The organism is Streptomyces sparsogenes subsp. cuspidosporus, assembly GCF_039532705.1.
GTDB classification, from domain to species: domain Bacteria; phylum Actinomycetota; class Actinomycetes; order Streptomycetales; family Streptomycetaceae; genus Streptomyces; species Streptomyces sparsogenes.
In genome coordinates, this window is record NZ_BAAASD010000006.1 from 111,444 (window position 1) to 339,193 (window position 227,750).

197 protein-coding genes, 10 pseudogenes and 1 riboswitch (2 of these 208 cut by a window edge) are annotated in these 227,750 nt (G+C 73.9%); of the genes and pseudogenes, 104 read left to right on the top strand and 103 right to left on the bottom strand.

Annotated elements, in window-relative coordinates; genetic code table 11:
* On the bottom strand, positions 1-801 hold the 5' portion of the coding sequence (locus tag ABFY07_RS10090) for an MFS transporter (RefSeq protein WP_346174147.1). It extends 510 nt beyond the left edge of the window; only the first 801 of its 1,311 coding nucleotides appear in the window; it begins with the start codon at positions 799-801; its stop codon lies off the left edge, out of view.
* A 98-nt stretch (positions 802-899) separates the two neighbouring features.
* Here ABFY07_RS10090 and ABFY07_RS10095 point away from each other — a divergent pair, with 98 nt between their 5' ends.
* Positions 900-1,886: a carbohydrate kinase family protein gene (locus tag ABFY07_RS10095; RefSeq protein WP_346174148.1), complete on the top strand. Its 987-nt coding sequence runs from the start codon at positions 900-902 to the stop codon at positions 1,884-1,886.
* Here the strand turns inward: ABFY07_RS10095 and ABFY07_RS10100 are convergent.
* From ABFY07_RS10100 to ABFY07_RS10130, 7 genes are read right to left on the bottom strand one after another with little or no spacing between them, the layout of a single operon-like run.
* Positions 1,873-2,373 (bottom strand): NUDIX hydrolase, encoded by a 501-nt coding sequence (locus ABFY07_RS10100; RefSeq protein WP_076971993.1) that lies wholly within the window; start codon positions 2,371-2,373, stop codon positions 1,873-1,875. The genes ABFY07_RS10095 and ABFY07_RS10100 overlap by 14 nt on opposite strands.
* Before the next feature lie 14 nt (positions 2,374-2,387).
* A complete protein-coding gene (locus ABFY07_RS10105) occupies positions 2,388-3,605 on the bottom strand; it encodes a UbiD family decarboxylase (RefSeq protein WP_346174149.1) in 1,218 nt (405 codons plus the stop codon).
* 59 nt (positions 3,606-3,664) lie between these two features.
* Complete coding sequence (locus ABFY07_RS10110; protein WP_346174150.1) at positions 3,665-4,252, bottom strand: phosphoribosyltransferase; 588 nt, start codon at positions 4,250-4,252, stop codon at positions 3,665-3,667.
* Positions 4,245-5,471 (bottom strand): IMP dehydrogenase, encoded by a 1,227-nt coding sequence (gene guaB, locus ABFY07_RS10115; RefSeq protein WP_346174151.1) that lies wholly within the window; start codon positions 5,469-5,471, stop codon positions 4,245-4,247. The genes ABFY07_RS10110 and guaB overlap by 8 nt, the downstream gene beginning before the upstream one ends.
* Positions 5,472-5,508: 37 nt before the next feature.
* Positions 5,509-6,123: a GTP cyclohydrolase I gene (gene folE / locus ABFY07_RS10120; RefSeq protein WP_346174152.1), complete on the bottom strand. Its 615-nt coding sequence runs from the start codon at positions 6,121-6,123 to the stop codon at positions 5,509-5,511.
* Positions 6,123-6,848, bottom strand: a complete 726-nt coding sequence (locus ABFY07_RS10125; RefSeq protein WP_346174153.1) for a 7-carboxy-7-deazaguanine synthase QueE — start codon at positions 6,846-6,848, stop codon at positions 6,123-6,125. Before ABFY07_RS10125 ends, folE begins: the two co-directional genes overlap by 1 nt.
* Positions 6,849-6,897: 49 nt before the next feature.
* Positions 6,898-7,287, bottom strand: a complete 390-nt coding sequence (locus ABFY07_RS10130; RefSeq protein ID WP_346174154.1) for a 6-pyruvoyl trahydropterin synthase family protein — start codon at positions 7,285-7,287, stop codon at positions 6,898-6,900.
* Here ABFY07_RS10130 and ABFY07_RS10135 point away from each other — a divergent pair.
* From ABFY07_RS10135 to ABFY07_RS10155, 5 genes are all read left to right on the top strand, one after another.
* Positions 7,277-7,435: a hypothetical protein gene (locus ABFY07_RS10135; protein ID WP_346174155.1), complete on the top strand. Its 159-nt coding sequence runs from the start codon at positions 7,277-7,279 to the stop codon at positions 7,433-7,435. The genes ABFY07_RS10130 and ABFY07_RS10135 overlap by 11 nt on opposite strands.
* A 206-nt stretch (positions 7,436-7,641) precedes the next feature.
* Positions 7,642-8,175, top strand: a complete 534-nt coding sequence (locus ABFY07_RS10140) for an ArsR/SmtB family transcription factor (RefSeq protein ID WP_346174156.1) — start codon at positions 7,642-7,644, stop codon at positions 8,173-8,175.
* A gap of 3 nt (positions 8,176-8,178) precedes the next feature.
* A complete protein-coding gene (locus ABFY07_RS10145) occupies positions 8,179-9,276 on the top strand; it encodes a serine hydrolase domain-containing protein (RefSeq protein WP_346174157.1) in 1,098 nt (365 codons plus the stop codon).
* Between the two features lie 133 nt (positions 9,277-9,409).
* Positions 9,410-10,312: a beta-propeller fold lactonase family protein gene (locus ABFY07_RS10150; RefSeq protein WP_346174158.1), complete on the top strand. Its 903-nt coding sequence runs from the start codon at positions 9,410-9,412 to the stop codon at positions 10,310-10,312.
* Positions 10,309-11,118, top strand: coding sequence for an IPT/TIG domain-containing protein (locus tag ABFY07_RS10155; RefSeq protein WP_346174159.1), 810 nt, complete (start codon positions 10,309-10,311; stop codon positions 11,116-11,118). The genes ABFY07_RS10150 and ABFY07_RS10155 overlap by 4 nt, the downstream gene beginning before the upstream one ends.
* An 82-nt stretch (positions 11,119-11,200) precedes the next feature.
* On the opposite strand, the gene ABFY07_RS10160 is transcribed toward ABFY07_RS10155, so the two are convergent.
* The 5 genes from ABFY07_RS10160 to ABFY07_RS10180 form a co-directional block, all read right to left on the bottom strand.
* A complete protein-coding gene (locus ABFY07_RS10160) occupies positions 11,201-12,328 on the bottom strand; it encodes a hypothetical protein (protein ID WP_346174160.1) in 1,128 nt (375 codons plus the stop codon).
* Complete coding sequence (locus ABFY07_RS10165) at positions 12,328-12,879, bottom strand: type VII secretion target (RefSeq protein ID WP_346174161.1); 552 nt, start codon at positions 12,877-12,879, stop codon at positions 12,328-12,330. The genes ABFY07_RS10160 and ABFY07_RS10165 overlap by 1 nt, the downstream gene beginning before the upstream one ends.
* A 109-nt stretch (positions 12,880-12,988) precedes the next feature.
* Complete coding sequence (locus ABFY07_RS10170) at positions 12,989-14,248, bottom strand: cellulase-like family protein (RefSeq protein ID WP_346174328.1); 1,260 nt, start codon at positions 14,246-14,248, stop codon at positions 12,989-12,991.
* 213 nt (positions 14,249-14,461) lie between these two features.
* Entirely contained in the window at positions 14,462-16,756 is a 2,295-nt protein-coding gene (locus ABFY07_RS10175; RefSeq protein ID WP_346174162.1) for a heavy metal translocating P-type ATPase, read from the bottom strand.
* Positions 16,757-16,821: 65 nt separating this feature from the next.
* Positions 16,822-17,088, bottom strand: coding sequence for a heavy-metal-associated domain-containing protein (locus ABFY07_RS10180; protein ID WP_346174163.1), 267 nt, complete (start codon positions 17,086-17,088; stop codon positions 16,822-16,824).
* 175 nt (positions 17,089-17,263) lie between these two features.
* On the opposite strand from ABFY07_RS10180, the gene ABFY07_RS10185 reads away from it, so the two are divergent.
* Positions 17,264-18,199, top strand: a complete 936-nt coding sequence (locus ABFY07_RS10185) for a hypothetical protein (RefSeq protein WP_346174164.1) — start codon at positions 17,264-17,266, stop codon at positions 18,197-18,199.
* Positions 18,200-18,255: 56 nt separating this feature from the next.
* On the opposite strand, the gene ABFY07_RS10190 is transcribed toward ABFY07_RS10185, so the two are convergent.
* Positions 18,256-19,875, bottom strand: coding sequence for an ATP-binding cassette domain-containing protein (locus ABFY07_RS10190; RefSeq protein ID WP_346174165.1), 1,620 nt, complete (start codon positions 19,873-19,875; stop codon positions 18,256-18,258).
* Positions 19,876-20,009: 134 nt separating this feature from the next.
* Here ABFY07_RS10190 and ABFY07_RS10195 point away from each other — a divergent pair, with 134 nt between their 5' ends.
* From ABFY07_RS10195 to ABFY07_RS10210, 4 genes are all read left to right on the top strand, one after another.
* Complete coding sequence (locus tag ABFY07_RS10195) at positions 20,010-20,456, top strand: spore-associated protein A (RefSeq protein WP_346174166.1); 447 nt, start codon at positions 20,010-20,012, stop codon at positions 20,454-20,456.
* Between the two features lie 121 nt (positions 20,457-20,577).
* Positions 20,578-20,985, top strand: a complete 408-nt coding sequence (locus ABFY07_RS10200; protein ID WP_346174167.1) for a PPOX class F420-dependent oxidoreductase — start codon at positions 20,578-20,580, stop codon at positions 20,983-20,985.
* Between the two features lie 141 nt (positions 20,986-21,126).
* Entirely contained in the window at positions 21,127-22,326 is a 1,200-nt protein-coding gene (locus ABFY07_RS10205; RefSeq protein ID WP_346174168.1) for a hypothetical protein, read from the top strand.
* A 56-nt stretch (positions 22,327-22,382) separates the two neighbouring features.
* Positions 22,383-23,114, top strand: coding sequence for a nucleoside/nucleotide kinase family protein (locus tag ABFY07_RS10210; RefSeq protein ID WP_346174169.1), 732 nt, complete (start codon positions 22,383-22,385; stop codon positions 23,112-23,114).
* 46 nt (positions 23,115-23,160) lie between these two features.
* Here the strand turns inward: ABFY07_RS10210 and ABFY07_RS10215 are convergent, their stop codons facing one another.
* A complete protein-coding gene (locus ABFY07_RS10215) occupies positions 23,161-23,346 on the bottom strand; it encodes a hypothetical protein (protein WP_076971978.1) in 186 nt (61 codons plus the stop codon).
* A 51-nt stretch (positions 23,347-23,397) separates the two neighbouring features.
* Positions 23,398-24,360, bottom strand: a complete 963-nt coding sequence (locus ABFY07_RS10220; protein WP_346174170.1) for a CPBP family intramembrane glutamic endopeptidase — start codon at positions 24,358-24,360, stop codon at positions 23,398-23,400.
* A gap of 254 nt (positions 24,361-24,614) precedes the next feature.
* Between ABFY07_RS10220 and ABFY07_RS10225 the strand changes: the two genes are divergently transcribed.
* The 15 genes from ABFY07_RS10225 to cobM all read left to right on the top strand — a co-directional run bounded on the left by ABFY07_RS10225 (position 24,615) and on the right by cobM (position 41,677).
* Complete coding sequence (locus tag ABFY07_RS10225) at positions 24,615-26,246, top strand: TROVE domain-containing protein (RefSeq protein WP_346174171.1); 1,632 nt, start codon at positions 24,615-24,617, stop codon at positions 26,244-26,246.
* A gap of 41 nt (positions 26,247-26,287) precedes the next feature.
* Entirely contained in the window at positions 26,288-26,773 is a 486-nt protein-coding gene (locus ABFY07_RS10230; RefSeq protein ID WP_346174172.1) for a MarR family winged helix-turn-helix transcriptional regulator, read from the top strand.
* A gap of 135 nt (positions 26,774-26,908) precedes the next feature.
* Positions 26,909-28,180 (top strand): MFS transporter, encoded by a 1,272-nt coding sequence (locus ABFY07_RS10235; protein WP_346174173.1) that lies wholly within the window; start codon positions 26,909-26,911, stop codon positions 28,178-28,180.
* A 272-nt stretch (positions 28,181-28,452) separates the two neighbouring features.
* The gene (locus tag ABFY07_RS10240; RefSeq protein WP_346174339.1) at positions 28,453-28,623 is read left to right on the top strand and encodes a hypothetical protein; all 171 of its coding nucleotides are present in this window, start codon (positions 28,453-28,455) and stop codon (positions 28,621-28,623) included.
* Between the two features lie 199 nt (positions 28,624-28,822).
* Complete coding sequence (locus ABFY07_RS10245; RefSeq protein WP_346174174.1) at positions 28,823-29,341, top strand: helix-turn-helix domain-containing protein; 519 nt, start codon at positions 28,823-28,825, stop codon at positions 29,339-29,341.
* Positions 29,328-29,981 (top strand): hypothetical protein, encoded by a 654-nt coding sequence (locus ABFY07_RS10250; protein ID WP_346174175.1) that lies wholly within the window; start codon positions 29,328-29,330, stop codon positions 29,979-29,981. The genes ABFY07_RS10245 and ABFY07_RS10250 overlap by 14 nt, the downstream gene beginning before the upstream one ends.
* On the top strand, positions 29,974-31,164 hold the full coding sequence (locus ABFY07_RS10255) for an MAB_1171c family putative transporter (RefSeq protein ID WP_346174176.1): 1,191 nt from the start codon (positions 29,974-29,976) through the stop codon (positions 31,162-31,164). The genes ABFY07_RS10250 and ABFY07_RS10255 overlap by 8 nt, the downstream gene beginning before the upstream one ends.
* A 143-nt stretch (positions 31,165-31,307) precedes the next feature.
* A complete protein-coding gene (locus tag ABFY07_RS10260) occupies positions 31,308-32,540 on the top strand; it encodes a cytochrome P450 family protein (protein ID WP_346174177.1) in 1,233 nt (410 codons plus the stop codon).
* Positions 32,541-32,846: 306 nt separating this feature from the next.
* On the top strand, positions 32,847-34,733 hold the full coding sequence (mutA, locus tag ABFY07_RS10265) for a methylmalonyl-CoA mutase small subunit (RefSeq protein WP_346174178.1): 1,887 nt from the start codon (positions 32,847-32,849) through the stop codon (positions 34,731-34,733).
* Complete coding sequence (gene scpA / locus ABFY07_RS10270) at positions 34,730-36,946, top strand: methylmalonyl-CoA mutase (protein ID WP_428836898.1); 2,217 nt, start codon at positions 34,730-34,732, stop codon at positions 36,944-36,946. The genes mutA and scpA overlap by 4 nt, the downstream gene beginning before the upstream one ends.
* 4 nt (positions 36,947-36,950) lie before the next feature.
* A complete protein-coding gene (meaB, locus tag ABFY07_RS10275) occupies positions 36,951-37,964 on the top strand; it encodes a methylmalonyl Co-A mutase-associated GTPase MeaB (RefSeq protein WP_346174179.1) in 1,014 nt (337 codons plus the stop codon).
* A gap of 57 nt (positions 37,965-38,021) precedes the next feature.
* Complete coding sequence (locus tag ABFY07_RS10280) at positions 38,022-38,756, top strand: (2Fe-2S)-binding protein (protein WP_346174180.1); 735 nt, start codon at positions 38,022-38,024, stop codon at positions 38,754-38,756.
* Between the two features lie 37 nt (positions 38,757-38,793).
* A complete protein-coding gene (locus ABFY07_RS10285; RefSeq protein ID WP_346174181.1) occupies positions 38,794-39,627 on the top strand; it encodes an acyltransferase in 834 nt (277 codons plus the stop codon).
* Positions 39,628-39,689: 62 nt separating this feature from the next.
* Positions 39,690-40,937, top strand: coding sequence for a precorrin-6y C5,15-methyltransferase (decarboxylating) subunit CbiE (cbiE, locus tag ABFY07_RS10290; protein WP_428836899.1), 1,248 nt, complete (start codon positions 39,690-39,692; stop codon positions 40,935-40,937).
* On the top strand, positions 40,934-41,677 hold the full coding sequence (cobM, locus tag ABFY07_RS10295) for a precorrin-4 C(11)-methyltransferase (RefSeq protein ID WP_346174183.1): 744 nt from the start codon (positions 40,934-40,936) through the stop codon (positions 41,675-41,677). Before cbiE ends, cobM begins: the two co-directional genes overlap by 4 nt.
* Positions 41,678-41,858: 181 nt before the next feature.
* Here cobM and ABFY07_RS10300 read toward each other — a convergent pair whose 3' ends face one another.
* Positions 41,859-43,013: a cobalt-precorrin-5B (C(1))-methyltransferase gene (locus tag ABFY07_RS10300; protein ID WP_346174184.1), complete on the bottom strand. Its 1,155-nt coding sequence runs from the start codon at positions 43,011-43,013 to the stop codon at positions 41,859-41,861.
* A gap of 53 nt (positions 43,014-43,066) precedes the next feature.
* Between ABFY07_RS10300 and ABFY07_RS10305 the strand changes: the two genes are divergently transcribed.
* A complete protein-coding gene (locus ABFY07_RS10305) occupies positions 43,067-43,834 on the top strand; it encodes a cobalt-precorrin-6A reductase (protein WP_346174185.1) in 768 nt (255 codons plus the stop codon).
* 15 nt (positions 43,835-43,849) lie between these two features.
* Here ABFY07_RS10305 and ABFY07_RS10310 read toward each other — a convergent pair whose 3' ends face one another.
* The 3 genes from ABFY07_RS10310 to ABFY07_RS10320 are packed head-to-tail and all read right to left on the bottom strand — an operon-like array spanning position 43,850 to position 48,098.
* Entirely contained in the window at positions 43,850-45,361 is a 1,512-nt protein-coding gene (locus ABFY07_RS10310) for a precorrin-2 C(20)-methyltransferase (protein ID WP_346174186.1), read from the bottom strand.
* Entirely contained in the window at positions 45,358-45,999 is a 642-nt protein-coding gene (locus ABFY07_RS10315; protein ID WP_076972007.1) for a precorrin-8X methylmutase, read from the bottom strand. Before ABFY07_RS10315 ends, ABFY07_RS10310 begins: the two co-directional genes overlap by 4 nt.
* Positions 45,996-48,098 (bottom strand): nitrite reductase, encoded by a 2,103-nt coding sequence (locus ABFY07_RS10320; protein ID WP_346174187.1) that lies wholly within the window; start codon positions 48,096-48,098, stop codon positions 45,996-45,998. The genes ABFY07_RS10315 and ABFY07_RS10320 overlap by 4 nt, the downstream gene beginning before the upstream one ends.
* Before the next feature lie 118 nt (positions 48,099-48,216).
* A riboswitch (cobalamin riboswitch) is annotated at positions 48,217-48,298 on the top strand.
* A 54-nt stretch (positions 48,299-48,352) separates the two neighbouring features.
* On the opposite strand from ABFY07_RS10320, the gene cobN reads away from it, so the two are divergent.
* Both cobN and ABFY07_RS10330 read left to right on the top strand, forming a co-directional pair.
* Positions 48,353-51,988 carry a cobaltochelatase subunit CobN gene (gene cobN, locus ABFY07_RS10325; RefSeq protein WP_346174188.1) on the top strand — a complete coding sequence of 1,212 codons (3,636 nt, stop codon included), beginning with the start codon at positions 48,353-48,355 and terminating at the stop codon, positions 51,986-51,988.
* Positions 51,981-52,454 carry an NUDIX hydrolase gene (locus ABFY07_RS10330; protein WP_346174189.1) on the top strand — a complete coding sequence of 158 codons (474 nt, stop codon included), beginning with the start codon at positions 51,981-51,983 and terminating at the stop codon, positions 52,452-52,454. The genes cobN and ABFY07_RS10330 overlap by 8 nt, the downstream gene beginning before the upstream one ends.
* 58 nt (positions 52,455-52,512) lie before the next feature.
* Here ABFY07_RS10330 and ABFY07_RS10335 read toward each other — a convergent pair whose 3' ends face one another.
* Positions 52,513-52,764, bottom strand: coding sequence for a hypothetical protein (locus ABFY07_RS10335; protein ID WP_346174190.1), 252 nt, complete (start codon positions 52,762-52,764; stop codon positions 52,513-52,515).
* Positions 52,765-52,988: 224 nt separating this feature from the next.
* Between ABFY07_RS10335 and ABFY07_RS10340 the strand changes: the two genes are divergently transcribed.
* Both ABFY07_RS10340 and ABFY07_RS10345 read left to right on the top strand, forming a co-directional pair.
* Positions 52,989-54,002, top strand: coding sequence for a cation diffusion facilitator family transporter (locus ABFY07_RS10340; protein ID WP_346174191.1), 1,014 nt, complete (start codon positions 52,989-52,991; stop codon positions 54,000-54,002).
* 295 nt (positions 54,003-54,297) lie between these two features.
* Positions 54,298-56,148 carry an AfsR/SARP family transcriptional regulator gene (locus tag ABFY07_RS10345; protein WP_346174192.1) on the top strand — a complete coding sequence of 617 codons (1,851 nt, stop codon included), beginning with the start codon at positions 54,298-54,300 and terminating at the stop codon, positions 56,146-56,148.
* 57 nt (positions 56,149-56,205) lie between these two features.
* Here ABFY07_RS10345 and ABFY07_RS10350 read toward each other — a convergent pair whose 3' ends face one another.
* Complete coding sequence (locus tag ABFY07_RS10350) at positions 56,206-56,829, bottom strand: TetR/AcrR family transcriptional regulator (RefSeq protein ID WP_346174193.1); 624 nt, start codon at positions 56,827-56,829, stop codon at positions 56,206-56,208.
* A gap of 283 nt (positions 56,830-57,112) precedes the next feature.
* On the opposite strand from ABFY07_RS10350, the gene ABFY07_RS10355 reads away from it, so the two are divergent.
* From ABFY07_RS10355 to ABFY07_RS10370, 4 genes are all read left to right on the top strand, one after another.
* Positions 57,113-57,796 carry a SchA/CurD-like domain-containing protein gene (locus ABFY07_RS10355; protein ID WP_346174194.1) on the top strand — a complete coding sequence of 228 codons (684 nt, stop codon included), beginning with the start codon at positions 57,113-57,115 and terminating at the stop codon, positions 57,794-57,796.
* A gap of 68 nt (positions 57,797-57,864) precedes the next feature.
* A complete protein-coding gene (locus tag ABFY07_RS10360; RefSeq protein WP_346174195.1) occupies positions 57,865-58,290 on the top strand; it encodes a cupin domain-containing protein in 426 nt (141 codons plus the stop codon).
* Positions 58,287-59,552: a beta-ketoacyl-[acyl-carrier-protein] synthase family protein gene (locus tag ABFY07_RS10365; protein ID WP_346174196.1), complete on the top strand. Its 1,266-nt coding sequence runs from the start codon at positions 58,287-58,289 to the stop codon at positions 59,550-59,552. Before ABFY07_RS10360 ends, ABFY07_RS10365 begins: the two co-directional genes overlap by 4 nt.
* Positions 59,549-60,829, top strand: coding sequence for a ketosynthase chain-length factor (locus ABFY07_RS10370; protein ID WP_346174197.1), 1,281 nt, complete (start codon positions 59,549-59,551; stop codon positions 60,827-60,829). Before ABFY07_RS10365 ends, ABFY07_RS10370 begins: the two co-directional genes overlap by 4 nt.
* A gap of 29 nt (positions 60,830-60,858) precedes the next feature.
* On the opposite strand, the gene ABFY07_RS10375 is transcribed toward ABFY07_RS10370, so the two are convergent.
* Positions 60,859-62,055, bottom strand: coding sequence for an RNA-guided endonuclease InsQ/TnpB family protein (locus ABFY07_RS10375; RefSeq protein WP_346174198.1), 1,197 nt, complete (start codon positions 62,053-62,055; stop codon positions 60,859-60,861).
* A gap of 152 nt (positions 62,056-62,207) precedes the next feature.
* Here ABFY07_RS10375 and ABFY07_RS10380 point away from each other — a divergent pair, with 152 nt between their 5' ends.
* The 4 genes from ABFY07_RS10380 to ABFY07_RS10395 are packed head-to-tail and all read left to right on the top strand — an operon-like array spanning position 62,208 to position 64,466.
* Positions 62,208-62,474, top strand: a complete 267-nt coding sequence (locus tag ABFY07_RS10380) for an acyl carrier protein (RefSeq protein WP_076971951.1) — start codon at positions 62,208-62,210, stop codon at positions 62,472-62,474.
* An 8-nt stretch (positions 62,475-62,482) separates the two neighbouring features.
* Positions 62,483-62,989, top strand: a complete 507-nt coding sequence (locus ABFY07_RS10385; RefSeq protein ID WP_346174199.1) for an SRPBCC family protein — start codon at positions 62,483-62,485, stop codon at positions 62,987-62,989.
* 57 nt (positions 62,990-63,046) lie between these two features.
* The gene (locus ABFY07_RS10390; protein ID WP_346174200.1) at positions 63,047-63,388 is read left to right on the top strand and encodes a TcmI family type II polyketide cyclase; all 342 of its coding nucleotides are present in this window, start codon (positions 63,047-63,049) and stop codon (positions 63,386-63,388) included.
* Between the two features lie 28 nt (positions 63,389-63,416).
* Positions 63,417-64,466: a methyltransferase gene (locus ABFY07_RS10395; RefSeq protein ID WP_346174201.1), complete on the top strand. Its 1,050-nt coding sequence runs from the start codon at positions 63,417-63,419 to the stop codon at positions 64,464-64,466.
* Here ABFY07_RS10395 and ABFY07_RS10400 read toward each other — a convergent pair.
* The 3 genes from ABFY07_RS10400 to ABFY07_RS10410 all read right to left on the bottom strand — a co-directional run bounded on the left by ABFY07_RS10400 (position 64,463) and on the right by ABFY07_RS10410 (position 68,605).
* Complete coding sequence (locus ABFY07_RS10400) at positions 64,463-65,935, bottom strand: lipase maturation factor family protein (RefSeq protein ID WP_346174202.1); 1,473 nt, start codon at positions 65,933-65,935, stop codon at positions 64,463-64,465. The genes ABFY07_RS10395 and ABFY07_RS10400 overlap by 4 nt on opposite strands.
* Before the next feature lie 207 nt (positions 65,936-66,142).
* Positions 66,143-67,189, bottom strand: coding sequence for a LacI family DNA-binding transcriptional regulator (locus ABFY07_RS10405; protein WP_346174203.1), 1,047 nt, complete (start codon positions 67,187-67,189; stop codon positions 66,143-66,145).
* Positions 67,190-67,291: 102 nt separating this feature from the next.
* Complete coding sequence (locus ABFY07_RS10410; protein WP_346174204.1) at positions 67,292-68,605, bottom strand: catalase family protein; 1,314 nt, start codon at positions 68,603-68,605, stop codon at positions 67,292-67,294.
* A 233-nt stretch (positions 68,606-68,838) separates the two neighbouring features.
* Here ABFY07_RS10410 and ABFY07_RS10415 point away from each other — a divergent pair, with 233 nt between their 5' ends.
* Both ABFY07_RS10415 and ABFY07_RS10420 read left to right on the top strand, forming a co-directional pair.
* A complete protein-coding gene (locus ABFY07_RS10415; protein ID WP_346174205.1) occupies positions 68,839-69,705 on the top strand; it encodes an Fpg/Nei family DNA glycosylase in 867 nt (288 codons plus the stop codon).
* Between the two features lie 265 nt (positions 69,706-69,970).
* Positions 69,971-71,188, top strand: coding sequence for an FAD-dependent monooxygenase (locus ABFY07_RS10420; RefSeq protein ID WP_346174206.1), 1,218 nt, complete (start codon positions 69,971-69,973; stop codon positions 71,186-71,188).
* Positions 71,189-71,251: 63 nt separating this feature from the next.
* Here ABFY07_RS10420 and ABFY07_RS10425 read toward each other — a convergent pair.
* Together ABFY07_RS10425 and lysA are read right to left on the bottom strand one after the other, a co-directional pair.
* A pseudogene (locus ABFY07_RS10425) lies at positions 71,252-71,782 on the bottom strand (transposase); the annotation flags it as partial.
* Entirely contained in the window at positions 71,677-72,957 is a 1,281-nt protein-coding gene (gene lysA, locus ABFY07_RS10430; protein ID WP_346174207.1) for a diaminopimelate decarboxylase, read from the bottom strand. The pseudogene ABFY07_RS10425 and the gene lysA, both read right to left, overlap by 106 nt.
* 190 nt (positions 72,958-73,147) lie before the next feature.
* Between lysA and ABFY07_RS10435 the strand changes: the two genes are divergently transcribed.
* Entirely contained in the window at positions 73,148-74,719 is a 1,572-nt protein-coding gene (locus ABFY07_RS10435) for a PucR family transcriptional regulator (protein ID WP_346174208.1), read from the top strand.
* Positions 74,720-74,728: 9 nt separating this feature from the next.
* Here the strand turns inward: ABFY07_RS10435 and ABFY07_RS10440 are convergent, their stop codons facing one another.
* Positions 74,729-76,324, bottom strand: coding sequence for a serine hydrolase domain-containing protein (locus tag ABFY07_RS10440; RefSeq protein WP_346174209.1), 1,596 nt, complete (start codon positions 76,322-76,324; stop codon positions 74,729-74,731).
* Positions 76,324-77,817: an APC family permease gene (locus ABFY07_RS10445; RefSeq protein ID WP_346174210.1), complete on the bottom strand. Its 1,494-nt coding sequence runs from the start codon at positions 77,815-77,817 to the stop codon at positions 76,324-76,326. Before ABFY07_RS10445 ends, ABFY07_RS10440 begins: the two co-directional genes overlap by 1 nt.
* 247 nt (positions 77,818-78,064) lie before the next feature.
* On the opposite strand from ABFY07_RS10445, the pseudogene ABFY07_RS10450 reads away from it, so the two are divergent.
* From ABFY07_RS10450 to ABFY07_RS10470, 5 genes and pseudogenes are all read left to right on the top strand, one after another.
* Positions 78,065-78,640 (top strand): annotated as a pseudogene (locus ABFY07_RS10450) (transposase).
* An 85-nt stretch (positions 78,641-78,725) separates the two neighbouring features.
* The gene (locus ABFY07_RS10455; RefSeq protein ID WP_346174211.1) at positions 78,726-80,051 is read left to right on the top strand and encodes an NAD(P)/FAD-dependent oxidoreductase; all 1,326 of its coding nucleotides are present in this window, start codon (positions 78,726-78,728) and stop codon (positions 80,049-80,051) included.
* 27 nt (positions 80,052-80,078) lie between these two features.
* The gene (locus tag ABFY07_RS10460; RefSeq protein ID WP_346174212.1) at positions 80,079-81,926 is read left to right on the top strand and encodes a transketolase; all 1,848 of its coding nucleotides are present in this window, start codon (positions 80,079-80,081) and stop codon (positions 81,924-81,926) included.
* Between the two features lie 32 nt (positions 81,927-81,958).
* Positions 81,959-83,032, top strand: a complete 1,074-nt coding sequence (locus ABFY07_RS10465; protein WP_346174213.1) for an NAD-dependent epimerase/dehydratase family protein — start codon at positions 81,959-81,961, stop codon at positions 83,030-83,032.
* Between the two features lie 121 nt (positions 83,033-83,153).
* Entirely contained in the window at positions 83,154-83,372 is a 219-nt protein-coding gene (locus ABFY07_RS10470) for a dodecin (RefSeq protein ID WP_076971940.1), read from the top strand.
* Positions 83,373-83,440: 68 nt separating this feature from the next.
* On the opposite strand, the gene ABFY07_RS10475 is transcribed toward ABFY07_RS10470, so the two are convergent.
* Entirely contained in the window at positions 83,441-83,902 is a 462-nt protein-coding gene (locus ABFY07_RS10475; protein WP_346174214.1) for a universal stress protein, read from the bottom strand.
* Positions 83,903-84,008: 106 nt separating this feature from the next.
* Here ABFY07_RS10475 and ABFY07_RS10480 point away from each other — a divergent pair, with 106 nt between their 5' ends.
* Positions 84,009-84,857, top strand: coding sequence for a metallophosphoesterase family protein (locus tag ABFY07_RS10480; RefSeq protein WP_346174215.1), 849 nt, complete (start codon positions 84,009-84,011; stop codon positions 84,855-84,857).
* Positions 84,858-84,877: 20 nt separating this feature from the next.
* On the opposite strand, the gene ABFY07_RS10485 is transcribed toward ABFY07_RS10480, so the two are convergent.
* The 3 genes from ABFY07_RS10485 to ABFY07_RS10495 form a co-directional block, all read right to left on the bottom strand.
* Positions 84,878-85,639, bottom strand: a complete 762-nt coding sequence (locus ABFY07_RS10485) for a bestrophin-like domain (RefSeq protein WP_346174216.1) — start codon at positions 85,637-85,639, stop codon at positions 84,878-84,880.
* Positions 85,640-85,672: 33 nt separating this feature from the next.
* Positions 85,673-86,365, bottom strand: a complete 693-nt coding sequence (locus ABFY07_RS10490) for a hypothetical protein (protein WP_346174217.1) — start codon at positions 86,363-86,365, stop codon at positions 85,673-85,675.
* Positions 86,366-86,472: 107 nt separating this feature from the next.
* A complete protein-coding gene (locus ABFY07_RS10495) occupies positions 86,473-88,119 on the bottom strand; it encodes an acyl-CoA dehydrogenase family protein (RefSeq protein WP_346174218.1) in 1,647 nt (548 codons plus the stop codon).
* A gap of 221 nt (positions 88,120-88,340) precedes the next feature.
* Here ABFY07_RS10495 and ABFY07_RS10500 point away from each other — a divergent pair, with 221 nt between their 5' ends.
* Positions 88,341-89,108 (top strand): PaaX family transcriptional regulator C-terminal domain-containing protein, encoded by a 768-nt coding sequence (locus ABFY07_RS10500; RefSeq protein WP_346174219.1) that lies wholly within the window; start codon positions 88,341-88,343, stop codon positions 89,106-89,108.
* A gap of 56 nt (positions 89,109-89,164) precedes the next feature.
* On the opposite strand, the gene ABFY07_RS10505 is transcribed toward ABFY07_RS10500, so the two are convergent.
* A complete protein-coding gene (locus ABFY07_RS10505) occupies positions 89,165-90,169 on the bottom strand; it encodes a LacI family DNA-binding transcriptional regulator (protein ID WP_346174220.1) in 1,005 nt (334 codons plus the stop codon).
* 171 nt (positions 90,170-90,340) lie between these two features.
* On the opposite strand from ABFY07_RS10505, the gene ABFY07_RS10510 reads away from it, so the two are divergent.
* On the top strand, positions 90,341-91,498 hold the full coding sequence (locus tag ABFY07_RS10510; protein WP_346174221.1) for an acetyl-CoA C-acetyltransferase: 1,158 nt from the start codon (positions 90,341-90,343) through the stop codon (positions 91,496-91,498).
* Here ABFY07_RS10510 and ABFY07_RS10515 read toward each other — a convergent pair.
* Entirely contained in the window at positions 91,482-92,600 is a 1,119-nt protein-coding gene (locus ABFY07_RS10515) for an SGNH/GDSL hydrolase family protein (RefSeq protein WP_346174222.1), read from the bottom strand. The genes ABFY07_RS10510 and ABFY07_RS10515 overlap by 17 nt on opposite strands.
* 384 nt (positions 92,601-92,984) lie before the next feature.
* Between ABFY07_RS10515 and ABFY07_RS10520 the strand changes: the two genes are divergently transcribed.
* Complete coding sequence (locus tag ABFY07_RS10520; RefSeq protein ID WP_346174223.1) at positions 92,985-94,919, top strand: ABC transporter ATP-binding protein; 1,935 nt, start codon at positions 92,985-92,987, stop codon at positions 94,917-94,919.
* Between the two features lie 25 nt (positions 94,920-94,944).
* Here the strand turns inward: ABFY07_RS10520 and ABFY07_RS10525 are convergent, their stop codons facing one another.
* The 5 genes from ABFY07_RS10525 to egtA form a co-directional block, all read right to left on the bottom strand.
* Complete coding sequence (locus tag ABFY07_RS10525) at positions 94,945-96,210, bottom strand: transglycosylase family protein (RefSeq protein ID WP_346174224.1); 1,266 nt, start codon at positions 96,208-96,210, stop codon at positions 94,945-94,947.
* Between the two features lie 379 nt (positions 96,211-96,589).
* Positions 96,590-97,555, bottom strand: coding sequence for an L-histidine N(alpha)-methyltransferase (egtD, locus tag ABFY07_RS10530; RefSeq protein WP_346174225.1), 966 nt, complete (start codon positions 97,553-97,555; stop codon positions 96,590-96,592).
* The gene (gene egtC / locus ABFY07_RS10535) at positions 97,552-98,307 is read right to left on the bottom strand and encodes an ergothioneine biosynthesis protein EgtC (protein WP_346174226.1); all 756 of its coding nucleotides are present in this window, start codon (positions 98,305-98,307) and stop codon (positions 97,552-97,554) included. The genes egtD and egtC overlap by 4 nt, the downstream gene beginning before the upstream one ends.
* 30 nt (positions 98,308-98,337) lie before the next feature.
* A complete protein-coding gene (egtB, locus tag ABFY07_RS10540; RefSeq protein ID WP_346174227.1) occupies positions 98,338-99,672 on the bottom strand; it encodes an ergothioneine biosynthesis protein EgtB in 1,335 nt (444 codons plus the stop codon).
* 5 nt (positions 99,673-99,677) lie between these two features.
* On the bottom strand, positions 99,678-100,934 hold the full coding sequence (gene egtA, locus ABFY07_RS10545) for an ergothioneine biosynthesis glutamate--cysteine ligase EgtA (protein ID WP_346174228.1): 1,257 nt from the start codon (positions 100,932-100,934) through the stop codon (positions 99,678-99,680).
* A gap of 256 nt (positions 100,935-101,190) precedes the next feature.
* On the opposite strand from egtA, the gene ABFY07_RS10550 reads away from it, so the two are divergent.
* From ABFY07_RS10550 to ABFY07_RS10565, 4 genes are all read left to right on the top strand, one after another.
* Positions 101,191-102,228: an NADPH:quinone oxidoreductase family protein gene (locus ABFY07_RS10550; RefSeq protein ID WP_346174229.1), complete on the top strand. Its 1,038-nt coding sequence runs from the start codon at positions 101,191-101,193 to the stop codon at positions 102,226-102,228.
* Complete coding sequence (locus ABFY07_RS10555; RefSeq protein ID WP_346174230.1) at positions 102,225-103,448, top strand: acyl-CoA dehydrogenase family protein; 1,224 nt, start codon at positions 102,225-102,227, stop codon at positions 103,446-103,448. Before ABFY07_RS10550 ends, ABFY07_RS10555 begins: the two co-directional genes overlap by 4 nt.
* Complete coding sequence (locus ABFY07_RS10560) at positions 103,445-104,635, top strand: acyl-CoA dehydrogenase family protein (protein WP_346174231.1); 1,191 nt, start codon at positions 103,445-103,447, stop codon at positions 104,633-104,635. The genes ABFY07_RS10555 and ABFY07_RS10560 overlap by 4 nt, the downstream gene beginning before the upstream one ends.
* A 167-nt stretch (positions 104,636-104,802) precedes the next feature.
* The gene (locus ABFY07_RS10565; protein ID WP_076971922.1) at positions 104,803-104,997 is read left to right on the top strand and encodes a hypothetical protein; all 195 of its coding nucleotides are present in this window, start codon (positions 104,803-104,805) and stop codon (positions 104,995-104,997) included.
* 63 nt (positions 104,998-105,060) lie between these two features.
* On the opposite strand, the gene ABFY07_RS10570 is transcribed toward ABFY07_RS10565, so the two are convergent.
* Positions 105,061-106,320 (bottom strand): phosphodiester glycosidase family protein, encoded by a 1,260-nt coding sequence (locus ABFY07_RS10570; RefSeq protein ID WP_346174232.1) that lies wholly within the window; start codon positions 106,318-106,320, stop codon positions 105,061-105,063.
* Between the two features lie 293 nt (positions 106,321-106,613).
* Here ABFY07_RS10570 and ABFY07_RS10575 point away from each other — a divergent pair, with 293 nt between their 5' ends.
* Positions 106,614-107,474 carry a phosphatidylinositol-specific phospholipase C/glycerophosphodiester phosphodiesterase family protein gene (locus ABFY07_RS10575; protein ID WP_346174233.1) on the top strand — a complete coding sequence of 287 codons (861 nt, stop codon included), beginning with the start codon at positions 106,614-106,616 and terminating at the stop codon, positions 107,472-107,474.
* Between the two features lie 214 nt (positions 107,475-107,688).
* Here the strand turns inward: ABFY07_RS10575 and ABFY07_RS10580 are convergent, their stop codons facing one another.
* On the bottom strand, positions 107,689-108,885 hold the full coding sequence (locus ABFY07_RS10580) for an ROK family protein (RefSeq protein ID WP_346174330.1): 1,197 nt from the start codon (positions 108,883-108,885) through the stop codon (positions 107,689-107,691).
* A 74-nt stretch (positions 108,886-108,959) separates the two neighbouring features.
* Positions 108,960-110,423: a xylulokinase gene (gene xylB, locus ABFY07_RS10585; protein ID WP_346174234.1), complete on the bottom strand. Its 1,464-nt coding sequence runs from the start codon at positions 110,421-110,423 to the stop codon at positions 108,960-108,962.
* Positions 110,424-110,530: 107 nt separating this feature from the next.
* Between xylB and xylA the strand changes: the two genes are divergently transcribed.
* Positions 110,531-111,703 (top strand): xylose isomerase, encoded by a 1,173-nt coding sequence (gene xylA, locus ABFY07_RS10590; protein ID WP_346174235.1) that lies wholly within the window; start codon positions 110,531-110,533, stop codon positions 111,701-111,703.
* Positions 111,704-111,914: 211 nt separating this feature from the next.
* On the opposite strand, the pseudogene ABFY07_RS10595 reads toward xylA, so the two are convergent.
* The 3 genes and pseudogenes from ABFY07_RS10595 to ABFY07_RS10605 form a co-directional block, all read right to left on the bottom strand.
* A pseudogene (locus tag ABFY07_RS10595) lies at positions 111,915-112,919 on the bottom strand (pectinesterase family protein); the annotation flags it as partial.
* A gap of 624 nt (positions 112,920-113,543) precedes the next feature.
* Positions 113,544-114,941, bottom strand: a complete 1,398-nt coding sequence (locus ABFY07_RS10600) for an SWIM zinc finger family protein (RefSeq protein ID WP_346174237.1) — start codon at positions 114,939-114,941, stop codon at positions 113,544-113,546.
* Complete coding sequence (locus ABFY07_RS10605) at positions 114,938-117,958, bottom strand: DEAD/DEAH box helicase (protein ID WP_346174331.1); 3,021 nt, start codon at positions 117,956-117,958, stop codon at positions 114,938-114,940. The genes ABFY07_RS10600 and ABFY07_RS10605 overlap by 4 nt, the downstream gene beginning before the upstream one ends.
* Positions 117,959-118,174: 216 nt before the next feature.
* Here ABFY07_RS10605 and ABFY07_RS10610 point away from each other — a divergent pair, with 216 nt between their 5' ends.
* Complete coding sequence (locus ABFY07_RS10610; protein WP_346174238.1) at positions 118,175-118,360, top strand: hypothetical protein; 186 nt, start codon at positions 118,175-118,177, stop codon at positions 118,358-118,360.
* Between the two features lie 315 nt (positions 118,361-118,675).
* Here the strand turns inward: ABFY07_RS10610 and ABFY07_RS10615 are convergent, their stop codons facing one another.
* Positions 118,676-119,476 carry a hypothetical protein gene (locus ABFY07_RS10615; protein ID WP_346174239.1) on the bottom strand — a complete coding sequence of 267 codons (801 nt, stop codon included), beginning with the start codon at positions 119,474-119,476 and terminating at the stop codon, positions 118,676-118,678.
* A 190-nt stretch (positions 119,477-119,666) separates the two neighbouring features.
* On the bottom strand, positions 119,667-120,203 hold the full coding sequence (locus ABFY07_RS10620) for a PadR family transcriptional regulator (RefSeq protein WP_346174240.1): 537 nt from the start codon (positions 120,201-120,203) through the stop codon (positions 119,667-119,669).
* Positions 120,204-120,403: 200 nt separating this feature from the next.
* On the opposite strand from ABFY07_RS10620, the gene ABFY07_RS10625 reads away from it, so the two are divergent.
* Positions 120,404-121,171: an alpha/beta fold hydrolase gene (locus ABFY07_RS10625; RefSeq protein WP_346174241.1), complete on the top strand. Its 768-nt coding sequence runs from the start codon at positions 120,404-120,406 to the stop codon at positions 121,169-121,171.
* Here the strand turns inward: ABFY07_RS10625 and ABFY07_RS10630 are convergent.
* Positions 121,162-121,779, bottom strand: coding sequence for a class I SAM-dependent methyltransferase (locus ABFY07_RS10630; RefSeq protein ID WP_346174242.1), 618 nt, complete (start codon positions 121,777-121,779; stop codon positions 121,162-121,164). The genes ABFY07_RS10625 and ABFY07_RS10630 overlap by 10 nt on opposite strands.
* Positions 121,780-122,075: 296 nt before the next feature.
* Here ABFY07_RS10630 and ABFY07_RS10635 point away from each other — a divergent pair, with 296 nt between their 5' ends.
* From ABFY07_RS10635 to ABFY07_RS10645, 3 genes are all read left to right on the top strand, one after another.
* A complete protein-coding gene (locus tag ABFY07_RS10635) occupies positions 122,076-122,558 on the top strand; it encodes a roadblock/LC7 domain-containing protein (RefSeq protein WP_346174243.1) in 483 nt (160 codons plus the stop codon).
* Between the two features lie 120 nt (positions 122,559-122,678).
* The gene (locus tag ABFY07_RS10640) at positions 122,679-123,869 is read left to right on the top strand and encodes an alcohol dehydrogenase catalytic domain-containing protein (RefSeq protein WP_346174244.1); all 1,191 of its coding nucleotides are present in this window, start codon (positions 122,679-122,681) and stop codon (positions 123,867-123,869) included.
* A gap of 87 nt (positions 123,870-123,956) precedes the next feature.
* Entirely contained in the window at positions 123,957-124,409 is a 453-nt protein-coding gene (locus ABFY07_RS10645; protein ID WP_346174245.1) for a YbhB/YbcL family Raf kinase inhibitor-like protein, read from the top strand.
* Here the strand turns inward: ABFY07_RS10645 and ABFY07_RS10650 are convergent.
* Positions 124,397-125,343: pseudogene (locus tag ABFY07_RS10650) on the bottom strand (polysaccharide pyruvyl transferase family protein). The gene ABFY07_RS10645 and the pseudogene ABFY07_RS10650 overlap by 13 nt on opposite strands.
* Positions 125,344-125,613: 270 nt before the next feature.
* On the opposite strand from ABFY07_RS10650, the gene ABFY07_RS10655 reads away from it, so the two are divergent.
* Together ABFY07_RS10655 and ABFY07_RS10660 are read left to right on the top strand one after the other, a co-directional pair.
* Positions 125,614-126,480, top strand: a complete 867-nt coding sequence (locus ABFY07_RS10655) for a glycosyltransferase family 2 protein (protein WP_346174246.1) — start codon at positions 125,614-125,616, stop codon at positions 126,478-126,480.
* Positions 126,477-127,373, top strand: coding sequence for a glycosyltransferase family 2 protein (locus tag ABFY07_RS10660; protein ID WP_346174247.1), 897 nt, complete (start codon positions 126,477-126,479; stop codon positions 127,371-127,373). The genes ABFY07_RS10655 and ABFY07_RS10660 overlap by 4 nt, the downstream gene beginning before the upstream one ends.
* 24 nt (positions 127,374-127,397) lie before the next feature.
* Here ABFY07_RS10660 and ABFY07_RS10665 read toward each other — a convergent pair whose 3' ends face one another.
* Complete coding sequence (locus ABFY07_RS10665; RefSeq protein WP_346174248.1) at positions 127,398-127,826, bottom strand: PPOX class F420-dependent oxidoreductase; 429 nt, start codon at positions 127,824-127,826, stop codon at positions 127,398-127,400.
* A gap of 125 nt (positions 127,827-127,951) precedes the next feature.
* Between ABFY07_RS10665 and ABFY07_RS10670 the strand changes: the two genes are divergently transcribed.
* Positions 127,952-128,362 carry a roadblock/LC7 domain-containing protein gene (locus ABFY07_RS10670; RefSeq protein ID WP_076971905.1) on the top strand — a complete coding sequence of 137 codons (411 nt, stop codon included), beginning with the start codon at positions 127,952-127,954 and terminating at the stop codon, positions 128,360-128,362.
* A 200-nt stretch (positions 128,363-128,562) separates the two neighbouring features.
* Positions 128,563-129,528, top strand: coding sequence for a DUF6397 family protein (locus ABFY07_RS10675; RefSeq protein WP_346174249.1), 966 nt, complete (start codon positions 128,563-128,565; stop codon positions 129,526-129,528).
* Here ABFY07_RS10675 and ABFY07_RS10680 read toward each other — a convergent pair.
* Together ABFY07_RS10680 and ABFY07_RS10685 are read right to left on the bottom strand one after the other, a co-directional pair.
* Complete coding sequence (locus ABFY07_RS10680; RefSeq protein WP_346174250.1) at positions 129,465-130,340, bottom strand: acyl-CoA thioesterase; 876 nt, start codon at positions 130,338-130,340, stop codon at positions 129,465-129,467. The genes ABFY07_RS10675 and ABFY07_RS10680 overlap by 64 nt on opposite strands.
* Positions 130,341-130,440: 100 nt before the next feature.
* Positions 130,441-132,954 carry a DEAD/DEAH box helicase gene (locus ABFY07_RS10685; protein WP_076971901.1) on the bottom strand — a complete coding sequence of 838 codons (2,514 nt, stop codon included), beginning with the start codon at positions 132,952-132,954 and terminating at the stop codon, positions 130,441-130,443.
* Between the two features lie 263 nt (positions 132,955-133,217).
* Here ABFY07_RS10685 and ABFY07_RS10690 point away from each other — a divergent pair, with 263 nt between their 5' ends.
* Complete coding sequence (locus ABFY07_RS10690; RefSeq protein ID WP_346174332.1) at positions 133,218-134,009, top strand: metal-dependent hydrolase; 792 nt, start codon at positions 133,218-133,220, stop codon at positions 134,007-134,009.
* Between the two features lie 97 nt (positions 134,010-134,106).
* Here the strand turns inward: ABFY07_RS10690 and ABFY07_RS10695 are convergent, their stop codons facing one another.
* Positions 134,107-135,888 (bottom strand): ABC transporter ATP-binding protein, encoded by a 1,782-nt coding sequence (locus ABFY07_RS10695; protein WP_346174251.1) that lies wholly within the window; start codon positions 135,886-135,888, stop codon positions 134,107-134,109.
* Positions 135,885-137,867 (bottom strand): ABC transporter transmembrane domain-containing protein, encoded by a 1,983-nt coding sequence (locus tag ABFY07_RS10700; RefSeq protein WP_346174252.1) that lies wholly within the window; start codon positions 137,865-137,867, stop codon positions 135,885-135,887. Before ABFY07_RS10700 ends, ABFY07_RS10695 begins: the two co-directional genes overlap by 4 nt.
* A 157-nt stretch (positions 137,868-138,024) precedes the next feature.
* Between ABFY07_RS10700 and ABFY07_RS10705 the strand changes: the two genes are divergently transcribed.
* Entirely contained in the window at positions 138,025-138,762 is a 738-nt protein-coding gene (locus ABFY07_RS10705) for a L,D-transpeptidase family protein (RefSeq protein WP_346174253.1), read from the top strand.
* A gap of 34 nt (positions 138,763-138,796) precedes the next feature.
* Here the strand turns inward: ABFY07_RS10705 and ABFY07_RS10710 are convergent, their stop codons facing one another.
* The 3 genes from ABFY07_RS10710 to ABFY07_RS10720 form a co-directional block, all read right to left on the bottom strand.
* Entirely contained in the window at positions 138,797-139,327 is a 531-nt protein-coding gene (locus tag ABFY07_RS10710) for a hypothetical protein (RefSeq protein WP_346174254.1), read from the bottom strand.
* Positions 139,324-139,977 (bottom strand): phosphoribosyltransferase, encoded by a 654-nt coding sequence (locus ABFY07_RS10715; protein ID WP_076971896.1) that lies wholly within the window; start codon positions 139,975-139,977, stop codon positions 139,324-139,326. The genes ABFY07_RS10710 and ABFY07_RS10715 overlap by 4 nt, the downstream gene beginning before the upstream one ends.
* 100 nt (positions 139,978-140,077) lie before the next feature.
* Positions 140,078-140,521: a MarR family winged helix-turn-helix transcriptional regulator gene (locus tag ABFY07_RS10720; RefSeq protein WP_346174255.1), complete on the bottom strand. Its 444-nt coding sequence runs from the start codon at positions 140,519-140,521 to the stop codon at positions 140,078-140,080.
* A gap of 126 nt (positions 140,522-140,647) precedes the next feature.
* Between ABFY07_RS10720 and ABFY07_RS10725 the strand changes: the two genes are divergently transcribed.
* The gene (locus ABFY07_RS10725) at positions 140,648-142,537 is read left to right on the top strand and encodes an ABC transporter ATP-binding protein (protein WP_346174256.1); all 1,890 of its coding nucleotides are present in this window, start codon (positions 140,648-140,650) and stop codon (positions 142,535-142,537) included.
* A 47-nt stretch (positions 142,538-142,584) separates the two neighbouring features.
* Here ABFY07_RS10725 and ABFY07_RS10730 read toward each other — a convergent pair whose 3' ends face one another.
* The 5 genes from ABFY07_RS10730 to ABFY07_RS10750 form a co-directional block, all read right to left on the bottom strand.
* The gene (locus ABFY07_RS10730) at positions 142,585-143,727 is read right to left on the bottom strand and encodes a CaiB/BaiF CoA transferase family protein (RefSeq protein WP_346174257.1); all 1,143 of its coding nucleotides are present in this window, start codon (positions 143,725-143,727) and stop codon (positions 142,585-142,587) included.
* Positions 143,728-143,814: 87 nt separating this feature from the next.
* The gene (locus ABFY07_RS10735) at positions 143,815-144,783 is read right to left on the bottom strand and encodes an acetylxylan esterase (protein WP_346174258.1); all 969 of its coding nucleotides are present in this window, start codon (positions 144,781-144,783) and stop codon (positions 143,815-143,817) included.
* Positions 144,784-144,844: 61 nt separating this feature from the next.
* Positions 144,845-145,888 carry a LacI family DNA-binding transcriptional regulator gene (locus tag ABFY07_RS10740; protein ID WP_346174259.1) on the bottom strand — a complete coding sequence of 348 codons (1,044 nt, stop codon included), beginning with the start codon at positions 145,886-145,888 and terminating at the stop codon, positions 144,845-144,847.
* 251 nt (positions 145,889-146,139) lie between these two features.
* Positions 146,140-146,967 (bottom strand): hypothetical protein, encoded by an 828-nt coding sequence (locus ABFY07_RS10745; protein ID WP_346174260.1) that lies wholly within the window; start codon positions 146,965-146,967, stop codon positions 146,140-146,142.
* A gap of 219 nt (positions 146,968-147,186) precedes the next feature.
* Positions 147,187-149,190, bottom strand: coding sequence for a glycoside hydrolase family 127 protein (locus ABFY07_RS10750; RefSeq protein WP_346174261.1), 2,004 nt, complete (start codon positions 149,188-149,190; stop codon positions 147,187-147,189).
* Positions 149,191-149,412: 222 nt separating this feature from the next.
* Between ABFY07_RS10750 and ABFY07_RS43110 the strand changes: the two genes are divergently transcribed.
* The 3 genes from ABFY07_RS43110 to ABFY07_RS10770 all read left to right on the top strand — a co-directional run bounded on the left by ABFY07_RS43110 (position 149,413) and on the right by ABFY07_RS10770 (position 153,976).
* Entirely contained in the window at positions 149,413-151,296 is a 1,884-nt protein-coding gene (locus tag ABFY07_RS43110) for a family 43 glycosylhydrolase (RefSeq protein ID WP_428836900.1), read from the top strand.
* Positions 151,296-152,747, top strand: coding sequence for an RICIN domain-containing protein (locus tag ABFY07_RS10765; RefSeq protein WP_346174262.1), 1,452 nt, complete (start codon positions 151,296-151,298; stop codon positions 152,745-152,747). Before ABFY07_RS43110 ends, ABFY07_RS10765 begins: the two co-directional genes overlap by 1 nt.
* Positions 152,748-152,968: 221 nt before the next feature.
* Positions 152,969-153,976, top strand: a complete 1,008-nt coding sequence (locus ABFY07_RS10770; protein ID WP_076971887.1) for an aldo/keto reductase — start codon at positions 152,969-152,971, stop codon at positions 153,974-153,976.
* Positions 153,977-154,018: 42 nt separating this feature from the next.
* Here the strand turns inward: ABFY07_RS10770 and ABFY07_RS10775 are convergent, their stop codons facing one another.
* The gene (locus ABFY07_RS10775; RefSeq protein WP_346174263.1) at positions 154,019-154,828 is read right to left on the bottom strand and encodes an alpha/beta fold hydrolase; all 810 of its coding nucleotides are present in this window, start codon (positions 154,826-154,828) and stop codon (positions 154,019-154,021) included.
* A gap of 66 nt (positions 154,829-154,894) precedes the next feature.
* Here ABFY07_RS10775 and ABFY07_RS10780 point away from each other — a divergent pair, with 66 nt between their 5' ends.
* From ABFY07_RS10780 to ABFY07_RS10805, 6 genes and pseudogenes are all read left to right on the top strand, one after another.
* Positions 154,895-155,608: a TetR family transcriptional regulator gene (locus ABFY07_RS10780; protein ID WP_346174264.1), complete on the top strand. Its 714-nt coding sequence runs from the start codon at positions 154,895-154,897 to the stop codon at positions 155,606-155,608.
* 89 nt (positions 155,609-155,697) lie between these two features.
* Entirely contained in the window at positions 155,698-157,836 is a 2,139-nt protein-coding gene (locus ABFY07_RS10785) for a HelD family protein (protein WP_428836901.1), read from the top strand.
* Between the two features lie 63 nt (positions 157,837-157,899).
* Positions 157,900-158,967 (top strand): CobW family GTP-binding protein, encoded by a 1,068-nt coding sequence (locus ABFY07_RS10790; RefSeq protein WP_346174265.1) that lies wholly within the window; start codon positions 157,900-157,902, stop codon positions 158,965-158,967.
* A 114-nt stretch (positions 158,968-159,081) separates the two neighbouring features.
* Positions 159,082-160,521 carry an FG-GAP and VCBS repeat-containing protein gene (locus ABFY07_RS10795; protein ID WP_346174266.1) on the top strand — a complete coding sequence of 480 codons (1,440 nt, stop codon included), beginning with the start codon at positions 159,082-159,084 and terminating at the stop codon, positions 160,519-160,521.
* A gap of 112 nt (positions 160,522-160,633) precedes the next feature.
* A pseudogene (locus tag ABFY07_RS10800) lies at positions 160,634-160,759 on the top strand (beta-galactosidase trimerization domain-containing protein); the annotation flags it as partial.
* 206 nt (positions 160,760-160,965) lie between these two features.
* Complete coding sequence (locus ABFY07_RS10805) at positions 160,966-162,927, top strand: cellulase family glycosylhydrolase (protein WP_346174267.1); 1,962 nt, start codon at positions 160,966-160,968, stop codon at positions 162,925-162,927.
* 16 nt (positions 162,928-162,943) lie between these two features.
* On the opposite strand, the gene ABFY07_RS10810 is transcribed toward ABFY07_RS10805, so the two are convergent.
* Entirely contained in the window at positions 162,944-163,930 is a 987-nt protein-coding gene (locus ABFY07_RS10810; RefSeq protein ID WP_346174268.1) for an aldo/keto reductase, read from the bottom strand.
* 140 nt (positions 163,931-164,070) lie between these two features.
* Between ABFY07_RS10810 and ABFY07_RS10815 the strand changes: the two genes are divergently transcribed.
* A complete protein-coding gene (locus ABFY07_RS10815) occupies positions 164,071-164,316 on the top strand; it encodes a hypothetical protein (protein ID WP_014174261.1) in 246 nt (81 codons plus the stop codon).
* Between the two features lie 2 nt (positions 164,317-164,318).
* The gene (locus tag ABFY07_RS10820) at positions 164,319-164,696 is read left to right on the top strand and encodes a toxin Doc (RefSeq protein ID WP_346174269.1); all 378 of its coding nucleotides are present in this window, start codon (positions 164,319-164,321) and stop codon (positions 164,694-164,696) included.
* Between the two features lie 54 nt (positions 164,697-164,750).
* Here the strand turns inward: ABFY07_RS10820 and ABFY07_RS10825 are convergent, their stop codons facing one another.
* The gene (locus ABFY07_RS10825; RefSeq protein WP_346174335.1) at positions 164,751-165,929 is read right to left on the bottom strand and encodes a YncE family protein; all 1,179 of its coding nucleotides are present in this window, start codon (positions 165,927-165,929) and stop codon (positions 164,751-164,753) included.
* A gap of 607 nt (positions 165,930-166,536) precedes the next feature.
* On the opposite strand from ABFY07_RS10825, the gene ABFY07_RS10830 reads away from it, so the two are divergent.
* The 5 genes from ABFY07_RS10830 to ABFY07_RS10850 all read left to right on the top strand — a co-directional run bounded on the left by ABFY07_RS10830 (position 166,537) and on the right by ABFY07_RS10850 (position 172,340).
* Positions 166,537-167,436, top strand: coding sequence for a Gfo/Idh/MocA family protein (locus ABFY07_RS10830; protein ID WP_346174270.1), 900 nt, complete (start codon positions 166,537-166,539; stop codon positions 167,434-167,436).
* Positions 167,437-167,531: 95 nt separating this feature from the next.
* Complete coding sequence (locus ABFY07_RS10835; RefSeq protein ID WP_346174271.1) at positions 167,532-168,278, top strand: HAD family hydrolase; 747 nt, start codon at positions 167,532-167,534, stop codon at positions 168,276-168,278.
* Positions 168,275-170,620 (top strand): glycoside hydrolase family 65 protein, encoded by a 2,346-nt coding sequence (locus tag ABFY07_RS10840; protein WP_346174272.1) that lies wholly within the window; start codon positions 168,275-168,277, stop codon positions 170,618-170,620. The genes ABFY07_RS10835 and ABFY07_RS10840 overlap by 4 nt, the downstream gene beginning before the upstream one ends.
* Positions 170,621-170,677: 57 nt before the next feature.
* A complete protein-coding gene (locus tag ABFY07_RS10845) occupies positions 170,678-170,899 on the top strand; it encodes a DUF2277 domain-containing protein (protein ID WP_346174273.1) in 222 nt (73 codons plus the stop codon).
* Positions 170,900-170,996: 97 nt separating this feature from the next.
* The gene (locus ABFY07_RS10850) at positions 170,997-172,340 is read left to right on the top strand and encodes a Gfo/Idh/MocA family protein (protein ID WP_346174274.1); all 1,344 of its coding nucleotides are present in this window, start codon (positions 170,997-170,999) and stop codon (positions 172,338-172,340) included.
* Positions 172,341-172,408: 68 nt separating this feature from the next.
* On the opposite strand, the gene ABFY07_RS10855 is transcribed toward ABFY07_RS10850, so the two are convergent.
* The 3 genes from ABFY07_RS10855 to ABFY07_RS10865 form a co-directional block, all read right to left on the bottom strand.
* A complete protein-coding gene (locus ABFY07_RS10855) occupies positions 172,409-173,590 on the bottom strand; it encodes a S1 family peptidase (protein WP_346174275.1) in 1,182 nt (393 codons plus the stop codon).
* 204 nt (positions 173,591-173,794) lie between these two features.
* Entirely contained in the window at positions 173,795-174,460 is a 666-nt protein-coding gene (locus ABFY07_RS10860; protein WP_346174276.1) for a response regulator, read from the bottom strand.
* Positions 174,457-175,701 (bottom strand): sensor histidine kinase, encoded by a 1,245-nt coding sequence (locus ABFY07_RS10865; protein ID WP_346174277.1) that lies wholly within the window; start codon positions 175,699-175,701, stop codon positions 174,457-174,459. Before ABFY07_RS10865 ends, ABFY07_RS10860 begins: the two co-directional genes overlap by 4 nt.
* Before the next feature lie 196 nt (positions 175,702-175,897).
* Between ABFY07_RS10865 and ABFY07_RS10870 the strand changes: the two genes are divergently transcribed.
* Both ABFY07_RS10870 and ABFY07_RS10875 read left to right on the top strand, forming a co-directional pair.
* Positions 175,898-176,806 carry an ATP-binding cassette domain-containing protein gene (locus ABFY07_RS10870; RefSeq protein ID WP_346174278.1) on the top strand — a complete coding sequence of 303 codons (909 nt, stop codon included), beginning with the start codon at positions 175,898-175,900 and terminating at the stop codon, positions 176,804-176,806.
* The gene (locus ABFY07_RS10875; RefSeq protein WP_346174279.1) at positions 176,803-178,413 is read left to right on the top strand and encodes a hypothetical protein; all 1,611 of its coding nucleotides are present in this window, start codon (positions 176,803-176,805) and stop codon (positions 178,411-178,413) included. The genes ABFY07_RS10870 and ABFY07_RS10875 overlap by 4 nt, the downstream gene beginning before the upstream one ends.
* Before the next feature lie 7 nt (positions 178,414-178,420).
* Here ABFY07_RS10875 and ABFY07_RS10880 read toward each other — a convergent pair whose 3' ends face one another.
* From ABFY07_RS10880 to ribA, 10 genes and pseudogenes are all read right to left on the bottom strand, one after another.
* Positions 178,421-179,575, bottom strand: a complete 1,155-nt coding sequence (locus ABFY07_RS10880; RefSeq protein WP_346174280.1) for an AI-2E family transporter — start codon at positions 179,573-179,575, stop codon at positions 178,421-178,423.
* A gap of 248 nt (positions 179,576-179,823) precedes the next feature.
* Complete coding sequence (locus ABFY07_RS10885) at positions 179,824-180,879, bottom strand: asparagine synthetase B family protein (RefSeq protein ID WP_346174281.1); 1,056 nt, start codon at positions 180,877-180,879, stop codon at positions 179,824-179,826.
* Between the two features lie 17 nt (positions 180,880-180,896).
* Positions 180,897-181,151: pseudogene (locus ABFY07_RS10890) on the bottom strand (class II glutamine amidotransferase domain-containing protein); the annotation flags it as partial.
* A gap of 86 nt (positions 181,152-181,237) precedes the next feature.
* Positions 181,238-182,155 carry an LLM class flavin-dependent oxidoreductase gene (locus tag ABFY07_RS10895; protein ID WP_346174282.1) on the bottom strand — a complete coding sequence of 306 codons (918 nt, stop codon included), beginning with the start codon at positions 182,153-182,155 and terminating at the stop codon, positions 181,238-181,240.
* Position 182,156: 1 nt separating this feature from the next.
* The gene (locus ABFY07_RS10900; RefSeq protein ID WP_346174283.1) at positions 182,157-183,524 is read right to left on the bottom strand and encodes a hypothetical protein; all 1,368 of its coding nucleotides are present in this window, start codon (positions 183,522-183,524) and stop codon (positions 182,157-182,159) included.
* A gap of 7 nt (positions 183,525-183,531) precedes the next feature.
* Entirely contained in the window at positions 183,532-183,807 is a 276-nt protein-coding gene (locus ABFY07_RS10905) for a hypothetical protein (RefSeq protein ID WP_346174284.1), read from the bottom strand.
* Between the two features lie 325 nt (positions 183,808-184,132).
* Positions 184,133-184,645: pseudogene (locus tag ABFY07_RS43115) on the bottom strand (DUF6597 domain-containing transcriptional factor); the annotation flags it as partial.
* Positions 184,646-184,702: 57 nt separating this feature from the next.
* Positions 184,703-185,530: an aminotransferase class IV gene (locus ABFY07_RS10910; protein WP_346174285.1), complete on the bottom strand. Its 828-nt coding sequence runs from the start codon at positions 185,528-185,530 to the stop codon at positions 184,703-184,705.
* Positions 185,531-185,532: 2 nt separating this feature from the next.
* Entirely contained in the window at positions 185,533-187,827 is a 2,295-nt protein-coding gene (gene pabB / locus ABFY07_RS10915) for an aminodeoxychorismate synthase component I (RefSeq protein ID WP_346174286.1), read from the bottom strand.
* A gap of 73 nt (positions 187,828-187,900) precedes the next feature.
* A complete protein-coding gene (gene ribA / locus ABFY07_RS10920; protein WP_346174287.1) occupies positions 187,901-188,557 on the bottom strand; it encodes a GTP cyclohydrolase II in 657 nt (218 codons plus the stop codon).
* 212 nt (positions 188,558-188,769) lie between these two features.
* On the opposite strand from ribA, the gene ABFY07_RS10925 reads away from it, so the two are divergent.
* Together ABFY07_RS10925 and ABFY07_RS10930 are read left to right on the top strand one after the other, a co-directional pair.
* Positions 188,770-189,519, top strand: a complete 750-nt coding sequence (locus ABFY07_RS10925; RefSeq protein WP_346174288.1) for a creatininase family protein — start codon at positions 188,770-188,772, stop codon at positions 189,517-189,519.
* Positions 189,516-190,157 (top strand): annotated as a pseudogene (locus ABFY07_RS10930) (RibD family protein); the annotation flags it as partial. The gene ABFY07_RS10925 and the pseudogene ABFY07_RS10930, both read left to right, overlap by 4 nt.
* Positions 190,158-190,436: 279 nt before the next feature.
* Here the strand turns inward: ABFY07_RS10930 and ABFY07_RS10935 are convergent.
* The 5 genes and pseudogenes from ABFY07_RS10935 to ABFY07_RS10955 all read right to left on the bottom strand — a co-directional run.
* Positions 190,437-191,381: pseudogene (locus ABFY07_RS10935) on the bottom strand (lysylphosphatidylglycerol synthase transmembrane domain-containing protein); the annotation flags it as partial.
* Entirely contained in the window at positions 191,288-192,145 is an 858-nt protein-coding gene (locus tag ABFY07_RS10940; RefSeq protein ID WP_346174289.1) for a methyltransferase domain-containing protein, read from the bottom strand. The gene ABFY07_RS10940 and the pseudogene ABFY07_RS10935, both read right to left, overlap by 94 nt.
* Positions 192,142-193,212: a glycosyltransferase family 4 protein gene (locus tag ABFY07_RS10945; RefSeq protein ID WP_346174336.1), complete on the bottom strand. Its 1,071-nt coding sequence runs from the start codon at positions 193,210-193,212 to the stop codon at positions 192,142-192,144. Before ABFY07_RS10945 ends, ABFY07_RS10940 begins: the two co-directional genes overlap by 4 nt.
* A 77-nt stretch (positions 193,213-193,289) precedes the next feature.
* The gene (locus ABFY07_RS10950) at positions 193,290-193,688 is read right to left on the bottom strand and encodes a 6-pyruvoyl trahydropterin synthase family protein (RefSeq protein ID WP_346174290.1); all 399 of its coding nucleotides are present in this window, start codon (positions 193,686-193,688) and stop codon (positions 193,290-193,292) included.
* Positions 193,689-193,843: 155 nt separating this feature from the next.
* Positions 193,844-194,839, bottom strand: a complete 996-nt coding sequence (locus ABFY07_RS10955; protein WP_346174291.1) for a zinc-dependent alcohol dehydrogenase — start codon at positions 194,837-194,839, stop codon at positions 193,844-193,846.
* A gap of 147 nt (positions 194,840-194,986) precedes the next feature.
* Between ABFY07_RS10955 and ABFY07_RS10960 the strand changes: the two genes are divergently transcribed.
* The 3 genes from ABFY07_RS10960 to ABFY07_RS10970 all read left to right on the top strand — a co-directional run bounded on the left by ABFY07_RS10960 (position 194,987) and on the right by ABFY07_RS10970 (position 197,726).
* A complete protein-coding gene (locus ABFY07_RS10960; RefSeq protein WP_346174292.1) occupies positions 194,987-195,772 on the top strand; it encodes a CDP-alcohol phosphatidyltransferase family protein in 786 nt (261 codons plus the stop codon).
* A 233-nt stretch (positions 195,773-196,005) separates the two neighbouring features.
* Positions 196,006-197,124, top strand: a complete 1,119-nt coding sequence (locus tag ABFY07_RS10965; protein ID WP_346174293.1) for a mechanosensitive ion channel family protein — start codon at positions 196,006-196,008, stop codon at positions 197,122-197,124.
* A 23-nt stretch (positions 197,125-197,147) separates the two neighbouring features.
* Positions 197,148-197,726 (top strand): GNAT family N-acetyltransferase, encoded by a 579-nt coding sequence (locus tag ABFY07_RS10970; protein WP_346174294.1) that lies wholly within the window; start codon positions 197,148-197,150, stop codon positions 197,724-197,726.
* 91 nt (positions 197,727-197,817) lie between these two features.
* On the opposite strand, the gene ABFY07_RS10975 is transcribed toward ABFY07_RS10970, so the two are convergent.
* The 8 genes from ABFY07_RS10975 to ABFY07_RS11010 all read right to left on the bottom strand — a co-directional run bounded on the left by ABFY07_RS10975 (position 197,818) and on the right by ABFY07_RS11010 (position 206,482).
* Positions 197,818-199,191 carry an NDP-hexose 2,3-dehydratase family protein gene (locus ABFY07_RS10975; RefSeq protein ID WP_346174295.1) on the bottom strand — a complete coding sequence of 458 codons (1,374 nt, stop codon included), beginning with the start codon at positions 199,189-199,191 and terminating at the stop codon, positions 197,818-197,820.
* A 132-nt stretch (positions 199,192-199,323) separates the two neighbouring features.
* Positions 199,324-200,391, bottom strand: coding sequence for a glucose-1-phosphate thymidylyltransferase (locus ABFY07_RS10980; RefSeq protein ID WP_346174296.1), 1,068 nt, complete (start codon positions 200,389-200,391; stop codon positions 199,324-199,326).
* A gap of 237 nt (positions 200,392-200,628) precedes the next feature.
* Positions 200,629-201,510, bottom strand: coding sequence for an SDR family oxidoreductase (locus ABFY07_RS10985; protein ID WP_346174297.1), 882 nt, complete (start codon positions 201,508-201,510; stop codon positions 200,629-200,631).
* Between the two features lie 41 nt (positions 201,511-201,551).
* Complete coding sequence (locus tag ABFY07_RS10990; protein WP_346174298.1) at positions 201,552-202,607, bottom strand: acyl-CoA dehydrogenase family protein; 1,056 nt, start codon at positions 202,605-202,607, stop codon at positions 201,552-201,554.
* Positions 202,608-202,616: 9 nt separating this feature from the next.
* Positions 202,617-203,753, bottom strand: a complete 1,137-nt coding sequence (locus tag ABFY07_RS10995; RefSeq protein WP_346174299.1) for an acyl-CoA dehydrogenase family protein — start codon at positions 203,751-203,753, stop codon at positions 202,617-202,619.
* 4 nt (positions 203,754-203,757) lie between these two features.
* Positions 203,758-204,522: an enoyl-CoA hydratase family protein gene (locus ABFY07_RS11000; protein ID WP_346174300.1), complete on the bottom strand. Its 765-nt coding sequence runs from the start codon at positions 204,520-204,522 to the stop codon at positions 203,758-203,760.
* Between the two features lie 42 nt (positions 204,523-204,564).
* On the bottom strand, positions 204,565-205,647 hold the full coding sequence (locus ABFY07_RS11005; RefSeq protein WP_346174301.1) for an NAD(P)H-dependent flavin oxidoreductase: 1,083 nt from the start codon (positions 205,645-205,647) through the stop codon (positions 204,565-204,567).
* 13 nt (positions 205,648-205,660) lie between these two features.
* On the bottom strand, positions 205,661-206,482 hold the full coding sequence (locus ABFY07_RS11010; RefSeq protein ID WP_346174302.1) for an SDR family oxidoreductase: 822 nt from the start codon (positions 206,480-206,482) through the stop codon (positions 205,661-205,663).
* A gap of 138 nt (positions 206,483-206,620) precedes the next feature.
* Between ABFY07_RS11010 and ABFY07_RS11015 the strand changes: the two genes are divergently transcribed.
* Genes ABFY07_RS11015 through ABFY07_RS11025 form a run of 3 tightly spaced genes read left to right on the top strand, consistent with a single transcriptional unit; the run spans position 206,621 to position 209,192 of the window.
* Positions 206,621-207,502 (top strand): enoyl-CoA hydratase, encoded by an 882-nt coding sequence (locus ABFY07_RS11015; protein WP_346174303.1) that lies wholly within the window; start codon positions 206,621-206,623, stop codon positions 207,500-207,502.
* A gap of 5 nt (positions 207,503-207,507) precedes the next feature.
* Complete coding sequence (locus ABFY07_RS11020) at positions 207,508-208,425, top strand: CoA transferase subunit A (RefSeq protein ID WP_346174304.1); 918 nt, start codon at positions 207,508-207,510, stop codon at positions 208,423-208,425.
* Positions 208,422-209,192 (top strand): CoA-transferase subunit beta, encoded by a 771-nt coding sequence (locus tag ABFY07_RS11025; protein WP_346174305.1) that lies wholly within the window; start codon positions 208,422-208,424, stop codon positions 209,190-209,192. The genes ABFY07_RS11020 and ABFY07_RS11025 overlap by 4 nt, the downstream gene beginning before the upstream one ends.
* 13 nt (positions 209,193-209,205) lie before the next feature.
* Here ABFY07_RS11025 and ABFY07_RS11030 read toward each other — a convergent pair whose 3' ends face one another.
* The 5 genes from ABFY07_RS11030 to ABFY07_RS11050 all read right to left on the bottom strand — a co-directional run bounded on the left by ABFY07_RS11030 (position 209,206) and on the right by ABFY07_RS11050 (position 212,167).
* Entirely contained in the window at positions 209,206-209,847 is a 642-nt protein-coding gene (locus ABFY07_RS11030; protein ID WP_346174306.1) for a TetR/AcrR family transcriptional regulator, read from the bottom strand.
* Between the two features lies 1 nt (position 209,848).
* Positions 209,849-210,694 (bottom strand): SDR family oxidoreductase, encoded by an 846-nt coding sequence (locus tag ABFY07_RS11035; protein WP_346174307.1) that lies wholly within the window; start codon positions 210,692-210,694, stop codon positions 209,849-209,851.
* Between the two features lie 69 nt (positions 210,695-210,763).
* Positions 210,764-211,621: a class I SAM-dependent methyltransferase gene (locus ABFY07_RS11040; RefSeq protein ID WP_346174308.1), complete on the bottom strand. Its 858-nt coding sequence runs from the start codon at positions 211,619-211,621 to the stop codon at positions 210,764-210,766.
* Between the two features lie 20 nt (positions 211,622-211,641).
* Positions 211,642-211,986, bottom strand: a complete 345-nt coding sequence (locus ABFY07_RS11045; protein ID WP_346174309.1) for a VOC family protein — start codon at positions 211,984-211,986, stop codon at positions 211,642-211,644.
* 1 nt (position 211,987) lies between these two features.
* Positions 211,988-212,167, bottom strand: coding sequence for a CopG family transcriptional regulator (locus ABFY07_RS11050; protein ID WP_076971833.1), 180 nt, complete (start codon positions 212,165-212,167; stop codon positions 211,988-211,990).
* Between the two features lie 79 nt (positions 212,168-212,246).
* On the opposite strand from ABFY07_RS11050, the gene ABFY07_RS11055 reads away from it, so the two are divergent.
* From ABFY07_RS11055 to ABFY07_RS11065, 3 genes and pseudogenes are all read left to right on the top strand, one after another.
* On the top strand, positions 212,247-212,543 hold the full coding sequence (locus tag ABFY07_RS11055) for a hypothetical protein (protein WP_346174310.1): 297 nt from the start codon (positions 212,247-212,249) through the stop codon (positions 212,541-212,543).
* Positions 212,507-212,980: an MFS transporter gene (locus tag ABFY07_RS11060; protein ID WP_346174311.1), complete on the top strand. Its 474-nt coding sequence runs from the start codon at positions 212,507-212,509 to the stop codon at positions 212,978-212,980. Before ABFY07_RS11055 ends, ABFY07_RS11060 begins: the two co-directional genes overlap by 37 nt.
* A 72-nt stretch (positions 212,981-213,052) precedes the next feature.
* Positions 213,053-213,205, top strand: a pseudogene (locus ABFY07_RS11065) (glycosyl hydrolase 53 family protein); the annotation flags it as partial.
* 362 nt (positions 213,206-213,567) lie between these two features.
* Here ABFY07_RS11065 and ABFY07_RS11070 read toward each other — a convergent pair.
* The 5 genes from ABFY07_RS11070 to ABFY07_RS11090 form a co-directional block, all read right to left on the bottom strand.
* Positions 213,568-214,284, bottom strand: coding sequence for a hypothetical protein (locus ABFY07_RS11070; protein WP_346174312.1), 717 nt, complete (start codon positions 214,282-214,284; stop codon positions 213,568-213,570).
* Between the two features lie 103 nt (positions 214,285-214,387).
* Entirely contained in the window at positions 214,388-215,113 is a 726-nt protein-coding gene (locus tag ABFY07_RS11075) for a sensor histidine kinase (protein ID WP_346174313.1), read from the bottom strand.
* A 16-nt stretch (positions 215,114-215,129) separates the two neighbouring features.
* On the bottom strand, positions 215,130-215,918 hold the full coding sequence (locus ABFY07_RS11080) for a response regulator transcription factor (RefSeq protein WP_346174314.1): 789 nt from the start codon (positions 215,916-215,918) through the stop codon (positions 215,130-215,132).
* Between the two features lie 205 nt (positions 215,919-216,123).
* Positions 216,124-217,494, bottom strand: coding sequence for a TfuA-like protein (locus ABFY07_RS11085; protein ID WP_346174315.1), 1,371 nt, complete (start codon positions 217,492-217,494; stop codon positions 216,124-216,126).
* A complete protein-coding gene (locus ABFY07_RS11090) occupies positions 217,491-218,678 on the bottom strand; it encodes a YcaO-like family protein (RefSeq protein WP_346174316.1) in 1,188 nt (395 codons plus the stop codon). The genes ABFY07_RS11085 and ABFY07_RS11090 overlap by 4 nt, the downstream gene beginning before the upstream one ends.
* Before the next feature lie 296 nt (positions 218,679-218,974).
* Between ABFY07_RS11090 and ABFY07_RS11095 the strand changes: the two genes are divergently transcribed.
* The 6 genes from ABFY07_RS11095 to ABFY07_RS11120 all read left to right on the top strand — a co-directional run.
* Complete coding sequence (locus ABFY07_RS11095) at positions 218,975-219,127, top strand: hypothetical protein (RefSeq protein ID WP_170111594.1); 153 nt, start codon at positions 218,975-218,977, stop codon at positions 219,125-219,127.
* A 130-nt stretch (positions 219,128-219,257) separates the two neighbouring features.
* Positions 219,258-221,318, top strand: coding sequence for a group-specific protein (locus tag ABFY07_RS11100; RefSeq protein WP_346174337.1), 2,061 nt, complete (start codon positions 219,258-219,260; stop codon positions 221,316-221,318).
* Complete coding sequence (locus ABFY07_RS11105) at positions 221,305-223,272, top strand: TOMM precursor leader peptide-binding protein (protein ID WP_346174317.1); 1,968 nt, start codon at positions 221,305-221,307, stop codon at positions 223,270-223,272. Before ABFY07_RS11100 ends, ABFY07_RS11105 begins: the two co-directional genes overlap by 14 nt.
* The gene (locus ABFY07_RS11110; RefSeq protein ID WP_346174318.1) at positions 223,269-224,345 is read left to right on the top strand and encodes a hypothetical protein; all 1,077 of its coding nucleotides are present in this window, start codon (positions 223,269-223,271) and stop codon (positions 224,343-224,345) included. The genes ABFY07_RS11105 and ABFY07_RS11110 overlap by 4 nt, the downstream gene beginning before the upstream one ends.
* Positions 224,342-226,975, top strand: coding sequence for a lantibiotic dehydratase (locus ABFY07_RS11115; protein WP_346174319.1), 2,634 nt, complete (start codon positions 224,342-224,344; stop codon positions 226,973-226,975). Before ABFY07_RS11110 ends, ABFY07_RS11115 begins: the two co-directional genes overlap by 4 nt.
* Positions 226,959-227,750 carry the 5' portion of a lantibiotic dehydratase C-terminal domain-containing protein gene (locus tag ABFY07_RS11120; protein ID WP_346174320.1) on the top strand. The gene runs 270 nt beyond the window's last position, so only the first 792 of its 1,062 coding nucleotides appear in the window; its start codon is at positions 226,959-226,961; the stop codon falls past the right edge of the window. The genes ABFY07_RS11115 and ABFY07_RS11120 overlap by 17 nt, the downstream gene beginning before the upstream one ends.

The window sequence follows — 227,750 nt, forward strand, 5'->3', positions numbered from 1 at the left end:
GATCGTGGCGCTGATGGTGGCGAAGCCGGCGCCGAGCGCGAACGGCCGGGCGAGCCGCCGGACGCGCGCCCGGCGGTCGCCGGGAACCTCGCCGCGCGCCGGGTCCCCGCCCTGTCCTTCCGCGCCGTGTCCTTCCGCGTCCGCCCCGTCCTGCCGGGCGCCGGCTCCGGGCAGCCAGAGCGCCGCGCCGGCCATCGCCAGGGTGGCGGCCGCGGCGATCGCCAGCGAGGCCCGCCAGCCGAACGCCGCGGACAGCAGCCCGCCGCCGAAGGCGCCCAGCGCGAGGCCCACCGGCATGAAGGTGCCCCAGATGGCCAGCGCCGTGGTGCGGCGCCCGCCGTCGCCGAGCCCCATCACCAGCACCGGCGCCGCGATCACGACGACCACATAGCCCACGCTCTCCACCAGCCGCCCGCCGAGCAGCAGGGGAAAGCCGCCGGCCCGGGAGACCAGCAGCCCCGCGAGCCCCATCACCACCAGACCGCCGACCAGCGTCCGCCGCGGGTCCAGGGGGCGCAGCGCGACGCTCGCCGCCAGGCCCAGCACGGCGGCCACCGCGGTGACCGAGGAGGCGATCAGGCCCACCTGACCCAGGGACAGCCCCAACTCGTCCTCGAGGGCGATGGATACGGGAGTGATTCTGCCGATGCTGGTGGCAGCCATGACGCCCGCCAGGTAAATTAAAGCGAAATGCCACCAATAGGCATGGGTGATGTGCTCGCCGGATTCCGGAATCCTTGCTTCAGCAGTAGCGGCGGCATCAGCAGCAGCGGTATCAGGGGTGTCGCTCTTCTTGCCCATGGACCGAAAAACCTTTCCTCGTGCTCCGACTTTCGCGCCGACATTTCCGCTTCCACGGTGGTGCGTCGGTGCGGGAAACCCAGGGGGTGTCGTTCGACATGGTGGCAGCAGAAGACGGGTCCGCGCCGCGCACCGGCATTCTGGTGATCGGCTCGCTGGTGATGGACCGTAAGTTCTTCGCCGCGGGAATGCTCCACGGCACAGCGGGCCGCGGCGAAACGGTGTGGTCCGTGGAGCGGCACCACGGCGGCGTCGGCCGCAATATAGCGACGAACGCGGCCCGGCTCGGCCACCCCGTCACCTTCGCCGGCCTGTCCGGCCCCGGCGCGGACGCGGCGGAGCTGGAGGGCGCCCTGACCCGGCTGGGCGTCGCCCTCCACGTACGGCGCGCCGCCGACGGCATCGGCCGGTTCGACGTCACGCTCGACGCCCACGGCTCCCAGATCTCCTCGCGCATCACCCTCCCCGACCCGGCCCTGGGCAAGGCGCTGTGCGGCCCGGCCCTGGCCGAGCGCATCGAGGCGGCGGGGGCGGTGGTGATGGAGGGCGGGCTCGACGAGGAGCTGATGGTGTGGGTGTCCCAGCAGGCCAGACGCCACGCGGTCCCGGTGTGCTGTCTGCCCACCCGGCAGGCCGACTTCGGACCGCGCGCCCATCTGCTGCCCCACTACGACGTGCTGATCCTCAACACCGAGGAGGCGGGCGCCCTGCTGGGCCGGCGGCCCGGCGGCCCAGCCCGGCCCGGCGAACAGGCCGGGCTGCTGCTGCGCCGGGGGCCGCGGGTGGTCGTGGTCACCGACGGCGCCCGCGGGGCGGCCCTGGCCACCGCGACCGCCCCCGGCCCGGTGCACCTCCCGGCCGAGCCGGGCGGGTGCGCCGACGACACGGGCGCCGGGGACGCGCTGGCCTCGGCCTTCGTCGTGGCGGTGGCGGCCGGCCGGGCGCCCGGGGAAGCCCTGGCCCAGGGGCTGCGCGCGGCCCGGGTGACCATCGCCTGCCCGCAGAGCACCTGTCACTCCCTGTCGCCCGCCCTCGTCGGCGCCCCCCGGAGCCGGACGCGGACGTGCGGCGTCACCCGCACGTGACGGAGGAAGCCACCCGGTGCGCGCGCATGGTGATGCCGTCCTCGGCGAGGGCACGCGCGATCACCTCGTCGTCGTACGACGCGAGCCCGGCGTCGGTGAGGATCCTCAGGTCCGTGGAGTGCATCGGGAAGTCGTCGATCCTGCCCTGCCTGACCTCGCCCACGTTGTGCCCCGTGAAGCCCTCGGGCAGTTCGTACGCGCGGTCGGCCAGGCAGGCGAACATCAGCAGGTGGTAGTCGCCCTGCTCCCACTTGCCGGTGAACTCGTAGACGGCGAACAGCGAGCAGGAGTCCACGAGGACGCCGGTCTCCTCGTGGGCCTCCCGCCGCGCCGCGTCACAGACCGCCTCGCCCGGCTCGATGCCCCCGCCCGGCAGCAGCCAGCTCCCGGCGTACGGCCCCTTGAGCTGGTGGACGAAGGTCACGGTGCGCCCGGGCCCCGGCACCACCAACAGGGCGGCGGGCAGCACACGGTCGAAACGGCTCATGCTGGTGTCCTCATTCAGTACTCGGTGGGCCGCCCCTCGGGCGGAATGACCAAGGCCAGGCCCACGCGTTCGCCCTCCACCCTTCCCTTGCGGTAGTACGGCTCCGTCCGCGTGGTGAATCCGTACGTGGCCAGCGCCTGCCCGGGGTTGGACAGATCCGGGCCACAGATGATCACCTTCGCGCGGACGTCGAACGCCATCGCCTCCGTGACGAGCTCCTGGCTGGGCTCGTCGGACTCGATGTACGCCACGAACTCCCCCCTGGCCTTGAGCGAGTAGCGTACCGAGCGCACAGGGTGACCTCGACCACGCAGGTGCGCGTACATCAGATACTCGTTCTGGAAGCTCATCAGCGTCAGACCCGAGGTGGACCCCGCCACGATCGTGGGGAACGGGGCCCCGGGCACCGCGGCGACCCTGGAGACCGTCATCACATTGCTGCGCCGGGCCTCCGCGTAATAGCCCTTGAACTCGCCGAACGGCCCCTCGACCGCGTCCCGGGCCAGCACCTGCCCCTCGATGACATGGGTGGCGTCCTCCGGCACCGGAGGGCTGCCGTCGAGCCCGACCGGGCGCCCCAGCAGACGGGAGGCGATCTGGTAGTCGTCGCCCTCGGCGGGCAGCCGCGAGGCCGCCACCACGCAGATGGCCGGATCGGCGCCCAGGAACACCGAGATGGGCATCGGCCGACCGGTCTCCAGCCAGGCCCGCATATTGCGGTGGCCGTCGGTGCGCGGGTCCAGGAAGATGCGGACCTCGTCGGGCGCCACCACCTGGATGCGGTAGAAGCCGAGGTTCACCCCGCTCCCGTCGGGCCGGGTCGTCACGCCCACGCCCGCCGTGATGTACGGACCGGCGTCGCCCGGGCGGTGCTGCAGGACCGGCAGGTCGCCCAGCAGCCCGCCCAACTCCTCGCGCCGGCCGCCACCGCGGGCCTCGACCAGGGGGTGCGCCGGACCCGCCAGCCGGTCCGACATCTCCTCCAGCCGCTTCTCCTCGGTGGTGCCGAGCGCGGCGAGCAGCACCTCCCGCGGATACGGGTGTCCGAGCACCCGGCCGCCCGGGCACTCCACGACCCGGGTGAACACCGTCGTCGGACGCCGCCCCAGGGCCTTCTCGAACTCCGCCAGGGTGCGCGCCACCTCCACCCGGCTGCTGAGCGGGGTGTCGCAGGTGTACAGGTCCACCGCGTCGTAACAGGCGGGCAGGGACAGCTCGGCCGCGCTCCCCACCGGGACGAGCCCGCCGCCGGCCGGCCCCCGCGGGCCGGGCCCGGGGGGACCTCCCGCCGTCATCGGCGACCCGTCCGCAAGGTGGCGGGGAACGGCCGGCAGTCCGCGGTGCTCTCCCGGTCGGTCTCCCACGGGAAGACGATCCAGTCGTCGATGACCGCCGGACAGTAGTCGGGCACATAGCCGGACCGGTGGTTACGGACCACCGAGGCGAAGCGCACATCGGCCCGCGCCACCCCGGCGCCCGCCAGATGGGCCAGCACCACATCGGCGGTGCCGCCCGTGCCGACGATGTCGTCCACCACCAGCACCCGGTTCCCGGGGCCCAGCGCGAGCGGCGCGCCCACGTCGACGACCGGCGCCTGCTTGGCGGCGTAACGGGTGTCGTCGGCGGTCCTGCGCACCCGGATGGTGTGCTGGACGGGCACATCGAGGGCGCAGGTGAGAAAACCGGCCGGGGTGAGGCCGCCGCGGGCCACCGCCAGCACCGCGTCCGGCCGGAAGTCGTCCTCCCGCACCCACGCGGCGATGTCCGCGACCAGTTCCCCGAAGGAGGCCCAGTCCAGGAGGTAGGGCCCCTGCCGGGACCACATGCCCGGCCGCTCGCCGGCCACCGCGGGGCGCGTCGTGGCGCCGGGCTCACTCATCGCCCACCGCCCGGCTGACGTGGTCGATGTCGATCTGCTCCGAGCGCTCGCGGGCGTGCGGGCGGTTCTCCGCCCGGCCCGCGGCGGTCACCCGGATGAACTCGGCGCGCTCCCGGAAGCCCGCCACGTCCCGCGCCCCCGAGTAGCTGATCGCCGACTGCACCCCGCCCATGAGCCGGCGCAGCGTCCTGGCCACCGGGCCGCTGGCGGGGAAGGTCGCCTCGGTGCCCTCCGGCACATAGTCGTCGACCTCCTCCCGGGTGATCTTCTCGCCGGCCGCGTGGCGCAGCGTCAGCTTCATGCCCAGCGAGACGAAGCCGTTGCTGACCTTGTACGCGCGCCCGTTCCGGGTCACCGGGGTGGCCGCGCTCTCGTCGGCCCCCGCCAGCGCGGAGCCCAGCATGACCGCGTGCGCTCCGGCCGCCAGCGACTTGGCGATGTCGCCCGACTCCCGGATGCCGCCGTCCGCGATCACCCCGACCCCCCGCTCGGCCGCCGCGGCCGCGCAGTCCATGATCGCCGTGAGCTGGGGGACCCCGGTCCCGGCGACCAGCCGTGTCGTACACACCCCGCCGGGGCCGATGCCCACCTTCACCACGTCGGCGCCGGCCTCCGCGAGGTCCGCCACTCCCGCGGCCGTGGCCACGTTCCCCGCCACCAGCGGCAGGCCGGGGTAGGCGGCCCGTAGTTTGGCCACCGCCTCGACGACCTGGTCACTGTGGCCGTGGGCCACGTCCACGAAGAGGATGTCCACCGCGTGTTCAACCAGGCGCTCGGCGCGCTCCCGCCAGTCGCCCGTGACCCCCACCGCGGCGCCCACCAGCAGCCGGCCGTCCCGGGCACATGTCGCCCCGGCATCCGCACCGCTCTTCTCCGGTTCCCCGGCTTCCCCGGCTTCCCCGGCTTCTCCGGTGCCCCGCGTGTCTCCGGTGGCCCCGGGCCGGTGGGCCTTGACCGCGTCCAGCTGGGCGAGCTGCTGGTCCACGGTCTGCATGCGGTGCAACACGCCCAGGCCCCCGCAGCGGGCCATGGCCACGGCCATCCGGTCGCCCGTGCACCACTGTGTGTTCGCCGAGATGACGGGCGTGCGCAGGACGACGCCCGGCAGCAGCTCGGAGGAGGTGTCGGCCTGGCGGCGACTGGTCAGCGGGGTGCGCTGGGGCACCAGCAGTACGTCGTCGAAACTCAGCCCGGTCCGCGGAGGTTCACTCACGCGCATCGCTATCCGTGCTCCTCTCAACTGGGTGGCGAGGCGGTCAGGAGCCCGCGCCGCGGAACGCGTCGCTGGTGAGGGTGAGCAACTCGGTGCGCAGGGCGCTGTCCTGGAGCGCGCCGCGCCACACCGCCGTGGTCATGGTGGCGGGGGTGCGGATGCCGCGCATGGCCATGCACAGATGCTCGCCCTTGCCGATCACGGCGACGTCCGGGGAGCCGGTGAGCTTCTCGACGTCGTCCGCGACGTCCTGGGAGAACTGCTCCTGCGACTGCAGCCGGTGTGCGTGCCGGTGTGCGATCCGGGCGAACTTGCTGAGGCCCAGCACCTGTCCGCGGGGGAGATAACCGATGGTCACCCGGCAGGAGAAAGGTAACAGGTGGTGCTCGCACAGCGACCACACCTGGATGCCGGAGACGGCCACCAGATCGCCGCTGCAGCTGGACTCGAAGACCGTATCGGTCGATCCGGGGACGTACTGGGTGAACTCGCGCCACCAACGCGCGTAGCGGGCCGGCGTGTCGCGCAGTCCTTCCCGTTCGGGATCCTCACCGATCTCCACGAGAAGCTGCCGGGCGAGTGTTTCCAGGGGATCCCGGAGCGGCGTGCTCTGGGCGATCTGCTCGCCGCCCGGCAATTCGTCTATTCCACTGCTCATCAAACACCTCGTTTGCTGCCCCATATGGTCACGTGCAGCCGTCCGGACAGATTCCACTTCCGCCTGACGACCTCGTCCGCGAGCGCGCGGATGCCCTCGCCGATCTCCTCCGGCGACTGCCCGCGCGGCATGATCCAGATGTTCTCCAGCGAGTGCCGCGCGACGAGCGCGTCCACCTCTTCCAGGTCGGACGCCGTCGCGCAGACGAACTTGAAGGCGGTCCCGGGGAGCCGGGTGAACTCCCGCAGCACCTCGGGAACGATTCTGCGCTCCTCGGCGACCCCCGAGTGAGCGAGTTTCGGCGATACGTTGAACCGGACTCCGGCCGCGGTCAGCGTGGCGCCGGGCGCCACCGTCCCATTGGTCTCGATCTCCACCGCGATCCCCGCCCCGCGCAGCGAGCGCACCACGGGTTCCAGTCTGGTCCGCTGGTTGAGCGGCTCTCCGCCGGAGACGACGATCAGCCCGACGCCGAACTCCAGCAGCCTCTCGGCCACCTCGGCCGGGTCCATCGCGTGCAGTTCCTCGGCCGGGCGGTAGGGGATCCCGGTGTCCGAGAGGCCCTTCCAGTCCCAGGTGTACGGAGTGTCGCACCAGCGGCAGTCCAGATTGCAGCCGCCCAGTCGCAGGAACGCGCAGGATGTGCCCGTGGAGGGCCCTTCTCCCTGTACGGCCCTAGGTGGGCCCGAAGATCTCGTTGACCACGAGCTTCGGTGCCGCCACATTCACCACCCCCTTTCGTGTCCCGGCCGCCGGCCGGGTTCCGGCCCGCCGTCAGAGGGACGCGTCGCCCAGGGCGGGGGAGGGGCGGTAGGTCGCCCAGGTCTTGGGTGTCTCCGACACGCGTACGGCGGTGAGTTCGGGGAACTCCTTCACCCACCTCTCGTGGAGCCACATCGCGATGTTCTCCGCCGAGGGATTCACACCGTCCAGCACATCGTTGAGATGCCGGTGGTCCAGCGTCTCGTCGACCCACTTCTGGAACGCGGAAAGATCACCGTAGTCCCGGACGAAACCCGGAAGGGAGAGATCTTCCGGCGCCGCGGACAGTTCCAGGACGACGACATAGTTATGGCCGTGCAGTCGGCCGCACGGATGCCCGGACCGTAAATGATCCAGCTGGTGGCTTGCCGAGAAGCGAAACTCTTTGGTGATGGAGAGCATGATGAACCCTTCACCTCGCTTAAGTGAACAGGGAGCAGAAAATAACGACTGCTCCGCTTTCCCGCTTAACGCCCTGACGAGCATTCCCGAGCGCACGCAGGATCACAAGAGGGCCGCCGGCAACTTCATGGCCCAGGGCAACCGTTGACCGGCCGGCCGGGAACATGAGAGGGGCCGATCGCCGTCGTCCCCACATTCGTCTTTATCGGGGATCCGCACTTGGGACATGCTGCCCTGGGCCGCCACCGGGGCGCCGGGACCGGTGGCGTTGCGGGCCACGAACCCCGTCCTGCCGCTCGAGCGACGGTGCTCCTCGGTTGCTCCGTTATTCCGTAATAACGTAATCTCTGGCCTATGGCTGGTGAGTCGCTGGAGAGACGGGTCGCCGCGCTCGAGGAACGGGTGGCGCGACTGGAGGCGGAGCCTGGCGCCCCGCGGGCCCCGCGGGACGAGGTGTTCTGGGCCCTGGAGGGGTTGCGCCGGCGCCTCACCGGGTCCGGGCAGGTGCTGTTCACCGGCGCGCTGGAGCTGCCCACGGGCGAGTACTACGAATGGCAGCAAGGCGCGGTGACGGACGGTCTGCTGGACGCCGACTGGTCCCAGGGCGCCGCCTCGTACGCCGCGCTGGGCCACCCCGCCCGGCTGACCCTGCTGCGCGCGGCGCTGCACGGCACCCGGTCCGCGGCACAGCTCCAGGAGTCCGCCGGTCTGCACACCACCGGACAGCTCTACCACCACCTCAAGCAACTCACCGCCGCCGGCTGGCTCCAGGCCGAGGGGCGCGGCCACTACCGGGTCCCCGCGGGCCGGGTGGTGCCGCTGCTCGTCATGCTGGCCGCGGTGTTGCCGACAGAAAACCCGACAGAAAACCCGACGACGGGGGAATGACCCATGGACCGACGGAAATTTCTCGCCGTGGCGACGGCGGCGACGGGCGCGCCGCTGCTGTCCGGCCACACCGCCGCCGCCGCGGGCGGCCGCCTGCCCGCCCTGGTGCGGCGGTATCTGGACCGCGCGCTGGACGCCGGCAGCCCGAGCGCCGTCTGCGGGGTCGTCCACGGCGCCCGCACCCATGTCGCGGGCGCGGGCGAGGGCCCGGGCGGGTCGGCGCCGGACGGCCGGACCGTCTTCCAGCTCGGCTCGATCACCAAGACGCTCACGGCCACGGCCCTGGCCCGCGCCGTGTGCGCGGGCACCACCCGGCTCGACGCGCCGCTCGTCCTGCCCGACCGGTTCCCCGTCCCGCACAAGGGGCCGCGCCGGATCACCATGGTCGACCTGGCCACCCACACCTCCGGCCTGCCTTCGCTGCCGCCGAACCTGCTCGCCGGCGCCGATCCCGAGGACCCGTACGCCCACTACACCCTGGACGACCTGGCGACCGGCCTCGGCGAGATCACCCCGGCCACCGAGCCGGGCAGCTCCTACGCGTACTCGAACCTCGGATTCGGCCTCCTCGGCCAGGCGCTGGCCTTCGACGCCGTGGACACCATGCTGCGACGCCGCGTCACCTCCCCGCTCGGCCTGCGGGACACCACCACGGCGCTGCGGCCGGACATGGCCTCCCGCAAGGCGGTCGGGCACCTCGCCGGAGCGCCCGTCCCCGACTGGCACGACCATGTCCTCAGCGCGGCCGGCAGCTCGATGTACAGCACCGCCGACGACATGGTGCGCTACCTGCGCGCGCAGCTGCACCCGGCCCGCTCCCCGCTGCGGGCCGCCATCGAGCTGACCCAGCGGCCCCGCTTCACGGCCGGTGACCAGCTGCGGGTGGGTCTCGGCTGGCACCTCAGCCCCCGGTCCGGCGGCCGGACCATGACCTGGCACAACGGCGGGACCGGCGGGTTCAGCACCTGCGCGGCCTTCAACCGGGAGAGCGGCTCGGCGGTCGTGATGATGGTCAACACCTACAGCGAGCAGACGGCGACCGACCCCCGGCCGGTGGACGCCCTCACCTTCGCCCTGCTCGACGAACTCGACGCGGCCTGAGCGGGGCGCAGGGAACGCAACGGGATCGTATAAGAAGACATATGGCGTAAAAGTTATATGCCTCCATGGGCGGGGAATCGGCCGGAATGAACAGCTCCCTCATGCTGTCACTCTCTCTCCCCAGGGACGCCTCATGACCGCCTTGCTCGAATTCCCGCCGATTCCCGCCGCCGAAAGGCAGGCGCCGCGCGCGGCCGCCCTCCTGGCGGCCGCCGGCACCACCATCCCCGTGGGCCAGGTCCCCGAAGGGGTGGCCGTGAGCCCGAACGGGGCGCGGGCCTACGTCTCCAACCAGGCGTCGAACACCGTCAGTGTGATCGACACGGTGAGCAACACCGTCATCGCCACCATCCCCACAGGCGCCGCGCCGACCCTCGGAGCGGTCTCCCCGGACGGCACCCGCGCCTATGTGACCCTGGCCGGTGCCGGGGAGCTCGCGGTGATCGACACGGCCGGGAACACCGTCCTGACGAACATACCCGTGGGTGCCCTGCCCGTCGGGGTGGCGGTGAGCCCCGACGGCACCCGCGTCTATGTGGCCAACAACCAGTCCAACTCCGTCAGCGTGGTGGACACCGTCGCCAACACCGTCATCGACACCGTCCCCGTGGGCCCCGGCCCGATCGGAGTGGCGGTGACCCCCGACGGCACCCGCGCCTATGTGGCGAACACCGGTGACGGCTCGGTCAGCGTGATCGACACCGCCACCAACACCGTCACCGCCTCGCCGGTCGTCGGTGACGTTCCGGTGATCGTGGCGTTCAGCCCGGACGGCACCCGTGCCTATGTGAGCACCGCGGGCTCCCAGTTCCTCGCCGTGCTGGACACGGCCACCAACGCGGTCATCACCACGATCCCCGTGGACACCCCCCGCACGGTGGTCGTCAGCCCGGACGGGACCGTTGCCTATGTGGCCAATCTCGACGACGACACCATCAGCGTGGTCAACCTCGCGACCAACACGGTGACCGGCACCATCCCCACCGCGGACCGCTCGGAGCCGCGGTCACCCCGGACTCCGCCCGGTTGTACGTGACCAACTCGATCGACAACACGGTCAGCGCGATCCCGCTGCAGACGATTCCCGGTGCCGGGCCGGTGGCCGGCGGCACCGTGGTGATCATCCGGGGCCACAACCTGTCCGGCGCCACCGCCGTGCGGTTCGGCACCGCCACCGCCACGATCCTCTCCAACACCGCCACCGCCGTCACCGTCTCCACCCCGCCCGGACAGGGCACGGTCCCGGTGACCGTCACCACCCCCGGTGGCACCGGCGGCTTCGGGACCTTCTCCTACCGCCGGGTCCCCGTCCTCACCGGAATCACCGTGACCAGCAGCCCCTTCGGAGGCGTGGGCGGAAACCAGGGGCCCACGAGCGGCGGAGGCACCGCGACCCTCACCGGCCTCAACCTGGCCGGAGCGAGCGCCGTCCACTTCGGCACCCGCGCGGCCACCGTCGTCTCCGGCACGGACACCTCGCTCACCGTCAACATCCCCGCCGGCGCGGGCCCCGGCCCGGTGGCGGTGACCGTGGTCACCCCGGGCGGCACCTCCAACAGCGTCGGTTTCACCTACGTCGACGCGCCCACCCTGACCGGCGCGAGTCCCGATCAGGGCCCGACCTCGGGCGGCAACCAGGTCACCCTCCAGGGCACCGGCCTCGCCACCGCCGAGGCGGTCACCTTCGACGGCATCGGGGCGTCCTTCTCCGCGCTCTCCGACACCACGATCGTCGCCACCGCCCCGCCCCACCCCGTCGCCGGGCCCGTCAACATCGCGGTCACCACCGTCGGCGGCACCGCCTCGGCGGGCCTCTACACCTATGCGGACGCCCCGACCTGACGCGCGATCTCCCCAAGACCCGTCCGGTGTTCCGGGCTCCTGCCGGAACACCGGGTCGCAGCGTTCGTCACGTGGCGGTCGGTCAGCGGTCGGCCGGGTCGAGGCGCTCGGTCCAGACCATGGTCTCCTTGATGTCCGCCGCCGGCCCGGAGTCATGGTTGAACCGCTGCTGCCAGCCCGAGTATCCGGGCAGGAACGACTCCATGTCGGTGTCGTTGTGCAGCGTGTACTGCACGACGAGCTTGCCGTCCGGGTCCGTGCCCTTCACCACGTAGTCCACGTTGTAGGAGCCGAGCAGGGACTGCGCCTCGTTGGTGTCGCCGCCCCACAGATTGTCGAGACCGGACATGCCGGCCGCGTCCTCCAAGAACGTGCCCACGAGAGATTTGTCCTTGAGCTGGTAGGCGAGCTTGCCTTCCCCCTTGCCCGCCTGCCACCCGGCGAGCGTCTGGCTCCGGATGCCGTCCATGCTCTCGCTCTTGCGCACCTGCTCGACGAACGGGTCGTGCTGGGAGAACGTGTAGTGGTCGTCGCCCGTCCCGGCCACCCAGTTGGTCGCCAGTGTGCGCGGCGTGAGGTGGTTGGTGGACGGGAAGGGGTCGAGGCCGTCCATGTCCCGGCCCAGCGTGTCATAGCGGTCGGTGCTGATGCCGCTGGTGTGGTTGATGTCCGTGCGGACGTTTCCGGTGTTGAACCACTGCTCCAGGCCGACGTTGTCCATCAAGGTGATCGCCAGGTTCTGGTCGGCCTCGAAGGCCTTCCGGAGGATCGTGTTGAGCCTGGTCTGGGCGGCGTTCACCTTCTTCACGTCGTCCGCGTCGTAGTTCTCCGGGGTGCAGCCCTCGGCCAGGACCACCTGGGCCTTCTCCGGGTTGACGTACATCCCCTGTTCGCCGAACTCCCGCACCACCTCGTTCAGCCGCTTCTGCGCGGCCCTCAGCTCCCCGGCCCCGTCCTCGATGGCCCTGCGCACCCCGTCGGCCACCGTGGCGGCGGCGGTCACCTGACGCTGGATGTCATCGATCTGCGTCCAGGCGTACGGAGCGGCCATGCCCTCCCAGTACCCCTTGTCCCGCAGGGGTTTCAGCACCTCGTCGCGGATCTTGTCGTCCAAGTCCTTGATCTTGTCGTGGACCCCCTGCCACTTCGTGGCCAGGGTGTCCAGTCCTCCGAAGTCGGCCGATCGGAACTCCTGGTAGAAGGTGGCCATCAGTACCTCGAGATCGCGGAGGAGGACGGGGCGCCGGCCGGATACCCGTGACCGGGGTCGTCGAGCCGGGGGAGATTCCCCGGGCCGAACGAGTCCCCGGTGTCCACGTCCTGCTTCACATGCATGCCGGCCGCCGCCCGCAGGCTCTCGGAGATGTGGGCGAGCCAGGCGGTGACCGTGCCGGCCTGGTCCTCCCAGTGCTTGTGCGACCGCCGCAGCGCGCTCTCCACCTGAAGGCCGTGCACTCCCTTGAGTGCCGTGGAGGTCGGCTCCTCCAGCGACGCGGCCTGCTGGTGGAGGGTGTTGTAGACCTCGTCCGCCTTGCTCGCCGCCCCGCGCAGCACACCGGGGGCGATCGCCAGGTTCTGCGGCACCGGGCCCTGGACACCCGGGGCGAGCGGGCGCCTGGGCGCGGGCGCGTGGGGATCGTAGATATTGGCCTTTCCCGGCAGGGCCGACAAAGGCGGCGGCGCGAAGACACCGCCGGTGTCGGAGCCGGGCGGCAGGGGGAGCTGGTCGTCCTCGGGCTCCGGCAGATCGTTGTCGCTCATGACACCCCCGTTGTGTGCACGACAGCGTACGTAGGTTAGCGCCGTGGGTGGTCCGTGGCCCGTAAACGGAGATCCAAAACCGTGTCCGAGGGCAGTGCGACCGGGCGGCTCAGCCGAGCAGCAGGGCGTTGCACTCCCGCTGGAGGCCGAGGTCCCGCCACATCGGATGGTGCGGCGCCGCGTTGGAGCACACCACCGTGCCCCAGGCCCCGACCCGGGCGGACTCGGCCACCGCGCGGCGGCAGAACGCGGCTCCGACCGGACCCTCCTCGAAGGTGCCGTGCAGCGGGGTGTAGCCGATCCAGCCCTCGCCGAAGACCAGCGGCACCCCGGCCGCCGCCGCCCAGTCGGCGGCGGCCTCGATCCAGGTGACCAGCCGCTGTTCCATCGCCAGGCGGTGGACGGCGTACCGCTCGTACAGCCACGCGTCCCACTTGGCCGGGTCGCACCAGTCGTGCGCGTAGATCTCACGGCCGACGAGCGTGGCCTCCATACGCCACAGGTCCTCGGCGGGCGGCGCCCAGTCGGCCAGGTCCGGCGCGTCGGGGCGCAGCAGGCGCTCCCGGGCGAGGTCCTGTGGGAAGGCCCGGGACCGGTCGCGCAGGGCGAAGACGTCGATCAGCTCGTCCAGCACCCCGTACACATACGGGTGGAAGACGGCGACGTCGAGGTCGCGCGGGACGCCGCGCAGCGATCCCACGGGGACCTTGGCGTAGTTGACCGTGACCGGCCGGTCGGGGTGGCGTGCCCTGAAGCGGGCCAGGCCGCGCTCCAGGCGCGGCCGGAGGGCGACCACGGTGTCCTGGCCGGTCAGCCCGTCGGTGAGCCGTCCGCCCTGGACCTCGTTGTGCAGCTCGGTGAAGGCGATCCGGTCGTCGAGCCCGTGCGCGGCGAGGAAGTCGATCAGATCGGCGAGCGCGTCGGCGAGGGCCTCGGCGCGCCGCTCGGGGTCGACGGCCATCAGGGCGTCGAACCAGGCCCGGTCGCCGCCGAAGGACGCGCTCTGCTGGTACTCCCAGCTGGAGAGGATGACGAAGCAGTCGTGCCGGCGGGCCGCCTCGAGCAGCGCGCGCAGCTGGGCGCGGCCGTCGATCTCGGTGCGGCCGCCGACGTCGTACCAGCGGGTCCGCTGTCCGTAGCCGCCGCCCAGCGGGCCGAGCCGGATTCTGCCGGTGTCGAGCCCGGAGCCGAAGAGCAGGAAGGGCATCGCGCACACGCGCACCGTGTTGTAGCCGCGCGCCACGGCCTCCGCGAAGGCGCGGTCCAGATCGGCGAACGGCTCCCCGGGGCCGGTACGGGTGTACCAGCTGAAGTCCCACAGGGAGATGGTCAGTTTCTCCGGCAGGTGGTCGGGCGGCGCGACGGGCACGGTCAACCGGCCTTTCGTAGGGGGCCGGTTCATCGTCGGCGGGCGTTACCAGGAGTGTCAAAGGGGGAGAGGGCCATGCCGTCCTGTTCCGGCCGAGGCGTGCACGGCGCCCCCGCCGTGGCGGGGGCTCGCCCGCCCTGGCCGGGGCCCGGCGCGCGTACGGCGCTGTCGGGCCGACGCCCGAGGGCTCGGCGCCGGCCCGACGGACGTGGCTCAGCCGGCGGCTCGGCCGGAGGCCTTGTCCTGCCACGGTGTGAAGCCGCGCAGCCGGAGGCTGTTGGCGACCACGAAGACCGAGGAGAAGGCCATGGCCGCTCCGGCGATCATCGGGTTGAGGAGGCCGGAAGCGGCGAGGGGCAGGGCGGCGACGTTGTAGGCGAAGGCCCAGAAGAGATTGGACCTGATGGTGGCCAGGGTCCTGCGGGAGAGGCGGATGGCGTCCGCCGCCGCCCTCAGGTCGCCGCGTACGAGCGTCAGATCGCCCGCCTCGATGGCCGCGTCGGTGCCGGTGCCCATCGCCAGTCCGAGGTCGGCCCGGGCGAGGGCCGCGGCGTCGTTGACGCCGTCGCCGACCATCGCCACCGAGCGACCCTCGGCCTGGAGGCGCGCCACCACGTCCACCTTGTCCTGCGGCATGACCTCGGCGATCACATGCTCGGGCGCGATGCCGACCTCCGCGGCGACCGCCTCGGCGACGGTCTTGTTGTCCCCGGTCAGCAGCATGGGGGTGAGGCCGAGGGCGCGCAGCCGCCTGATGGCCTCCGCGCTGGTGTCCTTGACGGCGTCCGCCACTTCGAGGACGGCGCGGGCCTCGCCGTCCCAGGCGACCGCGATGGCCGTACGCCCCGCGGCCTGGGCCTCGGCCTTGGCGCGCGCCAGCTCGGCGGGCAGCGGGATGGCCCATTCGGCCAGCAACTCCTCGCGGCCGACCAGGACGGCGTGTCCCTCGACGACCCCCTGGACGCCGAGGCCGGCGAGGTTGGCGAAGTCCTCCGGGGCGGGCAGGGCGCCCACCCGGGCCTTGGCGCCGGCGGCGACGGCCTGGGCGATGGGGTGTTCCGAGGAGTGCTCCAGGGCGCCCGCGAGCCGCAGGACGTCCGACTCCTCTGTGCCCCGGGCGGTGTGGACGCCGAGCAGGGTCATGCGTCCGGTGGTGATGGTGCCGGTCTTGTCCAGGACGATGGTGTCCGCCTTGCGGGTGTTCTCCAGGACCTCGGGGCCCTTGATGAGGATGCCGAGCTGGGCGCCGCGGCCGGTGCCGACCATGAGGGCGGTCGGGGTGGCCAGGCCCAGCGCGCACGGGCAGGCGATGATGAGGACGGCCACGGCGGCGGTGAAGGCGGCGGTCAGGCCCGCGCCGTTGCCGAGCCAGAAGCCGAGGGTGCCGAGCGCGAGGGCGATGACGACCGGCACGAACACCGCGGAGATCCGGTCGGCGAGCCGCTGGGCCGCGGCCTTGCCGTTCTGCGCGTCCTCGACCAGCTTGGCCATGCGGGCGAGTTGGGTGTCGGCGCCGACCCGGGTGGCCTCGACGACCAGGCGGCCGCCGGCGTTGAGCGTGGCGCCGGTCACGCCGTCGCCCACCCCGACCTCGACGGGGACGGACTCGCCGGTGAGCATGGAGGCGTCGACCGCGGACGAGCCCTCGACGACCGTGCCGTCGGTGGCGATCTTCTCCCCGGGCCGGACCAGGAACCGGTCGCCGGTCTTCAACTCGCCGACCGGGACCAGCTCCTCGCGGCCGCCGCGCAGAACGGTGACCTCCTTGGCCCCCAGTTCCAGGAGCGCCTTGAGCGCCGCGCCCGCCTTGCGCTTCGACCGGGCCTCGAAGTAGCGGCCGGCCAGGATGAAGGCCGTGACCCCGGCCGCGGCCTCCAGATAGATGTTCCCGGCGCCGTCGGTGCGGGCGATGGTGAGCTCGAAGGGGTGGGTCATGCCGGGCGTACCGGCCGTGCCGAAGAACAGGGCCCACACCGACCACAGGAACGCCGCGGCCGTGCCGACGGAGATCAGGGTGTCCATGGTGGCCGCGCCGTGCCGGGCGTTGGTCCAGGCCGCCTTGTGGAAGGGCCAGGCGGCGTACGTCACCACGGGGGCCGTGAGCGTCAGCGACAGCCACTGCCAGAAGTCGAACTGCAGGGCCGGGACCATGGCCATCGCGACCACCGGCACGGCGAGCAGGACGGCGGTGGTCAACCGCTGGCGCAGCGGGCGCAGTTCGTCGGGCGCGTCCCCCGCCGCGTCCCGGTCGGGCGCCGCCCCGGTATGCGCCGGGTCCGGCTCGGGCTCGCGCGCGGTGTAGCCGGTGGCCTCGACGGTGGCGATCAGATCGCCGACGGCGATGTCCTCCCGGAAGGTGACCTTCGCCTTCTCGGTGGCGTAGTTGACGGTGGCCTCGACCCCGTCCATGCGGTTGAGCTTCTTCTCGATCCGGGCGGCGCACGAGGCGCAGGTCATACCGCCGATGGCGAGTTCGACTTCGGCGGCGCCGGGTGTGGTGGTGGTCATGTGCTCCTCGCAGCTCACGGGGTGGGCGGGGCCGGGGCCGGGCGGCCCCGCCCGGGCGGGACGGGTCAGGCGCTCACTCGGCCGGCGAAGCCGTAGCCCGCTTCGTCGACGGTCTTGGCGAGCAGCTGGTCGAAGGCCTCGTCGGGCGCGGCGGCGGTCGTCACGGTCACCAGGCCGGTGCCGATCTCGACCTCCACGGCCTTGACGTCGTCCAGGGCGCCCACGGCCTTGGTGACGACGCCCTGGCAGTGGGCGCTGCCGACGCCCTCGACCCGGTAGGTGGTGCGGGCGGTGGTGTGGCAGCTTCCGTCGGGGGTGCAGCAGTCCGACACGGGTTTCCTCCTCATCGACGTGCAATACCCCGGCGGGGTATCGGATATATCTTCTGTATACCCCCTGCCGGTATGCCTCCGCAAGGTGGGGGGCGGACTTGACTTCATACCCCCAGGGGGTAATTTGACGTGCAGGAAGGCCGCGACACGGCGGCCAGAAGACGAGGAGTGCGCCATGAACACCGGACTGCGGATCGCCGCATTCACCGCCGCGCTCGCCGCGACCTTCGGCACCGCCTACGCCGTGGGCGGCGGGGTCGGGGAGATCGCGCCCGGGCCGTCGAGCGCGGCCCACCAGGAGCACACAGACGCCTCACCCGCCGAGCGGGGCGGCGGCCATGGGCAGGGCCATGGGCAGGGCCATGAGCAGGGTCACGAAGGAGCCGAGCCCGCCCGGCCCGGAGGGCTGCAGATATCCGAGCGGGGCTACACCCTCGACCTGAAAACGCCGCGCCTCACCGCCGGCGAGAGCGCCGACCTGCGCTTCGCGATCGTCCAGGACACCACCGGGCGCCCGGTCACCGCCTATGACCGGGAGCACGAGAAGGAGTTGCACCTGATCGTCGCCTCACGCGACCTGACGACCTTCCGCCATCTGCACCCCACCCGGGCGGCCGACGGCACCTGGTCCACGCCCGTGGAACTGCCCGAGGCCGGCGGTTACCGGGTCTTCGCCGACTTCACGCCCAAGGGCGGGGAAGGGCTCACGCTTGGCGCCGACCTGGGCGTCTCCGGAGCGTACGAGCCCGCGGAGCCGCCCGCGCCCGCCACCACCGCCAGCGTCGGCGGCTACGAGGTGGAGCTGGGCGGCGCCCTGACCCCGGGCGAGGACGGGGAGCTGACCCTGACCGTCAGCAGGCACGGCAGGCCGGTGCGGGACCTCCAGCCCTACCTCGGCGCATACGGACATCTGGTCGCCCTGCGCTCCGGCGACCTCGCCTACCTCCACGTCCACCCCAACGGCGAGCCCGGGGACGGCAGCACGAAGCCCGGCCCGACCATCTCCTTCACGGCGATGGCCCCGAGCCCGGGCACCTACCGGCTGTTCCTGGACTTCAAGCACCAGGGCCGGGTCCACACCGCGGCCTTCACCGTGCACGTCCCGCGATAGCGGTATGCCTCCCCGGAGCGACCGGGGAGACACCACCTAGCGGAACCTAGCGGAACCTAGCGGAGCCGGTTGACGCGGCGCTCGTCCCAGACCGGCTCCGACGTCTCCCGCACCACGCCGTCCGAGCCGAAGACCAGGAAGCGGTCGAAGGACCGGGCGAACCAGCGGTCGTGCGTGACCGCCAGCACGGTGCCCTGGTAGCTCTCCAGGCCCTCCTGCAGCGCCTCGGCCGACTCCAGGTCCAGGTTGTCCGTGGGTTCGTCCAGCAATAGCGCGGTCGTTCCGGCCAGTTCCAGCAGCAGGATCTGGAACCGGGCCTGCTGGCCGCCCGAGAGCCGGTCGAAGGGCTGGTCGCCCTGGCGCTCCAGCTCGTACCGCCGCAGGGCGCTCATCGCCCGTCCGCGGTCCCGGGCGTGCTCGGTCCACAGGATCTCGACCAGCGTGTGCCCGATGAGCTCCGGATGGGCGTGGGTCTGCGCGAAGTGGCCGGGCACGACGCGCGCCCCCAGCTTCCACTCGCCCCGGTGGGCGACGCTCTCGCCGGCCAGGAGCCGCAGGAAGTGGGACTTCCCGGAGCCGTTGGACCCCAGGACGGCCACCCGCTCGCCGTAGAACACCTCCAGGTCGAAGGGGCGCATCAGCCCCTCCAGCTCCAGGCCCCGGCAGGTCAGCGCGCGCACCCCGGTGCGTCCGCCGGCCAGCCGCATGGTGATCTCCTGCTTGCGCGGCGGCTCCGGCGGCGGCCCGGCCTCCTCGAACTTCCGCAGCCGGGTCTTCGCCGCCTGATAGCGCGAGGCCATCTCGTCGCTGCGCGCCGCGTACCGCTGCATGTCCAGCACCAGCCGCTTCAGCTGGGCGTGTTTCTCGTCCCAGCGCCGCCGCAGCTCCTCGAAGCGCTCGAACCGCTCCTCCCGGGCCGCGTGGTAGGTGTCGAAACCACCGCCGTGCACCCATACGTCGCTGCCCGCCGGGCTCGGCTCGACGCTCACGATCCGCTGGGCCGCACGGGCCAGCAGCTCCCGGTCGTGGCTGATGAACAGCACGGTCTTACGGGTCTCGCGGAGCCGCTCCTCCAGCCACTGCTTGCCCGGCACGTCCAGGTAGTTGTCCGGCTCGTCGAGCAGCAGCACCTCGTCGGGTCCGCGCAGCAGCGCCTCCAGCACCAGCCGCTTCTGCTCACCCCCGCTGAGCGTGCGCACCTCGCGCCACTGCGCCTTCTCGTACGGCACGCCGAGCGCGGCCGTGGTGCACATGTCCCACAGCGTCTCGGTCTCGTAGCCGCGCGCCTCGGCCCAGTCGCTGAGGGCCTGCGCATAGCTCATCTGGGCGGCCTCGTCGTCCCGCTCCATGATCGCGAGTTCCGCGGCGTCCACCGCCCGGGCGGCCTGCCGCACCCGGGGCTGGGCCACCGACACCAGGAGGTCCCGCACCGTCCGCTCGTCCCGGACGGAGCCGATGAACTGCGGCATCACGCCCAGCGAGCCGCTGACCGTGACGGTGCCGTCATGGGGCTCCGCCTCTTTGGACAGCAGCCGCAGCAGCGTGGTCTTCCCCGCCCCGTTCGGCCCGACCAGGGCGGCCACCGTGCCCTCGCCGACCCGGAACGAGACATCCGAGAGCAGTAGCCGCCCGTCCGGCAGGAAGTAGGCGAGATGAGCGGCCTCCAGATGTCCCATGGGACGGCATTCTTCTCCCTCGGCATCCCGATCGGCAAAGTCATTTCCGGCGGCCGAGAGCCGTACAACCATCCTTCTCCCTCGCATGTCACCTAGATGACGCAAACAGCGTTCAGAGGTAACAAGGGGGATACATGAAGCTTTCTCGTCATATGGCCGCCGCCGCGGTCCTGGCCTCCGCCGCCGCGGGCACCGTGGCCCTGGCCCCGCAGGCCTCGGCCGCCACGGTCAAGGCCGCGTACAACGGGGTCTGCGGCAGCGGCTACAAGGTGGTGAACTCCGCCCCGATCGGGCAGAAGGGCACCGTCTACCTGACGTACAACTCCACCAAGGGCACCAACTGCGTCGTCACCGTCAGGAACACCACGGGCTCGCCGGTCCCGATGTTCGCGTACCTGTACGCGGACGGGTCCGAGCCGCAGGAGGACGGCGGCGCGTACAAGTCCTACGCGGGGCCGGTGTACGTCCACGGGCGCGGCAAGTGCGTGGACTGGGCCGGTGGCATCGACAACCAGTCGACCTGGACCTACGGGAGCAACTGCGGGTCCCTCAAGGAGCACCGGGTGACCAAGGGCTGGTGACGGGCGGCCGGCCCGCCGCCGGGGCCCGGCTTCGCACCCCCGCGCGGCCGGTCGGATGGTACGTTCCGACCGGCCCCCTCCGGGGTGCCGGGTCCCTGTCCCCTGCGGAAAGGCTCTGACTGTGGCGGCCAGCCTCTCGGACGGCTTGAAGAAGTACCTCGACGAATCGCGCGCCTTCGCGACCGTGGCGACCGTCTCTCCCGACGGACGCCCCCACCTGACGGTCGTGTGGGTCATCCGCGACGGCGAGGACCTGTTGTTCTCCACGACCGCGGACCGGCTCCAGGGCAGGAACCTGGCGCGCGATCCGCGGATAACCGTGATGATCAACCCCCCGGACGACCCGTACGTCTACGCCGAGATCCGTGGCACCGCCACGGTCACCCCGGACAGCGACAAGGAAGTGCTCAACAAGGTGTCGCTGAAGTTCACGGGCCAGGACTACGCCACGTTCAACCCGGCCTCCGAGAACGACGGTGAGCGCGTCGTCGTACGGGTCACTCCCACCAAGGTCGTCGGGCGGCTCTGAAACACCGCGCCCCTCGCACCTCGCCGGACAGGGCGGGGCGCGGGGGGCGTCGCCATGCTGCCCGGCCGGTGGCCGTGCCACCGGCCGGGCCCGGCACCCCGGGTGCTTCTCACGCGGCGCGCCCCGGGGTAGAGAGGGGAAGTGACCAGCGACCACACCGAACCAGCGCGACACACCCCGCCCGGCCGGGCGCGCGACCACTGGTGCTCCGTACGTCAGGACCTCAACCGGCGGCGGTCCGCCCTGACCGCCCGCGCCGCCCGGGCGTTCCCCGCCCACCTGCGCGTGGCCGGCACCCCGCTGCTCGCCCGCCCGGGGTGGATCCCCGACCGGCCCGTCCCGCTGGAGCGGGTGCGCCTGGTGTGGACCGGCGACAGCCCCACGGCCCCGGTGGACGGCCACAGCGCCGCGCTCGACCCCATCCGGCCGCTGCGCGACGACGGCACACCGTACGCCACCTACGCCGAGGCGGTGCGGGAGCTGGCGCGCCCCCGCCTGTTCGAGAACCGCGCCTGCTACCGGCTCCTCGGGGTGAGCGGCGGCGGCCCACCCACGCTCACCTTCGGCCGAGGCCACTACTTCGACGTCATCGACATCTGCGAGGCCGCCGCGCACGAGTTCGCCGCGGCCGCCCCGCCCGAGGGCGAGCAACCCCCCGACCGGGCCCGGACGCCGTTCCGCGCCCTCATCGGCGACCCGACCGACCTGGCGCGCCGCCCGGTCCTGGCGGCCATCGCCACCCTGGTGCTGCGCCACGGCCCCGGCCGCCCCCCGGCCCACCGCGACGCCGAGTTCGTCCTCCACTGGCGCGATCCCGCCAAGGTCGCCACCGGCGGCGGGCTCTACCAGGTCACACCGGTCGGCATGTTCCAGCCGTCCCACGACGCCCCGTGGAACGAGGCCAACGACTTCGACCTGTGGCGCGCGGTCGTCCGGGAGCTCAGCGAGGAGCTCTTGGGTACCGACGAGGACTACGGCAGCGACACCGCCCCCATCGACTACGACGGCTGGCCCTTCCACCGGGCCCTGGGCGAGGCGCGCGCCTCCGGCGCGGCCCGGGCCCACTGGCTGGGCCTCGGCGTGGACCCGCTGACGTTCGTCACCGACCTGCTCACCGTCCTGGTGCTGGACGCCGAGGTCTTCGACGAGCTCTTCCGGGAACTGGCCGCGACCAACGACGAAGGGCGTCTCGTCGGTGTCGAGGACGGCACCGGCCGCTCCCTGGGCATCCCCTTCCGGGCCGACCACACCGAGCGGCTGACCACCACCCACCCCATGCAGCCCGCCGGTGCCGCCCTGCTCGCACTCGCCTGGCAGCACCGGGACGCGCTGCTCGACTGATCCGCCACACCAACCGATCTGCCCTGTGAAACCGATCTGCCCCGTGAAGGAACACCGTGCGTGACCACGTTGACCCGGCCCGAGCCGACCGGCGCCGCGAACGGCCCCGGCCGATGACGATCGACGAACTCGCCGCCCGCGCCCGCGCGCTGGTACGGCCCGGACGGCGCGCCCTGCTCGGCATCGCCGGAAGTCCCGGAGCCGGCAAGTCGACACTCGCCGAGAGCCTCCTGACCGCGCTGCGCGGCCACGAGGACGCCGAGCGGGCGGAGCGGGGAGAAGCCGGCGCCGGCGACCGGGTCGCCCATGTGCCGATGGACGGCTTCCACCTCGCCGACACCGAACTCGACCGCCTCGGCCGCCGCGACCGCAAGGGCGCCCCGGACACCTTCGACGCGGCGGGCTACGCCGCCCTGCTGCGCCGGCTGCGCGAGGACGAGGACGAGGTGGTGTACGCGCCGGGCTTCGAACGCGAACTGGAGCAGCCGATCGCGGGCAGCATCCCGGTGCCGCGCACGGCCCGGCTGGTCATCACCGAGGGCAACTACCTGCTGCTCGACGAGGGCGACTGGGCCCGGGTGCGGCCGCGGCTCGACGAGGTCTGGTACTGCGAGCTGGACGAGGGGGAGCGGGTGCGCAGGCTCGTGGCCCGCCACGAGCGGTTCGGCAAGGACCACGCCGCGGCGGTGGCCTGGGCCCTGGGCACGGACCAGCGCAACGCCGACCTGGTGGCGGGCACCCGCCACCGGGCCGACCTCGTCGTCCCCATGGACGCCGTCCGCCTTTAGCGACGGCCCCGGGCCCCACCGGCCGGCCGCCCCGGCCGAGGGCGCGTCAGCCGCCGGGGTGCAGCCTGCTCCAGTCCAGGGCCTGGGCGGCTTCCCGCTGGACCTCCTCGGCGAGCCGGCGGGCCTCGGCGGGGACATTGCCCTGTTCGGCCACCAGCTGGTCGTAGATCGGCGCGAGTCCGGACGAATCGCGGGTCGGGATGAAGGATGGATCGTTCGCGGGTCGCGCCATGGCAGTGCTCAAATCGATTCCGTGCCGAGTCTGTACAGGTCGAGCCTACGGCTACCCGACCCGTGCGGCGACATGCCTGTCCCTTCGCCACGGCCTCCCGCCCGCCCCGGGCGGGCGCGGGGACCGGGGGCGCCCGCCCCGGCGGCGGGAGCGCCACGCGAGCCACCCGGCGAGCGCGGCCACCGGAACCGTCGGCAGGGCCATGGTGGCGATGGCGCCCGGGCCGTCGTCCGCGTCGCCGAGCAACTGGCCGGCGAGCAGGAAGAGGACCATGTTGTTCCCGGCGTGGGCCAGGCTCGCCACCCAGACGCTGCCACTGCGCAGATACAGCCACGCCAGCACGACTTCCTGGCACAGGCAGGACACCGTCCACACCAGCAGGCCGAGCGGCACGTTCGCGAAGTCGGCATAGCCGATGAAGGCCAGCGGATAGTGCCACACCGCCCAGATGACGCCCGTGGCCACCACGGACGGCACCAGGCGGCCGCCGAACAGCCGCGGCCGGAGATAGCTGGTCCACCCGAACTCCTCACCCCAGTACACGGGCGTGAGCAGCGGGACGACGAGCATCAGCGCCACCAGCGCCGGCCACCTCCCCACCCCCGGCGCGAGCCCGTCGAGCGGGGACAGGTCCGGGTGCCACAGACCCAGCACGGCCGCGAGCGCCATGGTCACCGCGGCCAGCGCGAGCGGGCCGAGCCAGGCGGCGAGATAGTACGGCCAGGCGGGCTTCAGCCGCAGCCCGAGCCCCGCGTCGGCGAACCCCTCCCGGGTGACCCAGCGCCGCACCACGACCGCCGCGATCCCCGGCATGCAGAAACCCGGCAGCTGCAGCAGCGGGTTCAGCGCCGACAGGCCCAGGACACCCCGCGCCACCCACAGCCACAGCCACGTACCGGCGAAGGAGAGGGCGAGAAACGCCACGACCCCCTTGGTCCTCGCCGCGTCCGGCCGCGCCTTCCCCCGCGGCTCCTGCTTCCACTCCGACATCGTCTGAGGTGACTTGATCGACATACGCGCCCCTTTCGTTCGCGAACACACCGGATCCGCGCGGACCAAGCTGTCATCCGCCGGGGCGCGCCCGCTTCGCTGCGCGGAGCGAATTCCGCTTCCCCCGGTGGTGGCACCTGGCCATGGCTCGCGCGGGGGAGGCGCCCGGTGTCCACCGGGCCCGCCGGGCGCGGCGCAACCGTCGGGGCCGGTAATTCGTTCGGTGGCCCGGGCCCTGGTCGCTACAGTGATCGCGATCGGTACGAGGGGGAAATCTCATGGCTCGCTTCAACACCCGTGCCGTGCGCCGGGCGGCCGCCTCGCCGGTCGCCACCACCGGGGAGCGGACGGCCACCTACGAGGGCGCGACCGGATTCGTCCGCGACGACAGGAGCGAGCTGTTCCTCCTCGCCGTGTCCAACCTGGTGGGCACCGACACCTTCTACGAGCGGGGCGACGACCGCGACGACCGCTACCGCGGACTCGTGCGGAAGCTGGCCGTCGAGGACCCGGAGTGGGCCGCCCGGCTGCTGGGCTGGCTCCGCCGCGAGGGCAACATGCGGACCGCGTCCCTGGTGGGCGCCGCCGAGTACGTCAGGGCCCGGCTGGACGCCGGGGCGCCCGGCCACTCGCGGCAGGTCGTCGACTCGGTGCTGCGGCGCGCCGACGAGCCGGGGGAGATGCTCGGCTACTGGACCGGACAGTACGGCCGGGCGCTGCCCAAGCCCGTCAAGCGCGGTGTCGCCGACGCCGTCCGGCGGCTGTACGACGAGCGGTCGCTGCTCAAGTACGACACCGTTTCCAAGGGTTTCCGGTTCGGCGATGTGCTCGACCTCGTACACCCCCGGCCGGCGGCCGACAAGCCGTGGCAGGGCGACCTGTTCAAGCACGCGCTGGACCGGCGCCACGGCCGCGACACGGAGATACCCGGGAGCCTGACCGTGCTGCGGGCCGCCGCCGCGCTCTCCGCGCTCCCGGTGGCGGACCGCCGGGCGTATGTGCTCGACCCCTCGCTGATCCCCGCCCCGGGCGGGCTCGCGGGCGCCGGGTTCACCTGGGAGCGGCTGGCCGGCTGGTTGCAGGGGCCGATGGACAAGGCGGCGTGGGAAGCGGTCATCCCGTCCATGGGCCTGCTGGCGCTGGTGCGCAACCTGCGCAACTTCGACGAGGCCGGTGTTTCGGACGAGGCCGCCGAGCGGGTGGCCGCCCGCATCGCCGACCCGGAGCGGGTCGCCACCTCCCGTATGTTCCCGTTCCGGTTCTGGGCCGCGTACAAGCACACCCGCTCGCTGCGCTGGGGCCACGCCCTGGAGAAGGCGCTGAGCGCCTCGCTGTCCCATGTGCCCGCCCTGCCCGGCCGGACGCTGATCCTCATCGACCGGTCGCCCTCGATGTTCCCCGGCTACGGGTACTCCACCCCGAACACCTCGGACATCCCGCTCGCCGAGCAGGCCGCGGTGTTCGGCGCGGCCCTCGCGGTGCGCGCCGCGGCCCCGACGCTGGTCGAGTTCGGCATGACCAGCCGGCGGCTGGAGGTGCCCAAGGGCGGCAGCGCGCTGCGGCTGATGGAGGAGTTCGGGCGGATCAGCGGCACGGACATCCCCTCCGCGGTCAAGCAGCACTACGCCGGCCACGACCGGATCGTCATCGTCACCGACGAGCAGACCCGCCGCGGCTGGCTGCCCTCGAACTGCCACGGCCAGTGGGGTGGCATGCCCGAGACGCACATCGACGACCTGGTGCCCGCCGAGGTGCCGGTCTACATGTGGAACATGGCGGGCTACCGGGCCGGGGCGATGCCCTCGGGCGGCGGCAACCGCCACACGTTCGGTGGCCTGACCGACCACGCCTTCCGCGTGATCCCGCTCCTGGAGGCCGGCCGCGACGCCCGCTGGCCCTGGGAGGGGTGACGGGCTCGTCATTTATATAGGTGTGTGATACAAACGAATGCATGGGTGATGCAGCTATAGCGCCCGGAGGCCCGGTCGGCCGCGAGCGGCGCGAGGAGATCGCCGACGTCCTGGAGCAGCTGGCGGTGCTGGCGGTGCGCCAACTCGCCGAGCGGGACATCAGCATGACCGCCGCCTCCGCCCTCGGCCGGCTGGCCCGCGAGGGCCCCACCCGGCTCACCTCGCTCGCCGCCGACGAGGGAGTGAGCCAGCCCGCCATGACCCAGCTGGTGCAGCGCCTGGTCAAGCAGGGGCTGATGGCCCGGGTCGCCGACCCGGGCGACGGCCGGGCCGTCCTCGTGTCCATCACCGACGCGGGGCGGCGGCTGCTCGCCGAGCGCCGCCGGGACCGTGTCGCGCGGCTGTCCGATCTGCTGGCCGCGCTTCCGCCGGAGGACCAGGCGGCGCTCGCCGCCGCGGTCGGCTCGGCCGCGCCCGCCCTGCGGCGCCTCGTGGCCTCCGCGGGCGGCCGTGCTGCCGTGTCCTGAATTCGACGGCCCGTCACCTCTGACCTGCCGCGCCCTGCTTCGTCACCCGGAAGCGCCTGCACCGGCGCCTCCGAAGGCACCCGAAAGCGCTTCCCAGAACGCATTCCGAGAACGCATTCCGACCTGGAGTACACCTTGTCCGCTCATGCCGGCACCCCGAGTCCGTTCCGGCAGCCGAAGGCCGTATGGGCCGTGGCCTTCGCCTGCGTGATCTCCTTCATGGGCATCGGGCTCGTCGACCCCATCCTGCCCGCCCTCTCCAGCCGGCTGCACGCCACGCCCAGCCAGGTGTCGCTGCTGTTCACCAGCTACCTGGTGGTCACCGCCGTCGCCATGCTGGTCACCGGCTTCGTCTCCAGCCGCATCGGCGCCAAGCGGACCCTGGTGGCGGGCCTCGCGATCATCGTGGTGTTCAGCGCGCTCGCGGGCGCGTCCGGGAGCATCGGCGGCATCGTCGGCTTCCGCGCCGACTGGGGCCTCGGTAACGCGCTGTTCATCGCCACCTCGCTGGCCGTGATCGTCGGATCGGCGAGCGGAGGCTTCGCCGGGGCGATCATCCTCTACGAGACCGCGCTCGGCGTCGGCATCGCCGTCGGCCCGCTGCTGGGCGGCGAGCTGGGCGGCATCAGCTGGCGCGGGCCCTTCTTCGGCGTCGCCGCGCTGATGGCGATCGCGCTGATCGCCACCCTGGCCCTCGTTCAGCCGACCCCGGCCCCCGCCCGCCGCGCCTCGCTCCTCGACCCGCTCAAGGCGCTCCGCCACCGCGGGCTGCTCACCATGGGCCTGATGGCGCTCTGCTACAACTGGGGCTTCTTCACCGTCCTCGGCTACTCCCCGTACCCGATGGAGCTGGGCACCCATGAGCTCGGCTATGTCTTCACCGGCTGGGGCCTGCTGGTCGCCGTCTTCTCCGTCTTCGTGGCGCCCCGGCTCCAGGCCCGCCTCGGCACAGCCCGCGCCCTCTACCTCAACCTGGCGCTGTTCGCCCTGGACATCCTGGTGATCGGGTTGTTCACCTCGTCCCGGACCACGCTGATCGCCGCGGTGATCCTGGCCGGCGCGTTCATCGGCGTGAACAACACCATCACCACCCAGGCGGTCATGACCGTCGCCCCGGTCGAGCGCTCGGTGGCCTCCGCCGCCTACGGCTTCGTCCGTTTCATCGGCGGTGGCCTGGCACCGTATGCCGCCGGCCGGCTGGCCGAGCACTACGACGTGCACGTGCCGTTCTACGTCGGGGCGGCCGCGGTCCTGGTCGGCCTGGCCGTCCTGTCGACCGGCCACTCCCTGCTCGCCGACGCCGAGCGGGCCCAGGCGGCCGAGGCGGCACTGCACACCCCCGCCGAGAACCGCGAGGAGCGGCTGGAGCGGGACGCGCTCGCCGAGGACGTGGGCTCCGCGAGCTGAGGCGCGCCACCATACCGGGTCACCACCGTGTGCCGTACCGCGGTCACCACCGTGTGCCGTACGGCGGTCACCACCGTGCGCCGTACCGCGCCACCCGTTCGGCCGCCCGCGCCGCGGCCCCTCGTGAGCTGGCGCACCCCGGGTGTGCGCCGGTGCGCGCCCGGCCGCGACCCGGGATGGGCTGTCCACTCCTTGGGAATCAACGCGCACGGCGTTCTGGATCTCGTTAACCTGGCGACACATCCGGTTCAGCCGACACTAGGGAGTGTGCGGTGGCCCCCGAGAAGGCACAAAGCGACAAGGCGCTGGTCAGGGACCGCGAGCGGTTCACGGAGCGGTCGGAGGTGGGCAGCCTGGAAGTCTGGGCGAGATCGGCGCCGATCCGGCTCGCCGGGTACGAGGACGACCTGGCCGAGCCGCACATCCTCCAGAGTGTGGACTGACCCGGCGCCCCCTGGACTCACGCGCTCCGCGCCCTCAACGCGCTCCGCGCCCTCAACTGGTGGTTAAGTCCGCCCGGCCGAGGTCGGCCGGGGGCGGGCTGGTGTGCCCCCCGATGCCCATGGCAGGATGCATCGCGCGGCCCAGTCCGCCTTAACCAGCCGTGAGTGAGATGCGCCGTGATCAGCAGGAGGGGGTGGGATGGCCACCGGGTCCCCCGCGTCGCCGGACGCCGCCGACAGCCCGCTGGCGAGGCGGCTGAACTACCTGTTCGGCGCCATGCACCCGCCTGGCGCGCCCTACACCAACGCCCATGTGGCCGAGGCCATCAGCGGCGGCGACGAGTACGGCGGGGTCCGCCTGACCGAGCAGTACCTGTCCATGCTGCGGAACGGCAAGCGAACCAACCCGAGTCCGGACGTGCTGCGCGCCCTGGCCAAGTTCTTCGGTGTGCCCGTCGGCTATCTGCTGGGTGACCTGTCCCCGTCGCAGGCCGAGCGGGTCGAGGAAGAGGTGCGGTTCCTCGTCGCGATGCGCGACAAGCGGGTGCGCGGCATCGCGCTGCGCTCGGTGGGCCTGCCCCCGGAGGTCCAGGACAGCCTGACCGCCATCATCTCCCAGTTCCGACAGCAGATGAACCTCCCACCGGACCCGTCCGACGAGGGCGGTGCGGGCGACACGGGGGATCCGGACAACGGGGCGCCCAGTGGCCGGCGATGACCGGGAGCTGCTGTTCTACTCCTGGCGGCGGACCGGATACGAGGACGGTGCAGGCATGCGAGTGGGGCGGATACGGCGGCGCTGCAAGCGGCTCATCCAAGAGCTCCGGCTGCCCGCCACGACCGATCTGCGGGGTCTGTGCGATCTCGTGGCCGCCCGGGTGGGCCGCCCCGTCCACCTGGTGCCGATGAGCCTGGGCGGCGTGGTCTCGGGCATGACGGCCGCCACCGACGACGAACTCTGGATCTTCTACGAACTCCGGACGTCCCCCTGGCACCAGACCCACATCGTGCTGCACGAGATCGGCCATCTGCTGCTCGGCCACGACCAGGACCCCGCCGTCACCGAGGACGCGCTGCGCCTGTGGGCGCCGTCGGTCGATGTGACCACCGCCCTGCGCCGGTTGGGGATGCGCGCCGACTTCGCGCGCCACCACTGCTACGACGACCTGACCGAGCGCGAGACCGAGGTGCTGGGCACCCTCCTCATGGAGCGCGTGGTGCCGGCCTCGCCCGACGCCGGGCTGCCGCTCGAGGGGCGGGCCGCGGAGCTCGCCGCCGCGCTCGGGCCGGCGCTGCGGCATGTGCGCGGCGCGGGGGGCAGGGGCGCCCGCGGCGAGGGCGGGGGCGCGCGTGTTTGACGTCGTGTACCTGTGCTTCGGCGCCGCCGCGTGGGCGATCGTCGCGTACAAGGCCCGCGCCTGGTTCCGTGACCGGTCCAACGCGGACCTCGGCCTCGCCTGCGTCATGACGGCGGGTGTGGCCAACGTGTTCCTGCTGTCCGCGCCGACCGTCTACCGCTGGTTCGACCGCCTGCTGGGCGTGGCCAACCTGGCCATGGTCTTCCTGTACTCCTCGGTGGTGGTCTTCGCCACCGGCGCCCTGCTGCTGATGCTGCGCTGGACGGGGTCGGCGGTGCGGCCCCGCACGGTGCTGACCGCCGTGGGCGTGGTGTGGGCGGTGGCCGTCACCGGCTTCGCCGTCGGCCGGCCCGACGCCGTGGAGCACCCCCGCGACTTCAGCACCGCCTACGCGGACGCCCCCGGAGTCGTCACCTTCCTGGTGCTGTATCTGGCCATTTTCGGAACGGGCCTGGCCGGGCTCGGGGTGTTGTGCCGGCGCTACGCGGCCACCCTGCGCGGCTCCTGGCTCGCCCGCGGGCTGCGGGTGCTGGCCGCCGGCTGCTGGCTGGGCCTGGGGTACTGCGCCTGCAAGGTGCTCGGCTTCCTCTTCTCCTGGGCGGGCCGTGACCTCCCCTGGCTGTCCAACGGGGTGGCGCCGCTGACCGCTTCGGTCGCGGCCCTGCTGGTCCTCGCCGGGTTCGCCGTGCCGGCGCTCGGCCCGCGCGCCTCCGCCTGGCGCAGGCTCCGCCGGCTGGACCCGCTGTGGCGGGAGGTCACCGCCCGCGCGCCGGAGGTGTCGGTGGCGACGGTGCGCCCCCGCTGGACCGGCTGGTGGCCCTTCGCCGACCTGGAGTGGCGGGCCAACCGGCAGATGGCGGAGATCCGGGACGTCCAGCGCGGAGTCCGGCGCCATGTGGAAGCCGAGACCCTGGAGATCGCCCGTGTCAAGGGCCGGGCCGCCGGGCTCGGGGATTGGCAACTTGCTGCATTTGTCGAAGCGGCGGCGCTCCGACGCGGTTTGCTGAACCAAGCCGCCGGGCGTGTGCCGGTGCCCGGCGCGGACAGCGTGGTGGTGGCCACGGGCGTCGAACCGGCCCAGGAGCACGAGCACCTGGCGCGCGTCGCCGAGGCGTACCACCGGCCGCTGATCGACGAGGTGCTTGAGGAGCTGGGCGAAAGGACCGCCGCCCAGCGGCAGTGAAGGGGGATCGAGAACGCGGTGGCCCTGGACGGGGGTCGGGGCCGCCCGTGGCACAGGGCGGCGCCGGGGAGATTCAGCCCCGGCGCCGCCTCTCGGCCAACGATCACCAGGCCTGGCCTGTCAGCTCACTAGAGTCGGGAGCCATGCAGAACACCGCGAACACCGCCGTTCCCGGCCCGTCCGAGCCGCTGGACACCCGCGCGCTGCTGGAGGACCCGTACGCCGCGTACGCGAAGCTCCGCGAGGAGGGCCCCGTCCACCGGATCTCCGGCCCGGACGGGCGGCCGGCCTGGCTGGTGACCCGCTACGACGACGTGCGGCGGGCGCTCGCCGACCCCCGGCTGTCCCTGGACAAGAGCAACGCCCTGCCCGGCAACTTCCGCGGTTTCGCCCTGCCGCCCGCCCTGGACGCCAATCTGCTCAACATGGACCCGCCGGACCACACGCGGGTGCGCCGCCTGGTGGCCAAGGCGTTCACCCCCGGGCGCGTGGAGCGGATGCGGGAGCGGGTCCGGCGGGCCGCCGAGGAACTCCTGGACGACGTCGCACCGGCCGGCCGGGCCGATCTGATCGCCGCGTACGCCGGGCCGCTGCCCATCACCGTGATCTGCGACCTGCTCGGCGTCCCCCAGCGGGACCGGCGCGACTTCCGCGCCTGGAGCGACGCGCTCATCGCCCCCGACCCGGCACGGCCGCACCTGGCGAAGGAGGCCGTCGGCGCCATGCTGCGCTTCTACACCGGCCTGATCGCGAGCAAGCGCGCCGAGCCGAGCGACGACCTGCTGTCCGACCTGATCGCGGTGCGCGACGACGACGAGGGGGGCTCCGGCGGCGACCGGCTCACCGAGGACGAGCTGACCTCGCTGGCCTTTCTGCTCCTGCTCGCCGGATACGAGAACGTGATCCACCTCATCGGCAACTCCGTGCTCGCGCTGCTCGACCACCCCCCGCTGCTGCGGGAGCTGCGCGAGCGGCCGGCCGGGCTCGCCGCGGCGGTCGAGGAGTTCGCGCGCCACGACACCCCGGCGCCGCTGGCGATCCGCCGCTTCCCGCTCGAGGACATGGAGATCGGCGGGGTGACGGTCCCGGCGGGGGAGACCGTGCTCCTCTCCCTTGCCTCGGCCAACCGCGACCCCGCCCGGTTCCGGGAACCGGACCGCCTTGATCCGAATAATGGCCGATCAGGGCACCTTGCCTTCGGCCACGGAATCCATTATTGCCTCGGCGCGCCACTGGCCCGGCTGGAGGTCGAAGTCGCGCTGGCCGCCCTGCTGAGCCGCTTTCCGGGGCTGCGTCTCGATGTTCCGCGCGACCGGCTGCGCCGGCGGCCGTCGATGCGCGCACATGGCCTGATCTCGCTTCCTGTCGCGTGGTGAGGGGGGAAGAGGAGGGAAAGCGAACACGCTCTTGATGCATAACTGCGCCTCGATGCGGTAAAAAGGTCCTCGAGCCCGCCCGGTGTGCATCCCCCGTCGCACCGGGCGGGCCTTCGTCGTCTCCGGCGCCACGCCGGGGACCTCCCGGGGCCGCACCGGGCTCCCACTGGGCTCGCACCGGGCTCTTCCCCGGGCCGTACCGGGGTGCGCGGGTGACCGGAGAGCACAGGGCCACATGGTCTAGAGAGCAAGGTCACAGGCAGAGGCACTGCTTTCGCTTAAGACCCTCGCACTAGCCTCCTCCCCATGACGGTCCTGCCTGACGGCCTCCCGCTAGCCGCCGACTTCCCGGAGGCGACCCGAGAACAGTGGCACCACCTCGTCGAAGGGGTACTGCGCAAAGCCGGCACCCTCGATGCCGCGGGTGCGCAGGCCGCGGAGGCGCTCGCCACCGAGCTCGAGGACGGAATCCTCGTCCACCCCCTCTACACGGCCGACGACGCGCCCCCCGACGCCGGCTATCCCGGATTCGCCCCCTTCGTGCGCGGCTCGCGGGCGCAGGGGGCCACCGCGTCCGGCTGGGACGTGCGCCAGCGCCACGCCCACCCCGACCCCGCGCACACCAACCGCGCGGTGCTCGCCGACCTGGAGAACGGGGCCGGCTCGCTGTGGCTGGCCGTCGGCGCGGCCGGAGTGCCGGTGGCGGCGCTGCCCGAGGCCCTGCGCGGTGTCTACCTCGACCTCGCCCCCGTCGTGCTGGACGCGGGCGTGGACTTCGACGCCGCCGCCCGCGCGCTGCTGCAGCTCTACGCCGACCGCGAGGTGCCCCCGCACGCGGCCCTCGGCAACCTCGGCGCCGACCCGCTGGGCCTGGCGGCCCGCACCGGGGACCACACCGCCCTCGCGGCCCACCTGTCCGCCGCCACCGAGCTCGCTGCGGTCTGCGACCGCGACCACCCGGGCGTGCGCGCCTTCGCCGTGGACGCCCTCCCGTACCACGAGGCCGGCGGCTCGGCGGCCCAGGAGCTCGGCTGCTCGCTCGCCGCAGGCGTGGAATACCTGCGCGCGCTCACCGACGACGGACCGCTGCCGGCCGAAGCGGCCTGCGCCCAGCTGGAGTTCCGCTACGCGGCCACCGCCGACCAGTTCCTCACCATCGCCAAGCTGCGCGCCGCCAGGCGGCTGTGGGCGCGCGTGGCTCAGGTGTGCGGCGCGCCGTCCGAGGCGGCCGCCCAGCGCCAGCACGCGGTGACCTCCCCGGTGATGATGACCCGCCGCGACCCCTGGGTGAACATGCTCCGCACCACCGTCGCGGCCCTGGCCGCCGGGGTGGGCGGGGCCGACGCCGTCACCGTGCTGCCCTTCGACGCCGCGATCGGCCTGCCGGACGACTTCGCCCGCCGTATCGCCCGCAACACCTCGACGATCCTGCTGGAGGAGTCGCACCTGGCCCGGGTGATCGACCCGGCCGGCGGCTCCTGGTACGTCGAGCGCCTCACCGCCGACCTGGCCGAGGCGGCCTGGGCCTTCTTCCAGGAGATCGAGCGCGCCGGAGGGCTCGGACGGGCCCTCGCCTCCGGCCTCGTCGAGCGGCGGCTGGCCGCCACCTGGGAGCGCCGCTCCCAGGACCTGGCCCGCCGCAAGGAGCCGATCACCGGCGTCAGCGAGTTCCCCAACCTCGCCGAGCCGCCCGTGGAGCGCGAGCCCGCGCCCGGGTCCCCGGGTGGCGGACTGCCCCGGGTGCGCCGCGACGAGGCGTACGAGGCGCTGCGCGCCCGCTCCGACGCCCACCTGGCGGCGCACGGGACCCGGCCCCGGGTGTTCCTGGCCGCGCTCGGCCCCGCGGCCGCGCACACCGCGCGCGCCGCGTTCGCCGCCAACCTCTTCCAGGCGGGCGGCATCGAGGCGGTGCACGAACCGGCCACCGTCGACGCCGGGTCGGCCGCCGAGGCCTTCGCCGCCAGCGGGGCGCGCGTGGCCTGCCTGTGCTCCAGTGACACGGTGTACGAGGAGGAGGCGGCGACCGTGGCCGAGCGACTGAAGGCCGCCGGAGCGCTGCGTGTCTACCTGGCGGGCAGGCCCGGCGAGCGACGCGAGGAGTGGCAGCGGGCCGGGGTGGACGCGTACGTCTTCGCCGGCTGTGACGCGGTCGAGGTGCTCACCTCGGCCCTCGAGACGATGGGGGTGGCGTGACCGTGAGCAGGATCCCTGACTTCTCCACGATCGACCTCGGGACACCGGAGGCGGTGTCCGGCGCGCCGGGCGCCGAGGCCTGGGCCGAGGCGCTGCGGAGCGCCACCGGCAAGGACGTCGTGGACCTGGTGTGGGACACCCCCGAGGGCATCGGCGTCAAGCCGCTGTACGGGCCCGAGGACCTCGCCGGGGTCGACTTCCTGGGCACCTACCCGGGCATCGCCCCGTACCTGCGCGGCCCGTACCCGACGATGTACGTCAACCAGCCCTGGACCATCCGGCAGTACGCGGGCTTCTCCACCGCCGAGGAGTCCAACGCCTTCTACCGCCGCAACCTCGCCGCGGGCCAGAAGGGCCTGTCGGTCGCCTTCGACCTGCCCACCCACCGCGGCTACGACAGCGACCACCCCAGGGTCACCGGCGACGTCGGCATGGCGGGCGTGGCCATCGACTCCATCTACGACATGCGCCAGCTCTTCGACGGCATCCCGCTGGACCGGATGAGCGTGTCGATGACGATGAACGGCGCGGTGCTGCCCGTCCTCGCGCTCTACATCGTGGCCGCCGAGGAACAGGGCGTGGCGCCCGACAAGCTGGCCGGGACCATCCAGAACGACATCCTCAAGGAGTTCATGGTCCGCAACACCTACATCTATCCGCCACAGCCGTCGATGCGGATCATCTCCGACATCTTCGCCTTCACCTCCCGGCGGATGCCGCGCTACAACTCCATCTCCATCTCCGGCTACCACATCCAGGAAGCCGGCGCCACGGCCGACCTGGAGCTGGCCTACACCCTCGCCGACGGCGTGGAGTACCTGCGCGCGGGGCTCGACGCGGGGATGGACGTGGACGCCTTCGCGCCGCGGCTGTCGTTCTTCTGGGCGATCGGCATGAACTTCTTCATGGAGATCGCCAAGCTGCGGGCGGCCCGGCTGCTGTGGGCCAAGCTGGTCAAGCAGTTCGACCCCAAGAACCCCAAGTCGCTTTCCCTGCGCACCCATTCGCAGACCTCCGGCTGGTCCCTCACCGCCCAGGACGTCTTCAACAACGTGGCCCGCACCTGCGTCGAGGCCATGGCCGCCACCCAGGGCCACACCCAGTCGCTGCACACCAACGCCCTCGACGAGGCCCTCGCGCTGCCCACCGACTTCTCCGCGCGCATCGCCCGCAACACCCAGATCCTGCTCCAGCAGGAGTCCGGCACCTGCCGGGTGATCGACCCGTGGGGCGGCAGCGCGTACGTGGAGAAGCTCACCCACGACCTGGCCCGCCGCGCCTGGCTCCACATCCAGGAGGTGGAGGCCGCCGGCGGCATGGCCAAGGCCATCGACGCCGGCATCCCCAAGCTGCGCGTCGAGGAGGCCGCCGCCCGCACCCAGGCGCGCATCGACTCCGGCCGGCAGCCCGTCATCGGCGTCAACAAGTACCGGGTCGACAGCGACGAGCAGATCGACGTCCTCAAGGTCGACAACTCGGCGGTGCGCGCCCAGCAGCTGGAGAAGCTGCGCCGGCTGCGCGCCGAGCGGGACGAGGCCGCCTGCCAGGACGCGCTGCGCGCGCTCACCGCGGCCGCCGAGTCCGGCCCGGGCGCGGGTCTCGAGGGCAATCTGCTGGCGCTCGCCGTGGACGCGGCCCGCGCCAAGGCCACCGTCGGCGAGATCTCCGACGCGCTGGAGAAGGTGTACGGGCGCCACTCCGGCCAGATCCGTACGATCTCCGGTGTGTATCGAGACGAGGCAGGACCCACCTCGGGCGTGGACCGCACCCGGGCGCTGGTCGAGGAGTTCGAGCGGGCGGAGGGCCGCCGCCCGCGCATCCTGGTCGCCAAGATGGGCCAGGACGGGCACGACCGCGGCCAGAAGGTGATCGCCACCGCCTTCGCCGACCTGGGCTTCGACGTCGACGTCGGCCCGCTCTTCCAGACGCCCGAGGAGGTGGCGCGGCAGGCGGTCGAGGCCGATGTGCACATCGTCGGCGTCTCCTCGCTCGCCGCCGGCCACCTCACTCTGGTGCCCGCGCTGCGCGAGCAACTGGCCGAGGCGGGGCGCGAGGACATCACCATCGTGGTGGGCGGGGTCATCCCGCCGCAGGATGTGGCCACCCTGCGCGAGGCGGGCGCCGCCGCCGTGTTCCTGCCCGGCACGGTCATCCCCGACGCCGCGTACGAGCTGGTGAAGACGCTGGCCGCGGACCTCGGCCACGAGCTGTAGGCCCATGCCGGCGAAGAGGAAACCCACCATCGACATCGACACCTATGTGAAGGGGGTGCTCGACGGCTCCCGCGCCCACATCGCCCGCGCCATCACCCTCGTCGAGTCCACCCGCCCCGACCACCGCGCCCTCGCCCAGCGGCTGCTGATCGAACTGCTGCCGCACGCGGGCGGGGCGCGCCGGGTCGGCATCAGCGGCGTGCCCGGGGTGGGCAAGTCCACCTTCATCGACGCGCTCGGCTCGCTGCTCACCGGGCTCGGCCACAAGGTCGCGGTGCTCGCCGTCGACCCCTCCTCCAGCCGCACCGGCGGCTCCATCCTCGGCGACAAGACCCGCATGGCGCGGCTCGCGGTCGACCCGGCCGCCTTCGTCCGTCCCTCGCCGAGCGCCGGAACGCTCGGCGGGGTGGCCCGCGCCACCCGCGAGTCCATGGTGGTCATGGAGGCCGCGGGCTACGACGTGCTGCTGGTCGAGACGGTGGGCGTGGGCCAGTCGGAGACCGCCGTGGCGAACATGGTCGACTCCTTCCTGCTGCTCTCCCTCGCCCGCACCGGCGACCAGCTCCAGGGCATCAAGAAGGGCGTCCTGGAGCTCGCCGACGTCGTCGCCATCAACAAGGCCGACGGCCCCCACACGCGCGACGCCAAGTCCGCCGCCCGGGAACTCGCGGGCGCCCTGCGGCTGCTGCAACCCCCGGACGCGCCCTGGAACCCCCCGGTGCTGACCTGCAGCGCCCGCGAGAACACCGGACTCGACGAGGTGTGGGAGCGGCTGGAGCAGCACCGCCGGGTGCTGCAGGCGACGGGCGCGCTGGACGCCAAGCGGCGGGACCAGCAGGTCGACTGGACCTGGTCGATGGTCCGCGACCAACTGCTGACCCGGCTGCGGGAACACCCCGAGGTGCGGCGGCTCCGCCCCGCGCTCGAACAGCAGGTGCGCGACGGCACGCTGACCGCGACCCTGGCCGCCGACCGGTTGCTGGAGGCGTTCGGGGCGCCGGCCGACGCGGACGGGTGACGGGGACGGGTGACGGGGACGGGTGACGTCCATGGGTGACGGGGACGGGTGACGTCCATGGGTGACGCGCCGCCATCGGTGGCCGAGGTGGGGCCGTTCTTCGCGCTGCGCACCGACCCCGCCACCGGCGATCCGCGCGAGGAGGGTTACGCGCCGATCGGCGAGGCGTACCGGCTGACGCGGGAGGGGACCGCCGCGCCGCTGCTGCGGGCCCGTGTCGAGGCGGTGGCCGCGGGGCTGCGCACCGACGAGCCCAGGGTGGCGGCCTCCCTCGCCTTCCAGGGGTTCGCCGCCCGGGTGTGGTCCCTCGCGCTCGGCCACGCGGCCCTCACCGGCAGCGTGCCGGGCCTGCGTCCCGACCGGCTGTGGTGGCACCCCGGGCGCACCGCCCCCGGCGACCTGTGGTGGCCCGGCCCGCTGTCGGTGATGGGCGAACCCGGAGGGCTCGCCGGGCAGGTGGGCGACGCCGCGTACCCCCATCTGCTGCCGCTGCACGCCGCCGTCACCCGGGCGTACCGGGTCTCGGGCCGGCTGCTGTGGGGCAACGCCGCCTCGGCGCTGGCCGGTTCGCTGCGGGTGCTGCACGACTGGTGCCACGCGCGCGGCCTCACGGAGGCGGCGCGGCGCGCCACCGAGCTGGCCCGCGCCCAGCTCGCCCACCCACCGCTGCGCGACACCGGCATCCTGACCTGCGCTCCGCCCGCCTTCCGCCGCCGCAGCTGCTGCCTCTACTACCGGGTGCCGGGCGGCGGCCTGTGCGGGGACTGCGTCCTGCGGCGGCGGCCGGGGTGAGGCAGACGGCCCCGCCGCGTCCCGATACGGTGTGCGAATGCCGAAGAACGAGAACCTGTTCTCATCCTGGCGGGGCTGGCGCGGGCGCGTCACCTCCCGCCTGGTCCACCGCGGGTGGCGCGCCGTACAGCAGGCCGGTGCGGTCACGGCCGACCGCCCCGGCCCGTACCGCTTCGGCCGCATCGGCGTCGGCACCCGGCTCGCCTTCCCCCAGGGCACCATCTTCGGGGAACGGTGGATCGAACTCGGCGACCACTGCGTCATCGGCGAGCAGGTGACGCTCACCGCGGGCATGATGCCGGGCCTCGACCTGGGCCCCGACCCCGCCCTGCGCCTCGGCAACGGCGTGGTCCTGGGCCGGGGCAGCCATGTCGTCGCGTCCCGGACCGTGGAGTTCGGCAACGATGTCTTCTGCGGTCCATACGTCTATGTGACCAGCGACAACCACTCCTACGACGACCCGGACCAGCCCATCGGCCGGCAGTGGCCGCGCTCGGCCCCCGTCCGCATAGGCTCCGGCAGCTGGCTGGGCGCGGGCGCGGTGATCCTGCCGGGGGCCCGGCTGGGCCGCAATGTGGTGGTCGCGGCGGGCGCGATCGTACGGGGCGAGGTGCCCGACCACGCCGTGGTGGCCGGGGCCCCGGCCCGGATCATCCGGCGCTGGTCCCCGGACGCCGGGTGGCAGCCGCCGCTGCGCACCCCCGCACCGGTGCCGATCGCCGAGGACACCACGGTCGAGCAACTGCTCGCGCTGGCGGAGCGGGAGCGTGAACGAGAAGGGAAGCGGGGACGGGAAGGGAAGCGGAATCGGGGGCGGGGGGCCGGAGCCGGAGCCGGAGCCGGAGGCGCGGGCGTCGCAGCAGGTCAGTAGAGTTTCCGGGACTGCCCCCGACCGACGAGGTAACACCTGTGAGCCCGCCGCCCCCTTCCCCCGTGACCGTCATCGGCATCGGCGCCGACGGCTGGAACGGGCTCGGCCCCACGGGCCGGGAGGCGTTGCACACGGCCGAGGTGATCATCGGCGGACACCGTCAACTGGCCCTGCTGCCGCCGGAGTGCCCCGCCGAGCGGGTGCCCTGGCCCTCCCCGCTGCGCCCCGCCGTCCCGGGGCTGCTGGCGGCGCACACCGGGCGGCGGGTGGCCGTGCTGGCCAGCGGCGACCCCATGTTCTTCGGCATCGGCCGCACCCTGGCCGAGGAGTTGGGCGCCGACCGGCTGCGGGTGCTGCCCCACCCCTCGTCCGTGTCCCACGCCTGCGCGCGGCTGGGCTGGCCCGTGGAGGACACCGAGGTCATCAGCCTGGTCGGGCGGCCCATCGCCGCACTGGCCCGCTGCCTGCACGCCCGGCGCCGGCTGCTCGTGCTCAGCGCGGGCGCCGCCACCCCCGCCGAGGTCGCCGCGCTGCTGCGCGACCGCGGCTTCGGGCCCAGCCGGATGCGGGTGCTCGAGCAACTGGGCGGCGAGCGCGAACGGCACCTGGAGGGCACCGCCGACCACTGGCCGCACGCCCCCGGCGACGCCCTCAACGTCATCGCCGTCGACTGCGCCCCCGCCGCCGGCACCCTGCGCCTCGCCGCCGTCCCCGGCCTGCCCGACCAGGCGTACGACCACGACGGCCAGCTGACCAAGCGCCATGTGCGCGCCGCCACGCTCGCCGCGCTGGCCCCCGCCCCCGGGGAGCTGCTGTGGGACGTCGGCGGCGGCTCCGGCTCGATCGCCGTGGAGTGGATGCGCGCCCACCCCACCTGCGCCGCGGTGTCCGTCGAACGCGACCCGGCGCGGGCCGGACGCATCGGCCGCAACGCCGCCGCGCTCGGGGTGCCGGGACTGCGCGTCGTCACCGGCGCCGCGCCCGGCGCACTGGACGGACTGCCCACACCCGACGCGGTGTTCATCGGCGGCGGCCTGACCGCGCCCGGCCTGCTGGAGGCCTGCTGGGCGGCGCTGCCCGGCGGCGGGCGGCTCGTCGCGAACACCGTGACACTGGAGTCCGAGGCCCTGCTCGCCGCCTGGTACCGACGGCACGGCGGGGAACTGGTCCGCCTCGCCGTCGCCCACGCCGCCCCGGTCGGCGGCTTCACCGGCTGGCGGCAGGCGATGCCGGTCACCCAGTGGTCCGCGACCAAACCCGCCGGACCCACAGCCCCCACTGGATCCGCCGAAGGAGCGACCTCCCCATGACCGTGTACTTCATCGGCGCGGGCCCCGGGGCTGCCGACCTGATCACCGTGCGCGGCGCCCGCACCCTGGCCCGCTGCCGGGTGTGCCTGTACGCGGGGAGCCTGGTGCCGCGCGAACTGCTCGCCGAGTGTCCGCCGGACGCCCGTCTGGTCGACACCGCCCGGCTCGACCTCGACCAGATCACCGACGAGCTGCTCCGGGCCCACCGGGCGGGCGAGGACGTGGCCCGGCTGCACTCGGGCGACCCGTCGGTGTTCAGCGCCGTGGCCGAGCAGATGCGGCGGCTGGACGCGCACGGGGTTCCGTACGAGGTGATCCCGGGCGTCCCCGCGTTCGCCGCCGCCGCGGCCGCGCTGGGGCGCGAGCTGACCGTGCCGACCGTCGGACAGACCGTCGTCCTCACCCGCGTCGCCCAGCAGGCCACCCCGATGCCGGACGGCGAGGACCTCGCCACCCTCGGCCGCAGCCGGGCGCTGATCGTGCTCCACCTGGCCGCCCGCTACGTGGACCGGGTGGTGGCCGAACTCCTGCCGCACTACGGCGCGAACTGCCCGGCGGCGGTGGTCGCCCGGGCCAGCCGCCCCGACGAACTGGTGCTGCGCGGCACACTGGGCGACATCGCGGACCAGATGAAGGAGGCGGGCGTGGTGCGCACCGCGGTCATCATGGTGGGCCGCACGCTGGGCGCCGAGCAGTTCCGCGACAGCCACCTCTACTCGACGGCGCGGGAGCGGCCGTAGGGCCTGTCTTCAAAGGGGGCGCCCTGCTCCCGACGCCTGGCACGGCACCTCGCTGCGTTGTCGCAACGCCCGAGTACGCCCAGTACGAGGGCGGTGCTCCGCCTTGCGATGTACCGCACCAGACGCCGCTCGCGACGCCCCCTTTGAAGACAGACCCGAGGGCCTGCCGTCGAAGGGCGCGTCAGGCGGCCGTCCCCCGGGGGCCCCGCGCCGCCGCGCGGCCCACGATCGCGCCCGCGCGGTCGATGCAGATGACGTCCACGGCCACCGGCGCGCCCCGCAGCACGCCCAGCGCCACGTCCCGGGCCGCCGCCGCGACCAGATCGCCGAGCGGCACCCCGCGCGCCGCGCACAGCTGCACCGTCTCCAGCCCGGTGTTGGCCCCCGCCACCGCCGTCGCCAGCTCCTCGTCCGCGCCGCCGCGGCGGGCGAGGTCGGCGAGGAAGGCCTTGTCCACCTGCGAGCGGGACGAATGCAGGTCCAGATGGCCGGCCGCGAGCTTGGAGAGCTTGGCGAAGCCCCCGGCGACCGTCAGCCGGTCCACCGGGTGGCGGCGCAGATACTTCAGCACCGCCCCCGCGAAGTCGCCCATGTCCAGCAGCGCGTCCTGCGGCAGCCCGTGCACCGCCACCGCTACCTTCTCCGAGGTCGACCCCGTACAGCCCGCCACATGCCTGCGCCCCGCCGCGCGCGCCACATCCACCCCGCGCCGGATGCTGTCGATCCACGCCGAGCAGGAGTACGGCACCACGACGCCCGTCGTCCCGAGGATCGACAGGCCACCGAGGATGCCAAGACGCGGATTCCAGGTGCTGCGGGCGATCTCCTCGCCGTGGTCCACCGCGATCTCGACCTCGGCGTCCCCGGTGGCGCCGAGCCGGGCGGCCACCGAGGCGATGTGATCGCGCATCAGCTGCCGGGGCACCGGATTGATCGCGGGCTCGCCGACCGCGAGCGGCAGACCGGGCCGGGTCACGGTGCCCACCCCGGGCCCGGCCCGGAACACCACCCCGCTGCCGGCCGGCAGGAGCCGCACCGTGGCGCGCACCACCGCGCCATGAGTGACGTCCGGGTCGTCGCCCGCGTCCTTGACCACCGCGGCCATCGCCCGGCCCGCCGCCAGCTCCTCCCCGGCCAGGGCGAACGCGGGCCGCTGCCCCCTGGGCAGCTCGACCGTCACCGGATCCGGAAACTCCCCGCACAGCAGCGCCGTGTACGCGGCGGTGGCCGCGGCCGTCGCACACGCCCCGGTCGTCCACCCGTGCCGCAGCCCCGACCGCTCCAGCTGCGCCCCCCGCCCGCCGACCGCCCCGGCCGTCGCCTCCGCCTCAGCCACGGGCCGACCGCCGCGCATACGATGACGGGCGAACCGACGACGAAAGGCACCCGATGAACCGCGCGCCGGCGCGCCATGTGCTCATCCTCGGCGGCACCACCGAGGCCCGCCGCCTCGCCGCCACCCTGGCCGACGACCCCGCGCTGCGCGTCACCAGCTCGCTGGCCGGGCGCGTCGCCGAGCCGCGGCTGCCGGCCGGGCAGGTGCGGATCGGCGGGTTCGGGGGCCCCGAGGGCATGGCTCGCTGGCTGCGCGAGCAGCAGGTGGACGCGCTCATCGACGCCACCCATCCTTTCGCCGGCACGATCAGTTTCCACGCGGCCCGTGCGGCCGCCGACGTCCATGTTCCCCTGCTCGCCCTGCGCCGCCCCGGCTGGGTACCCCTCCCGGGCGACCGCTGGCACTGGGCCGACTCACTGGACGAGGCGGCCCGCCTGCTGCCCGCCCTGGGCCGGCGCGTCTTCCTCACCACCGGCCGCACGGGCCTGGCCGCCTTCGCCCACCTCACCGACCAGTGGTTCCTGGTCCGCTCCGTCGACGCCCCCCGACCACCCGCCCCGCCCCGCATGGAGGTCCTCCTGGACCGAGGCCCCTTCACCCTCGAAGGCGAGGCCGAGCTGCTGCGCCGCCACCGCATCGACGTCCTGGTCACCAAGGACAGCGGCGCCACCGCCACCGCCCCCAAACTCACCGCCGCCCGCGAGGCCGCACTCCCGGTCCTCCTCATACGCCGCCCGGCGGCCCCGGAGGACGTGCCCGTGGCGCCCGACCCGGCGGCCGCGCTGGAATGGCTGCGCGCCACGCTCGGCGCCCCTGGCTGACGTGTCCGCCGCCGCTCACCGCTCGGGGTAGCGGCGCGGTGTCCAGACCACCTCGGTGCCGTCGGTGCGACGGGTGGTGCGGGTCTGGGAGGAGCCGATCAGCAGGATGGTGCGCATGTCGACCTGGGACGGGTCGAGATCGGCCAGCCTGACGACCCGTATCCGCTCCTCGGGGCCGCCCACGTCCCGGCCGAGGACGACGGGGGTGTCCGGCGCGCGGTGTTCCAGCAGCAGCTCGCGGGCCTTGCCGACCTGCCAGATCCGGCTGCGGGAGCCGGGGTTGTACAGGGCGAGCACCAGGTCGGCCGCGGCGGCGGCGCGCAGCCGCTCGGCGATGACCTCCCAGGGCTTGAGGCGGTCGGACAACGAGATCACCGCGTAGTCGTGGCCGAGTGGCGCGCCCGCGCGGGCGGCGGCGGCGTGGGCGGCGGTCATGCCGGGCACCACGCGCACCGGCACCTCGCGGTACGGGTCCTCGGCCGCCGCCTCCAGCACGGCGGTGGCCATGGCGAACACGCCCGGGTCGCCCGAGGAGACCACGGCGACCCGCCGTCCGCGCCGGGCCAGGTCGAGCGCGAACTCGGCGCGCTCGGCCTCCACCTTGTTGTCCGAGGCGTGCCGCCGCTGCCCCGGGCGCGCCGGGACCCGGTCCAGGTAGGTGGTGTAGCCGACCAGGTCCTCGGCGGCCGCCAGTTCGCCACGCGCCTCGGGGGTCAGCCACATCGGGCCCGCCGGGCCGAGGCCCACCACCACGACCTCGCCCCGGTGGGCCGGGGCCTTGGCGCCGATCCGGCTGGGCAGCACCGCCACCGAGAAGTAGGGCACGGACGCGGGGTCCACCTCGGCCAGCGGCGCGTCGCGCTCCGCGCTCATGGTGGCCCGCTCCACGTACCGGGCCTCCGCCAGCCGCCCCGAGCGCTCGAGCGCCCGCCGCACCGCGGGGAAGGTACGGCCGAGCTTCATCACCGCGGCCGCGTCGGTCGTGGCGAGGCGGGCCGTCAGCTCGTCCTCCGGGAGGGTGCCGGGCAGCACCGTCAGCACCTCCTCGCCCTCCACCAGCGGCGTCCCGAGCCGGGCGGCGGCCGCGCTCACGGAGGTGACACCGGGGATCACCTCGGTGGGGTAGCGGTCGGCCAAGCGCTTGTGCATGTGCATGTACGAGCCGTAGAAGAGCGGATCGCCCTCGGCGAGCACCGCGACCGTGCGCCCCGCGTCCAGATGGGCGGCCAGCCGGGCCGCCGCGTCCGCGTAGAACTCCTCCATCGCGCCGCGGTAGCCGCCGGGGTGGTCGGTGGTCTCGGTGGTGACCGGATAGATCAGCCGCTCCTCGATGTGGTCGGGCCGCAGATGGCGCTCGGCGATGGAGCGCGCGATGCTGCGGCCGTGCCGGGCGCTGTGGTACGCGACCACGTCCGCCTCGGCGATGACCTCCACGGCCCGCACCGTCATCAGCGAGGGGTCGCCGGGGCCCAGCCCCACGCCGTAGAGCCGGCCCTTCGGCGCCTTGTCCTGCTGCTGCTCGCTCACTCTTCCTCGCTCGCAATCGCGTTGACCGCGGCCGCGGCGATGGCGCTGCCGCCGCGCCGGCCGCGCACCACCAGGTGGTCGAGCGCGGCCGGATGCCCGGCCAGCGCCTCCTTGGACTCGGCGGCGCCGATGAAACCGACCGGCACACCGATGACGGCGGCCGGGCGCGGCGCTCCCTGCTCGATCATCTCCAGCAGGCGGAACAGCGCGGTCGGCGCGTTGCCGATGGCCACGACCGCGCCCTCCAGCCGGTCCCGCCACAGCTCCAGCGCGGCGGCGCTGCGCGTGGTGCCCATCCGCCGGGCCAGTTCGGGCACCGAGGGGTCGGACAGGGTGCACAGCACCTCGTTGTCCGCCGGCAGCCGCTTGCGGGTCACCCCGCTGGCCACCATGTGCGCGTCGCACAGCACGGGCGCGCCGGAGCGCAGCGCGGCGCGGGCGCGGGCGACCACGCCGGGGGTGTACGCGAGGTCCTGGACGAGGTCGACCATCCCGCAGGCGTGGATCATCCGCACCGCGACCTGGCTGACGTCGGCGGGCAGGCCGTCCAGGTCCGCCTCGGCGCGGATGGTGGCAAAGGAGGCACGGTATATCGCCGCGCCGTCCTTCTCGTAGTCGAACACTGTGCCCTCGATCATGTCGTTTCCCGGGCCGCCGCCACGGCGTCGGCCCATTCCTCCGCTGTCACGTCCACGGCCACGTCCGCGGTTTTGTCCGCGGCGGTGCCCGTGGCTGTGTCCGTGGCTTGTGCGGTCCTTGTGGTCCCTCGTCCGGCGACCCGGTAGCCGTCGCCCGTCGCCAGCACGTCGACCCACCGGCCGCCGGGGTGGCCGCAGCGCCGCTCGCAGCCGGAGAAGTGCACGGGCGGACGGCGGCCCGGAGGCCGGGCCGGGCGGCCGTCGCCGGACGGCCCGGCCACCCACGCCACCGCGCGCTCCGCGTCCGCGCGCACATCGGCGAGGGACTTGGCACAGCCGGGCCGTCCCGTGCAGGCGGTCACCCCGAGCCAGGGGGAGTGCGGGGTGGTCACCAGCCCGGCGTCGGCGAGTTCCCGCAGCGCGGCCCGGCCGCCGTACGGGGAGAAACCGGGCAGCACCACGCCGCGCCAGGGTGTCACCCGCAGTTCGCCCGAACCGCCCCGGGAGGCGAGCTCGGCGAGCAGCCGCCACCGCGCGGCGGTGAGCCGCCCCAGCGGGACGGCGACGGACACCGCGCAGTGCTGCCTGCCCGGCCCGGCGACGAGGCCGGGCGGCGGCGGGCCCGCGGCGGTGCCGGGGAGCGACACCGGCACGCCGCCCGCCTCGCGCTGCCCCCGGCCGGCGCCGGGGGCAGCGCACTCCCGGCCTTCCGGCGGCCGCCGGTCCGCTGCCCCCGGCGCGCCGCCCCGGGTTCCGCCGACGGGGGGTGCCTCCCGGCCGAAGGCAGCCCCCGCCTCTTGCGCTGCCGGGCTCGCCCATGCGGGGCTGCCCGTGGTGTGCGGCGCGGTTTTCGGCGTGGCGGGTCCGGTGCGGCCCGGGGCCGCGGGATCGCCCGCCGTCCCGGCTACTTCCGTCGTCCCGGCCACTTCCGTCGTCCCGGCCACTTCCGTCGTCCCGGCCGCGCCCGTCGTCCCGGCCGCGCCCGCCGCCGGGGTGACGAGCGCCGCCGGGGTGACGGGCGTGGCCGGTATGCCCGCTTCGGCGAGTCGCCGGGCCAACCGGTCCGCCGTCACGGCGTGTCGCGCCGGCAGGTCACGAACGCGCCACGCCCGGGTGCCACTTTCGCGCACCGCGTCGAGGAACGCCACGGCGGCCAGCGCTGCCGCGCGCGGAGCGTCCTCGGCGCGCACCCGGAGTTCGACGCACGCCGGGCCGTCGCCGAGCCCGGGCCCCGGCCGGGGCCCGGGGCTTCCGGCCCCGTACTCCTCCGCAGGGCCGGGTCGGCGCGGCGGCCGCGCTCGGCCCTGCGAGTCGTCACCCTCCGCCCGGCCCTCGCGGAGCGCCGGGTCGGCCGTGAGGGCCGGGCGGTTCGCGGCGCCGGGATCGCCGGCCGCACCCGCCGCCGGCGCTCCGGCTGTCGCGGGCGCTCCGGCTGTGGCCGTTGGTCCGGCTGCCGCCGATGCCCCGGCTGCCGCCGACCCCCTGGCTGCCGCCGATGCCCCGGCTGCCGCCGACCCTCCGGCCCCCGCGGGGCCGAGCCGCAGCACCGCCCCGCCGTCCGGCTCTGCGATCAATGTCACATCGGCGCCCAGCGCGGCCACATCCCCGCGCCCGTCGTCGAACGCGAACAGGAACCGGCCCGAGAGGCCCGCCAGTTCGGCGAACTCGGAACGCGCGGGCCCGTCCTCGCACAGCAGGGCGTCCAGCCCCCTCGCCCACGCCGGGGCGTCCGCGTGTCCCACCCCGTCCAGGCCGGACAGCGGGGAGGCCACGATGTTCCGGACCCGGTCGTACCGGTCCGAGGGGAGCAGCCCCGCAGCCCTCAGCCGGGCCGCGAGATCGGCTCCGCACCCCGCGTCGAGACCGCGCAGCTGAAGATTGCCCCGGGAGGTCAGGGCCAGCCGTCCGTCGCCCAACTCCTCGGCGGCCAGCGCCAACACCAGCGCCTGACGTGCCGTCAGGGCCCCGGCCGGCACCCGCACCCGGGCCAGCGCGCCGTCGTCCGCCGGGTGCAGGCGCAGCGCGCCGGGGCAGGCGTCGTCGCGCCCCCGCAGGGGGGTTTCATCCCCTGGTGGGGTGGTTGTCGGGGGGAGGGACATGGCGGCGAGCATACCGACGATCGACTTCGGCTCACCGCCCCGTGGCAGGCCACCACGGCCTACTATGCTCCCCGGAGGGCCGGTCCCGGCCCGCCATCACACAAGACGGCACAAGGGTAGGAAGCCGGTGGAAATCCGGCGCGGTCCCGCCACTGTGAGCGCGGCAGCCGGTGACGCGGCGGCAGCGCGAGCCAGGAACTCCCGCCGTCTTCAACCCGCCCGGGGCGCGGACCCCGAGGAAGGCCTGCCGTCGCATGATCCTGCTGTTGTCGACGTCCGACACCGACCTGCTCAGTGCCCGCGCCGCCCAGAGCCCGGTGCCCTACCGGCTCGCCAATCCGGCCCGCCTCCCGCTGGACGACCTCCCCGCGCTCCTCGACGGTGCCGAACTCGTCGTCGTACGGCTGCTCGGCGGGGTCCGCGCCTGGCAGGAAGGGCTCGACGCGCTGCTCGCCGGCGACCGCCCGGTCGTGGTCCTGACCGGCGAACAGGCCCCGGACGCCCAGCTCATGGAGCACTCCACGGTCCCGGTCGGCATCGCCGCCGAGGCCCACGCCTACCTCGCGCACGGCGGGCCCGGAAACCTCGCCCAGCTGGCCCGCTTCCTGTCCGACACCGTCCTGCTGACCGGCCACGGCTTCGAGCCGCCCGCCCCCGCCCCGTCCTGGGGCCCGCTGGAGCGCGCGGCGCGCGAGGACGTCACCGGCCCGCGGATCGCCGTGCTCTACTACCGCGCCCACCACATGAGCGGCAACACGGCCTTCGTCGAGGCGCTGTGCCAGGCCGTCGAGGACGCCGGAGGCCGCCCGCTGCCGCTGTACGTCGCCTCGCTGCGCGCGCCCGAGCCCGAGCTGCTCCAGGCCCTCGCCGGGGCCGACGCGGTGGTCACCACCGTGCTGGCCGCGGGCGGCACCCGGCCCGCCGAGGCGTCGGCAGGCGGCGACGACGAGGCCTGGGACGCGGGGGCGCTGGCCGAGCTGGACGTCCCGGTGCTCCAGGCGCTGTGCCTGACCGGTTCGCGCGCCGCGTGGGAGGAGAACGACGAGGGCCTCTCGCCGCTGGACGCGGCGACCCAGGTCGCCGTCCCCGAGTTCGACGGGCGGCTGATCACCGTGCCGTTCTCCTTCAAGGAGACCGACCGGGACGGCCTGCCCGTCTACGTCGCCGACCCCGAGCGCGCCGCGCGTGTCGCGGGCATCGCGGTACGACACGCCCGGCTGCGCCACATACCGGCGGCCGACAAGCGCCTGGCGCTCGTCCTGTCCGCCTACCCCACCAAGCACTCCCGCATCGGCAACGCCGTCGGCCTCGACACCCCCGCCAGCGCTGTCGCCCTGCTGCGCCGGCTGCGCGCGGAGGGCTTCGACCTCGGCCCCGAGGACGGCCCCGACGCGCTCCCCGGCCTCGTCTCCGGCGACGGCGACGAGCTGATCCGCGCCCTCATCGAGGCGGGCGGCCACGACCAGGACTGGCTCACCGAGGAGCAGCTGGCCCGCAACCCGATCCGGATCCCGGCCGCCGACTACCGCCGCTGGTACGGGCGGCTGCCGCAGGAGCTGCGCGAGGCGGTGGAGGAGCACTGGGGGCCGCCGCCGGGCGAGCTGTTCGTCGACACCAGCCGCGACCCCGAGGGCGAGATCGTGCTGGCCGCGCTGCGCCGCGGCAACCTGCTGGTCGTCATCCAGCCGCCGCGCGGCTTCGGCGAGAACCCGATCGCCATCTACCACGACCCCGACCTGCCGCCGTCCCACCACTACCTGGCCGCCTACCGCTGGATCGCCACCCCCCGGGCCGACGGCGGCTTCGGCGCCGACGCCATGGTGCACCTGGGCAAGCACGGCAACCTGGAGTGGCTGCCGGGCAAGAACGCGGGCCTGTCCGCCTCCTGCGGCCCCGACGCCGCGCTCGGTGACCTGCCGCTGATCTACCCGTTCCTGGTCAACGACCCGGGGGAGGGCACCCAGGCCAAGCGCCGCGCCCACGCCGTCCTGGTCGACCACCTGGTGCCGCCGATGGCCCGCGCCGACTCGTACGGCGACATCGCGCGCCTGGAGCAGCTGCTCGACGAGTACGCCGCCATCTCCGCGATGGACCCGGCGAAGCTCCCCGCCATCCGCGCCCAGATCTGGACCCTCATCCAGGCCGCCAGGCTCGACCACGACCTCGGCCTGGAGGAGCGGCCGGACGACGAGGGCTTCGACGACTTCCTGCTGCACGTCGACGGCTGGCTGTGCGAGGTCAAGGACGCCCAGATCCGCGACGGCCTGCACGTCCTGGGCACCGCGCCGACCGGCCCCGAGCGGGTCAACCTGGTCCTGGCGATCCTGCGCGCCCGGCAGATCTGGGGCGGCACCACGGCGCTGCCCGGGCTGCGCGAGGCGCTCGGCCTCGACGAGTCGGCCGCCACCCGCGCCGGCGCGGACGAGGCGGAGGACAAAGCCCGCACCCTCGTCCAGGCCATGGAGGACGCCGACTGGGCGCCCGAGGCCGCCGAGAAGGCATGCCTGGGCCTGCCCGAGGAGCAGCGCGACGCCGTCGCCGCGATCCTCGACTTCGCCGCCCGCGAGGTCGTGCCGCGGCTGGCCGCCACCACCGCCGAGATCGACCACGCCGTGCACGCCCTGAACGGCGGCTTCGTGCCCGCCGGCCCGTCCGGCTCACCGCTGCGCGGACTGGTCAACGTCCTGCCGACCGGCCGCAACTTCTACTCCGTCGACCCCAAGGCCGTGCCCAGCCGGCTGGCCTGGGAGACCGGCCAGGCGCTCGCCGACTCGCTGGTGGAGCGCTACCGGCGCGACAACGACGGCGCCTGGCCGCGCTCGGTCGGCCTCTCCCTCTGGGGCACGAGCGCCATGCGCACCTCGGGCGACGACGTGGCCGAGGCGCTGGCGCTGCTGGGCGTCCGCCCGGTGTGGGACGACGCCTCACGACGGGTGACGGGACTCGAACCCGTCACCCGCGAGCAACTGGGCCGCCCCAGGATCGATGTCACCCTGCGCATCAGCGGCTTCTTCCGCGACGCGTTCCCACATGTCGTGGCGCTGCTCGACGACGCCGTACGGCTCGCCGCCTCCCTCGACGAGCCCGAGGCGGAGAACTACATCCGCTCCCACGCCCAGGCCGACCTGGCCGAGCACGGCGACGAACGCCGCGCCACCACCCGCATCTTCGGCTCCCGCCCAGGCACGTACGGGGCGGGCCTGCTCCAGCTCATCGACAGCCGCGACTGGCGCACCGACGCGGACCTGGCGGAGGTCTACACGGTCTGGGGCGGCTACGCCTACGGCCGCGGCCTGGAAGGCCGCCCGGCCCGCGCGGAGATGGAGAGCGCCTACCGCCGGATCGCGGTCGCCGCCAAGAACACCGACACCCGCGAACACGACATCGCCGACTCCGACGACTACTTCCAGTACCACGGCGGCATGGTCGCCACGGTACGCGCCCTCAAGGGCACCGCCCCCGCCGCGTACATCGGCGACTCCACCCGCCCCGAGACGGTCCGCACCCGCACCCTGCACGAGGAGACCTCCCGGGTCTTCCGCGCGCGCGTGGTCAATCCGCGCTGGATCGAGGCGATGCGCCGGCACGGCTACAAGGGCGCCTTCGAACTCGCGGCGACCGTCGACTACCTCTTCGGCTACGACGCCACCACCGGCGTGGTCGCCGACTGGATGTACGACAAGCTCGCCCAGAGCTATCTCCTCGACCCCGAGAACCGCTCCTTCCTCCAGCAGGCCAACCCCTGGGCGCTGCACGGGATGGCCGAACGGCTGCTGGAGGCGGAGAGCCGCGGCCTGTGGGAGCACCCCGACCCCGAGGTCCTGGCGGCGGTGCGGGAGCTGTACCTGGAGACCGAGGGCGGCCTGGAGGGCGGGGACGACGATGGCTGAGCGCGCCGACCCGACCGAGCGCACTGACCCGACCGAGCGCACTGAGCCGGGGACCGGGCCGGAGGCCGGCCCGGCGCCACTGGAGTCGGTCGCCTGGGTCCGCGTACGCGACGGGCGGCTGCTGGCGGTGCGCACCCGGGGGCGCGACGCGTTCTACCTGCCCGGCGGCAAGCTCGAGCCGGGGGAGGACGGGCCGCGGGCGCTGGCCCGTGAGCTTTCCGAGGAGCTCGGCGTGGCCGCGACGGCCATGTCGGAGTCGTTCGTCATCGAGGACGAGGCACACGGTCAGGGCGGCCGACGGCTGCGGATGACCTGTTACACGGGCGAGGCGGAGGGCGATCCGGTCCCGGGCCGGGAGATCGCGGAGCTGGCCTGGCTCACGGCGGCCGAGGCCGACCGCTGCGCCCCCGCGCTGCGGCAGGTGCTGCGCCGGCTGGTGGCCGAGGGCCGCGTCCGTCCGGCGTGACGAGGTACGCCCGGGCCGGGAGGCGCCCGGCCCGGGCTCAGGGGCGGTTGGCCCGGGCTCAGGGGCGGTTGAGGGGCGTCGGGGCGGCGGCGGGCCGGGCGGCGGAGCGGACCCGCTCGGGCCAGGCCGGGCAGTTGACCAGCTCGGCCCACTCCCGGTCGTAGCGCCCCGGCACCGCCCGCCCCGCGGAGGCCCAGCGCTCGACCAGCGCGGCGTAGATGGGCACACAGGTGCTCTGGTGGAGCGTTTCGCCGCCCGCGGTGCTCCGGTCCAGCGCTCTGCTCGGCTGCGAGAGAGAACGGCGTCGCATCGTCGTCGTCATGTCAGGCCAACGCGCCACGCCCGGCGCGGTCACCGGTTTTCCCCCGACCTCACCCGGACCGGGGACGACAATGAAAAGCATTGCCGAATTCAGAAAGGCATTTCATATCGCCTCCGCGGGCACTTGATAACCGTGTCCATTGCAGCCTTTGGTTTATTGTCCGATGTGCTGTTCAATTGCGCTGTTCCGATGGGCGATCAGAGGAGGAGCGCGTGGGCGGCCATAAGCACGGGCACGGGGAGGGACACGGCGGTCACAGCCATGGCGTGGCGGAGAACGCCGACCGCCGCTGGCTGCTCGCGGCGCTTTCGCTGATCAGCGGCTTCATCGTGATCGAAGGGGTCATCGGCGTGGTGGCCCGCTCGCTGGCGCTGCTCTCCGACGCCGCCCATATGCTCACCGACGCCGCGTCGATCGTGCTCGCGCTGGTCGCGATCCGGCTGGCGGCCCGGCCCTCGCGCGGCGGCTACACCTACGGACTCAAGCGCGCCGAAATTCTGTCCGCCCAGGCCAACGGGCTCTCGCTGCTGCTCCTCGCGGTGTGGCTCGGCTATGAGTCGGTCGAGCGCCTGATCGACCCGCCCGCGGTGAGCGGCGCCCTGGTCCTGGCCACCGGACTCGCCGGGGTGGCCGTCAACATCGCGGCGGCCTGGTGCATGTCCAAGGCCAACCGGGGCTCGCTCAACGTCGAGGGCGCCTTCCAGCACATCCTCAACGACCTCTACGCCTTCATCGGCACCGCCGTCTCCGGTGTCGTCGTCATGACCACCGGCTTCACCCGGGCGGACACCATCGCCTCCCTCGTCGTGGTCGTCCTCATGGTGAAGGCCGGCGTGGGGCTGGTCCGGGCCTCCGGCCGGGTGCTGCTGGAGGCCGCGCCGGCCGGGGTGGAGCCCGACGAGATCGGGGACCGGCTGGTGTCCCACGCGGCCGTGGCCGAGGTGCACGACCTGCACGTGTGGCAGATCACCTCCGGGGAGGTGTCGCTCTCGGCCCATGTGCTGGTCGCGTCCGCGGACGGCGACTGCCACGCCGTACGCGAGGACCTGGAGCGGATGCTGGGCGAGCACTACGGGATCACCCACACCACCCTCCAGGTCGACCACCTCGACGACCGCGAGGCGCCCCGGGCCTCGTGCGGGCCGGCCGCCGAGGGCGCCGCGCCCGGCGACCACTGCCTCGCCGCCCACGGCCCGGTCCACCGCTCGGCGGCGCACGGACACTGACGCACGCGCGGTCCGGGCCATCCGGAAAGCGGCCCGGAAATATGTGCGTCGAACTGGTCCGCGAATTCCGGTGGATTCCGATGGAATCCGGTGGACGAGGACCACCCCGTTCCGGCCTCCTGGGCGCGCCTGGCTCATCAATCGCTTTACGCATCAGCGGGCACAGGTGCGATTGAGCCGAAATATGGCGCGGATCCACTGATCATGCGGGCCGGAGGTATGCTCGGCTGCGACCTGAAATACGGGGGCAGAGGCAGGGCCTTGTGACGCCACAATGAACTGGGGGAGTTCGCGTATGAGGTTTCAGGTGCTGGGAAACTTCGAAGTCCTGACCGACACCCGCGCCCGGACGCCGAGCGCTCCCAAGCTCCGCCGGGCCCTGGCCCTGCTGATACTGCGGCACAACGAGGTCGTGCCCACCAAGGCCCTCATCGACGAACTGTGGGGGAGCAGGCCCCCCGACAAAGCCATCCGTGCCGTACACACCTACATCTACGAACTGCGCCGCGGCCTCGCCCGCCCGGACGGCGGAGAGCTGTTCCTCCAGACCCGCCCGAGCGGTTATACCGTCCGCGTGCCGGAAAGCGCGATCGACCTCAATTCCTTCCGGGCACTGGTCAAGGAAGGCCGGGAGGCGCTCGCCGCGGGGGACCCGGAACACGCCCGGGAACTGCTGAACCGGGCCCTGGGACTCTGGCAGGGCAGCGCCCTGGCCAATGTGGACTGCGGGGAACTGCTCGAAGCGCACGCGACCGAGCTGGAGGAAAGCCGGCTGCGCGCCCTGGAGATGCGCATCGAGGCCGATTTCCGGCTCAGCCGCCACCAGGAACTGACCGGGGAGCTCAAGGCCCTCGCCGCCGCCAGGCCCCTGCACGAGGGCATCCACGCCCGGCTGATGCTCGCGCTCTACCGCTCCGGACGCCGCGGCGAGGCGCTCAAGGTCTTCCAGGACCTGCGCCGCCACCTGGTCGACGAGCTGGGCCTGGAGCCCGGCCCCGAACTCCAGCGCCTGCAGCGCTCCATCCTCGCCGGGGACCCGTCACTGGACCCGCCGCCCGCCGCCCCGCTCCCGCCGCCCCGCCGCGCCCGCCCCCCGGCCCCGCCGGCCCAACTCCCCCGGGACATCGTCGACTTCACCGGGCGGCGGGCCGTGCTCGACGAGGTCGGCGGCCTGCTCGCGGCCCACGGCGACGGCACCGGCCTGCCCGTGGTGTCCCTGGTCGGCATGCCGGGCGTCGGCAAGACGGCCACCGCCGTCCACCTCGCCCACGCGGTCCGCGCCCGCTACCCCGACGGCCAGCTGTACGTCCCGCTGGGCGGAGCACAGACCACACCCGCGTCCGCGGCGGAAGGGCTGGAGCACATCCTGCGAGGCATCGGCGTGGCGCCCCGCGACATCCCGGCCACCCTGAGCGGACGCGTGGCGCTGTACCGCACCTGGACCTCCGACCGCCGGATGCTGGTGGTGCTGGACGACGCCGACTCGCCCGAGCAGGTCGAACCGCTGCTTCCCGGCGGCACCGGCTGCGCCGTGCTGATCACCAGCCGCTCCCTGCTCTACGGGCTGCGCGGGGCGCGCGCCGTGACGCTGGGCTGCCTGTCCACCGCCGAGGGCGGGCAGCTGCTGACCCGGCTGATCGGGCGGGAGCGGACCGCCGCCGAGCCCCAGGCCGTCGCCGAGGTGGTGCGGCTCGCGGACGGCCTGCCGCTGGCCATCACCTTCCTCGGTGAGCGGCTGACGGCGATGCGGCCGGTCAGTATTTCCTGCGTCCTGGCGAAGATACGGTCCGCCAAGGGCCAGCACCGCCTCTCCGAGCTCTCGTCGCTGGGCCTGGACCTCTACGACCGGCTGGACGGCTGCTTCCGCAAGCTCGACCCGGACACCCAGGAGGCCTTCCTGCGCATGGCGCTGATGCCGCGCCGGCTGTTCACGGCCGGGCAGGGCGCCCGGGCCCTGGGCACCGACACCACCACGGCGGACGTGGTGCTGATGCGGCTGGTCGACGCCTCGCTGATGGAGGTCGCGGGGGAGCCGGCGGCCGGCCGCCGGCACTACCGCCTCCGCGAACTGGTCCACGAGTACGCGCTGGAGCGGATGGCGGTCACCCGCACCGCGCCCGCCGTGCGCCACTTCATCGGCTTCTGACGGCCCGAGCGCCCCCAGAGGGTGCCACCACGCCACCGCCCCGGGCGGCGACGAGCCTCAGGTGTCCCCCGGGCCCCGCCGCCCGGCCCGCAGCGCGGGCAGCACCACCTGGTCCACCATGGCCTCGATGGCCCGGTCGTCGGGCGGGGTGCCGTTGAGCAGGTAATGCATCATCACCTGCGCGGGCCCGGTCCGCGCGGCGAACGGGCTGGCCGACTCCCCGGGGATCTCGCCGCGCTCGGCCGCCCGCCGCAGGATCTCCGCGATGGCCTCCAGCCGCGGCTCGATGAACCGCGTGCGGAACACCGCGATCAGCTCCGGGTGGCGCAGCAGGTCCCCGAGCAGCACCATCGCGGGCGGTCCCGCGCGCCCGGTGAGGGCGTCGGCCATCCGCCGCAGCGCCGCCACCAGCTCCTCCCGCAGATCGCCCGTCTCGGGCAACTCCTCGCTGGGCAGCAGGACATGCTCGAAGGCGTCGAGCAGCAGATCCTGCGGAGTGCTCCACCGCCGGTACAGCGCGGCCTTCCCGGTGCGCGCCCGCTCGGCCACCCCCCGGAGCGTCAGCCTGCCGTAGCCGGACTCGGCGCACTCGGCGATCGTGGCCTCGTAGATGGCCCGCTCCAGGGCGGCGCCCCTGCGGCGGGTCCGCACCGGCGGCGCCCCCGCGTCCTCCCCGCTCATCCGGCGGCCCTCCCCCTCCCCGAAAAGCACCTTCACGACCCCTTTGCGGACCCTATCAGCGGGGGCTACCCTGCCGGACAAGGAGGATAAGGAACAGTTCGGTCTACTATCACGGCCCGTCCCCTCCACGACACCGCCCTTGTGAGAAACCTGTCCGCTTCCTGAGCGTCGGTGTGCACTCTCGCCACATCGGCTCTTTCCGGCTTCCCGGACGCGCCCGGTCCCGGGCCGCGACGAGCCGAGCGCCGCACACACAGCCGCACACACAGGGGGAGTGGTACGGATGGAGCGGGTCGCCCTGGGACTTCCGGTCGAGCCCGGCAACGAAACACGGGTGGCGCGGCTGCTGCGACGCCTTCCCGCGGCCCCGGCCGGCGAGGCGCGCACCGAGACGGTGGCCACGTTCACCGCGCCGCGCCGGGTGCTGCACATCGCCGACACCACCGGCGGCCTCGACGGCCTCGTCGCCGACCTCACCGCGCACCCGGACGTCGCGGCCGGCCTGCGCGAGCTGTGCGGCATGCCCCACCGGCTCTCGGCGGCCTCCTACCTCATCCGGGCCCGGCTCACCCGCTGGGCCCACTACGCCCGGCCGTACCCCGCCCGGCTCACCGTGCGCCGCCGGGCCCTGCTCTACCCCGTACGGCCGGGCAAGGGCGAGGAGCTGCGCCGGCTGCTGGCCGCCGGAGTCGCCCCCGGCACCTCCCAACAGCTGGCGTCCGCCCTGATCAGCAGCACCATCTTCGCCCGCCAGGACCTCGTCGTCCGGTTCTGGGAGGCCACCGCCGACCCGGCCGAGGAGCTCGACAACATCGCCCGCGTCGTCCCCCGTTCAGGCCTCGGAGCCAAACTCAACCGGCTCCTCGACGTCGAGCAGGACCTGACCACCGACGCCGGCTTCCGCGCCTTCTTCACGGGCTGCGCGATGTCCCCCGTGCCCGGCGCGGGCGCCTGGGCCCGGCCGTAGCCGCCCAGCGCCCCACGGGCCGCGCCCGGGCGACCCACCTCACCACCGCCACTTCTTCAGGAGGAAGCGTGACCGCACAGCCTGTCCCCGTCGTCTCGCTGGACGACGCCCCGCCCAACCGCCGGCGCGGCGGCGACCTGCGCACCCTGCTCAGCCCGAAGACGGTCGGCGCCACCTCCGGCTTCCTCGGCGTGGCCATCATCGAGCCCGGCGAGTACGTGGCGGAGCACTACCACCCCTACTCCGAGGAGTTCCTGTACGTGGTGCGCGGCGACCTCGTCGTCGACCTCGACGGCACCCCCCGCGAACTCCACGCCGACCAGGGGCTGATGGTCCCCATCGGGATGCGCCACCGGGTCCGCAACACCGGAGCCGTCCAGGCCAGGATCGTCTTCCACCTCTCGCCGCTGGCCCCCCGCCCGGAGCTGGGCCATGTGGACACCGAGACGGTCGAGTCCCCGGCCACCGGCACGCTCGCCGGGGACTCGCGGTGAACCGAACCGCCGTCATCACCGGGATCGGCGTGGTGGCCCCCGGCGGGATCGGCACCAAGTGCTTCTGGGAGCTGCTCACCGCCGGGCGCACCGCCACCCGGCGGATCTCCCTCTTCGACCCCACCGGATTCCGCTCCCAGGTGGCCGCCGAATGCGACTTCGACCCCGCCGCCGAAGGGCTGAGCCCCCAGGAGATACGCCGGATGGACCGGGCCGCCCAGTTCGCGGTCGCCGCCACCAGGGAGGCGCTCGCCGACAGCGGCCTCACCCCCGCCGAGGCGCCCGCCCACCGCACCGGCGTCAGCCTGGGCAGCGCCGTGGGCTGCACCACCGGCCTGGAGGAGGAGTACGTCGTGCTCAGCGACGCCGGCCGGCTCCGTCTGGTCGACCACCGCTACGGGGTCCCGCAGCTGTACGGCTACATGGTGCCCAGCACCCTGGCCGTCGAGACGGCGTGGGCGTGCGGCGCCGAGGGCCCGGTCGGTCTGGTCTCCACCGGCTGCACCTCGGGGCTCGACGCCGTCGGCTACGGGGCCCAGCTCATCACCGAGGGCTCGGCCGACGTGATGGTCGCCGGCGCCACCGACGCGCCCATCTCGCCCATCACCTCGGCCTGTTTCGACGCCATCAAGGCCACCTCGCCCAACAACGACGACCCGGCCCACGCCTCCCGCCCCTTCGACCACCGCAGGGACGGCTTCGTGCTCGGCGAGGGCGCCGCCGTGATGGTGCTCGAGGAGCGCGGCCGCGCCCAGGCCCGGGGCGCCCACGTCTACGCCGAGCTCGCGGGGTTCGCCGGCCGCAGCAACGCCTTCCACATGACCGGACTGCGGCCCGACGGCCGGGAGATGGCCGAGGCCATCCGCGTCGCGCTCGACCGGGCCCGCCTCGCGCCGGACGACGTCGACTACATCAACGCGCACGGCTCCGGCACCCGCCAGAACGACCGCCACGAGACCGCCGCCTTCAAGCGCGCGCTGGGCGAGCGGGCCCGCGAGGTGCCCGTCAGCTCCATCAAGTCCATGGTCGGGCACTCACTGGGGGCGATCGGCGCGATCGAGGTGGCCGCCTGCGCGCTGGCGCTCGAGCACCAGGTCGTGCCGCCCACCGCCAATCTGCGCCACCCCGACCCCGAGTGCGACCTGGACTACGTCCCGCTGACGGCCCGTGACCACACCATGGACGTGGTGCTCTCGGTCGGCAGCGGCTTCGGCGGCTTCCAGACCGCGATGCTGCTCAGCCGCCCCGGGAGGGCCCGGTGACCCCCGCGGCCGGGGCCGCCACCGACACCCCCACCGCCTGGGTCACCGGCCTCGGCATCGTCGCGCCCGGGGGCGTCGGCGTCGAGGAGTACTGGTCGGCGATGCTGTGCGGGGAGAGCGGCATCGGGCCCATCACCCGCTTCGACGCCTCCGGCTATCCGGTGCGGCTGGCCGGCCAGGTGCCCGGCTTCCGCACCGAGGAACGCGTCCCCGGCCGGCTCGCCGTCCAGACCGACCGCTGGACCCATCTGGGCCTGGCCGCGGCCGAGGCCGCGCTCGCCGACGCCGGCGCCGGCCCCGACGCCCTGGCCGCGCTCTCCGAGTACGACATGGCGGTCGTCACCGCCTCCTCCTCCGGCGGCACCGAGTTCGGGCAGCGGGAGATCGAACGGCTGTGGTCGCGCGGGCCCCGGCACGTCGGCGCGTACCAGTCGATCGCCTGGTTCTACGCGGCGACCACCGGCCAGATCTCCATCCGCCACGGCATGCGCGGACCGTGCGGGGTCATCGCCGCCGAGCAGGCCGGCGCCCTGGACGCGCTCGCGCACGCCCGCCGGGTGCTGCGCGACGGCGCCCGGCTCGTGGTCAGCGGCGGCACCGACGCCTCCCTGTGCCCGTACGGTCTGGTCGCCCAGCTCTCCAACGGCCGGCTGTCCACCCGCGAGGACCCGGCACGGGCGTATGTGCCGTTCGACGCCGGGGCCTGCGGCCACCTCCCGGGCGAGGGCGGGGCGATGCTGATCGTCGAGGACGCCCGCTCGGCCCGGCGGCGCGGCGCCGCCCACGCGTACGGCGAGATCGCCGGGCACGCGGCCACCTTCGACCCGCCACCCGGCTCCGGCCGCGAGCCCGGGCTGCGCCGCGCCATCGTGAACGCCCTGACCGACGCGCGGACGTCCGCCGAGGAGATCGACGTCGTCTTCGCGGACGCCGCCGCCGTACCCGCCCTCGACCGCGCCGAGGCGGACGCCCTCGCCCGGGTCTTCGGGCCCCGTGGGGTGCCCGTCACCGCGCCCAAGACGCTGACCGGGCGGCTGTACGCGGGCGCCGCGCTGGATGTGGCCACCGCGCTGCTGGCCATCCGCGACGACGTCATCCCGCCCACCGCCGCCGGGGTGACCCCGCACCCGGACCACCGGCTCGACCTGGTGGTGGGCGAGCCGCGGCCCGGCCCCGTGCGCACGGCCCTGGTGGCCGCCCGGGGCTTCGGCGGCATGAACGCCGCGCTGGTCCTCCGCCGGACCGACCCGCGCGGACGAGCGAGGAGACACCGTTGACTTGCTCCTCCTCCCGAAGGAGGGGGTTCCTACGGCTCGCGCCGTGGGGTTTCCTGCTTCGTCGCCGACTGCCCGCCCGGAGTGCTCCGTTGAGGTCTTACACCGGCTCCACAGGCCGAAACCGCCAGCCCGGCGGCCAGGATGTTGCGCGCCGCGTTCACGTCGCGGTCGTGGGTCGTGCCGCAGTCGCACGTCCAGGTACGGACGTGCAGCGGCAGCTTGTCCCGCAGGGTGCCGCACACGGAGCACAGCTTGGAGGAGGGGAACCAGCGGTCGACCGCGATCACCTCGCGGCCGTACCACTGGGCCTTGTACTCCAGCAGGCTCCTGAATTCACTCCACGCCGCGTCGGAGATGGCGCGGGCGAGCCTGCCGTTCTTCAGCAGGTTCCGAACGGTGAGGTCCTCGATCACGATCGTTTGGTTCTCACGAACGAGCCGAGTGGTGATCTTGTGCAGCGTGTCGCGCCTGCGGTCGGCGACGCGGGCATGGATACGGGCGACCTTCCGCCTCGCCTTGGCCCGGTTCGCCCCCTCGCCCGGGGCCTTGCGGGCAAGGTGCCGCTGCGCCCTGGCCAGGCGGGTACGGTCGCGCCGCTCGTGCCGGGAATTGGAGATCTTCTCCCCGGTCGAGAGGGTCAGCAGGTGGTCCAGTCCGGCATCCACACCGACCGCCGCATCCGTTGCGGCCAACGGCTTCACGGTGGGGTCCTCGCACAGCAGGGACACGTACCAGCGCCCGGCCGCGTCCTGCGAGACGGTCACGGTGGACGGCGACGCGCCCTTCGGAAGGGGGCGGGACCACACGATCTCCAGCGGCTCCATCATCTTCGCCAAGGTCAGCTCGCCGTCGCGGAAGCGGAACGCGCTGGTGGTGTACTCGGCGGACTTCCGGGACTTCTTCCGCGACTTGAACCGCGGATACCCGGCGCGCTTGGCGAAGAAGTGGGTGAAGGCCGTCTGGAGGTGGCGCAGGGCCTGCTGGAGCGGGACGGAGGAGACCTCGCTGAGGTACGCCAGCTCCTCGGTCTTCTTCCACGCCGTCAGCATCGCCGAGGAGGCGTTGTAGTTGACCCGTTCCTGCCGCAGCACCCATGCCTCGGTGCGTGCCGCGAGCGCGAGGTTGTAGACCTTCCGCACGCATCCGAACGTGCGCGACAGCTCGGCTGCCTGCGCATCGGTCGGATAGAAGCGGTACTTGAACGCCCGCTTCACAGGAGTGGGCATGCTCACAAGCTAGCACGTCAGCTTGTGAAGCCCGAACTGATCGGCGATGGGCGCCGAATCGCCCGGTCGGTGACTCGGCGCTCCCTGCCCTGCTCCGCAGGAGCCCGTTTCCTCCCCGGCCTGAAGGCCGGGGTGTCCACGGAGGAATCCAGATGACCGAGTTCACCATCGACGACCTGAGGCGGATCATGCGCGGCAGCGCGGGGGCCGAGGACGGCGAGCGCCTCGACGGGGACGCTCTCGACGCCGACTTCGCCGACCTCGGCTACGACTCCCTGGCCGTACTGGAGATCCACTCGCAGATCGAGAACACCTTCGACCTGACGCTGCCCGACGACGCCCTCAGCCGGATGCGCACCCCACGGGAGACCGTCTCCGTGGTCAACGCCTGTATCGGAAACACCGGAGAAGGAGAGTGAGCCGGAGCATGACCGAATCCACCGGAGCCGAAGCCACCGCGGCCGAAGCCACCGAACACGCCCGCACCGACAACTCCATCGTCATCGACGCGCCCCTGGAGCTGGTCTGGGACATCACCGGCGATGTCGAGGGCTGGCCGCGGCTGTTCAGCGAGTACGAGTCGGTGGAGATCCTCCACCGCGAGGGCGACACCATACGGTTCCGCCTCACCATGCACCCGGACGAGGACGGCACCCGGTGGAGCTGGGTGTCCGAGCGCACCGCGGACCCGGCCACGCACACGGTCCGCTCCCGCCGCGTGGAGACCGGCCCCTTCGCGTTCATGAACATCTTCTGGGAGTTCACCCCGGACCCCGGCGGGGTGCGGATGCGCTGGGTCCAGGAGTTCCACATGTCGCCCGGGGCGCCCGTGGACGACGCCGCCATGGCCGAGCACATCAACCGCAACACCAGGATCCAGATGGAGCTGATCCGCGACCGGATCGAGGCCCGCGCCCGCGCGTCGGCCCCCTGAACGAGCCCCCCGTCGACACCACCCCGTCGGGACACCATCGAGACACGGAGGAACCCCATGGCCACGACCCTGATCGTCGCCCGGCTGAAGCCCGGCGACCACCGGGCCGAGATCAGCAGGCTGTTCGCCGAATCGGACACCACCGAACTGCCCGACCTGGTGGGCGTCCAGGAGCGGCGGCTGCTCACCTTCAAGGACCTGTACTTCCACCTCGTCCGCACCGACGAGGCCCTCTCCAGGACGCTCACCCCCCAGCACGACCACCCCCTGTTCCGGTCGATCAGCGAGGCGATGGACGAGTACGTCACGCCGTACGAAGGGGCCTGGGGCAGCGTCGAGCAGGCCTCGGCCCGGCAGTTCTACCACTGGAAGCGCGGCCTCGGCCGAGTCCAGCCCTGACGACCGCACCACGAGAGGCGGAAACGCTGTGACCGACACCGACTACACCCCCGAACTCGCGACCGCGGCCCGGGTGAAGGAACTGGCGATGGGCCTGTGGGTCTCCGCCATGATGATGACGGCCGTCCAGCTGCGGCTCCCCGACGAGATCGACGACAAGCCCGTCGAGGCCGGCGAGCTCGCCGCCCGGCTGGACCTGCACCCCGAGGCCGTCGCCCGGCTGCTGCGGGCCCTGGCGGCGCACGGCGTCTTCGCGGAGCCCGCCGAGGACCGCTTCGCCCACACCGAGCTGTCCCGGGTGCTCCGCGAGGACCACCCGCACAGCGTGCGCTACCAGGTGCTGTGGACCGTGGCCCCCTGGACCTGGCGGGCCTGGCCGCACCTGGAGGAGGCGGTGCGCACCGGCGAGCGGGTCTTCCCGCGCCTGTACGGCAAGGAGTTCTTCGCCTACCTCGCCGAGGACGCCCCGCGCTCCGCCGAGGTGTTCAACCGGGCCATGACCCAGTCCTCCACCTTCACCTCGGCCATGGTCGCCGAGGCGCTGGACATGACCGGCGTACGGGTCGTGGTCGACATCGGCGGCGGCCGGGGCCACCTGCTGCGCACCGTCCTGGAGCGCTACCCCTGGCTGAGCGGGGTGCTCTACGACCTGGCGTCCGTCGTGGCCTCGGCGGACCCCGCGCTGCGGCCCGGCGGGGAACTCGCCGACCGGGCGCGGGTGGTGGCGGGAAGCTGCCTGGACGGCGTCCCGCCCGGCGACCTGTACATCCTGAAGAACCTGCTGGAGTGGGACGACGAGCGGACCGTGACCACCCTGCGGAACGTGGCCGCGGCGCTGCGCTCGGGCGGCCGGGCGGTGCTGGTGCAGAACCTGGTCGACGACAGCCCAGAACCCAAGGTCACCACCGGGATGGACCTGCTGCTGCTCCTCAACGTCGGCGGCAGGAAACACACCAGGCGCCAGCTGACCCGGCTGCTGTCCGAGGCCGGCCTCGAGATCACGGACATCCGCCCCACGGCCAGCAGCCTCTTCGTCATCGAGGTCGCCCGGCGCGCCGCAGGAGCAGCGGGCGCCTAGCCCGCCCCGCCCCCGGGCCCGTCCGGCCGGTCCGCGCCGCCGGTCCGGTCGAGCGCGACCGGGGGCAGGAACTCACGGACGAACGTGCGGTGCCACCACGCCCCGGTGGCCCGCAGCTCGCGCCAGGTCGTGAAGCGGTACAGAAACAGCCGGGCGCGCAGGTACGTGGGCGGCGCGCCGGGGAAGGGGCAGCTCCGCAGCAGCCTCAGCGTCGCCCGGTCGCCCTCCAGCAGCTTGGTGACCAGCGGGCCGAACCAGGCCCGGGCGTAGGCGGGCGAGATCCCGGCGAACCACATCATCCAGTCGAGCCGCAGGTGGTACGGGGCGAACTGGCGCGGCATCCGGCGCACATCGCCCGGCTTGCCCCGGAACTCGTACTCCTTCCACCCCGTGTCCGCCGTGGGCACCGGCTCGTCGGTGCCCTCGATCACCACCTCGAACCGCGAGCGGTTGACGCTGCCGAAGGCGCCGTAGGTGTTGACCAGGTGCAGCGGGTTGAAGGAGTAGTTCATCAGCTGCCGGCCGGAGATCAGGTTACGGGCCGGCCAGTAGCTGAGCACCACCACCAGCGCGCCGGCGGCCAGCACCACGGCCTCGTACCAGACGGGGGGAGCGGCGAGCGGCGGCGGTTCCGGAAGCCCCAGCACCCGGGCCGCTCGCCGCCCGTCCACCGCGGCGAGCCCCAGCAGGACGGTCAGCCAGTTGAGCCAGGAGAAGTTGCCGGACGCGACCAGCCACAGCTGGGTGACCACGACCACGCCCCCGGCCACGCTCGCCACCGGCTGCGGGGTGAACAACGCCAGGGGCACCACGAGCTGGGCGAGGTGGTTGGCCGCGACCTCCACCCGGTGCAGGGGCTTCGGCAGCCGGTGGAAGAACCAGCTCAGCGGGCCCGGCATCGGCTGGGTCTCGTGGTGGTGGTACAGACAGGTCAGCTGCCGCCAGCAGCGGTCCCCCCGGATCTTGATCAGCCCGGCGCCGAACTCCACCCGGAACAGCAGCCAGCGCAGCAGCCACAGCACCAGGACGGGCGGTGCGGTGCGGGCGTTGCCGAGGAAGACGGCGAGGAAGCCGGTCTCCAGCAGCAGCGACTCCCAGCCGAAGCCGTACCAGACCTGCCCGACATTGACGATCGACAGATACAGCAGCCACAGCACCAGCCACATCAGCATCGCGGCCCACAGCGGCACCCGGTCCGCGGCCCCCGCCGCCACCGCGGCGGCGAGCGCGGCCCCCAGCCAGGCGCAGCCGGTGAGGAAGCGGTCCGAGAAGTGGAGGTGGAAGAGGCTGGGGGAGCCCCGGAACGGCATCCGCGCGAGGAACCGCGGCGCCGGCGTGAGGCCCCGCTCGCCGATCAGGGCCCGGCCCTGGTTCGCCGCCACCACGAAGGCGATCACGTAGAGGGCGGCAAGCCCCCGTTGGAAGACCAGCCGGCTCAGCCAGTAGTCGGATGAGGTGAACCACTCCATACGGAACCGCTCCCTGGGCCTGTGCCACGGCTCGGTCCGCCTCCGGGACGCCTGAGCCCCGCTCGACGGGCCTCCGTGCCGGCCCCTCGCTGTCCGGTCGTCCGGCTATCCGTACCACCTGAGCCGGACGCGTGCTCCCTGACGGGTCCCACGCGGGCCGGAGTTCATCCGGTCGGCGCGCCCCGCGCCCGGCCGTGCTTAACCGGTTCAGGGCCGCCGGGGCGGGGCGGTGCTGCCGCGCGGGGTGAGCGCCGGGGTGGGCGCCTGATGGGAGCCGGGCGCCGCCTGGTCGAGCACGTCGAACAGGCGGCGGGCGACCTCGGCCCCGAAGCCGAAGACGTCATGGCTCATCGCCGACAGCGTGGGGTGGGTGAGCTGGCACAGCTGGGAGTCGTCCCAGGCCAGCAGCGAGACGTCGGCCGGCACCGAAAGGCCCATCTCGGCGGTCACCGACAGCCCGGCCACCGCCATGATGTCGTTGTCGTAGAGGACCGCCGTCGGCCGGTCGGCCGAGGACAGCAGCGCCCGCGTGGCGCGCGCCCCCTCCTCCCCGGAGAAGTCGGTGGCGACCGTGCGCCCGTCGGCCAGGCCCAACTGCCGCACGGCCGCCTCGAAGGCGGCGGTGCGGATCACGCTGTGCCCGAGCGAGGCGGGGCCGCTCACCCGGGCGATCCGCCGGTGGCCCAGCGCCGCCAGATAGCGCACCGCCTCGCCGACGGCGGTGGCGTCGTCGGTCCACACACAGGTGAAGCCGCCGGCCAGGGACGGGTGTCCGGCGGCGACGGCGGGCAGCCCGAGTCCGCGCAGCGCGGGGACGCGCGGATCGCCGTCGTGGAGGTCGACGAGGATCGACCCGCCGACCTGCCGCGCCCGCCACCACGTCTCCTGGACGGCGATCTCCTCCCGCACGTCCCGCACCAGCCGCAGCAGCAGCGAGCAGGACCGCTCGGCGAGCACGCTCTCGATGCCCGAGACGAACTCCATGAACCACGGCTCGAGCCCCAGCATCCTGGCCGGCCGCGCGATGGCCAGGCCCACGGCGTCCACCCGCGCGTTGGACAGCGAGCGGGCGGACAGATGGGGCGCCCACCCCAGCTCCCGGGCCGCCTCGAAGATCCGGGCCCGGGTGGCCTGGGAGACGCCGGGGCGGTCGTTGAAGGCGAGCGAGACCGCCCCCTTGGAGACCCCGGCCCGCGCGGCGACGTCCTTGATGGTGACGCGCCGCGGTGGGCCCGCCGTGACCTCGCTGTCCATCCACCGACTCCCGCTGCTCGGCTGCCGCTCGCCGCCCGCGGCGAACGCCACACCCTACCGCGTCGGTAAACCGGTCAAGGCGGGTTTTCCCCGGACCGCCGCTCAGGACGCGGGGAGTCCGGTGGGGGACAGCTCCTCGGCCGGCCGGTCGTACGAGCGCGCGGCGCGCGGCGGGCCCATCGCGGGCTCGGCGTCGACGAGCGTGAGGCGGCGTGGCGACCGGAGCGGATCCACCAGCTCCCGCAGCCCGGGCGGCAGGGGCAGCCGGTGCCAGGGGACACAGCGGTTGACCAATCCGAAGGCCGCGCGCACGGGGGCCGGCAGGACGGCGTGGCCCAGCGCGGCGCCGGCGGTGAGCCGCAGCGCCGGCCGGTGGGCGCCGCCGGCCTCGTACGCGGCCCTGCGGGCGCGGTTGAGGCTGCCCAGCGGGCGGAACTCCTCGGTGGTGTGCCAGGGGTGGAAGGCGAGCCGCTCCACCCGGCGCGCCGCCGAGCGGGCCTCGGCCGCGTCCAGGTCCTGGCGCGGCACGGTCAGCAGGGCCACCGGGACGACGGGCGTGTCGCTCTCCTTCCACTCCACCGAGCCGTCCTCGACCGGGGTGCGGCGCTCGTCCAGATACCGCTGCACACACAGCTCGAAGCAGATGTCACCGGTGGCCAGGCGCTGCGTCAGCTCCCGGTGGAGGTAGTCCGGGTCGCCCCGGTCGGGCGGCGGGGCCGGGGTGCCGCCGGGGGCCGGGCGCAGCAGATAGCGGACCGGACCCGCGTCGCCCCACAGGATCGCGCCGCGGCTCCAGAACGTCTCGCGGGCCAGGGAGCCGACCGCGTGCCGGGTGGCGGTGTGCACATTGCGGCGCATCCGGGCGGCGGTGGACCAGCCGACGGCCAGCGGCAACTTCACCAGCAGCCCGAACGCCTGCTCGGCGGCGCTGCCCACGCCCGCCATGGCCTTGGCGAAGGCCACGTACTCGCGGGCGTCGGCGGCGTGCGACACCGGGAAGCCGGCGGCCAGCAGATCGTGCGCCTCCCCGGGCCCGGCCAGCACCCGCACCGCCATCCCGCGCAGATCCGGCGCGGCGCCGGGCCGCTCCGGGCCGCTCGCGTCCGACAGCCGCACCACGGCCGGGTACTCGGCGCCCGGCCGCGCGTAGCCGACCCGCAGCGCCTCGGGCAGATCGTCGCGGAAGCGCAGCCGGGCGTTGTCGACCGCGAGGGCCGGCCTGGTGTGGCAGGCGCGCGGCAGGTGCGGGGGGCCGCCGCCGTGCCGGTCCGCCCACTCCGCGCCCACCATTTCGCGCGCCAGCCGCTCGAAGAGCAGCCGCTCCGCCTCCGGGCTGCCGCCCGCGTAGACCTCGTAACGACGATCGGGCGCGGCGCGGCGGAGCGCGGACCGCTCGTGCAGTGCGGTGTCGACCATGGTGGGGAAGCCTCCGTGCGGGACAGGCCGGGACGCGGTTCGGCGGGGAGCGGGCGCGCGGGCGTGCCGAGCCGGTGCGCGGCGCCCGGTCCGGCCCTGCGGATCAGCGTAGGAGCGGGCCCCGGGGCCCGCAGCCCGGAGCCGCCGGCGGGGTGACCGGCCCGCCCCCCCGGGCGCGGCGGCGGGGCCTGGACGCGGCGGCGGGGCCCCGGCTCCTGCGGCACACTGGTCCCATGCCGGAACTACCGGAGGTGGAGGCCCTCGCCCGGATCCTGGCCGAGCGCGCCGTCGGCCGGGAGATCGCCCGCGTCCACCCGGCCGCGGTGAGCGTCCTCAAGACGTACGACCCGCCGCTGACCGACCTCGAAGGACGCACCGTCACGGCGGTCCGCCGCCACGGCAAGTTCCTCGACCTGGCCACCGACGGCCCCCATCTGGTCGTCCACCTCGCCAGGGCGGGCTGGCTGCGCTGGCGGGACGGCCTGCCCGAGGCCCCGCCCCGACCCGGCAAGGGCCCGCTCGCGCTGCGGCTGCGGCTGGCCGGCCCGGAGGGCTCCGGCTTCGACCTCACCGAGGCGGGCACCCACAAGGCGTTGTCCGTCCACTGCGTCCGCGACCCCCGGGAGGTGCCGGGCATCGCCCGCCTGGGTCCCGACCCGCTCGACGACTCCTTCACCCTGGAGGCGTTCGCCGGGCTGCTGCGCGGAGTGCGCCACCGCATCAAGGGGGTGCTGCGCGACCAGAGCGTCATCGCCGGGATCGGCAACGCCTATTCGGACGAGATCCTGCACGCCGCCCGCATGTCGCCCTACCGGCTGGCCGGGGACCTGACCGAGGAGGACGTGGCCCGGCTGTACGAGGCGATGGGCGCCACCCTGCGCGACGCCGTCGAGCGCTCCCGGGGGCTCGCGTCCCGCGACCTGAAGGCGGAGAAGCGCGGCGGCATGCGGGTGCACGGCCGCACCGGTCAACCCTGCCCGGTGTGCGGCGACATGATCCGCGAGGTGTCCTTCGCGGACTCCTCCCTGCAGTACTGCCCCACCTGCCAGACCGGCGGCAAGCCGCTCGCCGACCGGCGGCTGTCCCGCCTGCTCAAGTAGGCCCCGGCGGGCCCCTGTTGACGGCGGCTCGCCGGGGTGGCCGCGCACCGGCCGGGGGCGGACGCCCCCCAAGGCCGGTGTGCCACCGCATCGTTACCTTCCGTCCCCGCACGCGACCCCGCCGACGCCTTAGGATGCGGCCGTTCCACGAGGGCCCCGGCGACCACCCCAGGCCGGGGTCCGGACGGCGTCGGCCCACCCTGACAGCTGTGCCGAACACCACCCGCACCACCCCCTGTCCCCCCACTCCACTCCACGGAGCACCATGACCAATGCCCTGATCATCGGTGGCGGCATCGCCGGAACCGTGACCGCGATCGCCCTCCGCAAGGCCGGCATCAACGCGGCCGTGTACGAGGCGTATCCCACCGACGCGGCCGCCGCCACCGACGCGGGTGCGTTCCTGCTCGTCTCCGCCAACGGCATGGAGGCGCTGCGTACCATCGACGCCCACCGGCCGGTGCTGGACAACTCCTTCCCGGCGGGCCGCGCCGACTTCATCAGCAACACCGGCAAACGGCTCGGCGGGCGGCCCCTGGCCGGCTCCGAGGAGGGCGCGCTGGGCGCCCGTACGATCAAACGCGCCACCCTGCGGCGGGTGTTGCGCGAGGAGGCGGAGCGGCGCGGCGCGCGCGTCGAGCACGGCAAGCGGCTGCTGGCCGCCCAGACCGGCCCCGACGGCCGCGTGGTGGCCTCCTTCGCCGACGGCGGGCGGGCACAGGGGGACGTGCTCGTCGGCGCCGACGGCCTCCACTCCCTCATCCGCAGGACCATCGAGGCCGCCGCGCCCCGCCCCCGCTTCACCGGACAGCACACGGTGTGCGGCTACGCCCGCGACGCGGCCTCGCCCCCGGACCGCGACACCTACGCCATGATCTACGGCAAGCGGGGCTTCTTCGGCTGCACCACGGCCCCGGACGGCGAGGTCTGGTGGTTCGCCAACACCCCGGGCGCCGAGCTGTCCAAGGACGAACTGGCGGCGATCACACCGGAGCAGTGGCGGGAGCAACTCGCCGGTCTGTTCGCGGAGGACAACACTCCGGCGGCCGGCATCATCCGGGCGAGCGGCGAGTCCATCGTCGCCACCAACGCCTACGACATCGCCTCCACGCCCACCTGGTCCGACGAGGCGATGGTCCTGGTGGGGGACGCGGTGCACGCCTGCGCGCCGAACGCCGCCCAGGGCGCCTCGCTGGCCATCGAGGACGGGGTCGTGCTCGCCAAGTGCCTCCGCGACCTGCGCAGCCCCCGCCCGGCCTTCGCCGCGTACGAGAGGCTGCGCCGCGAGCGGGTGGAGCGGGTGGTCGCCACGGGCGCGGACCTGGCCCGCCGCACCGCCCCCGGGCCGGTGGGCCGGGCCCTGCGGGACGCCATCCTGCCGCGCAGGCTCGACCGGGCGGGCACCGACGGCCCGGACTGGCTGACCGGCTACCGCATCGACTGGGACGAGCCCGTCAAGGGGGAGGTGGCCCGAGCGCGCTGATCACAGGGCCCGCTCCCTGGAGGCGGGCGAACCGAGACCTTAACGGGCCATGTCATTTGGGGCTGGGCGTCGGCGTCGTGGCCCGCGGCGTGGGCGGATCGGCGGGATGCCTTGCACGAGGGCCTGCGGGCCTGGCTGTCGTGGGTGTTGGCTGCGGATACTCCCAGTGAGATGGGCAGGCCGCGGCGATTGACGATGAGGTGGATTTTCGATCCGCTCTTGCCGCGGTCGGTCGGTCGATCGGTCGGATTCGGTCCGGTCAGAGGCCCCCTTTGACCGCCCGGACGCTCACGGAGTCGACGGCGCACCACGCCCAGTACAGCTCTCCCTGGCTGCCGGGTTCGTCGAGGGGCAGGCGATGCAGCTTGGCCCACACGCGAGCCTGCGACCACTCGGCAACCGGCGGAACGCGGTCACGCCCGACGGGCCGAAGCCGGGCGGAAGCTGGTTCCACGTGCAGCCTGACGACAAACGCAGCAAGGGTGCCGCTACGGCAGGTTGCGACGCATGAGGTCGGCGTAGGTCTCGCGGCGCACCACCGCGCGGTGCGCACCATCGCGGACGAAGACCACCGGAGGGCGGCGCGCGCCGTTGTAGTTGTTGCTCAGCGCGTAGGTGTAGGCGCCGGTGACCGGCACGGCGATCAGGTCGCCGACGCGCGGGTCTTCCAGCGGGACGCCGGCGCTGAGGGTGTCGCCGGACTCGCAGTGTCGGCCCACCAGGCGGCACAGCTCGCCCTCACCGGTCGGGCGGGTGGCGATGGCGGCCTCGAAGCGCTGCTGGTAGAGGGAGACCTCGAGGTTATCGCCCATGCCGCCGTCGACGGCGACGAAGGTGTGGCCTCCTCCGCGCTTGACGGAGACGACGCGGTAGAGCGAGACACCGGACTCGGCGACCATCGAGCGGCCCGGCTCGATCAGGATGCGGGCGTCGGCGGGCAGCAGGCGCTTGGCGACATCGATCATGGCGTCCAGGTATGCCTCCACGGTGGGCGGGCGGTCGGCGTAGGTGTAGCGGGAGCCAAGGCCGCCGCCCAGGTCGTAGACGGAGAACTCGCCGAGTTCCGCGACGGCCTCGACGGCCTGCGCGAAGGGCTCGAGGTCCAGGATCTGCGAGCCGACGTGGACGTGGACGCCGTCCAGCCGCAGCCGGTCGCTGCCGCGCAGCCGCGCGATCGCCTCGCGGGCCTGCGGGAGGAGCAGACCGAACTTGGAGCCGTTCTGGCCGGTGGATACCGCCTCGTGGGTGTTGGGGCGGATGTCGGGGGTGACCCGGACCAGCACTCCCTGCTCACTCATGGGATCGGTGAGGATCTTCTCCAGCTTGTCGATGTCATCGAAGTTGTCGACGACAATCGTCCCGGCGCCGGCGTCGACGGCGAGGCGCAGTTCCTCCTCGGTCTTGGCGTTGCCGTGCACGACGAGACCGGCCGGGTCGGCGCCCGAGGCGAGGGCGAGGGCCAGCTCGCCGCCGCCGGCGACGTCGATGCCGAGGCCCTCCTCCGCGAGCAGCCGGTTGACGGCGGTGCAGGGGAAGGCCTTGGAGGCGAAGGTGACGCGGGAGTTCGGCCAGCGGGCGGCCAGACCGTCGGCGTACCGGCGGGCGCGTGCGCGGATCGATGCCTCGTCGACGACCAGCGCGGGAGTGCCGTAGGTCTCGGCGAGTTCGGCCACTGGGACGCCACCGAGCACCAGTCCGCCCGTCGCGTCCTGGGTGGTCCCGGGGGGAAACAGCCCCACCAGCTCCCGGCCTGCCTGCGTCGCCGCCATCTGCGCTCCTTGTGACACTGATTGGTCCCATCTCTGAGGTGACCCCCTATGTTCGGGCTCCCGGCAGGTCGAAACATCGTTGACAGCATCAATATGGAGCTCCCAGACTTGATGCCTACAACAATCTCTGAGCCGGGAGCGCACAATGCGGGAGTCTGGCGCGCGGCGGTACCTGCCCGTCCGTCAACTGGTGGACAACATCGGTCCGGCGCTGCTGCGCTTGATCCAGGAGGGGGCCGGCTGCGACAGGCCGCTGACCGACATTGCCATCTATGCTCCGGGTGCGCCGACGCAGCTTGGACCTGGGTGTGTGGTGCTGGGTGTCGGCGTGACCACTGAAGCCGAGCTGCGCGAACTGACTGCGGCGATGAAACGTTCTGACGCGAGAGTGGTGGCGATGAAGGCCCCGGTGCCGCCGTCGGCGGACGAAGAGCTGACGATCATCGAGGTCAACCAGAACGCGTCCTGGATGCACGTTGCGACGACCGTTCGTGAGCAGTTGCTCGAATACGCGAGGATGCGCGTGCGCTCCGTCAGCAGTGGCTCGGAGCTGTTTACCCTGGCGAACGCGATCTACGAGGCTCTCGGCGCCCCGGTCACCATCGAAGACCGCTTTTCCGCGCTGGTCGCCTGGTCGGAGGGCCAAGACAAGACCGATGCCGAGCGGATCGAGACCATCCTGGGGCGGGCGGTGCAACCCAGGACGCTCGCCGAACAGCGCGAGCGTCATGAATTCGATCGCCTGCATGCCAGCAGTGAGCCGGTGTATATGGAAGCGACCGAACCGGACCAGTTGTCGAGGGTAGCGATCGCAGTCCGGGCCGGCACGGATGTCCTTGGCTACATCTGGGCCGCGGTTACCGGGCCGCTCGACGAGGCGGGCACCGCTCGGCTGCGCGAATTCGCGCCGATGGTCGCGCTGCAGATGGTCGGCTTGCGAACCGAGACCAGCTATGCCCGTCAGCAGCGCGGTGAGTTGGCCGCGGCGGTACTCGGAGGGTCGGCCGATCGAGTGGAGGCGAGCCGGCTGCAATTGGGCTCTGGCCCGGTCTGTGTACTGGCTGCGGCCCCTCGGTTGGTCGGGACCAAGGATGCCGACGCGGCGACCGCTGCAGGGACCGTCGACGAGCTACGTCGGTTCGCTGACACGTTGGAGTACTTTCTAACGGCCGTGCACCCTCGTTCTGCCTCGGTGGCGGGGACTGGCGCGGTGTACGTACTGGTTGCCTGGCCTCCGGAACACACCGCGGCACTTGAGTCCACCGTCAACCTGGCACGTGATTTTCTCGGGCGGACCCCACTGGCCAGTGACTACGTGGTCGCCGTTGGCGGCCCGGCCGACTCGCTGGGCCGGATCGCCGAAGTGCGGGCGCAGGCAGACGCCGCGCTGCGGGCGCTACGGCACCCGACCTTCCATGGGCCGACTGTGCGCACCGTGGAGGAGATGGCGCTGCCGGTGTTGTTGCTGCATCTCGCCGACGTCACTGAGTCGCTCGGCCTGCCGGACACCAGCGGCGCGCTGCACCGGCTGCGCCAGGAGGACGGCCAGGACGGTCTGCTGACGGTAACCCTGGCCGCCTATCTCGCCGCCGCGGGAGCCACGGACAACGCGGCCGCCGCCCTGCACATCCACCCCAACACGATGCGCTATCGGCTGCGCCGGATCCGCGAGGTCTCCGGCCTGGATTTCACGGATGCCGACGCCATGCTGCTCGCGCACCTCCAGCTTCGGGTGCGCGAGCTGCGGATGGGTGTTGCCTAATTGCTCCGGCTATGGCCGGAATGAGCGCGTGTAGCGGCAGCCGTCCAGGTCGACCCACAGCACTGAGCCGTTGAGAGCCGGGCCAGCTGTCAACCGCTCCGGCAATCGCGGATCGGCTCCGACGCGGAACGTTCCGTCACCGAGTGCGATGAGTTCCGGTTCATCGCATGGCGCTTCGACGCCAGTCGCAGCGATCATGTGCAGTCGCCCTGCCCGCTGCACGATCCTGAAGCTGGGATACCAAGGCGTGTAGCTCCGGTAGTGACCGGCGAGCGGATGCGGGGTTGTGGCCGGCGTGGCGTCAAGGCCGAGTGAGTCGGGTCCGCAGAGCCAATGCGGCTTCCCGGCGACGGTGCTCACCGAATGATGGTAGGCGGACCAGCGAGGGTGATCGCATGTCAGCCGCCCGTCGCCTGCGTCATACAGCTTGCCTGTTATCCCGTCCGAGGTGAGAGTGAGACCGTTGCCCGCAGTGGAGTCGACGCGGATCTGGCGCGATCCCGTTCCATAGATTCCTGTGTAGCGATGAGCGTCTGGGATTCTCTCCCGGTCGAACAGCGATGGGTCCGGCGAGGCTCCTTGCACGACGGAAAGCACATGCCGGCCGAACAGGTCGATTATCCGGCACTCGCCGGGCGCATTGGTCAGCACTGCGACGCCGTGTCCACCGTCGATATCGACGGCGAGAAACGAACGGTAGCCGACCATTCCTCCAGCGTGCATCAGCCAGGTATGACCGTCGATGATCTCCACGCCCACGCCAAGTCCATAGCCACGCTGATGCTCCGCCGAACCGCCCACATCGGCACGGTCTGTGATGATCTGCTCGAACCGCTCCGGACTGAGGATCCTAGTGCCGGCCACGGTGCCACGCCCCAGGATCATCCGGGCGAATATGCCCAGGTCGGATGCGGTTGCGGTCACGTTCGCATCAGCCGCTGAATACTCGAAAAAGGTGGCTGGCGTGAGCGGGGCCGACGGGAGCGCCGGTCGGTCGTCGTGTAGGAACTGGTATCCGGTGGCGAGCTCAGCACTGTCTTCGTGAATGATGTGCGCTGCCGAGTTGCGCATCCCCAATGGATGTAGCAACTGTTCGGCCATGGCGTTCGCGAGCGATTTTCCTGTGACGTGCTCGATGATCAGTCCCAGCAAGTTGTAGCCCTCGTTGGAGTAGTGGAACATCTCACCTGGTTTGACATAGGTCGTCGCATCGCGCAGCGCGTAACCGCGTGCGGCGGCATCGGGCAGCGCGTCGGCCCCGGCTACCAGACCCGAGGTGTGCTGCATAAGGTGGCGGACCGTGATTTCCCGGGACCCGCCGTTCGGGGTGAACCACGGCAGATAATCAGCAACCGGCGCCTCGAAATTCACCTTCCCCTCATCCGCCAACTGCCCGAGCAAGAACGCGGTGAAGGTCTTGCTGATTGAACCGATCTCGAAGCGCGTGTGATCGGAAACTGGTGCCCCGGATCCCACGTCAGCAAACCCATCGGTGATGAGCGCGGATTCGCCGGTTGCGGTGACGATACTGATCGCGAGCCCCGGAACAGGCCACCAAGTGCATAGCTGCTTCGCCAGCTCGGAGATCATCCGTCCCATGGCCATCAAACTTCCCCCTCCTGCGAACCGAATCTTGCCCACCTGTCCGGCCCAAGCTCGACATTGGAATAGTCCATTTCTGCGTCCGGCCTAAGGCCCTTGACGAATCGGCGACATATCGGGTACAGCGCCACGCCTAGGAGTGCCACCGTAAGGCTCGTGAAGAACGTAGCGGTCTGATCGACTGCTGTACTCCACGCCAGATACAGGATCATCGCAGTGGGCAGTGCGACTACCAGGACAGCGCCAGGCCAGCCACCCGGGACTCGAACCGGTCGGCGCATCTGGGGATACCGCCAGCGAAGGACCAGGAAGGCCACGAATTCAAGCAGGATCGACGACAGGGTGAGCAGCACCGTAGCCCGCAAAATCGAGCTAAAATCTACAGCCGACAGGATAACGACGATAGTGCTGCTCGTCAGGAGAGCACCCACCGGCGTGTTGAATCGCCTACTGTCTCGCGCCATCCAGCGAGGCAGGTATGCATCTGCGGCAAGCGCACGCGGGATTCGTGTGCTCGTCAGTAGGATCGCCATGAACAAGCCGACCAGGGAAAGCGCCGAGCCCAGGGAGATCAACACCTTGAGCCAGCTTCCGCCCAGGATTTTGCCGACCACGATGAAATCACCCTGAAGCCAGTCGGCGGGCGAACCCCGATGCAGGCCACTGCCGATGGCGGCGATCGTGGGCAAGAGATAGGCGGCGATGATCAGCGGAACCGAAATTATCAGGGCTCGAGTGTAGGTGCGGTGTGCGTCGGATACCTCGCCTAGCACGGTACTCGGACCGTCGAAGCCGAGGTATAGCCACACGATCACGCTGAGCGCTCCAGCCACCGAGGAGTGGACGCTTTGACCGGGAATCGTGAAGGGTGAAAGGATATCAATTCCGTTGCTGATTGCATGATAGACCCCGATGGCCGTCAGTACGGCGAAAGGTCCGAGAATAAGGACCATCATCCCGACTGAATAGTCACTCACGGCCTTGGAGCCGCGATAATTGAGGTAGGCCATCGGAATGATGAGGGCAACGGTGACGATCCAGTGCAGGTCCACAACGAAGCCGCCATTGAACATGGACAGGACTACCAGCCCCTTCCCGCGCGCGATGTCAGGTATCCAGGTGGCCAGGTAGTCGACGAGCAGGATCGGGTAGAGGGAAAGATTCAACACCGATCCGATTGAATTCCAGACCCCGAACACGAATGCCGGAAACCTTCCGAGTGCGACTTTTGTCCAGTAGTAGTAGCCGCCGTTGACCGGTATTGCGGCACTAAGTTCCGCTGCCACCAATGCGTTCGGCACACCGAAAACAATTGGCACCAGGGCGATCATCAGCAAGGTCATGCCCGGCCCGGCACTGGAAATGGAAGCTTCGAGCCCGAAGGGGCCTCCGGATACCGTGAAGAAGAATATGCCGACCAATGGCAGCACGCCGATCGCACGTTTCCCTGCCCCCCGTGCCGATTGCGTGAGATCGGAAGGGATCAATTCAGTCATCCTGGTCTCTACTCTCCACTAAATCCGAGCTGGGGACCCTTAGGCCCTGGCGAAGCCTGGTCGGCATAACGTATGAGGCCCTACCGAGGCCGTCCTCGTTGTGCGCACCAAAGCCGTGCGCCAGTCGTTGTCGCTGTCACCAACCTCGGATCTACACGGCCTTCGATGAAGAGCTGCGGTCCCCGTCCATCGATCAGCTGGTCCACGAAGACCGTGTCCTACGTGGTGAGGCGGTCGTTGACCCGATATGGGGCGGGGAACGTGGAGCCGGATCGTGCCGGACGGCTTGTGGGAGATCGCGAGGCCGTTGATTCCCGAGCAACGAACACGGCCGCAGGACGGCGGAACACCGAATACGCCTGATGAGACGCTGTTCGCGGCCATCATCTACGTGCTGGTCAGCGGGTGTGCCTGGCGTGCGTTACCTCCATGCTTGGGCGTATCGAAGTCGGCTGCCCACCGCCGCTTCCTGATCTGGTCCAGAGCCCGAGTGTGGGGCGCCTGCACGAAGCCGTGCTGCACCGTCTGGGTGTCGCCGGCCTGATCGACGTCACCCGCGTCGTCCTCGACACCGCCCACGTCAGGGCAGAAAAAAAGGGGGGGCGAACACACAGGGCCGAGCCCCGTGGACAGAGGCAAGCCGGGGTTCAAGATGCACGTCCTGTCGGACGCCTCTGCGGACATGGCTGCGCGGCAAGCGGATCGGAGCGCGGATCCCGGCTACGAGCGGGATCCCAGTAACTGCCTGGCCTTTCTCGGACTCGCGGCAGCCATGTGCTGCTACAAGCGGCTCAGCCGCCTCACCACGTGGGACACGGTCTGAAAAGGGGGGGCGGCATCGGGGTTTGGGCCCGGGGCTGGGGGGCACTTGGTGCGTTCTGTGATATCCCCACGCCCGGGAGTCCCGTGTGAGCCGAGTCCGCATCGTCATCGTCGGCGCCGGTTTCGCCGGCTACCAGGCCGCCCGTACGCTCTCCCGCACCCTGCGGGACGAGGCGGAGATCGTCCTGGTCAACCCCAACGACTACTTTCTGTATCTGCCACTGCTGCCGGAGGTCGCGGCGGGGGTCCTGGAACCCCGCCGGGTCTCCGTCTCCCTCACCCAGACCCTGCCGCGCGTCCGCCTGGTGCTCGGTGAGGTCGACCGCGTGGACCTCGACGCCCGTCGGATCGGCTGGACGGACCCCGAGGGCCGGCGCGGCGAGATGGACTACGACCGGCTGATCCTGTCCGTCGGCAGCGTCAACAAGCTGTTGCCCATCCCCGGCGTCGCGGAGCACGCCCACGGCTTCCGTGGCATGCCCGAGGCGCTCTATCTGCGCGACCACATGATCCGCCAGATCGAGCTGGCCGGAGCCACCGACGACCCCGAGGAGCGGGCGGCCCGCTGTACCTTCGTCGTGGTCGGCGCCGGCTACACGGGCACGGAAGTGGCCGCCCACGGCGTGCTGCTGACCGACGCGCTCGCCCGCCACAACGCCGGGCTGCGCGGCGGGCCGCGGCCGCGCTGGCTGCTGCTCGACCTCGCCGACCGGGTGCTGCCCGAGCTGGACCGGAGGCTGTCCGACACCGCGCACAAGGTGCTGTCCAAGCGCGGCGTGGACATCCGTACCGGCTCCTCGGTCAAGGAGGCCACCGCCGACGGCGTGCTGCTCGACACCGGCGAGTTCGTCGCGACCCGGTCGCTGATCTGGTGCGTGGGCGTCCGGCCCGACCCGCTGGTGGCCGAGCTCGGCCTGCCCATCGAGCGCGGGCGGCTGTGCGTCGACCAGTACCTCGCCGTGCCCGGCCACCCCGAGGTGCTGGCGTGCGGGGACGCGGCCGCGGTGCCCGACCTGACCCGACCGGGCCAGTTCACGCCGATGACCGCCCAGCACGCCCAGCGGCAGGGCAAGGTGGCGGGCCACAATGTGGCCGCCTCGCTCGGCCACGGCTCGCGGCGCCCGTACAAACACCACGACCTCGGGTTCACCGTCGACCTCGGCGGCGTGCAGGCGGCCGCCAACCCGCTGCACGTGCCGCTGTCCGGGCCGCCGGCCAACCTGGTCACCCGCGGCTACCACCTGATGGCGATGCCCGGCAACCGCGTCCGGGTCGCCGCCGACTGGCTGCTCGACGCGGTGCTGCCGCCGCAGGGCGTCCAGCTGGGGCTGGTGCGGTCCTGGTCCGTGCCGCTGGACACCGAGGCACCCGAAAAGGTCCGAACGCCCGCCGAGAGCCCCGACGACCGCTGACCGACCCGGAAGACGTGAAGGAGCGACATGCAAGACCACCTGCTCAGCGAGCTCGGCCAGCAGCTCCGGGTGGACTCGGTGCGAGCCGCGGCGGCCGCGGGGTCCGGCCATCCGACCTCGTCGATGTCGGCCGCCGACCTGATGGCCGTCCTGCTGGCGAACCATCTGCGCTACGACTTCGAACAGCCCGGGCACCCCGGCAACGACCACCTGGTGTTCTCCAAGGGACACGCGTCCCCGCTGCTGTACTCCCTGTTCAAGGCGGCCGGGGCGATCAGCGACGAGGAACTGCTCACCTTCCGCAAGCTCGGCAGCCGGCTGGAGGGGCACCCCACCCCGCGGCTGCCGTGGGTGGACGTGGCCACCGGCTCGCTCGGGCAGGGGCTGCCCGTCGGCGTCGGGCTGGCCCTGGCCCGCAAGCGCCTGGAGAAGCTCGACAGGGCCGACAGCCGCGTCTGGGTGCTGTGCGGGGACAGCGAGCTGGCCGAGGGATCGGTGTGGGAGGCCGCCGAACACGCCTGCTACGAGCACCTCGACAACCTCATCGCCATCATCGACGTGAACCGGCTGGGCCAGCGCGGGCCCACCCGCCACGAGTGGGACCTGGGCGCCTACGCGCGCCGCTTCCACGCCTTCGGCTGGCACACGATCGAGATCGAAGGCCATGACCCCACCGCGATCGACCGCGCCTACGGCGAGGCGGCGTCCACCATCGGCCGCCCCACGGCGATCATCGCCCGCACCGTCAAGGGCCGGGGCGTCGCGTCGGTGGAGAACCGGGAGGGCCTGCACGGCAAGCCGCTGCCGGATGCCGAGGAGGCCATCGCCGAGCTCGGCGGCCCCCGGGAGATGGCGGTCCCGGTCCTGGGCCCGCCGGAGGTGAGCGTCGCGCAGCGGTCCCGCGAGGGCTCCCTGAGCCTGCCGCGCTTCGAGCCGGGGGAGGACGTGGCGACGCGGGACGCGTTCGGCCAGGCGCTGGCCGCGCTCGGCTCGGCGCGCGGCGACGTGGTGGTGCTCGACGGCGAGGTGGGCGACTCCACGCGCGCCGAGCTCTTCGCCAAGGAGCACCCCGAGCGGTACTTCGAGTGCTTCATCGCCGAACAGCAGCTGGTCGCCGCCGCCGTCGGCATCCAGGCGCGCGGCTGGACCCCGTACGCCTCCACCTTCGCGGCCTTCCTCACCCGCGCCTACGACTTCGTCCGCATGGCCGCCGTCAGCCGGGCCGACCTCAACCTGGTCGGCTCGCACGCCGGGGTCGCCATCGGCGAGGACGGCCCCTCCCAGATGGGCCTGGAGGACCTGGCGGCCTTCCGCGCGGTGCACGGCAGCACCGTGCTGTACCCGTGCGACGCCAACCAGACCGCCCATCTGACGGCCGCCATGGCCGAGGGGTCCGGCATCCGCTATCTGCGCACCACCCGCGGCAAGACCCCGGTCCTCTATCCGGCCTCCGAGAGCTTCCCGATCGGCGGCAGCAAGCTGGTGCGCGCCACGGACGAGGACCGCGTGACCATCGTCGCGGCCGGCGTGACCGTGCACGAGGCGATCGCCGCCGCGGACCGGCTCGCCGAGGAGGGCATCCCCGCCCGGGTGATCGACCTGTACTCGGTCAAGCCGGTGGACGCCCGGACCCTCAGGGAGGCCGCCGAACTGACGGGCGGCCTGGTGACCGTCGAGGACCACCACCCCGAGGGCGGGCTGGGGGACGCGGTGCTGGAGGCCTTCGGCGACGGCAGCCCGGCCTCCCGCACCATCCGGCTCGCCGTGCGCGACATGCCGGTCTCCGCCACGCCGGCGCAGCAGCTGACCGCGGCCGGGATCGACGCGGAGGCGATCGCCGCGGCCGCCCGCCAACTGGCCGGCCCGGCCCGCTGACGCCGGGCCGCCGCACGTGCAAGGAGTGGACCATGAGCAACGAGCGCGGAAGGCGCGTGGTGGTGGTCGGGGCCACCGGCAACGTCGGCACCAGCGTCGTCCGGGCGCTCGGCGAGGACCCGGAGGTCGCCTCCGTCGTGGGGATCGCCCGCCGCGTCCCCGCCTGGTCGCCGCCCAAGCTGACCTGGGTCAGGGCGGACATCGCTGAGGAGGCGGACGACCTGGTCCGGCCCCTTCAGGGCGCCGACGCCGTGATCCACCTCGCCTGGCTCATCCAGCCCAGCCACGACCCGGCGACCACCTGGCGGACCAACGTCCTGGGCAGCGTCCGCCTCTTCGACGCGGTCGCGGCCGCGGAGGTGCCGACGCTGGTGTACGCGTCCTCGGTGGGCGCCTACTCGCCCGGCCCCCACGGCCGTCGGGTGGACGAGTCCTGGCCCACCCACGGCTGGCCCGAGGCCGCGTACTGCCGCGAGAAGGCCTATGTGGAGCGGGTGCTGGACACCTACGAGGGCGAGCACCCGCAGGTGAGAGTGGTGCGGATGCGCCCCGCCTTCCTCTTCAAGGAGCAGTCCGCGGCAGAGCAGCGCCGCCTGTTCATGGGCCCGTTCCTGCCGCGCCGGCTGGTGCGCCCCGCGCTGCTGCCCGTCGTGCCCGACATCCGCGGCCTGATGCTGCAGGCCCTGCACACCGACGACGCCGCCGAGGCCTACCGGCTCGCGGTCGCCCGGGATGTGCGCGGCGCCTTCAACCTGGCCGCCGACCCACCGCTCGACGCCCGCGTGCTGGCCGAGACGCTGGGCGCCAGGACGGTACGGATGCCGGGCGCCGCAGCCCGCTCCGCGCTGGCCGCCGCCTGGCACCTCCACCTCGTGCCCGCCTCGCCCCAGCTGTTCGACGCCGCGCTGCGGCTGCCGCTGATGGACACCGGCCGCGCCCACGACGAACTGGGCTGGCGGCCGCGGCACACGGCCGTGGAGACGGTCGAGGAGTTTCTCGGCGGCCTCCGCCGGGGCACCGGCATGGAGACGGCGCCGCTGGCCCCCAAGGCGCCCGGCGGGCGGCTGCGCGAGGTCGTCGGCACGGGGGTGGGCCGGCGGCCCTGACCGCGTGTCATCACCCACCCGGTGGCCACGGCGGGGACCGGCGCGGGGCGCGCTGAGTCGCGGGGGCGGTCGGCATGGTGCACGGTGGAGGGACCGGGCTTCATGCGATGGGGTGGTGCCGATGTCGAACCACACGTACCGCGTCACGGAGATCGTCGGATCCTCCACCGAAGGGGTGGACGACGCGATCAAACGCGGTATCGACCGGGCTTCCCGGACGCTTCGCGAGCTGGACTGGTTCGAGGTGACGGAGATCCGGGGTCACCTCGAAGCCGGGCGGATCGCCCACTACCAGGTCGGTCTGAAGGTCGGCTTCCGGCTGGAGGACAAGTCCGACTGAGCCGCGCCCGAGCCGCCGGGAGCCCGCCGCGGCCCGCGCGGCAGGGCCGCGCCGCGGGCCGGCACCGGTCAGGGCACCACGGTCACCGGCCAGCGCCCGGCCTTGACCAGCCGGACCGCCACCGAGCCGACGAACCGGTGCCCGGCCTGCTCGGACGCGCCCACCACCACCGCATCGGCCTTGAGCTCGTCGGCCGCCTGCACCAGGCCGGTGTACGGGTCGCCGCGGAAGGTGTGGAACTCCCAGCGCACCTCGAAGATCCCGCGCCGCCGCTCAGCCGCCTCGCGGATCTCCTGCATCAGCTCCTCGGCGACCTCCTCGGTCGTCTGGGCCACCGAGGCGCCCAGGACCGCGCCCCCGGCCAGCACCGGCTGTACGTACACCACGGCGAGCAGGGAACCCTGCCGCCGGGCCAGCCCGGCGGCGTAGGCCGCGGCCCGCCAGGAGGATTCGGAGCCGTCGACTCCGACCACGATGACTTTGGGCCCGTCCGTGCCGCGTTCGAAGGACGCGGGGAGTTTGTCCACCACATCTGCGAGGCTAGCGCCAGGGACGGGTAGGTGATCAACCGGCCCGGACCGCGGCGCGGGCGCGCCGCGGCCGTACCATGACCGCCGCCGTAGGACAGGAGACTCAATGGGCGGAACGCACCGCGGCGAGCTTCTCGCCATCAGTGATCTGCACGTGGCCTACTCGGAGAACCGGGAGATCGTGGAACGGCTGCGGCCGGGCTCGGACGACGACTGGCTGATCGTCGCCGGGGACGTCGGCGAGCTGTTCGCCGACATCGAATGGGCGCTGGGCCTGCTCAGCGAGCGCTTCGCCAAGGTCGTCTGGTCGCCCGGCAACCACGAGCTGTGGACCCACCCCAAGGACCCCGTACAGGCCCGCGGCGTGGCCCGCTACCAGGCGCTGGTGGACATGTGCCGGGCCAAGGGCATCGTCACCCCCGAGGACCCCTATCCGGTGTGGGAGGGCATCGGCGGGCCGCTGACCATCGCCCCGCTGTTCCTCCTCTACGACTACTCGTTCCGGATCGAGGGCCTGAGCACCAAGGAGGCCGCACTCGCCCATGCGCACGAGGCGGGGGTCGTGTGCACCGACGAGCACTTCCTCCACCCGGAGCCGTACCCCACCCTGGACGCGTGGTGCCGGGCCCGGGTCAAGGAGACCGAGGCCCGGCTGGCGGACCGCGACCCCGGGCTGCGGACCGTGCTCATCAACCACTGGCCGCTGACCCGGCTGCCCACCCGGGTGCTGCGCTACCCCGACTTCGCCCTGTGGTGCGGCACCGAGCTGACCGCCGACTGGCATGTGCGGTTCCGGGCCGAGACGGTCGTCTACGGCCATCTCCACATCCCCAGAATCACCGTGGAGGACGGCGTGCGCTTCCAGGAGGTCTCGGTCGGCTACCCCAGGGAGTGGAAGCGCCACGGCCTGCCCGAGGATCCGCTGCGCCGGGTGCTGCCGGTGCCGGTGAACTGATCCGGCCGCGCCCGGGCGGCTCACCGCGGGTCGGGGAACAGGTCGGTGAACGGCGAGCCGGCGTCACCGACCGACCGGCCGAAGGGCGCGTCGAAGTCCCAGACCAGGAAGAGCAGAAAGACGATCAGCGCGCTGAACATCACCGCCATCGCCAACTCCCGTGGCGTGCGGCGGATCTGCAAGGTGAACAGCAGCCCGATCACCAGCGCCGCGCCGACGGCCAGCCCGAGCCAGACCATCGCGGGCAGCGTCGGCCCGGCGTTCTGCTCCCGGGCCTCGCGGGCGGCGTCCACCGCGGCGACCTGCTCGACCAGCGGCTGGAAGGTCTGCCACTCCCGGTCGGTGCGCGGCGTGTAATCGTTGACGTCCTTCCGCAGCCGCGCCAGCAGGGTGCTGCCGCGGTCGGTGAGCTCGCCCTTGTCGATCATCAGCTGCCACTCCTTGGACACCACGTGGTCCGCGTACGCCCGGGCGTCCGCGCGGATGCGGTCGCGCACCGGCGCCGGGTAGTTGCCCGCCCGCTCGCTCACCTCGTGCAGCGCCTGCGCCTCGGTGCGCACTCCGTCCTGCGCGGCGCCGCGCGCCTCCCAGACCCCGGCGATGGCCAGGCCCAGCACGATGGCGTAGACCACGCCGATCATCATCGTCATGTACTCGATGACGTCGGGGGTCTCGGAGGGGTCGTCGTCCTCGGGGACCCGCCGCTGGTTGAGCAGCGTGGCGGCCAGGACGAGCGCACAGACCCCCGCCGTCACCAGGGTGAGAATCAGCCATTCGGGCATGGGCAACCTCCGTCGGGTCGTGCGGCGTCGGCGTCAGCCGCGTGGGCCGCCGCGCGCAGCGGAGCGCGAGCGCGAGCGGGGGCGCAGGGTGGCGGCCGCGAGCACCGCGGGCGCGGTGATCAGCAGCGTGAAGGTGACCAACGAGACGCCGCCGCCCGACTGTTGGGACGCGGACCGGTGGTAGGCGGGCAGCGCCGCGGCGCGCGGGGACTCGGCCGGCGTCGGTGAGCTGCGCGGCGGCGTCGGGTGCGGCTTCGGCCGCGCCGGCGGCGCGACCGAGGACGGGGGAGCGGCCGAGGACGGGGGAGCGGGGCGCGCGGGGGGCGGCTCGGCCGACGTGGGCCGCGCGGGCGAGCCGTGCGTCGGGGGGCGGGTGGGGCGCGGCGTCGGCGCCGAGGTCGGCGTGTGGGTGGGCGTCGCGGTGGGGCGGGGCGTCTTGGTGGGGGTCTGCGTCGGCGTCTTGGTGGGCGTCTGCGTGGGGGTGGCGGTCGGCGTCGGCGTCGGCGTCGGCGTCGGGGTGGGGGGATGCGTCGGGCACCACCACGGCCAGAGCAGGGCGAGGCCCGGAACCCGGACCTCGATGTGGACATGGATGCCCGCGTGGTGCCGGCCGGGCGACGGGTCGTCCGCCCCGCCCGCCCCGGCCGCTGGACCCGCCCCCGTCGAGGCCAGCACCCCGGCCGTGACGAGGAGCCCTGAACGCCACGCGCGCTGCCATCGGTTCACGACGGAGATACTCGGCCGATCGGACCCCCTGCAGCCGGATGCCCGCGTGGATTCCCTCGAATAGGTGAAATCGCGGGGAAAGTCGCTCCTTTAGACGGCAGTTCTGATTAGCGCGCGTCCTTCAGGTGTGCCCGCTCCAGGATCGGGCCCGTGTCCACGCCGGGCGGCAGGGTGCCGAAGGCATGGCCCCAGTCCCCGCCGAGCCGCGAGGCGCAGAAGGCGTCCGCCACCGCCGGGTGGCTGTGCCGCACCAGCAGGCTGCCCTGGAGGACCAGCGTCATCTGCTCCGCGAGGCGGCGGGCGAGCAGCTGGGCCCGCTGGGGGTCGGCGAGCTGCGGCAGCAGCGCGCGCAGCCGGGCCACGGCCGCGTCCAGCCGCGCGTCGGCCCCGGCGGCGGCGTCCACCTCGGCCAGGAACGCGTCCAGGGCCCCCGACTCCCGGCCCAGCGCGCGCAGCACGTCGAGGGCCGCGACATTGCCCGAGCCCTCCCAGATCGACAGCAGCGGCGCCTCGCGGTACAGGCGCGGCATGCCGGAGTCCTCCACATAGCCGTTGCCGCCCAGGCACTCCAGGGCCTCGGCGGCGTGGCCGGCGCCGCGCTTGCACACCCAGTACTTGCTCACCGCCAGCCCCAGCCGGCGCAGCGCCGCCTCCGACTCGTCCCCGGCCGAGGCCCGGTCCAGGGCCGCCGCCAGCCGCAGCGCGAGCGTCGTGGCGGCCTCCGACTCGATCGCCAGATCGGCCAGCACATGGCGCATCAGCGGCTGGTCGATCAGCTCCGCGCCGAACGCCCGCCGGTGCTCGGCGTGGTGCAGGGCCTGTCGCAGCCCGGCCCGCATGCCCGCCGCCGTACCGATCACACAGTCCAGCCGGGTCACATTGACCATCTCGACGATGGTGCGCACCCCGCGCCCCGGCTCCCCGACCCGCCAGGCCACCGCGCCGTCGTACTCGACCTCGGAGGAGGCGTTGGAGCGGTTGCCGAGCTTGTTCTTGAGCCGCTGGAGCTGCATGGGGTTGCGCGTCCCGTCGGGCAGCACGCGCGGCACCAGGAAGCAGGTCAGGCCCTCCTCCGTCCGGGCGAGCGTGAGGAAGACGTCGCTCATCGGCGCCGAGGTGAACCACTTGTGCCCGGTCAGCAGGTAGGCGCCGTCCGCCTGGGGGAGGGCCCGGGTGGTGTTGGCGCGCACGTCCGAGCCGCCCTGCTTCTCCGTCATCGACATGCCGGCGATCAGCCCCCGCTTGCCCAGCGGCGGGCGCAGCCCGAAGTCGTAGACGCGGGAGGCCAGCAGCGGCTCGTAGGCCGCCGCGAGCTCCGGCTCGGCGCGCAGCGCCGGGACCGCGGCGTACGTCATGGAGATCGGGCAGCCGTGGCCCGGCTCGGCCTGCGCGAAGACGTAGAACTTCGCCGCGCGCACCAGATGCGCCCCGAAGCGGCTCTCGCTCCAGGCGGCGGCGTGCTGCCCGCTGTCCACGGCGGCGGCCATCAGCCGGTGGTAGGCGGGGTGGTACTCGACCTCGTCGATGCGATGGCCGTACCGGTCGTGGGTGTGCAGCACCGGGGGGTGCTCCTCGGCCATCCGCGCCCAGTCCTGGACCTCGGCGGACCCGGCCAGCGCGCCCAGCTCCCGCACCTCCGGCTCGCCCCAGGCGCCTCCGTCCCGGCGCAGCGCCTCCAGCAGCGCGGGATCGTCGGCCGTGCTGAAGCCGGTCAGCGGCGGGGCCTGGTTGAGGACTTCGTGCGTGGCACCCATGGCGTCTCCTCGTGCGCGGCGGCCTTCAGGGGCAGTCGTCTTCGGCGTCGGTCTTCGGCGTCGGTCTTCGGCGTCGGTCTTCGGCGTCGGTCTTCGGCGTCGGTCTTCGGCGTCGGTCTTCGGCGTCGGTCTTCGGCGTCGGTCTTCGGCGTTCGTCTTCGGCGTTCGTCTTCACAGGGCGTTCGGTCTTACACTTCCATCATGCGTGATGGAGAACCGTAATGGACAGTGTTCCGGACAGCCCGGGTGACGCCGGGACTCCCGCGCTGCGCCCGCTGACGGCCCGCTCGATCGTCCTCAGCACCCTCCTCGGCCACCACCCGCCCGAGCTGCCCGCCCGCGCCCTGGTCCGCGTCGGCGCGCTGTTCGGCGCCGCGGAGGGGACCGTCCGGGTCGCGCTCACCCGGATGGTCGCGGCCGGCGACCTCGAGCAGCGCGGCCGCGCCTACCGGCTCACCGACCGCCTCCTGGCCCGCCAGGCCCGGCAGGACGACAGCCGCGCCCCCCGCACCCGGCGCTGGGACGGCGAGTGGGAGATCGCCGTCGTCACCTCCGACCGCCGCGCCGCGCCCGAGCGGGCCGCGCTGCGCCAGGCGATGGCCACCCTGCGCCTCGCCGAGCTGCGCGAGGGCACCTGGCTGCGCCCCGCCAACCTCGTACGGCCGCGCCCCGCCGTCGCGGCCGAGCAGTGCTCATGGCTCACCGGCGCGCCCGAGGGCGACCCGACCGCGCTCGCGGCCCGGCTGTGGGACCTGGACGGCTGGGCCGGCCGGGCCCGGCTGCTGGCGGCGGCCCTGGAGCGGGCCGACGGGCTGGCCGAGCGGTTCACCGTCGCCGCCGCCGTCCTCCGCCACCTCCTCGCCGACCCCGTCCTGCCCGACCGGCTGCTGCCCCCCGACTGGCCGGGCGCGGACCTGCGCCGCCGCTACGACGCCTTCGAGCGGGAGTTCCGGGCCCTGCTGCCCCGGTACGCGGCGGAGCGGCCCTGAGGAGGTATGAGGCCGACGTATGAGACCCGCCGGCGCTCCCCAAAGGCCGGGCCGGTTCAGGCCGACTCGCGCAGGACCAGTTCGGTCGGCAGGACCAGCGACGGCTCGATCCGCTCGCCCGCGGCCAGGCGCAGCAGCTGCTCGGCCAGCCGCCGGCCGATCCGCGTGATGGGCTGGCGGACCGTGGTCAGCGGGGGCTCGGTGTAGCGGGCGGTCTCGATGTCGTCGAAGCCGACCACGGCCACGTCCTCCGGCACCCGGCGGCCCGCCTGCCGCAGCGCCCGCAGCACGCCCACCGCCATCAGGTCGGAGGCCGCGAACACGGCGTCGAGCGCCGGCTCCTCGCGCAGCAGCCCGCGCATCGCGGCCGCGCCCGACTCCCGGGTGAAGTCGCCCACGGCGACCCGCGCGGGCAGCCGCGCCTCCTCCAGCGCCGCCCGGTAGCCGGCCAGCCGGTCGATCCCGGCCACCATGTCCTGGGGGCCCGCGACGGTGGCGATCCTGGTGCGCCCGGAGCGCACCAGGTGGCGCACGGCGGCGGCCGCGCCCCCGGCGTTGTCCACGCCGACGTACGGCAGGGACACCGGGCCGAGCAGCCGCTCGTTGGAGACCACCGGGATGCCCACGCGGGCGAGGGCGGCGGGCAGCGGGTCGGCGCCGTGCACGGAGGCCACCATGACCCCGTCCACATGCCGCGCCAGGGCGAAGCGCTCGATGCGGTCCCGGCCGGCGGGGGAGCGCGCCATCATCAGCACCAGCTGCTTGTCGGCCTCCTCCAGCCGCCCGCTCACCCCGCGCACCACCCCGGGGAAGAACTGGTCGTCGGAGAACACCCGGCCCGGCTCCTCGGGCAGGACCAGGGCGAAGGAGTCGGTGCGCTGGGTGACCAGGCTGCGGGCCGCCTGGTTGGGGACGTAGCCGAGCTCCCGGACGGCCCGCTGCACCGCCGCGCGGGCGTCCTCGCCGACCCTGGTGGAGCCGTTGACGACGCGGGAGGCCGTGGCGCGGGAGACACCCGCGCGCAGCGCCACGCTCTCCAAGGTCGGCCGGGTCCGGTGCATGGGCGCGTACCCCGTTCCTCGTCGCTCTTCGTGTGTCCGTCGGTCACAGCATGGAACACGCGGCGCGGCGGGAGACACCCTTCGGCCGAACTGTCATCGGCCGACGGCCCCGGCCGGCCCGGCCGTTCACGCCGCTTCCCTAGCAAGTGTTTGGTAGGTACGGTGCTGAGCATGGCCGAGGCATACATCGTCGAAGCGGTACGGACCCCGGTCGGCAGGCGGAACGGCGGACTGGCGTCCGTCCACCCGGCCGACCTCGGCGCGCACGTCCTGCGCGCCCTGATGGAGCGCTCCGGCGCCGACCCGGCCGCCGTCGAGGACGTGGTCCTCGGCTGCCTGGACACGGTCGGCCCGCAGGCCGGGGACATCGCGCGCACCTGCTGGCTGGCCGCCGGGCTGCCCGAGGAGGTCCCCGGGGTGACCGTGGACCGGCAGTGCGGCTCCTCGCAGCAGGCGATCCACTTCGCCGCGCAGGCGGTCCTCTCCGGCACCCAGGACCTGGTGGTCGCGGGCGGCGTGCAGAACATGTCGATGGTCCCGATCGCCTTCGCCAGCCGCCAGGCGACCGTGCCGCTCGGGCTGACCGAGGGCCCGTACGCGGGCTCGGAGGGCTGGCGGGCGCGCTACGGTGACCGGCCGGTCAACCAGTTCCACGGCGCCGAGCTGATCGCCGACAAGTGGGGCATCACCCGCGAGGCGATGGAGGAGTTCGCGCTGCGCTCGCACCAGCGTGCCGTACGCGCCATCGACGAGGGCCGCTTCGACCGGGAACTCGTGCCCTACGGGGAGGTCACCGCCGACGAGGGGCCGCGCCGGGACACCAGCCTGGAGAAGATGGCCGGCCTCCAGCCGGTCATGGCGGGCGGCCGGATCACCGCCGCGCTGTCCTCCCAGGTCTCCGACGGGGCCGCGGCGATGCTGATCGCCTCCGAGCGCGCCGTGCGCGAACACGGCCTGACCCCGCGCGCCCGCCTCCACCACCTGTCGGTGCGCGGCGAGGACCCGATCCGGATGCTGTCCGCGCCGATCCCGGCGACGGCGCACGCGCTGAAGAAGACCGGCATGACCATCGACGACCTGGACCTGGTCGAGATCAACGAGGCCTTCGCGCCCGTGGTGCTGGCCTGGCTCCAGGAGACCGGCGCCGACCCGGAGAAGGTCAACGTCAACGGCGGCGCCATCGCCCTCGGCCACCCGCTCGGCGCCACCGGCACCAAGCTGATGACGACCCTGCTGCACGAACTGGAGCGCACGGGCGGGCGGTACGGCCTGCAGACGATGTGCGAGGGCGGCGGCCAGGCGAATGTGACGATCATCGAGCGGGTGTGAGCCCGGGCGACCGCCCGGTGGCCCAAGGGGCTTCCGAGGCGGCCGGGGCCGACGGCGTGCACCTCGCGCGGCGCAGGGCCGCCAGGAAGCGCGCGGCGAAGACCGGGTGGCCCGCGGGCGAGGGGTGCAGCCGGTCGGCGCCCTCGGGCTCCAGCAGCAGCCGCGTACAGCTGGGCCCGAACACCTTGGGTCCGTGGACGTAGTGCAGGTTCGCGTCCCCGTGCTCGCGCAGCAGCCCGACCGCGCGCCGTATGTGCGCCCGGCACTCGCGCATCGTCATGCCGGAGGGCCCCGGCACCTCCTCACGCTCCGGCGCCACGATCGTCGACATCACCGCGAAGGGGGTCGTCGGATGGCCCTCGCGCACGGTGCGTACGAAGCCGACGAGCGCCGAGGCCAGCGAATCCCGGTTGTGGCTGCCCAGCGCCTGGATGTTGATCCCGACGCAGACGGTGAGCAGCTCGGCCGGCAGGTCCCGCATCAGCCGCGCGGTCATGGGCTGCAGCTGGCAGGCCGCCCCCAGCGCCAGCGAGGTCAGCTCCCATCCGGCGCGCCGCGCCACCAGGGCGGCCCAGGTCCGGCTGGGGGAGGCGGCGCCGCGCCCCTGCGAGATGGAGCTGCCGTAGTGGACCCAGCGCGGGCGCTCCCCGGCGTCGTCGGGCCCGACCGCGGCCCCCGCGTCCAGCGTCAGCCCGCACAGCCGGAACTGGTGGTAGAAGGGCAGCCACAGCTCGACGGTCGCGGGCTTTCCCGGCCGGCCGGGCAGGCCCTCGACCCGGAACTCCGCGTCCCCGCCGTGCGTCTCCAGCTCCACGGTCGCCGTGTGCCGCCCCTGGCACAGCACGTCCAGCCGCGCCACCTCCGGCGGCCCGTTGAGTCTCGGCGCGGGATCCGCCTGATAGCGGCAGGTCAGCGCGGTGCTGTCGGTGCGCAGCACCACCCGCACGCCCGAGGGCATCGCGGCCCGCCCCAGCCCGCCCTCGGGCAGGTACAGGGCTGCTTCGGGATGCGGCAGCCGCCAGGGCGCGGTCCAGCCGGGGCCTCGCTGCAGCGACACCGCGCCCCGGTAGCGCAGCCGCGGGTCGTCGTGGGCCACACGCACGCCTGACACTCCTTGAGATCGAGCAGGATCGGCCTGGGGGAGGGGCGCGCGCACCGCCCGGCCGCGGGCGCGCGACGCCCGCACCTCGCACATCGTGCCACGGAGCGCGGCCTGGGCCCTGTCGTCAAAGGGGGCGTCCGGCCGCGAGCGGCGTCTGGTGCAGGGGGCACCTCCCAGCGGTAGCTGGGGGACCATAGCAAGGCGGAGCGTCGCCCTCGTACTGGGCGTACTTGGGCGATGCGACAACGCGGCGAGGTGCCGTGCCAGGCGTCGGGAGCAGGGCGCCCCCTTTGACGACAGGGCCTAGCCCGGCCGGAAATGTGTCGCGTACTCACCCTCCGCTACGGGAGACTGACGCGGTGTCCGCGCGGAGGGGGTGGTGCGATGCCGTGGCCGCGGCGACGCAACCTGCAGACCACCGACGAGACGTCGGAGTCCGAGCGTCTGCTCTTCGGCGGACGACTGCGCTACGACATGGGATTCAGCCGCTACGAGGACGCCTATCTCCACCTGTCGCTGTGGGCGATGGCGCGCAGGCTGCCGCGCCTGGTGGGCTCCACCGTACGGCTCGCCCGGGCCGCCGACCGCAGGGCGCTGCGCACGGTCGCGGCCGCTGAACTCGGCCAGGGGATCGGCCAGGCCTTCGGCCTGGTCGCGGTCAACGACGCCCTTGCGGCGCTGCTGTCCGAGGGGACGACCGCCGACCGGCTGCGGCAGGCGCTGCCGTCCCTGCTGGTGGTCGGCGTGGTGGCGGTCGTCGGCGCGCTGCTGGCCTCGGCGTCGACGGCCGCGACCGGCCGACTGGAGCCCAAGGTCGAACGGCTCGCGACGGAGCGCTACCTGGAGTGCGCGGCCCGCGTGGAGCTGTCCGCGATCGAGGACGCCGAGTTCCACCGGCTGCTGGACTCCGCCCAGTACGGGGCCTCCTCGGCCCGGCGCATGGTCAAGTACTGCGTGGCGGTGGTCAATGGGCTGCTCGCGGTCGCCGCCGCCGCGGGGGTGCTGACCGTCCTGCACCCCGTGCTGCTGCCGCTGCTGGTGCTGATCGCGCTGCCGCGCAGCTGGAGCGCGCTGCGCATCGCCCGCCGCCGCTACCTCTCCTTCCACTCCATGATCGAGCACGCCCGCGCGGGCCATCTGCTCAGCCGGCTGCTCATCGAGCGGGAGGCGGCGCAGGAGGTCCGGGTGCACGGCGTCGGCCGCTTCCTGCTGCGTCACTTCCGCCGGATGTCGGAGTCCGCGGAGGCGGAGCAGACCCGGCTGGCCCACGCCGCGGCCGGGACCGAGCTGGTCGCCGCGGTGTTCACCGGCGCCGCGACCCTCGCCACCTACGCGGCGCTCGCCGGGCTGCTGCTCACCGGCGGCATGGAGCTGTCCGTCGCGGGCACCGCGGTCATCGCGATCCGCACCGGCTCGCAGAACCTGTCCACGCTGGTGCTCCAGCTCAACCAGCTGTACGAGGAGATGCTGTTCGTCCAGGACCTGGACCGGCTGTGCGAGGACGCCGAGCGGTTCGCCATCCCCGAGGGCGGGCTGTCGGTGCCCGAGGAGCCGAGGGAGATCCGCTTCGAGTCCGTGTCCTTCACCTATCCCGGCACCGACCGGCCGGCGCTGGACAAGGTCAGCCTCACCATCCCGGGCGGGCGGGTGGTCGCGCTCGTCGGCGAGAACGGCTCCGGCAAGTCCACCCTGGTCAAGCTGCTCGCGGGGCTCCATCTGCCGGACTCAGGGCGCATCCTGTGGGACGGCACCGATGTCACGGCGGCCGATCGCGAGCAGCTCTTCTCCCGTGTCGCCATGGTCAACCAGGACTTCAAGCGATGGCCCTTCACGGCCAAGGCGAATGTGGCGATCGGCAGCCCGCAGGCCCCGATCCGCGCCGAGTCCCTGGACCGCGCGGCGGCCCACGCCGGGGCCGACGAGCTCATCGCGGGGCTGCCGCACGGCTGGGACACCCTGCTGGCCCGGGAGTTCCGCGGCGGCCATCAGCTCTCCGGCGGCCAGTGGCAGCGGCTGGGCATCGCCCGCGCCCGCTACCGCACCGCTCCCGTGCTGCTGGTCGACGAGCCCACCTCAGCCCTCGACGCCCGCGCCGAACTCGCCGTCTTCGAGCAGATCCGCGCCCTCGCGGGCGAGGGGCAGACTGTGGTCCTCATCACCCACCGGCTCGCCTCCGTGCGCCACGCGGACGTCATCCACGTGCTCCACGAGGGGCGGCTCACCGAGTCGGGCAGCCCTCGGGAGCTGCTGGACAAAGGCGGTGTCTACGCCGAGCTGTTCCGCCTCCAGGCGTGCCAGTACGACCTCGACGAGTCGTGACGCCCCTCAGATGGCGGGACGCCGCTCAGATACCGACGCCGTGGGAGCGCAGATAGGCCAGCGGGTTGATGTCCGAGCCGTAGCCGGGGCCGGTGCGGATCTCGAAGTGGAGGTGCGGACCGGTGGCGTTGCCCGTCGAGCCGGAACGGCCCACCTGCTGGCCGCCGCTCACCTGCTGGCCCGCCCGGACGGAGAGCTGGGAGAGATGGGCGTACTGGCTGTATCTGCCGTCCGGGTGGCGGATGACCACCTCGTAGCCGTACGCGTCGGCCCACCCGGCCGAGACCACCCGGCCGGCGCCCACGGCCTTGACCGAGGTGCCGATGCCCACGGGGAAGTCGATCCCGGTGTGATAGCCGCTCGACCAGCTGCCTCCCGCCGCGCGGTAGGGCGTGCTCGGGCCGACCCCGCTGACCGGGGCGGTGAACTTCGAGGTGGTGGGCGCGGCCGGTTTGTGGGGGGTCCGGTGGGAGCGGTCGGCCTCCGCGGCCCTGGCCGGCCGCTCGGCCTTGGGCTCGGCCTTGGGCTTCGGCTTCGCCTTGGGCCTCGGCTCGGCCTTGGGACGGGCTTTGGGCTGGGCTTCGGCGTCGGGCTTCGCCTGGGGCCCGGCCCCGGCCTTTCCGCCGCCCAGCGACAGCTTCTGGCCCGGGTAGATCAGATCCGGGTCGCCGCCGATGGTCTCGCGGTTGGTGTGGTAGATCGTCTGCCAGCCGCCCTCGACGTCGTGCCGCTCGGCGATCCGGGACAGCGAGTCGCCGCGGACGACCACATACCCGCCGACCCGGGTGGTGTCGCGGCCCGGCAGGCTGGTGGGCGTCGGCGCCTCGCGCTTGGTCCGCTCCGCCGGGGCGGCCTGACGGTGTGCCGTCGCCGACGCGGACGTGGCCTCGGGCGCGCTCCGCGGGGCGGCTTCCCCGCGCTCCAGCCCGGCCCGCGTCGAGCAGGCCGGCCAGGCGCCCGGGCCCTGGGCGTCGAGCACCTTCTCGGCGACGGCTATCTGCTGGTTCTTGGTGGCCAGATCGGCCCGGGCCGCGTAGGCGGTCCCGCCGTATGCCTCCCACGTGGACTGGGTGAACTGCAGGCCCCCGTAGAAGCCGTTCCCCGTGTTGATGTCCCAGTTCCCGGTGGACTCGCAGTGGGCGACCTTGTCCCAGGCCGCCCCGGAGGCGGCGCTCGCGCCGGTCGCGCCGACCAGCGGGAGCGCGATGCCGGCGCCGCCCGCCGTGACGCTGAGCGAGGCGCGGGAGATGCGACTGGGCTTGTAGCGGCGGTGGCGTCCGCGTAAGGCCATGGACGGCTCCTTCTCATGCGCCTTCGCGGCGCGCCTGCCGGGCGCGCCAAAGATTAGGGGTGTGGATTTCGCCACAACAAGAGGGAGTTGGGTGCGGGGAAGAGGCCGCAGCGCGCTGCGCTGCGGCCTCTCCACGGCAGAGTGACGTGGATCACAGTATTTCGCTGGGTGTCGTGTACGGGACGGAACGTAGTGATCTCGGTGTCATGCGTCGACACCCGAGGGAGCCACCCAGGGGCGCACGGCAGCCCGCCGGAGCGCGCACAGCCGGCCTGGCCGACCGTGACCACCTCCGTGATGCCCCGCGCCGCCAAGCGCGCCGTGCTCGCGCGCCGCCGGATCAAGGTCCGGTCGGGCGGAAGAGCGGCCATCCCAGTGGCTACGCGCGCACCGCCAGCGACAGCGCGAAGCGCCCTTCCCGGTCGGTCCACCACCGCCGCGGCTCGAGACCCGCCGCGGTGAGTTCCGTCCGCACGCCCTCGCGCCGGAACTTCGCGGAGATCTCGGTGCGCATCTCCTCCCCGGCCGCGAAGTTGACCGCGAGGTCCAGCGCGGGGATCTTCACGGTGAGGTCGCCGCGGGCCCGCAGCCGCATCTCGATCCACTCCCGCTCCGCGTCCCACAGCGCCACGTGGTCGAAGTCCACCGGGTCGAAGTCGGCGCCCAGCTCGCGGTCGACGACGGCGAGCACGTTCTTGTTGAAGGCCGCGGTGACGCCCTGCGCGTCGTCGTACGCGGCGACCAGCGTGGCCTCGTCCTTGACCAGGTCGGTGCCCAGCAGCAGCGCGTCGCCGGGCGCGAGCAGGGCGCCGACCGAGGCGAGGAAACCGGCCCGCTCGACGGGCGGCAGATTGCCGATGGTGCCGCCGAGGAACGCCACCAGCCGCGGGCCCGGCGTGTCCGCCGGCAGGGCGAGCCCGGCCAGGAAGTCGGCGACCAGCGCGTGCACCACGAGTTCCGGGTGTGCGGCGAGCAGGGCGCGCCCCGCGAGGCTCAGCGCGCTCTCGCTCACGTCCACGGGCACATAGGTGCGCAGCTCCGGCAGGGCGCGGAGCAGATGGCGGGTCTTCTCGGAGGACCCGGAGCCCAGCTCGACGAGGGTACGGGCGCCGGTGGCCGCGGCGATCTCCGATGCCCTGGCGACCAGGATCTCCCGCTCCGCGCGGGTCGGGTAGTACTCGGGCAGCCTGGTGATCCGCTCGAACAGCTCGCTTCCGCGGGCGTCGTAGAACCACTTCGGCGGCAGCTGTTTGGGGGTGCGGGTCAGCCCCTCGGCCACGTCGGCGCGCAGCGCGGCGGCCGTGGCGTCGGCGGGCAGGGTGCGGGAGAGGGTGAAGGGGCTCATGGGGAAGCCTCCTTGAGCGCAGTGAGCTGGACGTCGGAGCGGGTGGCGGTCAGCAGGGTGCGGTCGGGGACATCGGCCCAGCGCGGGTCGTCGTCGTAGGGCTCGGAGGCGACCACCACGCTGTGGCCGGGCTCGACCAGATAGCTGAGGGTGTCGCCCCAGGCGGTGGCGGCGATGGTCTCGCCGTCCGTCAGCAGCAGGTTGAGCCGCGAGCCGGGCGCGGCGGCGGCCACCGTGCCGGTGGTCTCGCCCAGCGCCGTCGGCAGGTCGTGGCCCAGCCGCAGCCGGTGCAGCGTGAGCGCCCACAGGAACGCGGCGTCGCAGCGCGCCTCGAGGCGCAGCAGGTCGGGCGCCGGGAGGGTGGTGGCGAGGTCGGCCACGGAGTGCGGCCAGTCCTCCACCCTGCCGTTGTGGCTGAACAGCCAGGCGCCCGAGGAGAAGGGGGCGGCGGCCGCCTCCAGGTCGGCGCTCGGTTCCGAGGCGTTGCGCACGGCGGCCAGCAGCGCCCCGGTGCGGATCACCCGGGCCAGGTCGGTGAACGAGATGTCGGCCCAGATGGGCCCGGCGCGCCGGTAGCGGGCGGCCACCGGGTCGCCCTCCGCGTACCAGCCCACGCCGAACCCGTCGACGTTCATCCTCCCGTGCCGCTGCCGCCGTGGCGCGTACGACTGCCGGCACAGGCTGTGCGGTGGCGCGATGAGCAGCTCCCCCACGGGTCTGCTGGGTCCGAGATAGGCGAGATGCCGGCACATCGGCACCACCCCTTTCCGATCCGGTGGGTTTCACGCTTCCCCGGGCCCCGCGTCGCGCGCGGTGCGGAAGCCGGAGAAGATCTGGCGGCGTATCGGCAGGTCCCAGTTGCGGAAGGTGCCACGGCAGGCCACCGGGTCCACGGCGAAGGAGCCGCCGCGCAGGACCTTGTACGTGGCGCCGAAGAACACCTGCGAGTACTCGCGGTACGGGAAGGCCCGGAACCCCGGATAGGGCAGGAAGTCGTCGGCCGTCCACTCCCACACGTCGCCGATCAACTGCCGCACGCCCAGCGGCGAGGCGCCGCGCGGATAGCTGCCCGCCGGGGCCGGCCGCAGATGGCGCTGGCCCAGGTTGGCGTGGTCCGGGGTGGGGTCGGCGTCGCCCCACGGATAGCGGCGGGACCGGCCCTCGGCCGGGTCGTGCCGCGCGGCCTTCTCCCACTCCGCCTCGGTGGGCAGCCGCCGCCCCGCCCAGCGGGCATAGGCGTCGGCCTCGTACCAGCTCACATGCACCACCGGCTCGTCGGGCCGCACCGGCTCCGTCACCCCGAACCGCCGGCGCAGCCACCGGCCGCCCTCCCGCCGCCAGAACAGCGGCGCGGTCAGGCGCTGCTCGCACACGTGCCGCCAGCCCGGCCCGGTCCACCACCGCCGCTGCCGGTAGCCGCCGTCCTCGATGAACCGGGCGTAGGCGCCGGCCGTGACCGGGGCGGTGTCGATGAAGAAGGCGGGGACCACGCGCCGGTGGGCCGGGCGCTCGTTGTCCAGCGCCCAGGGCTCGGTGGAGGTGCCCATGGTGAACGGCCCGCCGGGCACCAGCACCTCCGCGGGCAGCGGGGCGCCGTCGCGGGTGTCCGGCGGGGGCGGGGCGGCGAGCGCGGCGGGCCCACGGCGCAGCTGGTGGGTGATGAGCATCGTCTCGTCGTGCTGCTGCTCGTGTTGCGCGATCATGCCGAAGGCGAAGGCGGCGTCGACCAGCGGCCCGCCCCGCAGCGGGAGCCGCTCGAGGACGTCGAGCACCCGTCCGCGCACCTCGGCGACGTAGGTACGGGCCTCGGCGGGCGACAGCAGCGGCAGCGCGGGCCGCTCCGCGCGCGGGTGCTCGAAGGCGTCGTACACCGAGTCGATCTCGGGCCGCAGCGCCTCCTGCCCGGCGACGGCGCGCAGCAGCCACTGCTCCTCCTGGTTGCCGATGTGCGCCAGGTCCCACACCAGCGGTGACATCAGCGGGGAGTGCTGGGCGGTGAGGTCCCGCTCGTCGACGCAGGCGGTGAGGGTGCGGGTGCGCTCGCGCGCCCCCCGCAGCGCCGCCTCGGCGCGCCGCCGCAGTGCCTCGGGATCGGGGTCGGGCCCGGAAGCGGTCATGGCCGTTACTCCTTCCCGGTGATGGAGGTGAGCAGATCGTCGGCCGGGCACCGGCCGCGGGCGACATAGCGGTCGGCGAAGGCGGCGACCGCGGCGGTGATGGCGGGGGAGGCCCCGAGCCGGGGCAGCGCCTCCAGGGCCGTGGCGAAGCAGGTGACGGCCGCGGCGCGCAGCTCGGGGTCGCGGAGGCCGTGGCGGGCGGCGGCGAGCCACAGCGGGTTGGCCGGCGCGGGCCGCGCCCCCGCCGTCTCGGTGAGCGGTTTCACCACGCGGTAGACGGTCTCCGCCGCCTGGGGGTCGTCGAAGAGAGCCACCGTGACGGCGAGGGGGACGATCCAGCCGTCCTCGCCGCGCTGCGCGTCGATCATGCGCAGCTCCAGGTGGCCGCGGGGGCGCACGGGCGGGAAGAGGGTCGATATGTGGTAGTCCAGGTCGTCCCGGGTGGGCGGCCGGGGCGCGCGGGAGCGGATCCAGTCGCGGAAGGTGAGGCCGTACGGCACGGTCCACGCCCCCGCGCCGTCCCGGATGGCCATCACGGGCGCGTCGAGCACGTACCCGGCCCAGGCCGCGCGCGGATCGGGGCCGGCGGGCGGCGCCAGCGTCCGGCCCGGGTCCATCGCCGTCCACAGGGCCTGCCGGGTCGAGCGATAGCCGGTCGGGGCGCCCTGGCACAGGGGGGAGTTGGCGAAGGCCGCCGTCAGGACGGCCCCCAGCAGATGGGCCAGCCGCCAGCGCCGCCCGAGGCCCAGCGGGCCGGGCTCCTCCAGGCCGGCGTCCACGCACACCTGCACCGAGGCGGTGCCGCACATCATGGAGCGCCCGGCCGGTCCCCGGCGGTCGAAGTAGGCCTCCATCGTGGCGTAGCGGGGGGTGGTGAGGAAGCGGCGCGGCGGGCGCCAGGGGTCGTGCCCGTGGCCGGCGAGGCCGAGGCCGTGGCGGGCGAGGAGCGGGCGGACGAGGGCCAGGTCGGCGGCGGCGGACTCCACCAGGGCGGTGAGCGAGTCGGCCGGCCGGGAGCTGAGCTCCAGCTGGCCGCCGGGTTCGAAGGTGAGCGCGGACCGCAGCGGCAGTCCGCGCAGCGCGGTGACCGCGGCCTCCAGCCGGGCGGTCTCCAGCGGGTGTGCGGGGTCGTGGGCGTCGTGGACGAGCCACTCCAGCTCCACACCGGACCGCCGCGGCGGTCCGGTCTTGAAACAGATGCCGCGGATGCGGGCCTCCGTCTCGGCCTCGCTGATCGGCCGGTTCTCGGGCACAGTCGCCATCTCCCTCTACAAGGTCGCGCCCCCTCGGCTCGCTCCCGGCTCTCGCTGGGAGCCACCCCCGCCGTCGTCGGCGGCGGGTGCCTCAGGGGCCCTCCAGGCTCAGGGCCCGTCCAGGGTCGCACACGAGGTCATCCACCGCTCGGCGGAGCGGACGGGGGCGCGCCGGGCGGGACGGTTCCGCTGTCCGTACCGACTGGTTAGTATGCGGTCGGCGCGGGGACCGCGCGCCGACCGACGGGGTGGGGAGGCCACCGGTATGCAGGCATGGCGAGTGCACGAGACGGGCGAGCCGCGCGCGGTGATGCGCCTGGAGGAGGTGGCGGAGCCGGTCGCCGGGCCGGGGCAGCTGCTGCTGCGGGTCAGGGCCGCCGACGTCAACTTCCCCGACGCCCTGCTGTGCCGCGGGCAGTACCAGGTGCGCCCGCCCCTGCCGTTCACCCCGGGCGTCGAGGTGTGCGGCGAGATCCTCGCCGTCGGCGAGGGCGCCCGGGGACGGCCGGGCGACCGCGTCATCGCCACCCCCGCGCTGCCCGCCGGCGGCTTCGCCGAGACCACGGTCGCCGACGCGGCGGCCGCGCTGCCCGCGCCCGGAGCGCTGGACGACGCGCAGGCCGCGGCGCTGCACATCGGCTACCAGACCGGATGGTTCGGCCTGCACCGCCGGGCCCGGCTGCGGCCCGGGGAGACCCTGCTGGTGCACGCGGCCGCGGGCGGCGTCGGCAGCGCCGCCGTCCAGCTGGGCAAGGCCCACGGCGCGCGGGTGATCGGCGTCGTCGGCGGCGCGGACAAGGCCGAGGTGGCCCGAGGACTCGGCTGCGACCTGGTCGTCGACCGGCGCGGCGAGGACATCGTGGCGGCCGTCAAGGAGGCCACCGGCGGGCGGGGCGCCGATGTGGTCTACGACCCGGTGGGCGGCGACGCGTTCGCCAAGTCGGTCAAATGCGTGGCCTTCGAGGGCCGGATCGTGGTCGTCGGATTCGCCAGCGGAGTGGTCCCCCAGGCCGCCCTCAACCACGCCCTGGTCAAGAACTACGCGATCCTCGGCCTCCACTGGGGCCTGTACAACACCCACGACCCCGCCGCCGTCCGCGCCTGCCACGACGAACTGGCGCGGCTGGCCGCCCAGGGCGCGATCAGCCCCCTGGTCAGCGAACGGGTGCCGCTGGACGCCGCCGCCGACGCCGTACAGCGCGTCGCGGACGGCACCACCACCGGCCGCGTCGTGGTCGTCCCGGGCCGGCCCGGGCGGACCGAGCCCACCGAGCCCGTCCAGGAAGAGGGAGAGCGTCGATGACCACGGTCACCGGAGCCACGGAAGCCACCGAAGGGGACAAGGTGACCGCCGAGCAACTGCGGCACCGCGTCCGGCGACTGCTCGCCGAACACCCCGTGGCCACCACCGACCGCCTGGACTTCCTGCGGGCCCGCTTCGACGCCGGACTCGCCTGGATCCACTACCCGCCCGGGCTCGGCGGCCTGGGCGCCCCCCGCGCGCTGCAGGCCGTCGTGGACGCCGAGCTCGAGGCCGCGGGCGCGCCCGACAACGACCCGCGCCGCATCGGCATCGGCCTCGGCATGGCCGCGCCCACCATCCTCGGCTTCGGCACCGACGAGCAGCGCACCCGCCTGCTGCGCCCGCTGTGGACCGGCGAGGAGGTGTGGTGCCAGCTGTTCAGCGAACCGGGAGCCGGCTCGGACCTCGCCGCCCTGGCCACCCGCGCCGTGCGGGACGGCGACACCTGGGTGGTCGACGGGCAGAAGGTCTGGACGTCCGGCGCCCACCTCGCCCGCTGGGCGATCCTCATCGCCCGCACCGACCCCGACCTGCCCAAGCACCGCGGCATCACCTACTTCGTCTGCGACATGACCGACCCCGGCGTCGAGGTCCGCCCGCTGCGCCAGATCACCGGCGAGGCCGAGTTCAACGAGGTCTTCCTCACCGGGGTGCGCATCCCCGACAGCCGGCGCCTGGGCAAGGTCGGCGAGGGCTGGAAGGTCGCACAGACCACCCTGATGAACGAGCGCGTCGCCATCGGCGGCGGCCGCGTGCCCCGCGAGGGCGGCATGATCGGCAAGCTCGCCGGCGCCTGGCGCGAGCGGCCCGAGCTGCGCACCCACGAGCTGCACCAGCGGCTGCTGGGCCTGTGGGTGGAGGCGGAGGCGGCCCGGCTGGCGGGCGAACGGCTCCGCCAGCAGCTCGCGATCGGCCAGCCCGGCCCCGAGGGCTCGGCGATGAAGCTCGCCTTCGCCCGCCTCAACCAGGAGATCAGCGGCCTGGAGGTGGAACTCCTGGGGGAGGAGGGCCTGCTGTACGACGACTGGACGCAGCGCCGCCCGGAGCTGGTCGACTTCACGGGGCGCGAGGCCGGCTACCGCTATCTGCGCGCCAAGGGCAACTCCATCGAGGGCGGCACCTCCGAGGTGCTCCTCAACATCATCGCCGAACGCGTCCTGGGCCTGCCGCCCGAGCCGCGGTCCGACAAGGACGTCCCCTGGAAGGACCTGCCCCGATGAGCACCCCGGACCTGCTCTACTCCGAGGCCGAGGACGATCTGCGGGCCGCCGTACGGTCGCTGCTCGCCGACCGCTGCCCGCCCTCCGCCGTCCTCGCCGAGGCCGAGGGCCCCCGCCCGTACGACCCCTCGCTGTGGCGCTCCCTGGCCGCCGAGATGGGAACGGCCGGGCTGCTGGTGCCCGACAAGCTCGGCGGACAGGGCGCCACCGCGCGGGAGGCGGCCGTCGTCCTGGAGGAACTGGGCCGCACCGTCGCCCCCGTCCCCTATCTCACCAGCGCCGTGCTCGCCACCACGGCCCTGCTGGGCTGCGACACCGACGAGCAGCACGTCGCCCGGCTGCTCGGCGCCCTTGCCACCGGGCGCGCGGTCGGCGCGCTCGCACTGCCGCTGTCCACCCCGCCCGGCGGCGGCGCGCCGCCCGCCACCGTCACCGCCAGCGGCGACGGCGCGCTCACCGGCCGGGTCACGGCGGTGGCGGGCGCGGCCGGCGCCGAGGTGCTGCTCGTCCCCGCCGACGGCCCGGACGGATACGGCCTCTACGCCGTCGAAACCACCGCCCTCGGTGCCCCCGCAGCCCCAGGCGCCGCCGAAACCCCCGCAGCCCCCGCCGTCCCCGGGGTCACCGTCGAGCCGTTGACCCCGCTCGACCTCACCCGGCCGCTCGCCGCGCTCCACCTCACCGAGGCCCCGGCGCGCCGCCTCGCCGGGCCCGACCGCGCCCGGGCCGCCGTCGGCCGGGCGCTGACGGCCGGCGCCGGGCTGCTCGCCTCCGAGCAACTGGGGCTGGCCGAGTGGTGCCTGAGGGAAACCGTGCGGCACACCAAGGAGCGCCATCAGTTCGGCCGCCCCATTGGCTCGTTCCAGGCGCTCAAACATCGCATGGCCGGACTCTGGCTGGAGTTGGTCTCCGCCCGCGCCACGGCCCGGCACGCCGCCGACGCGCTCGCCGCGGACAGCCCCGAGGTCCCCGTCGCGGTGGCGGTCGCGCAGGCGTACTGCGCGCGGGTCGCGGTGCACGCGGCCCAGGAGTGCGTACAACTGCACGGCGGGATCGGCATGACCTGGGAACACCCGGCGCACCTCTACCTCAAGCGGGCCAAGAGCGACGAGATCGCCCTGGGCACCCCCGGCCGCCACCGCGAGGCGCTGGCCGGGCTCGTGGACCTCCCCGCCCCGGTCGGCTGAGCTGCGCCGCCCCCGGCCGGCGCGCACCGGCCGGGGGCCGTCCGGGTGTTCGCACCCGTGATCGGCACCCGTATGGAGCACCGAGATGGCGCGGATCGAGGAGTGGGCTGGGCCAGACTGGCGGCCGGAATCCACCGATCCTCATGAAGCGCCCGAGGAGGCTCGCCATGGCCATCTCCATCTCCGCGGTCCTGCTGCTGCTGATCCTGGCGGTGGTCTTCCTGCGGAGCGGCGGGCTGCGCGTCTCCCATGCGCTGGTCTGCGTCACGCTGGGCTTCTACCTGGCCAGCAGCAGCATCGCGCCGACCATCTCCGAGGGACTGGCGGCCACCGCGGACGTGGTCAGCAGCGTCCGGCCCTGACCGGCGGGCCATCGGGACCGGTCCGGGCGTCAGGGCCGGCAGGCCGTCAGGGGCGTCAGGGGGTCAGGACCGGCTGAACACCCCGATCCCGTTGGGGACCAGCCGCTCGGTGCCGCCCGAGGGATGGTTGCGCACGGTCGCCCGCCTGCCGCCCGGCTCCCGCGCCACCAGTGTGGAGGAGCCGCCGCCGTCGAGGTTGACCACGTCGTCCGCGCCGAGCCGCAGCATCACGTCGGCGAGTTCCCTCAGGGTCAGCCCGGCGCGGTAGGTCATCTCGCCGTCCAGCGCCAGCAGAAGGAGCAGATGCCCGCCCTCGCCGATCCCCACCGCGGTGCGCACGGCCCCGGTGAGCCGGTCGAGCCCGCCGAGCCTGCGGTGGTCGCGCACGATCGGAAAGCCGCCGATCGCGAAGGTGAACCGCGGACCCGGGGCCTCCCGCAGCCCGTAGTCGAAGCGCACCGGGTCGCCCATCTTCAGCTCGCGCAGCGCCCGGCCCCCCGACTCCCGCCCCACCAGGACGAACGAGTCGGCGGCGATCGGCCCCTTGCCCGGTGTGGCCGTCCGCTTGACCACCCGTCCGCCCCGCACCGTCACCTCGTAGGTCTGCTCGCTCCGGGGCGCGGACCGGGACGTGTCCACCCCGCAGGTCGCCCGCGCCCGGGAGGCGCTCCCCCAGTCCGGGGTGTACGCCCCGATGCCGTCCACGGGCACCGCGTACTGGTTCAGCCCGCGCAGCGGCCGCGTGCCCCTCCCCACAGCCGTCACCGTGCCGCGCAGCGTCAGCCGGCCCACCCGGGCGATCCGGTCGGTTCCGACCCCGATGACGTCCTCGGTGGAGGTGCCGGGCGGCGGCGCCGGGCCGAAGCGCTGGCCCTGCGGCACCGCCGCCTTCAGCAGGCGCCCGCCCGCGACCTCCGGGCCCACCGCGGCCCCCGTCGCCTCGACACCGGGGTGCTGGAGTTCGGTGATGTGGAAGAAGTCGCCGTTCACGGCGGCGATCGCGGAGCGCTTCGCGGCCATCTCGGACAGCCGGAGCCGCGAGGCGACCGCGCCCGGGTGGAGCAGGTCCAGGGAGACCCCCGGCTCCCGCAGATCGACGGTGACCAGATGGCCCAGCGCCGTGCCGTGCGAGGAGGCCAGCGTGAACTCCTCGTACGCCACGCCCGGCGCGAGGGAGGTGCGCAGCAAGGAGTGCGGCGCCGCGCCGGCCGGCCGGACCGGGACCGCACCGGCCGGGCCAGCGCCGGTCAGCACGCCCCACGCGAGGGCCACCGCGACCGCCGCGCGCACCCGCCCGGTTCCGCCACGTCCCTTCACCGCCATCCGGCACCTCCCGCCGAGTAAGCCGTCCGTCTCGCCGCCGCCCCCGTCCCCTTCGCCGTCAACCGCCCCGCCCCGCCCCCCGCTTCAAAGCCCACCGCGTCGGCGCCCACCGCGTCGGCGCCCACCCCTTCGGCGCGTGCCGCCCGCGCTCCGGGAACGGCACGGAAATGGCCGGAGACCACCTGCGGAACTCTTCGCACGCCCCTGCCCAACAGGCCCGCCCCGCCCCGATACTCACTGGCGTCCGTCGTGCACCCCCGGCCGAGCGCCGGGGCAACAGCCGGGAGGCCCCCATGGTCCGCCGTACGCGCCGCGCCTTTGTCGTCACCCTCGGAGCAGCCCTGGCGGGCGGTATCGCCGCCCCCGCGTACGCCGATTCGGCCTCCGGCAGGGGCAAGGCGCCGCTGGCCAGAGCCCACGCGCACAACGACTACGAACACCCGCACCCGCTCACGGACGCGCTCTCCCACGGCTTCGGAAGCGTGGAGGCCGACATCTGGCTGGTGGACGGCCAGTTGCTGATCGCCCACGACGAGGCCGACCTCGACCCCTCCCGCACCCTGGAGGGGCTCTACCTCGATCCGCTGGCGCGGCGCGTCCAGCGGAACGGCGGCCGGGTCTACCGCGGCCACGACCTGACGCTGCAACTGCTCATCGACATCAAGACCGCGGGGGAGCCCACCTACCTGGAACTCGCCAAGGTGCTGCGCCGCTACCACCCGATGCTGACCTGGGCTCAGGGCGGGGTGGGCGGCCGGGTGCGCCGCGGCGCGGTCACCGCCGTCATCTCCGGCGACCGCGGCGCGCGGGCCCCCATGGAGGCCGAACGGGTCCGCCGCGCCTTCTACGACGGGCGCCTCGACGACCTGGGGTCCGGCGTGCCCGCCTCCTTCATACCGCTCATCAGCAGCAACTGGACCCAGAGCTTCAGCTGGCTGGGCGCCGGCGAGATGCCGCCGGCCGAGCGGGACAAGCTGCGCCGGATCGTCGGCGCGGCGCACGCGAGCGGTCAGCGCGTGCGCTTCTGGGCCACCCCCGACCTGGCGGGGCCGGAGCGCGAAGCGCTGTGGCGCGAACTCCTGGCCGCCGACGTCGACTACCTCAACACCGATGATCTGGCGGGTCTTGAGGACTTTCTGCGCGGCGCACACTGACCCGCACCGCGGGCTCACGGCAGTCACCGGAAAATCGTATGATCACCACACGCGCCTCCCCGGGAGGCGCGTGTCGGCCAGCCGGGTGACAGCACTCCCGAGACGCCGGGGCAGCCGTTCCCGAGGCGGACAGAGCCGTTCCGACACGCCGGGGAAGCCACGCCCCCGGGGCCGCGCCTCACGGGCGCGCTCCCGGGGCCGCCTCACGGGCGCGTCACGCGTCGCGCGCCCGGAGCGCGGCCGGGTCGTCCAGGACCGCCTGCACCACCGAGCCCGCCGCGCCCAGCACCGGGCCGTCGGAGCCCAGCCGGGAGACGGTCACCATGCCCTGGCCCGGCCGGGCCGGGTCCGTCAGCCGCCGCGCCAGCTCCCGCTCCAGGGCGGGCAGCAGCCAGGGCGCCAGCGGGGTGAGCGCCCCGCCGAGCACCACCTTCTGCGGATCCAGCAGATTCACCGTGCCCGCCAGGGCGATGCCCAGCGCCGCGCCCGCGCCGCGCAGCGCCCGCCGCACCCGCCCGTCGCCCTCCGCCGCCCGCCGGGCCAGCAGGGCGACCCGCCCACCGGGGGTGCGGTGTTCGGCGGCGGTCTGCTCCAGGCGCACGCCCCCGGCCCGCAACACCGCCTCCTCGCCCGCGTACTGCTCCAGACAGCCCCGCCCGCCGCACGCGCACGCCGGCCCCTCGGGCCGCACCGGCACATGGCCCAGCTCGCCCGCGAAGCCGTGCGTGCCGCGCAGCAGCCGCCCGTCGATCACCACGGCGGCGCCGATGCCGATCTCGGCCGACACATGCACGAAGTCACGCGGCGCGGGGTCGTGGCCGCCGAGCCACAGCTCCGCGAGCGCGCCCAGGTTGGCCTCGTTGTCGACGGTCAGCGGCAGGTCGGGCAGGGCCTCGCGCAGCGCGGGGCCCACGTCCACGCCCTGCCAGCCGAGGTTCGGGGCGCGCACCACGACGCAGGACTCCCGCGCCACCAGGCCCGGCACCGCCACCGCGACCCCCACCGGCCGCAGCCCCTCGCCCTCCGCCTCCGCGGCGACCCGCCGTACGAGTTCGGCGAGCCGCGCGAGCACGGGGCCCGGGGCGCGGCCCCGGTTCGCCGACTCGACCTGGGCCCGCACCCGCACCCGCCTGCCGAGGTCCATCGCGCACACGGCCAGGTGGTCCACGCCTATCTCGGCGCCGATCCCGGCCGGCCCGTGCTCGCCCAGCGACAGCGCGCTGCCGGGGCGGCCGACCGTGCCAGGCCGGGACGGCCCGAGCTCCACCAGCAGCCCGTCCCGGGCCAGCTCGTCCACGAGGGTCGACACGGCGGCCCGGGTCAGCCCGATCCGGGCCGCGACGGCGGCCCGGGACAGCGGGCCGTGCGCGGCCACGGCGTGCAGCACCAGGGAGAGGTTGCGTCTGCGCATCGACTGCTGGGTGTTGGGCAGTGCCGCTGCCACCTGACGGTTCTCCTCTCCTGGCGACCTGGGACCACCCGACCCTACGACGCCGCCCGGCGCAGCAGCGCGTCGGCGTCGGACAGGACGTGGGCGACGCGCTCCAGCGCCGCCCGGTCGCGCTCGACCGGCTCGTAGGAGGGCCCGTCAGCCGTCCGCCAGCGCCGGGCCACCGCCGCCGGGTCCTCGCCCAGCAGCAGGCCCGCGGCCTGGGCGGCGGCCCCGAGCGCCACCAGCTCCTCGGCGCGCGGCACCTGGACGGGCCGGCCGCTGAGGCGGCGCACCGTCTCCCGCCACGCCGTGCCCCTGGCGCCGCCGCCGATGAGCAGCAGCGGCGCGTCGGGCGCGGCGTCCGCGTCCAGCACCCGGTCGAGCGCGGTGAGCAGCGCGAACACGGCCCCGTCGTAGGCGGCCTGGAGCACCTGCCCGGGCGTCGTGTCGTGGCGCAGCCCGTACAGCAGCCCGGAGGCCAGCGGCAGGTCGGGGGTGCGCTCGCCGTCGAGGAAGGGCAGCAGGACGGCCGGGCCGCCCGGCTCCACCGCCTCACGGTCCCGGCCGAGCAGGGCGGCGATCCGGTCGACCGCCAGCGTGCAGTTGAGCGTGCAGGCCAGCGGCAGCCAGGCGTCACGGGCGTCCGCGAACCCGGCGACCACCCCGCTGGGGTCGGCGGGCCGGTGGGCGGAGACGGCGTAGACGGTGCCGGAGGTGCCCAGGCTCAGCACGGGCTGCCCCGGCCGCAGGCCGAGGCCCAGGGCCGCCGCCATGTTGTCGCCCGTGCCGGTGGCCACCAGCGCCCCGGCGGGCAGCGGCAGGCCGGCCAGGTGCCGCACGGTCCCGGCCGCCTCGCCGTGCCGCAGCACGCGCGGCAGCAGCCCGGGGGCCAGCCCGGCGAGCTCCAGGATCTCCTCGTCGTACGACTCGGTCGCCGACGCCCACCAGCCGGTGCCGGAGGCGTCGCCGCGGTCGGTCGTCCCCTGGCCGGTGAGCCGTTCGGTGAGGTAGTCGTGGGGGAGCCGCACCGCCGCGGTGGCCCGCGCGGCCTCCGGCTCCGTCTCCTTCAGCCACGCCCACTTGGTGACGGTGAAGGCGGGGGCGGGCACGCTGCCGACCCGCTCCGCCCACACCTTCGGCCCGCCCAGCTCCTCGACCAGCCGGTCGCGCTGCGGGGCCGAGCGCACGTCGTTCCACAACAGCGCCGGGCGCACCGGGCGGCCCCGGGCGTCCAGGGTGACCAGGCCGTGCTGCTGGCCGCCGACCGAGACCGCCGCCGCCTGCCGGGCGTGCGCCCCGCACTGCTCGAGCGCCTCGCCCAGCGCCCGCCACCACTGCTCGGGATCGCTCTCCTTGCCGTCACCTCCCGCCCCGCCGCCGACGGTGTGCGGCGCCTGGCCGCGCGCGACGACCTGGCCGGTCGCGGCGTCGACCACCAGCGCCTTGGTGGACTGCGTGGAGCTGTCCACGCCGACGACCAGCGGTCCCTCCGGCACGGGCACGGCTGCTGCTGCCATCGCGCTCTCCCTTTCACGTCCCTGTGTGCGGCTGGGTGGGGCTTCCCCGGAATGCTCGCGCATACTAATTTGTAAAGCGCCATGACGAAATAGGCGAGGGAGCCGCGATGAGCTACAACCCCACCCCCGAGGACAAGTTCACCTTCGGCCTGTGGACGGTCGGCTGGCAGGGCAGGGACCCCTTCGGGGACGCCACGCGCCCGGCGCTCGACCCCGTCGAGTCCGTGACGCGGCTCGCCGAGCTGGGCGCGTACGGCGTGACGTTCCACGACGACGACCTGATCCCGTTCGGCGCCTCCGCGACCGAGCGCGAGTCGCACATCAAGCGCTTCCGGCAGGCCCTGGACGCCACCGGCATGACCGTGCCCATGGCCACCACCAACCTCTTCACCCACCCGGTCTTCAAGGACGGCGCCTTCACCGCCAACGACCGCGACGTGCGCCGCTACGCGCTGCGCAAGACCATCCGCAACATCGACCTCGCCGTCGAGCTGGGCGCCAAGACCTATGTGGCCTGGGGCGGGCGCGAGGGCTCCGAGTCCGGCGCGGCCAAGGACGTGCGCGCCGCGCTCGACCGGATGAAGGAGGCATTCGACCTGCTCGGCGCCTATGTCACCGAACAGGGCTACGACCTGCGGTTCGCCATCGAACCCAAGCCCAACGAGCCGCGCGGCGACATCCTCCTGCCCACCGTCGGCCACGCCCTCGCCTTCATCGAGCGGCTGGAGCGGCCCGAGCTGTACGGGGTCAATCCCGAGGTCGGCCACGAGCAGATGGCCGGGCTGAACTTCCCGCACGGCATCGCCCAGGCGCTGTGGGCGGACAAGCTCTTCCACATCGACCTCAACGGCCAGTCCGGCATCAAGTACGACCAGGACCTGCGCTTCGGGGCGGGCGACCTGCGGGCCGCCTTCTGGCTCGTCGACCTGCTGGAGACGGCCGGCTACCAGGGCCCGCGCCACTTCGACTTCAAGCCGCCGCGCACCGAGGACATCGCGGGCGTGTGGGCCTCGGCCGCCGGGTGCATGCGCAACTACCTCATCCTCAAGGAGCGGGCCGCCGCCTTCCGCGCCGACCCGGAGGTCCAGGAGGCCATGCGCGCCTCGCGCCTGGACGAACTGGCGCTTCCGACGCTGGGCGAGGGGGAGACCCTGGCCGGGCTGCTCGGGGACCGGACCGCCTTCGAGGAGTTCGACGTCACCGCTGCGGCGGAGCGCGGCATGGCCTTCGAGCGCCTGGACCAGCTCGCGATGGACCACCTGCTCGGAGCCCGCGGCTGACCACGCCCGGCCGCCGGCCGGGGCGTATGGCGTGCGTCGGGTCGGCGGTCGGTGCGTACGGGGCGCGGCAGGCCGGCGGCTGCGCGGTGAGGCCGGCCGCCGGTCGGTGCGGCCGGGGTGAGGCCGGCCGCCGGCCGGGGCGTACGCGGTGAGGCCGGCCGCCGGTCCAGCCCCCCGACGGGACCGGCGGCCGGGTACGCGGGCCGGACCGTCAGGGGGTCCAGCCGGCCAGCCAGTCCGCGATCTCGTAGTCCGCGGCCTGGGAGTCGCTGAGCTGCGGCCGGTCCGTGCTCGCCGGCCCGGAGCCCGCACCGGTGTTCCTGTACTCGGCGAAGCGGTCGTCCTTCCAGGAGAAACCGCTCATGTCGGTCCACGGCGTGGTCCGGATCGCGGCGCTCAGGGAGGTGTTGCGGACGACGGCCTGCGGGTCCAGGCTCGCGTCGCCGCCCGCGTGCCAGGGGCGGCCGAGGTAGTGGCTGCGGTCGCTGACATCGCCGGTGATGTTGCTGTTGATGATCAGGAAACCGTGCTTGCCGGCAGCGGTCGAGGGCGCGGCCACGTATCCGGCCGAGCTTCCGTCGTACCGCTTGACCAGCCGTATCGTCGACTTGGTGATGACGGCGGAGGCCCGGCCGAAGATGAAGTCGACATTGCCCTGGATCCAGGCGTTGTTGACGTACACCCGGCCGACCTTGTCCTTGCTCGCCGAGTCCAGCAGCAGGGTGTCCTGGTCGCCGAGGGCGCCGATGTTGTCCAGGACGATCTTGTCGCCCGCGGTGCGCAGCGCCACCGCCTGCTTGGCGGTGATGCTGGAGTCGGCCTCGTTGAAGTCGTTGACGAACTGCAGGTTGCGCGCCTGGAAGTCGTCAGCCTCGACGGCGAAGGTCGCGCTGCCGCTGGTGCCGTAGGTCCCGCCGCCGGGCTTGGGGGTGCCCGAGGCGTTGTTGTAGACGATGGTCACGTCGTTCTTGCTGCTGGTGGTGCCCACCAGCCGGATGTGCGGCTTGTTGCTGGGGATCTTCACGGTCTCGCGGTACGTGCCGGGCTTGACGGAGATGGTGACCGCGGACGGGTTGTTCGCCGGGACCGCGTTGACCGCGGCCTGCACGGAGGTGTAGTTGCCACTGCCGTCCTTCGCGACCACGATCGTCGCCGCGGCCTTCGCCTGCGCCGCGGGGGCGCCCGCGGCGATCAGCGCGGCCCCCGTGGCGAGGGCGAGGGGCGCGCTGACGAGCGGTCCAGTGAGGCGCCGCCGGGGGCGCCGGGCCGTTGTGGGCATGGGGGTGACTCCGTCCCGTGGAGACGTGCCGGACATGCTGATGCCCTGCGGTTGCCGCGCGGGACGGAAAGGTTGCCGGGCCCAGCCGACCCGTTCGGGGCCCGGCCGACCCGTTCGGGGGCGGCCGTCACCGAGCGGGCCACCGCGCGAGCCCGACCCCTCTCCCCGGCCGCTCCGGGTCCGCGCCCCCGCCGCCGAGGGCTCAGGGAGCCGTCGGCCGCGGGCAGACCCCGCGGCCCCGTTTCCGCTCCGCCTCAGGGTCGCGCTGCGGAGTGTCCGGCCGACCCGGGGGGTGCGGCGGCCCACCGCCTTCGCCGGGTCCGCGCCGTGCTGCCCGTCATGCGACCGGCCGGCGGTCCGGCGCACGGGCCGCGTCGCGGGGCCCGGCGCCGACCGGGACGCGGCAGCACCGGGCCCCGTGGTGCCTCGCCGGCCGACGCGCCGGCCGGTCGGCGAGCCGACGGGCCGGGGACGGCGGTGCCCCCTGTCCCGGACAGGGCCACCGCCCCGGGTTCGTCGGTCCGAGCGCTCCGCCCCCGCCTCCGGTCAGGCGCCCCCGCGTCAGACGGGACCCAGTGCCGCCGCCGGGTCGGGGGCCGGCGGGCCGGCCGGCCACCAGCGGCCCCGTTCCTTGCGATACGGCCACCAGCGCCCGTCCCGGCCGTACCGCAGCTGCGCGTCCGCGCCGACCACGGTCCAGCGGTTGCCCACCGCCCGCAGCCGCGGCGCGGTTTCCTCCCCCTCCCAGGCGGCGTCGAGCGAGGCGCGGGCGCGCGCCAGTGCCTCGCCGGAGGGGGTCCACTCCTCCTCCAGGACGGCGAGCCCCGCGGGACCCCCGTGCTCCCAGGCGCGCACGGCCCGGGCCAGCTCGCCGCGGTCGCGGCCGCAGCCCGCCGCGAGGCGGTCGGCGACACCGGCCGGGGGACCGGCGGCGGCCAGCCGCACCGCGTCCAGCCGGGGCGCGAGCGCGGCGGGGACGGGGGCCGTGGCGTGGCCCGGCGCCAGCGCCTCGGCCAGCAGCCGCCGGGCGCGTACCGCCGCGTCCGCCGCCAGGAACTCCAGCGCGGCGACGTCCACTCCGGGGGCCGGCTCGCCCCCGCCGCTCAGCACCGGCGGCCGGCCGGGCGCGGCCACCGCCGGCGGGGGCGCGGGCAGCGGCGGCACGGCGGCGGCCGCGGCGAACGCCTCCCGGGCCGGCACACCCTCCGGAACCCGGATCGTGGCCTCCTCCGCGGCGTCGCCCGCCGCGCCGCCCGCCACCCCCCGGGCGGCGCGGGCCACGCTGCGCGCCTGGATGTCGTCCAGCAGTTCGCGCTCCCCGCGGCCGCGCATCAGCAGCAGCACGAACGGGTCCTCGTCCAGCAGCCGGGCGACCTGGTAGCACAGCGCGGCGGTGTGCGGGCAGTGGTCCCACGCCTCGCATCCGCACCGCGGCTCCAGATCGCCGATCCCCGGGAGCAGTTCGACGCCCGCGGCCGCCGCGTCCTCGACGAGCTGCGGGGGCATGTCCCGGTCGAGCAGGGCGGCGATATGCCCGGACCGGTCGGCGACCACGTCCAGCAGCCGTTCCCACTCGGCGTCGCTCAACTCCTGCAGCAGCACATCCGAGCGATGGGGAGTGCGGTCGCGGTCCCGGACCACCGCCGTGATCCGGCCCGGCCGTACGGCGACCGCCCCCACCGCGCCCTCGCGCGCGTGCTTGCGCCCGCGCCCCAGCTGTTCTCCGTCGAGCGCCGTGTCCTCCAGCGCCTTCAGCCACGCCCGGCCCCACCAGGTGCGGGCGAAGCCGCGGCCACGGGCGGGCGGCAGGGCCTCGAAGACGCGCTCGCGCCCGTCGTGCGCCGCGCGTATGTCCCCGGTGTCCCCGGTGTCCCCGGTGTCCCCGGTGTCTCCGGTGTCTTCTGCGTCCCAGGTCTCCCCGGCGTCCCAGGTGTCCCCGGCGTCCCAGGTGTCGGTCATCGTTCGGTCCCCCTCAGCTCCACGAGCTCCGCCAGTTGGGCGTCGGTCAGTTCGGTGAGCGCCGTGTCCCCGGTGCCCAGTACCGCGTCCGCCAACTCCCGCTTGCGTTCGAGCATCGCGGCGATCCGGTCCTCCACCGTGCCCTCGGCGATCAGCCGGTGCACCTGCACCGGCTGGGTCTGCCCGATCCGGTACGCGCGATCGGTGGCCTGCGCCTCCACGGCCGGGTTCCACCAGCGGTCGTAGTGCACGACATGCCCGGCCCGGGTGAGGTTCAGACCGGTGCCGGCCGCCTTCAACGACAGCAGGAACACGGGGACTTCGCCCTCCTGGAAGCGGTGGACCAGCTCCTCGCGGCGCGCCACCGGCGTGCCGCCGTGCAGCAGCTGCGCGCCGATGCCGCGCCCCGCCAGGTGTTCCTGAAGGATGCGCGCCATCCGCACGTACTGGGTGAAGACGAGGACGCTCGCGCCCTCGGCGAGAATGGTGTCCAGCAGCTCGTCGAGCAGCTCCAGCTTCCCCGAGCGGCCGGTGATGACGGGCCGGTCCTCCTTCAGGTACTGCGCGGGGTGGTTGCAGATCTGCTTCAGCCCGGTCAGGAGCTTGACGATGAGCCCGCGCCGGGCCGCCCCGTCGGCGCCGGAGATCTCGGCGAGCATCTCGCGCACCACCGCCTCGTACAGCCCGGCCTGCTCCTTGGTGAGCGCCACGGCGCGGTCCGTCTCGGTCTTCGGCGGGAGTTCGGGCGCGATGCCCGGGTCCGACTTGCGGCGCCGGAGCAGGAACGGGCGGACGAGTTTCGCCAGGCGCTCGGTGGCCGCCGGGTCGCTTCCGCTCTCTACGGCCTGGGCGTAGTGGGTGCGGAACCACCCGTGCCCGCCGAGCAGCCCGGGCGTCGTCCAGTCGAGGATCGCCCACAGCTCGGAGAGGTTGTTCTCGATCGGTGTCCCGGTGAGCGCGACACGCGCCTTGGCGCCGATGGCGCGCAGCTGCTTCGCGGTCGCCGAGTACGGATTCTTGACGTGCTGCGCCTCGTCGGCGACCACCAGGCCCCAGCCCCCGGGCACCGCGTCGGCCAGCCGCCGCGCGTCCAGCCGCATCGTCCCGTACGTGGTGAGCACGAACTCCCCGTCGGCCAGGTCCTCCAGGGTGCGGGCGGCGCCGTGGAAGCGGCGCACCGGGGTGCCGGGCGCGAACCGCTCGATCTCGCGCTGCCAGTTGCCCAGCAGGGAGGCGGGCGCGACCACGAGGGTGGGACCGGCGGTCTCGGGGACGCCCTGGCGGTGGAGGTGGAGGGCGATCAGGGTGATGGTCTTGCCGAGGCCCATGTCGTCCGCGAGCGTCCCCCCGAGGCCGAGGGAGGTCATCCGGCTCAGCCAGCCCAGGCCGCGCAGCTGGTAGTCGCGCAGCGTGGCGGCAAGGGCCGGGGGCTGGGCCACGGGGCCGTGCCCCGGTCCCTCGGGGTCGGCGAGGCGGTCCCGCAGCGTGGCGAGCCAGCCGGCAGCCCGCACCTCCACGCCGGTGCCCTCGGCCTCGGTCCGGCCGGTCAGCACGGCGCCGAGCGCGTCGGCCGTGGCGATGTCGCGGTCCTTACGGTCCTGGGCCCGGCGGACCTGTTCCGGGTCGATCACGACCCATTGGTCGCGCAGCCGCACCACCGGGCGGCCGGCCTCGGCCAGCCGGTCCAGCTCCGCCCGGGTCAGCTCCTGGTCGCCGACCGCGAACCGCCAGCTGAAGCGGAGCAGCGCGTCGGCCGACAGATACGAGGGCAGCGCGGACCCGGACACGTCCGGCCGCTCGCCGTCGGCACCGCCACGCGGGCCGACGACGGCACGGGCGGTCAGCCCCCGCGCCAGCTCCTTCGGCCAGTGCACCTGGACGCCGGCGGCGTCCAGCGCCCCGGCCGCCGCGCCGAGCAGCTCGACGACCTCCTCGTCGGCGAGGTCGAGCGCCTCGGGCGCGGCGGCGGACAGCAGCGGTGCGAGCGGTGCCCAGGCGCGGGCGGCCCGCCGCAGCGTCAGCAGCGCGTCCATGCGGGCGCGCGGACCGAGGGCCGCGGCGGCGGCCGAGCTGCCCGCCCATACGTCGGCGGCGTCCGCGACCAGGGCCGGGTCGGCCAGGCTGTGGAGCTGGAGGACGGCGCGGAACCGAGGACCGGGGCCTCCCTTGCCCTGGCCGGCCTCTTCGCCGTCGTGGTTGCCGTGGTTGCTGTGCCCGTCGTGGCCGCCCTGGTTTTCGGGGCCGCCGAGGTCGCCGTGCGTGTCGTGGTCGCCGTGCGTGTCGTGGTCGCTGTCCAGCAGCTCGATCCGCAGCGACAGCCGGACCCCCGCGTCATGCCCGGCGGCCAGGTCCGCGGACCACGCCCGCAGCTCGGGCAGGCGCCGCGGCTCGGCCGCGGCGAACGCGGGGCCGCCCGCGGCCAGGGCCGCCGCGGGTGAGCGCGGCAGCCCGTCCGCGACCGCGTCGAGGAACGCCCGCAGATGCCGCTCCGGCTCCGGCAGGAGCACCGGATCGGTGCCCGGCAGGGGCACGGCGTGTGCGGCGGGAGGCATGGCCGCGGCCAGCTCGCGCACCCGTCGCAGATCCTCGTCGGCGAGCGGGCCGACGCGCCAGGCGTCGTGGTCGGTGGCCGTGAGCCCGGGCAGCAGCCGCCCACGGGCCGCGAGCTGGAGGGCGAGCACGGCGGCGGCACCCCAGAAGGCGGCCGTGGGGGCGATCCGCGCGGAAGGGGAGGAGGAGACGGTGTGCGCGGCGCGCGCCCTGGCCCGGGTGAGCACCGGAAGCGCCTCGCTCAGGGCCAGGACGCGGGCGCGTACGGCCAGGGCACGGACCCCCGCGCCCTGGCCGGGGGAGTCCGGGACCACGACGGTGATCTCTTCGGTGGCGCCGACCGGGCCGGTGGGGTCCGGACTGAGGGCGGCGGGGTCCTGGCCGTCCGGCCGCCAGAACGCGACCCGCCCGGCCCGCGCCGGGTCGGCGGGGAGGAAGACGGCGGTACAGCCGCAGAGTTCGGCCATGTCGGAGGGCGTTGCCACGGTGGGTGGTGTCACGGAGCTGATGCATTCCTCAAATTTGACTAGTGGGAGCGGCCGAGAGTACCTGACGAGCGCCCCGCCCGGACGGTCCTCCGATGTGAGGCACCTCACCCCGACCCCGGGTGCTCAGGAACCGTGAGCCGCTCGTATCCGTTGACGGAAGTGAAGCGGCTTGAGCCGCGAAGGAGGCAGAGGGCAATGTCCAAGCGCGCTGTGGCCGTCGCCGGGGGCGCGGCGGTGGGAGTAGTCCTGCTCTGTCAGCTGCTGCCGTTCTGGGTGGCGATCCTGGTGATCGTCGGCGTCCCCGCCTTGGCGTATCTGGCGCTCGACCCCTCCCAGCGGCGCAGACTGCGCCGGGTGTCGGGCAAGGAGCTGGGACGCTGACCGCCGCCCTCGCCAGGAGGGCGAATTCCCGGATGGAAACGGGCACAAGACACACGGCGGGACGACGGCGGTACCGGCCGGACCGCCGACCGGCTCGGGGCCCGGGGTGACACGCGCCTGGGAGTGACCGCGCAACACCGATCGCGGGTCACCCGGGACCCCGTCCAGCCGCGACACGCCGACCGCCCGCTGCGTCAGGCGGTGCGCCCCTTTGCCCCGACCGCCCGCCGTGTTTGCCCCGACCGCCCGCCGCGCCAGGCGGCGCGCCCCCGGGGCCCCGCGACCGGTGGTGGCCGCGGGCGGACCGTCGTCGACTCAGGTGGGGCGTACGGCCAGTTCGTCGAGGGCCGTCAGCAGGGCGGGCAGTTCCGGGCCGCGGCCGACCGGCAGCACTTCGCCCGGCGCGTCGTCCATGAGGACGAAGGCGATGTCGTCCGTGCGGGCCACGATGCTCCAGCCGGGCCCGTCGGCCCGCAGGGTCCGCGCGTCGCCGGAGGCGAACGCGGAGCGGACGCGGCCGGGCGGCGGGGGCGCTTTCAGATATCCGCGTGCCTCCTCCAGTACGCGTCGCACGCCCCCGTGCGGCTTCTCGCCCGGGGCCACGAACGTCACGTCGCTGTCGACCTGCCCGCGCCACACCGCCCAGCGCAGGGCGATCTCGTCCGCGCCCAGCCGCCGCTGCGCCGGGCCCCAGCGGCCGGTGTCCGGTGGCGCGAGCGGCGGGCGGGCCGCCCCTCCGGCGGCCGGCTCCGGGTCGGGGGCGGGGTCGTGCGGCGCGGGGACGCCCGGCGCGGCGACGGCCACCGCCAGGGGCCAACCGGGGAGGGAGGCGACCACGGTCCGGTCGTCGACGGCCAGGCCGTACTCCATCCCGCAGTCCCACGCGGCGATGGCGCAGGCGACCAGCGACACGTCCTCGGTGACCACCGTCCACCGGGCGCCGTCGCCGTCCTGGCCCAGCACCAGGCCGTATCCGGCCTCGTGCGGTGCCAGGCCGAGCGCGGCGCAGGCCTCGGGATAGTCGTCGCCCAGCACGCTGGGGAACCGCGCGGGCGTCAGCACCACCGCGGTCAGCACGTACAGCGCGTCGTCGTCCGACTCCTCACTGGCGGGCACGGCAGCCTCCTCTGGCGGTAGGGGGCGGTACGGAGCGGTATGGATCCGGGGGTCCCATCCGTTGTCCGGCGCACCTTAACCAGCCAGTAGCCACGCCGTCGAGACTCCGTGCGCGGGTGCCGACCGGGTGCCGACCGGGTGCCGACCGGGCGCCGGCCGCGCCCCGTGTGCCGCGTCCGCCGCGCCGCCGTCAGGATTCGCCGGCGGCCCGCAGCGAGTCGAGGGTGCGGCGCAGCCAGGACTGTTCGGCCTGGCTGGTGGCTCGGGCGATGGTGAGGATGCCGCGCCGGAAGGGGTCCTCGACCTCCTCCGCGCGCAGCGGCCGGTCGTCGTCGTAGAAGAAACTCGTGGGCTGCCGCAGAAACGCGAGCCGCCGCTCCAGGACCCCCGCCTGGGCCGCCGGGTCCTCCAGGTGGCGCAGAAACGCGAGCAGGGTGAACCAGCGGTTCTCGTCCGTGATGTCGGCCTGGGCCGGCTCCGCGAGACGGCGACGGAGTTCGGCACGGCCCTCAGGGGTCAGCGTCAGTACGTGCCGGGGCGCGGCGCCCGCGCCCGGCCGGCTCTCGCGGGCCAGCAGCCCGGCCTTCTCCAACCGCTTGATCGCCGGGTAGAGCGTGCTTTCGGCCACGGGTTTGACGTGGCCGGTCAGCGCGGCGATCCGCTTGCGCAGCTCGTAGCCGTGCAGCGGTGTGTCGCAGAGAAAGCCCAGGATGGCGAGTTCGAGCATGGGCGCATTGTGCCGCACCGACGCTGTACCTCGGGCACGTATTACCTCTTCCACGCATTACCCCGGCTGCGCCATACGACGCCTACGCCATACTTCGCCTACGTAATACCCCGGCTTCGCAATACCTCGGCATCGATGTATGGTGCGGGGCGGAAGATCCCCCGACGCCCATCGAGCCCAGGAAGGCGGGAGAGACGGCCATGCGCCACGCTCCGTTCGGCCAGGAAGGCGCCCATATCCGCTGGACCGAGACGCCCGGAGGCGGTGACGGCGGAGCACCCCGGGTGTATGTGCACGGGCTGGGCGCGTCGTCGGCCGTCTATCACGCGCACATCGCGGCCGACCCGGCCCTCGCCGGGCGGCGCTCGCTCTTCGTCGACCTGCCCGGCCACGGCATCAGCGACCGCCCCGCCGACTTCGGCTACACCCTGGAGGAACACGCCGACGCGCTCGCCGCGGCGCTCGACGCGGCCGGGGCCCTGGGCGCCGAGGTCGTGGGGCACAGCATGGGCGGGTCGGTCGCCGTCGTGCTCGCCGTGCGCCGCCCCGACCTGGTGTCCCGGCTGGTGCTCACGGAGGCCAACCTCGACCCGCGGCCGGGCCCGTCGGCGGCCAGCAGCGGGATCGCCACGTACCCGGAGGAGGAGTTCGTGCGCGGCGAGGGCTGGGAGCGGACGCTGGAGCGGGTCGGCCCGGTGTGGCGGGCGACGATGCGGCTCGCCGACCCCACGGCCCTGCACCGCAGCGCGAGCGCCCTGGTGCGCGGCACCGAGCCGACCATGCGCCGGATGCTGCTCGGCCTGGACGTTCCGCGCACGTACCTCGTCGGAGGGAACGGCGACGGGCTCGCCGGACGTGCGGAGCTGGAGGCCGCGGGGGTCGTCGTGCGGACCGTCCCCGGCGCGGGACACAACGTCATGTTCGACGACCCGGTCGCCTTCGCCGCGGCGGTCGCCGCTCAGCCCTGACGGACCGCGAGGGCCAGGAAGCGGGTGTCCCGGTCCGTGTACGAGGTCAGCTCCCAGCCCGAACGGGCCAGCAGCGGGCGCAGATTGGGCTCGGCCCGCAGGTCGCCCGGCGTGATCGCGAAGCCCTTGCGCGCGGCCAGCGCCGCCCGCCCCACCGGGTGGAACAGCGCGAGCAGCCCCTGGGGGCGCACCACCCGCGCCAGCTCCCGCAGCCCGGCCTCCGGGTCGGGGAGGTGGGAGATCAGGCCGGCGCCGAACACCGCGTGCAGACAGCCGTCGCGCAGCGGCAGTCTGGTGACGTCGGCCAGGGCGAGCGCCGCGTCCCGGTGCCGGCCGGCGCGCACGGCGGCGTCCAGCATCGCGGGCGTGGCGTCGGCGCCGAGCACCGTTCCGGCGGGGCCGACGGCGGCGCGCAGCGCGGGCAGGGCGCGGCCCGTGCCGCAGCCGGCGTCGAGCACCGCGTCCCCGGCGCGCAGGCCGAGGTCGGCGACGGCGGCGGCGTAGGCGGGGCCGTCGTCGGGGAAGCGGGCCTCCCAGTCGGCGGCCCTCGGGGTGAAGAAGTCCCGGACCTCGGCCAGGCGGTCGGCGGGGGTGTTCTGGTGGCTCATGCGACTCCTCGTGCGGATGGGATGGGTGAGGAAGACGGATCTTCAGGAGGCAGAGGGCACATCCTGAGGGGCACATCCTGAAGGGCGCACCCTCAGGGGCGATCCCTGAGGGGCGATCCCTGGGGGGCGCACCCTGAGCGGGAACCCGAATAGTGTGCACGTTCGAGCATCCGCCGATCGTTCTGGCAGCTATCCCTGTCAAATTCCAGCATTCTTCCGAATGCGCCCCCTGAATGCGCCCCCTCCTCGCTAGGGTCCGGGGGCCATGGGACAGCTCCCGGCAGAAGGAGACGGCCATGACCGAGGACCGCAGCATCGCCGCCCGTTTCCCGGACGGTCTCGACTCCCTTCTGGACGAGCTGGTGGCCCGCGTCGGCGGCGTGCGACACGCCGTCGTGCTCCTCGGTGACGGAGCCACGGTGAGCGCCTCCCGGGGGCTGGGCCGCCGCGACGCCGAGCAACTGGCCGCCGTCGCCTCCGGTCTGCACGGCCTCGCCGTCGGCGCGGCGCGCCGACAGGCGCGGGGAGCGGCACGCCGATGGACACGGGGTGCGGCACGCCGGCGGGCGCGGGGCGCGGCGCGCCAGACCGTGGTGGAGACGGAGGCCGGCCGTCTCTTCGTCGCGGCGGCGGGCGAGGGGTCGTACCTGGCCGTCCTCGGCGCGGCCGACGCCGACCCGGCGCTGATCGCCTCCGAGACGGCCCGGCTCGTCGAGCGGGTGGAGGAGCGGCTGCGCGCCCGCCCGCGCCTCCCGCAGGCCCCCGCCGCCCCCGCCTGACCCCTCACCGCCCCCTTCCCGCCCCGCCCGCCGCAGGTGGCACCACGCCCGCGTCCGGTTCGCCGCGATCGCACGGGGTACCCGGGGCGTCCCGGAAAGCGATGGTGAAGGGACGCGGCGATGCGAGCGGTGACCTGGCAGGGCAGGCGGGACGTACGGGTGGAGACGGTGCCCGACCCCATCCTCAAGGAGCCGACGGACGCGGTCATCCGGGTCACGTCCACCGGGCTGTGCGGCTCCGACCTCCATCTGTACGAAGTGCTCACCCCCTTCATGACCCCCGGCGACATCCTCGGCCACGAGCCGATGGGGATCGTCGAGGAGGCCGGGTCCGAGGTGACCGGGCTGCGCCCCGGCGACCGGGTGGTCGTGCCGTTCCAGATCGCCTGCGGCCACTGCTGGATGTGCCGCTCCGGCCTGCCGACCCAGTGCGAGACCACTCAGGTCGTCGAGCACGGCATGGGCGCCGAGCTGTTCGGCTACACCAAGCTGTACGGCGCGGTGCCCGGCGGCCAGGCGGAGTACCTGCGGGTCCCGCAGGCCCAGTACGGGCCGATCAAGGTGCCCGAGGGCCCGCCGGACGACCGTTTCGTCTATCTCTCCGACGTCCTCCCCACCGCCTGGCAGGCCGTCGTGTACGCGGACGTCCCCCCGGAGGGCACGCTGGCCGTCCTCGGCCTCGGCCCCATCGGCGACATGTGCTGCCGGATCGCGAAGGCGCGCGGCGCCGGCCGGGTGATCGGCGTGGACCTGGTGTCCGAGCGGCTGGACCGGGCCCGCGACCGCGGCGTGGAGGTCTACGACCTCAGGGCGTACGACAGCCAGGAGGACCTCGTCGACGCCGTCCTCACCGAGACCGCGGGCCGGGGCCCGGACGCGGTCGTGGACGCCGTGGGCACCGAGGCCCACGGCAGCCCCCTCGGCAAGACCGCCCAGCGGGCCACCGGGTTCCTGCCGCACGAGTGGGCCGCCAAGCTCACGGCCAGGGCCGGGGTGGACCGGCTGGCGGCGCTGCGGCTGGCCATCGCCCTGGTACGGCGCGGCGGGACCATCTCCCTCAGCGGGATCTACGGCGGCATGGCCGATCCGCTGCCCATGCTGACGATGTTCGACAAGCAGATCCAGCTGCGGATGGGACAGGCGAACGTCCGCCGCTGGGTGGACGACATCCTGCCCTTCCTGACCGACGACGACCCGTTGGGGGTGGAGGACTTCGCCACCCACCACCTTCCGCTGGAAGAGGCGCCCCGCGCCTACGAGATGTTCCAGCGCAAGGAGGACGGCGCGGTGAAGATCCTCATGCGGCCGTGACGTCCTGACCAGCCGTGACGTCCTGGCCGTCGTAAGGCCGTCACCTCTCACCGCTTGTCGGCGCACCTCGCGGGTACTCACGTGCTCATGGCTGGAATCGAGCTGAACAGCGCCGCGTTCGACGACCACGAGGTGATCCCCCGCCGGTACACCAAGGACGGGGAAGACCTCTCGCCGCCGCTGACCTGGTCCGGAGTGCCCGCCGGCACGGCCGAACTGGCCCTGCTGTGCGAGGACCCGGACGCGCAGTCCGGGACGTTCGTCCACTGGCTGGTCACCGGCATCGCCCCCACCAGCGGAGGGGTGGCCGCCGGGCAGACGCCCGCGGGCGGTCTGCCCAGGACCAACGGATACCACCAGGAGGGCTGGGGCGGTCCGCATCCGCCGCAGGGCGATCGGCCGCACCGGTACTTCTTCCGGCTGTACGCCCTGCCCGAGCCGCTGGTCCTGCCCGACGAGCCCTCGGCCGACCAGGTGCACCGCGCCGTCGACCGCAGCCAGCTCGCGAGCGGCACGCTGGTGGGCCTCTACCAGCGCTGAGGCGCCCGTCGCGAGTCCGGGGCCGGATGGCCGGGCCCGGCGCCCGACAACGCCCGCACGAGCGCTTCCGTTCCGTCCGCGGGCTCGTGCGCGGGCGCGTTCAGGAACGCGCGCCGGCGCCGCTGGGCCAGCGCGCGCCCCCAGGTCAGACACCATGACCACCACCGGTCGAGTTCGGCGGGGTCCAGCCGCTCGGCGCCGAGCGCGGCCGGCCAGCCACAGGCCCGCGCCTGGGCGGTGACCTTCGCGCCGCCCTCGACGGGATCGACGGCCAGCGCCGGGGTGCCCGCCCGCAGGGCGAGGACCAGCCCGTGCAACCGGTCGGTGACCACCAGGTCGAGCCGCGCCAGAGCCGACTCGAACTGCCCCGGGGTCGCGCACAGGCGCCAGTCGTGGGATCCAGCCGACTGGTCATCTCCAGCCGCGCGCAGTCCTTGGCGGCCAGCCAGCGGGTCACCGTGTCCGCCACCTCGGCATGGCGCCGCCGCCCCCCGTACTCGCCCTGGCCGTGCGTGAGGATCACCCCCACGACCGGGGTGGCGGGGCCGGCCGGAGCCCCGGCGGCCAGGTCACGCGCGGGGGGCAGGCCGGGGGAGTCCCGGGCGAGGACGGTGTGGAACCCGGTGACCGCCGGACTCGACGCGTCGATCACCGAGGTGCCGACGGCGATGCGGACGCACCGCCCGAACCGGCGGTGCAGCTCCTCGACTTGAGGCCCGTGCAGCGGTCCGCACAGGAGCACCAGGTGCGAGTAGGCGTCCTCGGCCGCCTCGGGCAGATGCAGGCCGCCGGCCCGGTAACCCGGGCTCCACGCCACGTCGTACGGCGTGGCGGTGCGGTCGAGGGCGGCCCGCACCCGGTGCAGGGCGAGCACGTCCCCCGCGGTGGCCTCCCCGTCCTCGAAACTGAACCAGCCGGTGAGCAGTACCTTCATCGCCTGTGAGTGCCCGTTTTCCGGCGAACGTCACGGGCCACCGCCCCAAGCGCCGGCGCCGACGGGCCGCCACGCCCGCCACATGCTGTGACGGGCGTGGCCATCTGCGTCATCGACCGATGTGATCTGTTTCGACGTCACTGCTGGGGGTTACCAAGAGGACCCCCGAGCCAGTAACCGGCCCCGAGGTGACCGCCCCGACGTGCCCCCCGGACGCGACCGGTCCCGGGGCGACCGGTCCCGGGGATCCGACCAGCGGAGGGAGGACACGTGAGCGACTCGCCCATCGGGGTGGTCATCGCCACCCGAGACCGCGCCGACACCCTCGCCGTGACCCTGCGCCACCTCGACGACCTGCCCGAACGTCCCACGGTCCTGGTGGTCGACAACGCCTCCACCGACCACACGCGCACCATGATCGCCCGCCACTTCTCCGCCGTCCGGCTTCTGCCGCTACCAATCAACCGCGGAGCCCTGGCGCGCAACGAAGGCGTCCGGGCGCTCGACACCCCGTACGTGGCGTTCAGCGACGACGACTCCTGGTGGGCCCCGGGATCCCTGGCCACCGCCGTACGGATGCTGCGCGAGCACCCCCGGCTCGGCCTGGTCGCCGCCCGCACCCACGTCGGCCCCGGCCAGGACTCGGACCCGCTCAACGACGCCCTCGCCGGTTCCCCGCTCGGCCACGTCCCGGGCCTGCCCGGCCGGCAGAGCCTCGGCTTCCTCGGCTGCGCCGCCGTGGCCCGGCGCAGCGCCTACCTCGACGCGGGCGGCTATCACCCGCTGCTGTTCTTCGGCGCCGAGGAGACACTGCTCGCCCACGACCTCACGGCACGCGGCTGGGGGGTGTGCTACTGCGCCGACGTGGTCGCCCACCACCATCCGGCGGTCGGCCCCAGGCCCCACCGCACCGCCCTCATCCGCCGCAACGAGGTGCTCACCGCCTGGCTGCGCCGGCCGCTGCCGGTGGCCGTCCGCCGCACCTGGGCGCTGGCGGCCGACGCCCGCCACGACAGCGGCGCCCGCCGGGCGCTGCGCGGCGCGCTCGTCCGCATCCCGGCCGCCCTGCGCACCCGGACACCCCTGCCGGACCGCATCGAGCAGGCCGTCAGGCTCGTCGAAGGAGCGTCGTCGTGACCGATGACCGCACCACCGTCGTCGTGATCACCCACAACCGGCGGGACGAGGTCCTGCGCACCCTGGACCGCCTGGAGCGGCTGCCCGAAGCCCCGCCCGTCATCGTCACCGACAACGGCTCCACCGACGGCACGGCGGACGCCGTGGCCCGGCTCCATCCGCGCGTACGACTGCTGCGGCCGGGGCGCAACCTCGGCGCCGTCGGCCGCAACCTCGCCGTACGGTACGTCCGCACGCCCTACATCGCCTTCTGCGACGACGACTCCTGGTGGGAGCCGGGCTCGCTGTCCCGCGCCGCCGACCTCCTCGACGCACACCCGCGGCTGGCCGCCGTCACCGCCCGCATCCTGGTCCAGCCCGCCGGCACCGTCGACCCCATCGTCGAGGAGCTGCGCGACTCCCCGCTGCCCGGCCCGCCCTGGCTGCCCGGGCCCGCGCTCGGCTCCGTCCTCGCCGCCGCCACCTGCCTGCGCACCGACGCCTTCCGCGAGGTCGGCGGGTTCAGCGCGCGCATGTGGCTGGGCGGGGAGGAGGAGCTGTTCGCCACCGACCTCATCGCCCGCGGCTGGTGGCTGGCGTACGTGGCGGAGCTGACCTGCCACCACCAGCCGTCGCCGCTGCGCGACCCCACCCTGCGCCGCATGCACGGCATACGGAACACGCTGTGGTTCTCCTGGCTGCGCCGCCCCGCGCCCGCCGCCCTGCGGCGCACCCTCCACCTGGCCCGCACGGTGCCTCCCGACCGGGTGTCGCTGCGGGCCTTCGGGCAGGCGGCCGCGGGACTGCCCTGGGTGCTGCGCGAGCGGCGGGTGGTGCCGGCCGGGGTGGAGGCACGGCTGAAGCTCCTCGAGCGCGCCCAGCGGCACTCCACCGCCCGGCGCTATGTCGGATGAGCGATGGGTTTCGGCCGAATCCGGCTAGTCGGCGATGTCGGCGAGGCCGACGACTTTGTCGACGCGGACCCGCACCAACAGCTCGCCCGGGACGCCGTTGCGGGCTCCGTACTGCTCCGCGAGCTCCTCGCCCATGTAGCGCGCCGCGATCCGGGTGGCCCAGTGGCGGACGTCCTCCAGCCGGTCGCTCAGCTCCGCGCGCCCTTCGACGGTGACGAAGGAGAACGGGGGCCGGTCGTCGTCCACGCACAGGCTGATCCGCCCGTCCCGGGCCATATTGCGGCCCTTGACGGTGTCCTCGCCCGTGTTGAACACGAGGTCGTCGCCGTCGAGCAGGAACCAGATGGGCGCGATGTGCGGCCTGCCGTCGGCCCGCACCGTCGCCAGCTTGGCGGTGCGAGTGCCTGCCGAGACGAAGGCGTGCCACTGATCCTTGGTCATTTTCTTTGCCATGTCTCCATCTTGTGTCAAGCGGTGCACATCGGCGCGCCGGGGGGCGGGCCGGGTTGCCCGGAGGGCGGCAGTGAGAAAGGCTGGCCCGGCAGCTCTGGGTGGATGGCCGGACGGGGAGGAACGGTATGGCACTGAGCAAGGGACTCGATTGGCTGCTGGACGATCTGACCGAGCGGATCGCACAGGTACGGCACGCCTTGGTGCTGTCGAACGACGGGCTGGTCACGGGCGCCAGCTCCTCACTCGGCCGGCAGGACGCCGAACACCTGGCCGCCGTCGCCTCGGGGTTACACAGCCTGGCCAAGGGAGCCGGGCATCACTTCCGCACGGGTGGGGTGCGGCAGACGATGGTCGAATTCGAGGAGGGCGTGCTGTTCGTGACGGCCGCCGGCGACGGCAGTTGTCTGTGCGTGCTGAGCGGCCCGGAAGCCGACGTCGGCCAGGTCGCCTATGAGATGGCCCTGTTGGTCAACCGGGTGGGGGAGCACCTGGGCGTCGAGGCGAGACAGGAGAGCGGCGCGCCCAGCGGGCTGTGATCCGTAAGTTATCCACAGGCCTGACGGGCGGGCTCGCGCGGCGGCTACCGTCGTGACTGTCAGTGATTGACCAGTCGCGGGGGAGGACCGTCGTGGTGGTGGAGGTACGTCGGAATCAGGGTCACGAGCCGGGCCGAGCGCCGGGGCGGAGGACGGGTCGGGCGCCGGGTCAGGCGCCGCCGGGGGGCCGGGTGCCGCCGGTGCCGGGCGGTGCCGAGGAGACCGTCGCGTTCGCCCGGGCCGCCCGGGAACTGGGCCTCAAGCTGGGCGAGTTGGAGCTGGCCGTACAGCTGGGCGAGGTGCGCGCCGTGGCCGTGGGAGCCATGGGAGCCGTGGGAGCCATGGGCCGGCGGGTGGCGCGCGCGGAGCTGCTTCGGGTCGCGGCCGCCGAGGGCTTCCCCGGCGCGCTGCGCGCCCGGCTCCGCGTGGTGGGCACGGCGGAGGGGGCCGAGCTGCTGGGCATCAGCCCCGGCCGGTTCACCCGCCTGGCGCGGGGCGGGTTCCTCACGCCGGTTCGCTTCTACGTCAACCGCTACCGGGCCGTGGTGTGGCTGTATCCGGCCGCGGAGCTCGCCGCGTTCGCCGAGCGGGAGCCGACGCTGCTGACCGGCCGCGTTCCGGCCGGGCTGCGCGCCACCCTCAGCGCCGGGGAGGACCAGCGGGCCGCCAGATGGCGCGGCCGCCGCGTCGAGCAGCTCCTCGCCAGGACCGAGGACCCCTGGGAGCGGGCCGCGGTGTGGGCCGCGGTGCTGCCCCCCGATGAGCTGGAGGCGGTGGTCGCCGATGCGGCCGAGCGGGCCCATGTGCGGGAGCTGATGCCGCGGCTCGCCCCGGTGCCCGCCGGGGGCGGCCCGGCGGCGGAGGTGGTGGCCGCCGTGGTGACGGCCGACGACCCCGTGGAGATCCGGCGCTGCCGGGCCGCCCTGGACACCTGTGTGGGGGACGCCCGGCGGGCGCGGCCCGCCCCGCGGCCGGCCGGGGCGGCCCAGCCGCCGGGCGGCGAGCCCGCCCGGCCCTCTGCCCTGCCCTCCGTGCGGCCCCGTGGGCTCTGGCACCGGCTGCTCCGCGGGCGCCGGAGCGCGGGGGACCGCCTGGCGGCTGCCTACAGGGGGCGGAAGAGCCCCTCCTGCACCACGGACACCAGCAGCCAGCCGGCCCGGTCGTAGATCCGGCCGCGGGCCAGCCCCCGGCCGCCGGTGGCGATCGGCGACTCCTGGTCGTAGAGGAACCACTCGTCGGTGCGGAACGGCCGGTGGAACCACATGGCGTGATCCAGCGAGGCCATGTCGAAGCCGCGCGGCCCCCACAGCGGCTCGATCGGCACCCGCACCGCGTCCAGCAGCATCATGTCGCTGGCGTAGGTGAGCGCGCAGGTGTGCACGAGCGGGTCGTCGCCGAGTGGGCCGACCGCGCGCATCCACACCGCGCTGCGCGACTCGGCGCCCTCCAGGTCCTCGGGCGTCCAGCGCAGCCGCTCCACATAACGGATGTCGAAGGGCTGGCGGCGCGCCATTCTCTCCAGCGCCTCGGGAAGCGTCCCGAGATGCTCGCGGATCTCGTCGCCGAGCTTCGGCAGGCTCTCCGGCTCAGGCACCTCCGGCATCGGCAGCTGCTGCTCGATGCCCGGCTCGGGAAGATGGAAGGAGGCCGTCAGATTGAAGATCGTCCGCCCCTGCTGGACGGCGACGACCCGGCGCGTGGTGAAGGAGCGACCGTCCCGGACCCGCTCCACCTGGTACACGATCGGCACCCCCGGCCGCCCCGGGCGCAGGAAGTACGCGTGGAGCGAGTGCACCGGGCGCTGCCCGTCGGTGGTCCGTCCCGCGGCCACCAGCGCCTGCCCGGCCACCTGCCCGCCGAACACCCGCTGCAGCGACTCGTCGGGGCTGCGGCCGCGGAAGATGTTCAGCTCGATCTGCTCCAGGTCCAGCAGATCGACCAGGCGCTCGGCGGGGTTGGTCTCCGCGGGATCGGTCATCGGGGTTGCTCCTTCACTGGTGGTGCTCACGCCGGGGCCGGGCCCCGTTCGTTCGGGCCCCCTGGGCGGGGGCTGTCCGGGGGCCGCGACGCCCGGGAGGCTACAACTGGCCCACCTCGGTGACCCGCACCACCGCACGCCCCTCCTCGTCGGAGGCGGCCAGGTCGACCTCCGCGGAGATGCCCCAGTCGTGATCCCCGTTCGGGTCGTCGAAGGTCTGCCGCACCAGCCACAGCCCGTGCTCGGGCTGCTCCTCGATCCGCAGCAGCTTCGGGCCGCGCGCCTGCGGGCCGGTGCCCAGGTCGTCGTACTCCTCCCAGTAGGCGTCCATCGCCCGCGCCCACGCGTCCTCGTCCCAGCCGGAGTCCGCGTCCATCTCGCCGAGCTCGGCCACCTTGTCCAGCGCGGCGAGCTCCACCCGGCGGAACATCGCGTTGCGCACCAGGACACGGAAGGCGCGCGCGTTGGCGGTGACCGGCTTGACCTGGTCGGCGCGCTCCTGGGCCTCCTCGGCGGACTCCTCCTCGGGGTTCGCCAGCTGCTCCCACTCGTCCAGCAGGCTGGAGTCGACCTGCCGCACCATCTCGCCGAGCCAGGCGACGATGTCCTGGAACTCGTCGGACTTCAGGTCGTCCGGCACGGTGTGGTCCAGCGCCTTGTAGGAGCTGGCCAGGTAGCGCAGCACGATGCCCTCGGTCCGCGCCAGGTCGTAGAACGAGGTGAACTCGGTGAAGGTCATGGCGCGCTCGTACATGTCGCGGATCACCGACTTGGGCGACAGCGGATGGTCGCCCACCCACGGGTGGCTCTTGCGGTAGAGGCCGTACGCGTGGGAGAGCAGCTCCTCCAGCGGCTTGGGGTACGAGACGTCCTGGAGCCGCTCCATGCGCTCCTCGTACTCGACTCCGTCCGCCTTCATCGCGGCCACCGCCTCGCCGCGCGCCTTGTTCTGCTGCGCGGCCAGGATCTGCCGCGGATCGTCCAGGGTCGACTCGACGACCGAGACCATGTCCAGGGCGTAGGAGGGGGATTCGGGGTCCAGGAGCTCGAAGGCGGCGAGCGCGAAGGTGGACAGCGGCTGGTTCAGCGCGAAGTCCTGCTGCAGATCCACCGTCAGCCGCACGGTCCGCCCATCGGCGTCGGGTTCCTTCAGCTGCTCCACCACGCCGCCGTCCAGCAGCGAACGGTAGATCGCGATGGCCCGGCGGATGTGACGCAGCTGGTTGCGGCGCGGCTCGTGGTTGTCCTCGAGGAGGCGGCGCATCCCCTCGAAGGGGTTGCCCGGCCGGGCGATGACCGACAGCAGCATCGCGTGGGTGACCCTGAACCGGGAGGTGAGCGGCTCGGGTTCGGAGGCGATGAGCTTCTCGAAGGTGTTCTGCCCCCAGCTGACGAACCCTTCGGGCGCCTTCTTGCGCACCACCTTGCGCCGCTTCTTGGGATCGTCCCCGGCCTTCGCCAGCGCCTTCTCGTTCTCGATGACGTGCTCGGGGGCCTGTGCCACGACGAAGCCCGCGGTGTCGAAGCCGGCCCGGCCGGCGCGGCCCGCGATCTGGTGGAACTCCCGGGCCCGCAGCGTCCGCACCCGCTGGCCGTCGTACTTCGTCAGCGCGGTGAACAGCACCGTCCGGATGGGCACGTTGACGCCGACGCCCAGGGTGTCCGTACCGCAGATGACCTTGAGCAGCCCGGCCTGCGCCAGCTTCTCCACCAGCCGCCGGTACTTGGGCAGCATCCCCGCGTGGTGCACCCCGATGCCGTGCCGCACATAGCGGGACAGGTTCCGGCCGAACTTGGTGGTGAACCGGAAGTTGCCGATGAGCGCCGCGATCTCGTCCTTCTCCGCCCGCGAGCACATGTTGATGCTCATCAGGGCCTGGGCCCGCTCCACCGCGGCCGCCTGGGTGAAGTGCACGATGTAGACGGGCGCCTGCCGGGTCTCCAGCAGCTCGGTCAGCGTCTCGGTCAGCGGGGTGGTGCGGTACTCATAGCTCAGCGGCACGGGCCGGGTCGCAGACCGCACCACCGAGGTGGGCCGCCCGGTGCGCCGGGTCAGGTCCTCCTCGAACCGCGTCACATCGCCGAGCGTCGCCGACATCAGCACGAACTGGGCCTGAGGCAGCTCGAGCAGCGGGATCTGCCACGCCCAGCCGCGGTCCGGCTCCGCGTAGAAGTGGAACTCGTCCATGACGACCTGGCCGATGTCGGCGTCCTTGCCGTCCCGCAGGGCGATGGACGCCAGCACCTCGGCGGTGCAGCAGATGACCGGCGCGTCCGCGTTGACCGACGCGTCGCCCGTGAGCATCCCGACGTTCTCGGTGCCGAAGAGCTTGCACAGCTCGAAGAACTTCTCCGAGACAAGAGCCTTGATCGGCGCGGTGTAGAAGGTGACCTCGTCCCGGGCCAGCGCGGCGAAGTGGGCGCCCGCCGCGACCAGGCTCTTGCCCGAGCCGGTGGGGGTGGACAGGATGACGTTCGACCCGGACACCACCTCGATCAGCGCTTCCTCCTGGGCGGGGTAGAGCGAGATGCCCCGCTCCTCGACCCACGTCGAGAACGCCTCGAAGAGGGCGTCGGGGTCGGCGTCGCTCGGCAGCTGATCGATAAGAGTCACGCCCCTATACTGCCTGCTTTCCCACGCGAGCCGGGAACCGGCTGCCGAGACGAAGATCGTTCGCCGATAGGGTGTGGCCGGCGAGTGAGCCGAAGGGGCGCGCCGCTGTCGAAAGGGAGAGCGCGCACAGGCCCCGAGGAACGACGGGGCGAGCACGGTCGACCGTCGACAGGGGCTCAGGCGCCCCGGAGGCGAACCGAGCCAGAAGCTGCGAACAGACCGACTCCCGCTCAGGCGGGGAATGAACAGGGGCGGGGTTGACCATGATGGGACCGGCGCATTCGCTGTCCGGGGCGGCGGCCTGGCTGGGGGTGGGGGCGGCGACCGCGGCGGCGGGCCACGCGATGCCCTGGCCGGTGCTCGTCGTCGGCGCTCTGATCTGCGCCGGGGCGGCGCTCGCCCCCGATCTCGACCACAAGGCGGCCACGATATCCCGCTCCTTCGGACCGGTCTCCCGGGGCCTGTGCGAGGTGATCGACAAGATCTCGTACGCGGTCTACAAGGCGACCAAGAAGCGGGGCGACCCCCGCCGCTCGGGCGGCCACCGCACCCTCACCCACACCTGGCTGTGGGCGGTGCTGATCGGCGCGGGGGCCTCGTTGCTCGCGATGACCGGCGGCCGCTGGGCGGTGCTCGGCATCCTCTTCGTCCACATGGTGCTGGCCGTCGAGGGGCTGCTGTGGCGCATGGCCCGGGTGTCCAGCGATGTGCTGGTGTGGCTGCTCGGCGCGACCAGTGCCTGGATCCTCGCCGACATCCTGCACGAGCCGGGCAACGGCGCGGACTGGCTGTTCACCGATCCGGGCCAGGAGTACCTGTGGCTCGGCCTGCCGATCGTCCTGGGCGCCCTGGTGCACGACATCGGGGACGCGCTCACCGTCTCCGGCTGCCCGATCCTGTGGCCCATACCGATAGGCCGCAAGCGGTGGTACCCGCTCGGACCGCCGAAGGCGATGCGGTTCCGGGCCGGCAGCTGGGTCGAGGTGAAGGTGCTGATGCCGGTCTTCATGGTGCTGGGCGGCCTGAGCGGCCTGGGCGCCCTCGGCATCATCTGACGGACCGGCGTCATCCGACGCGGCCCCCCGGCGGCGCGGAGCCGACCGCGCCGCCGGGGGCGACCGCCAGGGACCAGGGAGACACCCCCTGGCGACGCTACTGGTGCCAGGAGCGCCACAGCGCGGCGTAGGCGCCGTCCGCCGCGACCAGCTCGTCATGGCTGCCCAGCTCGCTGATCCGGCCCTGCTCGACCACCGCGATCAGGTCCGCATCGTGCGCGGTGTGCAGCCGGTGCGCGATGGCGACCACGGTCCGGCCCTCCAGCACCCGGCCCAGCGACCGCTCCAGGTGCCGGGCCGCCCGCGGGTCGAGCAGCGAGGTGGCCTCGTCCAGGACGAGGGTGTGCGGATCGGCCAGCACCAGCCGGGCCAGGGCGATCTGCTGGGCCTGCGCCGGCGTCAGCGCCAGCCCGCCCGATCCGACCTCGGTGTCCAGGCCGTCCTGAAGCCCCCGCGCCCAGCCGTCGGCGTCCACCGCGCTCAGCGCGGCCCACAGCTCGGTGTCCCCGGCGGAGGTGCGGGCCAGCAGCAGGTTGTCGCGCAGCGACCCCACGAACACATGGTGCTCCTGGTTGACCAGCGCGACATGCTCGCGCACCCGCTCGGCCGGCATCCGGGCCAGCTCCGCGTCGCCCAGTGTCACCGTGCCGGTCCGGGGCGCGTAGATCCCGGCGAGCAGCCGGCCCAGCGTCGACTTGCCCGCGCCGGACGGTCCGACCAGCGCCAGCCGCGTCCCCGGCCGCACCCGCATCGTCACCCCGTGCAGCACATCGTCGTCCGCTCGGTACCCGAAGCGCACCTCGTCGGCGCGCACATCCCGGCCGCCGGGCGCCACCGAGTCGTCGGCCGCCTCCGGCTCGATCTCCCGCACCCCCACCAGCCGGGCCAGCGACACCTGCGCCACCTGCAGCTCGTCGTACCAGCGCAGGATCAGCCCGATCGGCTCCACCAGCATCTGCGCCAGCAGCGCCCCGGTCGTCAGCTCGCCGACCGTCATCCAGCCCTGCAGCACAAAGGCGCCGCCGATCATCAGCACCGACCCGGTGATCAGCGAGTACGTCACATTGATCACCGGGAAGAGCACACTGCGCAGCCAGAGGGTGTACCGCTCCCACGCCGTCCACTCCCGGATCCGCCGCTCGGACAGGGCGGTCCGCCGGGCGCCCAGCCGCTGCGCCTCGATGGTCCGTCCGGCGTCCACCGTCTCGGTGAGGGACGCGGCCACCGCGGCGTATCCGGCCGCCTCGGAGCGGTAGGCGCTCGGCGCCCGCCGGAAGTACCAGCGGCAGCCGATCACCAGCACCGGAAGCGCGACCAGCACCGCCAGCCCCAGCGGCGGCGCGGTCACGGTCAGCGCGCCGAGCAGCAGCCCGACCCACACCACTCCGATGGCCAGCTGCGGCACCGCCTCGCGCATCGCGTTGGCCAGCCGGTCGACGTCGGTGGTGATCCGGGACAGCAGATCCCCGGTCCCGGCGCGCTCCAGCACGCTCGGCGGCAGGCCCACCGACCGTACGAGGAAGTCCTCGCGGAGGTCCGCCAGCATCCGCTCGCCCAGCATCGCACCGCGCAGCCGCACCAGCCGGACGAAGGCGGTCTGCACCGCGAGGGCCACGGCGAACAGGGCGACGGTGCGTCCGATGTGCAGGTCCCGTTCACCCTCCGAGAGGTCCTCGACCAGGCCGCCCAGCAGGTGCGGGCCGACCATGGAGGCGATCACGGCGGTCGCGTTCACGGCCATCAGCACCGCGAAGGCCGTCCGGTGCCGCCGCAGCAGCTCGCGGACGTACGCCCGCACGGTGGCCGGGGTGCCGACCGGCAGCGTCGCCGCCGACTGCGGTGCGGCCGGGTCATAGGCCGGTGGGGCCACTCCGATCATGCCGACTCCTCGATCGTGTCGATCCGCCCCACGGTTCCGGTCCCGGCGGCGGTTCCGGTCCCGGCTCCGGTCCGGGGCCCGGCGGTCACGGCCCCGCCCGCGCCCCGACCCGTACCCGCGCCCGGGGACCTGTTCGGATCCGTGTCAGTGTTCGCGTCCTTTTCGGGGCCCGCGTCCGTGTCCGTGTCCGGTTCGCGGGTGACCACCGCCCGGTAGCCGGGCTCGGTGGCCAGCAGGTCGCGGTGGCCGCCCGCGGCCGCCGCCTTCCCGTCCGCCAGGAACACCACCCGGTCCGCCCGGTCCAGCAGCAGCGGGCTGGAGGTGAAGACGACGGTGGTCCGCCCCGCGCGCAGCCGCCGCAGGCCCTGCGCGATCCGCGCCTCGGTGTGCGAGTCCACCGCGGACGTCGGCTCGTCGAGCACCAGCACCTCGGGGTCGGTCACCAGCGAGCGCGCCAGCGCCAGCCGCTGCCGCTGACCGCCCGACAGGGAGCGGCCGCGCTCGGTGATCCGCGCGTCCAGCGGGTCCGCCGCGCCCGAGCCGTCCGCCGACGCCCGCGCGAGCGCGTCCAGGACATCGCCGCACTGCGCCGCCTCCAGCGCCTCCGCCACCGTGACCGCCCCCGACCGGGGCACATCGAGCAGCTCGGCGAGCGTGCCCGACAGCAGCACCGGGTCCTTGTCCTGGACCAGCACGGCCCGGCGCGCGGCCTCCAGCGGCACCTCGTCCAGCGGGACGCCGCCCAGCAGCGCCGACGGCGCCCGCCCGGGCTCCGCCTCCACGGCGCCGCCGTCGTCCGGCGCGTGTCCGCCGAGCCGGTCGGCCAGCCGTCCCGCCAGGTCCGGGTCCCCGCACACCACCGCGGTCAGCCGCCCGGCGGGCGCCAGCACCCCGCTCGCCGGGTCGTACAGATCGCCGCCGAGCCCCTCCCCGTCCGGCCCGCCGGCCGCCGCGTCCGCGCCCGGGTCCCGGGCGCCGGACGAGGAGCGCCGCAGCGCCAGCACCCGGGCGGCGCGCCGCGCCGAGGGCCGGGAGAAGGAATAGGCCATCGCGATCTCCTCGAAGTTCCTCAAGGGGAACAGCAGGAAGGTCACCGCGCTGTAGACGGTGACCAGCTCGCCCACCGCGATCCGCCCCTCCCGGGCCAGGGTCGCCCCGTACCAGACGACGCCGATCAGCAGCAGCCCCGGCAGGGCGACCTGCACCGCGGCGATCAGCGCCCACATCCGGGCGCTGCGCACCGCCGCCGTGCGCACCTCCTGCGAGGCTTGCCGGTAGCGGGAGAGGAACAGCTCCTCGCCGCCGATGCCGCGCAGCACCCGCAGCCCCGCCACGGTGTCCGAGGCCAGCTCGGTCGCCCGGCCGGCCTTCTCCCGCTGCTCGTCCGCCCGCCGCGTGGCCCGGGGCAGCAGCGGGAAGACCGCCAGCGCCAGCGCGGGCACGCCGAGGGCCACCACCAGGCCCAGCGCCGGCTGGTAGACCACCAGGGCCACACACACCCCGACGGTGGTGATCGCGGCCGCGGTGAAGCGGGACAGCGACTCCACGAACCAGCCGATCTTCTCCACGTCGCCCGTGGAGACGGCCACCACCTCGCCCGCCGCGACCCGTCGCGTCAGCGCCGAGCCCAGCTCGACCGCCTTGCGCGCCAGGAGTTGCTGCACCCGTGCCGCCGCCGTGATCCAGTTGGTGACCGCCGCCCGGTGCAGCATGGTGTCGCCGAGCGCGGTGAGCGCGGTCAACCCGGCCATCAGCCCGCCGGCCAGCGCCAGCCGTGCGCCCGAGCGGTCCACGACCGCCTGCACCCCGAAGCCGATGGCCACGGGGAAGCACACCAGGGCGGCCATGTGCAGCAGACCCCACAGGGCCGCCTTCACCTGGCCGCCCAGTTGGTTTCTGCCCAGCCACAACAGGAAGCGGGGTCCTGATCGGACGTCGGGTCGGCCGGGATCGGGGTAGGGGAGATCTCGAATGTGCATGACGTCCCAGGTGCATTGGCGGGGTGACGGGCAGGCAGGAGCCGTGAAAGACTCGCGCCCTTCCACCGCGGCATTCAACTGGTTTTCCGGGGGCGGCACACGGAACACGCCAATCCCCTGTGCGTGACGCTGGGGCGGGGGTGGGACGATGGGGGGCATGCGTATTCCCGGCACGACCTCCCTGCGCGCGGCCGCCGCCACCGGCGCCGCCCTCATCCTCCTGACGGCCTGCGGCGGCGGCGCGGGCGGCGACGGCGACAAGGGCGGCGGCCAGGGCAGGCAAGCGCTGCGCAGCGCTTCCCCCGCGCCGGACCCCACCCGCGTCCCGGGCGTGGGCGACGCCCTCCAGGGCAGGATTCCGGACGACTCGCGGCAGGTCGTCGCGGTGTACGGCAAGGGCGTGAACTCGGCGGACGCCACCGTCGTGCTCTATACGAAGCGGGGCGAGAACTGGGAGCGGACCCGCAGTTGGGCCGGGCACAACGGCAAGCGCGGCTGGACGACGGACCATCGCGAGGGCGACAAGCGCAGCCCGGTCGGGGTCTACACGCTCAGCGACGCCGGCGGGGTGCTGCCCGACCCCGGCGCGCGGCTGCCCTACACGGAAGGTGCGGCCTTCGCCGCCCCGCACTACTGGCCCAAGACCCACTGGCACGACTTCGACTACGTCATCGCCATCGACTACAACCGCGTCAAGGGCACCTCACCGCTCGACCCGACCCGGCCCGAGGGCCAGAGCAAGGGCGGCTCCATCTGGCTGCACATGGACCACGGCAGCGGCACCTCGGCGTGCGTGAGCCTGTCGAAGTCCGGCATGGAGTACCTGCTGAAGAACCTCGACCCCAAGCTGCACCCGGTCGTGGTCATGGGGGACAAGGCTCACCTGGCCGGGTGAGCGGCCACCGGCCGGCCCCGGTCCGCCCGGGGCGTCAGCCGGTGTCCACCGCCCCCGCCCGAAGCCGCTCCAGCAGCTGGGCGCGGTGCAGCCGGGCGACGGGGGCCAGCAGGTCCGGGTGGCGCAGCAGCGGGGCCGCCCGCCGGTCCAGCTCGTCGGGCGCCGTCAGCCGGCGGAAGTCCACGTCCCCGGCCTGTGCCGTGTGCTCCGAGCCGATCACCGCGGCCACCGCGGCGGCGGCCAGGTCGGGGCGGGTCAGCAGGCTGGCCGCCCAGCTCGCGACGATCTCGTCCACCCAGGTGCGCCAGGCGTGGTCCTCCTCCGCCAGCTCGGTGGAGTCGGCGCCCACCAGCCAGTCCAGCCGCCCCGAACCGCCGGGCCCGGCGATGGCGACCAGCGCGGCGTCCATCGACGTCGGATACCGCAGCCAGGCGGCCACCGTCGCCGCCTGGCGCGCCTGGGCCTCGGCGAGCACCGCGTTGAGCGTGCCCGTCGCGGGCGGATACGCGCGGACGAGCCACTGCGCGGTCGCCGCGATGACGGACGACAGGTCGGGACGTCTCATCGGGGAGCGAGGGAGGCCCGCAGCACGTCGGTCACCTCGTCGTCGCGAACCCGCGCGAAGTCCTCGTACCACAGCCCGACGGCCTGGAACGGATCGGGCCGGTCCAGGCACACCAGCTCGTCGATCTCCGGGCCGACGGCCGCGGCGGCCTCCGGCGAGCAGACCGGCACCGCGAGGATCACCCGGGCGGGCCTGCGGTGGCGCAGCGAGCGCAGCGCGGCCCGCGCCGTGACCCCGGTGGCCAGCCCGTCGTCCACGACGATCACCGTGCGGTCCCGTACGTCGGCGGGCGGGCGCCCGCGGCGGTAGAGCTGCTCGCGGCGGCGCAGCTCGGTGCGCTCCTCCAGGGCCCGCGGGGCGAGCTGGGCCGGTGTCAGGTCGAGCGTGGCCAGCGCCCGCTCGTCGTACAGCGGCGGATCGTCCCCGGCGAGCGCGCCGACGCCGAGTTCGGGATTGAAGGGGGCGCCGATCTTCCGGGCCACCAGCACGTCCAACGGCGCGTGCAGGGCCTGGGCTATCTCGTCCGCCACCGGCGCGCCGCCACGGGGCAGCGCCAGCACCACGGGATTCCTCAACCGCTCGGCCTCCGGTGGCTCGCGCAGCCGCTCCGCCAGCTTCCGTCCGGCCTGCCTCCGGTCACGAAATCGCATCGTCCCACTTCTCCCTTCCGCGCCGTCCCCGCCCCTGGGTGCCCGTGGGGCGGGGCGGTATGCGCGGAGGGGCGGAAGAGCCGCCTGGGCGCCGGGCCGCTCAGCAGCGGCCGTGGTCGGGAATGCCGGCGAGGGTGTCCAGCAGCTCGCCGAGGACCTCGCGCTGCCGGTCGGACAGGGGGGCGAGGATGTCCTCCGCGGCGGTCCGGCGCGCGTCCCGCAGGGCGCGCAGGGTCGCGCGGCCGGCGTCGGTGAGCTCGACGCGCACCACCCGGCGATTGTCCGGGTCGGGGGCGCGACGCACCGAGCCGTGCGCCTCCAGGGCGTCCACCAGCGTCGTCACGGCGCGCGGGACCACCTCGAGCCGCTGGGCGAGGTCCGCCATCCGCGGCGGCCCGTCGCAGTGCGCGAGGGTGCGCAGCAGACGGGACTGGGCGGGGGTGATGCCCAGCGGCTCCATGTGCCGCTTCTGGGCGCGGTGCAGTCTGCGGGTCAGGCGCAGCAGCTGCTCCGCGAGGATGCCTGAGGTCTCGGGCGTGGGCATGATTGCAGTCTATCAGGACCTTGTTCATTGTGAGTATAGGTAACAATGAGCTATGCTCCGTGATGTGCTCGGCGAGCCCCGGCCTTCCGTCGGCTCGCGGCACCCGACCCTGCCCTGAAGGAGCCCATGCACCACGACACACCTCACTGGACGCCATCCCCCGCGAATCCCACGAAGTCCGAGCACTCACCGCCCGGCGCCGACCCCGACCAGCCCGCCCAACTGCGGCGCATCCTCAGGCTCTTCCGCCCCTACCGCGGCCGCCTCGCCCTCGTCGGTCTGCTGGTCGCGGCCTCCGCCCTGGTCTCCGTCGCCTCTCCCTTCCTCCTGCGCGAGATCCTCGACACCGCGATCCCCGAGCGCCGCACCGGACTGCTGTCCCTGCTCGCCCTCGGCATGATCGCCGCCGCCGTCGTCACCAGCGTCTTCGGCGTGCTGCAGACCCTCGTCTCGACGACCGTCGGCCAGCGCGTCATGCACGATCTGCGCACCGCCGTCTACGACCGGCTCCAGCGCATGCCGCTCGCCTTCTTCACCCGCACCCGCACCGGCGAGGTGCAGTCCCGGATCGCCAATGACATCGGCGGCATGCAGGCCACCGTCACCTCCACCGCGACCTCGCTGGTCTCCAACCTCACCAGCGTCGTCGCCACGGTCGTCGCGATGCTCGCCCTCGACTGGCGGCTGACCGTCGTCTCGCTGCTCCTGCTGCCGCTGTTCGTCTGGATCAGCCGCCGGGTCGGGCGCGAGCGCAAGCGGATCACCTCCCAGCGGCAGAAGCAGATGGCGACCATGTCCGCGATGGTCACCGAGTCGCTGTCGGTGAGCGGCATCCTCCTCGGCCGCACGATGGGCCGGTCCGACTCGCTGACCCGGGACTTCGCCCGGGAGTCCGAGCGCCTGGTCGGCCTGGAGGTGCGCTCCAGCATGGCCGGACGCTGGCGGATGTCCACCATCGGCATCGTCATGGCCGCCATGCCCGCCCTCATCTACTGGGCCGCCGGCATGGTCATGGACTCGGGCGGCCCCTCCGTCTCCCTCGGCACGCTGGTCGCCTTCGTCTCGCTGCAGCAGGGCCTGTTCCGGCCCGCGGTCAGCCTGTTGTCCACCGGCGTGGACATCCAGACCTCCCTCGCCCTCTTCCAGCGCATCTTCGAGTACCTCGACCTGCCGATCGACATCACCGAGCCCGCCGAGCCCGTGCGGCTGGACAAGGTGCGCGGCGAAGTCCGCTTCGACCGCGTCGACTTCACGTACGCCAACGAATCGAGCGCGAAGGGCTCGGGTGCGGACGGCTCGAGCGCGAAGGGCTCGAAGCCGACGCTCAGCGGCATCGACCTGACCGTCCCGGCGGGCAGCAGCCTGGCCGTCGTCGGGCCGACCGGCTCCGGCAAGACCACCCTCAGCTATCTGGTGCCGCGGCTGTACGACGTCACCGGCGGCCGGATCCTGATCGACGGAGTGGACGTCCGCGACCTGGACTTCGACACCCTCTCCCGCGCGGTCGGCGTCGTCTCCCAGGAGACCTATCTCTTCCACGCCTCCGTCGCCGACAACCTGCGCTTCGCCAAGCCCGAGGCCACGGACGAGGAGCTGGTGGCGGCCGCCCGAGCCGCCCAGATCCACGACCACATCGCCTCGCTGCCCGAGGGCTACGACACCCTCGTCGGCGAGCGCGGATACCGCTTCTCCGGCGGTGAGAAGCAGCGCCTGGCCATCGCCCGCACGATCCTGCGCGACCCGCCCGTCCTCATCCTCGACGAGGCCACCAGCGCCCTCGACACGCGCACCGAGCACGCCGTGCAGCAGGCCATCGACACCCTCTCCGCCGGGCGGACCACGATCACCATCGCCCACCGCCTGTCCACCGTGCGGGACGCCGACCAGATCGTGGTCCTCGACGGCGGCCGCATCGCCGAGCGGGGCAGCCATGACGAGCTGCTCGCCCGGGGCGGGCGGTACGCGGCCCTGGTGCGGCGCGACGAGAGCCTGGCCCCCGTCGCCCCGGCGGGATAGCGCCCGCCCCAGCCGCTACGGGGAGAACGCGGCGCGCATCGCAGCCGCTACCGGGAGAACTCGGCGCGCACCGCCTCCGTGTGCTCGCCCAGCGCGGGCACCGGCCGCATCGCGGCCGGGCGCCCGGCCACCTCGACCGGAGGCAGCAGGCCGCGCAGCGGCCCCACCGGCGAGTCGAACTCCCGCCACCGCCCGCGTGCCTCCAGCTGCGGATGGGCGGCGAACTCCGCGACATCACGGAGCCGGGCGTTCGCGATCCCGGCCCCGTCCAGCAGCGCGGCCAGCCCGTCGGCGGTGTGTTCCGCGAAACAGCCCTCCAGCTCCGCCGTCAGCTCCTCGTCGTGCCGGTGGCGCGCCGGATTGTCGGCGAACCGCGGATCGCGGATCAGCTCCGGGCGGCGCAGCACCCGCTCGCACAGGGCGATCCACTCACGGTCGCTCTGCACGCTCAGGAAGACCCGCGTGCCGTCCCCGCAGCGGTAGGGCCCGTACGGCGAGATGGACGGGTGGCGGGCACCGCTGCGCGCCAGCGGCGCCCCTCCGTAGGCCTGCGCGAAGTAGGGATGGCCCATCCATTCGCCGAGCGCGTCCAGCAGACTGACGCTCAGATCGGTGCCCGCGCCCGTGCGCTCCCGCTCGTACAGCGCGCCGAGGATCCCGCTGTACGCGTACATCCCACCCGCGATGTCGGCGATGGAGATCCCGGGTCGCGCCGGGGCGGGTGGCTCGCCGGTGATCGACAGCAGCCCCGCCTCGCACTGGACCAGCAGGTCGTAGGCCTTCTTGTCCCGGTAGGGGCCATCGGGTCCGTATCCGGAGACGGCGCAGGTGATCAGGCGCGGATGGCGCTCGCGCAGCACCGGGGCGCCGAGGCCGAGCCGCTCCACGGCGCCGGGCGCGAGATTGTGCACGAAGACGTCCGCGGCGGCGAGGAGCGCGTCGAGCAGCGCCCGGTCCGCGTCGTCCTTCACATCCAGGACGACGCTCTCCTTGCCGCGGTTGACCCAGACGAAATACGCGGACATGCCCTTGACGGCGCGGTCGTAGTCGCGGGCGAAGTCCCCACGCCCCGGCCGCTCCACCTTGATGACGCGGGCGCCGAGGTCGGCGAGCTGGCGGGTGGCGAACGGGGCGGCGACGGCCTGTTCCAGGGCGACGACGGTGATGCCGTCCAGGGGTTGCGCGGGCACGGGCGACTCCTTCGGTGGGTCTTCAGGCCCCTTCTTCCCCACCCGGGGCGGCGGCCGAACGCCGCCGCCCTGTCGCGGAGCGCCCGCTCACCCGAAGAGGCCGCGCAGAAACGCGATCTGCTCGGCCTGCTGGTGCACGCCGCCGCCCTCGTGGCCGTTGAACGCCCACACCTTCAGGTCCTTCTCGCCCGCGTAGTGGTGGTACGCGGCGAAGCCGCAGGATGTGGGGGTGATCGGGTCGCGCAGGGCGGTCGAGAAGAGCGCCGGGGCGCTCGCGCGGGCGGCGAAGTTGAGCCCGTCGAAGTGGTCGAGCGTGGCCAGGACCTGGTCGGCCAGGTCCCGCCGTCCGGCGCAGAACCGGGCCAGTTCGCCGTACGGGTCCGCGTCGGTGATCTCCAGGGCGCGGCGGATGTGCGTCATGAACGGCACATCGACCAGCGCCGCGGCCACATCCGGCACCAGACCGGCCGCGGCCAGGGCCAGACCGCCGCCCTGGCTTCCCCCGCTGACGGCGATCCGCGCCCGGTCGACCAGCGGGTGGGTGCGGGCGGCCGCCACGGCGCGCACCGCGTCGGTGTACAGACGGCGGTAGTAGTAGTCGTCCGGGGACAGGACGCCCTGCGTCATCTTGCCGGGGGCCTCGGGGCCCGTGCCGCCGACCGGGTCGGGCGTGTCGCCCGGGTTGTTCGCGGACCAGCCCTGCCCCCGGCTGTCCATGACGAAGACCGCGTAGCCCACCGACGGCCACAGCAGCCAGTTGTGCGGCAGGCCCCGGCCGCCGTTGTAGCCGATGTACTGCACCACGCACGGCAGCGGGCCCGCGGCGTCCCGCGGCGCCAGCAGCCAGCCCCGTATCCGGTGCCCGCCGAACCCGGAGAACTCCACGTTGTAGGTGTGCAGCCGCGTCAGCCCCGAGTCCGTCCCGGTGAACACGGCGTCCAGGGCGTGCTCGTCCGCCTCGGCGAGGGTGCGCTCCCAGAACGCGTCGAAACCGTCGGGCTCGGGCAGCGGCGGCCGGTAGCCGCGCAACTGGTCCAGGGGCAGGTCGACGAACACGGCGGCAGTCCTCCCGGTGGCTACGATCGTCCGGACATCCGATCAGTGTTCGACTCCTCGGTCAAGAGGAAAGAACGGGCGGGGGAGCGGTGCTGGAGCGGACCACGAGCCGGGTGGACAGCTCGGTCCTGGTGCCCTCGGGCACCTCGCCCGCCATCAGCCGCAGCAGACTGCGCAGCGCCGTCGCCGCCATCTCGGACAGCGGCTGGCGCACCGTGGTGAGAGCGGGAGTGACCCAGCGGGCCTGCGGCAGATCGTCGAAGCCCACCACGCTGATGTCGTCCGGCACCCGCACCCCCCGCTCGGCCAGCGCCTGGTACACCCCAAGCGCCATCTGGTCGGAGCAGGTGAAGACGGCGGTGGGGGGCTCGGGCAGCTCGAGGAGTTCGCGCATCCGCTGATGGGAAACGGTTTCATCGAAGTTGCCGTACCGCACGTAGTCCGGCGGGACGCGCAGCCCGGCCGCCGCCATCGCCGAGCGGTATCCGGCGACCCGGGCGCTGCTGCACAGCTTCCGCCGGTAGCCGTCGATCACCGCGATCCGCCGGTGTCCGAGGCCGATCAGGTGCTCGGCGGCGCTCACCCCGCCCTGCCAGTTGGCGGCGCCGACGGACGGCACGCCCGGGGGCGGGTCCAGCACGGGATCGATCATCACGAAGGGGATGCGGTGCTCGTCCAGCCACGCGTACTGGGTGGGCGTCAGCTCGGCGAGGTTGAACAGCACCCCGGCACTGCCGCGGGCGCACAGCTTGTCCAGCCAGCCCCGCTCGGGCCGGCAGCCGCGGGTGCGGGTCAGCCCGGCCGAGACCACGACGTCCAGCCCCGCGTCGTGCGCGGCCTGCTCCACGCCGTGCAGCACCGCCCCCGACCACGCGGTGTCCAGCGAGTGCACCACCAGGTCGATCAGGGCCGGCGGCTTGGACGCCTCGAAGCGGGGCCGGCGGACGTACCCCAGCCGGTCCAGCACCTCGGTGACCCGGCGCCGGGTGTCCGGGGCGACGTCCTGCCGGCCGTTGACCACCTTCGAGGCGGTCGGGACCGACACCCCCGCCTCACGGGCGACGACCGCCAGGGTGGGCCCCGTCGATCCCGAGGATCGCGCCATCGAGAATCCCCTTCCCAGACCGCCGAGTCGGCGAAGCCCGCCGAGTCGGCGAAAGTTTCGAACGCGGGAACCCGCCCGCGTGACCCGTCGGCCGGATGGCAACCGGTCTCTACATTAAGGCGCCCCACCTGAGCGGGGAAGCCCCCTGGAATCGAGGATTCGGCCCCGCCTCGAACTCGCCCCGAAACTTTCGGCATACCGAACACCGGGCCCCGCACGCCGCCGGACGTACGGGGCCGTGGCGCCCGTGGCTACAAGCCGTAGCGGCTCTTGAGGTGGCGCCAGAAGTCGCGGTACATCCACTTGTCGAACTCGGTGATGCGGTCGGCCGTCCCCGCCTGCATCAGGAAGCCGCCCACATCCGTCGGGGTCCAGTCGTAGAAGTCGTCCAGACCGTAGGTGTGGCCGATCTCGTGCAGCAGGATATGGATGTTGTCCTGGTTCACCGCGCCGACCATGTACTCACTGCCGATGCGCTGGCCCCAGTCGCCGCCCGCGCCGCCGCCGAAGCCCTTGGTCAGCCAGAGCGACTGGTCGTAGTGGCGCGCCGCGCCGCCGGGGCACTTGGAGTAGTTGCCGTCCTGGTGGAAGAAGCGGCCGCAGTCGGGGGCGCACTGCGGGGCGCCGCCGCCGTCCAGGATCCCGGTGTAGATGTCGACCGAGTTGTCGGTCCACTGGAGGGTCGAGCGGTTCTTGACGGCCCAGCCGACGATGTTGACCGGGACGTCGTTGTACGGGAAGCCGTCGAAGCCCGCGACCGAGTCGATCCACTTCTTGGACTGGCGCTTGAGGGCGGTGTGGATCTGGTCGCGCAGCGCCGCGCTGACGGGCTGGTCGGACTCCCAGCGGACGCAGTAGTTGAGGCTGCCCCGGTTGGCCATCACCTGGTCCCAGCCGTAGTTCTTGAAGCCGTACAGGTCCGGGTAGGTGGACTCGACGTGCCTCCAGACCTCGTTCAGCGGCTGGACGAGGTTGCTCGGGGGGTTCCAGGTGTCGGCCGTCGAGGAGGGCGCGGCCCCCGCGGGGGCGGCGAACCCGATGACGGACAGCGCCCCGGCCGCGACGGCGACCAGGAGCATACGGAGTCTTCTCACCAACGGCATGGCGGCTCGCTTCCGTGTGGGGGAAGTGGAAGCGGGTGGCACGCCCCCGTGGAGGGGCGGTACGGGTGCGTGCCCGCCCGCGCCGGTTGGTCGCCGCCGCTCCCCGAAACGTTGCCGCCGCCCGCCGGGAATCGCCGCGGCCGTCTGCCGTCCACCGCCCGGCGAGTTCCACGACGGGCCCGAGGGCGAGGGCGCTCACACCGGGAGCCACACCCGCATCGCGCCGGCCTCGCGGTTCGCCCACGCGTAATAGGGGATCGCCGTCACCCGGACCGGCTCGACGGGTGCGGCGGGCGCAGTGGTGCCGGTGCCGGTGCCGGTGTCGGCGTACGGCCACCAGCCCTCGGGCCGGGGCCGCGAGGGCAGCGCCCCGGCGGTGATCGCGGTGACCCCGCCGAGCAGCTCCGGCCGGTGCCCGTCCCGCAGTGCTGTGCCGGGGTCGAGCCGGAGGTGGTCGAGCCCCACCCCGGCCGGCTGGTCCCGTTGCTCCAGGCAGTACACCAGCGGGCCGCGCTCGATCGCCACACAGCCGCGCACCGCGTCCACCCGGGGGTCGGGACGGGTGAGCCGGGGGCGCGGCGGCAGGTCGAGCACCACCGTCTCGCCCGGCCGCCAGCGGCGGCGCAGCCGCAGCCAGCCGTCCTCGGCCCGGGCGGCCACGGGCTCGCCGTTCACCGCGGCCCCGTACTCGTCCGCCCAGTGCGGGACGCGCAGCGAGAGGGTCCAGTCCCCGTCGCCGGGGACCTCGTCCACCACCACCGCGATCCGGCCCTCCCAGGGGTAGCCGGTCCCCACCCGCACCGCCCCGCCGCCCGCCGCGTACGAGCCCGACGCGTACTGGTGTAGCTGCAGGCCGTCCGCGTCGCCACTGGCCATGTAGTGCGGCAGCGAGGCCAGCAGCCGCATCACGTTCGGCGGGCAGCAGGCGCAGCGGAACCACTGGGTGCGGCGTGCGCCCTGGTCGCCGTGGGAGCCGGTGCGGCCCTCGCGGAGATGCAGCGGATTGACGTACAGCCAGCGGTCCCCGTCCAGCGAGACGCCCGACAGGAAGCCGTTGTACAGGGTCCGCTCGATCAGGTCGCTGTAGCGGGCCTCGCCGGTGAGCAGCGCCATGCGCCAGCCGAACTGGATCGAGGCGATGGCCGCGCAGGTCTCGGCGTACGCCCGGTCGGGCGGCAGCTCGTACGCGTCGCCGAACGCCTCCAGGTCGTGCCGGGAGCCGACCCCGCCGGTCAGATACGTCTTCGTGGCGGCCATGTCCTCCCACAGCCGCACCAGCGCCTCCCGCAGCCGGTCCTCCCCGGTCTCGGCCGCCAGGTCCGCCGCCCCGGCCAGCAGGTACAACTGGCGCACGGCGTGCCCGGTGACCTCGGTGGCGTCCCGCACCGGCGTGTGGTCCTGCCAGTAGGGCGCGCCGGGGCGGCGGTCGGCCTCCCGGTCCTCGGCGCCGTCGCCGAGGGTGCCCTGCCCCCGGCGGTCGACGAAGTAGGCGGCGAGGTCGAGGTAGCGCCGCTCGCCGGTCTCCCGGTACAGCTCGACCAGCGCCGTCTCGATCTCCGGGTGCCCGCAGACGGTGTCCACCGGCTTGCCGGGGCCGAAGGTGGCGTCGATGTGGTCGGCGAACCGCACCGCGACGCGGAGGAGTTCGGTTCCCCGGGTGGCCCGGTGGTGCGCCACCGCGGCCTGGATGAGGTGGCCCGCGCAGTACAGCTCGTGTCCCCAGTGGAGTTCGGTCCACCGCTGGGCGCCCGGCCTGACCTGGTAGTAGGTCTGGAGGTAGCCGTCGGGGTCCTGCGCGGCCGCGACCAGTTCGATCAACCGGCGGACGTGACCGGCCAGTTCCCCGCCGTGAGCCCGGTGCGCCCCGCCCGCCCCGTGAGCACCCTCCGCCGCTCCCGCCGCCCCTGCTGTCCCATCGATTTCCTCGGCCAGCTGCCAGGACGCGGCCTCCAGCCACTTGTGCACATCGGAGTCCTGGAACGGGAAGTCGCCGGTGAATCCGGGCTGCTTCGCCCCGGCGGCCGCCCGCAGATTGTCCAGGTTGCCCGCCTCCTCCAGCCTGCGCGGCCCCTGCGCGATGCTCACCTCGGCGTTCGTACGGCGCCTGGCGGCCCAGAATCCGCCGGTGATACGGGCCGTGGTGGCCGGGCGCAGGGCGGTGTGCGCACCCTCGGAGAGCCGGATCGGTCCTGGGGTCATCTGCCTGCCGTTTCTTCCTGGTCACAGCCACGGAAACCGTTTGTCGCGGCGAGCTTAGGCAAGGCCGGTGCCCCCGACAAGACCTCGGCCTTTCCGCCGAACCGGCCTGCGCCCACGGTGTTTTCGAAACTTTCGCACCCTCGTCAGGGGCTGTCAGAACTCACCAGAACCCTTAATCTCCGAACAAAATCGATCACGGGGGTCCGTCATCAGGAGACAGACATGAGCCGCAGTGAACAGCAGCCCGGCCGACGGCTGGTGCTCAAGGGCGCCCTCGCCGCGGGCGCCCTGGCGGGCGCGCCGGGCCTGGCCCATGCCGCGGGCCCGGCCGCCGCGCCGGGTGGGGCCAAGGCGGAGCCGTACCGCAATCCGCTCGTCCTCCAGCGGGCCGATCCGCACATCTTCAAGCACACCGACGGCTACTACTACTTCACCGCCACCGCACCCGAATACGACCGCATCGTCCTGCGCCGCTCCAGGACCCTGAAGGGCCTGTCCACCGCCGCCGAGTCGGTGATCTGGAAGAAGCACGCCACCGGCGACATGGGCGCCCACATCTGGGCGCCGGAGATCCACTTCATCGACGGCAAGTGGTACGTCTACTTCGCGTCGGCGCCCGCGAACGACGTCTGGAAGATCCGGATGTGGGTGCTGGAGAACGCGAGCCCCAACCCCGTCACCGGCACCTGGACCGAAAAGGGCCGCATCATCACCCCCCTCGACTCCTTCTCCCTGGACGCCTCCACCTTCGTCCACCGGGGGACGCGCTATCTCGTCTGGGCCCAGTCGAACCCGGCCGTCGGCAACAACTCCAGCATCTACCTCGCCCGGATGGCCAACCCCTGGACCATCACCGGCCCGCAGGTGGAGATCTCCCGGCCGACGTACGACTGGGAGACCCGCGGCTACAAGGTCAACGAGGGGCCCTCGGTCCTCCAGCGCAACGGCAAGGTCTTCCTGACGTACTCCGCGAGCGCCACCGACGCCAACTACTGCATGGGGATGCTGACCGCCGCCGCGGGCAGTGACCTGCTGGACCCCGCGTCCTGGGCCAAGAGCCCGACGCCGGTCTTCACCAGCAATGACACCACCAAGCAGTACGGCCCGGGACACAACTCCTTCACCGTCGCCGAGGACGGCCGCACCGATGTCCTCGTCTACCACGCGCGCCAGTACAAGGACATCACCGGCGACCCCCTGGGCGACCCCAACCGGCACACCCGCGTCCAGACCCTGGGCTGGAAGCCCGACGGCACCCCGGACTTCGGTGTCCCGGTCGCCGACGCGCCCGTGCGCGAGGTGAAGGCGACGACGCGGTACACCATGACCGCGTTCACCAACAGCAGCGAATCGAACATGTACGTCTACGAGTCGCCGGACGCGCTGACGTACAAGCTGCTCAAGGGCCCCGCCTACACACCCCCGGCCCAGCTGATCCGCGACCCCAGCGTCATCAAGCACACCGACGGCTACTACTACATCGTCCACACCACCAACTGGACCGGAAACACGATCGGGTTCGCGCGCAGCCGCGACCGCGTCAACTGGACCTTCGTACGCGACCACACTCTCCCGGTGGCCGGTCTGGAGCGCACCTGGGCGCCGGAGTTCTTCGTGGACACGGACGGCAGCGTCAACGTCATCGTCTCGCTGGACACCACCTCCACCTCCGGCCAGACGTTCCGGCCGCATCTGCTCACCGCCACCAACGCCGCGCTGTCCTCCTGGACCACCCCCAGGCCGATCGCCGGTCTGGACACCGCCAACTACATCGACACCTTCGTGGTCCGCTACGCCGGTCAGTACCACGCCTTCACCAAGCAGGAGACGACCAAGTACATCGAGCACGCGACGGCCACCAGCCTCGGCGGTCCTTACACCTTCCGCGGCACCGGGGACTGGGCGGGCTGGGGCGGCTGGCGCGAGGGGCCCGCGCTGGTCCATCTGGACAACGGCGCATGGCGCATCTACTTCGACGGCTACGCGGAGCACAAGTACTACTACAGCGACAGCCTCGACGGATTCCGGACCTGGACCCCGATCAGGGAGCTGCCCGGCCTCTCCGGATTCGCCCGTCACTTCACCGTCCTGAAGGAGAGCGTGTGATGCCCACCCCGAAGACGAGCCGGCGCCCCCGCCTCTGGACGCTCGTGGCCGCGGTGTGCGCGGCCCTGCTGGCCCCGCTGCTGTGCGCGTCCGGCGTCCAGGCGGCGCCCGTGACCGTCGTCAACGGGACACAGTTCGCCACCACCTCGGGCGACCCGGTGCACGCCCACGGCGGGGGAGTCGTCAAGGTCGGGGCGTACTACTACTGGTTCGGGGAGAACCGCAACGCGGACAACACCTTCCGCTATGTGTCCGCGTACCGCTCGAAGGACCTCAAGAGCTGGGAGTTCCGCCGCCACGTCCTGACCCAGGCGACGGACCCCGAGCTGGCGCGGGCCAATATCGAGCGGCCCAAGGTCATCTACAACCAGCGAACCAAGCAGTTCGTGATGTGGGTGCACAAGGAGAACGGCACCGACTACAGCCAGGCGCGCGCCGCGGTCGCCACCTCCCCGACCGTCGACGGGGACTACACCTGGCGGGGCAGCTTCCGGCCGCTGGACCAGCACATGTCGCGGGACATCACGCTGTTCCAGGACGGCGACGGCACCGGCTACATGGTCTCGGCCGCCCGGGAGAACTACGACCTGCACATCTACCGGCTGACCGACGACTACACCCAGGTGGCGAGCCTGGTGGCCAACCCCTGGCCCGGCGGCCACCGCGAGGCACCCGCCCTCTTCAAGCGCGGCGACGTCTACTTCATGCTGACCTCCGGCGCCACCGGCTGGAACCCCAATCAGCAGAAGTACGCCACCGCGACCGACCTGGCCGGGCCGTGGACCGAGATGAGGGATGTGGGCGACGCCACCGCCTACGGTTCCCAGACCGCGTACGTCCTGCCGGTGCAGGGCGACCGGGCGACGTCCTATCTGTACCTGGGCGACCGCTGGGGCGACTCCTTCGGCGGCAAGGTGAACGACTCCCGCTATGTGTGGCTGCCGCTGTCCTTCCCGACCTCCCGCACCATGACGATGGACTGGTTCCCGCAGCTCGCGATCGACATTGAAACCGGCACGGTGACCGGCTCCGGCGGGCCGTACCACACCCTCGTCGCCCGGCACAGCGGCAAATGCGCCGACATCACCTCCGCCTCCCAGACGGACGGCACCGCGGCCGTGCAGTACACCTGCAACGGCGGCGGCAACCAGCTGTTCTGGGCCAAGGACGCCGGTGGTGGCTACGTCCAGCTGGTCGCCCGGCACAGCTCCCAGTGCCTGACCGTCGCCGGCGCCTCCACCGACGACGGCGCGAAGGTCGTCCAGTCCGCGTGCGGGGCGGGGACGAACCAGCAGTGGCAGGCCACGGACGCGGGCGACGGCTATGTGCGGCTGACCTCCCGGAGCAGCGGCAAGTGCCTGGACGTCGCGGACGAGTCCACCGCGGACAAGGCCGCGATCGTGCAGTGGAGCTGCACCGGTGGCGCCAACCAGCAGTGGCGGCGCGGCTGAGGCTGCCGCCCCGAGGCCCCCGGCCCGGCGCCCGCGGCCGCACACCGCGGCCGGGGGCGGGCGCTCACCCCGGTCGGGGCGGGCGCTCACCCCGGCGGAGGTGGCGGCCCTGGCACAATGACCACCACTGACGACGACCACTGACAACCGTTGACGACGGGATCGAGCGACGACGCGCTCGGGAACGACACGTGAACGACACGGGAACGAGGACGGCACACATGGTCTATCTCGCCGCCGAGGGCCGCTACGGCTCCATGCACTACCAGCGCTGCGGGCGCAGCGGCGTGCTGCTGCCGAAGGTCTCCCTCGGCCTGTGGCACAACTTCGGCGACACCCACCCGCTGGAGACCCAGCGCGCGGTGCTGCGCCGCGCCTTCGACCTCGGTGTCACCCACATCGACCTGGCCAACAACTACGGCCCGCCGCCCGGCAGCGCCGAGTCCAACTTCGGCACGATCTTCGCCCAGGACTTCCGCCCCTACCGCGACGAGCTGTTCATCGCGAGCAAGGCCGGATACCTGATGTGGCCCGGCCCGTACGGAGAATTCGGCTCCCGCAAGTACCTGCTGGCCAGCCTCGACCAGTCCCTGACCCGGATGGGCCTGGACTACGTCGACGTCTTCTACTCCCACCGCTTCGACCCCGACACGCCCCTCGAAGAGACCATGGGCGCGCTCGACACCGCGGTGCGGCAGGGCAAGGCGCTTTACGCGGGCCTGTCCAACTACCCGCCCGAGGCCATCGAGCGGGCCGCCGCCATCCTCGGGGAGCTGCGCACGCCGTACCTGATCAACCAGCACCCGTACTCCATCCTGCAGCGCGGGGTGGAGGGCGGGGTGCTGGAGGCCTCCGCGCGGGCGGGGGTCGGCGTCATCGCCTTCTCCCCGCTCGCCCAGGGCCAGCTCACCGACCGCTACCTCGCGGGGGTGCCGGCCGACTCCCGCATGGCGGTCGGCCACTTCCTCAAGCGCGAGGTGCTCACCGAGCAGCGGCTCGCGCTGCTGCACGCGCTCAACAAGCTCGCCGAGGGCCGTGGCCAGACCCTCGCGCAGCTGGCGCTGGCGTGGGTGCTGCGCGATCCGCGGGTGGTGTCCGTGCTGATCGGCGCGAGCAGCGTCGCCCAGCTGGAGCAGAACGTGGCGGTGCTCGACTCGCCCGGTTTCACCGACGCCGAACTGGCGGAGATCGACCGGCTCTCGGCCGAGCACGGCATCGAGATCCCCTGAGGCGATGGCCTGAGCGCGATTTCCCGAGGTCGCTCAGGCCGCTCAGGCCAGCGGACGGCCGGGCTCGTCGAGCCCGCCCGTCCACTCCTCGACCAGCGCGACCAGCGCGTCCCCGCGGTCCTCGTGCAGATAGTGGCCGCACCCCTGCCACGCCTCGACGCGGGAGTACGGGTGGGTCAGCCCGGCGCGCTCCCAGTCGGCCGCCGCCCGGGTCGAGTACACGCCAAGCACCGGGCAGCGGCGGCGCGCCAGATACGCCCGTGCCGCCGCCGCCGTGCCGAAGGCGTCCGGCGCCAGATACATCCCGTCGCGGCACCGGGCGAGCACATCGGGGTCCATGGCGGCCATCAGCCGCTCATGGCGCTCCCGCACCTCGGGCGGGGTGTGCGGGCCGAAGGCCCCGCGGACGAACCGCACCGCCCAGGCGGCCCCCTCGGCGCGTAGCGCGTCCTGCTCGGCGGGCAGCCGGGCCATCTCCGGTCCGACCCCGCCGTACGCAGGGTCGAGCACCACTACGGCCCGCACCAGGGCGGGGTGCTCGACGGCCAGCGTGCTGACGGCCTGCCCGCCCATGGAGTGGCCGACGGCGACGACGGGACCGACCTCCAGCCGGCGCAGCAGGGCCGCGAGGTCGGCGGCGAAGTCGCGCGGCCCGTATCCCTCGCCCGGCGCGGGCGAGCGGCCGTGGCCGCGCAGGTCCGGGGCGAGCACCCGGTGCCGGCGCGACCAGGCGGCCAGGTGGGGAGCCCACTCCCCGGCGTCGCCGCCCCAGCCGTGCACCAGCAGCAGCGGGGGAGCGCCCGCGCCGCCCTCGTCGTAGCGGAGCGGCACGGCCGAGGGGGGTGCGGTCATGGGCAGATCCTGCCAGATACGGCCGGTGGTCGGCCGCCGTCCCGGCGGCGGCTACGGTTGCGTCCCATGAGCGGTGAGACGGGTCTGCGGGAGCGCAAGAAACAGCGGATGTATCAGACGATCTCCGAGGCGGCGATCTCGCTGTTTCTGCAACGGGGCTTCGACCAGGTCTCCGTCGCCGATGTGGCCGCCGCGGCCGAGGTGTCCAAGCCCACCCTGTTCCGGTACTTCCCGGCCAAGGAGGACCTGGTGCTGCACCGGTTCGCCGACCACGAGGACGAGGCGGCCCGGGTGGTGCGGGACCGCCCGGCGGGGCAGTCGCCGCTGGCGGCGCTGCGACAGCACTTCCTGGAGGGGCTGGAGCGGCGCGATCCGATCACCGGCCTGAACGACGCGGAGGGTGTGCTGGCGTTCCACCGGCTGCTGTACGGCACGCCCAGCCTCGTGGCCCGCCTCTTCGCGTATGTCAGCAGGTCGGAGGAGGCGCTGGCCTCGGCCCTGGCCGAGGCCGGACCGGGCGACGGCGCGGGCGGCGGACCGGGCGACGGACGGGACGATCAGCCGGGCGGTGGGGCGGACGACGGCGCGGACAGCGGGGCAGAGGGCCTCGCGGCCCGGCTCGCCGCGGGCCAGATCATCACCGTCCAGCGGATCCTCGCCGAGGACAACTGGCGCCGGATCGCGGAGGGCGCGACCGCGGAGGAGGTCCACCCGGGCGCGGTGGCCGCCGCCGACGGGGCCTTCGCCATGCTGCGGTCGGGGCTCACCCCGTACGCCTGAGCACCCCGCCGATAAAGCGTTACTCAGTTATATTTTTTACTCGGTGTCGATTATGCTGCCCCGGTCACCATCAGGAGGGGCGGCGCGAGATGACGACAACCGATCACCACACCACCCAGGCGGGCGGTCCGGGACACCGACACCCCGAGGACGGACCCGCCCGGGCGCTCGCCGAGGAGCGGGCCTACCACGACACCTGCCGGGCGGCACTGGCCGGGATGGTCCGCGGCGCCCGCGAGCGGGTCGTCACCGGCGAGGACGCTTTCGGCGACGGAGCGAGCGCCGAGGTGCTCGGCCGCGAACTGCGCAGCCACGCCAAGGAGCTGGCCGAAGAGCCCGCCGGGCCGCTGTTCTTCGGCCGCCTCGACTTCGACGAGGCCCCCGCCACCGGCGAACACCGCGGCCAGAGCTACCACATCGGCCGCCGCCGCATCGCCCCGCACCCCGCCGCGCCACCCCTGGTGGTCGACTGGCGCGCCCCGGTCTCCCGCGCCTTCTACCAGGCCGGCCCCCGCGACCCGTACGGCGTGGCCGTGCGCCGCCGCTTCGGCTGGGCCCCGGGCAGCGACGGCGACTCGCGCGACCTGACCGGCCTGGAGGACGAGCACCTCGGGCGGCCCGCGCCCCGCGCGGCGGACGAGGGGCCCAGCCGGATCGTCGCCGGCGAGATCGAACGCCCCCGCGTCGGGCCGATGCGCGACATCGCCGCCACCATCCAGCCCGAACAGGACGACCTCGTCCGCGGCGGGCTCGCCGAGTCGATCTGCGTCCAGGGCGCCCCCGGCACCGGCAAGACCGCCGTCGGCCTGCACCGGGCCGCCTACCTGCTCTACACCCACCCGCGCCGCGTCGAGCGCGGCGGACTGCTGGTCCTCGGCCCCAACCGGGCCTTCCTGCGCTACATCGCCGAGGTGCTGCCCGCGCTCGGCGAGACCGGAATCCGGCAGTGCACGCTCGAGGACGAGATCGCCCGCCACCCGGTCCGCGCCACCGACACCGACGCCGCCGCCGCGATCAAACACGACCCCCGCATGGCCACGGTGCTCGCCCGGGCCCTGTACGGGCGGGTCGCCCTCCCCACCGAGCCGCTCGCCGTCCCCGACGGCTCCTACCGCCGGCGCGTCCCGCTCGACGAGCTGACCCGCCTCGTGGCGGAGGTGCGCGAGCAGCGGCCCCCGTACGCCGTCGGGCGCGAGCGGGTGCGGTCCCGCGCCGTCGCGCTGCTCCAGCGGCAGGCCGAACGCCGCGCCGGGCCACCGGACAACGCGTGGCTGCGGCGCATGGGGCGGGCCAGGGCCCTGACCGAGTTCGTGAACACCGTATGGCCCGCGGTCCACCCCGAGGAGGTGGTGGCCCCGCTGCTCGCCGACCCCCAGGTGCTCGCCGCGGCCGCCGACGGACTGCTCACCGCCGAGGAGCAGTCCGCGCTGCTGTGGCGCAAGCCCCCGCGGTCGTACAAGAGCGCCACCTGGTCGGCGGCGGACCTGGTGCTCCTCGACGAGGTCGCCGGGCTCGTCGAACGGCCCGCGGGCTACGGCCACATCGTCGTCGACGAGGCCCAGGACCTCTCCCCGATGCAGTGCCGCGCGATCGCCCGCCGGGCCGGCTTCGGCTCCCTCACCGTCCTCGGCGACCTCGCCCAGGGCACCACCCCCTGGGCCGCCCGCGACTGGCCCCGGCAACTGGCGCACCTCGGCAAGCCGCAGGCCCAGGTGGTGGCCCTGACCACCGGCTTCCGGGTGCCGGCCGCCGTCGTCACCCTCGCCAACCGGCTGCTGGGCGCGCTGGACGTCGACGTACCCGAGACCACCTCGCTGCGCCGCGACGGCCGGCTGCGGGTGCGCCAGGTGGCCCGGCCCGCCGAGGCCGCCGCCGCGGCGGTGCGCGACGCGCTCGCCCACGAGGGCTCCATCGCCGTCGTCGCCGCCGGGCCCGACGTGCCGGGGGTCAGCCGGGCGCTGGACGAGGCGGGCATCGCGACCGCCGCGGCCGACGAGGCCGGGGGCGCCGTGCGCGTCACCGTGCTGCCCGCCACGCTCGCCAAGGGGCTCGAGTACGACCATGTCGTCGTGGTCGAGCCCGCGGCCATCGCGGAGGCCGAGCCGCGCGGACTGCACCGGCTGTACGTGGTCCTCACCCGGGCCGTGTCCCGGCTCGACGTCCTCCACCACCGGCCCCTGCCCGAGGCCCTCGCCGGAGTACGGGGAGCACCCGTCCCGATAGGATGAGCGGCCTCAGCCACGCGCGCCTCAGTCGTTCGATCCACGCGTCACTGCAACGGAGTCATCACCTTGACCACCAAGCGGATCCCGGTCGTTCTCGTCACTGGTTTCCTGGGCTCCGGAAAAACCACCCTGCTCAACCACCTGCTGCGCGGCAGCGCGGATACCCGCATCGGCGTCATCGTCAACGACTTCGGCAGCATCAACATCGACGCGATGGCCGTGGCCGGCCAGGTCGACTCCATGATCCCCATCGAGAACGGCTGTCTGTGCTGTGCCGCGGACTCCGCCGAGATGGACGCGATGCTGGCCCGGCTCACCGAGCCTTCGCTGGGCATCGACGTCATCGTGGTCGAGGCGAGCGGCCTCGCCGAGCCGCAGAGCATGATCCGTACGCTGCTGTCCAGCGAGCTGGAACACGTCCTGTACGGCGGGCTGGTCGAGGTGGTCGACGCCGCGGAGTTCGAGAACACACGGGAGCGTCACCCGGAGATCGAACGGCATGTGCGGGCCGCCGACGCGGTGGTGCTCAACAAGGCCGACCGGGTCCCGGAGCCGCAGCTCGCCCGGCTGCTGGAGGCGCTCGCCCGTATCGCCCCGGGCACCCCCGTGGTCACCGCGGAACACGGGCGTGTCGACCCCGGCTTCCTGTTCGACCGGGGCGCCGGCGCCCCGGTCGAGGAGCGGTTCCGCCAGCTGTCCTTCGCCGATGTGTGCACGGACGAGCACGGCGAACACGGCGAGCACGAGTGGGGCGAACACCTCCACGCCGCCTACGAGAGCGTGGAATTCGTCGCCGACCGGCCGCTCGACCCGCGCCGTTTCCTGTCGTTCCTCGACAGCCGGCCCGCCGGGCTCTACCGGATGAAGGGTTTCCTCCACTTCGCCGCCCCGGGCCACGGCGAGAAGTTCGCCCTGCACGCGGTCGGCTCCTACCTCCGCTTCCAGCCCTCGCCCTGGGCGGGCGGGGAGGCGCGGACGACCCAGCTGGTGATGATCGGCGCCGGGATCGACGCGGAGGCCCTCACCAAGGAGCTCACGGGCTGTGTGGCCGCGGGCCCCGACGCCGTCGGCGACCACCACATGATGGGCGTCCTGCGGTACGTCCGCGACCGGGACGGAGACCGGGACGAATGACGCACTCCTCGGTGATGCCCCGGTAAATCGGCCGGGCGCACAACCCTCACCGCCGATCACCAGTCTTTGAGGGTGTACGCGAGGTAAACCCCGTACCAACTCGCAGGAGGATCTGTGCGTCATCGCTCCATCTCCACCGTCGTGCGCTGCGCGACGGTGGCCGCACTCCTGACCGCCCCCGCCTTACTGGCGGCCCCGGCCGCCGGCGCCGCCGAGCCGCGGGCCGCGAGCGGCTCCTCCCTCGCCGGTGTCGCACCGCGGGCGGACTTCGACAAGGACGGCTACCCGGACCTCGTCGTCGCGGCCCCGGCCGCGACGGTGGGCGGCAAGACCAAGGCCGGTTACTTCGCGGTCGTCTACGGCTCGGCCGCCGGCGCGAACACCGCCCACCGGCAGGTCATCAGCAAGGCCACCGAGGGTGTCCCGGGCGACCCGGAGGCGGGCGGCTGGTTCGGGTATCACACGGTCGCCCGCGACCTGGACGGCGACGGCTACACCGACCTGGCCGTGGACGGCGCCGGCACCTCGTCCGTCACCGTCCTGTGGGGCTCGGCGAGCGGGCTGACCGCCGCCATGGAGCTGCCCGCCTCGGCCGCCACCAACGGAGCGAACCTGACCGGCGGCGACTTCAACGGCGACGGCCATGCCGACCTGGTCGCGCACAGCACGGACGACACCAACCTGCGCGTCCTGTACGGCCCGTTCACCCGCGACGGCGCCCCGGCCTCCGCGAACACCCTGAACACGGACCGTACCTTCGGCCCGGTCGACCTGATCGCGGGCGACATCGACGGCGACGGCCGCGACGACCTGGTGTCCACCCACGCCTTCGAGGAGATGTCCGAGGCGAGCCTGTACTGGAAGGGCGGCGCGAACGGCCTGGGCGCGGCGCCGACCCGGATCGACCACGCCGCCGCCGGCACCATCGGCGACGTCGACAAGGACGGCTACGGCGACCTGGTCATCCGTACCGTGCCCGGGAACGTGGTGGAGGATCTGCCGTACGACCACGGCACGATCAAGGTCCTCTACGGCTCGGCGAGCGGCCCGGGCGCCACCCGCACCAAGGTCATCGACCAGAACACCGCGGGCGTGCCGGGGGTCAACGAGGACGGCGACCAGTTCGGCTACTCGCTGAGCGCCGGTGACGTCAACGGCGACGGGTACGCGGACATCGCGGTCGGCATCCCGTACGAGGACCTGGACGGCGGCGTGGACGCGGGCAGCACCGTACTGCTCTACGGCGGCGCGAGCGGCCTGAGCGGCACCGGCGCCCAGGCGTTCACCCAGGACACCGCGGGCGTCCCGGGCGCCGCGGAGGCCGGGGACCACTTCGGCGCGGCCGTGCGGCTCGGGGACACCGACGGCGACGGCAAGGCCGACCTGGCCGCCGGCGCCCCGGACGAGGACGGCACGTACACCTCCAGCGGCGCGGCGTGGGTGCTACGCGGCGGCACGGGCGGGCTGACCACCACCGGCGTGGTCTCCTTCGGTCCGAACGCGCTGGGCGCGCCGGAGGTCGGCGCCGAACTGGGCCGCGACTTCGGCCGCTAACGGACAGGGCCTGGCCGGCGGACACCCGCACAGCGGGCCGGGGAGCGGGCGCCGCGGGAGGCGGCGCCCGCGCCCGCGGGCCTCAGGCGGGCGCCCCAGCGAGGACCACGGTGGCGGCACCCTGCTCGTCTCCTGCTTCTCCGGCATGGTCGACGGACACGACACCGTCCACCCCGGCCCCCACCCCGGCGCGCTGCGCGACGTCCTGGGCCTGACGGTCGAGGAGTTCTCGCCGCTCGCGAACTGCTCACCGGCGAGCGCGCCGCGGGACACCTGGCCGTACCGGCGGGCGGCGTGCGCGTGCTGCGGCTGGACGGCTGGACGGCTGGACCGCTGGACGGCTGGACCGCTGGACGGCCGAACGGCCTGGGAAGTCGCCCTCCGGCGTGATGACGCCCGCCCCGGCATGTTGACGAACGCTCATGTTTACCCGACGGTAGGTCCATGGCGACCAAGGGGACACGCGGCACGAGGGTCCGTCTTCCACGGGAGCGCCGCCGGACGGGCCGGACACGGCTGTTCGGCACGGCCGCCGTGCTGCTCGTCGCGGCGGTCGCCGCCCCGGGCGGCACCGCGGCCGCCGCCGAGCCGCCCTGGTCGGACGGGCCGGCGGCGGACCGGGTCGCCGTCCAGGGCGGCCGGTTCACCGACGGCCACGGGCGCGAGGTCGTGCTGCGCGGATTCAACGTCTCCGGCGAGGTCAAACTGGCGGAGAACGACGGCCTGCCCTTCGCCGGAACCGCCGACGCCCGCGAGTCCGCCCAGGCCATGCGCGGCCTCACCGGCGCCAACTCCGTCCGCTTCCTGCTGTCCTGGGCCCACGCCGAGCCCGAGCCCGGCAAGGTCGACGAGGACTACCTGCGCCGGGTCACCGAGCAGATGCGCGCCTTCCTGGACGCCGGGATACGGATCTACCCCGACTTCCACCAGGACCTCTACTCCCGCCACCTGTTCGACAAGGACAGCTGGTACTCCGGCGACGGCGCCCCGCAGTGGGTGGTGAAGGCCGGCGGCTACGCCAAGGAGTCCTGCGGGATCTGCGTCCACTGGGGTCAGAACATCACCCAGAACCCGGCCGTCCAGGACGCCACCCGGGACTTCTGGAAGAACCGCGCCCTGCAGACCTCCGCCGGGACACTCCGGGTCCAGGACGCCTTCCTGGCCACCGCCGAGAAGACCATGGCCTATCTGGCCCGCCACCTGACCGCCGACGAGTTCGGCCGCGTCGTCGGCTTCGACCCGTACAACGAGCCGTACGCGGGCCGCTACGACGCCGGCCAGTCGAGCCGCGCCTGGGAGAAGGACGTCCTGTGGCCCTTCTACGAGAAGTTCCGGGCCCGCATGGACGCCGCGGGCTGGGGCGACAAACCCGCCTTCGTCGAGCCCCAGCTGTTCTGGAACTCCAACATCGACTTCCAGCGCCAGGAGGGCGGCCTGCTCGACGCCGGCGCCGTCGGCTCCCGCTACGTGTTCAACACCCACTTCTACGACCAGAAGGCCATCTCCGGCGTCCTCATGCCCGGCAAGGCCCAGGACGGCCAGTACTCCACCGACTTCGCCACCGTGCGCGACCGCGCCGCCGCGCTCGGCACCACGGCCGTCGTCAGCGAGTACGGACACCCGCTGACCGGCTTCACCTCCGACAAGGCGCCCACCGTGGTCAAGGGGCTGTACCAGGCGCTCGACTCCCGGCTGAACGGCGCCACCTGGTGGAGCAGGCCCGCCGCGTCCGGCCCCGTCCTGTCCGCCAACCAGTGGCAGTGGGACCTGTACAACGGGCGCCACCACGAGGCGATGAACGGCAACCCCGACAAGATCCTCACCGAGGGCGACGCCTGGAACGACGAGGACCTCTCCACCGTCCGGCTCGACGCCTCCGGCGCGGCCGTGCTCCGCCAGGACGCCCGGGTCCTGGACCGCCTCTACCCGAGCGCGGTGGCGGGCCGCACCCTCGCCTTCACCTTCGAGGACCGCTCGCGCGACGGCTCCACCACACTCACCTGGAACCGCGTCCCCGGCAGCCTGCCCAACGTGGCCAAGCTGGTGGGCTCCGGGCGGTACGGCATGCTGGTGTGGCGCCAGAGCGGCGCCACCGAGGCCCCCACGGAGCTGCACCTGCCGCGCGACTTCGACCCCGCCACCACCACCGTGGTCTCCGACCTGGGCACCGTCACCGGCCCGCCCGGCTACACCGCCGACGGCCACACCGCGGACCACCCCGTGGCCCTCGCGGCGGAAACCGGCGGCGCGGACGCCCGGCGCCTGCTGCTGTCCGCGCCACCCGGCCCCGGCACCCTCCACTTCGCGCTGGTCGCCGACGGCACCTCCGCCCCCTCCGCCGAACTGCGCGCCGCGGCACAGCGCGAGCTCGACGCCTGGGCGCGGGCCGCCGGCTTCCCCGAGTGACCCCCGGCGAGCCTCGCTACCAGCGGTGGTGCACCTGGGCGCGGATCCGCCGGTCGTACAGCTCCCGGACCGCCTCCAGCGTGCCGTGCGACAGCGCGGGCAGCGCCGCCGCCGCGGCGTTCGCCCGCGCCTGCTCGGGCGAGCGCGCCCCCGGGATGACCGACGTCACCCCGGGCTGCTGGACGACCCACCGCAGCGCCGTCTGCGCGGGAGTCGCCCCCTCGGGCGCCAGCTCCCCGAACTCCACGGCCGCCTCGACGCCCTCCTCGAAGTCCACCCCGGAGAACGTCTCGCCCTGGTCGAACCTCTCACCGTGGCGGTTGTACGTGCGGTGGTCGTCCTCGGAGAACACCGTGTCCTTGGTGTACCGGCCGGACAGCAGGCCGGACGCCAGCGGCACCCGGGCGATGATCCCCACCCCGGCCGCCACCGCCGCGGGCAGCACCCGCTCCAGCGGCTTGAGCCGGAACGGGTTCAGGATGATCTGCACGCTCGCCGTCCCCGGGCGCGCGATCGCCGCCAGCGCCTCCTCGCAGGTCTCCACGCTCACCCCGTACGCCGCGACCCGCCCCCGGTCCACCAGGGTGTCCAGCGCGTCGAAGACGGCGTCGGTGGAGTGCACCGACGACGGAGGGCAGTGCAGCTGCACCAGATCCAGGGTGTCCACGCCCAGGTTGGCGCGCGAACGGTCCGTCCAGGCCAGGAAGTTGTCCAGCGTGTAGTTCTCCGCCGCCTGCGGCATCAGCCGCCGCCCCATCTTGGTCGCCACGAAGACCCGCGCGTCCGGGCGGTCCCGCAGATAGCGCCCGATGAGCCGCTCGCTGCGCCCGTCCCCGTACACATCGGCGGTGTCGAAGAAGGTCACCCCCGACTCCACGGCCGCGTCCAGGACGGCCAGCGCCTCGTCCTCGCCGACCTCGCCCCACCCCGCGCCCAGCTGCCAGGTCCCCAGCCCGACGACGGAGACCTTCCGGCCGATCCGGGCGAACTCACGCTGCTCCATGGTCCTGCTCCCTCCTGTGGTGCGGCTCACCGTACCCGCAGCCCCCGCCCGACCCTTGTGCAACCTTGTCAAGTACCTACAAAAACAATATGTGACCTGCGACGATTGCTGTCGCGGTACCCGGTGAGTAGGGTGGGAGCATGTCAGCTCTCAACGTGGAATTCAGCGATCGGGAACTTGAGGACCTCCGCCAGATCGCCAAGGAGCGTGGCACCACGATGAAGGCCCTCGTCCGGGAGGCGACCGTCGCCGACATCGCCCGCCACCGCGCGCTGCAGGAGGGCGCCGAGGTTTTCCGGCGCTTCTTCGCGGACAACGCACAGGCGTTCGCCGACGCGTTCCCCGACGACGAACACCGCCCCCACGACCCGGGACAGGCCGCCTGACCATGGCCCCGCCGTTGCATATCGACGTCCCCTGGCTGCTGCAGCGCCATGAGGAGGTCATGCCCGAACAGCCCTCGATCTCCGACTTCTCCGGTCTGGTCGCCGCCGTGGCCCGCCATCGGGTCGACCCGCCGCGGCTGGGCGTCGACCCGGACCCCGCGTGGCGCGCCGCCGCGCTGCTGCACACCATCGCGCTGCTCAGGCCGCTCCCGGCGAGCAACGCGCGATTCGCCAGCGCCACGGCCGTCGCCTATATGCACGCCGCCGGCGAGGGCATCGACCCGCCGTACGGCGCGCTGATCGACCTGGTCCGCGACATCCTGTCCGGCAAGGCCGACGTCTACGACGCGGCGGGCCGCATCCGCTCCTGGCGGATCTGAGCCCGGTCCGGCCCCGATCCGCCCCCGCTCCCGCCGCGGCGGTTCACCGGCGGCTCACCGGAAGACGCCGGTGTGGCCCAGGGAGTAGCGGCCCGGCTGGGGATAGACGGCCAGCCCGTGCGGCCCGCCGCCCACCGGGATCCGGGCCCGCAGCCGGCCGTCGCGGGTGTCGATCGCGTACACCTCGGAGTGGTAGCGGCCGGACAGCCACAGCACCTTGCCGTCGGCTGACACCCCTCCCATGTCGGGGCTGCCGCCCCCGGGCAGCCGCCAGCGGTCCACCAGCTTGCCGGTGGCGAACGACAGCACCGAGATGGTGCCCTCGCCGCGGTTGGTGATGTACATGCGGCGGGAGTCCCGGCTGACGTACAGGCCATGGGTGCCGTCACCGGTCGGCATCAGCCGCGGGCGGGTGAAGGCGTCCCCGTTCAGCACCCACACCCCGTCCGCCATCATGTCGGCGACATACCAGGTCCGGCCGTCCGGCGAGATCTTCACGTCCTGGGGCATGGCGCCCGCGAACGGCAGCCGCTGCTGCCCCACCACCTTCATCCGGGCCGTGTCCACCTTCAGCAGCTCGCCGGAGAACTCGCACGAGACGATGAAGTAGCGGCCGTCGGGTGAGAAGTCCGCGTGGTTCACCCCGTAACACGACACCGGCACCGACTTCACCACCCGCATGGTGTGCGCGTCCCGGAACACCAGGGCCCGGTCCGCGGAGGCCATCACCACGGCGTACTTGCCGTTCGGGGTGAAGTAGAGGTTGTACGGGTCGTGGACGTCCACCGGGCGGCCGACCCGCCCGGTGGCCGGGTCGATGGGGGTCAGGCTGTTGCCCAGGTCGTTGTTGACCCACAGCGTCTTCAGGTCCCAGGACGGCACCACGTGCTGCGGCTGGTTGCCGACCGGGAGCGTGCGGATCACCTTGTACGTCCTCGGGTCGATCACACTGACCGTGTTGGACAGCGTGTTCGGCACGTACACCCGCGACGGGAACCGCTTGACCACCGGCGACAGCCGGCCCGGCCGGTCCGCCGCGTACAGGTCGCGCGGGTCCAGGGGCGGCGGCATCCCGGGCAGCAGCCGGGGGTCGGCGGCCTTGGAGGCGGCGGCCGACGGCCGCGCGCCGGCGGACCGCGACGGCTTCTCGCGCGGCCGCTCCGGCTCGCCGGCGGCCGCACAGCCCGCGACCGCGGCGCACACCAGCAGCAGCGCCCCCGCCGCCCACGGCATCGTCACCGCCCGCGGACGCGCGGAGGAGGAGCGCGCCACGGCGCGCGGGTCGGTCGCCCCGACCGGTGTGGGATGCGGGCGGATCGGGCCACGGGCCACGGGACTCCTCCAGCGGTGGTGCGGGCGAGGACGCGGCGGCGGCCGCGGCCGCACCACGACGGGGGCTCTCCCGCCCGGCGGCGGCCGGGGACCGCTGCGGCCCGGACCGGCCGGGCCGAGGCCCACACTGCCACCGCCACCCCCCGGCGGCGCGCCCCCGCGTCCGACCGGGTGGCGCGCCTCCTCCGCCAGGTGGACACCACCGGTGTGGCGTCTAGGGTCTGTCTTCAAAGGGGGCGTCCGGCCGCGAGCGGCGTCTGGTGCAGGGGCCCCTCCCAGCGGTAGCTGGGGGAGCATCGCAAGGCGGAGCGTCGCCCTCGTACTGGGCGTACTCGGGCGTTGCGACAACGCAGCGAGGCGCCGTGCCAGACGTCGGGAGCAGGGCGCCCCCTTTGAAGACAGGCCCTTGTCCCGCGGCCCCCCTGATGCTCCGGCGCCCGACGGCGTAGGATCGCGCCCGGCGACGGACGAGGACAGTGGCCACAACACCTGGTGGAAGGGGCGTGCATTGCGGTTCGGACTCCTGGGCACCGGGCACTGGGCGGCCGAGACCCAAGGCGCGGCCCTCGACGCGCACCCCGAGGCGGAGCTGGCGGGCATCTGGGGCCGTGACCCGGCCAAGGCGCGGGTGCTGGCCGACCGGTACGGCACCCGGGCCTACGACCGGGCCGACGACTTGATCGCCGACGTGGACGCGGTCGCGGTCGCCCTCCCCCCGGACATCCAGAGCGAGCTGGCGCTGCGCGCCGCGCGCGCCGGGCGCCACCTGCTGCTCGACAAGCCGCTGGCCTTCACCAGCGAGGACGCGGACCGGGTGGCGCGCGCCGCGGAGGAGCGCGCCGTCGCCTCCGTGGTGTTCTTCACCCGCCGCTTCGCCCCGCCCGTCGAGGACTTCCTCACCCGGGCCGCGGCCGCCGGCGGCTGGGACGGCGGCCGGGCGACCGCCTTCGCCTCCATCTTCCGGCCCGGCAACCCCTACGGGGGCTCCCCCTGGCGGCGGGAGCGCGGCGGCCTGTGGGACGTGGGCCCGCACGCCCTGTCCGTCCTGCTGCCCGTGCTCGGCCCGGTCGCCGAGGTCACCGCGGTCGACGGGCCGCGCGGCGCGGCGCATGTGCTGCTGCGGCACCGCTCGGGCGCGGTGGGCACGCTCGCGCTCACGCTGGACGCGCGGCCCGCCGCCGTCTCGCACACCTGCGACTTCTACGGCGAACAGGGCGTGGCGGCCGTTCCCGAGTCGGGGATCACCGCCGTCGAGGCCTTCGGCGCGGCCGTCGACCGGCTGCTGCGAGGGGCCCGCACCGGCACCGCCGACCCCTGCGACGTGCGGTTCGGCCGCGAGGTGGTGGCCATCCTGGAGGCCGCCGACACCTCCCGCCGCACCGGCCGCACGGTCGTGCCCCTTTTCTAAGGGCTCGGTTTTCAGGGGCTCGATTCGCCTGTCGAGGGGCGCACTCGCCCTTGTCGTCACGCATACTCCGGCGAGTGCTGGGGAACCGGGAGGCCATGACCAAGCTCCGCCTTCCGGAGACCGTACGGGCCTGTCTGTTCGATCTCGACGGTGTACTGACCCGCACGGCGGTGATCCACGCGGCGGCGTGGAAGGAGATGTTCGACGATTTCCTCCGGCGCCGTGAGGGTCCCGCCTTCCGCCCCTTCGACAAGATCGACGACTACGACGAGTACGTGGACGGGCGGCCCCGCGCCGACGGGGTGCGCACCTTCCTCGCGTCCCGGGGGATCGAGCTCCCCGAGGGGACGGACCGGGACCCGCCCGGCCTGGACACCGTGCACGGCCTGGGCACCCGCAAGAACGCGCTGGTCCTGGAGAAGATCCGGCACGAGGGCGTCGAGGCGTACCCGGGATCGGTGCGCTTCGCCGAGGCGGCCCGCGCCGCGGGCCTGCGGACCGCGGTGGTCTCCTCGAGCGCCAACTGCCGCGACGTCCTGATCTCCGCGAAAATAGAGCACCTCTTCGAGATCCGTATCGACGGGGTGGTCGCGGAGGAGCGCGGCCTCGCGGGCAAACCCCGCCCGGACACCTTCCTGGCGGCCGCCCGCGACCTGGACGTCGCCCCCGCGGCCGCCGCCGTCTTCGAGGACGCCCTGGCGGGCATGGAGGCCGGCCGCTCCGGCCACTTCGGCTGTGTGGTGGGCGTCGACCGGGTCGGCCAGGCCGAGGCGCTGCGCGCCCACGGCGCGGACACCGTGGTGCGGGACCTCGCCGAGCTGCTGGAGGAGGACGACTCTTGATCACCGATTCCTCGTACGCCGTCGACCCCTGGATGCTCCGCGAGACCGAGCTCCACCTCGATGTGCTGCCGCAGAGCGAGTCCGTCTTCGCGCTCTCCAACGGCCACGTCGGCTGGCGCGGCAATCTGGACGAGGGCGAGCCGCACGGCCTGCCCGGCTCCTACCTCAACGGCGTCCACGAGCTGCGCCCGCTGCCGTACGCCGAGGCCGGCTACGGCTACCCCGAGGCCGGCCAGACCATGATCAACGTCACCAACGGCAAGATCATCAGGCTGCTGGTGGACGACGAGCCCTTCGATCTGCGCTACGGGCGGCTGCGCTCCCACGAGCGCGTGCTCGACCTGCGCGGCGGGCTGCTGCACCGCACCTGCGAGTGGACCTCCCCCTCCGGCACCACCATCAAGCTGCGCTCCACCCGGCTGGTCTCCCTCACCCAGCGGGCGATCGCCGCGGTCGCCTACGAGGTGGAGGCCGTGGACGCCGAGGTCCGGGTGGTCGTCCAGTCCGAACTGGTCGCCAACGAGCAACTGCCGCAGCGCGCCGGCGACCCCCGGGTCGCCGACGCCCTGGAGTCCCCGCTGCTGCCCGAGGAGCACGCGGCCAAGGACATGCGGCTGCGCCTGATCCACTGCACCGAGGCCAGCCGTCTGCGGGTCGCCTCCGCCGCCGACCACTTCCTCAGCGGGCCGCCGCCGACGCGCGCCTCCAGCGAGAGCAGCGACGACGTGGCCCGCCTCACCGTGACCTCCGTCCTCGAACCGGGCGAGGTGCTGCGGCTGGAGAAGCTGGTCGCCTACGGCTGGTCCTCCGCGCGCTCGCTGCCGGCCGTACGGGACCAGGTCGAGGCCGCGCTGGCCGGCGCCGCGAGCACCGGCTGGGAGGGGCTGGTGGACCAGCAGCGGAACTGGCTGGAGGACTTTTGGGGCCGCGCGGACGTCGAGGTCGAGGGCGACGCCGAGATCCAGCAGGCCGTGCGCTTCGCCCTCTTCCACGTGCTGCAGGCCGGCGCCCGGGCGGAGGAGCGGGCCATCCCCGCCAAGGGCCTCACCGGCTCCGGCTACGACGGACACTCCTTCTGGGACACCGACACCTTCGTCCTGCCGCTGCTGACCTACACCTTCCCCGAGGCCGTCGCCGAGGCGCTGCGCTGGCGGCAGTCCACGCTGCCCGCGGCCCGGGAGCGGGCCCGCACGCTCGGCCACTACGGCGCCGCCTTCCCCTGGCGCACCATCGACGGCTCCGAGTGCTCCGCGTACTGGCCGGCCGGTACCGCGGCGTTCCACATCAACGCCGATGTGGCCGACGCCGTGGTGCGCTACGTCGGGGCCACCGGGGACGAGGAGTTCGAACGCGAGAGCGCGGTGGAGCTGCTGGTGGAGACCGCCCGGCTGTGGCGCTCGCTGGGCCACCACGACCACCACGGCCGCTTCCACATCGACGGGGTGACCGGTCCCGACGAGTACAGCGCGCTCGGCGACGACAACGTCTACACCAACCTCATGGCCCAGTCGAACCTGCGCGCCGCGGCGGACATCGTCGAGCGCCACCCGGCCAAGGGCGCCCTGCTGGGGGTGGACGACGAGGAGGCCGCGGCCTGGCGGGACGCCGCCGAGGCCATGACGATCCCGTACAACAAGACCCTGGGCGTCCACGAGCAGTCGGCGGACTTCACCGACCACCAGGTGTGGGACTTCGAGGGCACGCACCCCGACCAGTACCCGCTGATGCTCCACTTCCCCTACTTCGACCTGTACCGCAAGCAGGTGGTCAAACAGGCCGACCTGGTGCTGGCGATGTATCTGCGCGGCGACGCCTTCACCGAGGAGCAGAAGGCGCGCAACTTCGCCTACTACGAGGCGCTCACCGTCCGCGACTCCTCCCTGTCCGCCTGTGCCCAGGCCGTCATGGCCGCCGAGGTGGGCCATCTGCGGCTGGCCTACGACTACTTGGGCGAGGCCGCGCTGATGGACCTGCGGGACCTGGAGCACAACACCCGCGACGGCCTGCACATCGCCTCGCTGGCCGGCACCTGGATCGCGCTGGTGGCCGGGTTCGGCGGCATGCGCCACTGCGAGGGCACCCTCGACTTCTCCCCCAAGCTGCCGGAGAAGCTGGCCCGGCTGGCCTTCACCGTGCAGGTGCTGGGCAGGTGTCTGCGGGTGGAGATCACCAACTCCACCGCCACCTACACCATGGTGCACGGCGCCCCGCTGGAGATCCGCCACTACGGCGATCCGCTGACGGTCACCGAGAAGTCGCCGCAGAGCCGCAAGGTCCCCGAGCCCATCGCCCGCCCGGAGCCGCGGCAGCCACCCGGCCGCCGCCCCGACCGCCGCGCCTGAGCACCGGCCCGCGGCCCGGGCTCGCCCGGGAGGCCGACCACCTGGAAGACTGATGTCATGTGCCGCAGCATCAAGACGCTCCGCCCGCCCATGACGCCCGACCCCCACGACGAGGACATCCGGGCGGCCGCGTTGCAGTACGTCCGCAAGGTGTCCGGGTTCCGCGCGCCCGCCGCCCACAACCGTGAGGTCTTCGACCAGGCCGTCGAGGCGGTGGCGGAGGCCACCCGCAGACTCCTGGACGGCCTCGAGGTGCGCGGCGGCGGCCGCGCGGGCTGAGCCGCCCGGCCGGCTCCCGGCCGCTCATTGACGATCATGCGTGCGAATGCGAATCTTCCCTGCAGCCTCCATCAGCCAGCAGCGGGAGAGGAATCGCATGGCCGCCACCACCCCAGCCAGGCGCGTCGCCATCGTCGGCACCGGCCACCGGGCCCAGACCTTCACCGAAGCCTTCTCCCGCCGCCCGCACCTGCACGTCGCCGCCCTGTGCGACACCAACCCGGTGCGCATCGCCCACCACAACGACCTGCTCGCCGCCGCCGGCCGCCCGAAGGCCACCGCGTACGCCGCGGAGGACTTCGAGCGGCTGCTGCGCACGGAGGCCATTGACGAGGTGCTGGTCACCACCGTGGACGCGCTGCACGACCACTACATCGTCCCCGCCCTGGAACACGGCGCGCGCGTGGTCACCGAGAAGCCCATGACCGTCGACGCGGAGCGCTGCGCCCGCATCCTGGAAACCGTGCGCCGCACCGGAAACAGCCTCTCCGTGGCCTTCAACTACCGCTTCAACCCGGTCCACGAGCGGGTGCGCCGGCTCCTCGCCGAGGGCGCCGTCGGGGAGGTCCTGTCCGTGCACTTCGAGTGGCTGCTCGACGTGCGCCACGGCGCGGACTACTTCCGCCGCTGGCACCGCGATAAGGCCAACAGCGGCGGCCTGATGGTGCACAAGTCGAGCCACCACTTCGACCTGGTCAACTGGTGGCTCGGCGCCCGTCCCGAGCAGGTCTTCGGCTACGGGCGGCTGGCGTTCTACGGCCGCGAGGCGGGGGAGCGCACCGGCTACCGGCGCGACTACGAGCGGGCCCACGGGGCCCGGGCCGCGGCCGACGACCCCTTCGCCGTCCACCTGGAGGACAACGAGGCGCTGCGCTCCCTGTATCTGCGGGCGGAGGCCGAGGACGGCTATCTGCGCGACCGCAACGTCTTCGGCGACGGCATCACCATCGAGGACGACATGGCGCTCCTCGTGCGCTACTCCACCGGCGCCACCATGACGTACCACCTCACCGCGTACTCGCCGTGGGAGGGCTACCGGGTGATGTTCAACGGGACGCGCGGCCGCCTCGAGCTGCAGGTCGAGGAGAGCCTGTGGCAGCCGCCCCGCTCCCGCGTGTCCTCGGCCAAGGGCGCGGTCCACGGCGACACGGCGCTCGCCAACGCCGGCGGCCACCGCGTCACCGTCCACCCGCTGTGGCAGCCGCCGCACGAGGTGCCCGTCACCGGCTTCGACCACGCCGGCCACGGCGGCGGCGACGCGCGCATGCTGGACGCGCTCTACGGGCCCGCCGACCCCGACACCCCCGCCGACACCGGGGACGCGGCGGGACTGCGGGCCAACGAGATCGACGGCGCGCTCGCCCTGGCCGCGGGCCTGGCGGCGAACCGGTCCTTCGCCACCGGACGCCCCGTGGACATCGCGGACGTCGTGCGGGTGTGACCCGGTGGCGGGGGCGGCCCGCCCGGGCCCGCCTCCCGCCACCGTCACGCCGTGCGGCCCGCCCGGCCTCAGGCGGTGTGCAGCCGCAGTCCGTACACCGACAGGATCTCGTTCACCGGCTGGAACCAGGTCTCCCCGCCGCTGCCGCAGTTGCCCCAGCCGCCCGAGGTCACGCCCTGGGCCTGGTCGCCGCTGATGAACGAGCCGCCCGAGTCACCCGGCTCGGCGCACACATTGGTCTTGGCCATCTGGTAGACCGCGCCCTGGCTGTAGTTCACCGTCTCGTTCTTGGCCAGCACCGTGCCGCAGTGCCAGTGGGTGGTGGACCCGGAGCGGCAGATCGAGGCGCCGACCGGGGCCTCCGCGGAGCCGCGGACCAGCGCGTCCGGCACCGTGCCCCAGCCGAGCACCACCGGGACGGTCCACCAGCCGCTGCCGACGCTGACGTACGCGTAGTCGTTGCCGGGGAAGGACGAGCCCCGGAAGTTGCCGACGTACGAGCCGTCCCAGCCGTTGACGGAGGCGCCGGCCCGGCCGCAGTGCCCGGCCGTGACGAACCCGCCCTGCACCGAGAAGCCTATGGAGCACCGGACGTTGCCGGTGTAGTACGGGTCGCCGCCCACCGTGCCCGCGGCGAAGGTGGCCGGCGCCTGCGCGGCGGCCCGCTCGACCCTGACCGGGACCGAGCCCGCCCGCTTCGCCTGGCCCTTCGCCTCGCCGACGAACGCCCGTACGGCGGCGTCCCGCTCGCTGCCCCGGCGGACGGAGATCACCACATCGCCCGCCTTCGGGTCGACATGCCACCCGCTCACCCCGGCCGGCGCAGCCTTCTTCCCGGCCTTCTCGTCGAGTCTCGCCTTCACCGCGTCGAGTTCCTTCGCGGTGTGCCGGACGATCCGGGCGGTGGCGCCGGTCGCCCGTACCGCCGCGGCCCGCTCGTCGTTGGTGACGCCGACGACCAGCCGGCCGGTGTCCGCGTCGAACCAGGAGCCGCCGAACGCCTTCCCCGCGGCCCGCTCGGCCTTCGGCGCCAGCTTCATGGCCGCCGCCTCCTGACCCAGCCGCTCCCGGGCCTGACCGTCCGTCAGCCCCAGGTCCCGGCCGAGGGCGCTGACGAGCTTCGCGGAGGGGGCGGCGGGCTCCGGGCCGGGAGCCGCGGCGGCGGGGGAGAGCGCGGCGCCGGCGCCCGTCAGGGCGCCCAGGACGAGCAAGGCGGACAGGCCGACACGGACACCAGTCGTGCGTCGCATGGCAGTTCTCCTTCTGTTGCGCTACGGAACGAGGGCAGAACAGCGGAGACCTGAGAGCGCTCTCATGGCCGATCGCGGAGGAGCCTAGGGGGAGCCGAGGCGGTAAGTCCATACCAATGGAGGCGGTGGGGCCTGTTTCGAGGGGATCTCCTAGGGCGCCTCCCCCCAGGCCGCCGTCAGGGGCGTGCGGTGCGGGCGCGCGGCTCAGCGGCCACCGGGGACCACCAGGCCGGACTCGTACGCCAGGATGACGGCCTGGGTGCGGTTCCGGGCGCCCAGTTTCGTCAGCAGGTTGCTCACATGCGTCTTGACGGTCTCCAGGCTGACCGTCAGCCGGTCCGCGATGTCCGGGTTGGACAGGCCGGTGGCGATGAGCCTGAGGATCTCGGTCTCGCGCGCGGTCAGCGGCGGGTGGCCGGCGGGCAGGGCGGCCGGGGGCGCCGGCCGGGCGGCCGCCAGCCGGCGCACGGCGTCGGGGAAGAGCACCGAGTCGCCCGTCGCCACCAGCCGTATGGCGTGCGCGATCGCCTGGGACGGCGTCCGCTTGAGGAGGAAGCCGTCGGCACCCGCCCGCAGCGCGTCATAGACGTGTTCATCGCTCTCGAAGGTCGTGATCACCACGACCTTCGGCGGCTCGTCCAGCGCCGCCCGCAGCCGCCGGGTCGCCTCGATGCCGTCCATCCCGGGCATCCGCACATCCATCAGCACCACGTCCGGCCGGGTCCGCCGGACCAGGGGCAGCACCTCGCCGCCGTCCGCCGCCTCGGCCACCACCTCCAGATCGGGCTTCGCCGACAGCAGGGCCCGCAGCCCGGTGCGGGTGAGTTCCTCGTCGTCGGCGATGAGCACGGTCACAGGCGCGGGGTTCATGGCGCCGACCGTAGCGGTATCCGGGCCAGCAGCCGCCACCGGCCGCCCGGCACCGGCCCGGCGCTGACCTCGCCGCGCAGCAGCGTCACCCGCTCGCCGACCCCGGTCAGGCCCCGCCCCCGCCGCCCGGGCCGGGTGAGGCCGAGGCCGCCGCCCGCCAGCGGGTTGGTCAGCTCCGCCTCCAGCCAGTCGCCCGTCACCGCCACCCGCAGCGTCACCGGCGCCCGGGGGGCGTGGCGCAGCGCGTTGGTCAGCCCTTCCTGGACGATGCGGTAGGCCTCCCGAGACACGGCCGCCGGCACCCGCGCCCAGTCGCCGCCGGTGTCGGCCCGCACCTCGGTGCCGGTCTGCCGCACCCGCTCCACCAGGGCGTGCAGATCGCCCAGCGTGTGCTGCGGCGCCCTCGGGGCCTTGCCCTCGCGCAACACGCCCAGCACATGGTCCAGGTCGTCCATCGCGCTCCGGGAGGACTCCTCGATGCTGCTGAGCGCGCGCCGGGCCGCCTCCGGCTCGCGCTCCATCAACTCCGCCGCCACCGCGGCCTGGATGGTGGCGGCCGTGAGGGTGTGCCCGATCGAGTCGTGCAACTCCTGGGCCAGCCGGTTCCGCCCGGCCAGCAGCCGCGTCTGCTCCTCCACCGCCGCCAGCCGCGCGGACGGGCGGGGGCCGAGCAGGGACGGCGCCAGCCGCCGCAGCGCGGCCGTCGCGCCCGCGCAGACGCACACCGCCGCCACCAGGCAGCCGGCCGCCGCGAGCGGCGCCCAGGCGCCGCGCGGGCCGCCCGCCACCCGCGCCGACACGCCGAGCAGATCGATCCGGTCGCCACCGCCGAACCAGACCCCGGCCAGCGCCGCCGCCACCGCCGCCAGCATGCCTGTCACGGCCACCACCGCCCAGCCCACCGCCATGTGCAGCGCCAGCCACGCCGAGGTGCGCGCCACCCGCGGCCGGCCGGCCCCGGGCGAGGCCGGGGGCTCGGGCAGGCCCGCGCGCAACAGCCGGTTGGCCAGGCGCACACACCTCGCCCGCACCCCGAGCGGCCGGCCGCCGACCAGGAGCAGTGCCCCGAACACCGCGCCGAAGCACACCCAGCGAAGCGCCGCCGGCCACGACCGCCCGGCCCCCGCCGCCACGGCGAGCGCCACCGCCGCCGGCGGCAGGCTCCACGCCGCGCCGGCCAGCGCGTATCCCCAGCCGCGCACGGTGTCCGCACCGAACACCGGCCGCGTCGTTCTCCACACGGACGTCTTCCCCGCGGACGTCTTCCCCGGGGACCTCTTCCACACCGGCGTCTTCCACACGGGCGCAAGTATGGCGGCCGGCCCGCGGCGACCGCCTCCCCCCTGAGAGCCAGGGACGCCTTCCCCCGGCCGGGGGAGACGGAAATCCCTCCCCGCCGCGACGCGCCCCGACCCGCTGCCCGGCGACAGTGGCCCCATGCTCGAACTGATCGATGTCAGCAAGGTCTACCGGGGCGGGAAACGGGCCGTCGACCACATGACCCTGCGTCTGGGCCCCGGCCTGCTGGGTCTGCTGGGACCCAACGGCGCGGGAAAGTCGTCCCTGATGCGGATGGCCGCCACCGTCACCCGCCCCACCGGCGGAAGAGTCCTGTTCGACGGGGCGGACGCGGTGGCCCGGCCGGACGCCCTGCGGCGGGTGCTCGGCTACCTGCCGCAGGACTTCGGCGTCTACCCCCATCTGACCGCCCGGGAATTCCTGTCCTACCTCGCCGCCGCCAAGGGCGTCTCGGCCCGGGCCGCCCGCGCGCGCATCGAGGAACTGCTGCAACTCGTGAATCTCGGCGAGGCGGCCGGACGGCCGCTGGGCGGGTACTCCGGCGGGATGCTGCGCCGGGTCGGCATCGCCCAGAGCCTGCTCACCGACCCGCGCGTGCTCATCGTCGACGAGCCCACGGCCGGCCTCGACCCCCAGGAGCGGGTGCGCTTCCGGAACCTGCTCAGCGAACTGGCCGCCGACCGCGTGGTGATGCTCTCCACCCACATCGTCTCCGACATCGAGTCGGTGGCCTTCGACATCGCGGTGGTCGCCCAGGGGCGGCTGCTGCGCCGCGGCACCCCAGGGGAGCTGCTGGGCGAGGTGGCCGGGCAGGTGTGGGAGGCGCTGGTCGACCCCCGGGAGGCCGCCGCCGCGCAGGCGCGGTACCCGGTCAGCCGCGCGGTGCGCACGGCGGAGGGGGTACGGCTGCGGCTGCTGGCGCCCCGGGCGCCGTACGCGGACGCGGAACCGGTGGCTCCGGACCTGGAGGACGCCTACCTCGCCGTCATCCACCGGCCGGGCGGCCCCGGCCCGCTGGCGGACGCGCCGCGGGGGGTGCGGCGATGAGGACCGGCCCCCGGAGCGCGGGCGGGCTCGCCGGGCGGCTGGGCAGGCTCGCCCTCGCCGACTTCCGGGAGCGGGCCCGGCGCCCCGCCTACGCGCTGACCCTGGCGGCGGCGGTCGGCCTCGGCTGCCTGGCCGTGCCGGCCGCCGGCGCCCACTGGGTCATCCTCCAGATCGGCGACTACCGCGGCGTCTACAACAGCGCCTGGACCGGGGTGGCCACCGCCCTCGCCGGAGCCCTGTGGCTCACGCTCGGCGGCTTCTACGTCGTACGCGGCACCGTCGCCCGGGACGAGGCCACCGGCGTGGGACGGCTGCTGGCCGCGACACCGCTCACCCGCCCCGGCTACCTGGCGGCGAAATTCCTCAGCAACGCGATGGTGCTCGCCTCCATGGCGGGGGTGCTCGCGCTCACCGCGCCGGTGGTGCAACTGGCCCGCGGCGAGTCCGACACCGTCGACCCCGGCCCCCTGCTGCTGCCGTTCGCGCTGATCACCCTTCCCCTGGTGGCGGTCACGGCCGCCGCCGCGCTGCTGTTCGACGCCACGCCCGCGCTGCGCAAGGGGCTGGGAAACGTGGTCTGGTTCTTCGTCTGGCTGGCCATCGCGCTGGGCGGCCAGGGGCCCGGCGCCCCGCTCGGCGGCATCGGGGTGCACGGCGTCGTCGCGTCGATGCGCGCCGACCTGACCGCACGCCACGTGGACCTGGACGGCCAGGAATTCAGCCTCGGCCTGACCTTCGTCGAGCACCCGCTGCGGACCTTCGACTGGGGCGGGTTCACCCCGGGCGCGGACTTCGTGACCGGGCGCGTCGCCCTGGTCCTGGCGGCCTGCGCGGCGGCGCTGCTCCCCGCGCTCTGGTTCGGCCGGTTCGACCCCGCCCGGGGCGGTGAGTCACGGCCCCGCCCCGAGGGCCGGCCCGGCGGCACACCGCACCCCGCGCCCGCCGAAGCCCCGACGGCCCCGGTGTTCCCCGGGCCGCCACGCACCGTGGTGCGGCCGGGGGGCGCCTTCGGCCGACTCCTGGCCGGCGAGCTGCGCATCCTGCTCCAGGGTGTGTCGCGGTGGTGGTGGGCGGTCGCGGCGGCCATCGCGGTCGCCGGTTTCGTGGTGCCGCTGTCCGCGGTGACCCGGTTCGTCCTTCCGGTGGCCTGGGTCTGGCCGGTCCTCCTGTGGTCCCGGCTGGGCACCCAGCGCCACGAGTACGGCGTGGAGTCGCTGCTCGGCGCCTATCCGTCCCGCCGCGGCGCGGTGTCGGCCGAATGGCTGGCCGGGTTCGCGGTCACGGCGCTGGCCGGGTTCGCCCCGCTGGTCAGGCTGGTCGTGGCGGCCGACTGGGCCGGCGCCGGCGCCTGGGCGGGCGGCGCGCTCCTCGTGCCCTCGCTGGCCCTGGCGCTGGGCACGCTCAGCCGCACCCACCGGCTCTTCCAGGCCGTCTACCTCCCGCTGTGGTACACGACCGCGAACGGGCTGCCGCTGCTCGACTTCATGGGCGCGGTCCGGGCCGACGGCCACCCGGCCGGGCCGCCCGCGCCGGCCGTCGCCGCCGTGGCCGCGCTGCTGGCCGGCGTCGCCTTCGCGGCCGGTGCCGTACGGCGGGCCAGGCGCTGAGCCGCCGTCAGGGCCCGTGGCGCAGGGAGCGCAGCACGGACCAGGCGACCGAGACCATCGGCACGGCCACGATCGCGCCGACCACCCCGGCGACGAGACTGCCGGCGATCACCGAGATCGCCACGACCACCGGGTGCAGCTGTACCGCCCAGCTCATCACCAGCGGGTGCAGCACATGGCCCTCGATCTGGCCGATGACGACGATGAGCACCACGACGGCGGCGGCGATGACCGGGCCCCGCCCGGCCAGCGCCACCACGGTCGCCACGGCCAGCGCGATGGGCGCGCCGATCAGGGGGATGAAGGTGGCGAAGAACACCAGCACCGTCAGCGGCAGCGCCAGCGGCACCCGCAGCACGAACAGGGCGATGCCCACCAGCGTCGCGTTGGAGGCCGCCACCAGGATGATGCCGCGCGTGTAGCCGGCGAAGGTGGCCCACGCCGCCCGGGCCGCCCGGTCCCACGCGGGCCGGGCGGCCTCGGGCAGCTGGGCGTGGAACCACAGCCACATCCGGTCCCCGCCGTAGATGAAGAACACCGAGCAGAACAGCGCCAGGGCCGCGGCGGTGAGCGCCTCCACCACCCGGTTGGCCCCGCTGAGCGCCCGGCTGATCAGCGCCGCGCGGTGGGCCGAGACAAAGGAGCTGATCTTCTGGTGCAGCCCCTGCAACGTCCCGTGCCGCACCCGGAACGGCGGCTGCTCCAGCCAGCGGCTGATCCGGCCCACCCCGCCGCGGAACTCGCCCACCAGCCTGCCCGCCTCCCCGGCCGCCACGCTGCCCACCAGCGCCAGCAGACCGAGCACCACGACGATGCTGCCGACCAGCGCCAGCGCCACCGCCAGCGGCCGGGGGACCAGCCGCGCCCACAGATCGGCCAGCGGCCGCAGCAGCGCGGTGGCCACCAGCCCGAGGAACACCGCGATCGCGACGAGCTCGAAGCGCCCCAGCACCTTGAACGCCACGTACACGACCGCCCCGACCACCAGCAGCCGCCACGCGTACCCGGCGGCGAGGCGCAGCCCGGGGTGGACGAGCTCGTCCCCGGCCCGCGCGGCGGCCGCGGCGGCGCGGGCCCGGGCCGCGGCCACCGAGCCCCGGCGGCCGCCCCGCACCGGGCGCCGCGCGCGTCGGCCGTCCGGAGGGCGAGATCTGCTGCTCACCTGGGCGCCACCGCCTCTCGCGTCCCGGTCCCGCGCGGCCCACACGGATCGTGAACCATGGCTGCGTATGCCGACGTATATGTCGATGTATATGCCGATTCAAGCAGGGACCTGGCGCCACGTGCGGCAATCGGCCGCGGCGTGGCGGAGCGGGGGCGGGCCCGGCCAGGCGGTCGCGCGCAGCCCGATGTCGGCCACCCCGGCGCCGTGGGCGGCCACGAAGCGGGGTTACACCGACACGTCATCGCTCAGCCGATCTCCAGGCCGTACTCCCTCAGCCAGCGGTCCACCTCCAGCAGCGGAAGCAGCAGGTGCGCCGTGCCGGCGTGGGTCATGGTGGGGCCGGCCCCCTCGGCGAACTCCCGCACCCGCGCGGCGTCCAGCAGCCCGCCCAGCGGGGACCCGGGGTCGCCGGGCAGGGCCAGCACCGCGTCGCGCACCGCGGCCTCGTGGGCCGGGTCGTGCAGGGCCGGATACGCCGTCTTCGGCCGGGTCAGCACCTCGGGCGGGAGCAGATCGGCGGCGGCCATCCGCAGCAGGCTCTTCTCCCTGCCGTCGCAGACCTTCATATGCCACGGCACGTTCCACACGTACTCCAACAGCACGTGGTCGCAGTACGGGACCCGCACCTCCAGGCCGACGACCATGCTCATCCGGTCCTTGCGGTCCAGCAGCCCGGCCAGCGGGCCGTGCAGGCTGAAGAACAACACCTCCCGCATCCGCGCGTCCAGCCCCCGCTCACCCGGCAGCCGGGGGACCCGGGCCCGCAAGGTGGCGTAGCGGTCCTGCTCCGCCTCCCGCGGCCGCAGCTCGGCGCGCACGTCGGGAGCCAGACAGTCGGCGAGCCGAGGGGCGTCCCCGAGCCAGGGGAACCGGTCCCGCCACACCACCTGGGGGTCGTGGAACCACGGATAGCCGCCGAACACCTCGTCCGCCGCCTCGCCCGACAGCGCCACGGTGGAGGAGGCGCGCAGCCGCCGGAACAGCAGATGCATCGAGGCGTCGAAGTGGCCACGGGTGGGCAGGTCACGGGCGTGCAGCGCCGCGTGCCGGGCCCCGGCGACCTCCGTCGGGTCCAGGGCCACCTCCACATGGTCGGTGCCCAGGTGCCCGGCGGCCAGCCGCGCGTACGGCGCGTCGCGCTCCGGGCGCAGCGCGGTGGGCCGGAAGTCGCGCTCGTCCCCCACGAACCCCACCGAGAAGGTGCGCAGCGGCCCCTCCCCGGACCCACCGGCCCGGCGGGCCGCCAGCGCCGCCAGCAGCCGAACATCCCCCGCAGCCGCTCCGCGCAGCCCGCGCCCCACTCGAGGTAGGCGCGCAGCAGCACCTCGGTGTCCGAGCGGGTCGTGAAGCGATGGCCCAGGCGGCCCAGCTCCGCTCGCAGCGCACGGAAGTTGTAGATCTCGCCGCTGTACACCAGCACCACCGGCTCCCGGTACGGCCCCACCTCGGCCGTCATGGGCTGCCGCCCGCCGCGGATGTCGATGACCGCCAGCCGGCGGTGGCCGAGCCCGGCGTGGGGCCCGGTCCACACGCCCCCCTCGTCCGGGCCGCGCGCCCGCAGGGTCTCGGTCATCGCCTCGACGACGGCCCGCTCCTTTCCGACGTCCCGCGAGAAGTCCAGCCATCCGGCGAGGCCGCACACCGCGCACTCCTTCCAGCTCAGGGTCGGGCAGGATCCCTCAGGTCGGTGGGGGCCGGGGCGCCGGTCAGCCGGCACACGGCCTCCTCGAACGCGGCCGGGTCGCCGGCCAGCACCCCCTCGCGCCGCGGATGGGCCACCACCACATCGGTGAAGCCCAGCTCCGCACACCGGCCGACGGCGTCCACGATCCGCTCGGCGGAGAAGCACAGGCCGTCCAGGAAACGGCTCACATGCACCAGCTTGCGCAGGCCGGAGAAGTCCCGGCCGGTCCGCTCGCAGACCGCCTCCAGGCGCTCCAACTGGGCGGCCAGCAGCCGGAAGAGGGCCCGCTCGTCCAGCGCCCCCGGGTCGCCCACCGGCCCGTTCGTCACCCACATCCCGGCGTGCGCGGCCGCCAGCCGCATGCCCCGCGGGCCGGTCGCCGCGACGGCGAAGCGGGGCCGCGCGCACCCCGGGACCAGCCGCGTTCCGGCCACGTCGAAGAACCGGCCGTGGTGCGTCACCTCGGCGCCGCGCACCAGCCGGTCCAGGAGCGGGACGAACTCCTCGAACCGCTCGGCGGCCGCGGCCGGCGCCGGCCGCGCCCCGCCCAGCGCCGTGGCGTCCGGCCCCGGCGCCCCGGCGCCGAGTCCCAGCACGAACCGGCCCCCGCTGATGTCGTCCAAGGTCGTCACCTGGTGGGCGAGGGGCAACGGGTGCCGGAAGTTGGGGGTGGACACCAGCGTGCCCAGGGTGATGCGGCGGGTGGCGCAGGCGGCGGCGGTGAGGGTGACCAGGGCGTCGTACCAGGGCCGCCCCCGCAGCGTGCGCCAGGACAGGTGATCGAAGGTCCAGGCGTGGTCCAGGCCCAGCGCCTCGAGCCGGCTCCAGACGGCCCGCCCTTCGGACCAGGCGTGTTCGGGCAGCACCAGCGCGCCGAGCCGTACGCCGCTCATCTCACGCCTCCCCCAGCAGACAGGAGTTGAGGGCCGAACGCGAGGCGCTCACCACCCTGGGGCCGGGGTCGGTGGAGAACTTCACATAGCAGCCCGACGCCACCCCGCCCAGGACGAAGGGGCTGACCACCGGGTTGGCCGCCACCCGCGCGACCGTCCCCGCCCCGTCGAGTGCCACATCCAGCGGGAAGAGCGTCGGCTCGACCACCTCCTGGGCCACGAAGCGGCCGGTGCGCCGGGCCTCCGCCACCAGCCCCGCCCACTCCCCGGCGCCGGTGGCGGCCCCGAAGGTCACCTCGGCGCCCCCGAACCCCGTCGCCCCCTTGAGCACGAAGCGCTCCCGCCGCCGCAGCAGCAGATCCCGAAGAGGGTGGCGCCGACCGCGCCACTCCACCTCCCGGTCGTCCACCACCCTGGTCCAGGGGACATAGCGCGCCACGAAGCTCCGCTGGTCCGGCGTCATCCACTCCATCCCCTCCGACAGCAGGGCCAGCAGCTTCTCGGAGTGCAGGAACCACGAGCTCTGCGAGGGAATCATCCGGAAGCCGTGCTCCACCGCCCGCCACGCCGGGCCGACGTCGTACCCCCCGGCCTCGGCGTCCGCCAGGGCGAACTGGGCGATGCCCAGCGGCCGGCGCACCGGCCCCGGCAGCCCGATGCCCGCGTGCAGCTCCTCGAAGTCCAGATGCACCGCGGGTATCCCGTGGCGCCGCAGCTGCGCGGTCTGGATGCCGAAGAACCGGGCGAAGGGCCGGCTGCCCCACAGGCGCCGGGTGCCGACCAGGACGGCCTGCGGCGGCGCCCCGAGCTCCTCGCAGGTCCGCCGGATCAGCTCGGCCAGCGAGGGGAAGGGGTCCACACCGGTGTACGGGGGCCGGCCGGCCTCCTCCCGCACCCGCTGCCACGCCTGCTGATGGGCGTGGAAGTGCACCAGCCCGCCGAAGGCGCCACTGACGTTGACCTCGACGAACCGCGGCCCGTGCGGGCCGATCACCACATCCGCCCTGGCCATGTCGGCCCAGTGCGCCACCTCGAAGTCCTCGTCGTCGGTGAAGCCCGGGCAGTCCCGCGGGTCGACGCCGAGCGCGGCCATCCGGCCCGCACGGTCCAGCGCGAGGTGCCGTGCCGCCCGGCTCAACAGGCCGACCAGCGTCTCGGCGGCCCCGAGCAGCTCCCGGTAGCACGGCAGCGGCAGGACGAACGGCCGCAGGGGCATCGGAAAGCCCCCGTAGGGGAGTTCCCGCGTCTCCTCCCGCAGCAGCTCCACGGTGCGGGCGGCCGACAGCCCGGTCGGCGGCGGGGCGGCGGACACACCCGCCCAGGAATGAGGCGTCGCGCCTTCGGCCATGGCGGCCGGCTCCTCGTGCATCGCTCCGTCAGGTCCTCTCCCGGCCGCCGTGCGGCGCGCCGGCAGGGACGCCCGCAAGGAAGGCGTCCAGGTGGACGGTGCGGAACTCCCTGATGTTCGCGCAGCGGTGGGCCAGGTCCAGCCGGGCCGGACGGGCGTCGTCACAGAAGTACACGGCTCTCAGCTCCTCTCGGCCGATCAGCTCCAGCACCGGGTTGGCGACGAGGAAGTCCCGTACGGCGGGGGTGTCGCGCCCGGCGTGCCACCACACCCGCAGCCGTCCCTGGTGGCCGGGGGCCGGCACGATGCGCGGGCCCAGTTTCCGCTTGCGCTGGAACAGGCCCTTGCTCAGCCACGCCTCGAGGCCGCCGAAGTCGACCCGCCGTGTGGCGCCGGCTCTGTCCGGTCGCCGCCGCCAGCTCCGCCACCGTGACCCTGCCCGCCGTCGCCTGGATCCTCCGCCAGGCCCACAGCACATCGGCGGAGCCGCGCGGCCCGGCCCGCAGCCGGGCGGCGAGCACCTGGTCCAGCATCCGGAACCGGGCGCCCCAGTCGGCGCACCCGGCCAGCCGCTCCGCCAGCCCCCTGGCCCGGGCGCCCAGCAACTCCTCGGGATCGACCCAGGAGTTGGCTATCTCGTGCATGGGGACATCGAAGATCGTGTGGGCCGCCAGGGGAGTGAGCGTCACCTGCACCCCGTGGACCCGGCCGGGGTGCTCGCCCACGGCGGCCGTGGTACGCGGCCCCGTGGCCAGGCACGGCATGGAGGCGGCCCGGGTCGGGTCCAGCGCGTCCGTCAGCCGGATCGGCCCGTCGAAGAGGAAGACCAGATCCACACAGCCGCTGGGGAGCTCCAGGCGGCGCCGTGGCGCGGCGGAGACGACCCGGAACCCCTGATAGCCCAGTACGGCCCCGCGCAGCGCCCGGCACGGGGCGCGCCGCACCAACTCGTAGGACACGGGCGAACCCGCGGAGCGGGATGCTCCGGGCGTGTCCGGTGCGCCCGGCGGGCCCGGTGGGCCCGGTGTGTCAGGCGAGCCGGGTGAGTCAGGCGAGTCGGGTGAGCGAGGAGAGTCGGGTAAGCCGGATAAGTCGGATGAACCTCGTGTCATCAGCGCAGTCCTCTCGGCCCGGCGAGTCATCGATCCATCCGTACAGCTAACCCCCTTTCGCCCCGGCCGGCGACCCCGCTCCACCCCCTAGGGCAGCGGCGCTCCCACCGTGTCGAGCCAGGTACGCCAGGAGGTCGCGTGCCGGGCGGGCCCCGCGCGGAGGGGGCCGCCGAGCCACGCGGTCACCGGCCGGATGCCGTGCAGGGCGTTGACGAACCACACCTCGCGGCCGTCCAGGGCCGCGGTGCCGCACCGGCGGTGCTCCACCGGCACGCCCAGCCGCCCGGCGCGCTCCTCGATCAGGGCCGAGGTCACGCCCGCCAGCACGGGCAGGTCGGGGGAGGGGCGGCACAGCACGTCGCCCTCCCACCACAGGATGTTCGCCGTCGCTCCCTCCAGTACCAGCCCGTCCGGCGTGGTGAGCACCAGCTCCGCCGCCCCCCGCTCGGCGGCGCGCCCGCGCAGTCCGGCCAGGAGGGCCAGATCGGGCCCCTTGCGGCGGGGAAGGGCCCGAGGGTCGGCCTCCTCGCCCAGCCACACGGCCACGCTCTCGGTACGCGGCGGCGCCGGCCGTATCCGCAGGAAGAGCCGGGCCGGCTCGGGCCCGGCCAGTTCCACCCGGGGGAACCACGAACCGGCGCGCGGCAGCGCGCCGACGGCCTCCTGCCAGAACCGCTCGACGCGCGCCGGCGAGTCGCCCGTGGCCTCCGTGCAGGCTGCCACGAACCGGCGGCGATGCCGGTCCAGGCCACGCACCCGCCCGTCGTCGACCAGCCAGGAGTCGGCGGCCAGCAGCGCGGCGTCCGGCACCGGACGGCAGCGCGTCAGGCCGCGGTCCTCGGACCACATCAGCGTCCGGACCTCGGGCTCTTCTCCCGGGTCCTCGCCGGCCTGACTCCCCACGGCCCTCTCCATCCTCACCGTGCTCCTTCGTGCCCGAGCCCTCGTTCAGTATCCGCCAGCCCGGCCCGCGCGGGCGCGTGGTCGCCGGGCGCGGGGGCGGCCACCAGTGCGTCGTCGGGTTCCCCGGGCGGCACGGCCGCCACGGCCTGGTAGGCGCTCATCGTCGCGGCGGTCTTGAGCAGCATCTCGCGGTACTCCTCCGCCGGGTCGGACGCCAGGACGACGGCCCCGCCCGCGCCGATGTGCATCCGTCCGCCGGTGAACACGGCGGTGCGGATGACGATGTTGAGATCCGCCGTGCCGTTGCAGCCGAGGAAGCCGAGCGCCCCGGAGTAGACGCCGCGCGCCTCGGTCTCCAGCGCGTCGATGATCTCCAGGGTCCGCGTCTTCGGCGCTCCGGTCATGGAACCGCCGGGGAAGGCGGCCCGCACGCAGTCGACGGCGTCCCTGTCCCCGTGGAGCCTGCCGCGCACGGTGGACACCAGCTGGTGGACGGTGGCATAGCTCTTGGTGTGCATCAGGTCGGGGACGCGCACGGTCCCCGGTTCGCAGACGCGCCCCAGGTCGTTGCGGAGCAGATCGACGATCATCAGGTTCTCCGCGCGGGTCTTCGGGCTGGTGGCCAGGGTGGCCCGGGCCCGGGCGTCCTCGTCGGCGTTCCGCCCGCGCGGCGCCGTGCCCTTGATCGGCTGGGCCTCGGCCGTTCTGTCGGGCCCGACCCGCAGAAAACGCTCGGGGGAGGCGCAGGCCACCTCCACCTCGCCGAACCGGAGGAAGGCCGCGTGCGGGGCGGGGTTGATGCGGCGCAGCGCGCGGTAGAAGGCGTACGGATCGGCCGGCGCGGGCAGCCAGGCCGAGTCGGTGAGGCATATCTCGTAGCTCGTACCGGCCCGCAACTCCCGCACGCAGGCCTCGATGTCGGCCAGGTACCGCGCCCGGTCCCGCACCAGATGGGGCTCGACGGAGGCAGCCGTGACCAGGGGGCGCGCCGGGGGCGGGGCGGGCTCGCCGGCCACCGGGAGGCCGGTGAGGGTGGTGAGGGTGTCGTCCAGCCATTGGGTGGCCTCGCGCCGGCCCTCGGGGGTGTCCTCGGTCAGGCACAGCACATAGGTGACCCCCTCCTGGTGGTCGACCGCGAGGAACCGGTCGGCGAACAGCCAGCAGGCGTCGGGGGTCGGCGCCCGGTGCCGGTTGGGGGAGCCGCAGTCGGCCTTGAGCTCGTAGCCGAAGTAGCCGACGTAGCCGCCGGTGAAGTCGAAGGGGAGGGGCGGGGCCTCGACACGGCGGCGGGCCAGCTCGCGCTTGAGGTAGTCGAAGACGCTGCCGGGGACCCGGGTGGCGGGCTCCCCGGCCCGCTCGACCTCGCACTCGCCCCGGTCCACGTCGTAGCGGACGAACTCGGCCAGCGGGCCCCGGCCGTCGCCCAGGAAGGAGAAGCGCGCCTCGCCGGACTCCGTCCGCGCGCTGTCCAGCCAGAACGCGCGCGGCGCGGCCGCGTACAGGCGGGTGAAGGCCGCTTCGGTGTCGATCGGCGCGGCGAGCCACCGGGAGTGCAGCCGGTAGCGGACGCCGTCCCCGGCCGCCGCCGTGGCTTCCTCCGGCGGCGTCGGGGCCGTCGGAGCCGTCGGAGCCGGGGCCGGCTGGGGCGGGGCCGTCCGGGCCGGTGTCGGCTGAGGCCGGGCCGGTGGGGACAGGGCCGGCTGGGGTGGGGCCGGCTCCGCGTGGGCGAGGGTCAGGTCACGGAAGTTCGCCAGGATGCGATGGCCGTAGCCGGTGAGGACGGACTCGGGATGGAACTGCACACCCCACAGCGGCCGGGTGCGGTGCCGCAGCCCCATCAGCACACCGTCCTCCGCCCAGGCGATGGCCTGCAGGGACAGGGGCAGCGGCTCCGCCACGCACAGCGAGTGGTAACGGACGGCGGTGAAGTCCTGGGGGAGCCCCCGGAACAGCCCTCGCTCGCCGTGCCGGATCCGGGAGAGATGCCCGTGGCGGGGCTCGGGGGCGGGCACCACCCGGGCCCGGGCGCCGAGCGCGATCCCCTGGTGGCCCAGACAGACCCCCAGGACCGGTACGGGGGACCGCTCGATCACCTGGGCGGTGGCGCCGAAGTCCCGTGGGTCGGCGGGGTGGCCGGGGCCGGGGGACACCACCACGTTGTCGAACCGCGACAGGTCGATGTCCGAGCACTCCGGCGCGTCGTGGAGGACCACCACCGGCTCCACTCCGTTGACCTCGGTGAGCAGCTGGAAGAGGTTGTAGGTGTAAGAGTCGTGATGGTCGATCAGAAGGGTCTTCACCGCGTCCATCCGTAGGTCCTCCTCGCTTGGTGACTGACTCGCTCGATGAGCCGCGGGGGTGCGGGACGGCGTGGCGCGCCCGTCAGGTCCGTTCGGCCAGGACGTCCAGGTGCGGCAGGTGGTGGTCGAGCCGGTCCGCCTTCGCCCGCAGATAGGCGAGGTTCTCCTCACGCGGGGGGATCAGCAGCGGCACCTGCTCGGCGATCTTGATGCCGTACCGCAGCAGCGCCTCGCGTTTGCGCGGGTTGTTCGACAGCAGCCGCACGGACCGCACACCGAGGTCGTGCAGGATGTCCGCCGCCACCCGGTAGTCACGGGAGTCGACCGGGAGCCCCAGCGCGAGGTTCGCCTCCACCGTGTCCAGCCCCTCCGCCTGGAGCTGCATCGCCCGGAGCTTGGCCAGCAGCCCGATGCCACGCCCCTCGTGGCCCTGGAGGTAGACGAGAACGCCGCGCCCCTCGGTCGCGATGGCGCGCAACGCCGCGGACAGCTGATCGCCGCACTCGCAATGCCGGGACCCGAAGGCGTCACCCGTCAGGCACTCCGAATGCACGCGGGTGAGCGCCCCGTCTCCCTCGACCTCGCCGTAAACCAGCGCTATTTGTTCGTCCCCGCGAATGCTGTCCAAGTAGCCGACCGCGAGAAAAACTCCGTACTCGGTGGACAGTCGGACCTGCGCCACGCGTTCGACACCGGACGGTCGAGCGTTCTCGTTGAACGGGCCATCGCTTTCTGTCATGTCCAGATCCTAACCGGGAAACCGCGAAATGCAGCCGCGGTGCGCGAAAATGACAAGGGAACACCAACTCTCTGTGCGATTCATTACGTTCACCCGGTGGGGGCGCGCCCCACCGCGTAGCCTGGCATCCCGCACGACGCCGAACCCGCGCCCGACTGAACGCGGGAGCACGGCCCGCGGGACGAGTCCGCAGAGCGAAAGGCCCGGAAAACATGAGCGGTTCGGGAAGGCGACCGCAGGCCCCGAGCCTGCTGCCGCCGGACACCACCGAGGACGTGCGGGCCCGGCGGCCCGCTGTCGCCGTCCTTCCCATCGGCAGCTTCGAGCAACACGGCGCGTATCTCCCGCTGGTGACCGACACGGTCATCGCCTGCGCCATCGCCCGGGAGGTCGCCGCCGCGTACCCCGTCCACCTCCTCCCGCCCCTGACCATCTCCTGCTCGCATGAACACGAGGCGTGGCCCGGGACGGTCAGCATTTCCGCCGCGACGCTCCACGCCGTCGTGCGGGACATCGCCGACTCGCTCCGCCGGTCCGGTATCGGAGCCCTCATTCTGGTCAACGGACACGGCGGAAATTACGTACTGCGCAACGTGGTCCAGGAATCCGCCGGCACCGGAACCCGCATGGCCCTTTTCCCGGGACCCGCGGACTGGGACGCCGCGCGCACGGAAGCCGGAGTCCTGACCCCGGCCCACAGCGATATGCACGCGGGGGAAGTGGAGACATCCATCCTCCTGCACGCCCACCCGGAACTCGTCCGGCCCGGTTACGAAATATCCGATTTCCTCGCCGACGGCCGCAGACATCTCCTCACCCTCGGTATGGCGGCCTACACCGAATCCGGAGTCATCGGCCGCCCCTCCCTGGCAACCGCCGGGAAAGGAAAGGAAATGCTCGCCGCGCTCGTCGAATCCTTCGCCGAGTACCTCTCCCTGCTCACCCCCGAGGAGTCGCGATGACCGTGCTCGACGAGACGGCGGCCTGGGAACTGCTGCGCGCCGTCCGCTCCGAGGCGGACGCCGAGGCCGCCGGCCTGTCCCGTGGCCCGGACGGCGGCCGGCGGTGGCGGCGGGAGACCACGCCCGGGGCGCACACCCTCGCCGACCGCTATCTGCCGCTGTGCCTGGCCGGGACGCGCGTCACCTTCGCGCAGCTCGGGCAGAGCCTGGACGGCTTCATCGCCACCCGCACCGGGGACGCCGACTACGTCACCGGCGAGGAGGACCGCGCTCATCTGCACCGCCTGCGCGCGCTCGCCGACGCGGTGGTCGTCGGAGCCGGTACGGCCGTCGCCGACGACCCGCAGCTGACGGTGCGCGCCTGCGCGGGCACCAACCCGGTGCGCGTCGTCCTCGATCCGCACGGCCGGGTGCCTCCGCGGTGCCGGGTGTTCACCGATGGCTCAGCTCCCACCCTGTGGGTGGTGGCCGCGGGCGGCGGCCCCGGCCAGGGCGGGCTCGGCGGCCATGTGGACGTGCTGACCCTGCCGGACAGGGCGGCCTTCGGCCCCCGGCGCCTGGTCGAGACGCTCGCGCGGCGCGGCCTGGGCCGGGTCCTGGTCGAGGGCGGCGGCGTCACGGTGTCGCGCTTCCTCCACGAGCGGGCCCTCGACCGGCTCTATGTCACCGTGGCCCCCGTCCTGCTCGGCGACGGCGTCCCGGGCCTCCGCTTCACCGGCACGCCCGTCATGCGGGAGGCCCTCCGACCGCCGATGCGCCGCGCCCACCTCGGCGAGGACACCCTCTTCGAGATCGACCTGCGGACGCCGCACACCGGCGCCCCACTGGGCCAGGAGCACGCCGAGACCGGGCAGGCTCGCGGCGAAGGCGAGCACGCCGTACACCACGGCGACGGTCAGCCCCTGGGCCGCGCCCAGGCCCGCGGCGCCGAAGGCCCAGGCGGTGACGCCCTCCCGGGGCCCCCAGCCGCCGATGTTCAGCGGCAGCGCCATGGCGAGCAGCGCCAGCACCATCAGGGGCAGCAACTCGGCCGCCGGAGCGTGTGATCCGGCGGCCCGGGCGGCCAGCAGAAACATCCCCAGGTGCCCCGCCAGCACCACGAGGGACGACACCAGCACCCCCGGCCAGCTCGCCCGGGCCAGCAGTCCGCGCCGCGCCTCGGCCAGCGCGGCGCGGACCCCCCGGCGCCACCGCGAGGCGCCCGGCCCGCGGCGCAGCCGTACGACGGCCAGGACGGCCGTGGCGGCCGCCACGACCAAGGCGGCCGCCACGACGAGCGCCGCGCTCGCGCCCCCGGTCGCGGCCGGCCGGTCGGCGACGCGGTGGATCTCCGCCGCCACCAGCGACGGCCGGGCCAGCAGGACCCCCGCCCCCACCGCGGCCAGCACCACCTGCCCCGCGGTCCGCTCCAGCACCACCGCCCGCACCCCCCGGCCGACATCGCCGGCGTCGCCCCCGTGCCGCACCGCGCGGTGCACATCGCCGAGGACCCCGCCGGGCAGCGCCGCGTTCAGGAACAGGGCCCGGTAGTAGTCGGCGACGGCCCGGCCGAGCGGCAGCCGGATGCGCAGCGCCCGGGCCACCACACACCACCGCCAGGCGCTGAACACCGTGGTGAGCAGGCCGAGGCCGAGCGCCGCCAGCAGGGTCGTCGCGTCGATCCGGCGCACCCCGTCGAGGAAGGCGCCGGTGCCCACACGCCACAGCACCACCGCCAGGACGGCCGCCCCGGCGATCGTGCCGAGCCGCGCCCGGAGCGCCCGCGCGTTCACGAGACACCGCCCCTCGCGTCGCCGTCGGCGGGCGGCAGCGCCAGCAGGTCGCTGTGGTGCACCACCACCCGCAACCCGCCCGCCGCGCACTCCGCCAGCCGGCGCCGCACATATCCCTCGGCGCGCGCCGCGAGGTCCGGCCGCTGCTCGCAGGCCGCCTCGGCCCAGCCCCGCAGCCATCGAGCCGTCAGCGCGGACTCCTCCGCCCCGAGCCGCCACGGGCTGTCGCACACCCGCACCACCGCGCCCCGCCGGGCGAAGGCCTCCGAGGCCACCGCCACGGCGTCCGGCCCCAGCAGGCCGCCGCGGCGCTGGTGGGCGTTGAACGCCTCGGCCAGCTCGACGTCCAGCGGGTCGGCCGGGGCCAGTTCCACTCGCCCCACCACCGACAGCGCCAGCAGTGCCGGGCAGCGGGCCCCCACGCAGGCGGCGACCAGCGCGTCCAGCTCGCCGCGGGTCAGCACGTCCAGCAGGGCCGAGGCCGTCACCAGCGAGGCCCCGGCCAGCTCGACCGCGGTCAGTCCGGCCAGGTCGCCGCGGCGCGTGGCGACCGTAACCCCGGCGCCGTCGGCGGCCGCCTCCGGCGCCCGCGCCGCGGCCCGGCCCAGCAGCGCCGGATCGCGGTCGTACAGCACCCAGCGCTGGGGCCCGGGCAGCCGGGGCGCGAGCCAGCGGCCCATGGAGCCGGTGCCGCAGCCCAGGTCGTGGACCACCAGACCGCCGGTCCGCGGCCCGGTCCCCGCCAGCCACTCGCGCAGCGGACCCAGGAGCTCCCCGGCGCGGGCGGCGGCGTCGGCGCCCTCCCGCAGCTCCAGCCACTCCGGCTCGTACAGCGGCACATCGGTGGCAGTCATGCGGCCCTCCGGGGTTCACATCGAAGCTGTTCCAGCACTCCCGCCAACCGCCGCGCCGTCGTGCCCCAGCCGTCCAGGGCGCCGCGCCGCCCGCGCGCCGCCGCCCTCAACCGCCCCCGCAGACCGGGCTCGCCGAGCCAGCGGCGCAGCGCCCCCGCGAGCGCCGCGGGGTCCCCCGGGGGGACGAGCAGGCCCGGCAGACCGCCGCCGGGGGCCCGCCCCACGGCCTCCGGAACCCCGCCCACGGCCGTCGCCAGCACCGGAATCCCCCGCGCCAGCGCCTCCGTCACGACCATGCCGTACGTCTCGGCGTACGAGCCGAGCACCAGGAGGTCGGCCCCGGCGTAGGCCGCGTCCAGCTCCGCTCCGGCCCGCGGGCCGGCGATCCGCACCCGGTCGCCGAGGCCGTACGCGCCGATCAGCTCGCGCACCCGGGTGACATAGCCGGGGTCCTGGCCGAGCCCGCCCACGCACAGACAGCTCCACGGGAGGTCCGCGACCTCGGCCAGCGCCTCCACCAGCAGGTGCTGCCCCTTGCGCGGGGTCACCGAGGCGACGCACAGCAGGCGCGAGGCGCCGTCGGTGCCGGGCGCCGGGGGCGCGGGGTCCGCGCCCGGCGCGGCGACGTGCACGCGGCCGGGGGAGAGGCCGTGCCGGTCCGCCAGCCGCCGGGCCGCCCAGCCGCTCGTCGCCACCACCGCCGGTACGGCGCGCAGGGTCCTGCGCTCCAGCGCGTCCAGGTCCGCCGCCCGGCCGGGGGCGAGCCCCGTCTCGTCGCCCAGCGGCAGGTGCACCAGCACCGCCAGGCGCAGCCGCTCGGCCTCGGGGGCCACCAGGGACGGCACCGCGCAGGCCACCAGCCCGTCGAGGAGGACGACGCTGCCGTCCGGCCGCTCGGCGAGGACCCGGGCCAGCGCCGCGCGGGCCTCGGCCTCCGGCTGCGGCCAGCCGCCGGCGACCGCGTGCCGGTGGACCCGCCAGCCGGTGCCCGGCAGCTCCCGGCACACCCTGAGGTCATAGGTGTTGCCACCGCTCGGCGCGGCCGGGTCGGTCACCCCACCGGGCATGACGAAGTGCACGTCGCGCGGACGCGGCGCGGCCTCGGCCGGGCCGCTCAGCGGCCGCGCCGCGCCGGGCAGCCCCCTCATAGGCCACGCTCGTAACTCGCCCAGGCGATGTGCGACTCGTGCAGGGTGACCGTCAGCCCCGAAAGCCCCCGGGCGCCCTTGCCCAGCGCGCCCGCGTGCACCCGCTCGGCGAGGCGGTCGGCGATGACCTTCGCCAGGAACTCCGTGCTGGTGTTGGTGTCCGCGAAGGCGGGCTCCTCGTCGAGGTTGCGGTAGTTCAGCTCGCCGACCACCGCGTTCAGCTCCCGGGTGGCGAGACCGATGTCGACCACGATGTTGTCGGCGTCCAGTTCGGCGCGCCGGAAGGTGGCGTCCACCAGGAACGTCGCTCCGTGCAGGCGCTGTGCGGGCCCGAAGACCTCTCCGCGGAAGCTGTGGGCGATCATGAGGTGATCGCGGACGGTGATGCTGAACAACGAACGACCCTCCAGGTACGGCACGTCACGCGACCCTGGGCCGGGCCGCGTCATGTAGTACGGCCGGCCCGCCCCGTTCGTTCACGGCCGCGCCGGATCGTCCCGGATCGTGTCGTCGGATCGTGCCGACGTGTGCCGGGCCGCTCAGGCCGCACTCAGGAAGGACCCTCCCCGGCGGGGCCGTACCGGACGCGGTGGCACAACCCCGGCAGCTCCCCGGAGGCCAGGCGGGGCAGCACCGCCGGCAGCTCCTCGAAGGCGCACTCCCCGGTCACCAGCGCGTCGAAGGTGGGGTCGGCGAGCAGCTCGAGCGCGAGCGCCAGCCGGTCGGCGAAGGTACGGCGTGGGCCCCGGGCCGGGGACACCGTCCCCACCTGGCTGCTGCGCACCACCAGGCGGCGGGAGTGGAACGCCTCGCCCAGCGGCAGGCTGACCCGCCGGTCGCCGTACCAGCTCAGCTCCAGCACCGTCCCCTCCGGCGCGAGGAGTTCGAGGGCGCGCGCCAGCCCGGCCTCGGTGGCGCTGGCGTGGACGACGAGATCGCACTCGCCCGTGGCCTCCCCGGGCAGCGCGAAGTCGACTCCCAGGGCGGCGGCGACCGCGGCGCGCGCGGGATCCGCGTCGATCAACTGGACGCGCACGGCCGGGTACCTGGCGAGCACGGCGGCCACGCACGCGCCGACCATCCCGGCGCCCACCACCGCGATCCGGTCACCGAGCAGCGGCGCCGCGTCCCACAGCGCGTTCACCGCCGTCTCCACCGTCCCGGCCAGCACGGCGCGCGCGGCCGGCACCGCGTCCGGAACCACGGTCACCGCGCTCGCCGGGACCACGTACCGCGTCTGGTGCGGGTACAGGCTGAAGACCGTACGGCCGAGCAGCGCGGCCGGCCCCTCCTCCACCAGGCCGACGCTGAGATAGCCGTACTTGACCGGCCCGGGGAACTCGCCCTCCTGGAACGGCGCGCGCATCGCGGCGTACTGGCTGCGCGGCACCCCGCCGCGGAAGACGAGGGTCTCCGTGCCCCGGCTCACCCCGGAGTACAGGGCACGCACCACGACGTCCTCCGCGCCGGGCTCCGGCAGCGGCACGTCCCGTACCTCGCCGTGGCCGGGCGAGCGGAGCCAGAAGGCGCGGGCGACGCGCTCCATCCACGTCCTCCTGAGAAATCGAGCCGAACAACGAACGGAACAACGGGCTGAACCATCGGCCCATGACGCACGTACTGAGCATCACCAGGCCGCGCACACGGTACGCGGCGACTCGACGACTCCGCCACAACAGCCGGAGGGTGCACGGTGGCTGCCCTGAACAACACATACGACACGACGCTGTTGCGGCAGGAGACGGCCGCGGGAGCGGCCGCGCAGATACTCCTGCTGGCAGTCCTCGGCACGGCGCTCGGCCTCGGGCCCGCGGGCTGGCTGACCGGCCTGGCCTTCGCGTTCGCCACCTGGGCCGTGCTCACCCGCGCCGTGTGCCGCTCCTGGCTCAGGTCCTTCGGGGCGGCCAACCGCGTCACCCTGGCCCGCGCCACGCTCGTCGGCGGGGTGACCGCGCTGGTCGCCGACTCCTTCCAGAGCCACTCCTTCCAGGGCCCGCCGCGCGTCCCCGCCCTGGTCGCCCTCACCGCGGTGGCGCTGATCCTCGACGCCGTCGACGGCAAGGTCGCCCGGCGCACCGGAACCGCGTCCCCCCTGGGAGCGCGCTTCGACATGGAGGTCGACGCCTTCCTCATCCTGGTGCTCAGCGTCTACGTCGCCGCCTCACTGGGACCGTGGGTGCTGACCATCGGCGCCATGCGCTACGCCTTCGTCGCGGCGGCCCGGGTCCTGCCGTGGCTGAGCGGCGCCCTGCCCGCGAGCACCGCCCGCAAGGCGGTGGCCGCGCTGCAGGGCATCGTCCTCCTGGTGGCCGCGGCCGGCGTCCTCCCCGGCCCGGCGGCGATCGCGCTGGTCTGCGTCGCGCTGGCGCTGCTGCTCTGGTCCTTCGGGCGGGACATCCGGTGGCTGTGGCGCGTGAGGGCCCGTCATACGGCCCGGCCGGCCACGGCCGTGCGCCACCTGAATCACGCGGACGCCTGACCGCCGCCCCTGGTGCCGCCGACCGGGGACGCCGACCGGTCGGTGCCACCCGCCCGGGAGGCATGCGGCAGGATGACAGACCGCGCGGGGGCCCGCTCCGGACGGCCCCGGCGCGGTCCGACATTTCGGCACGAGATCTCCCGCCCGAGATCCCCGGCACGAGCAGGTGACAAGGTGAGAAGACAGCAGCCCGAACTCCCCGGCAGACGCCGCCGCGACCCGGGGAGCGGCCGGTGAACCGCGCGCTCACCCTGCACGACCTCATCGTCGTCGGCGCCGCGCTGGCCGCCGGCGCGGCCATGGGACTGCTGTCGCGCGTCGCCCTGCGATGGCTCGCCGAGCGGGCCCGCAGGACGCGGTGGACCGGCGACGACATCATCGTCGACGCGCTGCGCACCCTCGCCCCCTGGGCGGCCCTCGCCGCCGGGGTGTCGGCGGCGGCCGCGGCCCTGCCGCTGACCGTCGCCGTCGACCACAGCGTCAACCAGGCGCTGATCGCCGTGCTCATCCTGCTCACCACCGTCGCCGCCGCCCGTGTGGTCGCCGACCTGGTGCGCACCCAGGCGCTGTCCCGGTCGGGAGTGGCCGGCACCGCCACCATCTTCGTCAACATCGCCCGCGTCGTGGTCCTGGCGATGGGCGTGCTGGTGCTGCTGGAGACCCTCGGCGTCTCGATCGCCCCGCTGCTGACCGCGCTCGGCGTGGGCGGCCTCGCGGTCGCCCTGGCCCTCCAGGACACGCTGGCCAACCTCTTCGCGGGCGTCCACATCCTCGCCTCCAAGACGGTGCAGCCCGGCCACTACATCCGGCTCGGCAGCGGCGAGGAGGGCTATGTCGTCGACATCAACTGGCGCAACACCACCGTGCGCCAACTGCCGGACAACCTGGTGATCATCCCCAACGCCAAGCTCGCCGGCGCCATCACCACCAACTTCCACCAGCCCGAACAGCAGATGTCCGTCCTGATCCAGGCCAGGGTCGACTACGACAGCGACCTCGACCACGTCGAGCGGGTGAGCGTCGCCGTCGCCGAAGAGGTGATGGCCGAAGTGGCCGGCGGCGTCCCCGAGCACGAGCCGGTCATCCGGTTCCACACCTTCGGGGAGTCCGGCATCGACTTCTCGGTGGTCCTGCGCGTCCAGGAGTTCAGCGACCAGTACCTGATCAAGCACGAGTTCCTGAAGCGGCTCCACCAGCGCTACCGGACCGAGGGCATCGACGTCCCCATGCCGGTCCGCACGGTCGTCCTCCACCAGCCGGACCAGATTCAGCTCCCCGCCCCGCGCACACCGGAGCCCGGCCGGGGCCCGGCGCCGAAGCCACCGGTGACAATGTCCAAGGCCGGCCACTGAGAACCGCCGACACGGAGGCGACGATGTACGCGATACCCCTGGGGGACGACGGCGCGGAGCTGCGCCCGCTGGAGCCCTGGCGGGCCCAGGAGTTCCTGGCCCACATGGATCGTGGACGGGAGTTCATCGGGCAGTACATCACGCTGGCCGACGCCGTGACCGACGTCGAGTCGAGCCGCTCGTTCCTCCTGGGCTACGCGGACAAGGCCGCGGCCGACACCGGGCGGATCCACGGCATCTGGGCGGACGGCACGCTGGTCGGCGGGGTCCTCTTCAGGACCATGGACATCGCCCAGGGCACCGCCGAGGCCGGCTGCTGGCTGGAGCCGGCGGCGGCCGGCAGGGGCCTGGTCACCCGGGCCGCGCGGGTGCTCATCGACTGGGCCGTCGACGAGCGGGGCATCCACCGCGTGGAGTGGCTGGCCGCGGCGGCGAACGGAGCCAGCATCGCCGTGGCCCGACGGCTGGGGATGACCAGGGACGGCGTGCTGCGCGAGTACCGTCTGCACCGGGGAGAGCGGCTCGACATCGAGGTCTGGTCGGTCCTGGCACCGCAGTGGCGGGCGGACCGGCAGGCCCGTCGAGCCGGCCACGGGTCGTAGCGCGGCGGCCCGTCGAGCCGGCCACGGGTCGTAGCGCGGCGGCCCGTCGAGCCGGCCACGGGTCGTAGCGCGGCCGGCGCCGACTCCGCCCTCACGCCGAGGCGTTGAGGCAGGCGAGCAGCGTGCGGGCCTGGACGTTGAGGTAGTGGCCGTGCCGGACGAGCCCGCTGAGCTGCGCGGGGGTGGCCCAGGCGTAGCCGGGCGGTGGATCGAGGGGGGCCTCGGCCTCGGTGGCGTCGACCAGCAGACAGCGGCTCACCGCGTTGAGGAACCGGCCGCCCTCCTCCGAGTGCAGGGCCCCGTAGCGGATGCGGTCCGGCCCCGCGCCGAGCACGGTGTCGAGGAACAGGGGGCGCTCCTTCTCCGGCAGATGGGCGTAGTTCTCGGGGGTGTACTGAACCGTGGGGCCCAGCTCCACGGTGTCCAGGAAGCCGCCCTCCACCCGGGCGTGCACCAGCACGTGCGGTATCCCGCCGAACTCGCGCACGAGAAAGGCGGTGACACCCGGAGCGACCGGCTCGAACAGGGGTTGGGTCCAGCCGGTGACCTCCCGGTTGCCCGCCCGCACGGCCACCGCGACCACCTTGAAGTAGCGGCCGTCCTCGTGCTCGATGGCCGTCTCGTGGCGGCGCCATCCGGGCAGGCCGGCCAGCGGCACCCGGTCGGCCCGGACATCGTGGCGGGACCGCTCCCCGGTGATCCAGGACAGCAGCTCGGTGTCGGGAAGCAGCGCGAGACCCGTCGGGTCGGGCACCGGCAGACAGGACAGAACGGTCCGCGAGTCCATGTTGACGGTGTGGTCCTGGTGCAGCAGCTCGCCGAGCTGCCCGAGGGTGAGCCAGCAGAAGTCGTCGAGGAGCGGCACGTCGCCGGTCGCCTCCACGATCATGTTGCGGTTCGACTTCCGGAAGAACCACGAGCCGTGTTCCGACTGGAGGACATCCGCGATGACACGGCCCCGGCCGGGACCGACGAAGTACTCGATGTACTTCACCGCCGCGCCCCGGTGGGCCTGGGTGTAGTTGCTGCGGGTGGCCTGGACGGTGGGGGAGAGCTGGAGCAGATTGGGGTTGCCGGGCTCCATCTTCGCCTGCATGAGGAAGTGCGGCACCCCGTCGAACTCCTTGACCAGGATGCCCAGGATGCCGACCTCGGGCTGCTTGATGATCGGCTGGTACCAGTCGGCGTACGGACCGTCGCCGTACGGTCCGTCCCGCTCGGTGACGTGCAGGCCCTCGACGGTGAAGAAGCGGCCGCTGCGGTGCGTCAGGTTTCCCGTGGACTCCTCGAAGGACCAGCCGTCGAGCCGGTCGAACGGGATGCGCTCCACCTGGAACTCATGGGCCCGGCCGCGCTCGGCGAGCCAGTCGCGGAAGTCACCGGTGGCCAGGTGCGCCCCCTCGGTGGTGGCGGCCGACAGCGCCAGCCGTTCGGCCAGTCGCCCGTCACCACGCGGACGCGGCATATGAGAAGGCATCAGAGCACTCTCCCTGGTCGGGTATGGGGGTGGCCCGGCGACCAGAGATTAACGCAATGCCCTTGTGCCGACCTGTGGTTCACCGACCTCGCCGCCGCCACCACTCCACCGCCGCCGGCCTCACGCGCGTATCTGGACCTTGCTGTGGTCGCCCAGGATCAGCCGGTGGGCTCGCGGGGTGCGCGGCGCCCGGGTCACCTCCACGGAGCGCCCGATGACCGAGGCCTCGATGCGGCCCACCCCGGCGATGGTCGCGCGGGGCAGGACGATGGAGTACTCGATCTCACTGTCCACCACCGAGCAGTCGTCGGCCACCGAGGTGTACGGCCCCACGTAGGAGCCCTCGACGCGGGCGCCGTTGCCGATGATGGCCGGGCCGACGATCCGCGACCGCACCACGCGGGCGCCGGGCTCCACCACCACCCGGCCGACCAGCTCGCTCCGCTCGTCCACCGCGCCCTCGACACGGTGCTCGAGGCGGTCGAGCACGGAGCGGTTGACCTCCAGCATGTCGGTGGCGTTCCCGGTGTCCTTCCAGTAGTCGGTGACGATCGACGACTCCACCCGCCGCCCCTCGTCGATCAGCCACTGGATGGTGTCGGTGATCTCCAGCTCGCCACGGGCGGAGGGCCGGACGTTGTCGACGGCCTCGTGCACGGCGGGGGTGAAGAAGTAGACACCGACGAGCGCCAGATCGCTCTTGGGGAACTCCGGCTTCTCCTCGAGCCCGACGACCCGGCCCGCGGCGTCCGTCTCGGCGACGCCGAACGCCCTCGGGTCGGGCACCCGGGTGAGCATGATCTGGGCGTCCGGGCGGGTCGCGCGGAACCGCTCGGTCTGCTCGGTGATGCCACCGAGCAGGAAGTTGTCGCCGAGATACATGACGAAGTCGTCGTCGCCGAGCCAGCCGCGCGCCGTCCACACGGCATGCGCGAGCCCGAGCGGCCTTTCCTGCGGAATATAGGTGACGTCGACCCCGAACCGGGAGCCGTCACCGACCGCGCCGCGGATCTCGCCGGCGGTCTCTCCCACGATGATGCCGACGTCCTGGATGCCGGTCTCCGCGATGCCCTCGAGGACGTAGTACAGAATGGGCTTGTTGGCCACCGGCACCAACTGCTTGGCCGAGGTGTGGGTGAGGGGACGGAGACGAGTTCCGGAACCTCCGGAAAGGACAAGCGCCTTCACGGTACTCCTCGCTGCGCTGCGGTGCTGCCGAGCGACGAATCAGGGCTGGTACCACACCGCGAGGGTGCCCCCGAGCGCCGAACGTCCTCGCTCCGGCGACGGCGATGCCGAGCCGATCTCCCACACCGCCCGCACCCTACCTTCCCAGCCATGATCCCGCGAGAGCCGTCGATCACTCGAGGACCACGGCATCACGGGGCACCTGAGGAGGCCGGACGCCCGGCGCGCCGGGGGCGGTCAGGCGCCGTAGACCGGGGCCGGGGCGGGGGCCTCGGCGAGGAGCGAGCGCAGGGCGGGGCCGATCTCGGAAGGGGCCCACCGGCGAGCGCGGACCGCCCGCGGGCCGTGCTGCCAGCCGTCGGCGACGGAGATCGTGCCGCCCTCGGCCTCGAAGACCCGGCCGGTCACATCGCCCGACTCGGCGGAGGCCAGCCAGACCACGAGCGGTGAGACATTGCCGGGATGCATCGCGTCGAAGCCGGCCTCCGGCGCCCGCATCCGGTCGGCCAACGCCGCCACCGCCTCGGTCATCGGCGTGCGGGCGGACGGGGCGATGGCGTTCACGGTGATGCCGTACCGCGCCATCTCCTCGGCCGCGATCACGGTGAGCGCGGCGATCCCCGCCTTGGCGGCGCCGTAGTTGCCCTGCCCGACGCTGCCCATCAGCCCCGCGCCCGAGCTGGTGTTGACCACCCGGGCGGCGACCGGGCGGCCCTGCTTGCTCCGCTCGCGCCAGTACGCCGCGGCGTGCCGCAGCGGCGCGGCATGGCCCTTCAGGTTCACCTTCACGACCAGGTCCCACTCGGCCTCGGTCATGGACACCATCATGCGATCGCGGTTGATGCCCGCGTTGTTGACCAGCGCGTCCAGGGTGCCGAACTCGGCGATGGCCCGGGCGACCAGGGCCTCGGCGTACCGCCAGTCGCTGACGTCACCCAGGTCGGCGACCGCGGCGCCCCCGGCGGCGTTGATCTCCTCTGCCACGGTGTCCGCGGCCTCCCCGAGGTCGTTGACCACCACCCGGGCGCCCTCGGCCGCCAGCGCCAGCGCGTGGGCACGCCCCAGCCCCTGGCCGGCTCCGGTCACGACGACCACCCGGTCCTGACAGACTCCGGTCACCTGCGCACTCCTTCGAGACGGGGACGGCCGGTCCGGCGGGGTCAGCCGGCCGGTGCGAGCCCGAGCGCCCGCGCGATGAGCTCCCGGTGCTCCGCCGGGCCACCCCAGTCGGCGGCCAGCGCCCAGGCCCGCTTGGCGTACAGATGCAGCTCGTACTCGGTGGTGTAGCCGATGGCCCCATGGCACTGGAGGGCGGTACGGGCCGCCAGCCGTGCCGCGTCGGAGGCCAGCGCCTTGGCCATCGAGGTGCGCACCGCCGCCCCGGGGTCCCCGGCGGCCTGCGCCCAGCCGGCCGCGAGGACCGCCGGGCGGGCGAACCGCACCGCGAGTTCCACGTCCGCCAAGGCGTGCTTGACCGCCTGGAACGAGCCGACCGGTACGCCGAACTGATGGCGCCCCTTCACGTGGGCCACGGTGAGTTCGAGCATCCGCTCGGCCAGCCCGACCAGCAGCGCCGAGGTGGCCAGCACACCGCGCCGCCAGGAGACGGCCACCGCGTCGGGTCCCTCGGCCAGCGGCCGCCCGCCGTCCGCCGGGGCCACGACCCGGGCCAGGCCGCGCGAGCCGTCCACCGAGCCGACCGGTTCGATCCGCACCTCGGCGCGCTCGTACAGGCGCAGCCGGTCGCCTGCGCGTACGACGAACAGCTCGGCGCGGGTGGCGAAGGGGACCGGGGCTCCCTCGGCGAGGGACGCGGTGAGCAGGGCGGAACCGGCCAGCACCTCGGCGAGGCGGGGCGCGCCCGCGGCGGCCAGCAGCGGCGCGCCGACAGCGACGGTCTCGGCCGCGGGAACCGGCAGCCCGCTGCGCCCCAGTGCCTCCATCAGCGGGGGCAGCGCGTTCTCGTCCAGGCCGAGGCCGAGGCCGGTGCCGGGATCGGTGCCGGGATCGGTGCCGGGATCGGGGTCGTCGCCGTACTCCGGGACGAGGGCGGCGACCACGCCGACCTGGGCGAGAACGCGCCAGACCGCGTCCACCCCCGCGGGGTCGCCGCCCGGCCAGCCCGCCCTGATCTGCTCGGCGCCGACCCGCGCGGCCAGCACCTCACCGGCCGCCCCGGCCAGCGCCGCGTCCCGTTCCGCCATGGCGAAGCGCATCGCCCGCGGTCACCTCCTCGGCAGGCCGAGCAGCCGCTCGGCGACGATGTTGCGCTGGATCTCGTTGGTCCCGGCGTAGATCGGGCCCGCCAGCGAGAACAGGAAACCCCTGCTCCACGGGGTGTCCACCTCGGCCTCCGGGCCGAGCAGGTCGCAGGCCGTCTCGTGCAGCCGGATGTCCAGCTCGGACCAGAACAACTTGTTGAGGCTGGACTCCGCCCCGACCCGCCGCCCCTCGACGATCGAGGTGACCTGCTCCAGCGTCAGCAGCTCGTACGCCCGGGCCTCGATCCACGACCGCACCACCCGGTCCCGGTGGGCGCCCGGGCCGCCGGGCCGGGTACGGGCCAGATCCAGCAGCCGGTCGGCGGCGTGCAGGAAGCGGCCGGGGGAGCGCAGCGTCAGCCCCCGCTCCGAGCCGGTGGTGGCCATGGCGACCGACCAGCCCTCGCCCACCCCGCCCAGCACGTCGGCGTCGGGCACGAAGACGTCGTCGAGGAAGACCTCGGCGAAACCCTCGTCGCCGTCGAGGCGGGCGAAGCCCCGGACGGTGACGCCCGGCGCGTCCAGCGGGACCAGGAAGTAGGTGAGGCCGCGATGGCGCTCCGCCCGCGGATCGGTGCGGAACAGGCCGAACAGATGGGTGCAGAAGGCGCCCCGGGTGGTCCAGGTCTTCTGCCCGGTCAGCCGCCACCCGCCGGCGGCCTCGTCCCGCACCGCCCGGCTGCGGAGGCCGGCCAGGTCGCTGCCGGCCCCCGGCTCGGACCACCCCTGCGCCCACAGGTCCCGCGCCGCGGCCATCCGCGGCAGGATCCGCCGCCGCTGCTCGGGGGTGCCGAACTCGAAGAGCGTCGGGGCGAGCAGGAAGATGCCGTTCTGGGTGACCCGGGCGGGCGCGCCGGCCCGGTAGTACTCCTCCTCGAAGATCAGCCACTGCCACAGCGACGCGTCCCGCCCGCCGAACTCCTCCGGCCAGGACACCACCGCCCAGCGCGCGTCGAACAGCGCGCGCTCCCACTCCACATGGGCGGCGAACCCCTCCCGGGTGTCGCCGGAGGGCAGCGGGGGCCGCGGCACATGGGCCGCGAGCCACCCCCTGGCCTCCCGCCGGAACGCCTCCTCCTCGGGGCTCCAGGTGAGATCCATGACGTCACCCCTCCTCGTCCGGCCGGCGGCCGAAGGCGTCGCGGACCCGGTGGGCGACGCCGGACAGCTGGAGCTCGAAGGTGAAGCCCTGCTCGTAGCGGTAACTGCGCTTGACGTCCCACAGGTCGATGCCGTTGAACGCCTCCTTCGCGGCCCGGATCACCACCGGGTCCTTCGCGGCGATCTCGCCCGCGATCTCCAGGGCCCGCTCCCTCAGGCGGCCGCCCGGCACCACCTCGAGCACCGAACCGAAGGCGTGCAGCTCGGCGGCGGTCGCGGTGGCGCAGGTGTACATCAGGGCCCGTGCCCGGTGCGGGGGCACCAGCCGGGACAGATGGGTGGCGGCCCCCAGCGCGCCGCGATCGACCTCGGGCAGCCCGAAGTACGCGTCCTCGGCGGCGAGGACGATGTCCGAGTTCCCGACCAGACCGATGCCGCCGCCCAGGCAGAAGCCGTGCACGGCGGACACGACGGGCACCGCGCAGTCGTAGAGCGCGGCGAACGCGGCGAAGCAGCCGCGGTTCGCGCCGACCAGGGCGGTGGATCCGCCGTCGGCCCGCAACTCCTCGATGTCCACACCGGCGTTGAAGCCCCGGCCCTCGGCCCGGAGCACCACCACCCGCACCGCGGTGTCGCGGCCCAGCCGCTCCACCGACTCGGCCAGCCGGCGCCACCCCGCCACCGGCAGGGCGTTGACGGGCGGGCAGTCCACGACGACCTCCGCGATCCCGCGCTCGTCGACGGCGGTCCTGATGAGTTCAGCGCCCATGCGTGCTCCGTACGTCGAAGGGTGGCCGGTCCGCGCGGGCACTCACCGCGGCGCGCCGGCGGTGGTGAGGCGGGTGAGCACGGTGTCGGCCTCCGCCATGATGCGTTCGATCAGCTCCGCGCAGCTGGGCAGGTCGTCGATCACCCCGGCGACCTGCCCGGAGGCGAGGGTGCCCAGGTCCGTCCGGCCGTCGACCATGGCGGCGCGCAGCAGCATCGGGGTGTTCGCCGCCATCAGGACCTGGGACCAGCCCAGACCGCGGCTGCGGCGCATGGCCAGGCCCTCGCGGATCATGTCGGCCCAGGGGACACCGGACACCCTGCGGAAGGCGACGGCGTGCCGGAGGGAGCGGATCAGGCGGGACAACGGCCCCTCGCGCAAAAGCCGTTCCACCGGCCCGGTGCGCAGCACCCGCTGCGGAACGCCGTCCAGGACCGGGGTGACGACGGTGTCGGTGACGCCGCGCCGCAGATACTCGGCCTTGACCGAGTCGCGCACCGTGCTGTCGCTGGTGAGCAGGAAACGGGTCCCCATCGCGATGCCGGCGGCGCCCTGGGCGAGCGCGGCGACCAGCCCGCGGCCGTCCCGGAAGCCGCCGGCGGCGATGACCGGGATGTCGACGGCGTCCACGACCTGGGGGAGCAGGATCGAGGTGGGCACCGCCCCGGTGTGGCCGCCCCCTTCAGACCCCTGAGCCACCACCGCGTCCGCCCCCCACGCCCGGACCTTCTCGGCGTGGCGGCGGGCGCCCACGGACGGGATGACGACCAGCCCCGCGTCCTTCAGCCCGCGGATGACCCGTTCGTCGGGCGCGAGGGCGAAGGACGCGACCTTCACACCCTCGCGCACCAGCAGCTCGCCGCGCTCCCGCACATCGGGGGCGTCCCCGCGCAGATTGACCCCGAACGGCGCGTCGGTGCGCTCCCGTACGGAGCGGATCGCCGCGCGGGTCTCCCCGAGGGACAGGGTGGCGCCGGCCAGGATGCCGAGCCCGCCGGCCGCCGCCGTGGCCGCCGTCAGCTCGGGCCCGGAGACGTACCCCATGCCGGTCTGCACGATGGGGTGGCGGACGCCGACCAGGTCGCACAGCGGGGTACGCAGCGCGAGGTGGTGGGCGGTGCTCATGCCGGCTCTCCTTTCAGGGGTGCTGGCCACTGACCGAGACGACCTCGCCGGTCATGTAGGAGGAGTAGTCGCTGGCCAGGAAGACCATCACGGTGGCCACCTCCCACGGCTCCGCCGCGCGGCCGAACGCCTCCCGGGCCTTGAGCTCGTCGAGCAGGTCCTCGCTGGTCACCTTCGCCAGGAACGGGTGCATGGCCAGGCTCGGCGACACGGCGTTGACCCGGATGCCGTGCTCGGCGAGGTCCATCGCGGCGCAGCGGGTGAGCGCCATGACCCCGGCCTTGGCCGCGGCGTAGTGCGCCTGCCCCTCCTGGGCCCGCCAGCCCACCACCGAGGCGTTGTTGACGATCACGCCCCTCCGGCCGGCGCGGACCATCCGGTTGCCGGCGGCCCGGACGCAGCGGAAGGTGCCGGTGAGGGTGGTGTCCAGGACGCGGGACCACTCCTCGTCGGTCATCTCCAGGACGGAACGGGTCCCGCCCAGGCCCGCGTTGTTGATCAGCACGTCGGTGCCGCCGAACGGCTCCGCCGCGTCAAGCAGTTCGCCCACCTGCGCCTCGTCGGTGACATCACACACCACCGCGGCCACGCGGTCCGCCCCGTACCGCCGGGAGAGCTCCTCCCGCGCCTCCGCGAGGCGGCGCCCGTGGATGTCGCCCAGCACGACAGCCCGCGCGCTCTCCTCCAGACACCGGCGCGCCACCGCGGAACCGATGCCCGCGCCCGCCGCGGCGGTGACCACCACCGTCTTCCCCGCCAGCAGGCCGTGGCCGGGCACGTACTCGGGCACCGGCTGCCCACCGCTGGCCGAACCGTCGGCGCGGGCCTCATCCACGATTCCCCTCCTGCAACCAGCCGTGTGTGCGGTGCTGTTCGGCGACCGAGGCATCACCTACACTAACCCACCAAGCACTTGTTTGGTCAACGCCGCGAGCGATCCTCGGCCGGACGCCGGGGAGGCGAAGGAGCTGGCATGTCCCGTGCGGAAAGCCGTCCGGCCGACGAGCAGGTCGTCACCTACGAAGTCCGGGGCCCGGTCGCCCTGGTGACGGTCAACCGCCCCGAGTACCGCAACGCGCAGAACTCGAAGGTGACCTACGCCCTGGACGCGGCCTTCACCCGGGCGGTCGACGACGACGCGGTGAAGGTCGTCGTCCTGGCGGGCAGTGGCGAACACTTCAGCGCGGGCCACGACATCGGCACGCCCGGCCGCGACATCGACCAGACCTTCGAGCGCAAGGCCGTCATCTGGTGGGACCACACCGACAAGCAGGGCGCCGACTCCCGGATCGCCCGCGAGTCGGAGGTGTACCTGGGGATGTGCCGCCGGTGGCGGGAGATCCCGAAACCGATGATCGCCATGGTCCAGGGGGCCTGCGTCGCCGGAGGGCTCATGCTGGCCTGGGCCTGCGACTTCATCGTCGCCTCGGACGACGCCTTCTTCTCCGACCCCGTCGTACGGATGGGCATCCCCGGCGTCGAGTACTTCGCCCACCCCTGGGTGATGAACCCACGGGCCGCCAAGGAGTTCCTGTACACCGGGGACCGCTTCAGCGCCCGGCGCGCCCACCGCCTCGGCATGGTCAACCACGTGGTGCCCCGCGAGGAGCTGGAGGCCACCGTCTTCGCCCTGGCCGAGCGGATCAGCGCGATGCCCCGCTTCGGCCTGGCCCTCGCCAAGAAGGCCATCAACCAGGCCGAGGACCTCCAGGGCATGCGCTCCGGCATGGACTCGGTGTTCGGCCTCCACCATGCCGCGCACGCCCACAACGCCGAGGTCGGCGCCGACTCCCTGGCGGGCCTGGACGCACGGGCGATGCGCGACTCCGCGCGGCCCGTCCGGGGCGGTGCGTGACACCCATGGGCGACAAGACGATGCCGCTGGAGGACTTCGCCGCGACGATCGAGTCGGGCATGACGATTGGAATCGGCGGATGGGGATCCCGCCGCAAGCCGATGGCCCTGGTCCGGGCACTCCTGCGCGGCGACGTACGGGACCTGACCGTCGTCTCGTTCGGCGGCCCCGACGTCGGGCTGCTGTGCGCGGCCGGCAAGGTCCGCAAACTGGTCTACGGCTTCGTCTCGCTGGACAGCATCGCGCTGGACCCGCACTTCCGGGCCGCGCGGGAGCGAGGCGCCCTGGAGACCGCGGAATACGACGAGGGCATGGTGGTCACCGGACTGCGCGCCGCCGCCGCCCGGCTGTCCTTCCTGCCCACCCGGGCCGGACTCGGATCCGACGTCCTGGCCATGAACCCCGACCTGGTGACGATCGCCTCCCCGTACGACGGCGAGGAGTACCTCGCGATGAAGGCCCTGCCGCTCGACGTCGCCCTGATCCACGTCAACCGCGCCGACGCGGCCGGCAACGCCCAGTACCTCGGCCCGGACCCGTACTTCGACGACCTGTACGCGATGGCCGCGGACCGCGCCTACGTCAGCACCGAGCGGATCGTGCCGCCCGAGGACCTGCTCGCCACCGGCCCCGCCCAGTCGCTGCTCATCAGCCGCATCTTCGTCACCGGCGTGATCGAGGCCCCGCGGGGCGCGCACTTCACCTCCTGCGAGCCCGACTACGGGCGGGACGAGGCCTTCCAGGCCCACTACGCCTCGTCGGCCGGGGACGGCGCGGCGTGGGAGCTGTTCCGCAAGACCTACCTCGACGGCGGAGAGCCGGACTACCACCAGGCCGTGGCGCGGTTCCACGCCGACCGAAACGACCGGCACGACCGGCAGGCGCGGCACGGTGGGCACGGCCGCGCGGAGGGGAGCCGATGATGGAGGTCACCCGCGCCGAGGTGTGCGCTGCGGCCTGCGCCGACGCCTGGCGGGACGCGGGGGAGGTGCTGGCGCACGCGGTCGGCGTGCTGCCCATGATCGGGGCGCGGCTCGCGCGCCTGACCACCTGCCCGGACCTGGTCCTCTCCGACGGCGAGGCCTTCTTCATGAGCGAACCGCCGCCGCTCGGCCGGACCGCCGCCGACGGGGGAGTCGTCGAGGGCTGGGTGCCCTTCCGGCGGGTCTTCGACCTCGTCGCCAGTGGCCGCAGGCAGAGCATGATGGGGGCCGCCCAGATCGACCCGTACGGGAACCAGAACATCTCCCTCATCGGCGACTGGCGGCGCCCCACCCGGCAGCTCATCGGCGTCCGCGGGGCGCCGGGCAACACGGTCAACCACCGCACCGACTACTGGGTCGCCCGGCACACCCCCAAGGTCTTCGTCGAGAAGGTCGATGTGGTGTGCGGGGTGGGAAACGACCGCGCCCGCGCCGGCCGGGGGCTGCGGTTCCACCATCTCGGCGTGGTGATCACCAACCTGGCGGTGCTGGGCTACGGGGACGGGGGACGGCTGCGCATCCGCTCGGTGCACCCGGGCGTCACCGTGGAGGAGGTCCGGAAGAACACCGGCTTCGACCTCGACGCGGCCGGCGCGACCAGCACACGGCTTCCGGACGAGACGGAACTGGGGCTCATTCGCGAGGTCATCGACCCCCGTGGGCTGCGCGACCGCGAGGTCCCCCCGGCGGCCGCGCCCGGGGCCTGACCCCGGGTCCGGCTCACTCCGTGACGAGGCCGCCGTACAGGACGCGGAGGTACTGCTCCGCCACCGCTTCGTGGCGGAACCTGCCGCGCGGTCGGTACCAGCGCACCGCGCACCACACGGTGTCCCGGATGAACCGGTAGGTCATGCCGGCGTCGACGTCGTCCCGGAAGACCCCGGACTTCTGGCCCGCGGTGAGGGCGCGGATCCAGATCTCCTCGATCTTCCTGCCCAACTGGTCGACGTACGCGAAGCCGGGCTGCCCGCTCAGCGCGCCCGACTCGTTCTGGTAGAGCGCGACGGCCTCCGGCGTCTCGTGGATGGTGGCGAAGGAGTGCTCGATGAGCTGGTCGAGGACCTGTTTGGGGTCCCGCCCCTGCTCCTCGATCGCGGTGAAGCGCTCCAGCAACCGCCCCAGGAAGTCACGGAGGATCTCGTCGAGCATCTCCTCCTTGGAGCTGAAGTGGTGGTAGAGACTGCCCGACAGGATGCCCGCCTCGTCGGCGATGTCCCTGACCGTGGTCTGCTTGTAGCCGCGGGTCGCGAACAGGCCCGCCGCTATCCGCAACAGCTCCGCGCGGCGGTCGGACCGGCCGCTCCCGCCGGTCCTCACCTCGCCGTTCGCGGCGGCTGCGCGGGCGGGGCGTCGTGCCGCCATGTCACTCGTCCTCTCCGCCGGGGGCCGGCCTCCGGCCGGCAAGCGTTTGATCGAATCCTGCCACGGCCGGCCCCCGGGCGTTCGGCGAGTGCTGGAGGAAGGCCGGCCACTCACCGCCGCCGTCCACGTTCAGGACGGCGCCGGTGATGTGGGCGGCGAGGGGGGAGGCCAGCATGACGCAGGCCGCCCCGACGTCCTCGGGCCGGGCGAACACGCCGCGCGGGATGGTGGCCGCGATCCGGGCGGCCTGCTCGGCGCTCCCGTAGTGGCCCGTCGAGCCAGGCGTCGCCACGAGGCCGCAACTGATCGCGTTGACCCGCACCCGCGGCGCCCATTCCACGGCCAGGCTCCTGGTGAGGCTCTCCAGGGCGGCCTTCGCCGCGCCGTACACGGCCGACCCCGGGCTGGGCCGCCGCGCGGAGACGGAGGTGATGTTGAGGACGACACCACCGCCCGCCTGGCGGTCCATGACCGGGAACACCGCCCCGCACACGAAGACCGGGGCCAGGAAGTTGAGCTCGGTGACCTTGCGGTGGAAGCGCGGCGAGGCGGTCGCGAAATCGGCGAACGGCGCGCCGCCGGCGTTGTTCACCGCGATGTCGATCCGGCCGCGCCGCGCCGTGACCTCCTCGATCCACCGCCCGACCTGCTCCGCGTCTCGGACATCGACCCGGCTGAAGCGCGCCGGCCTTCCCTCGACCGCGCGGGCCGTGGGCGGGGCGGTGCGGCCGCAGATCTCGACGTCCGCGCCCGCCCGCAGGAACATCTCGACCACCCCGTCACCCACGCCCCTGGTGCCTCCTGTGACCAGGACGACCTTCCCCGACATGTCCAACTGGAGCGTCATGCCGACACCCTAGCCGCGGCGACCAACCAAGCGATAGGTTGCCGCCGCCCGGCACCGGACGGTCGCGCGTCAGGCGGTGGCCAGGAGCAGGTCCTCCCCACTCGACGGGCGGAGGCCGTCGGTGCGATCGGCGAAGTAGCGCCCGGCCAGCGAGGACCCCGACACGTGCCGGACGTCGCCGAAGCCGGCGTCGCGGGCCAGGGCCAGCATCTCGGCGGGGGTGTAGAAGCTGAGGAACGGCGTTCCCGAGGCCCGCGCGCCCTCTTCGCTCGCCCGCAGGCCGGCGCGGTCAGCCTCGTCGACCAGCTCGATCGGCAGCAGGAAGGTCATGGCGAGCGTCGAGCCGGGTGCGAGCCCGGCGATCTGGCGCAGGGTGGCCGCGGTGGCGTCCTTGGTGAGATACATGGTGACGCCGGTGGAGACGATGACCGCGGGCTCGCCGGGGTCGAAGCCGGCGGCGCTGAGCTGTTCCAGCCAGGACTCGCTCGCCTCGAAGTCGACCGGCACCAGGCGCAGCCAGTCGGGGACGCCGTAGCCGAGTGCGGCCAGGCGGCGGCGCTTCCAGGCCTGGGGCCCCGGCTGGTCGATCTCGTAGACCCGCAGGCGGGAGGCGAGCTCCGGCCTGCGTTGGGCGAAGGTGTCCAGACCGGCTCCCAGGATGACGTACTGGGTGACGCCCCGGTCGGCCCGCTCGGCGACCAGGTCCTCGACGAAACGGGCGCGGGCCGCGATGGCCGCGCGGAACCCCCTGGTGGCCTCCGGGTCCATGTCCGGGCGGTCACGCCAGTCGTCGCCGGGATCCGCCAGCCGCAGGCCGATCTCGTCCTCGATCACATGCGGGGGCGGGTCGACTTCACGGTGCAACGCCCGCCAGAGGGCGGTCCGTACCGCGGTGTTGTCCGGAGCCCCGGTCGGCTCGTCGGTCATGGTGTTCCCCGTCCTTGTCGTCAGTTCTTGGCGGGCGCCTGCAGGGTCCACAGGCGCCCGTCGGGGTCGCGCACGGTCATCTCCCGGGTCCCGTAATGGGTGTCCTCGAAGGGAGTGACCACCTCGACGGCCGGATCGGGACGGAACGTGTCGGCGTCCGGCACCTTCAGCACGATCCGCGTCCGGGGCTCCCGGTCCTCGGGAACCTCGGCGATGAACACGTACGGGCCGTCGCCGTTGCGCAACTGGCCGGAGTTGTGGTCGGTCGAGAACTCCAACTCGAACCCCAGTCCCTGGAAGAACTTCGCCGCCCTGCCCCAGTTGTGGGTCTCCAGGAACACGGCCTCGATTCCCTCAGTCGCCATGTCAGCTCTCCTTCTCGGTTGATGGCCCCTGTCGCCGCCGGGCGTCGTCGAGGTAGACGCGCAGCGCGTCGGCGACGAGCGCCGACAACGACATGCCCGACTCGATGGCGTGGTACTTGACCTGCTTGATCAGCCCGATCGGCAGGTAGACGTTGAACTGCTTGACTTCCTCATCACCCACGAGGGCGATGCTAGCATCCTAGCAAGCTAGTCGCCCCTCGGGAGTGGGGCGCGCGGCGGGCTCCGGCAAGATGCCGTGGGTGAACGCCACGAACGAGACACCGGACCGGCCCGGAAAGCGCTCAGGAAAGCGCTGGGGAGTGCTCGCCCAACGGGACTTTCGCCTGCTCTGGACGGGCGAGACCGTCAGCGGCCTGGGCAACAGCATCACCGCGGTGGCCCTGCCGCTGATCGCGGTCGAGGAGTTGGACGCCGACTCCACCGCCGTGGGCCTGCTCGCCGCGGCGGTGTGGCTGCCCTGGCTGCTGATAGGCCTGTCCGTGGGCGCGTGGGCGCGTGGGTGGACCGGAGGGACGGCGGCATCGTCGGCGCGCTGATCGCCACCCGGTTCACCCGGCGGTTCGGCACCGCGCGCGGGCTGCTCTTCCTCCAGGCCGTCACCACGCCGTTCGCCCTGCTCCTGCCGATGACCACGGCGGGGCCCGGGCTACCGCTGTTCGCGGTGGGCGGCTTCCTCGTCGGGCTCGGCATCTCCGTGACCAACGTGGTGGTCGGCAGCTTCCGGCAGGCCTACTGCCCGCCGCGCATGCTCGGCCGGGTCGTGGCGACGGCCATGGTGATCAACCACAGCACCATTCCCCTCGGGGCGTTGCTCGGCGGCCTGCTCGGCGACGCGGTCGGATACCGGCCGGCCATGTGGATCATGACCGGCCTCGTCGCGCCCAGCTGGCTCATCCTCGCCATGAGCCCGATGCGCCGCGAGCGCGAACTGCCGCGGGCCTACGAGCCGGAACCGGCCGCCGCCGAGAGCTGAGGCCGCCCCAGCCGGACCGGCGGGGGCGCTCACCGCCCGCCGGGGCGCTTCCCACTCCTTCCGACTCCCCCTACCGTGAACGGCCCCCTCGACATCCCCAAGGGCACCGGGGTGAACTACATCCGCCTCCGGGTCCGGAACAGCCCGGCCAGCGGCTACAACAACAAGGCCAAGGGCGGCAAGCTCCTGGTCGACTTCCACTACTCGGACACCTGGGCCGACCCGGTCGCTGAGGCCCGGTTGTTGAGCCACACGGTGCCGCCCGGACTGGTGCTGCCGCTCAGCCGCGTGCCGTTCGTGGTGGTGGCCGACATCGCGACGGACCGGGAACTGACGTGCGTGATCCGCAGCTTCCCGAACCCGAAGCGATGGCTGTCGACCTTGATGCTCGTGGGCGCCGACACGGTGATCTTGCACCGCCCGTCGTCACACGGGCCATGACCGGCGGCCTGCGCCCCGGGCGCCACCAGGCCGAACCCGAGCGTGCCCGCCATCGTCAGCGTGACGGCGGCCGTTCCGGCCCGCCGGCGCGTATCCGTGCCCATCAGGTGGACCTCCTGTCCTCGAGGGGATTCCGTGCGGCATTTCTAACCCGCCGACTCCGGGACCCCTCCCGAGGACGCTCCCGGCGACACGGGCTCCGGCTCGCCGAATTCGACCCGGCCCTCGCCGCCGATCCAGACCGGCTGGTTCACCCACTTCAGGCGCCATGTCCCGTCGCTGCAGTCGGCCAGGAGGATCTGACACTCGTAGCCGGTGGCCTTCCCCGCCTCGGCACGGAAGATCTCGGGCATCCTGTCGCAGCGCGGTGCCTCTTCCTTCTCCGGGTGGATCCAGGCGTACGCCGCGTAGACCGTCTCGGCCCTGAGCACCCCCTTCACCGGCCAGGCCCGGTAGGAGGCCGTGGTCCACCCGCCCGAGGCGTCGATGTCGGAGAACCGGACCTTCCACGCCACCTCCAGACCCTCATAGATCACGGTGCAGCGGTGGGTCGCCCCCTCACCCTCCTTGACCACGGCCTTCTCGCACGCACCGGGCCGGATGTCGCCTATGGCCCCCGCCATGTTCAGCGTGTCGGACATCAGGCGACGCATCGCCTGGTCCATGAGGGAGGGATGCGCCTTCCTGGGCGGCAGGGCCGCTTCGATCGCCTTGCCGGTGATCCCCGGCGGCTGCGACCGCGCCCCGACCGCCACGGGCAGCCGCGCCCCCGCGGAACGCGTCGGCTCGGGCCTGTCGCCCTCACCACAGCCGCCGTCACCCTGGGAGCAGCCCCCGAGCACCAGTGCCACAGCCGCTGCCACGGCCGGCCATACCGTACGCCTCATGGCAGGTGCATACCCCGTTCCGCCCCGGGACGCGACCCCGCGGGGGCGCGGCGCCGGCCGGCGGCGCACCGCTCCCCGCTCATCCGGCCCGCGGCAGCACGGCTACCGCACGCAGGCCACCCCGGGCGGAGCGGCTCAACTCGAGGCGGCCGCCCGAGGCGGCCAGCAGCGCGGCGGCGATCGTCAGCCCGAGCCCCGTGCCCTTGCGGCCGCGTCCGCAGGTGCCGCGCCAGAACGGCTCACAGGCGTGCGCGATCTCCTCGTCCGTCATCCCGGGCCCCTGGTCGATGACCTCCACCCGCGCCTCGGCGGTGGCGGTGCGCACGGCCACCAACAGGCTGCCACCGCCCGGCGTCACCTGCAGCGCGTTGTCCAACAGAACATCGAGGACCTGCTCCAGCGAGCCGCGGACGTGCGCTCCCGCCACGGTGGTGCCGTCGATCCGCAGCCGAACGCCGCGCTCCGCGGCCAGGGCGGACCAGGCGTCCACCCGCGACGCGGCCACGCTCAGGAGGTCCACCGGCTCGACGGGGACATCGCCGCCGTGGTCGACGGTGCCCCACGCCAGCACCTGGTCCAGCACCTGGGCCAGGCGGTCCACCTCACGGAGGACACCGGACACCTCGCGTCTGGCGGCCGCGTCCGACGCACCGCCCAGCCTGTCCTTCAGCAGTTCCAGGCGCAGGCGTACGGAGGACAGCGGGCCGCGCACCTGGTGGGCGGCCACCGCGGCCATGGCGGGGGAGCCACCACCGGGCAGCGCCGGGGCCGGCACCGCCGTGGGGGCGGGCGGACTCCGGTGCATGGCGGTACGCCCGGCCTCAGGCACGCGCGGCGGTCGGCAACGCCAGCCGGTAGCCGACTCCGCGTACGGTCTCGATCCACTCCGTGTGGCCGAGCTTGCTGCGCAGCGAGCCCACATGGACGTCGAGGGTCCGCGTGGACCCGTACCAGTTCTCGTCCCAGACGCGGCACATGATGTCCTGGCGCTCCATCACCGATCCCGGCTCTTCGAGCAACATCGCCAGCAGGTCGAACTCCTTGCGGGTGACCCGTACTTCCGCCCCGTCCACGAACAGCTTGCGGGTGCGTGGGTCCAGCCGCACCGGGCCGCAGCGCAGCGGGGCCTGCCCCGGGCGGTGCGGATCCGGGCCCGGATCCTCCGTGTCGGGGGACGCCGGGGCGGACGCGACAGGTGGGGCGAGCGCGGCATTCGTGGCGGCGGGGGAGTCCCGGCCGGCCGGGTGGCGGGAGCAGCCCGCCGCCCTGCGCAGGACGGCCTGGATGCGGGCCACCAGCTCTTGGCGGCTGAAGGGCTTGGCGACGAAGTCGTCCGCGCCCAGGTGCAGGGCCAGTACCCGGTCCAGCTCCTCGGTCCTGCCGCTGAGGACGATGACGGGCACGCAGGACAGCTCGCGGATGCGTCTGCACACCTCCTGCCCGTCGAGGTCCGGCAACCCCAGGTCGAGCAGGACGAGGTCCACGTCCGCGAGCCGGGTCAGGGCCTCGGCGCCGGTGCCGACGCGCTGCGTCCGGTAACCGTGGACGCTCAGCGTCCGCTCAAGGGCCTCGGCTGTTCCGTCGTCATCCTCGACGATCAGGACGTCCATGGATCTGGTCCTCCCCCACGGGCGGAGCGCGATCGCCATTTCCGGCAACGCCGGCAACGCCGACCGAACGGTTTCCCCGGCCTCCTGTTTATCAAGGGGATCCCCGGTTTTTCAACGGACATGCGGAAATAACGGCCCCGTCGTCGCACCCCGCCTTTTTTAGTTTCGCTTAAGGGGGACATGAATTGATGACGCGGAGGACGTTTCAGAGGGCCGCGGGCCGCTGATTTCCGCTCGCCCGGCGCAACAGCACGAATCGCCGGGCCGCGTCTTCGGCCTCCTCCAGGGAAATGAACCCCCGGTCGCGCGCCACGGCCGTCAGCGCGGCGGGCTCGCCCACGCCCCAGGTGTCCACCAGGTGCCGCCGCACCAAGGCCCTGGGCAGATGACGCGGTGTGCGGCGCTCGCCGGTCCGGGCCATCCGCGCGTTGAGACGGTCCGCGGCCGCCACTGCGTCGGCACTCGCCGCCCACGCCTCCTTCGTGCCCCGCAGTTCCGCGGGAGCGTCGTGGAACGGTGCCGCTCCCGGTGCGCTGCGGAACGAGCGCACCAGCAGCTTCACCAAGTGGTGCTCGGGACCGCCCGCGCGCCGCTCCTCCGCGGTCAGCCAGTACGACCAGGCCGTCCGCGGCAGCCGCGCCGCGGTGATGCCGCGTCGCCCCGCGGCCTCCAGAGCGGCGCGGTCGAGACCGGAGCCGGCCAGGTCCGAAGGGGCGCCGGCGATCCGGGTCAGCGCGAACCGGCGGTAGCGCTCCGGGAAGTCCGGCGCGTACAGCTGCTGGAAACGCAGGACGTCCAGTTCGGACACCCCCGCCGGGTGCCGGTCACGCGCCGCCGCCCGGTGGAGGCCGCGCCAGCGCTCCAGATACATGGTGCGCGGCACCATCCAGGCGGGCGTGCGCCCCGGGGAGGACGCGGGCCGGCGCGGCGCCGCGCAGTGCGACAGCGCGAGCAGCGCGTCCCGCCGCTTGACGTCCGACAGGTCGGGGCGGCGCCTCGCGAAGTCCCGCAGCGCCTCGGCGGCCTCGGCCGAGGCCGGGCGCAGCCGCCGGGCGGTGTGCACGACGGCCGCCCAGCTCCGCTCGGTGTAGTGCAGGGCCCGGGCGGCCTCCAGCAGCGCCACGCCGTGCCCGGGATCCAGCGCCCTCTCGGCCACCGCGTTGGAGATCGTCCACCGGACGTTGACCAGCGGCACGGTCAACTGCCGGTGCGCGCCGGACGGCAGATGGCCGACCGCCACCTCCTCGTCGGCGTCCAGGTCCCCTCGCGCGTACATACCGAAGACCAGGCCGACGCCCTCCATGCCGTACGGCCACAGCTCGGCGGCGCGCAGCGCGCCCATGCTGGAGGCGCCGATGACCCGGGTGCCCCGGGCGAGGGTGTCGGTGATCTCCTTGTGGCGCACCGGGGCGGTCTGGTGGAACACCCCGTCGACGATCAGCACGGTGTCGGCCGCGCCGGTGTCCAGCGCGAGCAGATCGCCGTGCCGCACCGGGCCGTGCACCACCGCCCGGTCCACCACCGCGAGGACCTCCTCTGCGGAGAGGGTGGGCCCGATGAACACATGGGTGGTCACACGGCCTCCTTCGGACCGGCGGGGGAGGGCGAGGCGGCCGTCAGGGGCCGTGGGATCTCATGGCGGCCGTCGAACTCCAGCCCCGCCGCCACCACCTTGACCACGCTGAAGGTGCTCTCCGTGCTGAGGTCGACGACCACCGGCGGACAACCGGTCAGCTCCTGGACCGCCTCGGCGAGCCAGCGCGCCTCCTCGGTGTCCTCCGCGAACTCCCGGGCCCGTCCGCAGACGTCCTTCCAGGGGACGATCCCGCCTTCGGTGACGGGCGGCGGTCCGACGGCCGACGGACCGTTCGGGAACAGGGCGGCGGCGAGGTCGTCGCGGCTGCCCGTGATCGCCGTCAGCCGGCTCTGAGCCGACTCGGTGACGGCCCGGCTGAGCGCCACCGCCGGGGAGGCGTGCACCCCGGCGCCGACGGCCAGCGCCGGGAAGTCCTCCGACCAGATGTAGGTGACGAAGCAGGGCAGTTCCCAGCGGTTGGGCACCTCCACGATCTCCACCCAGGCGCCCGCGTCGCGGATCCGGTCGAGCACCACCGCGCACATCGGGTCGTCCACGCTCGACGGGTCCACGTGCCGCCGCTCGGAGACGGGCAGCGAGCCGATGGCCGCCGTGCAGTCCCGCTCGATGACCTCGTACAGCGCGTGGGTCACCGCCTCGCCGTAACTGTTGCCCCCGGCCAGCCCGTTGGTGGAGCCGTGCAGCAGCGGCGGCTGCCAGGCCTGGGACACCTGGTAGTCGACCCGCACGTACGCCTGTGGCACCAGGGTCCCGGCGCCGCTGACGGCGTCGACGCCTGCCACCCAGTCCAGCGGTGTCCGCTCGCTCAGCAGGCTGCCGTGGTGCTGCTGCAGATCCCGCACGTCGTACGGCAACTCCAGCTCGCACGCCGGCGTGTGCTTCAGCTCGGGCGCCGGACACGCGTACTCGGCGTGCCACAGCTCCACGGACTCCATGACGGCCGACACACGGGCCAGCAGCGGTGACGCCCCCTTGCCCTGCGAGACGGTGAGTGTCCTGGCCGCCGGGCGCACCGCCATCATCACCGGCACGCCCAGGGTGTCCAGCCCGGTGACATCGGCGACCCGCGTGATGCCGAACCTGTCCCGCAGTCCATCGATGATCGCCCAGGTCTCCTCCGGACGCCGGACGCGATGTGTGCCCTCGAAGTGGACCTTCCTCACCCGCCCCTCCTCCCGCCGCGCGGCCTGTCGCCTCAGCATCGGCGCTCGTACGGAAACCGCCGGGCAGGCGGGGGCCAGCGCACGGACAACGCTCGGGCAAGATTTCGGCAGCGCTGTGCAAGAAATGTGTAAGAGGGGCCGCAAATGCGGTTCAGGTAAGCGCGTGGACATGTCGTTCACCCAGGTCATGACGGCTGATACGGGCGGGTTGCCAACGCTGGGGGAGGGGTGTTCGAAGGCAGGGGCGCGGGATAACTATTCGGTTGTCCCTTGCAGTCGACAGAAAGGAATGAGAAATGGAGAACTCCTCTCTCCTCGATCTCGAGCAGCTCGGTGACGAGATGTTCGAGGTCGTCGAGTCGGACCTGACCGAGGAGAACGACGGCGCCGGCTCGGCGTGGGCGTACGCCTGTTGCCACAGCGCGAGCAGCTCCTGCGCGCTGTCGTGACCCAACGGCCGGCCTCCGGCGGCGCGGCATCGCACCGCCGGGGACCGGCCCCTGAGGGCGGGGGCGCCGGGGGAGTACAGGGTGTCGGGGTTGTCCGGGTCCTTGGGAAAGAGGAGGGGTGGTGTCCGTCATGGACGGCCGTCGGCTGATGCCGGTGCGGCAGGTTCGGTACGCGCCGACCGAGGACGGCGCCGCCGTGCTCGGGCCGTCCGGCGCGCTCGCGCTGCGCGGATCCACCGTGTACGCGTGGCTGGAGCGGCTCTGGCCGCTCCTGGACGGCGCCCAGGACGTGGACGCCGCCCTCGACGGACTCCCCGGCGGACACCGGGCGGTCGCCACCCGCTTGCTGGACACCCTCCAGCGACGGGGCTACCTCCGGGAAGCCACCGAGGCGCGGCCGCACGGCCTCACCGCCGCGGAACTGCACGACTACCGCCACGAGATCGCCTACATCGGACACTGGCTGGACTCCCCGGAACACCGCTTCGAGCGCTACCGCACCGCCCGCGTGCTGGTCCTCGGCGACGGCCCGCTGCACGCGGCGGCCCGGCACGCCCTCCTCGCCTGCGGACTGCGCCACGCGCTCGGCGAGGACCCGAGGGCGGGGTACGACGCCCTCCGCGCCGCGGCCGAAGGCGTGGACGCCGTCGTCTACGCCGGCGAGGGGGCCACGGCCGAAGCGGAGCGGAGGGTGGCGGCCGTCGAACGGGCCTGCGCCGGAGTGCCGCTGTTCCGCGCGCTGAGCCTGCGGGGCGACTGCTGGCTCCTGCCGCCCACCGCCCCGCCCGGCTGGGCCGATGTCCGCCACCGGACCCGCAACGCCGCCGCCCCGGGCACCGCCGGGCCCCTGACGGCCGCGGCCGCCGCCCTCGTGGGCGGACGGCTCGCCCTGGCCGTCTTCCGCCTCCTCACCGGCGCCCCCGACGAGAACGCCGGGCCTCCCGGTCCGGTACCCGAGACCCTCCGCGTGGACCTCGCCACCCTCGCCACCCACCGGCACCGTGTCCTCCCCGCCCCACGGGCCGGGGAGGCGGCAGGCGCCGAGCAGGCCGACGAGACGGCGGGCGTGGAGCAGGCGGACGTCGAGCGCCGGGCGAGGGCGCTGCGCGCGTCCCCGGCGCTCGACCCCGACGAGCTCACCGCGCGGCTCGCCGACTGCGCCGACGACCTCACCGGCCCGTACGGGCCGCCGACGACGGAGTACGGCAGCCAGATCCCGCTCACCGTGGCGCGGTGCGCCGTCGCCGGCGCGGACACGGTGGTCGGAGCCTCCCTCGACCCGCGGACCGCCCGCGCCATGGTCCTGCGCCGCGCCGGAGCCTCGTACGGGCTGATGGCCGCGCGCCCCGTGCCACCGGACCGCAACGGCCACGCCGCGCCGGCCCCCGCCCCCTTCTGCGCCGAGCGCTTGACGGACAGCCACGCCCTGCGGCTGCCCGCGAGCCTGGTGCTGCCGGGGCCGGCGGGGGGTGACCGGGAGAGCGGCGGCCCCGCCGCCGTGGGCACCGCCTGCGCGGAGAGCTGGGACGCGGCGGTCGAGGCCGCGCTCTTCGACGCCGTGCGCTCACTCGCGCCCCGCCGCGCGACCGCCGCGCCGCAGGCCGTACCCCTGCCGCAGGCCATACCCCTGCCGGAGGGTCAGCCACCGCCGCACAGGCCGCCGCCGGACGGCCCGCCGTCGGAGGGCCTGCCGTCGGAGGGCCTGCCGGCCGAGGGTTCGCCGGCCGAAGGTCTCCCGCCGGAAACTCTGCCGCCCGAGCCCGAAGCGGCGCGTCACTGGCGGCTGTTGTGCGCGCTCGGGCCGGCGCCCGGGGTGTGGGGCCTGTCCGGTGGGCTGGTGGTGCCGGTCATCGGACTGGTGGTCGAGGGCCGGCTCGTCTCGGTGGGCTGCGCCGCCACGGCGGCCGGGGCGCTCGCCGACGCCGCCGGCGCGCTGTTGCTCGCCCGGCAGCAGGGGACCGAGCCGGCCGTGGAAGCCCGGCCGGCCGGGCCCTTGGCCGCGCCGGCGCGGGCCGCGGGCCGCGTGCCCGCGTCGCTGCCCGGCGCCGGCCCCCGGGAGCGGGTCGCGGCCCTCGCCGCGAGCCTGGCGGCTGAGGGCTACACCGCGTACGCCGTGCCGCTGGACCACGACACCGACTTCCACGCGCTCGTCCCCTTCATCGCCCGGGTGGTCCTCGATGGGGCCCGCTGAGCCCCCGGCCGCCGTGTCCGGGGACGGCGGCCTGCTGCACCGGGCCGTCGCCGGGCGCCTGGCCCCTGGCGCCCGGACGACACCCGCCGCCGGCCCCGCCGCCGGCCCGGGAGAAGGGCCAGCGGAAGGAACGGACCTGAAGGGCCACGCCGTCTGGCTGACGGTCAGCGACGGATGGGAGAGCGACGGGGCACACGACCGCTACCGGGACCGTGCCGCCGCCTCCGGCGTGCCGTGGCTCCCCGTGTGGACCGAGGGCGACCGCGTCCTGATCGGCCCGCTCGTCCGCCCGGGCGTCCCCGGCTGCCACCGCTGTCTGCGCATGCGGCGCGCCCACGCCCGCCCGGACTGGCCGGTGCTGCGGGCCGTACGCGAGCACCACGCCGCCGAGCCGGTGCCCGTGCCGTCGCCCCTGCTCACCACGGTGGCCGCCGAGCTGACGGCCCATCTCGTCGCCGAGCGCGTCCTGGCCCTCACCGCCGCCGAGGTCCCCGCCGCCGCTGCCGGCGTCCCCGCCCGGCGGCTGACCGTCGTCGGCCTGCGCGACCTCGACGTGCGCGGCCACACCTTCCTCCCCGACCCCTGCTGTGCCGCGTGCGGCGGGCTGCCGGACGACAGCCCGCGGGCCGCCCCGCACACCCCGCGCCCCCGCCCGAAACCCCGCCCCGGCCACCGGCTGCGCCGGCCCGACCCCGCCCGGTTGCGGGCCGCGCTCGCCGACCCCGAGACCGGGCTGCTGCGCGAGGTGAGCGCGGTGCCCGCCGGGGTGCCGTTCGCGCGGGCCCCGCTCGCCCTGCCCGGGGGCGGTGAGTCGGAGGCGGGCCTGGGCACGGGCGAGGACTGGGCCTCCGCGACGGCGGCCGCGCTGCTGGAGGGCCTGGAGCGGTACGCGAGCGTCCGGCCGCGGGCGCGGCGCGGGGCGGTACGGGCCGCGTACGCCCAGGTGCGCCAGGACGCCATCGACCCGCGCACGCTGGGGCTCCACCCGGACGACCACTACGACCTGACCGGCTTCCCGTTCCGCCGCTTCGACGAGGCGGAGCCGACCGACTGGGTGTGGGGCTGGTCGTACCGGCGGGAGCGCCCCGTGCTGCTGCCGCGCTCCTATGCGTACTTCCTGTCCGCCACCGAGCGGGACCCCGGCTTCGTCTTCGAGGTCTCCAACGGCTGCGCGCTGGGCAGTTGCCTGGAGGAGGCGCAGCTGCACGGGCTGCTCGAGGTCGCGGAACGGGACGCCTTCTTCACCACCTGGTACCGGCGCACCCCGCTCGACGCCATCGACCCGGACAGCGCCCGCGACCGCGCCGTGCCGCTGCTCGTCGAGCACCTCACCCAGCTCACCGGCCACCGCGTCCACCTCCTCGACGCCACCCAGGAACAGCACATCCCCTGCGTCGTGGCGCTCGCCGTGGACGAGGACGAGCGGGGGGACACCCCGCGCGCCGCCCTCGCGGCCGGCGCCCACCCCGACCCGGAACGGGCCGCCGTGCGCGCCCTGATGGAACTCGCGCCCCACCTGACCCTGCTGAGCTCCCGCTACCGGGCCCAGCGGGACAGGGCCCGCCGGCTGGCCCACGACCCCTCCCTCATCGCCCATCCCGCCGACCACGCCCTGGCCGCCGCCGCGCCCGAGGCGTTCGCGCGCCTGGCGTTCCTGCTCGACGGCAAGCCACCGCGCGCCTTCACCGAGGTGCACCACGGCCGACACCTGCCCCGCCACCACCGGGACCTCACCGAGGACCTGCGCGACCTCGTCGGCAGATACCTGGACACCGGGCTGGATGTCGTCGCCGTCGACCAGACGCCCGCCGAAGTGGCCGCGCTGGGCCTGTCGGCGGTCAAGGTCGTCGTCCCGGGCACGGCGGCGGTCACCTATGGCCCGCTCATGCGGCGCACCGAGGGACTGCCGCGGCTGACCGGTGTCCTGTCCACCGATCCCCACCCCTTCCCATGACCGGCCACCGCCGCGGCCCCGTCCCGCTGCCCCCGCCACCGCCGCCGGCCACGGTCGAGCACACCCTGGCGGCCGCGCGCCGCTGCGTCTGCGGCGGTGTCCCGCGCCCCGCGACCCTGCGGGGATGGGCCGCCGTGCTCGGCCACGCCCGCGGCGCCGGCCCCTTCGAGGCGCGGCCTGGCGAGAGCCCGGGCCTCCTCGGGCACGTGGGCGACACCCTGGTGACGGCCGGGGCCGGCACACCGGTGCCGGCCGGAAGCTATGCGTACGACCCCCTCGGGCACCGTCTGCTCCCCAGGGGCGCCGACCCCGCCCGGTCGTACGACGGGGCCCTCGCGCTGCGGCCGGCCGACGGCACGGGCGAGGCGGCGGAGCGGGTACGGCTCGTCGCCGCGGCGGCCGGCCTGTGCGCCCACCGGGCGCCGGGGGATCCGCACACCCTGCTGCTGTACGCCCGCGCCGCGTCCCCGGCGACATCACCCACGCCCCCGCGCGCCCACGGGCCCACGGCCGCGCGGGTGGAGGAGCCCGCGGCCGCGCGGGTGGACGACGCGCTGGCCGCCCTGCCCGCCCGGCCTCCCGCCTACGTCACCGCCTCGGCCCAACCGCCGACCGTCCGCGACCTGCTGACCCTGCTGCGCCGGGCGGCCCCCACCGCGCCCTACCGAATAACCGTCAACTCGGTGGCCGGCCTGGAACCCGGGGTGTACCGGGCCGGCACCGGCTCAGGCCCGCTCGAGCCCGTGTGGCGGGGGCCCACCGCGCCGTACGCCCATGTCCTCACCCGCGGCGGCCACCCCGCCGCCGCGGCTCTCGCCCACGCCGCGGCCGTCGTCCACCTCGTCGGAGGCGGGCCGCCGCGCGCCGCCGAAGCACTGCGGCTGCGGGTCGCCGCCTTCGGCGCGGGGCTCACCGCGTGGTGCGACGCCGCGCCGACCCCGGCCGCCGCGGCGTTCCTCGGTCTGACCCCCGGCGGGGCCGACGTGGTCTGCCACATCACCCTCGGCCACGCGCCACCCGAACCCCGCCTCCGTGTCCCCGTCCGCTTCGCCGTCTCCGGAGCACTGCCATGAACACCCCGCCCGACCCGGTGGTGCGCGTCGCCGGCGTCCCCCGCCGCACGCTCACCGTCCTGAACACGCCGAAGAGCCTCGAACTCGCCGAGAACATCCTGGACACCCGGGAACGGATCGCCGAGGAGGGCCGCCGCATCGCCGACGCCCTGCACCCGGTCATCGGACACCTGCCCGACCCCGCCCTCAAGCCCCGCGTCGTCGGGCTGCGTCGCGCGGCCCACCAAGGGCGCCCCCCTCGGGCCGCCGAGTGGGACCGCGCCGTGCGGGCCGCGCTGCCCGATCCCCTCGCCGACCGGATCCGGCGCTGGCTGGAGCGGCGCACGCGCTGCGCCGAGCACCTCGACACCCTGGCGGCCGTGTTCCAGGAGGAGACGCACGACGCGCTCGCCGCCTTCCGGGACGCCCTCGCGCAACCACGCTTCAGGCAGGGACTGCTGCACGCCGGCCCGGCGCTCGACGACGTCCTGGAGCGCTGGCTCGCCGACCCGGCGGGCCCTGCTCCCGGCACCAAAGCCCTGGTGAGCCTGGCCCGCTACCTGACCCGGGCCGCCGTGAAGACCAGCCCCCACGGCACGTTCACCGCCACCGGCCGCGCCCGCTGGACCGACCACGGGCCCTGGCTGCGCACTGGAGACCTGGAATCCCGCTCCACCACCGCCGAACTCAACCTCGCCCGGCTGCGCCGCGTCGCCGACGGCCTGCTCCGCACCCACCCGGCCCTGCGGGACGCCCTGAGCCTGCGCCGCAACCCGACCCTGACCGTCGCCGACGGCACACTGCGCCTGATCGCGCCCGGCCCCGGCGCCCGCATCACCGCTTTCCCGGCCGGGGACCGGGCCCCCGACCTGCTGGGCGCCCTGGAGAAGCCGGCAGGGGCCACCCCGGCCGACGCGGGCCCCGCGGTCCGGCGCTTCGTGACCGCCGGAATGCTCCAGGAAGACCTCCCCCTCGACGACCAGGAACCCTGTCACCTCGCCGCGCTCATCGGCTGGCTCAGCGACCACGCCCACCTCGTGCCGGCGGACACCCGCCACGCCCTGACGGCCCTGCGCTCCGCGCTGCCGCCCGCACCACGCCCAGCCCACCACGCCGACCGCCGCCGGCGCGCCCGCGCCGCCCGCGACCGGCTGCTCGCCGTCGAGCGGGCCCTGCGCCTCCCCGCCCCGCGCGAGCCGTACGAACGCCGCCCTGTCCACGAGGACTCGGTGCTCGACGGCACGGTGGCCACCCTCGCCCGCGCACCGTGGCAGCCGCTGCTCGCCGACCTCGCCTCGGTGGGCCGCGCCCTGGCCGTCCTCGACCGCGACCTGCCCGCCCGGTACGCGGCGGCCGCGTGGCTGGCCGACCGGTACGGCCCCCGGCCCCGAATACCGCTGCTTCTCGCCCTGCACGGGCTGCGGGAAGACCCGTCGCCCGCCGCCGAGCACGTCCGGGCGCTGCTGCGGCCCGGGTTCGGGGTGGACGACACGCTCCTGCGCGCCAGCCCGCTGCCCGCCGTGCGCCGCCTGGCCGACCACCGGGCCGCCACCCTGCGGGCCCTGCGGAACGGCACCCTGCCCACCGAGGCGGCCGCCCCCCGCCCGCCGCTCAGCCTCGCCCACTACATCCAGCCGCTGCCCGGCCCGGACGGCCTGCCGCACGCCGTGCTCAACGCCGTCACCGTCGGCCACGGCCACTGGCGGGGCCGCCTGGACCGGATGCGGGCCCGCGCCACCGGCGGTCCCGGTGGGTCCGGTAGCTCCGGCGGTCCCGTTGGCTCCGGTGGCCCGGGCGGTCCGGGTGGTCCCGGTGGCTCCGTGCCGCCGCCTCCCGCCGCCCGTACGGGCCCGGGCCGCATCCCCGTCGACATCGGCGGCCTGTACGCCTCGAACACCAACCTCCGGCACCCCACCCTGCCCCACGCCTTCGACCACCCGTTCACCCGGGGCGCCCCGAGCGGCCCCGGCCGCATCCCGCTCGGCGAGGTGACCGTGCACCTCGACCCGGCCACCGGGCTGCCCGTGCTCCGCTCCCCGCGCCACGGCCACGCCGACCTGATCCCCGTCCACCTCGGCCTGATGAGCCCTCTGCTGCTGCCACCACCGCTGGCGACACTGCTGCGCCTCTTCGGCGACCCCCACACGCTCTTCCGCACCGGACACCCCCTGCTGCCCGGGCCGTTCACCGAGGACGTGCCCGACCGGGGCTTCGTGAGCCTGCCCCGCCTCCAGGCGGGCCGCGTGGTGCTGCGCCGCCGCACCTGGCTCACCCGGGCCGCGGCCGTGCCACGCCGCGTGCCGGGCGAGCCCGACCACGAACACTTCCTGAGGCTCCAGGCATGGCGCCGTGAACTCGGCCTGCCCACGACCTGCTTCATCCGCACCCGCACCCTGCGGGGCGAGGCCCAGGACGCCTTCGCGGACAAGGGCTACAAGCCCGTCTACCTCGACTTCGCCTCCCCCCTCCTGATCCGCGCCCTCACCCGCTCGCTCGACGACCCGGACACCGTCGTCCACATCGAGGAGGCACTGCCGGAGACGAGCGCACACGACGGCCACGCACACGACGGCCAGGCACCCGACGACACCCCGTACACCAGCGAATTCGTCATCGAACTCCCCGGAGACTTCCATGCCCCAGCCGTCTGACCCGCCCCCCTCGTCCGGGCCGTGGACGGCCGTGCACCTCTTCCACCAGGGCGACCTCGACACCCTCCTGCTGGAGGCCGTCGTCCCCGCGCTGACCGGACTCGCCCGCGACGGACGCGTCCTGGGCCACTTCTTTCTGCGCTACTGGGAAGGCGGCCCCCACCTGCGGGTCCGGGTCCTCTCCGCCCCACCCGACGGCGCCGGCGCCCACGACACCGCCCGAGGACTCGTCGCCCGCTGGAACACCTGGCTGCGGGACCACCCCTCGCCACGCTCCGTCGACGAGGCGGCCTACCTCGGCTTCGCCGACCAAGCCGCCGCCCGCGAAGGGCTCTCCGGCTACGAACCATGGCGCGCCCTGCACGACCACGCGGAACCACGCCCCTACCTGCCCGAACACGACCGCTACGGAACAGGGGCCTCCCTCGCCGCGGTGGAGCGGCACTTCATGGAGGCCAGCGACTGCGCCGAAGCCCTCCTCGCCCGGCGCCCCCCGCCCGCCGAGCGGCTCTCTGCGGGTCTCGCCGTGGTCCTGCTGACCTGGGCCGTGGTGGAACCCGATCCGCGCCGCCGGCTCGACGCGCTGAGCGCCGGCGCCAAGGCGTGGCGCCGCATGCTCGGGCCCGCCTACGACACGGAGGCGTTCGACCGCGCCTACGCGCGCGCCCGGCCCGCCCTGGTCCGCCGGGCCGGACAACTCCTCGACCCTGAGGCGGGGCAACTCCCCGACCCCGCAGCGCGGGCCAGGCCGGAGGGCCCCGCCGGGCCCGTCGCC

Coding starts and splice junctions, on each gene's coding strand:
- ABFY07_RS10095 (WP_346174148.1), top strand. CDS start 900: ATGGTGGCAGCAGAAGACGGGTCCGCGCCGCGCACCGGCATTCTGGTG.
- ABFY07_RS10100 (WP_076971993.1), bottom strand. CDS start 2,373: ATGAGCCGTTTCGACCGTGTGCTGCCCGCCGCCCTGTTGGTGGTGCCG.
- ABFY07_RS10110 (WP_346174150.1), bottom strand. CDS start 4,252: ATGAGTGAGCCCGGCGCCACGACGCGCCCCGCGGTGGCCGGCGAGCGG.
- guaB (WP_346174151.1), bottom strand. CDS start 5,471: ATGCGCGTGAGTGAACCTCCGCGGACCGGGCTGAGTTTCGACGACGTA.
- folE (WP_346174152.1), bottom strand. CDS start 6,123: ATGAGCAGTGGAATAGACGAATTGCCGGGCGGCGAGCAGATCGCCCAG.
- ABFY07_RS10125 (WP_346174153.1), bottom strand. CDS start 6,848: ATGTGGCGGCACCGAAGCTCGTGGTCAACGAGATCTTCGGGCCCACCT.
- ABFY07_RS10135 (WP_346174155.1), top strand. CDS start 7,277: ATGGAGAGCATGATGAACCCTTCACCTCGCTTAAGTGAACAGGGAGCA.
- ABFY07_RS10130 (WP_346174154.1), bottom strand. CDS start 7,287: ATGCTCTCCATCACCAAAGAGTTTCGCTTCTCGGCAAGCCACCAGCTG.
- ABFY07_RS10140 (WP_346174156.1), top strand. CDS start 7,642: ATGGCTGGTGAGTCGCTGGAGAGACGGGTCGCCGCGCTCGAGGAACGG.
- ABFY07_RS10145 (WP_346174157.1), top strand. CDS start 8,179: ATGGACCGACGGAAATTTCTCGCCGTGGCGACGGCGGCGACGGGCGCG.
- ABFY07_RS10150 (WP_346174158.1), top strand. CDS start 9,410: ATGACCGCCTTGCTCGAATTCCCGCCGATTCCCGCCGCCGAAAGGCAG.
- ABFY07_RS10160 (WP_346174160.1), bottom strand. CDS start 12,328: ATGGCCACCTTCTACCAGGAGTTCCGATCGGCCGACTTCGGAGGACTG.
- ABFY07_RS10165 (WP_346174161.1), bottom strand. CDS start 12,879: ATGAGCGACAACGATCTGCCGGAGCCCGAGGACGACCAGCTCCCCCTG.
- ABFY07_RS10175 (WP_346174162.1), bottom strand. CDS start 16,756: ATGACCACCACCACACCCGGCGCCGCCGAAGTCGAACTCGCCATCGGC.
- ABFY07_RS10185 (WP_346174164.1), top strand. CDS start 17,264: ATGAACACCGGACTGCGGATCGCCGCATTCACCGCCGCGCTCGCCGCG.
- ABFY07_RS10190 (WP_346174165.1), bottom strand. CDS start 19,875: ATGGGACATCTGGAGGCCGCTCATCTCGCCTACTTCCTGCCGGACGGG.
- ABFY07_RS10195 (WP_346174166.1), top strand. CDS start 20,010: ATGAAGCTTTCTCGTCATATGGCCGCCGCCGCGGTCCTGGCCTCCGCC.
- ABFY07_RS10215 (WP_076971978.1), bottom strand. CDS start 23,346: ATGGCGCGACCCGCGAACGATCCATCCTTCATCCCGACCCGCGATTCG.
- ABFY07_RS10220 (WP_346174170.1), bottom strand. CDS start 24,360: ATGTCGATCAAGTCACCTCAGACGATGTCGGAGTGGAAGCAGGAGCCG.
- ABFY07_RS10225 (WP_346174171.1), top strand. CDS start 24,615: ATGGCTCGCTTCAACACCCGTGCCGTGCGCCGGGCGGCCGCCTCGCCG.
- ABFY07_RS10230 (WP_346174172.1), top strand. CDS start 26,288: ATGGGTGATGCAGCTATAGCGCCCGGAGGCCCGGTCGGCCGCGAGCGG.
- ABFY07_RS10245 (WP_346174174.1), top strand. CDS start 28,823: ATGGCCACCGGGTCCCCCGCGTCGCCGGACGCCGCCGACAGCCCGCTG.
- ABFY07_RS10260 (WP_346174177.1), top strand. CDS start 31,308: ATGCAGAACACCGCGAACACCGCCGTTCCCGGCCCGTCCGAGCCGCTG.
- mutA (WP_346174178.1), top strand. CDS start 32,847: ATGACGGTCCTGCCTGACGGCCTCCCGCTAGCCGCCGACTTCCCGGAG.
- meaB (WP_346174179.1), top strand. CDS start 36,951: ATGCCGGCGAAGAGGAAACCCACCATCGACATCGACACCTATGTGAAG.
- ABFY07_RS10280 (WP_346174180.1), top strand. CDS start 38,022: ATGGGTGACGCGCCGCCATCGGTGGCCGAGGTGGGGCCGTTCTTCGCG.
- ABFY07_RS10285 (WP_346174181.1), top strand. CDS start 38,794: ATGCCGAAGAACGAGAACCTGTTCTCATCCTGGCGGGGCTGGCGCGGG.
- cobM (WP_346174183.1), top strand. CDS start 40,934: ATGACCGTGTACTTCATCGGCGCGGGCCCCGGGGCTGCCGACCTGATC.
- ABFY07_RS10305 (WP_346174185.1), top strand. CDS start 43,067: ATGAACCGCGCGCCGGCGCGCCATGTGCTCATCCTCGGCGGCACCACC.
- ABFY07_RS10315 (WP_076972007.1), bottom strand. CDS start 45,999: ATGATCGAGGGCACAGTGTTCGACTACGAGAAGGACGGCGCGGCGATA.
- ABFY07_RS10320 (WP_346174187.1), bottom strand. CDS start 48,098: ATGTCCCTCCCCCCGACAACCACCCCACCAGGGGATGAAACCCCCCTG.
- cobN (WP_346174188.1), top strand. CDS start 48,353: ATGATCCTGCTGTTGTCGACGTCCGACACCGACCTGCTCAGTGCCCGC.
- ABFY07_RS10330 (WP_346174189.1), top strand. CDS start 51,981: ATGGCTGAGCGCGCCGACCCGACCGAGCGCACTGACCCGACCGAGCGC.
- ABFY07_RS10335 (WP_346174190.1), bottom strand. CDS start 52,764: ATGCGACGCCGTTCTCTCTCGCAGCCGAGCAGAGCGCTGGACCGGAGC.
- ABFY07_RS10345 (WP_346174192.1), top strand. CDS start 54,298: ATGAGGTTTCAGGTGCTGGGAAACTTCGAAGTCCTGACCGACACCCGC.
- ABFY07_RS10350 (WP_346174193.1), bottom strand. CDS start 56,829: ATGAGCGGGGAGGACGCGGGGGCGCCGCCGGTGCGGACCCGCCGCAGG.
- ABFY07_RS10355 (WP_346174194.1), top strand. CDS start 57,113: ATGGAGCGGGTCGCCCTGGGACTTCCGGTCGAGCCCGGCAACGAAACA.
- ABFY07_RS10375 (WP_346174198.1), bottom strand. CDS start 62,055: ATGCCCACTCCTGTGAAGCGGGCGTTCAAGTACCGCTTCTATCCGACC.
- ABFY07_RS10380 (WP_076971951.1), top strand. CDS start 62,208: ATGACCGAGTTCACCATCGACGACCTGAGGCGGATCATGCGCGGCAGC.
- ABFY07_RS10385 (WP_346174199.1), top strand. CDS start 62,483: ATGACCGAATCCACCGGAGCCGAAGCCACCGCGGCCGAAGCCACCGAA.
- ABFY07_RS10390 (WP_346174200.1), top strand. CDS start 63,047: ATGGCCACGACCCTGATCGTCGCCCGGCTGAAGCCCGGCGACCACCGG.
- ABFY07_RS10400 (WP_346174202.1), bottom strand. CDS start 65,935: ATGGAGTGGTTCACCTCATCCGACTACTGGCTGAGCCGGCTGGTCTTC.
- ABFY07_RS10405 (WP_346174203.1), bottom strand. CDS start 67,189: ATGGACAGCGAGGTCACGGCGGGCCCACCGCGGCGCGTCACCATCAAG.
- ABFY07_RS10410 (WP_346174204.1), bottom strand. CDS start 68,605: ATGGTCGACACCGCACTGCACGAGCGGTCCGCGCTCCGCCGCGCCGCG.
- ABFY07_RS10415 (WP_346174205.1), top strand. CDS start 68,839: ATGCCGGAACTACCGGAGGTGGAGGCCCTCGCCCGGATCCTGGCCGAG.
- ABFY07_RS10420 (WP_346174206.1), top strand. CDS start 69,971: ATGACCAATGCCCTGATCATCGGTGGCGGCATCGCCGGAACCGTGACC.
- lysA (WP_346174207.1), bottom strand. CDS start 72,957: ATGGCGGCGACGCAGGCAGGCCGGGAGCTGGTGGGGCTGTTTCCCCCC.
- ABFY07_RS10440 (WP_346174209.1), bottom strand. CDS start 76,324: ATGGCCATGGGACGGATGATCTCCGAGCTGGCGAAGCAGCTATGCACT.
- ABFY07_RS10445 (WP_346174210.1), bottom strand. CDS start 77,817: ATGACTGAATTGATCCCTTCCGATCTCACGCAATCGGCACGGGGGGCA.
- ABFY07_RS10460 (WP_346174212.1), top strand. CDS start 80,079: ATGCAAGACCACCTGCTCAGCGAGCTCGGCCAGCAGCTCCGGGTGGAC.
- ABFY07_RS10465 (WP_346174213.1), top strand. CDS start 81,959: ATGAGCAACGAGCGCGGAAGGCGCGTGGTGGTGGTCGGGGCCACCGGC.
- ABFY07_RS10470 (WP_076971940.1), top strand. CDS start 83,154: ATGTCGAACCACACGTACCGCGTCACGGAGATCGTCGGATCCTCCACC.
- ABFY07_RS10480 (WP_346174215.1), top strand. CDS start 84,009: ATGGGCGGAACGCACCGCGGCGAGCTTCTCGCCATCAGTGATCTGCAC.
- ABFY07_RS10485 (WP_346174216.1), bottom strand. CDS start 85,639: ATGCCCGAATGGCTGATTCTCACCCTGGTGACGGCGGGGGTCTGTGCG.
- ABFY07_RS10495 (WP_346174218.1), bottom strand. CDS start 88,119: ATGGGTGCCACGCACGAAGTCCTCAACCAGGCCCCGCCGCTGACCGGC.
- ABFY07_RS10500 (WP_346174219.1), top strand. CDS start 88,341: ATGGACAGTGTTCCGGACAGCCCGGGTGACGCCGGGACTCCCGCGCTG.
- ABFY07_RS10505 (WP_346174220.1), bottom strand. CDS start 90,169: ATGCACCGGACCCGGCCGACCTTGGAGAGCGTGGCGCTGCGCGCGGGT.
- ABFY07_RS10510 (WP_346174221.1), top strand. CDS start 90,341: ATGGCCGAGGCATACATCGTCGAAGCGGTACGGACCCCGGTCGGCAGG.
- ABFY07_RS10520 (WP_346174223.1), top strand. CDS start 92,985: ATGCCGTGGCCGCGGCGACGCAACCTGCAGACCACCGACGAGACGTCG.
- ABFY07_RS10525 (WP_346174224.1), bottom strand. CDS start 96,210: ATGGCCTTACGCGGACGCCACCGCCGCTACAAGCCCAGTCGCATCTCC.
- egtD (WP_346174225.1), bottom strand. CDS start 97,555: ATGAGCCCCTTCACCCTCTCCCGCACCCTGCCCGCCGACGCCACGGCC.
- egtC (WP_346174226.1), bottom strand. CDS start 98,307: ATGTGCCGGCATCTCGCCTATCTCGGACCCAGCAGACCCGTGGGGGAG.
- egtB (WP_346174227.1), bottom strand. CDS start 99,672: ATGACCGCTTCCGGGCCCGACCCCGATCCCGAGGCACTGCGGCGGCGC.
- egtA (WP_346174228.1), bottom strand. CDS start 100,934: ATGGCGACTGTGCCCGAGAACCGGCCGATCAGCGAGGCCGAGACGGAG.
- ABFY07_RS10550 (WP_346174229.1), top strand. CDS start 101,191: ATGCAGGCATGGCGAGTGCACGAGACGGGCGAGCCGCGCGCGGTGATG.
- ABFY07_RS10555 (WP_346174230.1), top strand. CDS start 102,225: ATGACCACGGTCACCGGAGCCACGGAAGCCACCGAAGGGGACAAGGTG.
- ABFY07_RS10560 (WP_346174231.1), top strand. CDS start 103,445: ATGAGCACCCCGGACCTGCTCTACTCCGAGGCCGAGGACGATCTGCGG.
- ABFY07_RS10565 (WP_076971922.1), top strand. CDS start 104,803: ATGGCCATCTCCATCTCCGCGGTCCTGCTGCTGCTGATCCTGGCGGTG.
- ABFY07_RS10570 (WP_346174232.1), bottom strand. CDS start 106,320: ATGGCGGTGAAGGGACGTGGCGGAACCGGGCGGGTGCGCGCGGCGGTC.
- ABFY07_RS10575 (WP_346174233.1), top strand. CDS start 106,614: ATGGTCCGCCGTACGCGCCGCGCCTTTGTCGTCACCCTCGGAGCAGCC.
- ABFY07_RS10580 (WP_346174330.1), bottom strand. CDS start 108,885: ATGCGCAGACGCAACCTCTCCCTGGTGCTGCACGCCGTGGCCGCGCAC.
- xylB (WP_346174234.1), bottom strand. CDS start 110,423: ATGGCAGCAGCAGCCGTGCCCGTGCCGGAGGGACCGCTGGTCGTCGGC.
- xylA (WP_346174235.1), top strand. CDS start 110,531: ATGAGCTACAACCCCACCCCCGAGGACAAGTTCACCTTCGGCCTGTGG.
- ABFY07_RS10600 (WP_346174237.1), bottom strand. CDS start 114,941: ATGACCGACACCTGGGACGCCGGGGACACCTGGGACGCCGGGGAGACC.
- ABFY07_RS10605 (WP_346174331.1), bottom strand. CDS start 117,958: ATGGCCGAACTCTGCGGCTGTACCGCCGTCTTCCTCCCCGCCGACCCG.
- ABFY07_RS10610 (WP_346174238.1), top strand. CDS start 118,175: ATGTCCAAGCGCGCTGTGGCCGTCGCCGGGGGCGCGGCGGTGGGAGTA.
- ABFY07_RS10620 (WP_346174240.1), bottom strand. CDS start 120,203: ATGCTCGAACTCGCCATCCTGGGCTTTCTCTGCGACACACCGCTGCAC.
- ABFY07_RS10625 (WP_346174241.1), top strand. CDS start 120,404: ATGCGCCACGCTCCGTTCGGCCAGGAAGGCGCCCATATCCGCTGGACC.
- ABFY07_RS10630 (WP_346174242.1), bottom strand. CDS start 121,779: ATGAGCCACCAGAACACCCCCGCCGACCGCCTGGCCGAGGTCCGGGAC.
- ABFY07_RS10635 (WP_346174243.1), top strand. CDS start 122,076: ATGACCGAGGACCGCAGCATCGCCGCCCGTTTCCCGGACGGTCTCGAC.
- ABFY07_RS10640 (WP_346174244.1), top strand. CDS start 122,679: ATGCGAGCGGTGACCTGGCAGGGCAGGCGGGACGTACGGGTGGAGACG.
- ABFY07_RS10645 (WP_346174245.1), top strand. CDS start 123,957: ATGGCTGGAATCGAGCTGAACAGCGCCGCGTTCGACGACCACGAGGTG.
- ABFY07_RS10665 (WP_346174248.1), bottom strand. CDS start 127,826: ATGGCAAAGAAAATGACCAAGGATCAGTGGCACGCCTTCGTCTCGGCA.
- ABFY07_RS10670 (WP_076971905.1), top strand. CDS start 127,952: ATGGCACTGAGCAAGGGACTCGATTGGCTGCTGGACGATCTGACCGAG.
- ABFY07_RS10680 (WP_346174250.1), bottom strand. CDS start 130,340: ATGACCGATCCCGCGGAGACCAACCCCGCCGAGCGCCTGGTCGATCTG.
- ABFY07_RS10690 (WP_346174332.1), top strand. CDS start 133,218: ATGATGGGACCGGCGCATTCGCTGTCCGGGGCGGCGGCCTGGCTGGGG.
- ABFY07_RS10695 (WP_346174251.1), bottom strand. CDS start 135,888: ATGATCGGAGTGGCCCCACCGGCCTATGACCCGGCCGCACCGCAGTCG.
- ABFY07_RS10700 (WP_346174252.1), bottom strand. CDS start 137,867: ATGCACATTCGAGATCTCCCCTACCCCGATCCCGGCCGACCCGACGTC.
- ABFY07_RS10705 (WP_346174253.1), top strand. CDS start 138,025: ATGCGTATTCCCGGCACGACCTCCCTGCGCGCGGCCGCCGCCACCGGC.
- ABFY07_RS10710 (WP_346174254.1), bottom strand. CDS start 139,327: ATGAGACGTCCCGACCTGTCGTCCGTCATCGCGGCGACCGCGCAGTGG.
- ABFY07_RS10715 (WP_076971896.1), bottom strand. CDS start 139,977: ATGCGATTTCGTGACCGGAGGCAGGCCGGACGGAAGCTGGCGGAGCGG.
- ABFY07_RS10720 (WP_346174255.1), bottom strand. CDS start 140,521: ATGCCCACGCCCGAGACCTCAGGCATCCTCGCGGAGCAGCTGCTGCGC.
- ABFY07_RS10725 (WP_346174256.1), top strand. CDS start 140,648: ATGCACCACGACACACCTCACTGGACGCCATCCCCCGCGAATCCCACG.
- ABFY07_RS10740 (WP_346174259.1), bottom strand. CDS start 145,888: ATGGCGCGATCCTCGGGATCGACGGGGCCCACCCTGGCGGTCGTCGCC.
- ABFY07_RS10745 (WP_346174260.1), bottom strand. CDS start 146,967: ATGCTCCTGGTCGCCGTCGCGGCCGGGGCGCTGTCCGTCATCGGGTTC.
- ABFY07_RS10750 (WP_346174261.1), bottom strand. CDS start 149,190: ATGACCCCAGGACCGATCCGGCTCTCCGAGGGTGCGCACACCGCCCTG.
- ABFY07_RS43110 (WP_428836900.1), top strand. CDS start 149,413: ATGAGCCGCAGTGAACAGCAGCCCGGCCGACGGCTGGTGCTCAAGGGC.
- ABFY07_RS10765 (WP_346174262.1), top strand. CDS start 151,296: ATGCCCACCCCGAAGACGAGCCGGCGCCCCCGCCTCTGGACGCTCGTG.
- ABFY07_RS10770 (WP_076971887.1), top strand. CDS start 152,969: ATGGTCTATCTCGCCGCCGAGGGCCGCTACGGCTCCATGCACTACCAG.
- ABFY07_RS10775 (WP_346174263.1), bottom strand. CDS start 154,828: ATGACCGCACCCCCCTCGGCCGTGCCGCTCCGCTACGACGAGGGCGGC.
- ABFY07_RS10780 (WP_346174264.1), top strand. CDS start 154,895: ATGAGCGGTGAGACGGGTCTGCGGGAGCGCAAGAAACAGCGGATGTAT.
- ABFY07_RS10785 (WP_428836901.1), top strand. CDS start 155,698: ATGACGACAACCGATCACCACACCACCCAGGCGGGCGGTCCGGGACAC.
- ABFY07_RS10805 (WP_346174267.1), top strand. CDS start 160,966: ATGGCGACCAAGGGGACACGCGGCACGAGGGTCCGTCTTCCACGGGAG.
- ABFY07_RS10810 (WP_346174268.1), bottom strand. CDS start 163,930: ATGGAGCAGCGTGAGTTCGCCCGGATCGGCCGGAAGGTCTCCGTCGTC.
- ABFY07_RS10815 (WP_014174261.1), top strand. CDS start 164,071: ATGTCAGCTCTCAACGTGGAATTCAGCGATCGGGAACTTGAGGACCTC.
- ABFY07_RS10820 (WP_346174269.1), top strand. CDS start 164,319: ATGGCCCCGCCGTTGCATATCGACGTCCCCTGGCTGCTGCAGCGCCAT.
- ABFY07_RS10825 (WP_346174335.1), bottom strand. CDS start 165,929: ATGCCGTGGGCGGCGGGGGCGCTGCTGCTGGTGTGCGCCGCGGTCGCG.
- ABFY07_RS10835 (WP_346174271.1), top strand. CDS start 167,532: ATGACCAAGCTCCGCCTTCCGGAGACCGTACGGGCCTGTCTGTTCGAT.
- ABFY07_RS10845 (WP_346174273.1), top strand. CDS start 170,678: ATGTGCCGCAGCATCAAGACGCTCCGCCCGCCCATGACGCCCGACCCC.
- ABFY07_RS10850 (WP_346174274.1), top strand. CDS start 170,997: ATGGCCGCCACCACCCCAGCCAGGCGCGTCGCCATCGTCGGCACCGGC.
- ABFY07_RS10855 (WP_346174275.1), bottom strand. CDS start 173,590: ATGCGACGCACGACTGGTGTCCGTGTCGGCCTGTCCGCCTTGCTCGTC.
- ABFY07_RS10860 (WP_346174276.1), bottom strand. CDS start 174,460: ATGAACCCCGCGCCTGTGACCGTGCTCATCGCCGACGACGAGGAACTC.
- ABFY07_RS10870 (WP_346174278.1), top strand. CDS start 175,898: ATGCTCGAACTGATCGATGTCAGCAAGGTCTACCGGGGCGGGAAACGG.
- ABFY07_RS10875 (WP_346174279.1), top strand. CDS start 176,803: ATGAGGACCGGCCCCCGGAGCGCGGGCGGGCTCGCCGGGCGGCTGGGC.
- ABFY07_RS10895 (WP_346174282.1), bottom strand. CDS start 182,155: ATGAGCGGCGTACGGCTCGGCGCGCTGGTGCTGCCCGAACACGCCTGG.
- ABFY07_RS10900 (WP_346174283.1), bottom strand. CDS start 183,524: ATGCACGAGGAGCCGGCCGCCATGGCCGAAGGCGCGACGCCTCATTCC.
- ABFY07_RS10910 (WP_346174285.1), bottom strand. CDS start 185,530: ATGGAGAGGGCCGTGGGGAGTCAGGCCGGCGAGGACCCGGGAGAAGAG.
- pabB (WP_346174286.1), bottom strand. CDS start 187,827: ATGGACGCGGTGAAGACCCTTCTGATCGACCATCACGACTCTTACACC.
- ribA (WP_346174287.1), bottom strand. CDS start 188,557: ATGACAGAAAGCGATGGCCCGTTCAACGAGAACGCTCGACCGTCCGGT.
- ABFY07_RS10925 (WP_346174288.1), top strand. CDS start 188,770: ATGAGCGGTTCGGGAAGGCGACCGCAGGCCCCGAGCCTGCTGCCGCCG.
- ABFY07_RS10940 (WP_346174289.1), bottom strand. CDS start 192,145: ATGACTGCCACCGATGTGCCGCTGTACGAGCCGGAGTGGCTGGAGCTG.
- ABFY07_RS10945 (WP_346174336.1), bottom strand. CDS start 193,212: ATGCCCGGTGGGGTGACCGACCCGGCCGCGCCGAGCGGTGGCAACACC.
- ABFY07_RS10955 (WP_346174291.1), bottom strand. CDS start 194,839: ATGGAGCGCGTCGCCCGCGCCTTCTGGCTCCGCTCGCCCGGCCACGGC.
- ABFY07_RS10970 (WP_346174294.1), top strand. CDS start 197,148: ATGTACGCGATACCCCTGGGGGACGACGGCGCGGAGCTGCGCCCGCTG.
- ABFY07_RS10975 (WP_346174295.1), bottom strand. CDS start 199,191: ATGCCGCGTCCGCGTGGTGACGGGCGACTGGCCGAACGGCTGGCGCTG.
- ABFY07_RS10990 (WP_346174298.1), bottom strand. CDS start 202,607: ATGCGCTTCGCCATGGCGGAACGGGACGCGGCGCTGGCCGGGGCGGCC.
- ABFY07_RS10995 (WP_346174299.1), bottom strand. CDS start 203,753: ATGGATCTCACCTGGAGCCCCGAGGAGGAGGCGTTCCGGCGGGAGGCC.
- ABFY07_RS11000 (WP_346174300.1), bottom strand. CDS start 204,522: ATGGGCGCTGAACTCATCAGGACCGCCGTCGACGAGCGCGGGATCGCG.
- ABFY07_RS11005 (WP_346174301.1), bottom strand. CDS start 205,647: ATGAGCACCGCCCACCACCTCGCGCTGCGTACCCCGCTGTGCGACCTG.
- ABFY07_RS11015 (WP_346174303.1), top strand. CDS start 206,621: ATGTCCCGTGCGGAAAGCCGTCCGGCCGACGAGCAGGTCGTCACCTAC.
- ABFY07_RS11020 (WP_346174304.1), top strand. CDS start 207,508: ATGGGCGACAAGACGATGCCGCTGGAGGACTTCGCCGCGACGATCGAG.
- ABFY07_RS11025 (WP_346174305.1), top strand. CDS start 208,422: ATGATGGAGGTCACCCGCGCCGAGGTGTGCGCTGCGGCCTGCGCCGAC.
- ABFY07_RS11030 (WP_346174306.1), bottom strand. CDS start 209,847: ATGGCGGCACGACGCCCCGCCCGCGCAGCCGCCGCGAACGGCGAGGTG.
- ABFY07_RS11035 (WP_346174307.1), bottom strand. CDS start 210,694: ATGACGCTCCAGTTGGACATGTCGGGGAAGGTCGTCCTGGTCACAGGA.
- ABFY07_RS11040 (WP_346174308.1), bottom strand. CDS start 211,621: ATGACCGACGAGCCGACCGGGGCTCCGGACAACACCGCGGTACGGACC.
- ABFY07_RS11045 (WP_346174309.1), bottom strand. CDS start 211,986: ATGGCGACTGAGGGAATCGAGGCCGTGTTCCTGGAGACCCACAACTGG.
- ABFY07_RS11075 (WP_346174313.1), bottom strand. CDS start 215,113: ATGCACCGGAGTCCGCCCGCCCCCACGGCGGTGCCGGCCCCGGCGCTG.
- ABFY07_RS11080 (WP_346174314.1), bottom strand. CDS start 215,918: ATGGACGTCCTGATCGTCGAGGATGACGACGGAACAGCCGAGGCCCTT.
- ABFY07_RS11095 (WP_170111594.1), top strand. CDS start 218,975: ATGGAGAACTCCTCTCTCCTCGATCTCGAGCAGCTCGGTGACGAGATG.
- ABFY07_RS11100 (WP_346174337.1), top strand. CDS start 219,258: ATGGACGGCCGTCGGCTGATGCCGGTGCGGCAGGTTCGGTACGCGCCG.
- ABFY07_RS11105 (WP_346174317.1), top strand. CDS start 221,305: ATGGGGCCCGCTGAGCCCCCGGCCGCCGTGTCCGGGGACGGCGGCCTG.
- ABFY07_RS11110 (WP_346174318.1), top strand. CDS start 223,269: ATGACCGGCCACCGCCGCGGCCCCGTCCCGCTGCCCCCGCCACCGCCG.
- ABFY07_RS11115 (WP_346174319.1), top strand. CDS start 224,342: ATGAACACCCCGCCCGACCCGGTGGTGCGCGTCGCCGGCGTCCCCCGC.